The following is a 230,686-nucleotide window of genomic DNA, read 5'->3' as shown; positions in this document are numbered from 1 at the left end:
GGCAGGTTGCAGAAACCTGCATCCAATGCGGCGCCTGCCAACGCCAGTGCCCCATGGGCGCCATTCCTGAAGACCCTTTCCTTACCAGCCATGCGGAATGCATTATCTGTCAACGCTGCACGCAGATATGTCCGGTGCAGGCTATTGATTTTCGGCTTGCGACGGCACCGCAACAAAACGCTTCTTCCCCAACGCACCAGCCAGCTAGACGCGCATTTCTTTTTGCCGGCGTCTTATGGGCAGGGGGCGGTATTGGCGGCGCCATGGCGGCCGTCACGGGGCTGACCTCCCCTCACGTTCCGGAGGGCAAAGGCTCCGTGGCGCCTCCGGATGTCATCCGCCCACCAGGCGCGCTGCCGGAAAATGATTTTCTTGCGCGCTGTGTCCGCTGTGGGGAGTGCATGAAAGCCTGCCCCACGAATACCTTGCAGCCCATTGGCCTGGAGTTCGGCGTATCCGGTCTTTTCAGCCCTACGCTGGTGCCACGACGCGGCCCATGTGAGCCAACATGCAGGGCGTGCGGCCTGGTGTGCCCCACAGGCGCACTGCGCACCCTGCCAAGCCAGGCCGAAAAGGTGCACGCCAAGCTGGGCACGGCCCGGGTGCTGCGCTATAAATGTCTGGCCTGGGAGCACGGGCGCAAATGTCTTGTCTGTGACGAGGTCTGCCCGTTTGACGCCATTGAATTGATTCGCGCGCCCGGCATTGATGCGCCAGTGCCGATAGTGCACGAAAACCGCTGTGCAGGGTGCGGATTCTGTGAGTTCAACTGCCCTGTGCGGGAGCAACGCGCCATTGTTATCGAACCCATGGGCGCCCTGCGTCTGGCTTCCGGCAGCTATGAGGAGACGGCAACAGCAGCAGGCCTTGAGCTTTCATTGGTAGGTCACAAACAAAGCGCGCCCCAGCAAACCGGATATCCGGGCGAATACGGCTCTCCAGACACGCAGGGATACCCCCAAACGAAAGAATATCCCGAAGGTCAAGGCGGCTACGCCGCGCCCAATCAAAACGAACAAGGGCTGCCCCCGGGATTCACCGCCCCTGAAACCAGTGAGCAGCAAAATGAGGGCGCCCTGCCTCCGGGATTCAGCGACCCTGACGAGTAGAAAGCTGCACAGTGCTGCGCCCAATAAAGAAGGCGCCCTCCGGATAATCCCGGAAGGCGCCTTTTCTGACGTTGGCAGGCTGTTCGCTCGCCTAAAATTCGTAACGCATGTTCATCATGAACCGGGCGTTGTAGGTATCTTCGCGGAACAGGCTGTAGGCGGCTTCGGCACTGATGATGAAGCTATCCACGGGGTAAATATCCAGCCCCATGGAGACTTCCACTTCGTCGGGGTCCTCTTCCGTCTCACAGGTATCGTAAATATAGCCCACGTCGACAAAGGGCATCAGGTAGGTAAACGCGTAGGAGGCCCGGCCGCCTATGCGCAGCTCCCCTGTTTCCACAGGATCAGGCTTGCCGTTGGGAGCGGCAAACGAAGCTTCGGGCAAATCGATGAAAGGGGCGTTGTCGGAGTTTGAGTAGTCGTAACTGCTCTCGCGCGCGTAGGTATAGCCCATGGATGCGCTGAGCAACCAGTTTTCGAGCACGAAGTACTGTGTGATGTTGGGGCTGACCATGACTCTGACGGAATCGTGGAACGCAGTGGCTGTGGACCCGTTGCTGAGCAGGGAGACGCCGCCGATGATATCAAAAATCGTCTGATCGAAAAGCGCGATGGAAAGATACGGCGCAAAGGTCCAGCCGATGGAGCCCGACTCGCCGTTGATGCCGTAGAAATCGCTCTCAATGTAGGAGCCTTCCATGCCAAAGCCCAGGCCGATCACGGTCCTGTCGGTCAGCCGATAATCCACGCCGAGCATGGTCATGGCGGAGTAGCCGTCAAACTTGGTGTTGCTGGCCGTATTGCCCATCAGGCTCATACCGCCGGAAAGCCAGACGCCCAGGCCGAGTTGCTCGTTCAAGGCTTCACCGGCAGCCATGCCTGTGGCTACGCCGGGATCGATCTCGTAAGCCACCTGGTCACTGCTGCCGCCCGCCATATCCATGGCGGTCTGGTGTTCCAGACGACTCTTCAGGGCCTGTTGCTGCTTGTTCTGCATGGCTTTAGGGCGCGGCGCCTGAATCTGGGCGATACGATTGCGGATCAAACGTGTCGTCAGTCGCGTTTCAGACTTGATGGTTTCCTTTTCTTCAGCCTGCACACCTGGTGACTGGTTGCCGAAGTAAGCATAGCCGAGGAAATCGCCTTCCTCGTTGTAGACTTTGTTGCCTTCGTAATGCAAATGCTCTGTGGTTTCGTAATAACCGTCTTCGACAACAAAAGACTTGATCCTTCCCTGGGAATCGTACTTGATGTTCTTTATGTTATCTGCATTCTCATAGCGAGACAAATCACCTGAAGTATAGTATATCCATCCATTTTCCGGAATGGCTTTATTACTTTTAAATGTATACGCTGCAGACGGTGTAGCATATGAGATGATGGCAAATGCACAAAAAATACAAATGCCGAACGTTTTCAAGTAACGCTCGTAGCAGTTCATGAATTAGACCCCACTTATGAAATGTTGTGAAACGCGCACATCACCATCCCATGATCAGATACGGGATGGCCTCCCCGGAAAAGATGATATTTCAACTACATAGAAAGACTTAACAGATGCGGGTTACGACTAGCAAATATTCGGTATCATTGCAAGGCAACAAAAACAACATTAGCAATAAACTCGGGCCAATGCGGCAATCCCGTCATTACATGCAACAATTCATCTTTTCTGGAGTATGGAGGTATACAAATCGAGATAGGAATCCGCCATGCGTTGTGCGGTAAAGTTCTCGTGGAAACGCTCTCGTGAGGAAGTGGAAAACTTGTCGGAAAGTTCAGGGTAGTGAAAAATCTTGTGCATGGCCGTCGCCAGGGCATAGGGATCTCGCGGCGGAACAACAAACCCCGTCTCCATATCCTTGTTCACGTAGGACGTGCCCGTGCCGATTTCACAAGAAATCAGCGGCTTTCCAAACCGCGCCCCTTCGAGCAAAGTTATGCCGAAGGCCTCGGACCTGAGATGGGACGGAAAAATCACAGCCCGGCACAATTGCAGCAGGGCCAGTTTGTCAGGCTCGGAAATACGCCCCAACATGTGCACATGGTCGAGCTTGTATTTTTCCTTGGTCTTGATGATTTCCTTTTCCTGGGGGCCTGAGCCGGCCAGCACGACTTCGTAATTTGTGACCCTGGCCGCCTCCAACAAGTATTTGAGCCCTTTATAGTAGCGGAAAACGCCAACGAACAGAAAAAAGCCCTCGCCGACCCTCTTTCGCCACTTTTCCACCAGTTCGGGGTCAACCGCATCACCCGACTCTTCCCTGATCCCGAGAGGGATGACCTGAATCTTGTCTTTGAACCTTTTGAGCACAGGACTGGATTCAAGGTAGTTGGGAGAAGTCGCAACAATGGAGTCCACCTTGGACAAAAAAGAGTACATGAGGGGCTTGTAAAACAAGAACAGGCATTTTTGCCGTACAATGTCGCTATGATACGTGACCACGGAAGGCTTCTTTCTGCCATTCAGCAGGTAAAAGACATCCGCCACCGGATACGGAAAATGGTAGTGCACCAGGTCCACATCTTCGATGAGACACTGGAAGCGCCTGAAAAATCGCTGACCAATAGGGGTGGAGGCATAGTTGATGGCGTTCAGGGAACGCACAACCGTATGATCCTCAAAATTGAGAATGGGCTGCGCCAGGGCATTGCCATAGAGACACATGACCGTGCTTTCCACTCCCTTGGGGTACATGCCGTGCACCAATTGATAAATGGTGTTTTCCACCCCACCAAAGGACTCGGGAAGATAGCACTTGAAGAAATGAAGGATTTTCATAATCTTGAATATCTCGTTGGTTCAGGACGCATAAGCCCGTTGGCGACTTTGGGTCCATCGCCTCAATGCGCTGAAATCTGCCCCAGAGACGGGCGAACTGTCAAAAGCATTTTTCCCTGTTCTTTTTGCAGGAGATTTCAAGAAGCTGACCTCCCTCTTGACATCAGGTCGTATTTTGTTGTCCAGTTTGATTTATGGACGCATACACCATTCGATTCGAACCTGCTGAAAACGGACGTTGGCTGGCTGAGGTGCTGGAACTCCCCGGCGTCATGGCCTATGGTCACACGGTGGAACAGGCCGTAGTCAAAGCCATGGTCCTTGCAACTCTTGCCATAATCGACCTCAACGATTTTGGGAACTGATCGTTTTCTTTCACAGAACTCCCCTGCAGACCATCGCTGCTGTGCTTTTGTTGACTCGGGCTGTGCTTTGTCGTAGTTTGCCGCTCTCTTAATAGTAAATGTCGGCATTGCGTCCTGCATCCCGACCAGGCACAAAGGGAAATACGTGTTTTTTCCTTCGCTTACGGCTGCCCTGCGCCTTGATTTCAAGGCTGCTTGCACCCGCCGCGTCCGATGGCGCGCATACGCAATGCACTGTCTTGCGTATGATAGCTGCTTGTCTCGCAAACTGAAAAACCTACCGCAGGAACCACACGATGGATAGCATTCGCACCTTGCCCAGCGACGACGTACGTCAGATTATGTGGCGCTTCTCCGACCGTTTCGACATGCAAATGGCCGTGCAGTCGGCGCGCAGCGTTGCCCGCGGGCTGGTGGCCCGTCTCGTGGCGGAAGGCGCACGCAACAGCCACGATTGGACCGAGGCCAAGGCCCAGCTCCTCACAGCTTTTGACGAAGCCGGCCTGACATCCATTTTCATGGAACCCGAACAAGGCGGTTTCATCGAAGGGCCCAAAAACCTGGCGCTCTCGTTGGTGGCCTACGAACTCGCTTGGGTTGATGCCGGTGCAGGCACATGCAGCATGGCAAGCTTTCTTGCCCTGTCTCCCATCCATGAGCGTGGCACCGAGGAACAGCGCGAATATTATCTTTCCGCCTGCGTGCCGCCCCAACCAGGCGAAGACCGCAAGGTGCTCAGAGGCGCCTTTGCCCTTACCGAACCCATCCCCTACGTGGGCGTGGATACGGGCGTGCTGGTGGGCAAGGCCACGGTCAAGGAATGGGAAGACGGTAAAGAGCCCATGCTGCATATCGACAAACGCGGCCGCTTTATCACCAACATGCCCTTTGCCGACTTTGTGGTTGCCGCTGTGGATACCGCGGACGACCGCATCAAGACCTCCTGCATGGTCATCCTGGAAAAGGACGACCCCGGCACCTGGGATCCGGGCTCTCCGACCCTGAAAATGGTGCACCAGCTTTCCGCGACTTCCGACCCGGTCCTCAACCTCACCGTACCGGCCAGCCGCATTGTGGGCGGGTACACCGTGGAGGACGGAGTCATTGTCCCCAATTATTCACACTCCGAGGTCATTGCCGCGGTCTTCAGCCACACCCGCGTCACTGTGGGACTGATGACGGCATCCAAGCTGTTGTCCGCCGTGGAACCCATCATGCGCTACCAGCGCCAGCGTTTTCGCGGCGGTGAAGCGGCCCATCCCGGCTCGCCCCGTTTCGAACAGGGCCTGCAGCAGAAGGAAGATGCGCTACAGCGTCTTATCGATGTCTGGGCCACTGGCGAAGCTGCCGCTTCCCTGGGGTTCGAGGCCTCTCGTATCTGGGATGTGATTGACCCCCTGGAAAAGGAAAAGACCCGTATTCTGACCGAACAGGGAATGATCAAGGGCCGTAAGCAGCTTATGGCCCTGCGCAAGAAGCAGAAAGAAGCCCTCGAATACATCGAACTGGAGCAGCTTCCCGAAGCCGAGCGCGACCAGGCCCGGTTCCAGGAACTCGAAGCCGATCCGTTGGTGCAATATTGCCTGGCCACTGCTGAGGGCAACGTGCTTTGCCCCGCCTGCAAGCTCTGGAACACAGGGCACGGCGCCAATGTCATGCGCGAGGCCCTGTCTCTCATGGGCGGCTACGGCATCACCGAAGACTGCCCCGGCTTCCTCGGGCACAAGTGGTTCGATACCCAACTTGAAGCCATTTATGAGGGTCCCGAAGCAGTGCAACGCCGCCAGATCAGCGCCACCGCCGCAGACGCCGTCTTTCTGGCGCGGTTCAAGCAGTGGGCTGCCCAGATGGATACACTGGCTGCAACGCGCCCCGGCGCAGGCGCCATGGCCGCGGGCATGAAACTGTGGCTGCACACTTTTGAGTTTCTGAATACCCACAAGGACCCGGATGGACGCCCCTTGTACCATGGCAAGCGCCACGGCGTGACCTACCCCATGGCGGACGCCCTATGCTGGCTGCTGGCCGCGCGCTGCTTCATGTATGATATCATTGAGCTCGAGGAAAAAGGCCCCATGAATCCTGTGGTGGCCGAAGGTCTTGAAGGCCTGCTCAGCTTTTACAACGACATGTTCGCTGTCCAGGCTGCCCGGGCTGCGGGTGAAGTCTCCCGGGTATGCTCCGAGTTGGTGTACGGCTTTCAGGAGGCTCCTGTGGAAGACGACGAGTTCCTCGCCCTGAAGCTTGCCGTGGACAAGAGCCTTGCAGGCGCCAAGCTGGCCAAAGACCGCGCAAGCCAAGCCCTGACAGGCGTGATGATTCCTGAGGCGCTGGATTACCCCTTGTAAGCAAGGGGGCACCTCGCACAAACACAAGGCGACAGCAAAGGCGGCGCAGCCGCCTTGCAAAGCCAACCGGAGAGACCCTGAATTATGAGCGAGATCGAACGCCAAAGCATGGAAGTCGATATCGCCTGCGTGGGCTTTGGCCCTGCCATGGCAGGCTTTCTGACCACCTTGTCCCGTGCGCTTGTCGCTGAAGACGGCACGCCCCTGGCTGAAAGCGAAAGTATGCCGGGCATGCCCTTGCAGGTGATCTGCTACGAACGCGCCGATGACATCGGGTTTGGCGTTTCGGGCATCGTGACCAAGGCCAGGGCGATCCGGGAAAGCTTTCCCGAATTCAATCCGGACGAAGTGCCCATGTGCGCCCCCGTTTCGGAAGAAAAGGTCGTTTACCTTCTGGACCCACACGGCGCCAGCCGCAGACCCAAGACCATGAAGGTGCAGGACAAGACCATCCGCGCCATCGCCGGGTCGAAGCTTGGGAAAAAGCTGGGGTACGGGCACGACGCCGTCGAGCTCCCGTACATCCCCCCCTTTCTGCAAAAACACAACGGCTATCTCTTCTCCATGGGGCAGTTCAGCCAATGGGTCGGACAGCAGGTCATGGGCTCCGGCCTTGTGCAAATCTGGCCCGGCACCCCCGTCAGTGAACCGCTTATCAAGGATCGCCGCGTGGAAGGTGTGCGGCTGGCGGATCAGGGGGTCGACAAGCAAGGCGCACCTGATGCCTGCTTTATGCCCGGCATGGACATCAAGGCCAAGCTCACCGTGGTGGGTGACGGACCAGTCGGCGCCGTGGGGCAAAAAATCGATCAGCACTTCGGTCTGCCGGAAGGGCACAGCCAGCATGAATGGGCCGTGGGTATGAAGATGGTGGTGGACCTGCCCGAAGGGTGCGAACTGCAGCCTGGCACCGTGCTGCACACCCTGGGGTATCCCGAACCCGGCATCTTCGGCTTTCTCTATGTCTACCCGGACAACGTCGCCTCTCTGGGCATATTTGTGCCGTCCTGGTTCGAAAGCCCGGTCCGCACCGCATACACCTACATGCAGCACTGGATGCAGCACCCCTATTTGTGGCGCTACCTCGAAGGAGGGCGCATGCGCTCCTGGGGCGCCAAGAGTCTGCAGGAATCCGGCCGCCGCGGCGAGCCGTTCCTGGTGGGTGATGGCTACGCCCGTATCGGCGAAGGCTCCGGCACCACAAACATACTCACCGGTTCAGGTGTTGACGAGGCATGGGCCTCCGGCACCCTGCTGGCCAAGGCGCTCATCGATATTTACAAGTCAGGCAAGGAAATCAACCAGGCCAATCTGCAGCAAACCTACGTGCAACGCCGCCGCAACCACTGGCTGGAAGCAGAATCCCAGCAGGCCGAGCGTTCTCGTGACGGTTTTACCAAAGGCATCATGCAGGGACTGGTCGGCATGACCATGTCGGGCTTTTCCAAAGGCAAGCTGGCCTGGTCCGGCGATCACAAACGCCCCTGGGAACGTGTGCCGAGCATTGAAGAATATTACAGCGGTATCATTCCCGTTGGTGAAATCGAGAATATCCGCAAGGAATGCCGTGAAAAGGGCGAACCCTTGCACGATGCCCTGATGGAGCGCGCCGGCTGGCCCAAGATAGAATTTGATGGCCAGCTTCTGGTCTCGCATCAGGATGCGCTGCTTATGGGCGGCAAGGTCCAGGCTGCGCCTGGCTACGCCGACCACGTGCAGTTCAAGAGCACCGAGACCTGCGTCAATTGCCGCGAACAGGTATGTATCGAAGCGTGCTCCGGCCAGGCAATCGCCATGAACCCCGAAGGTGGGGTACCTCTTTTTGACAGGGAAAAATGTGTGCACTGCGGAGCCTGCCTGTGGAACTGCAGCAAACCCGCCCCAAATGATAAAGAGCGCACCAACGTAAGCTTCACCGCCGGTTCTGGCGGTCTGCACTCGGCCGAGAACTAGAAACGCAGATATACCGAGATGATATTTTTTCTAGAGGGGAGTCTTTGCAAAGGCTCCCCTCTCGAATTCTTCCTTCCCATATTTTCTGATCTTTATTATCGACAAGGGCACTACGTTTTTCATTACCAAAAGATTTGGGAAGGAAAGCCGGGGGGAAAACGTTCATGAAGATTTCCTCGGTACACCCTTACCGTAATGATTGTTTCAACCAACAACCAGAGGAGCCGAGACGATGAGTTTTCACATTGTGGTCTGCGGCAGCATCGTTCCCGATCCGCTGCAGACGCTCGAGCCCATGCAGGGTCCCCAAGGCTGGGGCCTGAAAAATGAGATGATGCTTCCGGCAGTGCTGGACCCTTGGGCAGGGCACGCGCTTTTCGAAGCTGCAAACCTTGCCAAGAATAATCCTGACAGCAAAGTTTGGCTGCTGGCTCTCGGCCCCAAGGCCAAGCTGCAGCAGGTTATGATGTCCATTGGACAGAAGGTGCCTTTCGAGCTGGTCGTCATGGATGGCCCTGCAGGCGGATTTGTGGATGCTTTTGAGACGGCTGAAGCCCTGCAGAAGGGAATCGATTCCATTCAGGGGCTGGACAAAAGCAAACTGCTGCTCTTTGGGGGCTGGCAGTCCGCTTCCCGCGGCGCTGGCGCCACCATGCAGATTCTGGGCGAGATGCTCGGCATCACCGACCAATTCCAGGGCGTTGACGAACTGCGCGTAGAAGCAGACGGTTCACTGCGCATCCTCGAACGCATTGAAGCCGGGTGCTACCAGGTATCCACAGTTGCCACGCCACCTGCTGTTTTGGGCTGGGCAACAGGGAACCTGCCCGAGCCCCCCAATAACCCGCAGGTGGGTATGGTCAACATGCGACTGATCATGCCTGCGCTGCAGAAGGCGCAGCCTGCGCCTGTGGGCAGTGAAGGCGTGACCCTTTCCACTGTGGAGCTGCCCAAGCAGCGTCGTGAGACCCGCGTGGTCAAGGACACTCCGGTTGATGATATCGCCCGCGAAATCGTGGACTGGATCAAGAGCTGAACCAAGCCCTGAAGTTACGAGGATAGCACAATGGAACGCATACTCTTTCTGGCGCATACAGAATCTGACGGTTCGTTGCACAAAAGCGCCTCTGAAACCCTGGCAGCCGTTATCGAAGTTGCCAGTGGTCTGGGCTGCCCCTTTGATGTAGCCGTTTTTGGCGAAAACGCAGCCACTGCCATCGACGCTTTTGGCGGTTGCGGCGCTGCCGCTTTTTACACAATCACAGGGGGCGATTTCTCCACCCCCCGATATGGCACAGACGTCGCCGCCGTTCAGGCGCTGGTAGAAAAATCCGGCGCCAACATCGTGGTTGCAACCGCAGATTCCCGCATCAGCCGCGTGATTGCAGGCGCAGCGCAACGTCTTGGCGGCCGTGCCGACACTTTTGCCACCAAGCTGGAAGCAAAGGACGGCGCATTGGTCATCAGCCGCTGGTACTACAGACAACGCATGGTCGGCGCATTGACCCGCGCCCAGCGCCCCTGGCTGGTGAGCATGGCGCCCGGCAGCCACACTCCTTATGCTGGTGAAGCCGCTGCCGCCTCTGCCGAAGAAGTGGCGCCCACCCTGCCTGATAACGCCAAACGCACCCAGGTGCACGGTATTCAGACCTCGGACGTGGACGAACAGACCATCCGCCCCGATGCGGAAATGCTGTTTGTTGCGGGTGCAGGCTGGACCAAGAAGCAAAGCGACGGGCAAATTCACGGCGAGGATGCCTCGAGCATCATTCTGGATTTCCTGGGCACTGCCAAAGCCTCTCTTGGCAGCTCCAAATCCCTGGTGGACCAGGGCACCGAAGGACAGCCTGTGCTCCCCTTCCTGACGCACCTGCACCAGGTTGGGCAAACCGGCGCCACACCTCGCCACCCCAAGGGTTTGGCCACCTGCTGTCATGGTGAAGAGCCCCACGTCGTGGGCTGGCGCTTCATCAACGAACGCCGCGCCATCAACCTGGACGCCAGCTGCGGCTGGGCGCAGGGCAAGGCGGACGTTCTCTACGTTGCAGACGCTTTTGCCGTGATACAGAAGGTAAATGAACTGCTTAAGTCCTGACGCCTTCTTACGAAGACACGTAAAAGGCCGGTGCGTTCTTCGCCCCGGCCTTTTTTCTTTTAGTCAGCCTGTGAGTTCCTGAAGTTGTTTGAAGAGTGCGGCAGCTTTCTTGCGCCCCATGCCGGGAAGCGACGCCAGCTCATCCTCCGTGGCCGCAGCCATGGCCTGCAGATTGGGATAGTTGTCCCAGAGCAAACGGGCCGTCTTGGGGCCCACCCCGGGCAAACGCAACAGTTCCCCGCTGAGTGCGGCCTTGCGCTTGGCCTTGCGGTGGCGGCCAATGGCAAAGTTGTGCACGGTATCGCGCACGTGCTGCAAAAACAGCAATTCCTGGGAACCAGGTTGCAGCGGCAGTGGATTTTTGCGCCCAGGCAAAAATATCGAATCCTGGAGTCCATGCGTCTTGCGACGCGCGCCACCCGCCCCCTGAACCTTCTCCTTTGCAATACCCGCCAGAGAAAAGAGACCGTCGACACCGGCAAGCTCCAGCCCTTTTTCCACGGCGGCGAGCTGTCCACGGCCGCCATCGACAAGCAGCAGATCTGGCCATGGCGGACCGGACTCCACACGCCTGCCTGCCCAGGAGGAAAGCGCCGCGTAATCATCCCCCGCCGGCACATCATCGGGCACGGTGTATACCCGATATTGATCCTTGCGGGGTTCTCCGTCTTCAAACACGACAACCCCGACTCGGGCCTGGGCGCCGCCATGGTGCGAGACATCCACGGCTTCTATGCGCACAGGGGGCGCCCCCATGCGCAGGGCCTTGGCCAGACTTTCAAGAAGGGGCGTTTGCTCCCTGTGTTGCGCAGCCTCCCTGGCATTGGCGCCGGCCAATGAGACAAGATGCTTTTCCGCACTGTTTCGTGGCGGCGCGACGCGCACCTTACCGCTGCGATGCTCGGAAAGCGCCTCGGCCAACAATTCGTGCACACACAAATTGCTGCCCATTTTTTCGGAGCAGGTATCTCCCTCGTCTCTTTCGGCTGTAGCAGCAGTCTCTTCGGCAACTGCATCAGCCTCATCCCGCGCCATTGCGTCCAGATCCCAGGGCAGGACCAGCTTGTCGGGGATGAAGCTATGCGGTCCATAGTATTGACCGACAAATCCCTCCAGTACCTCGCGCCCGTCTTCCAGTGACAAGCCGGGCCAAAAAAAGTTCTTACGGTCAAGCAGGCGCCCTTGTCTGACAAAGAGCAACCCGAGAGCCAGCCCCCCTTCTGTCTGCGCCAGGCCGAGCACATCAATATCCGCCGTCCCAGGCAACACCGCGGCCTGTTGCTCAACTGTGCGCTCAATGGAGCGGAGTTGATCGCGCAACTCCGCCGCCTTTTCAAACTCCAGAGCGTCCGAAGCGCGCTGCATCTCGGTCTTCAGGGTCGTCAACAACTCTGTGGAGCGGCCCGTCAGCAACATTTCCACACGCTTCACCAGCCCTGCATATTCTTCCTGCGAAACGTCCAGAACACATGGCGCCCAGCATTGCCCAATATGATGATACAAACAGGGGCGCACGCGATTTTTCAACGCCCTGTCCGTGCACCGGCGCAAAGGGAAGGCGCGGTGTATGGCCTTCCATGTGGCGCGGGCAGCCTGTGCAGAGGTGAATGGACCAAAATATTGAGCGCCGTCACGCAGCACCTTACGCGTAAGCACAAGCCGGGGAAACGCGGCCTTCTTGTTCAATTTGAAGAGCACGTACTGCTTGTCGTCCCGCAACACGATATTATAGCGGGGGCGGTGTTTCTTGATCAAACTGGCCTCAAGCAACAAGGCCTCCTTTTCCGTCCCGGTGGTGAGTGTATCGATGCTCCTGGCCTGGGCCAGCATGGCCTTTGTCTTTGGGGTATGGCGCGGAAAATTGAGATAATATGAACTGACCCGCTTGCGCAGATGTTTCGCCTTACCCACATAGACAACACGCCCGTTCGTATCCTTGAAAAGATAAACGCCTGGTGTAACAGGAATATCCGGAAGTTTTTCCCGCAATCCCTGCAGGTGGGTCCACCCTTCCGGGTAGTTGTTTTCAGTTTGCATGTGCATAAGATACGGCATGCCCCCCCGATGGCAAAGGGGGGTATAAATTTTTTACGCGTACAAGAATTTTTACCAAAGAGACGCCACAAAAATATTTTGCAGCAGTACAAATTTTTTGTTCGCATATCATTTCAATATATTAGAGTTAGAATAGACTTTTCCAAAAGTACTTTCGGGGGCAGAACCCAATTTTTTTACCGTAAAAAAATTTTAACTTTTTTCAAAAAACCCCTTGCAAAGCCCATTTGACGAGGGTAAAAGGACTTTACCGCAAATTGAGGGAAGCGTCATTTTTTTGGCAAAGCAAAAGGAGGAAGGTTTAAAATGAAAAAGCTCATCACTTTGATTCTCGCAGCCAGCTTCGTTCTGGGCGCCGCTCTGAACGCCGCTGCTGTTGAGATCACCGCACAAGGCAGCTTTGACTTCGCTTGGGGTTGGATGGATCAGAGCATCTACAACAACACCAAGGCTTGGCGTCAAGGCAATGGCAGCGAAGATCAGTTCTACGCTCGCCAGCGTGAACGTATTCAGGTCAACTTTGTTGCTTCTGAAAACGTTTCTGGTACCATTTACTTCGAAATCGGCGAAGACGAATGGGGCGTTCCCGGCCAGGCTCAGATCGGCATGGACAACGTTTCCGTTGAAGTTCGCCGCGCTTACATCGAATTCAACGTTCCCAACACCGAGCTGGTCTTTCGTGTTGGTATGCAGGGTATGACCCTGCCCACCGCTGTTGTTGGTAACCCGATCCTGGGTTCCGGCGGCACGGACATGGCTGGTGTAGTTGCTGTTTACCCCGTAAACGACATGGTCACCATCGGCGCTTTCTGGGCTCGTCCTTACAACGGCTCCGGCCGTAGCGATGCTTGGGGCACCTCCGCCACCGCTCGTGGCACTGGCTCCATCAACGACGAGATCGACCTGGTCGGCCTCTACGTTCCTGTGACCATCGACGGCGTTATGACTGTAACCCCGTACGTTGCTTACATGGTTGCCGGTACCGACGGCCTGTACGCTCTGAACAACGCACTGTGGAGCACCAACGCCAACGCCGGTAACGGCTTCAACTTCCCCACCTCTGCTGTTGCTAGCGGCGCTGATGCTCGCTACAACAACGACTACCAGAACTTCTGGTGGGTTGGTGGTTCCGTTGATTTCAACATGCTGGACCCCCTGACCTTCGGTCTCGACGTTGCTTGGGGTACCTCTGTTGATCCTAGCGAAGCTTACCTGACCCGCTCCGGCTGGTACTTGGCCGGTCGTGTAGACTACCAGACTCCTTACGTTACCCCCGGCCTGATCGCTTGGTGGGCTTCCGGTGACGACGACAACATCTGGAACGGCTCCGAGCGCATTCCCAGCGTTGACGGTACCTTCCAGGCCACCACCTACGGCTTTGACGGCAACGGCGTTCTGAACTCCGGCGGCCTGCTTGGTCAGAGCGCTGAAGGCACCTGGGGTCTCGCACTCGCCCTCCAGGACATCTCCTTCATCGAAGACCTGACCCACCAGCTGACCGTAGCTGTCTTCTGGGGCACCAACGATCCCGAATCCATGCGTGACTACCGCGTAGGCGGCGGCGCTTGGAACCCTGCCTTCGTCAACAACAGCAACGTCATCCTGACCACTGCTGACTGGGCTTGGGAAGTTAACTTCGACCACAAGTACCAGATCTACGAGAACCTGGCTGCTGTTGTCGAAATGGGCATGGTTGACGTGCACCGCGAAAAGTATGCTTGGGAAACTCAGGCTGACCGCACCACCAACGCTGGTCCTCGCCTGTGGGATACCGAGACTGCTTGGAAGCTGGCCATGGGCCTGCAGTACCGCTTCTAGTACGACTCTGCTATGACGCATACCCTCGAGCCGGGGCCTTCGGGCCCCGGCTTTTTTTGTACCGCCTCAAACGCCACACCTCATCGCCACGGCCTCGACTTTTTTGGCATCCTCTTCTATGACAATGGGCACAAATTGAGCGACATTTAGGTACCTGGACCCATATATATCACGTAGCGAGCGCCCCTCCCAATTAGTAGGCTGCAAAGAGCAAGACACTTATTTTATACTATGCCATCGTTCTTGCGCGGCTTGAGGAAACACACAACACAATCTGACTGCGCCGTTACGCCACACAGTGGTTCCCCATCAGCTACGCAAGCACTGCAATTCAAGGAGCGACAATGCCTTGCCGGATACTGAAAAACCCTGAGCTTTCATCGATAACAACATGGCTGGAAAAACGTGCCGGAGCCGATGACGCAACCATCCGGGAGCGTGTTCAGGATATATTGACTGATGTTCACGAAAACGGAGACAAGGCCCTGGTGGAGTACACCCGGCGATTTGATTGCCCCGAATTCACTAAAGGCATGTTGCGTACGCCCCCTGATGCCCTGCGCAAGGCAGCCGCCAGCATTCCTGCCGCCGACCTTGCAATAATTGAGGAAGCTGTCGATAATATCCGCGCGTACCATGAAGCCCAGGTCCAGCATTCCTGGTGGCATACTGCACCTGACGGCATGGTGCTGGGGCGCATGGTCCGCCCTGTCGATAAGGCAGGGCTTTATGTGCCTGGTGGCCAAGGTGGAGAGACACCGCTTATCTCCAGCCTGCTGATGAACGCAATCCCGGCCCAGGTTGCAGGCGTTCAAGAAATTACGTTTGTTTCCCCCCCGCGTAAGGATGGTTCGCTGAACCCTTATATTCTTGCCGCCGCCCATGTTCTTGGCCTTGAAAACGTATTTTGTTGCGGCAGCGCATGGGCAATTGCCGCCCTTGCTTATGGTACGGAAAGCATCTCTGCCTGCGACGTCATCGCCGGCCCTGGTAATATCCACGTGACCACTGCCAAGCAGCTTCTCATCGGCCAGGTGGGCATTGACATGATCGCAGGACCCAGCGAAGTCGTTATCCTTGCGGAAGCGGCTGCCTTGGATGACATGGAAACGCAGGCCGCATGGCTTGCCGCGGACATGCTTTCCCAGGCCGAGCATGATCCCATGGCGTCTTCCATACTGATCACGCCGGACACGCCCCTGGCTGAGGCGGTATGCAAAGAGCTTGAACTGCAGCTGTCCAGTCTGCCCCGTAACGCCATTGCCACCAAGGCCTTGGCTGACTGGAGCGCACTTGTCATTGTCCCAGACCTGCATGCAGGCATGGAACTGGTCAACGGCATCGCCCCCGAACATCTGGAGCTGGTGCTTGCAGAACCATGGAGCGCTCTTGGTTCGGTGCGCAACGCCGGCGCTATATTCATGGGCGCGCACACGCCGGAACCCATTGGCGATTATTTTGCCGGGCCAAACCACGTGTTGCCCACCATGGGGACGGCTCGTTTTTCATCCGGACTGTCGGTTGAGACATTCTGTAAAAAGTCCAGCTTGATTGCCGGCAACAGCGCCTATGCCGCTGCACATGCCGACAAAATTGCACGGCTCGCGCGACTGGAAGGTCTTGAAGCACACGCCCGTAGCGTTGAGTGCAGAGTGAAGAAAGCCTAAATGAGGGGCGCCATTACGCGAAAACGCTCCTGAAAGAGCTTTTTCCGATCCTGTCTTTTTAAGAGCTTGCATGTTTAAGGGGTTAATGCCCCCTTTTAACAGCATAATTTTTGACAAGGGGGCCGTTGGAGAATCAATTTTAAAACATTTGTCCTCCAGCGACTCCGCTGCAACAGGAGTAATCACCATGCAGATTGTAACTCGTGTCGACATACCGGAACTGAAACTGCACTCCCGCGGCAAGGTGCGTGACATCTATGAAGTGGATGCAGAGACGCTGCTTATCATCACCACGGACCGCATGTCGGCCTTTGACGTGATCATGGCGGAACCCATTCCATACAAGGGTGTTATCCTTAACAAGATCACCCTGTTCTGGATGGAGCGTTTCAAGGGCATCGTGGAAAACCACATCAAGGAATCTGATGTGCACAAATTCCCCGCCCCCTTGGATAAATACGCTGACCAACTTGAAGGGCGCGCTGTACTGGTGCACAAGGCCAAGCCGCTCCCCGTGGAATGTATTGTCAGAGGGTACATTACGGGTTCTGGCTGGAAGGATTATCAAAAGAACGGCGCCGTATGCGGCCACAAGCTGCCTGACGGTCTGCGTGAAAGCGAAAAGCTTCCCACTCCCTTGTTCACGCCATCTACCAAGGCAGAACTGGGCGCCCACGACGAAAACATCAGTGTGGAGCAGGCCCGTGAAATGGCGGGCAAAGAACTGATGGAAAAAGTGGAGCGGTTGTCGCTGAACATCTTCAAGGCAGGCCGCGACTATGCCGAGGAGCATGGCATCATCATCGCCGACACAAAATTTGAGTTTGGCATGGTGGACGGCAAGTTGCTGCTCATTGATGAAGTGCTCACCCCTGATTCATCGAGATTCTGGCCGCAGAAGGGATACGAACCGGGGCGCTCGCAACCGAGCTTTGACAAACAATACCTGCGCGACTGGCTTTCCGCCCAACCCTGGGACAAAGAACCCCCTGCGCCTGCATTGCCTGAAGAAGTCATTGAGCAGACTCGCGCGCGTTACGTAGAAGCCTACGAAACGCTTACCGGGCTGCAACTGGGCGTCTAGCCTGACAGATCAAATCTCGTCCTGGGTCGTCCTGTAAAGACGCCAATGACGTCGGAACAGGACGTATCCCAGGACAAGAGAGCCCACAAAAAGTGCGATAGAAAGGCCCACCTGCCACTCGGCGCCCAGGCGGATGCCGCTGCCAAGGAGCGTGAAAAGCAGCGTCTGCGGCAGATACCCCAATACGGAGCCGGCCAGAAACCAGCGGAGGCGGGCATTGCTCACCCCCGCCATGAGATTGGTGGCCAGGTTGTTTGAAAACGGGAAAAAACGCAGCAGCAATGTGGTGCTGACAGTGCTCTTTGAAAAAATTTCATCAACGCGTTTGAGCCTTGCGCCAAGACGACGCTGCACAAAACCGCGTCCCAAACAGCGTGCGTAGGAAAAAGAAGCAATGCAGCCAAGACAGACGGCAAACAGGGCCAGGAATGTGCCGCCAACGACACCGTAGGCATAGCCGCTGAGAAAGGCCACTATTTGACGCGGCCCTCCTACCCCGGTGAACAACGCTCCCAGCAAGACAAATAGCAGTACACCGAGACTGCCCAGGCCTTTGATGTGGCTGTCCACCCATGCGGGCTCCAGCAAATGCTGCAAAGGAGTTGCCCGCAATAGAAGAAAAAGCAGCAAAGCCGTTATGGTAAAGATGACCGCTTTGACAATGGAGCGTTTCCTGAAGCGCTTTGCTGCGGCCTCATCTGCCCCATTGGTAACCTGCTGCGTTGTATCCGTTGCGTTTTCTTGGTGGCTCAATTCATGATCCTGCTTCATGGCGTGTTGAAAAGCCGGCATGGGCAACGTGTTCACTACGCATCGTCACCCTTCGCCGTAGCGAGTGCCTATCCCTTTTCAAGGGGAGAGGCAAGGACCACTCTCCTTACCACCTGACCATAAAACCTTACATTTGCACAATTGCAATGGAACTGTCGTGACACTGGAGGAGATTTCCAATATAATTATTAGGTAATGCTTACGAAGGATAAAAGCTCAGTAGTAATGCTATTCTGTGTTTGTCTCGTTCCATAGCCAATCTCATTCAGGAAACTTCTCGCATGACAAACGATGCCCAAATACGCCGCGTTGACGTCGACACCTTCAGCATCCCCATAGGCTCCCGTGTCATTATTGAACCTGCCGGGCTTGGGGGCAAAATTAAAACGTATTTCATTGGTATGGAGCGCAAAAGCTATTTTATTGTTTCACTTGCTCCCGTTATTGGTGAAGACAAACTGGCATACAACTATTTGTACAAAGGGAACAAAACTAAAATATTTTTCACCCAGGAAGGCGTCATAAACGGCTTCATGGCAAAAGTCATATTATATACTACATCACCATTTCGCCATATTTATTTTACATATCCAACTGATGCTGAAATTTGCAACCTTCGCAAAGCTACACGAACTGATTGTCATCTTCCGGCAAGAATCCCTATAGGTGGTAAGGAACGCACCTGCATGATCGGTAATATCAGCACATCAGGCTGTGGTATCACCTTGCGCAATATAAGCAGTGACATACTTGAACTCATCCCCAAAGACAAACCGGTTCCCATACGTTTTTATCTTGTAAAAAGCACAGAGGAACTTACCGCCATGTGCGAAGTAAAGAACTTGCGCAGGGAAAAAGATGGCGCAACATTGGGGTTGAAGTTCTGCAATCTGGATGAACATGTATCAAAACGGATAACGGAATTCATCACCTGGGTTCTTAACTATCGCCTGTAGCGCCAGAACCTCCAGCCTGATAACAGACCAAAAGAATTCCTTTCAAGCGCAGCAATAAAAAGGGCGTCACCGTTTTTCTGCGGTAACGCCCTGATATATTAGAACACGATTCACTCTACCAAAGGAAGGTATGGAAGCGTCTCACATGACCATCCTTATCCTTCGTGGGACAATGCCTTGAGCCTGCTGGACAAACTTTCCAGGTTATCCAGAGACTCAGCTATGTTGGCCATACCATTCGCTGTTTCTGCTGAAATGCGATTGATATCTTCCATGGAGCGATTGATTTCTTCGCTAGTGGCGGATTGTTGTTCCGCAGCCGTTGCAATCGCCTGAATCTGCGCCACAGTCGCCTCAATCAGCGAGACAATCTCCTGAAGCACGTCCCCTGACCTGCTTGCCAGGCCCGTGGCTTCATCCACAGCATGGGCAGCCTGCTCCATACCCTGTATATTTTTGGTGGCGCCATCTTGTATGGCGCTGATGGCGGTGCCCACTTCCTTTGTTGCGCCCATGGTCTTTTCAGCGAGTTTCCGCACTTCATCCGCCACCACGGCAAAGCCTCTGCCGGCTTCACCGGCGCGCGCCGCCTCAATGGCGGCGTTGAGAGCCAGCAGGTTGGTCTGGTCTGCAATGTCCTGAATTACGTCCATAATCTTACCGATGGAATCGACGCGCTCGCCAAGAGAACCCATGTCCCGCTTCAACTCTTCGGAAAGACTGGCGACTTTGCCGATGGCCGATACCGCGTCACCAACAACTCCCATGCCATCTCTTGCCCTGATGGTGGCCTGATCCCCCTGCTCCGCCGCACTGGCGGCATTGCGGGCTACTTCCAGAATAGTCGCGTTCATTTCTTCCATGGCAGTGGCAGTGGAGCCAACACGATCACTTTGCTGATCCGCCCCTTCTTGCGCCTGATTCACCAGAACGGAAACACTTTGCGAGGCATCGGCTATGGAACTGGCCGCCATCTGGATTTCCTGACCCACATTTTCCAAACGTCTCATATTCTCATTCAATGTACGCTCGTTATCGATCAGATCAGTAACGTCTGCAAGAACCTCAAAATAGCCGATCTTGTTGCCTTCGCAGTCCTGCACTACATCGCTGAACGGGCGCATGTGATGTATCTTCCCATCTATGTTCATTGAAATTATGGCTGATTCATGGCGGCTGCCTTTTGCCATCGCACACTTGATGGGGCAATCATTACCATCGCACATTTCGTGCTGGAAAAGGTCGCGGCACTGCATTCCCACGATTTCTTCACGCGACTTGTTGAAAAGCTTGGCAACCACATCGTTTATCACGATGATCCGCATGTCGTTGTCCACGGCAAACATGGGGTCAGGCACTGCGTTGACCATATTCATGTACATTTCCGAACCGCAAATGATGCTGTCCAACTTATTGGTCAGTCGGTTGAACCACATGGAAAGTTCGCCGATCTCGTCATTGCTATGAACAGGCAGTTGCGCCTTGAGGTCCGCCCTGTCTTCTGCAATATCCTTGATCTTTGTGATAATCGCATTGGTGGGGCGCTGCACCTTGAGCACAAACATCATAATGCCCAGAATAATGGCCAGACCGAGGGCCAGTACCAGGATCAAGCCGTTAATACCCGTCACGGAAGAGATCATGGCATTTGCCTGGCTTACGTCGCTGCTGTGCACAATGACGCCAATGGCGTTGCCCTGATAATCTCGCACCGGGAACCCGACAATGGCCTGATCCCCGTGAATCTCCATGGTCAACCCTTCCTTGGAGCGTGAAAGAAATGCTACATTGACAAGCTTCTGCACGCTGCCGTCTGCGGAAGGCACGGCAAGCACAAATGCTTCCGACACTACCGGGAATTTATCGGGGTCCTGCAACGCAGTCGTTATTTTAAGGAACTGCGCGTCCATGAACAACGCTGCGCCTTGGTTTGCATCTTGCGTCACCGCTGCAAGGACGGGGGCAAAGCTGGTAAGCACCTCCACAGACCCCAACTGCTTTCCATCCGCCGCCTTGACCGGGGCAATGCCGCGAATGACAAAGCCGCCGCGCCCCAACTCGATGCCTTTGCGGCCTTCACCAGTTTCGTTGACCTCAATGACAGTCTTGCGAAAGCTGGAAATATCATCAGAAATATCTACCCACTTGCCATCGCGCTTGGCCTGTTTTTCACGCCACAAACGCAGCAAACTGCGGGCGTTAGGCAAATGGAAGTGGAGCTGGAGATTTTCGCCTGTTTGCGATTTGTATCCTGACTGGAAGCTGTTCAGCGCCGCGCGGAGATTCTGCCGCGCCTCCTGAGAAGCTGGCGAGCGCTCATCGTCAATATCACCGGCAAGGGCCTGCTCATAGGCTGCAAGCACGGCGGGCAGTTGCGAAAACATGGCCGCCTTCTCATACACCTGTTGCGAAAGAATATTGATGCTTGATTCCAGCTCCTGATTGGTTGCTTCTGCCATCTGCTGCACAAAATTATCACGCAATTCTGACAGTTTGCCCTTTATCAACCAATAGCCACCAGCTCCAAACACAAGACCCGCCAGCACCAGAGGAAAAAAAAGTTTATACTTTAAACTGATTCGCATCCTTCCCCCCGTAATAAATGTACCAACTTTTTCAAGTATCTTCCGCCCACATACTGCAAAGGTGACGAATAGTGAATTATTATTACAAGAATTTATACAGGAAGGCAATAAATGTGCGTTTATTCACACATAAACACAAATAAAATCGCAACAACACATCAGTTCAGCTGTTTACAACACATACTAGACCTTTAAGGTATAAAATAAACAGCAAAAGCTATTGCAGCTTGCAATTCAGAAACAAAAAGGAAGGGAAATGAGGCAGGAATCAAGAGCGCGCTTTCTCTTGGTTATAGGTTTCGTAGTCCGGTGAAAGACAATTAAAGTTGCCGCCCAGCATCGACTTGAACTGCTCTTGAGGGTCTGCTTCAGGAGCATTGGCATGGTCGCATTTTGCCTGCATTTTTGACATACGCGTCACTTCATCTTTACTTCTATATTCCACAACACCGCAATAATTACACACAAACTGTGTTGCCTTTTTTTTACAAAGGCAATCAACCTTAACAAATTGATGCTTCCGCATTGCCATTCCTTTTCATACACCCTGATACAAAATAGTTATTGCAATAACTGCTTGTTTTTATATTCATGTGACAACATTTTAAGACCTGATCGCGCCACGTCTCAACATTGAAACTGGTGGCGCTTTTACTCCTATATGTCTCCTTTACTGTTCCGTAAAGGGTACCCCAACCACGTACACCCCCCTTCCCTGCTCTTCTTCCTTTTTTCTCATATAAACATGCGCATCCGCCTCTTGACCTTTGCTGTCTTGTTGGCATCATCGCCTCATTCATTACCGAGGGTGCTCACCAACCAAACATCCAACCATATAAAAGGCGCGCCATGAAAGCCAAAAAAAAGGGTGCTGCAAAACGAAGACAGCATAGCAATACTTCTGAAGAAATTCCTCCCTCATTGCTGGCGATGGGGCTGGAGGCGCATCGCGAGGGAGACACGACCACTGCCCGCGGGTTGTATGCAAAGATAGCACGAGATAGCCAGGAATTTCCTGAGGCCAGGCACATGCTGGGCATTCTGCACTTTCAAGAAGGCGAACTCGATGCCGCAGCCGCTTGCATCCGGGAATCTCTGCTGCTTGCCCCCAACAATCCCGCCGCAGTCGGAAACCTGGCGTCCGTTTATGCAGCCAGAGGCGAATATGCCCAGGCGCTGCCGCTGCTGGAACGCGGGGTTTCCCTGCGCCCGGACCATGGTCCGGCCTGGCGCGCCCTTGCCGATGCCCTGGCCGGACTCGACAGACTGCAAGAAGCCGCACAAGCCTACGAACGCGCCCTTGCATATTGGCCAGAGACAATGGACCAGGGCGCCTTGCCGCTGAATTACGCCGCCACGCTCAATGGCCTTGATCGCCACGAAGAAGCAGCTGCGCTTCTGAAAGAATTTCTCGGACGCAACCCTGCGAATCTCGCTGCCCACTGCAATCTGGGGCGCGCGCTCTCAGCCCTTGGCGAACTGGATGACGCGGTTGACGCATTCTCATGCGCCCTGCGCCTGGAACCTGACACAGGCAGCAAAGGGCAAGTGCTTCTTGGCCTTGCAGGCGCCCTGGAAAAACAGGGAGAACTCGACACCGCCATCCAATACGCACGTGAAGCCGTTGCGCTGACTCCATGCGAAGACACCTGGTTCAGGTTGGGGCACACGCTGCAAGGCGCCGGTGAAATCGAGGAGTCGGAACGGTGCTATCGCAAAGCCCTGGCGGAAAACCCGCGCTGCTTTGTGGCGATGAACAACCTGGGTGTGCTGGCCCTCAACGAGGGTGACAGGCAAAGCGCCGATGTGTGGTTCAGCAGAGCCAGAGATTGTGCGCCGGATTACGCGGAAGCATGGACAAACTGGGCAAACCTTCTGGAAAAGGAAGGCGATCTGCAGCAGGCAGAAATAGCCGCTCGCAAGGCCATGGAACTGGATGAATCCACATCTGCTCTCGTGCGCCTGGCATACGTGCTACAACGGCAGGGGCGCATTGATGAAGCCCTCCAACTCTACACCCGCTGTCTGGAGCTGGACCCAGCCGACGCCAAGGGCGTCGCACTCTATCTGGCTGGCATCGGACTGCGCGCGACCCCGGAACGCGCCCCAGAAGCCCACGTCCGTGAACTTTTTGACCAGTATGCGGGCATTTTTGACAGACATCTTCAGGAAAAACTCGAATACAAAGGGCCGGAGATACTCCTCGACGCGCTCACCCCTTGGCTGCGCAAACAAGAGATCGTGGACGCGGCCAGCAACGGATGGGACACCCTGGACCTGGGGTGCGGCACCGGACTCTGTGGCGCTGTTCTCAGTCCCTTTGCGCGCAGATTGGATGGCGTGGACATCTCCCGACGTATGCTGGCCAAGGCCAGAGAACGCGCAATTTACACAGATTTGCTGGAAGGCGATCTCGAAGAAGTACTCCTGGGGATGACACAGGACTACGACCTGATTGTCGCGGCGGACGTGTTTGTTTATGTCGGAGATCTGCACGCCGTTTTTACGGCAGCCTACAACCGGATGCGCCCCGGCGGCCTGTTCGCCTTCAGCCTGGAGCTTTTACAGTCCCCCCCCTCCGGAACAGAGAGCAAAGGATTTATTGTAGGCGAGAACAATCGCTACCTTCACGCGCCGGAATATGTGCGCGAACTGGCTGCAAATGCAGGCTTTACGCTCCACTCATTGCAGGAAGTGTCCACGCGCAACGAAGCGTCAGTCCCTGTTAAGGGTTTTGTGGTCGTGCTGGAGAAGCAGGCGTGATTTGAGAGAAGGGGCGCTCTCCCGCAGTCTATCCGGGAGAGCGCCCTTAATCAGTTGCCTTTGGGTGTGCTCTCATCGTGGTAGCGATGTGCGCCACAACGCCAAACCACCTTTTTCCGCCCCGGCGCATAGTGCGGGAAGACACGGCTGGATTCGCCGCAAATCTCGCAGGTATGGGGCTCCAGGCTATTCATCGGGAGCAGATTGTTCCGCTTCATAGCCTCGAGGAAGGAATACACGGCCGGCATTTTGGGGTGTCCTTCCAGACGCTCGCGATCCTGTCGGTTCAATCGCCCGCCCTGTGTTACACGCAAAGAAACCGACTTGCGTTTTGCCACAGTCATGGAGTTCTTGTTAAGCACCACCTGCCGTGGTTCGTCCCACTGGCAAATGACGCGCATCCGATCGAGATCAAGATGGATGTCTGTAACTGTACTTTTACTCATACTACTACCCCTGTCAGCGATAAAACAAACCTTGCGGGTTACGCAGGCTTGGCGTCTTCGCTGGTTGCAGCCCGGGCTTTTTCGGCCTGGGCCTGAATAGCCGTTATCGCCACCGTGTTCACAATGTCAGGCACGGTGCAGCCACGGCTGAGATCGTTGACCGGTTTACGCAGACCCTGCAGAACAGGCCCAATGGCGACCACTCCAGCCGCCCGCTGCACTGCCTTGTACGTGTTGTTACCGGTGTTGAGATCAGGAAAGATAAACACTGTTGCGTATCCGGCAACCTTGCTGTCCGGCATTTTTGTCCTGGCAACCTCAGGATCAATGGCCGCATCATATTGCAAGGGGCCTTCCAGAAGCAGCTCAGGCGCACGTTCCTTGGCGATACGCGTAGCCTCGACGACCTTATCCACATCCTGTCCCTTGCCTGAGGCGCCGGTGGAGTAGGAAAGCATGGCGACCCGCGGCGTAATGCCAAATATTTTGGCGGTATGCGCAGAACTGAGCGCGATCTCGGCAAGCTGTTGCGCGTCGGGGTTGGGGTTCACGGCGCAGTCACCAAAAACCAGCACCCGATCCTTCATGCACATCAGAAAAACGCTGGACACAATGGAGACTTCCGGCTTTGTTTTGATGATTTCAAAGGAAGGTCGGATGGTCTGACCAGTGGTCGTAATGGAACCGGAAACCATGCCGGCGGCATGCCCCTTGTAGACCATCATGGTGCCGTAATAGGTCGGGTCGGACATGCGGTCCTTGGCGTCGTCTATGAGCAGGCCCTTGTGCTTGCGCAACTCATAGTACGTTTGCACGTAGTCTTCGTAGTTTTCGCTCTTTACGGGGTCTACCACTTCGATATCACTACCGAATTGCAGGCCAAGAGCGGATACCTTGGTTTTCACCTTGTCCGGATCGCCCAGGATGGTGAAGGTGCCCACACCCCTTCTTGCCAGGATGTCTGCCGCCTGCAGGATGCGCTCGCTGCTGCCTTCGGGGAGGACGATGTGCTGCTTGTCTGCCGAGGCCTTTTCAATCAGCGTATATTCGAACATTTTCGGGGTGATGCGCGTGGAGACCGTTGTCACCAGACGCTCACGGAGCTCTTCGGAATTGACGTTATCCTTGAAAACACCCTGCGCCGTGGCAATCTTGTGCACATCCTCAGGGGAGATACGCCCATACAATTCCATGAGTCTACGGGCGGTCTTGTAGGTGTTGGTTTCCACGGAAAGCACGGCGACCGGAACACCAGTCCACCCTTCGATGAGGCGGTGCACGCTGGAAGCGGGCTGCAGGCCGCCTGTCAGCAGAATACCCGAAATGTCCGGGTATGAAGAAGACAGTCGCGAAGCCAGGCTGGAAAGGATGATGTCGGAGCGGTCGCCCGGTGTGACGACCAGGCCGCCTTCCTCGAGATATTCAAGGAAGTTGGTAATATGCATGGCTGCGATGATGTAGTCCTTGACCAGGGTGTCCAGCCTGCCGTGTCCATACAGGACCTGACCGCCCAGCCATTTCCGCACATCGTTGATAGTCGGATTACCCAGGCTGGCCTCTTCGGGGATAACGTAGACCAGCAGCGGCGTTTCACAGTGTATGTTGCAAACCAGGGATTCCTTGGCTTGCTGCGCTTCTTCCTTAGTGCCGATAAAACGGTTGGCAATCACACAAACAAGTTCGACACCCTTTTCTTCCAGGGTATCGATGGTCAACTGGGTAGAGGCAACCAGGTCTTCGACACTGCCCTTTCCTGTGGCGACCAGCAGCACGGGGCAGCCGATGTTTGCGGCAATATCGGCGTTGAGATCGAATTCAAAAGGAGCGTCCTTACCCAAAAAGTCTGTTCCTTCGCAGAGAACAAAATCATAACGGGATTCCAAGGACTTGTATTTCTGCAGGATATTCTCGAGCAACGTTGCGTGCTGACCGTTATTTATCAGCGCCCGCGCTTCAGAAAGCGTGTAGGCGTAAGTGTCTTCGTACTGAATATCCAACTTGTACTCGGAGAGGATCAAGTTGATATCATGGTCTCTGCCGCCCTCTTCGGGATCATTGATGATGGGGCGAAAGAAGGCCACGTGCTGAATACCGGATAGCAACAAGCGCATGACGCACAGCGCGATTGCAGACTTGCCGCTTTTCGCTTCTGTAGCGGTGATGTAGAGATTCCTGGACACGTTAGCTCCTTCGATTGTTTTCTCCGCCCACGTTCGGGTAGAGGAACGTGGACCATTACCTTATTTCTTTAACAAAGACCGTGCCATCATGTGCATCAGCTGGTAATCATTATACCCGAACGGCTGAAGGGGCAGGGCGTTGCGTCTCATAAGTCCATACACAGCCTGGATTCTGAAAAATCGGACAAACATCTACCCCTACCCCCTATTGTGCCTTTTTTTACAATCCTAGTCACTACAAAAAACAAATTTTTTCATCTAATAACCAATTTTTATAGGAAATTCCGCGACAGCCAGTGGCATCTCTGCAACACTTACAGCTATTCGCTTGCCATGCCAGGGAATTTCACCCTAACACACGTTGAAAATCTATACCCGAGCCACAGTTTTCTTAAAACAAACGCAAAACGAACTTGTGCACCCATGTTTCATTACGGCCATTGCAGTTTGCAATTCCAGAATAGACGCAGCTCATATTCTGGAATACAAGCTATACCGCGGGCTTCTGCGCAACTTTTGCACATGCGCCGTTTGTCTTACGCCTGTTGTGACATTTCTGCAACATGACATGTTCATTTTTGCACAAGTCTCGTTTACTGCAACAGAACTTGTACGTGTCATTTTTTTTGCGAAAGGGATGGACGGCATCCGAATTTTCAGACATTATGTTGTAGGAAATGTAGCAAAGGCAGCAAACCGGACCGTGTGGCCCCACTTTTTTTGCGCACAAGCAATTAAGTGCAATATGTCAGACAGTTACAAGTCAATTCTGACTATTGACAGGGGCCGCTCTACAGAGTGTTTTTGTGTTTTTCGGAATGTTTCTTGCCACAGGGGAAGAAATCCGAGGCCAAAGCCCCTCTCAAATGGTCCGACAAACCGGACATGTTATGGTCATACCACAGGCACAAACGTGCCCAAAATTGATCACCGGAGCCTGAAGGTCCTCAATTTGTTCTGCAAGTTCCCGCATGGACGAGCATGGCACATATCTTGATTATAAACCCAAACGGCAATTCTGCTGGGTTCGAAAAGCGCGCATGCGCCCCTGCGCAGGGGTGCGTCCGCGCAACAAGGCGTTCAAGATGTTCCATGATTACACATCCTGGGAGGGTTTCTGACGACACCCCCCCCTGCTGCATGCTCGACATCGTCAGGGCCTGCCAACCGGTCCACAGGCCCCAGTTTTAGATCGGAACCATCAAAGTCGCTGACCGTTCGACTCGAAAAAGGAGAGACGCATGGCTAAGAAAATGACCATCGACGGCAACACCGCCGCGGCGTATGTTGCGTACGCCCTGAGCGACGCGGCCGCCATCTACCCCATCACGCCCTCTTCCACCATGGCGGAGCTCGCTGATGACTGGTGCGCGCAAGGCCGCAAAAACATCTTCGGACAGCAGCTGCAGGTTCGCGAAATGCAGTCCGAAGCAGGCGCAGCCGGCGCAGTCCACGGCTCCCTGGCAGGCGGCGCCCTGACCAGCACCTTTACTGCTTCCCAGGGCCTGCTGCTGATGATCCCCAACATGTACAAGATTTCCGGCGAATTGCTGCCCGGCGTCTTCCATGTTTCCGCCCGCGCCCTGGCTGCCCATGCCCTGTCCATCTTCGGCGACCATGCAGACATCTATGCCTGCCGCCAGACCGGATTCGCCCTGCTGGCTTCCAACTCGGTTCAGGAAGCGCACGACATGGCGCTGGCAGCTCACATCGCGTCCATTGAATCCAGCATCCCGTTCCTGCACTACTTCGACGGCTTCCGTACCTCTCACGAAATCCAGAAGGTTGATGTCCTGGATTACGAAGAGATGGCCCCCCTGCTCAACCATGACAAGATCGACGAATTCCGCGCTCGCTCCATGAACCCTGAGCATCCCAATGTTCGCGGTACTGCGCAGAACCCGGACATCTATTTCCAGGGCCGCGAAGCTGCCAACCCCTACTACCAGAAAGTACCGCAAATTGTTAAAGAAGCTTTCGCCAAGGTAGAAAAGGCCACCGGCCGTACCTACAAGCTTTTTGAATACGTGGGCGCTCCTGATGCAGAGCATGTGATCATCGCCATGGGTTCCGGTTGTGAGACCATCGAAGAAATCGTCTCCCACCTGGGCGCCAAGGGCGAGAAAGTCGGCCTGCTCAAGGTTCGTCTCTACCGTCCCTTCTCCAATGAAGATCTGCTGGCCGCCCTGCCTGAATCCACCAAGATCTGCTCCGTGCTCGACCGCACCAAAGAGCCCGGCGCTCCCGGCGATCCGCTGTACCTCGACGTCTGCCAGGCCATGTTCCAGGCCGGCCGTAACGTCAAGGTCCTGGCTGGCCGCTACGGTCTCGGTTCCAAGGAATTCTCCCCCGCCATGGTTGCCGCAGTGTACGACAACATGAAGCAGGAGCAGCCCAAGCAGCATTTCACCGTGGGTATCGAGGACGACGTCACCAGCACTTCCCTGGCCATCGATCCCAAATTCCCCGACACCACCCCTGCCGGCACCATCCAGTGCAAGTTCTGGGGCCTCGGTTCTGACGGAACCGTCGGCGCCAACAAGCAGGCCATCAAAATCATCGGTGACAACACCGAGATGTTTGCCCAGGGTTACTTCGCCTACGACTCCAAGAAATCCGGTGGTATCACCATTTCCCACCTGCGCTTCGGTAAAGAGCCCATCAAGTCCACCTACCTGGTCAACCAGGCTGACTACGTGGCCTGCCACAACCCGGCATACGTCCACCTGTACGACGTGCTCGAGGGCATCAAGGAAGGCGGCACCTTTGTGCTCAACTCCCCCTGGAGCAAGGAAGACATGGAAAGCCATCTGCCCGGCGCCATGAAGAAGACCATCGCGGAAAAGAAGCTGAACTTCTACACCGTCGATGCTGTCAAGATCGCTGCCGAAGTCGGACTGGGCGGCCGCATCAACATGATCATGCAGACCGTGTTCTTCAAGCTTGCCGAAGTGCTGCCCTTTGAAACCGCTGTGGATCTGCTCAAGAAGTCCATCAAGAAGACCTACGGCAAGAAGGGCGACAAGATCGTCAACATGAACATCGCCGCTGTTGAGCAGGCGACTGCAGGCCTGATCAAGATCGACTACCCCGATTCCTGGGCCCAGAACGCAGCCGACAAGCAAGTCCAGCGCGACGAGCCCGCATTCGTCAGCGACGTCATGCGCCCCATGCTGGCGCAGCAGGGCGACAAGCTGCCCGTGTCCTGCTTCACCCCCGACGGCACCTTCCCCACCGCCACTTCTCAGTACGAAAAGCGCGGCGTGGCCATCAACGTGCCCGAATGGATCAAGGACAACTGCATTCAGTGCAACCAGTGCGCCTTTGTCTGCCCTCACTCCGCTCTGCTGCCTGTCCTGGCCACCGATGCTGAACTCGAAGGCGCTCCCGCTTCCTTTGAGACCCTCGGCGCCAAGGGCAAGGGCCTCGACGGCATGCACTTCCGCATCCAGGTCGACACCATGGACTGCATGGGCTGCGGCAACTGCGCAGACATCTGCCCTGCCAAGGAAAAGGCCCTGGTCATGAAGCCTCTGGCCAGCCAGACCGATGAGCAGGTGCCCAACTATGACTTCGCCATCAAGGTGCCGCACAAGGTCGAAGCCATGAGCCGCACCACCGTGAAGGGCTCCCAGTTTCAGAAGGGGCTGCTCGAGTTCTCCGGCGCCTGCGCAGGCTGCGGCGAAACTCCATACGTCCGCGTGCTTACCCAGCTCTTTGGCGAGCGCATGACCATCGCCAACGCCACGGGTTGCTCCTCCATCTGGGGCGCTTCCGCACCTTCCGCACCCTACACCACCAACCATGAAGGCTTCGGCCCGGCATGGGGCAACTCCCTGTTCGAAGACGCGGCCGAATTCGGCTACGGTATCCACCTGGGTATCAACACCCGCCGCAACGCCCTTGCCGATACCATGCGTGAAGTCATGAACAACGGCGCTTCCGCCGAGATCAAGACCGCCATGCAGGAATGGCTGGACGGTTTTGATGACGCTGAAGCCTCCAAGATTGCCGGCGACAAGCTCAAGAAGCTCCTCGCAGGGCAGAGCGACCCCACCCTGGCGAAGATCGCCACCCAGGGCGACCTCTTCACCAAGAAGTCCATCTGGGTCTTCGGCGGTGACGGTTGGGCATACGACATCGGCTACGGCGGACTGGACCACGTCCTCGCTTCCGGCGAAGACATCAACGTCCTGGTCATGGACACCGAAGTCTACTCCAACACCGGTGGTCAGAGCTCCAAGGCTACACCCATGGGCTCCATCGCCAAGTTCGCCGCTTCCGGTAAAAAGATTGGCAAAAAGGACCTGGCTCGCATGCTCATGAGCTATGGCTACATCTACGTGGCCTCTGTTTCCATGGGCGCCAACAAGAACCAGTACCTCAAGGCCCTGGTGGAAGCCGAAAGCTACCCCGGACCCTCCATCATCATTGCCTACGCGCCTTGCATCAACCAGGGTATCCGCAAGGGTATGGGGCGTACGCAGGAAGAAGAACGCCTGGCAGTCGCAAGCGGCTACTGGCCTCTGTTCCGCTACGATCCCAGACTTGCCGAGCAGGGTAAGAACCCCTTCCAGCTCGACTCCAAGGCCCCGGACGGCACCCTGCAGGAGTTCCTCTCCGGCGAGAACCGTTACGCCGCTCTGGAAAAGCTGTACCCCGAGGAAAGCAAGGCCCTGCGCGCCGGCATCCAGAAGGATATCGACGAGCGCTGGCACATCCTCGAACTGCTCTCCAAGGTCAACCCTTACGAAAAGACGCCTCAGGACATTCAGATCCCTGGCGCCCAGGGTTCCGACGCAAATTGCGAAGTGACTTCCACTCCTGAGCATGCCCGCCCCGGCACGGGGGACGCGTGCGATGATGGACGCAGTGGCAAATAACTCGCACCCAGGCTGAAAAAACGACACCCCCCTGTCGCTGTTGCGGCAGGGGGGTGTTTTCTTTTAGTAGTGGCCAGAAAGATCAGAAAAGGGCTTCATGGGCAGGCACCACACCTCCTGCAGGCGCCACATAGCGCACTTCGCACTCCATAAGCACGCCCGTGCGGTCCGCCACCGACTTTCTTACGTGGGCAATGAGCGCAAGAACGTCCGCCGAACGCGCGTTGCCCGTATTCACAAAGAAATTGGCATGCTGGGGAGAAACCTGAACACCGCCCCTGCGCACGCCCTTGAGGCCTGCATCTTCAATGACCTTACCAGGGGGGCCGAAGCGCTCGTACAACGCTTCCATACTTTTGAAGACCGAACCGCAACTGGGCATTTCCAGGGGAAACTTGGACTGACGCTCGCGCAAATCCGCATCAATCCGCTGCAGCACCGCGGCCGGTTCATCCGGGGTCAGTTTGAGCACCGCTCCGGTCACGATGTACCCACCGCGCTGAAACACACTGCAACGATACCCGAACCCGCAGGCATCCGGCAAAAGGCGCTGCTGCTCCCCTTCCTGGTTCAGGACGGTGACGCTCACAACATTCTCGCCAATGCTCCTGCGACGGCTGCCGCCATTCATGGTAACAAGCCCGCCAAGGCTGCCTGGTATGTTGCCCGCATGTTCCAGACCTGAAAGGCCGGCCTTTCCGGCATGGCGGCTCAACGTGGAGACCTGAACGCCGGCGCCGGCGACCAGCAGGTCATTCTGCAGTTGCAAGCGCCCCAGAGCGTCGCCCATGCGGATGACAACACCCCTGAACCCGGCGTCGTCACAAAGAAGATTGGCGCCGCCCCCGAGTATCAACATGGGGATTGCTTCCCCACGGCAAAAGGTGATGACGGCGGCCAGTTCTTCCTCGCCGGCAGGCTCCAGCAACAAATCCGCCGGTCCGCCTATCCGCCAGCTGGTATATGCCGCAAGGGGGGCGTTTTCATATGCTTTGCCTTTTGCCAAGGCGCACAGATGTCGGGCGTACGCTTCCATGGAGGCATGGTTACCCGCTCTCGAACGCTGGCGCAAGAATCAACTTTGTTGCAGACCAGACCAGAGCACGTTACCGTTACAATCATGGATTCATTTTAACCACGAGGTCAACGTGGGTATACTCGCAACATTCGCTTTTACTTTTTTGCCGCTGCTTGTGGTATTCGCTGTTCCCGGCTTTGCCGCAGAGCGGCCCGTACTCATTGCCGTCATTGCAGCCAAAACCGGCACGGCCTCCACTTCCAATAAAATAATTTTCGAAGGGGCGCGGTTTGCAGTAAAGGACATAAACGCGGCAGGAGGCTTCAAGGGACATGACGTAAAGATCCTTGAGTTCGATAATGCGAGTACTGCGCTCGGCTCGAAACTCGCTGCAAAAAGGGCTATTAATGACGGCGTATTGGCTGTTGTTGGCGCATCCTGGAGCGCGCACTCCATCGCCATGGCGCCCGAGCTCCAAGCCGCCGGTGTGCCGATGATAACGCCCATTTCCACGAACCAGAAAGTGACGCTTTTCGGGAATTATATTTTCAGGGCCTGCTACACGGACCCATTACAAGCCCGCGTCATGGCGCGCTTTGCCCGCGAAGACCTGAAAGCCAAGACCGCCGTGACGCTGGTAAACGCTAGCAGGACATACAGCACCAACCTTGGTGATTTTTTTGAAAAATCCTTCATAGAAATGGGCGGCAGCATCCTCTGGCGCGGCGAATTTCTCCTGGATACCGCCGATTACAAGGACCTGCTTGAAAAAGCGTCAGCGTACAATCCGGACGTGCTCTATGTCCCCGGGGACAACCGCGATTCATCGTTCATCATCAAGCAGGCAAGGGAACGCGGACTGCAAGCCACCATTCTCGGGGGCGATTCCTTTGGTTTGCGCCTTTACGACTATATCGGCGACCTGGCTGATGGATGCTATTATACCACCAGCTGGCATACGGACAGCCCGCTGCCCCAATCCCGGGAATTCGTGAAGCGCTGGGAAAAGGATCATGGCGAGATCAAGCAGACCACACTGGCCCTGACCTATGACAGTTTCATGCTCCTGGCGGATGCAGCGCGCAGAGCAGAGACCCTGACAAGAGAGAATCTGCGCCAGGCTCTGGCAGAGACCAGGAATTTCCCTGGCGTCACGGGCTCCATTTCCTTTGATGCAAATGGCGACCCCATCAAACCCGTGGTCATCAACAAACTGGAAAACGGTGGAGCCACCTTTATCCGTAACGTTTCCCCTTAAGAAGCAGACTAAAAGAGAAGCTTAGTGAAATATTTTTCCACCATGTCGCTGCGGGTAAAGCTCTTCGCAGCCATCCTCTGTACCCTCTTGCTCATCGCAGTGCTTTTTGCCGGCGTGGCCGTACCGTTTCTGGAAAATGAGCTGAACACCGCAAAGAACAAGGCGCTGAGCCTGCTTGCCGTCATGGCTCGCAGCGATCGCGAGCGCCTGGCCAATGCCATTTTTGAGGGCCGGGACTCCGCCCTCCGCCTGCGCCTGGAGCAAATGCTCGAGGTCGACAACATCAGGATGGCATCCATATACGATAAGAAAGGCAAACTACTGCTCAAGGTCGGCACCATGCCGGACCACGAACTGCATCTTACGGAAGAGGAGCACTTCAGCAAGGCCAGGCAGGATTCTCTTACATGGCAGCAGACCCACCACCAGGAGGAAATTCTTCACTTTCTTTCGCACCTGGCCGCCATGGGCGAAACCACGGGCTACCTGCTACTGGAATATTCCCTGGAAGACATCAAGGATATGCACACGCTTTCCCTGAGCACCTTGGCGGCCCTCTTTGGCGCCATCATCCTTGTCCTGGCAGTATTCCTCAATGTTGTGGTTTCCAAAACCATCATTCGCCCTGTGACATCCCTGGCAAGAACCATGGAGACTCTGGCCAAGGGCAACATGGACTCACGCATCCCCATTGATCCCAAAGTGCACTCGCAGGACGAAGTGACCAGGTTGGGAGCAAGCTTCAACCAAATGGCCGACCGCATCAGTGAACAACAACGCACGTTGCGCATGGCCGAGGAAAAATACCGAGGCATTTTCGAAAACGCGGTGGAAGGCATCTTCCAGACCGATTCCAACGCCGTAATCATAAGCGCGAACCCTTCCATGGCGCACCTGCTGGGCTATGATTCGCCGGAACAGTTGCAAAAAGCCCGGCTGAACATCATACAGGATATTCCCGCCCGCGATGCCGAACGCGACGAACTGGTGCGTTTGCTGGTGGAGCATGGGCAGGTGGCCGGACTAGTCCTGCACATTGCCAGGCACGATGGCTCCAGCTTCAGAGGCAGCATGGCCATGCGCAGAGTGCCATGGCCGGAAGGAGGCATGCGTCACGAAGGCTCTATCCTGGACCTGAGCTTGCAGGAACAAAAGGAGCTTGCTGAGCGCGAACGCATGGCGGCTGAAGCCCAGGCCCAGGCGAAAAGCGCTTTTCTGGCCAACATGAGCCACGAAATCCGCACGCCGCTGAATGCCATCATAGGCATGAGCCATCTGGCGCTGCAATCCGGGCTGACCCCGCAGCAGCTTGACTACCTGGGCGCCATCAACAAGGCGGGCAAAGCACTCATCGGCGTCATTAATGACATTCTGGACTACTCCAAGATAGAGGCCGGCAAGCTGCAACTGCAAAGCAGAGACTTCGCGCTCGACGACGTGCTCAACCAGGTGGCTTCCATCTCCGCCCTGCAAGCGGAAGAAAAAGGCCTTGAATTTGTGTACCTGGTGTACCGGCACGTGCCAGTCATGGTTAAGGGCGACGCCACCAGACTGGAGCAAGTGCTGCTCAACCTCGTGGGCAACGCCATCAAATTCACAGAAACCGGAGAAGTGGTCGTCTCGGTGCGTATGCCCAAAGTGCAACCCGACCAGGGAATCCGGCTGGAATGCGGTGTGCGGGATACGGGCATAGGGATGGAAGAGGAAGAGGTGAACAAGCTCTTTGCCCCCTTCAGCCAGATAGATAGCAGCACCACGCGACGTTATGGCGGCACCGGTCTTGGACTTTCAATATGCAAAAGCCTCGTGCAGCTCATGCAGGGCGAGTTTCAAGTCAAAAGCCAGCCAGACAGGGGAAGCACCTTCACTTTTACCGCCATTTTCGACGCGGCGGCAACGCCTGCCACCCCGTTCCTTCCATTTTCCGCAGAAGGTGTGGCGCTGATTGTTGCGTCCAACGCCTCCACCCGCCAGGCCCTGATGGAGAACCTTTGTCAGACGGGTTTGCAGCCCGTATCGGCTCCCACTGCGGAACTGGCCCTGCGAATGGCAAAGGGCACAATGTCGCCCCCGTATCCCTTTGTCTTTCTGGATGCTTCGATGCCTTTTCTTGAAAACAATGCGGCCTATCTGCGCCATGAAGGAGCCATCGGCAACGCAACACGCCTGATATTGCTCACCCCCACTTACTCCCGCAACGCCTTCGCCCCCCTAGCACAAAGACTGCAGGCAACCGCGATGCTGAGCAAACCGTTTACACGCGCTGCTTTGTACCATGTCCTTTCCCTGGATGCAGAATCCCTGAAAAAGGAAATGGAAGGCGTCAGTGACGCCGCCCTACAAAAAAACAGTGAAAGAGACCTCGCACCGCTGCAGGGGAAGCGGGTGCTCCTGGCGGAGGATAATGCTGTTAACAGGCAATTGACCTCGGAGCTGCTGCACAAGGTGGGCATGGCGGTGGATGTGGCGACCAATGGCCTTGAAGCGGTGGAAGCAGTGGGCAATAAACACTATGACCTGGTGCTCATGGACGTGCAAATGCCTGAAATGGATGGGCTGCAGGCCTGCCGGATCATACGTCAGGAGATGGGCGCCAGGGCCTTGCCGATCATTGCGCTCACGGCGCACGCAACGTCCATGCAGGTGGAGCATTGTCTCAAGGCGGGCATGAACGAGCACCTCGGCAAACCCGTGGAGCCGGACAAGCTGTACGAGACTCTTATGCGCTTTCTTGCTGTGGCGTCAGAGCAGCAGGCTGCGCCTCCCAAACAGACTGCGCCGGAAAAAATGCAGGAATCTTCACACTCTGATACGGGATTCCCTGCTTTCCGGCACCTGAACGTACAGCACGGCATGTTGCTGATGGACAACGACCCGGCTCTTTACGCCAAACTACTGGGGCTTTTTCAGGTGGAGCATGCCAATAGCGAGCAGCAATTGCAGCAGGCACTGGAGGCAGGGCGTTTGGAGGATGCGCGTAAAATCCTGCACGACATCAAAGGGGTTGCAGGCAATATTGGTGCTTTCGGGCTTTCAGAATCCGCCAAGACATGCGAGGCGGCCCTCAAGGCAGGTGCGCAGAACCTGGACAAGGGCGCAATGGACCAGTTTCTCAACGAGTTTCACAACGTCATGGATGAACTGGACATGTTCTTTTCCGCATCTGCATCAGAGGAGTGAGACTTCTTCACCCTCCCCAGCAGGCAGCTCTCTTCAAGTCTGTCACAACAGCATCGCCGCCGCCTTTTTGTTCGCCAGCGTGTGTTGCCCCAGGCGCCAAAGGCTCCATGCACCCTCTGTCTGCGATAACACTGCATATTTTTTCAATGCAGGCATCCTTATTCGTACAATCAAGCTGCAACAACAGGTCTGGCCTGGCGGGGGGGCATATGGCTTCGGATAAGGCATCACATGGAGCCGCATCGCAAAACACCTCCACGTAATTTTCCAGCAGCCCCCTGTTCAGATCGCTGTCATGCGGGCTCATGGAAGTATACGCCACCAGCGAAACAACCCCGTGTTCATTAAGCAGACGACTCATTTCCCGCAGCCGTCTGACCCGGGCGGGAGCATCGTTAAGGTCAAAGCCAAGCCTTTTGCCCGTGGCCTCGCTGAACACATCCTCATAAAGCACCTGGGCCAATTTGCCTTGTGCTTCCAGTTTTGCTGCGATGCACGTTGCCAGAACAACAGGTGTTGCATCTTCGCCAAAGTGCCTATGGTCCGGCCTGTCGCCCCCCGTAATCCAGAGCGTAAACGGCATGAGGCTATCCTCCGATGTTTGCAATCGTCTTGCGCTCCCCGAAGCGCGAACAGAATGCATCATCGGCAACATTCGAAAATTCTTTAGGGTTTTCGAAAGAGGCTGACCGTTTTTCTGCCTACGACTCCATCCAGATAAAGCTGCCCTGCCTGCCACTGGCCTTGACCCGGCGGTAGGAAAAGAAATGGTCGTTCAGGCTCCAGGTGCACAGGTCCACCCCAAAAATACGTTCGCGTTCAAGCCCTGCCTCGCAAAGCTGATCGCGTGTAAGACGCCAAAGATCCATGGTTTTGGTTCGGCTGATGAACCAGGACTGGAAATCGCTGCCCCATTCCTTGTCGAAATGCACAAATTCGCTGGCTGCGGGGCCCAGGCTGGGGCCACGGACGGCAAACAGCTCTTGGGGGCGCAGCCCGTAGTGTTCGCAAAATCGCGTTACCCCACTTTGGGGAAAACAGATGCGGTTGCCGCGCCATCCCACATGTAAGGCCGCCACATATTTTCCGGACTCATGGGCAAGAAGCAGCGGCTGGCAGTCTGCAGTCTTGATGACCAGCGCCTGGCCGGGGAGTGCTGTGGCCAGGCCGTCGGCCTCTATCCAGCCGAAGCTGTCCCACATGGCGGGCTCGGGATCAAAAACCACGGCGTCGCCATGCACCTGCTTGCACTCCTGCCAGTGGGCAAAGCCGAGTTGCTCCTGCAAGGTCTTGCGATTTGCAAATACCCGTTCTTCACGGTCGCCTTCCGCCATGACGATGTTGCCCCAGGCATACGGATCTGCGGAGGCTTTTTGCCCTGCTGCCCGGCGGGTCTGGAACGCGCAGCGCACCCGCTCCACCCCGGGAAAGACAAAGGGGATGCAGATCAACTCTTTTTGTGCTGTGTCATCCATACAAGACGCTCCTCGGTGCACAGGCCATGCACCGGAATGTCCCAGGCCGCGACAGGCACCTTGGGAACAAGTTGCAAGGAAAAGCAGAACCCCACCAAGCGTGCGCCCTCCAGAGCGCCGGAGGCCGAGAGTCGGTCATAGTAACCGCCGCCGTACCCCAGGCGCCCGCCGTTGGCGTCAAAGGCCAGGCCAGGGAGCACGACCAGGTCCACCCCGCAGCTTCCGTTTACCGCATCACCCGCCAAAGGTGGCGCGCAGACAGCGGGATTCGGTTCAGCAATCCCATAGGCGCCGGTCGTCAACTCGGCAGCGGCCTTCACTGGCACAAGCTCCAAAGCCCCGGTCAAAACGCCCCCTTCGCGACAGCACCGTGGCAGCAGCACCTGCTTGCCTTCACTCCATGCTGCGTCCAGCAACAAGCCCGTGTCCATTTCGCCCTTGAAAGCCGCATACAGCAGCACGGTGCGCGCGTTTTGCCAGCACGCATCGTCCATAAGATTCACCTGGGCCTGCCTGGACAACGCCGCCGCCTCTTCCAGAGGGAGCTCCCGGCGCAATGCGGCCATTTTTTTGCGCAGGCCGTCTTTTGCCGCATCCAATGCTGTCGATACCGCTCTTGATTCAGACATGGTTTTCTGCAATCGTCTCAAGTCGTTGTTTTACGTATTCGGGAGGCTGACGGACAGGGAGAAAAAAACCTCGTTTCCCTTCTGCCTCGCAATATTTTAAGGAACATACCCGGCGTGGATATAAAACAAAAGGGGCCATGAACATGGTGCATAGCGATTTCTGGATCGGCATCGGCGACCTGCACGGCGAGACGGCTAATATTGCCGCCATCCCGGACCTGGAAAAGGCCCGCGGCGTTCTCGTTTCCGGTGACCTCACCATCAAAGGGGGCGCTGCCGAAGCCCGACGCGTGCTGCAGGCAGTTACCGCACGCAATAGGCACGTTCTGGCGCAAATTGGCAACATGGATACTCCCGAAGTGGACGGCATGCTGGACATGGAGGGATGGAACATCCACGTTCAGGCCATGGAGCTGACACCCGCAGAGGAAAGTCTCCCCTCCATAGGGTTGATGGCTGTGGGGGCATCGACCCCCACTCCGTTCAACACACCGAGCGAAGTCTCCGAGAATCAACTCGGCGCGTGGCTGCGGGAAGTGCACGAAGCACTCTTGCGCCACCCTGTCAGCTTTGGCGCAACGCTGTTGGTGGTGCACACCCCGCCCTTTGATACCGAGACCGACAAACTCCCCAACGGGCAACACGTGGGCAGCACAGCAGTGCGGGAATTCATCGAACGCGTGCAGCCCGATGTCTGCCTTACAGGGCATATCCATGAATCCCGCGCCCTTTGCAATATAGGGCGGACCGTCATCATCAACCCCGGTCCGCTGGCGGACGGCGGCTATGCCCGTATCGAACGCTCCGCTCAGGGGATTACCGCCAGCCTGAAGGTCCTGTAAGGCGCACCAGACGATGAAACTGCTCCGCACCAGCCAGAAAATGGGGATCGCCGCGGCCATCATGGGCCTGAGCGTGTTGCTTTCACGCTTCATGGGACTGGTGCGCGACAAGGTCATCTCCTACTATTACGGCGCCGGTATGGAGTCGGACGTCTATTTCGCGTCATTCGTGATCCCGGACTTCATCAATTACCTGCTCGCCGGCGGGTATTTTTCCATAACCCTGATTCCGCTGCTGGCTTCGTACTTTGAAGGCGGAGAACACGGCGCCCTGGACAATGAAGACGGCTGGGATTTTTTCTGGTGCGTATTCAACTGGATAGCAATAGCCATCATCAGTGTGACCCTGGTTGCCATGCTGCTGTCCCCCTGGCTGGCCAAACTGGCGGCGCCGGGCTTCGATGCAGAGGCCTTGGAGCGGCTGTCCCTGTTTCTGCGCATCATCCTGCCCGCCCAGATATTCTTTCTGCTAGGGTCCTGCCTTACCGCACTGCTCTACCTGCGCAGACAGTTCGCCGTGCCCGCCATCACGCCCCTGGTCTATAACGGCGCCATAATTACGGGCGGCATGCTGCTCATCCATAAGGGTATGGAGGGGTTTTGCTGGGGGGTCCTGGCCGGCTCATTATTGGGCAACTTCCTGTTGCCCCTCCTGGCCGCGCGCAACGGTACACAAGGCGTTCTGCGCTGGCGTCCGGTTTTTCGTCACAGGGGGCTGAAAAAATTCATCCTGCTGGCGCTCCCTCTGATGGTAGGGCAAAGTGTCGTGGTCCTGGATGAACAGCTGTTGCGCATCTTCGGCTCCCTGACCAGAGAAGGCGCTGTCAGTTGGCTGAATTATGCACGCCGGATCATGCTGGTTCCTGTAGGCGTTGTGGCGCAGGCAGCGGGTCTGGCCTCCTATCCTTTTCTGGCGAGCCTGGCCGCAAAAGGAGACGACACGCGCTTTGATGAAACCCTGCGGCAGGCCTTGGCGGGTGCAACCGCACTGGTCATTCCCCTTTCCATGTGGATGCTGGCCGTCGCCGAACCCACCATCCGCCTGATATTCGAACAGGGGCGTTTTGGCGCCACCGCCACCCAGGAAACCGCCCTCTGCCTGCAAATCATGCTCATCGGGGTCTTCTGCTGGGGGGTGCAACAAATCGTAGGGCGTGCGTTTTACGCGCGCAAAAACACCCTTACCCCTGCCATCTGCGGCACCCTGGCCAGTCTGGGATTCATCCCCATATACTATATTCTGGCCAAAAACATGGACGCGGCAGGCATTGCCCTATCCAGCACCTTGTCCGTTGCCAGTTACACCCTGCTCCTTTCCCTGGTCTGGCGACGCAAACACGGCAAGGGAGCTTTTGCCGGCCTGGGACGGACCATCTTTGCCGCCGCCCTTGTCAGCACACCTGCCAGCGCAGCAGCATGGGGCATGGTGCTGCTTTCTCGCAACTGGCTGCCACAGCGCCCCTTGCTGGCTGCCCTTGCCGCCATAATGGCCAGCGGAGTGGTCTTTACTGTGGCGTTCTTCGTGGTCGGCAAGGTTGCCGCCCCCAAGGCTTTGGCCCCCGTGTTCGATATAACGGGCAAAGTCGTCAGCAAGGTACGCTCCCGTATATTCCACAACTAGTCCTGCATACACGTTTTTCAATAGATACACCCATGCTGCGCCGATGCAGTTGACCCTTTGGTCAGATCGGCATATTCTTCCGCTACCCTTTTGGGGAGAGGGCTCCAGCCGCCACCTATCAAAAAATTTATGACACAAGACTGTACCAACGTCCGTATTCTTCTCGTCGAAGACAGTGCGCCCATTTCTTCCAATTTGTGCGAAACCATCGTGCAGGAATTGGAGTTTGAAGTGGACGTGGCGTCCTCTTTTGCCGAGACCAAGACGCTTTTAGAAGACAATGGCAATGAATATTTCCTTGCTATACTGGACCCTACCCTGCCTGATGCGTCCCAGAACGAAATCATTGATTACGCCATGGAACACCGGCTGCCTGCCATTGTCTACACGTCCAACGAGGACCAGGAACAACGCCAGGAACTGCTGGACAAGAACATCATCGACTACGTTTACAAAAACAGCCAGAGCACAGGAGAAATTGTTCGTCTGCTGGGGCGGCTCTACCGCAACAAAAGCGCCCGCGCCTTGGTGGTGGACGACTCCCCACTTTTCCGACGCATGGTCCGTTCGCTTTTGAAAACGTATATGTTCCAGGTGCATGTTGCCTCCAGCGGCGAAGCCGCGCTGGCCATAATGAACAAGCATGCAGACATTTCTCTGGTCATTACCGATTATGAAATGCCGAACATGAACGGCGCGGAGCTCTGCAAAACTATCAGGGAAACGCACTCGCGCGAGGAAGTGGCCATCATCGGCATTTCCGCCCAAAACGATGAGATGCTCGCTGTGCGCTTCATCAAGAACGGAGCCAACGATTTCATCAAGAAGCCCTTCTCGCGCGAGGAATTTTATCTCCGGGTCGTCCATAACCAGGAGACAATTGAAACATTTCGTAAATTGCGTGAGTTGAGCGAACTGAAGAACCGCTTTCTGGGCATCGCGGCCCATGATCTGCGCAACCCCATCAATGGTATCAAGGGATTCAGCGGCCTGCTGCATGATGACCTGGGCAAGATGGGACTGCGCGAACAGGCTGAAATGTGCGAATTCGTTCTGAACTCCAGCACGCAGATGCTTGAGCTGGTCAACGATCTGCTGGATATTTCCGTCATTGAAAGCGGCAAGTTGGACCTCAGCTACGCCAAAACCGACCTGGAAAAGTTGATTGATGAGCGTCTGCGAATAATGAACATATCCGCCGCCAGCAAAGACCTGCGGCTGGTGCCACGACTGGAAAAAAACGTTATTGCCGATTGCGACCCCAAGCGAATCGCCCAGGTGGTGGACAATTTGTTGTCCAACGCGGTGAAGTTTTCCCCCATGGGCGCGGTGGTGCGCGTGAGTCTGTCCGTTGCAAACGATCAGGCCGAGGTCCGGGTTACCGACCAGGGGCCTGGCATCCCGGAAGACCAGTGGCACCTGCTTTTCCAGACCTTTTCAAAACTCAAGACCCGTCCCTCTGGCAATGAAACCAGCACTGGGCTCGGACTTTCCATAGTGAAGAAGATAATGGATACGCACCTGGGCAGCGTGGGCGTGGACAGCACACCCGGACGGGGCGCCAGTTTTTTCTTCAACCTTCCCCTTACCAGACCGGCAGGCAACGGCAACGCAACCTGCGCTTGATTTTCCGGCTGGCGCAGGTACTATGCCGCTACAGGCGTAGTCTTTTGTCTGCCCGACAAACCTCAAGCCCCGAGAGTCTGCCGTGCCGAAACCCGACAATACGTGCACTCCGGCCAAGAAGACCCCTCCCTCTTCTGCCAAGGCCAAGGCTGCCAAAGAGAGTCTGAACGAGAGCCAACTCATCGACCTGCTGGCCGAGCAGCTCAAGATCGACAAGTACTCTCCGGATAAATATCCCAAGGACGTCAAGCTCAAGGAAATCATAAATTCCGAGCTGGCGCAGCAGTTCCGGATCGTGCCCTTGCGCAAGGAAGGGCAATTATTGATCATCGCAACCAACGACCCCTCCGATCTGCGCACGCAGGATGACATCCGGCGGATAACCAACCTTGATGTGGAGCCGGTCATCTGCACGGAGCAGCAGCTCAACATCCTGGCCCAGGAGATGTACGGCACAACGTTCAGCGTAACGGAAATGATTTCCAGCATGGACGGCATGGAGGCCGACACGGAAGCCGACGCCCACGGTGAAGACCTGGACGTTTCCATCAGCTCCGCCCAGGACATGGCCCAGGAAGCGCCTGTCATCAAATTGGTCAACTCCATTCTGATGCAGGCCGTGCGGGAAAAAACCTCTGACGTCCATATCAGCCCTGAAAAAGACCGCATCCAACTGCGATTCCGCATCGATGGCCAGCTCAAAGAATTTCCTGCCCCGCCAAAAAGCTATTTCTTTCCGATCATTTCCCGCGTCAAGCTCCTTGCCGGCATGGATATTTCGGTAACGCGCATCCCCCAGGACGGACGTTTCACCTTCCGCTACGGAGACTCCGAAGTCAGTGTCCGCGCCAGTTCGCTGCCCACAATTCATGGCGAAAACATGGTCATGCGTCTCTTGCAGCAAAGCGCTGGCAAGGCCCTGGAACTGGAAGATCTGGGACTGGCGCCCAATGAAATGGATAAATTTCTGCGCTCCGTGCAAAAGCCCTACGGCATGGTTCTGGCCACCGGCCCCACAGGCAGCGGCAAATCCACCCTGCTGTATTCCCTGCTCAGAAAGGTGAACACGCCCAACGTGAACATCATCACCCTGGAAGACCCTGTGGAATACCGGCAGCCCGGCATCCGCCAGGTCCAGCTCAACCGCCGGGCCGGCATGACCTTTGCCAGCGGCCTCAAATCCATCCTGCGCCAGGACCCCAACGTGATAATGGTCGGCGAAATCCGCGACCAGGAAACCGCGTCCATCGCCATCGAGTCGGCCCTTACCGGACATTTGCTGCTTTCAACCCTGCATGCCAATACGGCCTGCGGCGCGGTAACCAGGTTTATCGAAATGGGCATCGAGCCTTTTCTCGTGGCGTCCACACTACTCGTGGTGGGGGCACAACGCCTGGTGCGTCGCATCTGCCCGCACTGCATAGAAACCTATGAGGCCCCCATGGAGGCCATGAGCGCACTGGGCTTGAAACCCGTAAAGGGCACACCGTTTTTACGCGGCAAGGGCTGCTCGCAGTGCAACAACACAGGCTACATCGGACGCTGCGGCATTTATGAAATTTTAGAAGTCACCAACGATATCAAGGACCTGATCATCAAGGGCGCCTCCATGCACCAGATCGAGAAACGGGCAGTGGAACTCGGCGTGCTGCGGACCCTGGTCATGGACTCGGCGGACAAGGTGCTGCGAGGGTTCACCACGTTGGAGGAAGCAAGTGCCGCTGTCCTGGTTTGATCGCTGGAGTGTTCGCGGACGCAGCGCCCCCCGCCCTGTATCCGGCTTAAAGGAACGTCTCAGCCTTGAGTTGTGCGCCCTTGTCGTGCCGGGACGCATACGCCCCATGCCAGGTACATGGGGGTCTCTTCTTGCTGCGCTGCTTGCGCCCTTTCTGTTTCTGCCCATGGCCTGGGGCGGACGCACGCTGCTGCTTGCTGCAATTTTTGTTGTCGGCGGCCTGGCGGCCACCATTGTGGAGCGCCTCTACGACAACAAAGACCCCAGCATAGTGGTGGTGGACGAACTCGTGGGGCAGTGGATTGCGTATTTCCCCTTCGCGACCCTGGGCCCCTGGGACCTGGCCGTGGGATTCCTGCTCTTCCGTATTTTCGATATCTTAAAGCCGCCACCGGTGAAAAGTTCTGAAACATGGCTGCCAGAGGGCTTTGGCATCATGCTTGACGATGTGCTGGCAGGGCTCTACGCCATGCTGGGACTCTGGCTGGTGCGCATGGTCGCGCTGGGCTGAGGCATGCATCAGGCCTGTTTTCCGAGGAGATATTTTTACAGCAGAATCTTCCCCCCAGAACTAACAACACCCGGGGCGCTTTTACTATGCAAAATACTAACAACACACAGGCCTGCGCGCGTTAGCGAATAAAGTACCCCCCTATCCGCCAAACGCCGTCCTCCTCGCGCTGCATGGTCACGGTCTCAACGCCGCGACTTTTTCGGGCAAAGGTGGTGGCAAACTGAAAAACCACATAGACCCCATCAGGGGCGCCAGCCAGGTATTCCGTATACTGGGCATTGGCGCGCTTGCGTTTGACAAGACGCCCCATGGGAGCGCGCACGGCCTTGAGCTGGTGCTCCCAATCCTCCCTGCTGACAGCCAGTTTGAACAAGCGCGTGGTCCTGTCCCAGCTCGCAGCGAATTTCCCGGCATCCACCATTTTCAGCCAGCGCAAGGCTGCTCTTTCCGCCCGTGCAATGGCCCCGGCTTCTGTCTCGGGCTGCCCAAAGGCATCTGGGCCGGACTCATCCTCCCAGGAATCTTCCTCGGTCTGCTCCTGCTGCATGGGTTGTGAGGGCTGCTGTGTGACAGGGGGGGATGTTGGGGAGGGTTGCTCCTGAACCTGCGCAGGAGCTACAGGCGCGTCTTTTGCGACAGGCGCGCCCTTGGTGGCAGGCGCGTCCTTGGTGGCAGGCGCTTGCGTGGTTTCTGGCTGTTCTTTGCCGGCCGGAGCCTCCGTAGCAGCGGGTTCCGACTTTTCAGCGGCGCCAAAGGAGAGCACATCCTCTGCGCTTGGCGCCTTCATGGCCAGAAGACAGTGCGGCATAGCAAAAATAAACAGGGACAATGCCATGAATACGCCTGCAGAAACGAGAAGAATCCTGGACTTGGTGCGCACCATGTGCACTCTCCTGGCTGTTGTTCCACTAATCTGTCTGGGCCCGTTCTTCAGGAAATGTCTTCCGACTCCGGAAGCTGCGCCTTAATCCTGCAAACACCGCATACTTCAGCCGAGGTGGGATAGCCACAGCGGGCGCACTCCACGAGGGTATCTCCCTTCGCAGCCTCCACAGCCTGAAACGCAGCGCGCCCCTGCTTGAGAAAAAGCTCGTAATGGCACAGCTTCTGCCCGGGCATTTGTTCTTCAAGCTCTGCCCAAAGCTCCTTATGCACGCTGAAAGTAGCCCCCTTACTGTAGGGGCAGCCAGAGACATGATAGTCAATGCCCTGTAAAAAACAATAGTTGGCCAGTTCAAACTCGCTGAGACGATACAGGGGTTTGACCTTGCGCACAAATCGGCCGGAAGCCTCCAGTACCGGCCCCTGATCACTCAGATAGGCGCTGTCCCAACGCAGAACATTGGCAAAAAGGCGCGCCACTTCGTCATCGAGATTATGCCCCGTCGCCAGGGCCGTATAGCCGCCTTCCATGGCTCTGCGATTGAAGATGTAACGTTTCATCTTGCCGCAAACCGAACAGATGGGGCGTTTGACGTGTTTGCGCACAAGCGGAATGGCCGCGCCTTCCTTTGCAAGCTCATGCACCTCCAGCTTGTAGCCATGCTTTTCGCAAAAACGCTCCACCGAGGCGCGGGCATGCTCTGAGGAATCGGGAATGCCCAGATCCACATGCAACCCTGTCACGTTGTATCCCAGCCGGTTCAGCATGTGCATCAGCGCCAGGGAATCCTTGCCCCCGGAAAGAGCGGCTAGAATTTTATCGTCTGGTGAAAGCATTTTTTGCGCGTGGATGCCGCGCTCCACCTGGCGCAGGGCAAAAAGGTCGAAACATTCCCCGCAAAAACCTGTATGATGGCTTGGCAAAGCCACTACGGCCGGCTCGCGGCAGCGTTTGCATTTCATTTCAAGAACCTCATTATGGGGGGCGCCCCCCGCTGTATGGAACGGTTGTGCTCCACGCGCCTGCCATAGTTGCAGGAGCGCTGCCCAGCCGTTTCAAACGAATTGGTGTTTGATGTAATCAGACATTTCCGCACTCGCCATTGCATCCGAGGGACGTGCTGCAGAAGCCCTTCGTATCAACGTAAACGCATGTGAGAAAGTGAAATTCTGTTCACCCGGGCAATGCGCCGGAGATCATCCTCTGGAGCCGACCTTGCGGACAACGAGGCTGTCGCCTGCATACAGGGGCAAATCAGGCGTCAAAAGCTTGCCCTCGCGAATGACAAGGGCTCGCGTGGGTTTAAGCTTGAGCTGATTGAGGAGCTGGAGCACCGTGTTCGCTTTGGCAACTTCCACATTCCGGCCATCCGGCTCTATCAATACCTGAACCATGTGCTCCTCAAAGTTGTTGGCGGATCAAGGAGAGAACGCAGTCCATCTCTTCCTGAAGCTGCTTGAAACATTTTTTCACCTCACCGACATCGCCCTTGCCGGCAGTGCTTTCCAGTTCAATGGCGAGTTCCTTGCACTTGGAGGCGCCGATGGCGGCGGCGGAGCCTTTCAGCGAATGCGCCTGCCGCATTACATTGTGCAAATCTCCGGCTTCCACATGTCCAGTGAGTGCTTCCATCTTCACTGGCGCGTCTTCGGAAAATGCGGCGTACAGCTCTTCCAGCAGTTCCCTGTCATCCCCCAGGCGCGCAAGTGTCTGTTCCGTTTCCAAATGTCCGGAGCTATTTGCATCATCAATCATGGCGCACCTTCTTAATCGTAACTTTCTAGCAACTTTATCAAAAAAAGTCTACCATAGTGGAAGGAAACAAAAAGCGGCTTTATCCTCTCCGCCACGTATACCTCAGTATGCTACGATTCGCCAACCCCGCCAGCTTCCAGGCTATGCCTCCCCGACACGATCTTTCAGCTTTACCGCGCTCCATCTTGTCATTTATCCTGGCCTGTACTAATGATATTCAAATCAGGCTTTTTATGATCAAGGGATACATGAAATCCATTTTTTTCCAGGAGCATCGCCGCTCCAGCAGGAAACATAGACAGTGCTAAAGGGAGTACGGACATGGGCAAAAAAATTCTGGTCGTCGACGACGAAAAGCATATCCGCATGCTCTACAAGGAAGAGCTCGAGTCCGAGGGGTACGAAGTCGCCACGTCAGATGGGCAGGAGTCGATACTTGACGTCATAGCGCGTGAAACGCCCGAGGTGGTCGTGCTTGATATCAAACTGGGGCCCAATCTTTCCGGCCTTGACCTGTTGCAAGAAATCAGAAGCAAGGACCAGAGTCTTCCCGTCATTCTGAGCACCGCATACGACAGCTTCCAGCACGATCTCAAGTCGATTGCGGCGGATTATTACGTGGTCAAGTCTGTAGAACTGGATGAGCTGAAGAACAAGGTGGCTCTTGCCATGAGCAAGGCCCAGCAAGGCTGAAGCATGTCTTAGAGCTGTTCTTTAATGACAAAGTAATCCGCAAGCTGCACCAGCTTGAGAACTTTCAGCACCTGCTCGCTGGGGCGCAGCAGAACGAAATCAACGCTTTTTTCACTGCACAGCTTACGCAGCAGCACCAGCATATTGATGCCAATGGTGTTCATGAAAACCAATCCGGAAACGTCCACTGCCAAGACCTGCAGATCCGATCGGTCCAGGGCCTCGACAATCTCCTCTTTCAGGCTCGTGACAAGTTGCAAGCTCGTTTCTCCATGCAAACTGGCTTGCAGCATGCCATTGGAGATTTCCATCGAGTAGCTGTCCTTCACGAACACCTCCATTCCCTTGTTGCAGTGAGCATTCTTTAGCAGTTTTATTGTGCACCCACTGAAAGCCATAGCTAATGCAAGGGGCGTTTCTTCGCAAGTACTGCGCTGGCATACGGCCTGAAAAGGAATTGCCTGTCAGGTTGCTTGCCTCCCGTCCTTGAACGTGATAGCCGCTGTCCATGCCGGAAATCTCCGCCGCCATAGAGCGCATAGCCATTTACCTCGTCCCCCTGCTTCTGGGTGTTACCTGTCACGAGGTTGCCCACGGATACGTTGCCTACTTGTATGGCGACCCCACTGCCAAGGACGCAGGACGCCTGACCCTGAACCCCCTCAAGCACCTGGACGCCACAGGGACGCTGATGTTCATCGTCACGGCCATGATCGGGGCCTTTGTCATCGGCTGGGCCAAGCCCGTACCCGTGAACCCCTATCATTTTCGCAAAAAACGCCAGGGCATGCTGTTTGTTTCCGCGGCAGGCGCCGTGACAAACTTCCTGCTGGCCATACTTTTCGCCCTGGCGCTGCACGGCTTGATACCTTTGCTGCAAAACAACACCAGCCCCATTGCAGCGTATCTGCTTTACCCGCTTGGATTCATCTTCCGTGCAGGCGTGGATGTGAACATCATCCTGGGAGTCTTCAACCTGATCCCCATCCCGCCCCTGGACGGAAGCAAAATCGTGGCTTCCCTGCTGCCCGCCAACCTGGCGCAGCGCTATTTATCGGTAGGGCGGTACGGTCTGCTTATCGTTATCATTCTGCTGGCCACCGGACTGCTTGGCCGTATTCTTCTTCCGGTGGTTTTCGCCATTCGCAACTGGCTGCTGTAATATGTTCAACACGCCTTTCTCATGAGGATATCCACGGAGGAACCATGAGCGCTACGCAACCGCGCATCGTATCCGGCATGCGCCCCACTGGGGCTTTGCACCTTGGCCATTATTTCGGCGTACTGAAAAACTGGGTCGAACTCCAAAAGGAATACGACTGCTTCTTTTTCATTGCCGACTGGCACGCCCTAACCACGGAATACGCCACTCCCCAGCGCATCAAGGGCTTGATCCCCGATCTGGTCAAGGACTGGGTGGCCGCCGGGCTGGACCCTGAAAAGTGCACCATCTTCCAGCAGTCCATGCTGCCCACCCATGCGGAGCTGCACCTGCTGTTTTCCATGTTCACCCCCGTAGGCTGGCTGGAGCGCAACCCCACCTACAAGGACCAGCTGCAGCAGCTCATGGAAAAAGACCTGAACACATACGGCTTTCTTGGGTACCCAGTACTGATGGCCGTGGACATTCTTATTTACCGGCCGCTCTACGTTCCTGTGGGGCACGACCAGCTCCCCCACCTGGAGCTGACCCGTGAGATCGCACGCCGTTTCAACTATCTGTATGGCGAGATTTTCCCTGAACCTCAGGCCAAGCTCACGGAAGCCGCCAAGCTGCCCGGACTGGACGGCCGCAAAATGTCCAAGAGCTACGGCAACTCCATCGGGCTGGGCGAATCCATGGAAAGCATCCGCCCCAAAGTCATGAGTATGCTCACGGACACCAACCGCGTACGCAAAAGCGATCCGGGCAATCCCGACATTTGCAACCTGTTCCCATACCATGAGCTGATGACCGGCGAAGCCGACTGCGCCAAAATCCGCGAGGGCTGCACCAACGCCACATGGGGATGCGTGGACTGCAAGAAACTGCTGCTGGAAACCATGGGCGCTTTTCTCAAGCCCATCCATGAGCGCCGCGCCGCCCTGGACGAGGACCCAAAGCGGTTGCAGGACATCATCGAGCAAGGCACAGAGCGCGCCCGTGAGGAATCCACCAAGACCCTCGATGAGGTCAAAAAACTTCTCAACTTCAACTTCTGAACAACAGGGCAGGAATACTTTTGATACCCGGTTCAGGAGACTTGGCTTTACAGTCTTTATTGAGGTGGTATATTATTACTTCGAGCTGCAAAGACGTGCTTTTTTGCAGCTCGAAGTCGTTGGCAGGGGCAAGCTAACAGATAGAAGCCTGCACCTGCTGCGCAAGCGAAAAGTAAACGTCTGTTATTCGCAAGCATACCACTTACGAGTATTTTCATTCACGATTGCGGCTTGTTGAAGCCGTCCCAAAACAATAATAGTCAGGATGATGATCCGCAAAAGAAGCGCTATACGCAACAAGGCGCCAGAGCCTCCCGTTGTTCATGAGAACATAAACGTAGAGCAGGCCCTGCACGCTTTGAACACATTTCCAAAGGCTTTCATGATCTGGGGCATTATCGGCCTGGATCCGTTGCGACCCAAAGAGATGGAAGACAAGCTGGCACGGGACTTCCCCTACCTGCAATCCTTCCCCTTCCTGAACCGCAACAACTTCAACCAGTATTGCCAACGCTCGCTGAAGGATGTGCTGGTGCACGACACGGTGATTCTTGGCAGTAACGGCTCAAGCAAACAGGCGCCTGTCTGGAAATTGGTTGATCCGACAATCAAGCCCGCGGCCGGATTTCTTTTGCGCCGCTGCGTGGAGCTGGAAGCAAATTGCGAGGACTTTCTTGCAACGGGGCGCAACAGTTGCCCACAGTCCAACCGCATACGAATCGCCCTCCTCGACAGACTCAGCCAATTCGTTTCGCAGACGGTGGACAATCTGGCCCTCCATGCTGATGCAGACAGCACCACCACCGACCGCCACCTGGTAAAGATGGCAGCTGCCGGGCTCATAGAATACAAGGTGCCCGAGACTGAAAACGAGGTGCGCAAACGCTCGGTAAAGGGCGCCTACGCCCGTATCACCAAACATGGCCTCGATGTGGCGCGGGAAATACTCAAACCCACCACGTCATTTCTCGGGGGGCAGAAACGCTGGGAGGAAACGATCCTGGAAAACCAGCCCGACCGGGACATCCTCATCCGCGCCATGGATATGTACGCCGCGAGTTTGCCTTCTTCTGGACGGGCGGCCTGAGCGCTCCCCCTGCCTCCAGGGCAGGGGACGGTATCAGGGCGCAATGTGGAAGGCGCGCCCCTGCTCATAGAAGGGAATTTTCTTCTCGATCTCGCCGGCGATCTCGTTCATGCCGGCCTTTCTGGCCGCTGCAGCAGCCTTGCGCGCCAAGTCCAGAGCCTGGTAAGGGCGCCCAGCTTCGGCCAGCGCCACGGCAAGCGTATCAAGCACGCCAGGGTCTGGCCCGGTTATCTGCAAGCTCTGCTGGGCAAGGCGCACGGCCTCCATGCCATCACGCAAATCTTCCTCGGGCGATGCCGCCAACAGCCAGGCAAGGTTGTTCATGGCCTTGTAATTATCCGGTTTGGCCTCCAGACTGAGCCGGTATTGCTTTATGGCGTCTGCCCGGCGCCCCTGCTTGCTGTAGTACACGCCAAGGTTGTAGCGCACATTGTAGTTGGGCACGCCATCGGAAAGCGTCTGCAAGTACAGGGTTTCACTATTTTTCCAGACACCAGCCTGGGTATGTGCGCTCATGGCCAGCACAAGCCCCAGCACGCAGCCGGCAATGATGCCGCCTGTCTGCAGTTTTTTGCTTGGCAAACGCCCTTCCAACTGTTTCCACACAGACAAAACACCCCATGCAAGCGCCCAGAAGAGCCCCATGTGTGGGATGTAGACATAGCGGTCTGCCCACGCCTGACCACCCACCTGTATGATGCCAATGACGGGGGCAAGCGTTCCCAGAAACCAAAGCCACCCCATAAGCGCCCAAGGCGCCTGTCTGCGTTTGAGGACCAACGCCAGCGTCACGGCCGCCAGCAACACGGTTGCGGCAATCCCCTGCCATGTCGGCACAGGCTGGAACGGATGAAAAATCCCAAGCTCTGTGGGCCACAGAGTCTTCCAGAGGTAGATCAAACAGGCGACAGGAGCATTGGCGAAACGTGCAGCAAGGGGCAGTTCATCCAGCGTAGCCATGGCCCCGGCCGCGCCTTGCGCCCACAGGGTCAGAAAAACGCTTGCCCCAGCCAGTAGCAGAAAAGGCGTTTTTTCCAGCAACAAAGCAAAAAAACGTTTGCCGGTGGGGAGTTCCGCCTTGCGATGCAAGGGCCAGTAATCCAGAAGCAAGAGCACAAACGGCGCTGTAACCAGCATGGGTTTGGCAAGCAGTCCCAAGGCCAGAAACACTGCCGCAAGCAGATAGCGCAGCATACCGCCCTTGCGCCCGTATGCTTGCCAGGCCAGCAGCGTCAGCAGGAAAAAAAATGTGCTGAGCACATCCTTGCGCTCAGATATCCAGGCAACGCTTTCCACATGCAGGGGGTGCAACGCAAAAAGCCCCGCCACCAGCAAAGCTCCCCAGCTTTTTTCCGTAGCCGCCTTGATGAGCAGAAACAAAAGCAGCGCGCAAGCCAGGTGCAACAACAGATTTACAGCGTGCATGGCTTTCGGAGATGGCCCGAAAAGGGACACATCCACCATGTGCGAAAGCCATGTCAGCGGGTGGTAGTTTGCGGCGTAGGCACTGCTGAAGGCCCAACCAACGCCCGTGGCTGTCACCCCCTGCAAGACCATCTCGTTCTCATAGACGTAATCGTCGTCATCAAAGTTGATGAAACCGGCCTGCAGGACGGGCGAATAAGCCCACGCCGTTAAAAGCAGCACAGCCAGCATGGCCAGCAAAGGCGCCAGCGTCCCAGAATGGCTCGGGACTGCCGCTGCCTGTTCTGTACGCAGCGGCGCAACATCTGCCGCGCTTTTACCGCCGGACTGCTTGCGCTTTTTTCTGGATTTTCTACCCACAAATCAGCCTTTAGAGGAGTTGCAAATCCCAGTTGAAGGTGCCGGTACGCGACGGTTCCTGCAAATCTATGGGGCGCTTTTCCCGCAGGGTGATGAACAGCGAATATCCAGCATCCGCAAGAGCCTGACGTTTTTCCTTCAAATCCAATGGCCAGCCAGGGAATATCCATTCCGTACGGCCATAACGCCGTACCCAGAAGCTCTCCCGCATGGGACTTGTAAACGGTGTCAACGGCGTGAGCCCTTCCGGCTCCACACGGGAAATGCCCACAGGCAGCTCCCCGCCAATGACAATGCCCAAGGGAAGCGGGCTCTGATGCGGCAGGGAAAGCAAAGCTTCGGCTTCCAGCTCAGGGCTGACCACGGCCATGGAAAACCCCATGGATTGCAGCGTAGAAATCGCCATGGCGTTTGCAACATTGCAAAATGGTCCTGCAATGAGGTCCAGTCCTTCGACATCGGGGAACAAAGCGGCCTGCCAGGGCTGATTGCATACAAAACGGCGTGCTCCATTGGAAACCAACCGTCGTATCTGCTGGCTGGCGGCCTTTTCTTCCTTTGGCCAGATGACTGGCGGCAGCCACCAACAAATACGGGGGTGCATCGTCCGGGACATGGACTCCAAAGCGTTCTCATGCAGCCAGATACCAGTGTCGCCCAGGGCCTTGGCAGCCTTGCCCTTTGGCAGGGCCCGCACCACTATCATGTTTTTGGGCTTGCCCGGCTTGCCATAGCGGGGGGGCATTTTTGGCGTAAATGTAGACGCCCGCGAAATCGCCCCCGGCGTCTGAATGCTCTCCAGTTTGTCCTTCAATGCGTGCAGCCGTTGCACCAACTGCGACTCGCGCCGGTCTATCAAAAAGACGGGCGTGCCTTTTTTGGGAGGCTTTCCCTTGCCCGGCAAATCCAGACGCCCGCCCTTTGGGATTGATTTCCGCACAGGCAGGGTGCGGTGCCAGGGCTCGTCCTCGTGCCCTATGCGCAACAGATCGTTCTTTATCAGCGGCAGCCTGGGCTTGAGCAGAGCCCTGCCCTCTGGCGTAAGGCTTATGCGCCCGGCAAAAAGCCCTGATCCGCTGTCAGGAGCATCCGGCGGCGCCGCATTCACCGGAGAATGGGGGCGCTGGGGCAAAAACGTATAATGTGAAGCGGGGCGCCCCAATGCTTGAGACAAAATGTCCTCGGCAGTCTTGCGGGCCTGCGGGTCGCCGCCTTGATCGCGGAGCAACTTATAGGCGCTGGTGGTGTAATACACATAATGCGGCGTTTTCTTGCGGCCTTCTATTTTCCAGGCCGTGACTTCCGGCACCTGCAGCAGGGACTTTACCAGCACGTCCAGGCTCAAATCCTGGCAGGAGAAGAACCGCGCGCGCTTGCCTTTTTGCTGGTACACACGGCGGCAGGGCTGCACACAGCGGCCCCTGAGCCCGCTTTTCCCCCCCATGTAACTGCTCCACCAGCAACGGCCGGAAACACAGAAGCAAAGCGCCCCGTGGATGAAAACCTCAAGTCCGAAGCCTTTTGCCACAGCCTCTTCCGGACAGGCCGCAGCCATATCTTTAATTTCATCGATGTCCAGCTCCCGGGGCAGCACCACCCGGCTGGCGCCGTGTTTAACGGCCATCCCTATGCCGGCCTGGTGGCTCACATTGGCCAGGGTGGAGAGATGCAACTCTCCTTCGAATCCAGTCTGGCGGGCGAGTTCGAGACAGGCAAGGTCCTGGACGATCAAGGCATGGGGGTGGACATGCTCGTTCAGCCTGTCCATAAGCCGACCGGCGGCATCCAGGTCGCCGGGCTTCATCAAGGAATTGAGTGTGACATATAGCTTGGCATTTTTTTCAGCTGCCAATTCTCTGCAACGCACCAAATCCTTGACGGAAAAGTTTTCGGCCTGCATTCTTGCAGAGAAATGCTTGAGCCCCACGTAGACGGCATCGGCGCCTGCGGCAAGGGCAGCCAGCAGGCAGGTTACATCGCCAGCAGGGGCAAGAATCTCAGGCTTTACCTGTCGGGTCATTGCGTGCATCTCCTTGGCGCTTTTTTCAGGAGCGCGCGAAACATTGGGTTCGCAGTCCTATGCTTGTATTTCAAGCACACGTGCTGCGACCTTTGAGGACACATGGACATTCAACTCTACCGGCCCGTGTGCCAAGACGTCAGCGTATTGGATTGCGCGCCGTTTGGTCAATGCGAGGACTGGCCGGAATTTTATCGTTTGCGCCTCGAACTCCCCTCCTGGGAGACGTGGGTGCCGGGACAATTTGTCATGTTGCGCCCCCATTCCTGGGAAGGCGACTTGACCTGGGGGCGGCCATTTTCCATTTGCACCAGCGATGATGCTGCGCTCGATGTCTTTTTCCAGGTGGTAGGGCGCGGTACGGACCGCATAGCCCAACTGGAGCACGGCGAACGCGTCACCGTCTGGGGGCCGCTTGGCAACGGTTTTGCCGTGGAACCCGGCGCGCCCACCCTGCTTCTGGCAGGGGGCATCGGCATCGCGCCGTTTGTCGGGTACGCCTTGCGCCATCCAAACCCGGAAGACCTGCACATCATTTTTGGTCACCGCCCCCCGGAATCCTGCTATCCATACGCGCAACTCGCCCAGCAGATCAATTCCGAAAGCTTTCGTGAGCAAGGGCCGGAAGACCTGGAAAAATTCATAGAGCTGCTGCGCGAACGCATGCGGCAATACGTGGGCGACGGTCTGGCGCTGGCCTGCGGCCCAACGCCCTTTTTGCGCACCGTGCAGGGGCTTGCCCTGGAGCTCGGCGTACGCACTCAGCTTTGTCTGGAAAATCGCATGGCCTGCGGCGTTGGCGCCTGCATGGGGTGCGTCACCAAGCGTACTGCAAAAACGCCCCAGGATGCAGAACAGGCTGATGCGAAACCGCTGCTTCCCGTTCAGGTCTGTACCGAAGGCCCCATGTTCTGGGCCGACGAAGTGGAGTTGGAGCCATGAACAAAAACGGACTCGCCGTCAAGCTGCCGCGACTGAAACTCAAAAACCCGATCCTGACCGCCTCCGGCACCTTCGGCTATGGTCTGGAATTCGCCCCCTATGGGGACCTGCGCGACCTGGGCGGCATCGTGGTCAAAGGGCTTTCCCTCAAGCCGCGGGCCGGCAATCCCATGCCCCGGGTAGCCGAGACCCACAGCGGGATGCTCAATGCCATTGGCCTGCAAAATATTGGTGTTGAGGCGTTTCTCGAAGAAAAACTGCCCTCGCTGCCCTGGCGCAACACGCCCATCATCGCCAACCTGTATGCCTGCTCTGCCGAGGAATTTGGAGAACTGGCCGCGGCCCTTGCCAACGCCGAAGGCGTGGCGGCCCTGGAAGTGAATATCTCCTGCCCCAATGTGGCGGCGGGGGGCTCGCTTTTTGGTCAGGATACGGCCATGGCCCTGGCAGTGACCAAGGCGGTGCGCAGGAACGCAGGAAAAAAACCCGTCATCGTCAAGCTCAGCCCCAATGTTGCAGACATTACGGAAATAGCCCGCGCCTGTGAAAAGGGCGGCGCGCACATGCTGGCCTGCATCAATACGCTTACGGGCATGGCTGTGGACCTTCAGACCCGCCGCCCCAGGCTGGCCAACGTCGTAGGAGGGCTCTCCGGCCCGGCCATCAAGCCCGTGGCCCTGCGCTGTGTCTACCAGGTCTGCAACGCGGTAAAAATCCCCGTCATTGGTATCGGGGGTATTGCCTCGGCCGAAGACGCGCTGGAATTCATCATGGTTGGCGCGCACGCCGTACAGGTGGGCACAGCCACCTTCAAGCGACCAGACGCCGCATTCAATATCGTGCGCGATCTGCCCGGCATCATGGAGCGTTTGGGCATAGAAAGTCTGGACGAATTGCGCGGCAGCCTGAAGGTCTGAGCACCACCCGGCAGCACCCCACCTGTCTACCCTCCATTTTGGACCAGGTAGTCAGCCACGGCCAGCACGGTGTTCACGTAGCGGTTACTGCGGTTGTAGCGCAGCAGCACTTTGCGCCGCTGTTCAGGGTCGCGCATGTCGCCCTTCCAGCCCATGGCCTGCAAAAAATTGCCAAAACTCATCACGGCGTCTTCCAGGGTAAAGAGGTCCACGTCGCCGTCACTGTCGCCGTCCACGCCATAGGCAACGGCGTTGCTGGGCATGAATTGCCCCAGCCCGATGGCTCCGTAGACCGAGCCCGGAATCGACAACGGGTCCTCCCCGCCGTTTTCCGCGTAGCGGATCAATGCGGTAAGCTCGCCATAGGCCCAGTCGCCGCGTTTGGCCGCGGTTTCCCGCATAAAGGCCACCTCGTCCGCCCCCATTGGCATATCAGAAAGATAAGGGCGCACCACATCGAAATCCGCTGACAAGGCCATGCTGGCCAATGTTGCAAAGGCTTTGCGGCCGCCCAGAAATTCACCCAGCCGTGTCTCCACGGTAAAAATGGCCACCGCCAATTCAGGGGGCACGCCGTAGCGCTGCTGCATGGAAAGCAGCGTGCCATAATGCTGGCGATAGAATTGCAGGCTGGCGGCCAGTTGTTTGGGGGTAAGCACCCCTTTGTACACCCCGGCCGATTCCGGCGAGGACGCAATAGGGGTGAAATCCGCCGGCGGTACGGGCCACTGGGATTTCGGGCGGGCCAAATCACTCTCCAGACTCGCCAACAGACTGTCATCAGCCTCGCCAGTAAGCGGCTTTCCCTTGGCCTGCTCGTAGGCCTCAATGGCCAAACGGGTACGCTTGCCGGAAAGACCATCCACCGGTCCGGGATCAAAGCCCATGGTGTCCAGCGCCTGCTGTATCTTGCGTGTGCGCGCCCTGTTGAAATGCAGCCGCAACAATTCCTTCAGTTTCGTACGCATGGGGCTGGGATCATACTGCAGCGCGGGGCGGGAAAACAGCGCCACCATTTCGTTCTTGTCAAACCCCTGGGCAATGAGCTTGCGCACCAGGGGCTGCCACATGCCCACCGAATCGGGCAGCGGCTCTTGCGCAACCGGCGGCGCGGGTCGCGGCGGTACGACAACAGGCTCCTTGCCTGCACACCCCGCAAGCAGCAGGGCAACCAGCATGCAGCCAAGCAGACAAATATGGTGAGTCGGGGCGAATGCCCGCTTGTGCGCAACCGCAGTCATAAATCCCTCGTAATGCTTATTTCGTCTGTCGTTTCTATGATTGTCGGATTGTACTACTGGCAATGGGTTCAGGTAAAAGACGCCCAGCCAGCAAGATGCATCATGCCGCCCTTGCTGCATCCTGGCGCTTCTTTTCCACTCTGAAAGCAACAAATGACAGGCACAGGGAGACGAACCCCAATGCGGCAACCACATAAAAGGCGTTTGAAAAGGCCTCCACCAAAGCTTCCTTTGGCGCGATGGAGAATTCAGTGCGCTCAGGCAGCTTGGCATGGGCCAGAACCACAGCCGTAAAAATGGCGCCTTGCAAAGGAATGCCCGTGGTCTGCCCCACCGTGCGGGAGTAATTCATCAGACCGGAGACAACACCCAGTCTATGACGGGGCGCCTGCCCCATGATTGCGCTGTTGTTAGGCGCCTGGAAAAATCCCAAACCCAGGCCCATGGGCAGGGCCCGCAGCACATATTCCCAGCCTGTAGAGTCCACCCCCATGCCGCTGATGCACAACGCGCCGATAATAAACAGTGTCAGCCCCACCGGAGCCACGGTGCGCCCCCCAAACTTGTCTGCAAGTTTGCCGGCAAGGGGAGAGACCAGCCCCATGCAGGCGGGCACCACCACCATCATCAGCCCAATCATTTCAGGGGCGTACCCCAGCACCAATTCAAAGAAGAAAGGAAGAATATACACGCACCCCATGCCGATGAAAACCAGGCTGCTCATCAGCAGGTTCAGGCTCAAAAGCGGATTCTTGAACAGCGACATCTCAAGCATGGGGTGGTCCGACCGATTCTGCCACCAGATGAAAAAAACGGTTCCAATCAGCCCAGCGGCAAGAAGCGCCAGAACGTAGTTTTTTTCAAAGCCGAAATCCTGCCCCATGGTCATGCCAAGGGCGTAGCAACCCAGGGCCACAAAAATGATTATCGCGCCGGGAACATCAAAACGCTCCCGCTTTTCTGGCAGGGGGGACTCGGGCACATTCCGTGTCACCACCCACCAGGCGATGATACCCACCGGGACGTTTATGAGGAAAATGGAGCGCCAGCCCACCAAACCGACCAGAATGCCGCCTAAGGAAGGGCCAGCGGTCAGCCCCAGGGAGACAGTGCCCCCTACCCAGCCCATGGCCTGCCCCAGCTCGCTGGGAGAAACCACTTCTGCAATGATGGCCGCGCCCAGAGCCTGGGTCATGACGGCGCCCACCCCTTGCAACGCGCGGAACCCGATGAGCCACCCCACGGTGGGCGCAAGGCCACACAGTAGCGAAGCAACGGTGAAAAGCACCAGCCCGAAAAGAAAAAGTCGCTTTTTGCCCAGCATGTCTCCCAGGCGTGAAACTGAGAGCATCAGGCTGGTAATGACCAGCAGATAGCTGATCATTATCCATTGAATCATGGCGAAATTGGTGTCGAGCTGTTTCACCATGCTCGGCAGGGCAACGTTGACGATGCTCACGTCCAACGTGCTCATAAGGATGGTCAGGTTGACCCCGATGAGGGCCAGAACCTTTTGCCTGGGAGTCATGGGAGGCGCTTCATTCATCATAATTACTTGCCCAGCGCTATCAATCGATGCGCCGCAGCAGCATGATGCCGTCCTTGGGGAAATGGGCGCGTCCAAAGACCGTATCCACCATGCCTGCTTCTGCCGGGACGCGGAAAAGCACTTCCCAGGAAGGGCCGAGCAAGTCGATGATCTTGTCATCCAGGGCATCGCCACCGTGCGTGCCGATATGCATGACATCTATGCGTTTTTCAGCCAGGGCTTTTTTTGCGCCTTCCAGAACCTCGAACTCCATACCCTGCACATCCATGTGGATGAGGTGCAGGTGTTCGAAACCGTAGCGCTCCATAAGGGTATCAACGGAATAACAGGGCACGACAATATTGCCCTTGTCTTTGTCCACGCCCTGTCCGTAGCTTTCATCCGGGGCCTTGAGCGCACGAAAGCGGCAAATGCCGTCTTCTCGGGCTGCTGCGCCATGCACTGCCACACCGTTTATGTTCTGCCGCACAAAATGCTCGCTGGTCCAGGAGAAGTGGCTGGGTTCGCCTTCCAGGGCCAGGCAGCGACAGCTTTTTGCCTTGACGGGTATGAGCTTGTGGTCCAGCAGACCGGCCGTTGCCAGACACCAGTCGCCGCGCCCTGCGCCCAGTTCGAACATATTCACTTGCTCGGCGTCTATCAGGGAAAGCGCGTTGCAAAAAACCTGAATCTCGACATCGCGCTCAGTCAGCGCGCCCTTTTCTCCGGCCTGGCCGTCTTCCTGCTTGTCCAGTTCGCGCTTTTGGTCGCTTTTCACCTTGCGCATCTGGTGATACCCGTGCCAATAGCGAATCCAGCCCTCTGGGGCCGGCGGCGCCGTTTCCGGCGTAGTGATTGTGAACGTCTCAAGTTGCATGGATTTTCGTTCCTGTAGGCTGAAAACATAGTTGATAGGTGGCAGATTGCAAGGCGCCCCCTGCCTTCGGCGAGTGCGAACCTATCAGAACCGACGCGGATGGCAAGTGTCCTGGGTATCTGCGCGCGCCCGGGGTAACCGCCCCTTGCTTTTCGAACAGGCGTAGCTATGATATGCAGCATCGTTATTTTGGAGTCAAAGCGAATAAGCCATGAGCCAGAACACAAACTACATGATGTGGAACATGACGCGGCAGTGCAACTACCGCTGCAGTTATTGTTACTACCCGCATACGCCGCCCCCTGTACACGAGGCCTTTCCTGCCCGGGATCTGCTGCATTTTCTCGATGGCACTGAGCGCCAGTGGCTCGTGGGCATGACCGGGGGGGAGCCCATGCTCTACCCGGGGTTCGTGGACTTGTGCCGCCAACTGACGCAGAACCACCGCATCAGTATTGACACCAATCTCAGCCTGCCCCGCCAGGTGCGCGATTTTGTTGAGAAGGTGGACCCTGCCCGCGTAGAGGAGTTCTATGTTTCCCTGCACATTCAGGAACGCGAACGCAACAAAGGCGTGAACAGCTTTATTGAAAGCGCCAAATTGCTACAAGCCGCCGGGCACACCGTTATTGTGAACTATGTTCTGCACCCCGATCTGGTGTCCCGCTTTCCCAAAGACAGGGCCTTTTTCAGCGATCACGGCATCAATTTGCGACCGCGCCCTTTCAAAGGCAGCTTCAACGACAAGAAATACCCTGACGCATACGGCCCAGAAGCCCGGGAAATGCTCTCCCTGCACCCCGGCGCAGGCACCAAGATGGTGTACGATTTTTACGGTCTGCCCTGCGAAGGCGGACGCAGCTTCATACGCATGGAGCCTGACGGCACCGTATTCCGTTGCTCTGGCGAAAAGACCATAATGGGCAATGTGCATACGGGCGTGACCCTGTACGACCGTGCAGAGCCCTGCCGCGTGAGGCGCTGCCCGTGCCGCGGTGCAGATCACGTACTGCTGACCGATGCACAGCAGGCCTTTTTACGCGGCCTGCAGATGAATCTTCTCGGCAAGCTGGATGAAGCGCACAAGGCCTACGATCAGGCGATAGACCTGGATCCCATGATTGCAGCAGCGCACAACAATACCGGTGTGCTTTTATGGAATTCGAAGCACCACGACCAAGCCCTGCGCGCCTTTGCCAAGGCAAGTGCGCAACAACCTGGCGAACCGCTGTTCATTTGCAATACGGCCCTTGCCCTGGCAGCCCAGGGTAAAAAGGACGAAGCCTGCCAAACCTGCCGCAACTATTTGGCAAGCTTCCAGGATTCCAGTGTTTCTGAGCTATGTGAAAGTTTGCAGAGAACCCTGGGCAGCAATGGAACAGCCCTGAATGCCCCGCGGTTATGCATGCGCGTGCACCCGGCCGACTAGCTCCCGTTTTTTATGGCCTCTGGACATTAGGGCGCAAACCGAATAACGAGGATGCCCTGCCGCATACAGCAGCTTGCATGAAGCAGAAACACCTTTTTGATGTGACACGGCAACCAATGGCCCTGACGTAATAATGTCCAATTTTTTTGTAAAAGCCCAGGCGACTTCAAGCCACACCCCCATTCGCCCAGAGCGCAGCAGATGCCCCAAACGTTCAACATCCTAATGTATTCACACGACACCTATGGTCTGGGGCACATCCGTCGCACCATGGCCATAGCGCGGCATCTTAACGGATCCGGGGTAAACATCCTTATCCTGACGGGTTCGCCCATTGCTGGTCGTTTTCAGATTCCCGAAGGCATCGACTTTGTCCGCGTGCCTGGCATGATCAAGCGCTCCAATACGGTTTACGTGCCCCACAGCATAAACATAGACGCGCACCACGCCCTGCACATCCGGCAGAGCATCATCCAGGCCACTGCACGGGCCTTTGATCCCAAGCTCTTCATTGTGGACAAGGTGCCCCTGGGGCTCAAGGGCGAGCTGGAGCCCACGCTGCAGTGGTTCAAACAGGAGCGGCCAGAAGCCAAAATAGTGCTTGGCCTGCGCGATATTCTGGACGATCCGGAAAGCACCCGTCGCGAATGGGAGCACAAAAATTTCGCCAGCGTTCTGGAAGAGCTGTATTCTGAAATCTGGATTTACGGGAACAAGGACTTTTTTGATCCCGTAAAGGAATACGCCATCCCCGAATCCCTGAACCGAAAAATCGTCTACACCGGCTATATTCCCAGGCCTGTACCCCCGCAAAAATATTTCGACAAAGGCAAGGGGCGCAAAAAACTTGTTGTTGTCACCACCGGCGGCGGGGGCGATGGTTATCCCGTGCTGGATAATTTTTTGAAGATGCTGGAGCAAAACGGCAAGGCCCCCTATCGTTCCCTGGTTATCACCGGCCCCTTTATCCCCAGGGACCAGTTGGATGAACTGGTGGAGCGCGCCAAGGCCGTAAACGTGCCTCTGGTGGCGTTTGTGAAAAAGATCGAGCGCAAGCTGGCCGAAGCCGACCTCATCGTGAGCATGGGTGGTTACAATACGGTCTGCGAAATTTTATCCTTGCGCAAATCTTCGCTCATCATCCCCCGGGAAACCCCCAGGCTGGAACAGCGCATCCGTGCAGAAATCCTGAAAAAACGCGGTCTGACTGAATTTCTGCCCTGGGACGAGCTCTCCCCTGAAGGGCTTTATGAAAAGGTGAACACCCTGCTCTCCAATTCCGAGGAACAAAAAAAGACCATCGAGTCCTTTTCCATGTGCGGACTCGACGTCATGCGCTCCAGGCTGGAAGCCTTCCGTAGAGAGGCATCGTGAGCACCCCCCGCCCTAGCACACCTGACGGCCAGGGTGTTCTGGGCATGGTCCTGAAGGGCTACCCCCGGCTTTCTGAAACCTTCATTTCCAACGAGATTCGGCTGCTGGAAGAAGAAGGCTTCCGCATCGCCATCATTTCCATGCGGCCTCCGCGAGAAAGCATCCAGCATGCTTCAGTGGCGTCCATCAAAGCGAAAGTGGTTTATCTGCCGGAATATCTGCTGCCCGGCCTGCCTGCCTTTTTGCGCACAAACCTGGCATGGTTCGTCCGCCACCCTTTGCGCTACATGAAAGGGGTGGCCCTGCTTTTGCGGCGCTTTCCTGATGCGCCCAAAAAGCACACCTGGCTCAAACATTTTCTACAGGCAGGCTATCTGCTGCACGAAACGCGCAACGATCCGCCAATCACCCATTTCCATGCCCACTTTGCGCACACGCCCTCTTCCGTGGCGTTGTATGCGGCAGTGCTTTCCGGCACGGACTTCAGCTTTACGGCCCATGCAAAGGACATTTACACCCAAAAGCCCGGACCTGTGCGCTTGAAGCTGGCCCTGGCCAGGTTTTGCGTCACCTGCACACGCTACAATCAGCGCTATTTGCGCTCCCTGTTGCCTCCCGGCTCCGACATGGACGTGCACTGCGTGTACCATGGCATCGACCTTTCGCTGTTTTCCCCGGCGGATCGCAGCATGGAAGCAGCCCCCCCGTATTCATTACTCACGGTGGCGCGGTTTGTGGAAAAAAAAGGGCTTTTCCGAATCCTGGACGCCCTTGCCTTGCTGGACCAGCAAGGAGTGGACTTTACATGGACGCTCATCGGCAGCGGCGACCTGCACGACAAGCTGCTGGCCCGGATAGAGGAATTGGGTCTTGGCGAGCGAGTCCAGTTTACCGGCGCCATTCCCCACGAGGAAGTGCTGGAGCATTATCGCAAGGCGCACTGCTTTGTGCTGGGATGCAAGGTTGCTGCAGACGGCGACCGCGACGGTATCCCCAACGTACTGGCGGAAGCCATGGCCATGGGCGTGCCTGCGGTGGCTACGGATGTTTCCGGCATACCCGAACTGTTGGAGCACGAGCGCACGGGCCTGATCGTACCGGATGCGGCCTTGCAGGAAGGCGCAGCGCCACTGGCTGCAGCGCTCGCACGCGTGCTGACGGACACAGAGCTGCGTGAGCGCACCATTCCCGCGGCCCTGGAGCGCGTGCAGAAAATTTTCGACAATAAGCGCCTCATCCGGGACCTGGCCCAGATTTATAAGGAACACGGCCTGGGCCCGCAGGAGTAAGCGACATGCGCATCGCGTTCTGCACGCCTTTCAAGCCTCTGGACCACCCCCGTCCTTCCGGGGATGTGATGATTGCGCGCAGCATCCACGATTTTCTGGCCCGGCGCGGCCACACCATGCTCTCCCCCCCGCATTTTGAGACCACCTGGTTTTTCTGGCGCCCCCGTCGGTGGCCGGCGCTGCTGCGCGCCATCCTGAATACCCGAACTTTTTTGCGCAATGAGCGCCCGGATTTGTGGTTTACCTATCACTCCTATGACAAGGCGCCTGACGTGCTTGGCCCATGGTTGGGGGCCAAACGCGCCGCCTATGCACTTTATTCCGGCGCTTACGCACCAGTCCGGGGGCGTAAATTGCGCTTTCGCCCCGGCTTTTATTTGAACCGCAAGGTACTCCACGACGCGGGACATATTTTCATCAAAGAAATATGGGACCTGAAAGACGTCAACAGCCTGGTCGGGCCGGAAAAGACCAGCTATGTGCCTCCCTGCCTGGTCACAGAGGATTTCGTGCATGATGCAGCGGCGCGTCAATCTTTGCGTCAGGAATGGCAGGTGGGCGATCATCCAGTGGTGCTGAGCGTGGCAGTGTTTCGCCCCGGCGTGAAAACGGAAGGGTTGAGCCAAGTCATCAAGGCCTGTGGTCGTCTGGTACGGCAAGGGGGGCCCTTTGCCGACCTGGAACTGGTCATCGGCGGCGACGGCCCGGGACGCCGCGATTTGCAGGAGCTTGCCCGCAAGGAAATGCCCAAGCCTGTGCGCTTTCTGGGCATGGTGGACCGCAAAGAACTGCCCAAATTTTACAGCGCCGCCGACATCTTCGCCTTTCCCGGCATCAACGAAGCCGTGGGCATGGTGTATCTGGAGGCCCAATCATGCGGCCTGCCTGTGGTGGCCTGGGACCATTTCGGGGGCAAGATCTGCGTATCCCACGGGTACAGCGGTCTGGTGACACCCAGCTTTGACGAAGAAGCCTTTGCCGCAGCTATTGGCAAGCTGGTTACCGACAAGGATTTCCGTAAACAACTCGCGGAGCAGGCACAGCTCCATGTGCGGGAAAAGCACGACCTGGAAAAGAATTTCAGCGCCATGGAAGCAATCCTGGAAAATCTTGTTCAGGATGCGCGACGCTCCGGCAAACTTCCTGAGGTGCATGTATGACGGCGACCCTCTTCGGCATGCTGCGCCACGGCGAAACAGAATGGAACCGCGCAAAACGCATCCAGGGGCAAAGCGAATCCCCCCTTACGGAAAAAGGGCGCAACGACGCCATGGGCTGGGGGCAAGCCCTTGCGGCATGGGGGTTCACCCGCATCGTTGCAAGCGACCTGGAGCGCGCAGTGGAAACCGCCACCTGCTGCAACCAGGCGCTCCACTTGCCCCTTGAGCAGGACCACCGTCTGCGCGAACAAGACTGGGGGCGCTGGGTCGGCATGCTCATCCGTGATATCCGCAGCAAGTACCCGGTGAACCTGGCAGACCAGGAACGCAAGGGCTGGGACTTTACCCCACCAGAAGGCGAAAACAGGCGGCAGGTGCTGGCCCGCACCCTGGAGTGCATTGCCGCGTTGGCGCGCACCTATCCCGGGGAGCGCATACTGCTCGTCAGCCACAAGGGCGTTCTGCGCACCATGGCCCACCACCTGCTGCACAGCGACTACACGCCGGAAAGCCTGGGTGGCGTGGACCCTGTTGCCCGTGGTAAGCTCTTGCTGCTGACCTGCACTGATGCAGACACGGAAAACGGGCTTTCACTCCTTGCATCGGCCCACCCCTTGGAGAAGCCAATCTGATGCGCGTCCTTGTTTATTGCCAACACGTTCTCGGCATGGGGCACTTGTACCGCAGCCTTGAAATCGTGCGGGCATTCGCTGCATCGCAAACCGGTGGCGGACATGACGTCGTTTTTGTCACCGGGGGGCCCGAGGCTCCAGTGTCCCTGCCCCCCGGCGTCAGGCACGAGCAATTGCCGGGCCTGCGCATGGACGAACAATTTTCGCAACTCCTTCCCGTCACGCCACCTCCGGATATTGCTCCAGAAGAAGCCCTGGAAAGCATCAAGAAAGAAAGACGGGCGCGCCTGCTGGAAATAGTGCAGGAATGCCGCCCCCATGTTTTTCTGGTGGAGCTGTATCCCTTTGGCCGGCGGCAATTTGGCTTTGAGCTGCTCCCTGCTCTGGAGCTGGCGCATTCCGGCAGACTGGGCCCCTGCCGTACGGTCTGCAGCGTGCGCGACATCCTGGTGGAAAAAAAGGACCAGGCAAAATACGAACGCAGGGTGCTCGCCCCTTTGAATAAACATTTCGATCTGGTCTTGGTGCACAGCGACCCGGAAGCCATCAGTCTGGAGCGCACCTTTTCCAGAATGGCGGACGTGCGCCCCGCCATTACGTACACGGGGTATGTGGCCCAGCAACCCGGAGCAGCCTCCGGCGCCGCCCTGCGCGCCGAATTGGGCATGCAGGATGACGAGTACCTTGTCGTGGCCAGCGCTGGCAGCGGCAGTGTGGGGGGGGAGCTGCTTGAAGCAGTCATACGCGCTTCTTCCCACCTTGCAGAGGCTCTGCCACACCGTCTTGCCGTTTTCAGCGGCCCGCTCATGGATGCTACCGTTTTTACCCGCCTGCAAAGCCTTGCAAAGCAGCAGCCGCATGTGCGATTGCGCCGACACTCCAAGCGTTTTCCCGCCTGGTTGGACGCAGCCTCCCTTTCCGTAAGCATGGGAGGGTACAACACTGTCCTGGCCCTGGCCGCCGCCAACAGATACGGGCTTGTCCTGCCCTTTGCGCAAAACCGCGAGCAGCGCATGCGCGCCGAACTCTTGCAGCAGCGTGGCCTGCTGGGTGTGCTTGCCCCAGAAGACCTGGAGCCGGAGCGCCTTGCCGGACGCATGCGCCAGGCGCTGCTCGCCCCTCCTGAAAGAAGCGCCAAGCTGGACATCAAGGGCGCGCAAAAAACCGTTGCCTGTCTGGAACACCTGCAGTCCCGCCCCATACGGCGGGGGGCGGTGAAGCGCACCCCCTGCCAGCCATGGCTGGACCATACTGCTGCAGAAGAATCATTTTTCGAGCATTTGCAGGATCTGTGCGCCAGGTATAAGACCGCGCAAGTATTTTTCCGTGCGGATGATGTTGCCATCCCAGGAAAATCCGGAGGCGCTCTGGAGCAACTCTTGTCCATTTTCCTGCGGCATGAGACCCCGCTCTGGCCCGCGGTGGTGCCTGCGTGGCTCACAGAAGCACACTGGCGCACACTTCAGAAAATTTCGCGCAGCGCTCCACTTTTTTGCTGGCATCAACACGGGTGGCGGCACGCCGGGCATGAAATATGCGGCAAGAATAGTGAATTCGGCTCCGGCCGCGCCCTTGCCTTGAAAAAACAAGATCTCATCAAGGGGCGTGATCGGCTGGCGCAGATCATGGGCAGGGAAGTGACCCCCTGCTTTACCCCGCCGTGGAACCGCATGAGCAGCGACGCCCTGGCCCTGCTGCCTGAAATTGGGCTACAGGCCATATCCGGAGATGCAAAGCTCTGCGCACAGGCCGCAGCCTTGTCGGACCTGCTCTCCCTGCCTGTGCACCTTGACCTGCACACCCGCAAAGAGGGCGCAGCCACCCAGGCGTGGCGCGGCATGCTTGCGGATATCGAAACCGGCCTTGCAACAGGACGCCTGGGGGTTATGCTGCACCACCAGCGCATGAACAAATCGGCCTGTGACACGCTTGACAGGATACTGTCCGTCTTGCAACGCTGTAGCATCCAGGCTGTTGGCCGGGAAATCCTCTGACTGGAATACTCATGGATTTCTCCACCATTCTCCTCCTTGCCGTCGCCCTGGCCATGGACGCTTTTGCCGTCTCCATCGCCACCGGTGTCTGCCTGCGCAACGTCACCACACGCCAGACATTTCGGCTGGCCTGGCATTTTGGGCTGTTTCAGGCTGCCATGCCTGTGTTGGGGTGGTTACTGGGGCTTTCCGTCCGGTCTTTCATGGAAAACTGGGCACATTGGGTCGCCTTTGGTCTGCTTCTCTTCATTGGCGGGCGCATGCTCTGGGAATCCTTTCAGAATGAGGAAAGCCGCGACCGCTGCGACCCCACCACGGGGATGAACCTGGTGATGCTCAGCGTGGCCACAAGCATTGATGCCCTTGCTGTTGGGCTTTCACTATCCTTGTTAGGGCAGAGTATCTGGTTTCCCGCCCTTATCATTGGCGTCGTCTGCATTCTGTTCACGGCTGGAGGTTTGCATATCGGCGCCGTATTCACCCGCTCCTCCAGGCTGTCGAAAATCGCGGAGCGCCTCGGGGGGGGCGTCCTGATCTTGATTGGCCTTAACATCCTGCGCACGGCGGGCGTCTTTTCCTGATGCGCTCCATTGCGCAAAGAAACGCGCCCGACACTTGCTAGGGCTCTGCGAGTCGTTTATTACATGGAGCAGATTGCATTGAACAATTTGCATCCAAACTGGCATGCGCTTTCACCAGCCCATTGCAGGCTATCCATTCAGCACTTCAAACCCGACAGGTACGCCATGAAAAAGCTCGTAATCACCTTTGTTTTGGCTGTGGCCCTGCCCCTGGCAATACTGGCCCCGGCTATGGCCATGGACCTTAGCGAAGGCTTCATCGGCCAGAAATGGGGAATGCCCCTGACCGAGGCCGACGGCTTCAAGAAGCTGCGCACTACGGGCATCATCGACTATTACAAGAACGAGAAGATTACCTACAAGTTTTCTGAGACAGAAACGGCAGACGTTGTCTTTGGTGGCATTCAGGACCAACTGTTCGCGATATTCATCAAGTTGCAGAACGAAAAACAGTACTCCCGCATGAAAGACTACCTGCTGAGCAAATTCGGCATGGCCAAGGTGAAGGACCAGGTGGACTTCCAGGAACACACCTGGGTGCTTTACAATAATAAAGTCCGGGTAAAGCTGAAAAAAGCCACCAACGGTGAAAGCATGAAGCTGGCGATATACTACCTGCCCCTTTCCCGACCAGATGTGCCTGTCTTCAATAAGAGTTTGGACGATTCTCCGTCAGCAGGCTTTAACCAGGGGCCTATGCCGCCCTCCGCAATTCCCCTGCTGTCGTTCTAGCCATACAATCCATATCCTGCTTTTCAAAAGGCGTCGCTCCTGCTTCTGGAGCAACGCCTTTTTTTCTAATCATTATTGCAAGGACAAAAGGCTTTAAAACAAACCTTTATTAATATTGTGTAAAAGATTTTAACGTGACAATGCCGCAGGACAATGCCAATATTGCTCCACAGTACAAATCTATAAAACAGAACAGCACAAATAGAACTAAACGCGTACTTTTTATGCTGGAAATCGTATATGAAAACGACACCCTACTTCCAAAATTTCAACCGGCTCAGTTCTCAAATACTATTGCGAGTCAGCTTTTTTGGCGCCGTTATTGTCTTTATCGCCACCATATTGAGCTACTATAATGTTTACTCGAACAGCAAAGAAAAAAACATACAGTATCTCCAACAATACATGCAGGTACGCAGCAGGCACGAAAACAAAGTGTTTTCTGAAACAACAAAACGCCTTGATTTCTTTCGTGACGCGTTCATGGACCTCTATTTGTCAGATATAGATTTTACCAAAGATGATTTTTGGCGCTTGTATGAAGTTGACAAGGATGGCGCCATTAGGATGAAAAAGCGTTTTTTCGATGGGCATACAGACCAAAACCTTGGCAAACAATGGGGCGTCACCTCATTTATTGGCAACAACCAGTCCGTTGCATCGCCTGATTTTCAGCGTCGCCTGCTTATTTCCTACATTCTGGTGAACCGTTACGGTCCGGCATGGTGGCCGGAAGGGGGGCTGCATGTCAGCTTTCCTGAAAACGCTATCACGGTCTTTTCCCCGGTTTCCCCTTGGGGGCTGGAAGCCAGACCAGACCTCCCCATGAACGAGTTGGGCACCATCAAGGCCACCTTGCAATCTACAAACCCGGACCGAACCCCTGTCTGGACGAGCTTGTATTACGACGAGACCGCTGAGCAATGGACTATTACCTATGAATTGCCTGTGGACTACAAAGGGCGCCACCTCTGCAACCCGAGCATGGATGTCTCCCTCAAGGAAATCATGGACAGGCTGGTATCCGAACATCCTGCCGGCGCATACAATTTCATAATGAGCAGCAATGGCGATCTTATTGCCTCCCCCCGCGCACTTAGCGAAGAGCAAAAATGGAAGGGGATGCTCTCGCGGGACAAGATAGAGGAGCCTGATATACTCCGCATGTATTCCATGCTGCACGGTGCAGTGACGCGGCAGGAAAAGGATATTTACGTCATTGATGATACAGAGGGAGACAGCTACTTTCTTTCATTCCACATACCTGGCCCCGACTGGTGGTTTGTGATGGTCTATCCCAAAAGCATTGTTTTCGCAGAGGCGCATCAGGCCTCAAGAATCGTGCTCCTGCTCGGATTGTTACTTTTCGTCATGTATTACCTCGTCATCTACCTGGTGATAAACAGGCAGGTACGCGCCCCTTTACAGCGCATGCTCAAGGCCGTTTCCCTTGTGGCGCGCAACAGACATGAGGAACTGGTGGAGAATCCCGAGCTCTTGCCGGTAAAGAGCAAGAATGAAATTGGCCAACTGGCCAGAGCGTTCCTGGACATGTCCCGCCATGTTCACGAAGTGAACCAGAGCCTTGAAAACAGGGTGGAAAGCAGAACCAGAGAGCTGGAGCAGGCCAATGCGCAGTTGCGAAACCTGAGCCTCTTAGACGGCCTGACAGGGATTCACAACCGCCGATCATTTGACCGCGATATCGCGATCGTCTTCAACCAGGCCAAACAAGGGGTTGAATTCTTTTCACTCATGCTGATCGACCTGGACAAATTCAAGCACTACAATGATAAATACGGGCATACGGCAGGCGACAGGGCGCTGCAAAACATCTCAAAACAAATTGCACGCACCATCCGCAACGAGGACCGCGTATACCGTTACGGCGGGGAAGAACTTGCGGTCATTTTCAACAGTGCCGACAAGGACACGGCCCAGCGACTCGGGCAACGTATTCAGGACGCCATAAGAAAGCTCGCCATGCCGCACATTCACAGCGCGCACGAGGTAGTCACCATCAGCGCCGGCATCACGTCATTCAGCAACGAATATGATAGCTATATCGAGATGATAAATGCGGTCGACGCCCTTTTGTACGAAGCGAAATCACGTGGCGGCAACACCCTGGTGACAGACACACCCGATACCGAGTGATATCCCCCCAAAGCCCCCTTTCCCCTCGCGCTGCCGTCTACAAAGTAGCTGTGCCTGCTTTATTCCGTAACGACGAATCCCCGAAAAACGCGCGGCAATTCTCAAACGACAGGTTGTTGACGGTATTCTCAAACATGGCAGCTCCAAAAACAAGGCGGCCGCCTTGCCACAGCAAGACGGCCGCCTTAACGACTAAAATTAAGCCGGATTCAGCTTAGGGATGGCAAACAGAGCCCTTGCAGCTGGTCAGCTTTTTCTTCAGTTCCTTGTCCTTGCCGGCCTTTTCGCGGTGGCAGGAAACGCAAGTGGGGATGGTTTTGTGCTTGCCATGCATGGCTTTGTAGTAGTTCTTTTCAGTCTTGTCTTTCTTGTCGAAAGCATCGTGGCAGCCTTCAGAAGAGCAGGCCTTGATGTTGGCAAGATCACCCCCGGACTTGTGGTGGCAGAACTCACAGTCTTCGGCTTGGTGGGTGGAGTGGTTGAACACTACGGGGTTAGAGGTTTTTTCCATCTTGATGCCGTCAGCGGGAGCGTCGACGGCGTACAGGTTGGGCAGCGCAAACGCACACACGATGGCGGCTGCGACCAGGCAGGTAAACAGTTTCTTCATTTCCAGTCTCCTCCTCAAGAATACTGATTGAAATGTGAAAAAAGACACTTACATTGGACCATATACACGGAAAAAGTCAAGGGGCAATACTTTCCCCCGACTTACCCTTGTTGATGCAAGCGCTGGGCCGTAATGCACCCCTTGCCTTGGACGTTCAGCATCCCGTCCGCAAAATCTCACGTATGGACATCAGTTCCTGCCGGATCATGTCCAGCAGGTCGTCCTGCGGGGTATGGCTGGCCAGCTCTTTGCGCGCCCCGTCTATTGTCAGGCCCCGCTCATGCAGCAGGTGCTGGATGGAGCGCAGCAGCTCCACATCCTTTTCGGAGTAGAGGCGTTGCCCCTTGTCCGTGCGAGAAGGCTTGAGCTGCGGAAATTCGGTCTCCCAAAAGCGCAGCACATAGCTCTTAAGCTGCAATATTTTCGCCACTTCCCCTATGCGATAGGTCTTGCCCTCCTCCATGACGGTCTCCTTTACGGGGCCCGCAGACAACAATGTATCTGCCAACCGCATTCTCCGCCGACTGGTGTGTAAGTCCCCTTACATGCGTAACGGCAATGCCTGTAAAAGCGATTCTGACATTTTTTTCATTTCCTTGTCCACGTCTTTATCCGTAAGTGTGCGGTTTGCGTGGCGGAAAGTTATACGAAAAGTCAGACGGCGCTCGTCGTCAAAGCGTTCCTCCCCGGCAGCGGCCTGTTCCGGCACAAAAACATCCACCAGCCGGACGCGTTCCAGCAGGGTCAATTTCATGCCTTCCACGTGTTCTATAACGCGCCCAACCTGCAAGGCCCCCGGAGCGGCCAGCGTGATGTCGCGCCAGGAAGAAGGGAATTTCGGCAGTTCGCAGAACTGAATACTGGTTTTCTCATACATCTCTTTGAGCACATCCAGATCCAGCTCGGCCATCCACACGGCCTTGCGTGCGTGGTGAGCATCCGCAATGGCGGGGTCCACGCGCCCGAGCACGCCAGCATCCTGACCGTTTATACGCAGGCTCACACAGGGGGACATCCAGGTGTGCCCCTCGCGAATTTCATAGCTCCCCTTGGGCAGCTTCATGAAGGTCAGCAGATGCTCCACAAGCCCTTTCAAATCTTGATAGTCCGCGTCTTCTGCCTGCCAGGGCCAGCCGCCATCCCAGCGGCTGCCATGCAGCAGCAGCCCCAGGCGCTTGGGCTCGCGAGCCGTGCTCTCTGATGTGGCATCGGCCTCAAAAACGTGGGAAACCTCAAAAAGACGCAGGTTTTCATTCCCCTGGGCCAGGTTGTGGCGCAGGTTCTGCAACATGCCGGGCGCCAGCTCTGGACGCATCACGTCCTGCTCGTCGCTCAGGGGGTTCTTCACCGGGATACGGTTTTCTTCCGGCAGGCCCAGGCGATCCAGGTCCTTTTGCCCCACAAAACTGTAGTTGATGACTTCACTCAGCCCTGCGCCGGAGGCCCAGCGCTTGATCCAGACATTGAAATTGTACTCGCCTTCCAGGGGCGAATCCTTCTTGCCGGAAATATCCAGTGGCTTTTTTATCTGCGGCAGGGTGGCGGGGATACGGTCTGCCCCGTAAACACGCCCCAGTTCTTCGATGATGTCCACCTCGCGCTCCAGGTCCAGGCGGTGGCTGGGAGGAGAGACAGTCCATGCGCCCTCGCCCATTTCCACATCGCACCCCATGCTAGAAACCACGCGGCTGCAAAAGGCATCGTCCATCCCCAGCTCGTCCGTAAGCCCAAGAAGCTTGCGAGCACGAGAAGGACGCAAGGTGATGCTCGTTTTTTTCCAGGGGCGCGGCTCGGCCTCGGCAACACCCGGCCGCAGCTCTGCCCCACTGTATTGGGCCATCAGGGCTGCGGCGCGGTTCAGGGCCAACAACGAACCAGGCTGGTCCACGCCACGCTCGAAACGGTAGCTGGCTTCGCTGGGGAGCGCCAGACGCCGCGCCGTCTTGCGGATACTGGCGGGGCGGAATACAGCCGACTCCAGAAGTACGCCAGAGCTGCCCGCGTGCATTTCGGAATTTGCCCCACCCATGACACCGGCAAGTCCAATGGGCTTCTTACCGTCCCAGATCAACAGATCATTGGCGGTCAGGATACGCTCCTGATTGTCCAGCGTGGTGAAGCGCATGCCGTCGTCGGCCGGCGCAACACGGATCACGCCGTCCTCCACCAGGTCCAGGTCGAAGGCGTGCAAGGGTTGCCCCAGCTCGAACATCACATAGTTGGTGATGTCTACGATATTAGAGATGGGGCGCTGCCCCACTGCGACCAAACGCCAACGCATCCAGTCCGGAGAGCGCTTGATGGTGACCCCTTCCAAAACGCGTGCACGATACGCAGGGCAGAGTTCCGGATCGTCTATCTGAATGCGCACATAGTCGCTGGCGGCCTTGCCGGTTTCCTGCAGCTCCACCTTTGGCAGGCTCACAGGCAGATCAAAGGCAATGCCCACTTCGCGGGCCAGCCCCAGAACACTCAGGCAGTCGGCGCGGTTGGGCGTAACGCCAATGTCGAAAACCACCTCATCCAGACCCAGTGCGTCTATGAGTTCCCGCCCCGGCTCCAAAGAGGCGTCCAGGACCATGATGCCGCTATGATCTTCCCCAAGGCCGAGTTCATCCTCGGCGCAGATCATCCCATGGGAGGCAACGCCGCGGAGCTTGGCTTTCTTCAGCTTCAGTCCATTGGGGAGGGTGACGCCCACAGGCGCAAAGGCAACCTTCTGCCCTGCCGCTACGTTTGGCGCACCGCACACCACTTGCAGCGTTTCGCTCTGCCCTGCATCCACAGTGCAAACCGAAAGCGTATCCGCCTGGGGGTGCTTTTCACAGGTAAGCACATGCCCCACAACAACGCCCTTCAACCCGGCAAAGGGGTGCAAAATTTCCTCGAGCTCAAGGCCCATCATTGTCAGTCTGTCGCCCAGGGCCTGTTCCGACCCCTCGTAGGGAACGAATTCCCGCAGCCAGTTGATGCTAAGATACATTTTTGTAAGCCTCCAGAAGGCGGAATATTACGCGCGCAAAACGTCGGATTGCGTACGGCTCGAAGCCATAAAAAAACAGTTTTGCCGACGGCAATGCCGCACGGCAAATGTCGCAGGAGCGAAAATTTTATTTATACAAAGCACATGCGTCTGGAACACGCAGTTTCCGCTCCACCCCGTTTCCAATAAAAACGGTGAAAAAAAGCGTGCAAAGCACGCTAGTTCACCCAAATTGCCCCTGGCTGTCAATCTTTCAGCGCAGTAAAACCCCGTCAAAACTCGCTCAGGCGTCGCTTTCATTCTGCAGACGAGCAACGCGCAGCGCTACCAGATGAACAATTCCCGCTCCACTGCGCTTTCGTGCAGGCCAAAGGCGCTGTGCAGGGCATGCAGCACGCTTTGTTGCATGGCAGGGGGGCCACAGAGGTGAAAGGCCTCCCCCCCTGAAAAGAGCCTTTCCAGCAGCTCGCGCTCCACATGGCCGTACACGGCCTCCACTCCCAGCCCTTCGGGCACTGTCTGGCGGGAAAAAACAAGCGTCACAGAAAGGTCGAGCACTTTACTCAGGGTCTTGAGCTCGTCCAGGGCAAACGCATCGGCCACGGTCTTGTTGGCCCAGACCACATGCACCTGCCGCGAACGCTGCCCTTCCCTTTTTGTCTGGCGTTGCGCCATGGCCCGCAGCAGACACAGAAACGGGGTTATGCCGATACCTCCTGCAATGAGCGCAAGCGGATGTTCCGGATGAACGCCCTCTTCTTCGCCAGCGGTAAAATGGGGCAAGGCCCGGGCAGCATCACGACAAAAGACCCCATACGGGCCTTCGCAACGCACCGTGGTTCCAGGCTCCAGCTCATGCAACGCCTGGGTAAAGCGGCCACCACGTTTGACCGAAAAACAAATTTCCTGCCCACCTCTCCCATCAGGAGGCGCAGGGCAGGCTATCGTAAAGGGGTGGGGCTCGGAAAAACGCCCCTGCAATGGAATACGTAAAAGCATGAACTGCCCGGCAAGATAGGGTGGCAGCGCCCCCTTTTTCTCCGGTTGCAGCACTATGGTTGCAATATCATGGTTTTCCGGACGGACGGCAGCAACGCGCAGACGCATGCGCCTGTGCCCCTTCAGGAGCAGGAAACTGCGCTGCGACGCGCACGCCAGAAAAAGCGTAAGGCAAAGCAGCCAATACCCCACAAAAACGGGGGCGTTCATTTCGCTGCCCCTAAAATAACCATGCAGCATGCCGGCCGGCACAGCCACATACAGCAGCAAGTGCAGCGGTTTCCAGTATGAAAACGGGATTGCAGAGGGCAGCAGGGGTGACGGTGCCCTTTCCTGTTGCCGGAGCTGCCGGCGCTGTTTCCAGATGAATTTTGTAAAACCGGCGGGCGCCGTTGCCAGGAGAACGAGCCCCAGGGCAGACATTCCGAGCAGCATCTCCCACACCTCTGCAAATGACTGCAGGGCTTGCAGCGGAGTGCGCCCCGTAAAGGAGGTGAAGGTGGCGATCATCAGCGAAGCGTGAGCCACGAGCAACACAACAACAAAGACGCCCAGCTTCTGATGCATTCTGAGCATGCGCTCGAGCCCTAGATATCGCTCCGCCTTTGGCTGGCGCATCCCCAATGCAGCCACGGCAGGCGCGAGCCCGATCCCCACAAGTGCGCACAACTTGCCCAGCACCCGGTACCAGCCGGCGGCGGCATGGGGTGTTTCCCACACAGCAAAAAGCCAGAGTGCGCATCCTGCAGCTGCAGGAAGAAACAGCAAGGCCAGGGCCTGCCGTCCGCGAAATGTGAGGCTGCTCATCGTCGTTGTCCGAAACGCCCTGCCTGCCGGACTTTCACAGGGATTTTACGCAGCAGCGCGGCCAAAGGCCGCACCGGAAAAGAGGTGCCCCTGAACGGGGTCAGAAGGTCGGTGTTTTAAGGTCGCCCAAAAAGGTGGCCAGTTGTGATTTTTCCCTGTCTGTAATGGACGCGCCTTTACCCTGCATGCGCGAAATATAGTCGGTCCACCCCTGCTGGTCCCTGTTCCCAACGGCCTTTCGCACACGTTCCAGGTTGTGGCACACTGTGCAATATCTTTTCAGCATTTCCTCGGGCGATTTCTCGGCCGAAGCCCCCCAAGCCTGCAAAAACAGCACCGACGCAAGGACGGCGCAGCAGAATACGGCAAGCAATCGCATGTTATCCCTCTCCTCTCACAATCAAGATAATGTCGGCAGCGCGTCGCCGTACCGGGGGCAAAGTATCACAGCCCCGCCGAATGGCAACAGCGGCAAGTGACATTTTACTGAAGATTTTCAATGTGGAATGCAAAGACTTATGGGAAAAGGATATTTTGTGGAGAAGAGAATAAAAAAAAGTGCGCTGTTCCGGTCATCCCGGTCAACCTTCGGTTTGTTCCCGCCTTTCGGTCTGGGAGGCCGTCAGGTTGTTTCAGCGCACGCGCTCTTTCTTACAATGGCGACTCAGCTCGCCGTATGTTGGGTAGTAGTGCGTTTCTATGCCGCTTTACCCTCCGTTTACGTTTCCGTCCTTTTCTATCAACCTGGCGGGGCAGCAGGTCCCGCCTTACTTTATAAATAAGTTGCCCCTTCAGATTGTCAATCCAACAGCCCCCCTCTTGCAACTTTTTTTTCATTCGCTATTTCCATACGATGCACCAATGTAGCAAAAAATTATGAAAAAGCGGTATACACCCCCCAAAACTGCTGCAGTAACTGTCTTGCAACCAAGGCTGGAGCGCGTTATTACTGCCAACAACAAAATGCTTACATTTTGTTGCGCTACGTTATAAAAACGGCCGCGCTACAGCGAGGCTAAGCGGTGGTTACCGCAAAAAGCGGCAACTTCTGAACGCGCCGCTGGATCATTAACCCCGAAATCGACTGCAACTCGGCGTACATCCATCAATGCAGGCGGCCGGCCACTGCCCCTGCTCCGGAGCCGGTTTTCATTTTCATGAGGAGGATTCATGCGTACTGTTGTCATTGCCGTCATTTGCCTGTTGTTGGGCCTGGCCACCGGCTACATGGTCTCGAGTATGGCCGGCGGCGAGCTGACCCCGGCCAAACTGGAAGAAGGCATCCGCCAAAACCCCAGAATGGTCATGGACCTGTTGCACCATTATCCTGAGGAAATGTTTGATATCGTTTTGGAAGGGCAAAATCTCAAACGCGAAAAAGAACGTCAGGACCAGATCGCGGAGCAACTGGAAAATCCGCTGCGCGTTACGGTTTCCGAGGAGCGCCCTGTTTTCGGCCCCAAGGACGCCCCCATCAATATAGTGGAATTTTCCGATTTCCAATGCCCGCACTGCGCCAACGCCAACAAGGTCATCAAGGAACTCCTCGCACGCCACCCCGACAAGCTGAATCTGGTGTTCCTGCACATGCCCCTTTCCTCGCATGAAATGGCGCCCTTGGCCGCTGCGTACTTTGAAGCAGCCGCCATGCAGGACAAGGATAAGGCCTGGCAACTGCATGACATCCTTTTTGAGCACCGGCAGGAACTGGCAGAGGGCGGGAAAGCATGGCTGGACGAACAGGCCAAAAATCTCGGCCTGGACACGGACAAAATCGAAGAAGCGCTCAGGGGTGAACGGATCAAAGGCATCCTGCAACGCGACCTGCAAACGGCCAACATGCTGCAATTGCGTGGCGCCCCGTCTTTCCTGGTGGGTGGAGTGCTGATTTCCGGCGCCGCCCCCATCAGTGAGTTCGAAGAAGTCATCAGCAGGGTCATGACGTACCGCGCCGAGCATCCCGACAAGACAGAGGGCGGCGTGATCTTCGTGCCGGATGAGGCTGCGGCTCAGGCTGTTGCGCCTCCTGCAGAAAATCCCGCTCCAAAAGAAGAAAAACCGGCGGCGGCTGATGCCCCCGAGGAAAAACCCGAGGCGGCGCCGGCTCAATAGCGACCCTAGGCTATAAAGCGCAACAGGCCCTTTCCAAACGGTTCATACCCGTTCGGAAGGGGCCTTTTTATTGCCCGCGATGCGAACAATCCAGCCGATGAGGGCGCCGACAAGACAACCCACGGTGCCTGCCAGAACATCCATTTCAGAAAATCGGCGATTAGGAATATGCATCTGGGCGAATTCCAGAACCACATTCAGCAAAATAAGCGCCACGGGGGAAAAGAGAGCGAGCAACCTGGAGGAAAAGGCTATGGGGAAGGACCCGGCCAGGATGACAAAGGCCAGAAAATGCAACAGGTCGCCAACCGCAACCCCTCCGGCAACAGGCAGGTCTACGAGGGGAAAACGGACAGGGAAAAGAACCAATCCAATATAGAGGGCGATTCCAACCAGCCACATAAGGGCCAGGTATTTGAATGTCCCCCCTTTCACTGAGCCAGTCTCCCGTACCAAAGCGCAAACGATGCAGAAGACAAATGTGTCCCCCCCGGCATGCGTTCAGCTTTCATGGCTCCACCGCTTCAGTCTTTCCCGTCATCAGAATCAGTGGAATCCGTGGCGTCGGCCATTTCCCGCTCGCGTGCGGCCTCTGCCTTTTTGGCCGCCTCCTGCTTGCGCTGCTGCTTGCTTTCCATTGTCCACCCGGCAAAACCGCCGGCAGTGGCGCCAAGAATAGCGCCCCGGCCCATATCGAATATACCCACGAGTGAAGCCAGGACCCCAAGGGAACCGCCGATGAGGATGCCGCGCACAAGATAATTGGCCATGAATTCTCCCTAAGAAAACTGCCCCTTACAGGCAGCGCCCCTTCTGAAACACGGGGTTGCGAAGGCAGTTTGTGGCGGCAAACCGCCATCAACTGCATTCCAGGGCTGTTTTTCGATTTTAACAGAATATAGGGAGCTTGTTAAAATGGCCCTGCCACGGCTGTCAACAACCGTGAACAGGGCCTGGCTGGTGTGTCTTTTCAGAGGGCGCAGGAAGGCGGGATACAATATGGGCAGTATGTATCACTCGCTTGTTTTGTGTTTGTTTCAGGCGTGCTGCAACTCTTTGCTTTGCATGTCCTGCTCCGTCTTTCCCATGCTGCGCACGGCAAGCGATAACAATTCGGCATCGGACAAGGGGCGCCCCAGACGGGCGGAATGTTGCCTGCAGTCTGCAACCAGCTCTTCCAACTTTGCCGGAGGCAAATCCACGCCAAATTTACGCAAAACACCGCGCACCGCTGCACGGCCACTTTTCTTGCCCACGGACATCTTACGCTCGCCCTGGACGTGGCGCGGGTCAAAGGGCTCGAAAAGAGCCGGGTTCCTGGACACGGCATGCACATGCAAACCGCTCTCGCAGGAAAAAACATCGCGCCCCACTATGGGGTGCAGACGCGAAGGCGGCAAATCCGCCGCCTCGGCCACCATCGCGCACAGGCCGCGAAGTTCTCCCAAATTGTAGGAAGTCTTTCCACGTTGCAGGGCCAGCCAGCTAGCCAGTTCCTCCAGACGGGTGATGCCGGCGCGTTCGCCAATGCCCAGTACGGAAGCGTCGGCCCAGGATGCGCCGGTGGCCAAAGCAGTGGATGCATTGCCCATGGCCATACCGAAATCGTTGTGACAATGGACGCCCAGGCTCCAGCCCGGGCGGTCGCCCAGTGATTCGACACACAGTTCCACAAGCAGGGCCATGCGTCCCGGGTCCAGAAGGCCCACACTGTCCGAAAGTCTTATGCGCGCCGCCCCAGCATCCAGAGCGGCGGCAGCCACTTCCAGGATTGTTTCAGGAGCCGCGCGGGAAACGTCCTCCAGGCCCAAGGAAACATACGGCGCGCCACTCTGTTTTGCGAGGGTCACCATTTTTGTAGCAAGAACCGGAATGTCCCCCAATTCCAACCCCAGCCGTTGCCGGGCATGATCCTCGGACACGGGCAACCCCATGTTGATCCTGCAGCCATGCTGCGCAGCAGCCACCACATCTTCATCCCTTGAGCGGCACCAGACGCTGCACGCAACATTGGGCGCAACCCTGGACGCAAGCTGCAGCAGGTCATTCAGGTCTTCCTGCCCCTGTACGCCGATCTCTATTTCATCCACGCCCAGTCGGCCCAGCCTGACAATGAGCTCTTCTTTCTCTTCCGGGGTGAAATACACGCCGTAACACTGTTCCCCCTCACGCAGGGTGCTGTCGATAATTCCTTGAGGCATGGTCCGTCTCCTTCTCTGCTGGTCTCATTTCATTCCCAAAGCGCCAATGCAGCTCCGTGCACAAGGGGAATGCGGTCATGCCTAAGAGGCAAGAATGGTGCCAGACAAGGCGCTGCAGACGCACAGGCCCCAAAGGGTGCGACATACCTGGAGGCGCGCGCCCACACCTTCTTGCATGTGTTGTGGAGCAGACTACAAAAAACGCTACATTTTTGTAGCACAGTACACTTTGGTTTTGTAGCTAACCCACTCTCACGCCTATTTCAGAAAACGTGACTTTTTTGTATCCATTTCATGAAACTTCATCAAAACAGTATGTTATAAATTAAAATACGCATGGTACGCATTTGTGGCACGCGCCTTGCCTTTGTGGCTTTCATCCGCACGCATTGCCAAACGAAACGACAATCAAACCGCATGGAGGAGACAATGAGAAAGGTAGCTATTTACGGCAAAGGCGGCATAGGCAAATCCACAACAACACAAAACACCGTTGCCGGCCTTACCGAAATGGGCAGACAAATCATGGTTGTAGGCTGTGACCCCAAGGCAGACTCCACGCGTCTGCTGCTGGGCGGCCTGGCCCAGAAGTCCGTTCTGGACACCCTTCGTGACGAAGGTGAAGACGTCGATCTCGAAGATATCCGCAAAAAAGGTTTTGGCGGCACCTGGTGTGTTGAGTCCGGTGGCCCCGAACCTGGAGTTGGTTGCGCCGGCCGCGGCATCATCACTTCCATCAACATGCTCGAATCCCTCGGCGCTTACGAAGAGAGCGAAGGCCTGGACTACGCCTTCTACGACGTTCTTGGCGACGTTGTGTGTGGCGGCTTCGCAATGCCCATCCGCGACGGCAAGGCCGACGAGATCTACATCGTCTGCTCCGGCGAGATGATGGCCATGTACGCTGCAAACAACATCTGTAAGGGCATCATGAAGTACGCCCAGTCCGGTACCGTTCGCCTGGGCGGCCTCATCTGCAACAGCCGTAACGTCGACAACGAAAAAGAGATGATCGAAGAGCTCGCCAAGCGCCTGGGCACCCAGATGATCTACTTCCTGCCCCGCGACAACATGGTGCAGCAGGCCGAGATCAACCGTAAGACGGTCATCGACTACGCCCCTGATCACCCCCAGGCACAGCACTACCGCAACCTGGCTGAAGCCATCGACAAAAATGAAATGTTCGTGATCCCCACGCCTCTGGAGATCGAAGACCTTGAAAAGCTGCTCATGGAATACGGTCTGCTCGAAGCTGCATAGGCCCGACCCTTTAATCACGCTTAAAAAGAATACGGAGATACCGCAATGATGATCATGGTTCGAGCAATCGTACGCCCCGAGAAAGTCGACGACGTTCTGGCAGCGCTTCTGGACGCAGGCTTTCCTGCAGCGACCAAGTTTTCCGTTGCAGGTCGCGGCAAACAGCGCGGCATCAAGATCGGTGAAGTAACCTACGACGAAATCCCCAAAACCCAAATCATGTGCGTTGTACGCGCCGATGACAAAGACTTTGTTGTCGAAACCATCATGCGCGCAGCACGCACCGGTTCCAAAGGCAACTACGGCGACGGTAAAATTTTCGTCTCTCCTGTTGAGAGCGTCTACACCATCAGCACCGGCGTTTGTGACACCGCTGTCGCCGAACCCGCGGAGGCCGAGGCATGAAAGAAATAATCGCAATTGTGCGCATGCCCATGATGAACCGCACCAAGCAAGCTCTGACCGAAGCCGGCGTTGACGCCTTCTTCGCTCACGAGGCGCAAGGTCGGGGCAAAGGGCTGGTCAACTCTCAGGTGCTGGAAGGCGCTGGAGAGGGCTACGAAGAAGCCGCCGCCCTTCTGGGCGAAAAAGGCCTGCTCTACCCCAAGCGTGTCATCACTGTGGTGGTGCCCGACGAGGATGTGGACGACATCGTGCAAACGATCATCGATACCAACAAGACCGGCAAGCCCGGCGACGGAAAAATCTTCGTGATGCCCATTGAGGATGCGGTTCGTGTCCGTACGGGTGAGACCGGGGCGAAATCCATAGCCTAGCCTAACCGCCCCTTATACCCGGGGCCGGAAACAATACGAGGTAACCACATGGCACTCAAAAACAAGAAGAAGATCGCCTGGGAAGCGGACGCCATCAAGGAAGAGCTGCTCAAGAAGTATCCTCCCAAGGTCAAGCGCAAACGCGCCAAGCAGATCGTGATCAACAAGAAGGAAGAGAGCGGCGCCAATCCTGAAATCATGGCCAACGTGCGCACCATTCCCGGCATCATCACCATGCGCGGCTGCACCTACGCAGGGTGCAAGGGCGTTATCCTGGGCCCCACCCGCGACATCGTGAATATAACCCACGGACCCATTGGCTGCGGTTTTTACTCCTGGCTGACCCGGCGCAACCAGACCAAGCCCGAGTCGCCCGAACATGAAAACTACATGACCTATGCCTTCTCCACCGACATGCAGGATCAGGACATCATCTTCGGTGGTGAGAAAAAGCTCGAGGCGGCCATCCAGGAAGCCTACGACCTGTTCAAGCCCAAGGCCATCGCGGTCTTTGCAACCTGTCCCGTCGGACTCATCGGCGATGATATTCACGCCGTGTCCAGAAAGATGAAGGAAAAGCTGGGCATCAACGTCTTCGCCTTCAGCTGCGAAGGTTACAAAGGTGTCAGCCAGTCCGCAGGTCACCATATCGCGAACAACCAGATCTTCAGCCACGTGGTTGGCGAGCAGGACAAGGAGATCGAAGGCAAATACAAGATCAACCTGCTGGGCGAATACAACATCGGCGGTGACGCCTTTGTCATCGAAAAACTGCTGGAAGACTGCGGCATCACCCTGGTCTCCACCTTCAGCGGCAACTCGACCTACGACCAGTTCGCCCAGTGTCACAACGCGGACCTGAATGCCATCATGTGCCACCGTTCCATCAACTACGTGGCCGAAATGATGGAAGAAAAGTACGGCATCCCCTGGATCAAGGTCAACTTCATCGGTGCGGAAGCTTCCGCCAAGTCCCTGCGCAAGATTGCCCAGTACTTTGGCGACAAAGAGCTCATGGACCGTGTTGAGGAAGTCATCGCCAGGGAAATGGAGCCCGTCAAGGCTGCTCTGGAAGACGTGCGCCCCCGTACGGAAGGCAAGTCCGCCATGCTGTTCGTTGGTGGCTCCCGCGCGCACCATTACCAGGAGCTCTTCGCTGAAATGGGCATGAAGACCCTTTCCGCCGGGTATGAGTTCGCCCACCGCGATGACTACGAAGGCCGCGAAGTGCTGCCCACCATCAAGCTGGATGCTGACAGCCGCAACATCGAAGAGCTGGAAGTCGTTGCCGATGAAAAGCGCTTCCATCTGCGCAAAGACGACGCCGCCAAGGAAGCTTTGGAAAAGGCCGGCCTGAAGTTCAAGGAATACGACGGCATCATGTCCGACATGGAGACCGGCTCCCTCGTCATCGACGACCTGAACCAGTACGAGGCCGACAAGCTGGTTGAATTGCTGAAGCCCGACCTGTTCTGCGCAGGCATCAAGGAAAAGTTCAGCATCCAGAAGATGGGCGTGCCCATGAAGCAGCTCCACAGCTACGACTCCGGTGGACCGTATGCGGCCTTCGAAGGCGCCATCAACTTCTACAAAGAAGTGGACCGCCTCGTGAACAGCAAAGTCTGGGGCTTCATGAAGGCGCCCTGGGAAGAGAACCCCGAGCTCTCCGCCACCTACGTGTGGGAATAAGAGCGCAAGAGGAGAAAGCACAATGTTGCTCAGACATACACCCAAGGACGTGGCCGAACGCAAGGCTCTGTCCATCAATCCGGCCAAGACCTGCCAGCCTGTTGGCGCCATGTACGCCGCCTTCGGCATCCACGGTTGCCTGCCCCACAGCCACGGCTCCCAGGGCTGCTGCGCCTACCACCGCAGCATGCTGACCCGCCACTACAAGGAGCCCATCTCGGCTGCGACCAGCTCCTTTACTGAAGGCGCTTCGGTCTTCGGCGGCCAGGCCAACCTGATACAGGCTATCGAAAACATGTTCACCGTGTACGAGCCCGAGGTCATCGCGGTCCACACCACCTGTCTCTCAGAGACCATTGGTGACGACCTGAACCAGATCTCCATCAAGGCCGACAAGGAAGGCAAGATCCCCGAAGGCAAGCATGTCATCGGCGCCTCCACCCCGAGCTATGTCGGCTCCCACGTGACCGGCTTCTCCAACATGGTCAAGGGCATGGTTAAGGGCCTGGCCAAGAGCACGGGCAAGAAAAACGGCAAGATCAACATCATCCCCGGCTGGGTTGAACCCGCCGATATGGAAGAGATCAAGCGCCTGTCCACCATGGTTGGCGTAAAGCACATCCTCTTCCCCGACACCTCGGGCGTACTGAACACCGGTCTGACGGGCGAGTACAAGATGTTCCCCGAAGGCGGCACCCCTGTTTCCGAGCTGAAGAGCACCGGCGACAGCATCGGCACCCTGGCCCTGGGCGAATGGGCCTCTGCCGACGGCGCCCGCCTGCTGGACACCCAGTTCAAGGTGCCCTGCAAGGTCTTGGATCTGCCCATCGGCCTGGCCGCCACCGACCGTTTCGTGGACGCTCTGCGCACCATCGCCGGTGTGACCGTGCCTGACGAAGTCAAGGCCGAACGCGCCAAGCTCGTGGACCTGATCTCCGACTACCACCAGTACTTCTACCAAAAGAAAGTGGCGTTGGCCGGCGATCCGGATCAGCTCATCGCCCTCACCGAGTTCCTGGTTTCCATGGACATGTGGCCCACCCACATCGTCACCGGCACCCCGGGCAAGGCCTTTGAGCGCCGCATCAAGGAAATCACCAAGGACCTGCCTTACGAGGTCAACGTAAAAGCCAAGGGCGACATGTTCCTGCTCCACCAGTGGATCAAGAATGACCCCGTGGATATGCTGATCGGCAACACCTACCTGAAGTACATCGCGCGGGACGAGGACATTCCTCACATTCGCCACGGCTTCCCGATCCTGGATCGCGTCGGCCACCAGTACTTCCCGACCGTAGGCTACTCCGGCGCACTGCGCTTTGCCTCCAGCATCCTCAATGCCCTGCTCGAACGCATAGACAGGGACGCTGTCGAAGAGAAGTTCGAACTGGTTTTCTAGCACGCACCCTATCCAGTCATGGGGGGAGTCCGGCTCCCCCCATGAAACCAAAAAATACAAGGACCCGGCCATGACCGCCAACAACGCTGCCATCACACACTGCTTCACCCCTGAAGAAATCACCTGCGGATGCAGCAGCGAGACCATGCTTTCCTGCGCCAGGGTTCACCTGCCCGTTGCTAGTGGCGTCAACGCCATGCTCGCCTTTGGCGGCGCTACCCCGTCAGCCCTTAAAAAGCACAGCCTGAATCCCGCCGACGCGTTGAACGCGCTGCAGCAGGCCATGGACAAAGCCAAGTTCAAGGGCAACTCCATCAACATGGTGGGCGTAAGCGGCCCCGGCGATCCGCTGGCCACACCAGAACCACTTTTCGAGCTGTTCAAGGAAATTCGCCAGCTTTACCCTGATATTTCCCTGTGCCTGGGCACCAACGGTCTTGGCGGCGCACAGCATGCGCCTGCTCTGGCCGAGCTGGGCGTGACCCATGTAAGCCTGACCGTGAACATGGTGGACCCTGAAATAGCGCCCAAGCTCTACAACTGGGTGCGCCCCGGCAAGCAGACCATCCAGCGAAGCCAGGCCGGCGCGCTTCTGGTGCAGGAACAGGCGGACGCATTGGCTGCCTTTGTGGCCAACGGCATCGCCGTAACCATCCGCACCGTGGTCTACCCCGGCATCAACGACGAACACGTCGTGGACATCGCACTTTTCGGCGCAGCAGGTGGCGCAAGCGCCATGCTGCTTTGCCCCTGGCTGCCTCCTGAGCGTTGCGGGGATGAAAACGCCCCCGCCCCTGAATTGCCGGCGGCTCCCGCCGAGTTGATCCAACGCCTGCAGCTTGCCGCGGCCGAACATCTGCCCGTCATCGATGCAGCCGATGTTTGCGCCGCCCCGGCCGCTGGACTTGGTATCGAAACAAGCAGCCAGCAGCCTTTGGGCATCACAGCCCTCCCCAAGCCATCTCCGGAGCGCCCCAATGTCGCAGTGGCCACCAGTGACGGTTTCGATGTGGACATGCATCTGGGGCAAACCCGTCAGTTCCTGATTTACGGCCCCAAGGAAGGACTGGTTTCACTGCTTGGCTCTCGCAAGGCCCCTGACGCGGGCAAAGGCGATGAACGCTGGGTGGCCCTGGCGGAAGTCTTGAATGATTGCAGCTATGTGCTGGTGCACAGCGCGGGCAACAATCCGGAGCGCGTTCTCGGCGAACAAGGGCTGCGTCTCTTGCGCACAGACGGCAACATCGAGCCGCTTGTGGATACGCTTTATGGCGGTGGTAAAAAAGACAAGTGCCGCAAATAACAAATTTTTGCATCAGGTTTTCTAACAAAAACGACACAACACAGATTGAACAAGGAGCGAAACAAAATGGCGAGACCCGATTACCACATCCTGATGTGCCAAAGCTTCCGCGCCAAGGGCGACCCTAAGGGCATCTGCCACAAGCAGACCGACGGATTTCTGCAGTACGTGGAAGAAGAAGTGCTGGACCGTGGCCTGGATGCCCTGCTGACCGCCACCGGTTGCCTCAAGCAATGCGAAGACGGCCCCATCATGGTCGTCTACCCCAACAACTGGTGGTTCAAAGGTGTGGATAGCGAAGATGCCATCGATGCCATTCTCGACGGCATTGAAGATGGCACACCGCCCGCCGACTATCTGATGGAGTAATTTTTCCCGACTCAGAGAAGTTTCGGTGCAGCGGGGCGCTCCCGCTGCACCAAAAAGGAAAAGGATACAAAAATGTACGCTGCCAAGACCACCACACACCGCACACACAATACCCGTCCGTTCAACACGAACACCAGGCAGGCCGGGCTTGTATGCTTCAAAGGTGCAATGGCGCGGCAGCAAAACACTTTGCAACTGCCCAGAAAAATCAGGATCGACAGGCAGGTGTCCGGCAGGCTGACCCCCACGTCGTGCATCACGATCCGGATAGCATTCCCACAAATGCCCCATGGGCAGAATACCGCCCCGAAGAACGGGGAGCTCTGCAACAGGCGCGGACAGCCCCGCAAAACCGTTGCAAAGAAAATTTCCTGGCGCCGGTTCAGGCGGATGTAACTGCCCTTTTGGGGAGATCGCCGGCGTCACTGCATAAGCGGCTGTCGCGCTGCGCTGCAAGCCAACGCACCACCCGCTTCAGTCTGACCAGAGGAGAATGAAAATGGAAAGCGTAATTTTTGAAGAACGAAAAGACCAGATATACCGTAAAGGCGAAGGCGAACCCTTTGCCATGGCATGCAACCGCGATAGCCTTGCCGGCGCCGTCAGCCAGCGCGCATGCGTCTTCTGCGGCTCCCGCGTCGTGCTCTACCCCATTGCGGACGCCGTCCACCTGGTGCACGGCCCCATTGGCTGCGCCGCCTACACATGGGACATCCGCGGCGCCCTTTCTTCCGGCCCCGAACTGCATCGGTTGAGCTTTTCCACCGACCTGCAGGAAAAAGACGTGGTGTTCGGCGGCGAGCCCAAGCTCGAAGCCGCCTTGCGCGAACTCATCGAACGCCATCAGCCCAAAGCCTGCTTCGTCTACTGCACTTGCATCGTCGGCCTCATCGGCGACGACGTGGAAGCTGTTGCCCGCCGCGTTACCGCAGACACGGGCGTTGAAGTCATCCCCGTGCAGTCCGAAGGCTTCCGCGGCAACAAACGCGAAGGCTACCGCGCCGCCTGCAACGCCATGTTCCGGCTCATCGGCACCGGCGATACCACCGGTATCTCCCCCGTAAGCGTGAACATTCTTGGCGACTTCAACCTTGCCGGCGAAATCTGGATCGTTCGTGAATACTTCCGTCGCATGGGCGTGGAAGTCGTTGCCAATGTCACGGGCGACGGCCGTATTGACGACATCCGCCGCGCCCACGGCGCCGGCCTGAACATCGTGCAGTGCTCCGGCGCCACCCTGGACCTGGCCAAGATGATGGAGGAGAAATACGGCGTCCCCTACATCCGTGTCTCCTACCTGGGCATCGAGGACATGGCCGAGTCGCTTTACAGCGTGGCCGAGCACTTCGAGTACAAAGACCCCGAAATCATGACCCGCACCAGTGAACTGGTACGCGAGGAACTGGACAAGCTCATGCCCAGGCTGGCCGACTTCCGCAAGGATCTCGAAGGCAAAAAAGTCGCCATTTACGTTGGCGGCGCCTTCAAGGCCTTTTCCCTGATCAAGAGCTTTCGCCACCTGGGTATGAAGGTCGTGCTCGTCGGCTCACAGACAGGGACAGAGGAAGACTACGCCGAACTCGAACAGATCACCGATCCCGGCACCATCATTGTGGACGACTCCAACCCACTCGAGCTGTCGGCCTTTATCAAGGAAAAAGACGTAGACCTTTTTGTTGGCGGCGTTAAGGAGCGCCCCATCGCCTATAAACTGGGCGTCGGCTTTTGCGACCACAACCACGAGCGCAAACTCGCACTCGAAGGGTTTGAAGGCATGTACAACTTCGCGCGCGAAGTCCACACCTCGGCCATGAGCCCGGTCTGGAGCTTTGTGCCCCGCAGAAGCGTGAAAAACCAGAGCAAGTAACGGCGAAAATACAAAAGGACAACGTCATGAAAGATTCTCCATACATATCGACCACAAATGCCTGCAAGCTGTGCACCCCCATTGGGGCGACCATCGCTTTCCGCGGCATAGAAGGCTGTATTCCTTTTCTCCACGGCTCACAGGGCTGCGCCACTTACATGCGGCGCTACATCATCAGCCACTTTCGCGAGCCCATGGACATCGCGTCCAGCGCCCTTGGCGAGAAGCAAGCCGTATTCGGGGGCGGTCCCAACCTTAAAAAAGGTCTGCTCAATGTGATGCAGAAATACGGCGCCGGCTGCATCGGCATCGCCACCACCTGCCTCACGGAAACCATTGGTGACGACGTGCCCATGCTCGTGCATGAATTCAAGAAAGAATTCGGCGACCTGCCCCTGCCGCCGCTGGTGTACTGCAGCACGCCCAGCTACAACGGCACGCACATGGACGGCTGGCACGCCGCGGTCAAAGCCATGGCCGAACAGCTTGTGGACCCAGAAGCCGAACCCGTCCATGAAGCACCGAGCGTGAACATCATCCCCGGGTTTGTTTCGCCCGAGGACCTGCGCCACCTGCGCGACATTGCGGAAGATTTCGGCCTGGCCGCCACCCTTCTGCCGGATATTTCCGACACCCTGGATGGCCCGGCGCTCCTGGACTACGAAAAAATCCCGTCCGGTGGCACGCCCATTTCCCATATCCGCGCCATGGGCACAGCCAAAGGCACCATTGAATGCGGCCACTGCATACAGGGGCGCAAAACCGCTGGCAGCGCTATTTTAGACAGCGCAGGGGTCCCTCTTCATTCCATGGGGCTGCCCATCGGCATCCGTGGCACGGACGACTTTTTCGCAGCTCTTGACGAGATAAGCGGCACCCCCATGCCGTTACGCCATGAAAAAGAGCGTGGTCGCCTCATCGACGCCCTTGTCGATTCTCACAAGTATATTTCCGGCAAGCGTGTGGTGCTTTACGGCGAAGAAGACCTGACCATCGGCATGGCTTCTTTCCTTGCGGAAATCGGCATGAACGTGGTGCTCGTGGCAACCGGCGCGCAGAACAATAACTACAAGAACCTGCTCACCGAGGCCATGGCGCCCTATGCCCGGCACACTCCTGAAATCCGCCAGGGCGTGGACTTCTATGACATCGCCGAGGTTGCCAAGGAACTGCAGCCGGACATCCTCATCGGGCACAGCAAAGGGTACCGCTACGCCCGGGAGTGGAACGTACCTCTGGTGCGCGTCGGCTTCCCCATCCACGACCGCTTTGGCGGACAACGGCTGCTGCACGTCGGCTATCGCGGGGCGCAAACCATGCTGGACCGCATCGTCAACGCCGTTTTGGAAAAGAATCAGAGCGACAGCCCTGTGGGCTACGGCTACCTCTAGGCCCCCGATTGACCGGGATATAAGGAGAGCGACATGAACACGAGAGATACATCCCAGCACCCCTGTTTCAATAAAGGCGCCTCGGGCCAGTGTGGCCGCGTACATTTGCCCATAGCCCCCAAGTGCAACATCCAGTGCAACTACTGCAACCGCAAATACGACTGCGTAAACGAGTCGCGCCCCGGCGTGACCAGTGCGGTGCTCGCCCCTGCACAGGCAATGAAGTACATGGAGGAAGTTCTGGAGCGTGAACCCCGCATCAGCGTCGCCGGCATTGCCGGACCTGGTGACCCCATGGCCAACCCGGCCGAGACCCTGGGCACACTCAGACTCCTGAAACAGCGGTTTCCGCACCTGCTTTTCTGCCTCTCGTCCAATGGCCTTGCCATGCCGCAACATCTGGACGAACTGGCCGAACTCGGCGTGAGCCATGTCACCGTGACCTGCAACGCCGTGGACACTGCCATCGGCAAGGAAATCTACTCCTTTGTCCGCGACGGCAACGTGATCTATCGCGGGGAGCAGGCCGCCAAACTGCTTCTGGAGCGCCAGCTCGAAGCCATCGAAGGCGCTGTTGCCCGCGGCATGATGGTCAAGGTCAACTCCATCATCATTCCCGGCGTGAACGAACATCACCTGGAAGAGGTGGCCCGTACCGCCGGTAAGTTGGGCGCAACCCTGCACAATCTCATCCCGCTGCACCCCACAGCAGGTACGCCTTATGCCGACCTTACCGAACCGACAAAGGAACGTGTCCGCGAATTGCGCGCCATCTCCGGCGCCCATGTCGCCCAGATGACCCACTGCCGCCGTTGCCGCGCCGACGCCGTGGGCATGCTCTGCAAGGACCGCTCTAAAGAACTGGCGCCTGTTCTTGAATCCTGCGCCTCCTTGCCGCCTGCACCCCCTGCTGAGCGTCCGTATGTTGCTGTCGCCACCCGTGAGGGCATGCTGGTGAACCAGCACCTGGGCGAAGCCAAAACCATGCAGATTTGGGAGCAGACCGACAACGGCTTCCGCATGGTGGAGGAGCGGCCCACCGCGCGTCCCGGATGTGGTCCCAAACGCTGGAACGAACTGGCCACCACCCTGTGTGATTGCCGCGCCGTATTGGCTGCCGCCATGGGCGACTCTCCCCGGGAAATCCTGGAGAAAAACGGCATCGCGACCCATGCCTGCACAGGCTTCATCCAGGAAATGCTGCCCCTGGCGTACTCGGGCGATAGTCTGGACCGGTTCAAGGGGCGCGCAAAAGGCATGGCCGGCGCATGTAGCGGCAAAGGCACAGGCTGCGGCCCGCAATAACATAGATCCCTAGGCGCAGATTCCAAGGGGGAGCCTCTTGAAAAAAGCTCCCTCTCGGAATCTCCCTTAAACATAGTTTTACCCTGAGAATCTGCTTCTCCATTCTCTCCTCTGGTCAAGCCCCTCAAATGTGACAACCTGCCTGGTCACATTTGAGGGGCCTATTTTTTGGGGAGGGAAAAGAGTTTATAAAACCCTGGATTCCCGCCTGCGCGGGAATGACAAGAAGCATGGACAGACGGCCCCGCACAGGCGCGCCCTTTTCAAAGCGTCAGCAGTTGTAAAGAAACGACACGCGAAATACGCCAATGCCCTCACAAATGCGCCCTGTCATCCCCGAGAAATCGGGGATCCAGTATTGGTGTGCATTGATTTCAGGATCGAGGAACAAAGCAAGAAGAAATACTGGATTCCCGCCTGCGCGGGAATGACAGGAAGCATCGACAGACGGCCCAGCACAGGCGCGCCCTTTTTCCAACCCCAGCAGGTGTAAAGCAACGACACGCGAAATACGCGAAGGCCATAGCAAACGCGCCCTGTCATCCCCGAAAAATAGGGGGTCCAGTATTCGTGTGCATTGGTTTCTAGCTGGCGGTCCTGAGCAACAAAAAACCTGGATTCCCGCCTGCGCGGGAATGACAGGAAGCATCGACAGACGGCCCAGCACAGGCGCACTCTTTTCCTAGCGCCAGCAGTTGTAAAGAAACGACACGCGAAATACGCGAAGGCCGTGGCAAACGCGCCCTGTCATCCCCGAGAAATCGGGGATCCAGTATTCGTGTGCATTGGTTTCAGGATCGAGGAACAAAGCAAGAAGAAATACTGGATTCCCGCCTGCGCAGGAATGACAGGAAGCATAGACAGACGGCCCAGCACAGGCGCGCCCTTTTTCCAACCCCAGCAGTTGTAAAGAAACGACACGCGAAATACGCGAAGGCCGTGGCAAACGCGCCCTGTCATCCCCGAGAAATCGGGGATCCAGTATTCGTGTGCATTGGTTTCAGGATCGAGGAACAAAGCAAGAAGAAACACTGGATTCCCGCCTGCGCGGGAATGACAGAGGAGCATGGACTAACAGCATCACACTGGCGCGCCCTTTTTCCAACGCCTGCAGGTGTAAAGCAACGACACGCGAAAAAACGCCAATGCCCTCACAAACGCGCCCTGTCATCCCCGAGAAATCGGGGATCCAGTATTCGTGTGCATTGGTTTCAGGATCGAGGAACAAAGCAAGAAGAAATACTGGATTCCCGCCTGCGCGGGAATGACAGAGGGGCATGGACCGACAGCATCGCACAGGCGCGCCCTTTTCAAAGCGCCAGCAGGTGTAAAGCAACGACACGCGAAAAACGCCAATGTCCCAGCAAACGCACCCTGTCATCCCCGAGAAATCGGGGATTTAGTATTGGTGTGCATTGATTTCTAGCTGGCTGCCCTGAGCAAGAAAACCCTGGATTCCCGCCTGCGCGGGAATGACAGGAAGCATGGACCAACGGCACAGCACAGGCGCGCCCTTTTCCTAGCGCCAGCAGTTGTAAAGAAACGACACGCGAAAAACGCCAATGCCCTCACAAACGCGCTCTGTCATCCCTGAAAAATCGGGGATCCAGTATTCATGTGTATTGGTTTCAGGATCGAGGAACAAAGCAAGAAGAAATACTGGATTCCCGCCTGCGCGGGAATGACAGGAAGCATGGACAGACGGCCTGACAGAATGCGTAGGATAAAAGAGATACACCCCCGGTTTGGGGGAGTGCGCCCCATCAGCCACCGAAGCGCAGACGCCCCTTGCCGAGCAGGTCGTGCAGGTGCACGATCCCAGTGACATGCAGGTCGTCGTCCACAACGGGGAGCACGGTGATAGTCTTTGATTCCATGAGGTCCAACAGCTCGGCAGCGCTTTGCCCCGGCTGCGCATGGCAGGGATTGGCAGTCATCACGGAAAAAACGGGGGCGTTGCGCTCCACCGGCCCTTTGGCGAGGAGCCGACGCAGATCGCCGTCTGTGAGAATGCCCTGCAGGATGCCGTCATAGGTGGTGACGAGCAAGGCGCCCAGGCCGCCCTTGTCCAGAATCGCCAGGGCTTCATGCAGGGGTGTTTCCGGCCGCGCAACAGGGATGTTCTCGGTGTGCATCAGCACCTCGGCCTGCTGCTTCAGCCGTTCTCCCAAGGCTCCTGCGGGGTGGAAGCGGAAAAAGTCCTTCTCGCTGAAATCCTTGGCGCGCATCAGGCAAATGGCCAGGGCGTCTCCCATGGCCAGGGCCGCAGTGGTGCTGGCAGTGGGCGCCAGGTCCAGGTGGCACGCTTCGCGCGCCACACCGCAGTCCAGAACGATATCGGCCATGCGCGCCAGAGTCGAATCGAGGCCCCCGGTCATGGCGATGAGCCCTACCCCCATGCTGCGCATGGCCGGGACAATTGCATTAAGCTCGTCGGTTTCACCGCTGTTGGATATGGCCAGCAGCAGGTCCCCGGAGCGCAACATTCCCATATCGCCATGGGCGCCTTCCACAGGGTGCAGAAACATGGCCGGTGTGCCCGTGGAGGAAAGGGTCGCCGCGATTTTGCGCGCGACCAGTCCGGATTTGCCCAGGCCGCAGAGCACCACGCGCCCCTTGCAGGCGGCCAGAAGTTCAACAGCCGCGGTAAAGCGGCTGTCGAGTCGCTCCGCCATGGCGTCGAGGCCCTGGCTTTCTATTTCCAGAACCTCGCGGCCAATGGCGAGAATTTCATCATGAGTAGCGTTCATATTACCAGTTGGTGGCGTTTTCATCCTCAAGGCACAACTTACCCAACCCCGTTTCGGGATTGATGGGGTAGTTGCCGTTAAAGCAGGCCAGGCAATAGTCCTTCGGGCTGGCTACCGAATTCAGCAGCCCCTCGATGGTCAGGTAGTGCAGCGAATCCAGACCAATGAAGCGGGCAATCTCATCCACGCTGTTGTTGGCGGCTATCAGCTCCCCTTTTGAGGAGAAGTCGATGCCATAGAAACATGGGTTACGGATCGGGGGGCAGCAGACGCGCATATGCACTTCACGCGCTCCCAGTTCACGGAGCTTTATGACGCGGGAGCGGATGGTGGTGCCCCGCACTATGGAGTCGTCTACAATGAGCAACCGCTTGTTCTTTATCATGCTGCGCACGGGGTTGATCTTCACCCTGGTGCTGAAATCGCGCATGGACTGGGAGGGCTGAATAAAGGTGCGCCCTACGTAGTGGTTGCGGATCATGGCTGTTTCAAAGGGCAGGCCGGACTCCTGGGAGTAGCCCACAGCAGAGTACACGCCCGAATCAGGGAACGGCATGACGAAATCGGCGTCCACCGGTGCTTCCCTGGCGAGAATGCGCCCCATTTCCTTGCGGCGTTCGTACACGCATTCGTTGAACACGATGGAGTCTGGCCGCGCAAAGTAGATGAGTTCGAAAATGCAATGGTGATTTTTCTGCGGTTCACCCAGGCGATAGCTTTCCATGCAGTTGCCCTGCAACACTATCATTTCACCCGGTTCAACGGGGCGCAGGTACTCGGCCTCCAGCAGGTCGAAGGCGCAGGTCTCGGAAGCAAAAACATAGGAGCCGCCCACGCGCCCCAATGCCAAGGGGCGGAAGCCATGGGGGTCCTTGACCGCTATCAGCTTATCATCAGCAAGAATAAGCAGGGAATATGCGCCTTTGACCCTGTTGCAGGCGGCGAGCACAGCTTCTTCCAGGCTCATTTTGCGCAGATTCTTGGCAATGAGGTGGATGAACAGCTCTGAGTCGATGGTGGTCTGGAAGATGGAGCCTTCGTCTTCCAGTTCCTTGCGCAACTGCTGGGTGTTCACCAGGTTGCCGTTGTGCGCAACAGACAGGTGCATGTTGCCGAAACGCACCAGAAAAGGCTGGGCGTTGCGGATCAGGGAAGCGCCCGTGGTGGAGTAGCGAATGTGCCCCACAGCGATGTTGCCCTTGAGCTCCTTGCCCAGGTGGCGTTCATTGAAGACTTCCGGAACAAGCCCCATGCCGCGATGTTCGCGGATTTTGGTGCCGTCCCAGGTGACAATGCCTGCGCTCTCCTGCCCACGATGCTGCTGCGCGTAAAGGCCGAAATAGGCCATGCGGGCAGCTTCCTCATGGTTGTAGATCCCGAACAGGCCGCAGTATTCTTTTTTCATGATAAGGCCTTGTGGTTTGGCCGCATCAGCAGCGGCCGTAGTATTCCTGCAGGCTCTTTACCTCAAGCCCCTTGCCACGGAGCTCGGTGATGGCCTGAGCCATGGCCCTGGCGCCTGCAATGGTCGTTGTGTAGGGCAAACCATAAAGCAGCGTGGTTTGCCGCAGCAAACGCGCGTCTTCAATGGTTTCCTTGCCCGAAGGCGTATTGATCAGCAGGTCAATTTCCTTGTTGATTATCTGGTCCACAACATGGGGGCGCTTGCCTTCCGAAACCTTGGGAATGCGCTTGGCAGGCACGCCCTTGGCGTTCAGAAAATCGGCAGTGCCGCCCGTCGCCAGAATCTCGAACCCCAGGTCCTTGAACAGCCAGGCAAGATTCACCGCTTCAGGCTTGTCATGGTCGTTTACGGAAATGAACACGCGCCCTTTGGAAGGCAGCTTCTGCCCTGCAGCGAGCTGGCTTTTCATGAAGGCCAGACCAAAGGTCTCGTCAATGCCCATGACCTCGCCAGTGGAGCGCATCTCGGGTCCGAGCAGGATGTCCACCCCCGGAAAACGGTTGAAAGGCAGCACCGATTCCTTGACCGAGACATAGCCTTTCTTGCGCATGCTCCAGGGGTCAAGTTCTTCGAGGGTGCGCCCCATCATGACCTTGGTGGCCAGCATGGCCAGGGGCACGCCCGTGGCCTTGGACACAAAAGGCGCCGTGCGTGAGGCGCGGGGGTTGACCTCGATGATGAAAATCTCACCGTTTTTGATGGCGTATTGAATGTTCATCAGCCCCACGACCTTCAGCTCTTTGGCCAAGGCCTTGGTCTGACGCGTGATGTCTTCGAGCAGTGCGGGAGATACCGTATGCGGGGGCAATACGCAGGCGGAATCGCCCGAATGGATACCGGCCTCTTCAATATGTTCCATGATGCCGGCAACGTAGGTATCCTTGCCATCGCTCAGCGCGTCCACATCCAGTTCCACGGCGTTCTCAAGAAACTTGTCGATCAGGATGGGGTGGTCCTCGCTGGCGTGGCTTTCGCCGGAGGCAATAAGCGCCACGTTGAAATAGCGCTCCAGTTGCTCTTCGCTGTAGACGATCTCCATGGCCCGCCCCCCAAGTACGTAGCTGGGACGCACCACCACGGGATAACCGATATCACGGGCAATGACATACGCCTGATCCAACGTAGTGGCGGTGCCGTTGGGCGGTTGCTTCAGGTCCAGCTTGTGCAACAGGCCCTGAAAGCGTTCGCGGTCTTCGGCGCGGTCGATGCTGTCGGGCGAGGTGCCCAGAATGGGCACGCCGGCGCGCAGCAGCGGCACGGCCAGGTTCAGGGGCGTTTGTCCGCCGAACTGAACGATGACCCCGTCGGGCTTTTCAAAATCCACGATGTGCAGCACGTCTTCCAGGGTCAGCGGCTCGAAATACAGGCGGTCCGAGGTGTCGTAGTCCGTGGAGACGGTCTCAGGGTTGGAGTTGACCATGATGGAGTCCACGCCCATTTCCTTCAGGGAGAACGCCGCGTGGCAGCAACAGTAGTCGAACTCTATGCCCTGGCCGATGCGGTTGGGACCGCCGCCCAGAATCATCACCTTTTTGGTGTCGGCAGGGGGAGTGGTCTCGCTGCCCTGCTCGTAGGTGGAGTAGAAATAAGGCGTATAGGCCTCGAACTCCGCAGCGCAGGTATCCACCAGGCAGTATGTGGGAAGAACGCCCAAGTCTCTGCGCAAGGTGCGGATGTCATCCTCGCTGCGTTTCCAGAGCTGGGCGAGCTGCCGGTCAGAAAAACCGTATTCCTTGGCGCGGCGCAGCATTTCCGCAAGTTCAGGGTTGGACGTGACAACGCTCTGCTCCAGGCTGAACTGGCGGAGCTCGTCTTCCATGTCCACGATTTCCTTGATCTGCCGCAGAAACCAGGGGTCGATATATGTATGGTCGTACAACTCTTCGATGGACATGCCCGTTATCAGGGCATGGCGCACCGCAAAAATCCGGCGGGAATTGGGCTTTTGCAGCTTGCTCACCAGCTCGTCGCGGTCGAACTCGCGACGCTGGAAATCGCGCCCCAGCCCGGGCATGCCGATTTCCAGGGAGCGCAACCCCTTTTGCAGCGATTCCTTGAAGGTTCTGCCGATGGACATGGCCTCGCCCACACTGCGCATGGACGTGGTCAGAAAGTCCTCGCTGCCCGGGAATTTTTCAAATGTGAAGCGCGGAATCTTGACCACGCAATAGTCGATGGTGGGCTCAAAGGACGCCATGGTTTCGCGGGTGATATCGTTGGGAATCTCATCCAGGGTATAGCCCACGGCGAGCTTGGCCGCGATCTTGGCGATGGGGAAGCCGGTGGCCTTGGAAGCCAGGGCCGAAGAACGCGAAACACGGGGGTTCATCTCGATGATCACCAGCCGCCCGTTTTCCGGGTTCACGGCGAATTGTACGTTGGAGCCTCCGGTTTCCACCCCGATTTCGCGCATGATGGCAATGGCCGCATCACGCATCTGCTGGTATTCCAGGTCGGTCAGGGTCTGGGCGGGGGCCACGGTGATGGAATCGCCCGTATGCACGCCCATGGCGTCGATATTTTCAATGGAGCAGATGATCACGCAGTTGTCGTTTTTGTCGCGCATGACCTCCAGCTCGAATTCCTTCCAGCCGAGAACGCTTTCTTCGAGCATGACTTCCGTGGTCATGCTGGCGGCCAGACCGTGGCCCGCGATCTTTTCCAGGTCTTCCATATTGTAGGCGACACCGCCCCCTGTCCCCCCAAGGGTATAGGCGGGGCGCACGATGATCGGGAACGGCAGCTCCGTGGCCAGACGTCGCACGTCTTCCATGCTGCGTGCAATGCCGCTCTGGGGCACTTCCAGGCCTATATTTTCCATGGCCTTGCGGAAAAGCTCACGGCTTTCCGCCTTCTGGATGACGGGAAGCGACGCGCCGATGAGTTCCACGCCGCATTCATCGAGCACGCCCAGTTCTGCAAGCCCAACCGCAGTGTTCAGGCCGGTCTGCCCGCCCAGGGTGGGCAGAATCGCGTCTGGGCGCTCCTTGCGCACCACACGGGCCACGGATTCGGGCTCAATGGGCTCGATGTAGGTCCTGTCGGCCAACTCGGGATCGGTCATGATCGTGGCCGGATTGGAGTTCACCAGAACCACTTCATAGCCCTCTTCCTTCAGGGCTTTCAGGGCCTGGGTGCCAGAGTAGTCGAACTCACAGGCCTGGCCAATGACAATGGGGCCGGAGCCGATGAGCATAATCTTTTTGATGTCCTCACGCTTGGGCATGGCACTCTCAAATGTACGGTTTCAAGTAGATGGAAAAAACATGGTGTTTGTTGCAGGCGGCGCAGTGCAAGACACAAGGGGCAGTTGCCCCCTGCCGCGACGGCACCTGTTGTGTCACCACGGTATGGGCATGGCCTTTTTCGTAACGATGCGAAACAGCGAGATTCAATCTGTGAACCAACGTGTGCTCTCGGTGATAGTACTGAGAGTGCAAACCGCTAAACGTTTTGCAACTCGAAGATATAAGTACCACTACGGTTGTGCCTGACACCGGCAGGGCCGAAGACAAAACCGCCGGAGCATAATCAAAACCGCCTGCTCCGGGTTATATGACACAAGCCCCTGCCCAGGCAAGGCGCAGCCTTGACCGAACATTCCGGGGGTGACGGGCGTTGCATATACTCCAAAGCCACGAATAGCAAGGTGTGCGCCATGCCTGCACTGGCGCGGGTTGCTGCGTGACGCAGCCAGACAATGCATACGTCAATTGTCATGTATTATTCACACATTCACAACATTTCACCTTTTTCCACGTGGCAGGATGCACCCTCTTCCAGGGGTGCGCGCACCGCGTTTTTCCCTGGTTTAGGAAAAACAAAGGGCAACCTGGCCGATGAAAAATGCTTCTCTCCGTGACGATACCATGCGCAGTGTGAGCATGGCGGACCTGGTGGAAAGCGTTTTCACCGCCCCGCCAGACATGATGGTGCGCGACGTAAAAAAACGCATTGAAGTCCAAGACGACCCTATCAGTTCCCTCGTCGTGGTTGATGGCGAACGTCCTGTGGGACTGGTTATGAGCCTGCACCTGGACCGTGTTCTCAGCCAGCAGTACGGTGTCGCACTCTATCACAAACGCCCTGTTTCCGATGTCATGGACGCAGCTCCCCTTGTGGCCGATGCTGGCAGCGCCCTCGATGTCGTGGCTTCGCAAGCCATGCAGCGCGAAAAGGACAAAATTTTCGACCATGTCATCGTTACCAAGGATGGGCAGCTTGCCGGCATTGTCACGGTTCAGGCCATGCTCTCCACCCTTGCGTCCCTGCATCAGCAACGCACACGCGACATGGAACGCATCAATACAAAACTCAAGCAAGCCAACACGAAAACGGAAGCCATGCACCATGAGCTTGCCGATGCGTACGTCAAACTCCGAGAAGTGGACGAACTCAAGACGGACTTTCTTTCCATGGTTTCCCACGAGTTGCGCACGCCCCTGACATCCGTGCTGGGCTTTGCCGAAATCACGCAGAACGATCTGGAGACAGTGATATTTCCATGTGTCCCCACCCCGGACAAAAGAGCCGGACGGACCATGAAAAACGTCAGCAAGAACCTCTCCATCATCCTGGAAGAAGGCGAACGCCTGACCGCCTTGATCAACGACGTCCTGGACATCGCCAAGATGGAAGCCGGCAAGGTGGACTGGAAAAGCGAGTCCATGGACATCAATGAAATTGTGCGCAGAGCCCTGGCCTCTACGGCCTCGTTGTTCACAAAGAAAAACATCGAGAGCGTTGTTGCAATAGACCCCGATTTGCCAGGTTTGAAGGGCGACAAGGACCGCGTCATCCAGGTGGTGGTCAACCTCATCTCCAACGCCGTAAAATTCACGGATAGCGGCAGTGTGACATGCAAGGCCGAACGCTGGAGCAATGACGAAGGCACATATGGTGTGCGCGTTAGCGTACGCGATACGGGTGTGGGCATAGCGGGAGACGACCTGGACAAGGTTTTTGAAAAATTCAAGCAGGTGGGCGATACGCTGACGGACAAGCCCTCGGGCACAGGTCTTGGGCTGCCTATCTGCAAGCAGATCATCGAGCACCACGGCGGTACGGTGGGCGTCAACAGCGAGCTGGGCAAAGGCAGTGAGTTCTGGTTCACCCTGCCCGAGGAAGCCGCCTTGATACGCGCGGAGCATAAAACCGTGGAAGCCTTCATGGAGGCCAACGGTTCCTTTTTTCTGCAGACGCTTGCCAAACGGGTGGGGCTTGGCAACGGCAAAAAACCACAGCCCGGCGTGCCCAGACCCGGCGCCCTATTGGTCCTGCCCAACGAGCGCCTCAGGCGCCACCTGCGGCAACGCATCGAAGCCCTTGGCCTTGTTGCCCACGAGGCAGCGGACGTAAACGCCGCGCTGACCCTTGCCAAGCGCGCCCCCTTGGAGGTGGTGGTCCTGGACCTGGACGCTTTTGAAGAAAAGGGCATTGAGCTGGCCGCCGCCCTGCGCAAACAGCAACGCACCAGCCACGTAAAATTTATGAATCTGAGCCACGGAGGCGAGTCGGAACAAGGCTTTGCCGTGGCCCTGGACAGGCTGTTCGCACGCCCCATCCGGCGTTCGAGCCTGCTGGAAGAATTAACGCTTCTTGGCGTTGGGAAAAACGCCCCCGTTTTGCTGGCGGATCAGGACCCGGCCTCGCTGCAGGCCTTTGCTTCCCTCTTGGGCGAGCAGGGCTACGCAGTGAGCATGGCGGACAGCATGGAAGCCTGTCTGGAGCAGACAACGACAGGCCCTTTGCCGCTTCTCCTTACAGGCGCCCGCTTTGCATCCCGCTTTGATCTTTTGCGCTCGCTACGATTCGAGCACGGCTGCAGCGACCTACGCGCCGTGCTGCTGTCCTGAACAACGCAAACGGCTGGGAAAAAGCATGATAAAACTGCGTCGCATTCTCAATAAAAAGCCTGCCACAAGCATGCTGCAAGACATCGCCGACGGTCTGGGCGCGCCGATTTCCGTATACGACCCATCCGGCAAGCTGCTCTTTGGCCCTTCCTCCAATCCTGGGGTGGACGCCCCCCTTGTTGTAAAGGGCGACCACCTGGGGACGGTGCGCTCGGACGTGACCACAGCCGCCGTGGCGGCCTCCGCGCTGGACGCCTATATCGGACAGGAAGTGGAAAAGCTCATGCTAAGCAACGACACCCTGAACAAATACAATGAATTGAGTCTGCTCTATGAGGTGGCGCCCCGACTGCTTGCCCTGCGCACTGCAGGTGAGGTGGCAACCCAGTTGCTGCGCTGGGCCTGTGACATGATCGACTGCGCGGCAGGTGTCGTGGTGTTTGTACCGTCCGCTCAAAAAGCAGACTCTGGCAAGGATTTCGACATCCTGGCGGTACAGGGCGATGAATCATTGGCCAGGGGCAGCCTGACAAACGCCCGGATGCTCCTTCTGGAAGTCATGAAAAAGGGCGCTCCCGAGATGGTCAACGACGTTGCCGACGATTACCGCTTCACGGATTCCGGCGATGCTGCCGGGGGGGAGAGAAACAACCAGGGGGTGAGTGTGCCCAAAGCCTGCCTGTGCTCACCAATCCTGGGACAAGGCGGCGAGGACAATGTGCTGGGAGCCGTGCTCCTGACGCATCACAGCCCAAGGGAATACGCCGCACGCGACATCAAGCTGCTCCACTGCCTTGCCTGCCAGGCCGGCATGGCGCTGCAAAATGGCCGCAGAGGCCAGCGCACGGCCAAACCCACAGCGCCCATCAACCCCGGCCAGCAGCCCCCGACTCGTAAAGGATAGCGGCAACCGCTGCTTCAGGAAAAAACAATCATGGACACACTAAACAACCTTCGCATTCTTGTTGCCGAAGAGGACCCCGTAACACAGCGGGTGCTCTCCAACATGCTGCTTTATTGCGGGCATTCACCTGCCCATTTTGCAGACACGCCAGAGGCGGTTCTGGAAACACTGTCCAATGGCGGCGTCGATCTGACGCTGCTGAACTGGACCCTTGTGGCGGACCACGACTTTGCGCTCCTTAAGGAATTGCAGGAAAAGCGCATCAGCCAGGGCATGCCCATGATGCTCATGGTGCCGGGCATGAACGAGGAATACGTGAATCAGGCCGCACGTTTCGGCTTCAACATATTTATCCCCAAACCCATTCCCGCACATTTGCTGCCAGAAAAAATACAGGAGGCTGTGCTCTCCACCCCTGGATGGCAGGAAGCACGCCAAAACGGGTTGGGGTCGCCTTCCGCTCACACTGCTGCAGAAGAAGTGCAGGAACAACCTGCAACTTCCGCCCAGAAGGATGCAGGCGCATCTCTTTCTGTTGTAGAGCAACCGGCACCGGTAAACAGCAATGGCGCCGATGGTTCTGCCTCCCCTCACGGGATCCGCATACCCACCACGCCCGTGGTTGAGGAAAAGGCGCCTGAATTTGTCACCAATATGGCCGACCCCATGGAGGCCGTGCCCATGAAGAAAGACATCAGGCAAGCAAAAAAAGCGGCCCACCCTGCTGTAGTGGGAGGGGGCGCTCAAGAACAATCCCCCTCCAAACAAACGCCCCAGCAGGAAGCAACCAAAAAAGCCAAGGCGCTTTACGCATCCGGGCGTCAGGCCTTGATCGAAAAACGCTTCAAAAATGCGGCGCAGTCCTTTTCCCAGGCTTTGCAACTCTGTAAGGCGTTCCCGGAAGCCCACAAAGGATTGGGGCTGGCCTACCGGGCCCTGGGAGACCTTACCCGGGCCAGAAGCTGCTACAACAAAGCTGCCCAGTATTACGTCCATGCCGGCAAACACCAGCAAGCCGCGAAACTGTATGCCGAGCTGTGCAAGGCAGGCCTCAAACCGCTGAATCCGTTCAAAATAATGGCCGACCACTGCAAAACAGCCGGCAAAATGTCCAAGGCTGTACAACTGTACGAACTGGGCGCCCAACTTACGCCCACTGACCCCATGATTGCCTATAACCTCTTTCTGCTCTACCGCCGGAACGGCCAGGGGGAAAAGGCCCTTGCGACTGTATCCCGGCTTTTGGAGGCAACCCAAGAGATGACCAATCCTGCGCAGCGTAAAAATCTGGAATGGGCCGAGGGCGTTTACCGTAAAATGACCGGCAAGACATATGGTCAACCAACCAGCGAGGATGAGGAAGTGATCGATTCGGATGCTTCCCCAACCATCCTCATAGTCGACGATGAGCCGCATATCCGCATGCTGCTCGAACGCTCTCTGGAATCACTGGAAGACGATGGCGTGACATTGCTGTTTGCCGAGAACGGTGAAGAAGGCCTGGAAATGATCCGGGACAAGCGCCCCGAGCTGGTCTTTCTGGACGTTATGATGCCCAAAATGAACGGCTTCGACGTTTGCCGCACCGTCAAACGGCAACTGGGAATGAACGAAGTCTACATCATCATGCTTACTGCCAAGGGGCAGGAGTTCGACCGCAAGAAAGGTCTTGAAGCAGGGGCAGACGTGTATATGACCAAGCCCTTCCGTCCGCAGGAACTGGCAAACCTTGCCCGTGCGGTGCTCGACCTTTGATGCGTCCCATGAATTGGAGAAATACCCTTGAAAAATGCAGTAAATGGCCTGGCGCAATGCTTCGCGGATGACCGCATGACTTCGACAACGCACAAAAAACCAAGAAAGCGCGTTGGCGAGCTGCTGCTTTCTCGTGGCTGCGTGACGCCAGAGCAATTGAACAAGGCCCTTGCCGAGCACGTCTCCCGTGGCGTGAAATTGGGGCAATATCTGACTCAAAAAGGCTGGTGCACGGAAGAAGACGTGGCCGATGCGGTATGCAGCCAACTGAAGCTGCACCGATTTCGAGCCAAGGACTTTCCCCTGGATCTCAACCTGGCACAGCTCGTTCCTTTTGAACAAGCTGCGCGGTTGCAGCTTGTGCCCTTGCTGAAACGGGCCGGCATCCTCTGGGTCGGCACGGTCGATCCTCTGGACCTCAGTGCACACGACGCCATAGTCCGCGAACTGGAAACCGACGTTGAGCCGGTATTTTGCCTGGAAAAGGAGATACGGGTTCTTTCCAAAAAGCTGTACGGCAAAGAAATTACCGTAGAAGAGGAATATTCCCTTTCCGACCTGGCCGAAGAAAGCGAACTGGAAACCGAAAGCGAAAAAGCGGATGACGCTCCTTATAATATCGGCGACCTGCAGGACATGGCCGAGGGTGCCCCTGTCATTAAAATCGCCAACTCCATCCTGCTACAGGCTTACCAGCGCAAGGCAAGCGACCTGCACCTGAGTATGGAGCATGACGAGGTGATCCTGCGGTTCCGCGTCGACGGGGAACTGCGCGATCAGCCCGCACCCCCAAAAAAATATTTTCTGCCCCTGGTTTCGCGCATCAAGCTTCTTTCCAATCTGGATATCTCTGTTTCCAAAATTCCCCAGGACGGGCGTTTTTCCTACCGGGTGAAAAACGCGGAAGTCAGCGTGCGTACCTCCACCATTCCCACCATCTATGGTGAGAAGATCGTTCTGCGTCTGCACGAGCAGTCCAACCACCATCTGAAGCTGGAAGACCTGGGCATGAGCGAACCGGAGCGTCTGATGATCGAACGGGGCATGCAGAAGCCCCACGGCATGATCCTGGCGACGGGCCCCACAGGCAGCGGTAAGACCACCCTGCTTTATTCGTTGCTGGCGCGCATAAACAACCCGGATATCAACATTGTGACCCTGGAAGACCCTGTAGAGTCCCGCGTGGACGGCGTTACCCAGATTCAGTTGAACACCAAGGCCAACATGACCTTTGCCAGCGGGTTGCGCTCCATTCTGCGCCAGGACCCCGATGTGATCATGGTAGGTGAGATTCGCGACGCCGAAACCGCCTCCATTGCCATCAAGAGTTCCATGACGGGGCACAAGGTGCTCTCCACCCTGCATACCAATGACGCCCCAGGCGCAGTTGCCCGCTTTCTGGACCTGGGCATAGATCCTTTCATGCTTTCTGCCACGCTGCAGGTTGTAGTCGCCCAGCGTCTGGTGCGCCGCATCTGCCCCTATTGCATGGAATCCTACGAAGCGCCCCTGCCTGTTGCCAGACACTTGCTGCAATCGAGCACGGACGCCACGGTGCATCTGTTCCGCGGTAAGGGGTGCAACCAGTGCGACGGCACCGGTTTCAAAGGGCGCATGGGAGTTTTCGAAGTCCTTGAGGTGGATTACGAAGTCCAGGACATGATCCAGAAACGGCTTCCGGCAAAAGACATCAAGCAGACGCTGGCCAAGGCCGGAAAACTGCGGACGTTGGCCAAGGACGCTGCAGAAAAAGTGCTCTTTGGACAGACCACCTATGAAGAATTCGTCAGCGTTGCCTGCTGACACTGCGTGCGATTTCACCACAAGCCTTGCCAATCATGGCGCCGTGTGCCACTAAATACCGTACCTCTGTCACTATTTTCTTGCCAGGAGCCTGCGCCATGGATTTTAACGCCTATTTGCCGTTCTTTCCCCTGCTTGCCCTTATCCTTGGGCTGGTGCTCGGCAGCTTTTACAATGTCTGCATCCACCGCTACCTGAGCGAAGAATCCATAGTAAAGCCGCGCTCCAAATGCCCCAAATGCGGCCATCAGCTCGCCTTCTGGGAAAATATCCCCATCCTCAGCTACGTCATACTCATGGGGCGCTGCCGCCAATGCAAAGACCGTATCAGCCTGCGCTACCCCGCGGTGGAGCTACTCTCGGGCCTGTGGGCATTCGGGCTGGCCCTGAAATATGGCCCCACGCCAGTGTTTCTGCTTTACATGGTCATCGGCGGCATTCTGATCGTCGCCAGTTTCATCGACCTGCAAGCCTACATTCTGCCGGACATCCTGACCTTGCCCGGCGCAGGCATCGCCCTTGCCGGCGCTTACTTCATCCTGCGGCCGGAGCTGGGCGGCCCCTCGTTGCAGGACTCGCTCATCGGCATGGCTGTGGGCGCCGGCCTTTTCTGGTTGCTGCAACGCCTCTACCGCCGGCTCAAAGGCATCGAAGGGCTAGGCACGGGCGATATCAAATTGATGCTGCTGCTCGGGGCGCTTCTGGGCTGGCAGGCCCTGCCCATAACCATTGTGGCCTCCGCCGTCAGCGCGCTTTTCGCCAGTCTCTACTATTTGCTCAAGCCCTCTGGCCGCGCTTTGGAAACAATGGTGCCCTTTGGCCCGTTCCTTTCCCTGGGCGGTATGCTCTACATTCTCTTTGGAGACCTGTACTGGCGCATGCTTCTCTCCTGACGCAGCAAACTGACGTCTAAAAAATGTTGCGCTTTACGCCCTCCGTTGGTAGGGGGGCACAGTACTGGTAAGCTTCTGCCCCAGCACATTGTTTTTCCAGCATCCGCGCCCATGCGCAGCCGGACCCCAACCATAACGCCGTAGCAGGAGATCAGGCATGCTTGCGATCCTGGACTACAAGGCCGGCAACCAGACAAGTGTACGCCGCGCCCTTGATTTTTTGGAAATACCAAACATCATCACCGCTGACCCGGCCACCATTGCCAAAGCCTCGGGCCTTATTTTCCCAGGTGTAGGCGCAGCGGGTCAGGCTATGGACGAACTGACCACCAGCGGTCTGGACCACGTTATCAAGGACCAGGTGCAGTCGGATAAGCCGCTCCTCGGCATCTGCGTTGGGTGTCAGATCCTGCTTGAATTTTCACAGGAGAACGACACCAAGGCACTGGGGATCATTCCGGGTGAATGCGTTCTTTTCAATCCGGCCTGGGAAGATGTGGACGGCGCCCCCATCCGTGTACCCCACATGGGGTGGAACAGCGTGGAGCTGCAAAAGCCCTGCGAACTGATGGAAGGCATCGAGCCCACATCCGACTTTTACTTTGTCCATTCATACTATCCCAATCCCAAACCCGAGTACGTCATCGGCACCACCACCTATGGCCGCAGTTTTTGCTCCATTCATGGTGCCCCGGGGCTGTGGGCCGTGCAATTCCACCCTGAAAAAAGCGGACGCCCTGGCCTGAAACTGCTCAGCAACTTTTATCGCTATTGCCAGGAGGCCGGCTAATGCTCAGCAAACGCATCATCCCCTGCCTGGACGTACGTAACGGCAAGCTCACCAAAGGCGTCAAATTTGTAGGTAATGTCGATATCGGCGACCCCGTTGAATCGGCCCGCGTCTACTACGAGGAAGGCGCAGACGAAATCGTTTTTTACGACATCACGGCTTCCCACGAGGACCGTGGCATCTTCCTGGACGTTGTGGAAAAGGTTGCCTCCAAGATATTCATCCCTTTTTCCGTAGGCGGCGGCATTTCCACCGTGAGCGATATGCGCCGTGTGCTGCTTGCCGGCGCGGAAAAGGTCTCCGTGAACTCAGCAGCCGTCAAGAATCCGGACATTATCAGCGAAGGCGCCGCCGCTTTTGGCGCACAGTGCATCGTGGTGGGCATGGACGTGAAGCAGGTGCCTGTTTCCGAGGACATCCCCTCAGGGTATGAGGTCGTCATCCATGGCGGGCGCAAACCCATGGGGCTGGATGCCGTAGAATGGGCCAAGACGGTGGAGGCCCTGGGCGCCGGGGAAATCTGCCTCAATTCCATTGATGCTGACGGCACCAAGGACGGCTATGAATTGAAGCTGACCCGCCTGGTCAGCGACAGCGTGCACATTCCGGTCATCGCATCCGGCGGCGCGGGCAACCCTGAACACATGTACGATGCGCTTGCCGAAGGCCGCGCCTCGGCCGCGCTCATTGCCTCCATCGTGCATTACGGCGAGTACTCCATCCGGGAAATAAAGGACTACATCCACGGCCGTGGCGTGCCCATGCGCATGGTCTGGTAGCACCCGAAGGCGCCCCCTTTTTTTGGGCGGTGCAGTATATGAAAATGAAAAGAGGCTGCCCCTGGGGCAGCCTCAGAATGCTGATAAACCCTCGCCAATCGGCGAGGGTTTTCTTATACTATCTTCATGCTAAAGCCGCCCAAAAATCAGCAGGTGAAAATGGAGTTTGTTTCGATCAACGAACTTGTCCCCATGAATCATCTGCTTCGCAAAATTGCCAAGGTTATTGATTTCTCCTTTATTCATGAGCTCACCAAGGATTTGTATTGCGAGGGCAATGGCCGTCCGGCCATTGAACCGGTGGTGCTCTTCAAAATGCTATTCATCGGCTATCTGTTTGGCATCCGCAGCGAGCGTCAGCTTGTCAAGGAAATCCAGGTCAATGTTGCCTATCGCTGGTTCCTTGGCCTGGGATTGCAGGACAAAGTGCCCGACGCCAGCACCATCAGCCAAAACCGGCGGCGCAGATTTAACGACACCAGCGTTGCCCAGGACATTTTTGACGGTATAGTGTTCCAGGCCATGAAAAAGAGGCTTGTCGGCGGACACACGCTTTACACCGATTCCACCCACCTGAAAGCCAACGCCAACAAGCATAAATTTACGGAAAAGCTCGTTGCCCAAAGCACGAAGTCATACTTGGGCGAACTTGAAGACGCCGTGGAGGAAGACAGGCGCAGGCATGGAAAGAAACCGCTGAAGCAGGACAACCGCGAAGCGGGGTCCAAGCGGATCAAGCAGAGCACAACCGATCCGGACAGCGGGTACATGGTACGCGAGGGCAAGCCTAAGGGCTTCTTTTACTTGGATCATCGCACTGTGGACAGCCGACACAACATTATCACCGACAGTTACGTAACTCCGGCCTCGGTGCATGACAGCATGCCTTATCTCGATCGGCTGGACCGACAAATCAACCGCTTCGGCTTTGCTGTGAAGCACGTCGGCCTCGATGCAGGATATTTCACCTCACACATTTGCAAGACGCTGGAAGAAAAGCATATTTATGGTGTCATTGGCTATCGTCGTCCCACTCGTCGCAAAGGGATGCTCCCCAAACGCGCCTTTGAATACCTGCCGGACAAGGACTGCTATCTTTGCCCCGAAGGCCAGGAGCTTCACTACTCCACCACCAACCGCGAAGGATATCGTCTCTATGACTCGTTACCAAAGATTTGCCGCCGCTGTCCGTTACTGAAGGAGTGCACAACAAACCGGAATTGCAAGAAAACAGTGACACGCCATGTGTGGCGGGAATACGTGGATACGGTGGATGCGCACCGGCTCACGGAATTCGGAAAAAGAATCTATGCTCGCCGGAAAGAGACCGTAGAGCGCAGCTTTGCCGACGCCAAACAACTGCACGGGCATCGCTATGCTCGGTTCTGCGGCCTGGCTAAGGTCCAGGTTCAAAGCCTGCTTTCCGCCACATGTCAAAACATGAAGAAAATGGCCTTGCTGCTGGCCCCTTTGGGGCTGTCATACAAATATTTGCAGCCCAAATGCCTGTACTTTCTTCCTCAGTCTCTCTATCTCGTTCGATTGGGGCCGATCGAGCCAACATCCCAGCTGGCAGCGGCCTGAAAAGAAATCGGTTCATAAAAACAAACCCCACTTTGCAAAAAGCGGGGTTTGTCAATGAGCTGAGGCTGCCCCTGGGGCAGCCTCTTCTTGTTTGTATCGGGTGCTGCTTTCTGCTCAATCTTCCAGCAATTCTTCGTACAGCTCGAGATGCTGCTGCGCTATCTTGCGCCCATCGAATTCCTCGACAGCTTTATCACGGCTGGCCTGTCCCATTTTTTTGCGCCGCTCCGGGTTCACAATAAGCTCCCGCAGTGCAACGGCAATGGCAGGCTTGTCACCAAAAGGCACCAGCAACCCATTTACGCCCTCATCCACGATCTCCCGACAGCCGGGCACATCCGTGGCAATGACAGGCAAACCGCAGGACATGCCTTCCTGCAAACTCATGGGCAACCCTTCCCTGTAAGAAGGCAACACAGCCATATCGCTGGCGCACCAGACCAGGGGCATGTCATCGCGCCACCCTGCCAGGATCAGATTCTTTTGCTGCCGCAACATTTCCAAATGCTCATCGCTCAGGCAGCGGGCATTGCCGGGGTCGGCCTCTCCCACAATCATGAAGCGCGTATTCGGAAAAGCATCCGCCAGTTCATTCGCCGCCCTTGAAAAATCCATGATCCCTTTGTCGTACAACAGACGGGCCGTCATGGTCACCAGTATCTGGTCCGGTTCCACGCCCACAGAGCGACGAAATTCAAGCACTTCCTCCCTTGTCACCGCGTCAGGGTGAAAACGTTCGGTATCCACACCGCTACCCCGGATGCATAAGGATTTACGCCCTCTTATCAGCCCGTAACTCTTGAAGTAGTTACGGTCATCCTCGTTCTGGAACACCAATGCGTCACACCGGTGGGCCGTGCTGAAATACAACAGCTTGAAAAAAGTACGCATGGAGATGCCCCGGATGCCAGGCTGCAAAAAACCCGACCCAAGCCCTGTGATGGTATGCACCACCTTGGCTTTTCCGTTGGTGGCCAACCGTACCAAAATATTTGGCTGGTGCGTGAAGGTGTGGATCACATCCGGTTCGATGTGCTTGATGAGGTCCCGCATGACCTTGTAAGGTTCGGGAACAGCAAGAGGATTCAGGCTGCCCCGCACCAGCGGATAGTGCCAGAGATACGCCCCCCGCTGCATGAGCTCCATGCCATGCTGCCCCCGCGGCACGCAGATATGCACCTCAAGATTGCGCTGCAGCAACGCCTTGATCAAGCTGCGCCGGAACAGCAGGATATTCAAATCCATATTGGAAACAATCAGCACTTTTTGCAGTGGCACGTCAGGAAGCCTCCACTTCGCTTGTATTGGTGTAGGCCCCCCTCCAGGCCTGATACATGAGCACAGACCATAGCTGCCAGTGTCGATTGCGGCGCCCCTGCTGGTGTTCACGCCATGCCTGCAGCACGGGGTCAGGGTCAAGGCCGCCGTCTTCCAGGGATTTTTTCCCCAGATGAGCCCCGGCCCAATCTTTCAGCTCTTTGCGAAGCCATGCGTCAACAGGCAGGTCAAACCCTTGTTTGGGGCGCTCCACCAGCTCGCGTGGCACCTTGCGATGCAACACATCGCGCAAAACCTTTTTGCCGCTGCGTCCTTCGATTTTGGCCCACAGCGGCATGCGCCAGGCCAGCTCCACCACCCTGTGGTCCAAAAGCGGCACGCGCCCTTCCAGGGCAACGGCCATGCTGGCCCTGTCCATCTTGGTCAGGATGTCGTCAGGCAGGTATCCGTTCTGGTCCATGGCCATCATCCACGGCGCAAATTCCATAGCCTCAGGCAATTCTTCCTCTGGCGCCAAGGCAGCGGCAACTGGATCAACAGCAGGTGCATCCGCGGCAAATGAGGCATCCAGCAGGTCCCGGGGCTGTTGCCAGGTCGCTATCAAACTTTGAAAAAAGCCTTCCCGCCCTTTTGCAGGCAGGGCCTCGACCACCTTTTGCAGTTTGTCGCGGAAAAGCGGCTGCCCCTTTTTCCCTCTCAGGTTGGCTGCCACCCCGTACAGGGCGCTCAGCGCCCCTTCTCCGGCTCCACGCATGAGAGCGGCCAAGGGTTTGCGCACGCCTTGCGGCAGCGCACCTATTTTTTCCCAGAGCTCGGGCGCATGAAAATAACGATTGTACCCGCCAAACAACTCGTCACCGCCATCTCCGGAAAGACAAACCGTCACGTCCTGACGCGCCAGTTTGGAGACCAGCCATGTGGGAATCTGCGAAACATCAGCATAGGGTTCATCAAATATTTCAGGCATCTTACGCGCAGCAGCCAATGCTTCCGCCGGGTCAACAATCAATTCCGTATGATGTGTTCCCAAATGTTCAGCCACGGCGCGGGCCTGATCGGCTTCATTATATTGTGCAGAGCGCGAACCAATGGAAAAAGTGCGTACGGGTTGCGAGCTCAATTCCTGCATCAGGGCCGTAATGGTAGAGGAATCCACCCCGCCGGAGAGAAACGCTCCAAGGGGCACATCCGCCACAAGCCGGAGCTGTACGGCATCACGCAGGGCGTGCTCCAGCCTGTCCGCCAGTTCACCGGCGTCGCCCTGCAAGGGGTTTTCCCTGCCCTGGGCAACACAGCGCTCCACACTCCAGTAGCGTACAGCCCGGGGCATGTTTTGCGCCTTTATGTCATTACTCCCAAAAGTAACGTAGCTGCCTGGCACAAGCTTATATACGCCCTTATATATAGTAAGGGGCGCAGGCACGCAGGAATACCGCAGATACGCTTCCAGGGCAGGCGCGCTCACACCAGGGGCGCCCCCTTGATTCCATGCCGGATGCACACGAAGCGCCGACAATTCTGAACCAAAAAGCAGGGTGTTGTTACGGTAGCCCAAATAGAGAGGTTTGATGCCCAGGCGATCACGCCCAAGCGTCAAGGTTTTTTCTTGTTTGTCGAAAAAAGCAAAGGCAAACATGCCCACGCAGCGCGATAATGTGCGCTCCACCCCCCATATCTGCAAGGCGGCAAGCAGAACCTCTGTGTCGCAGTGCCCCCTCCATCCACCATGGGGGGCGGCCCCGGCGTCCTCAAGCTCACGCCGGATTTCCATATAGTTGTAGATTTCACCATTATAGGTAATCTGAAAACGTCCGTTCTCAGACAACATGGGTTGGTGCCCGGCGGGCGAGAGGTCCACAATGGCCAGACGCGAATGTGCGAAGCCCACTCCATCTGCGGGTTCGCAGTGGGTGCCGTTGCCGTCTGGTCCTCTGTGAGCCAGAGCGTGGGCCATGCCCTTTAGTATGGGAATCAGGGTCTCAGTTGACGCAGAGGGGCCCCAGAAACCAGCAATGCCGCACATGATCTCATCTTTTTTGAAGTTCCGCCGGCAGCGCCCCGACAAGGGAGCCCCTGGTCAGCATCAGTACCAAGAAGAACTCCCTGAAAGGAAGTCTCTCAGTATCTCGTGGCGGTTTTTTAATACTGCAAAGGGGTGCTCAAGTCCAACACATCCATGGCGCAATAAAAACACCCCCTGCCGCGGCATCACGTCAGGGGGTGTTTGTTGTCAGGGGAAATGCTTAATTCAGGATGTAGCGCATTGGGTCGACACTGACGCCATTGAGCCGGACTTCGTAATGCAGGTGGGGGCCGGTGCTGCGCCCGGTATTGCCCAACTCGCCGATGAGGTCGCCGCGGGAAAGCTTGTCCCCTTCCTGGACGCTTATCTTGTCCATATGCGCATAGCGAGTGGTCAAGCCCATGCCGTGGGTCACGACCACGGTCTTGCCGTAGGTGCCGTCTTCTCCGGCAAATTTCACCACACCTTGAGCAGGAGCAATAATGGGTGTGCCGACCTTACCGGAAATGTCTATACCCGTATGCATATCCACTTGCCCGGTGAAGGGCGAAATGCGCTTGCCAAATGGCGACGTTACCCAGCCATCAGTAGGCCAGACAGAAGGCGTTGTGGCCAGCAATTCGCGATTGCCCTGGAAGGAGTGCAAGAGATTCTGCTGGCGCATCTCTTCAAGACGGACATCGGTATTCAATTGGTGCAGGAAGTTGTGCATCTTGCGCGCCAGAAGTTCCTGGCGATGGATGGGCAGGTAACTTTCGGAAAAGGAGCTTGCCTTTTCTCCACCCATGGAACTGGAAGCCTCGATCTGCGTATCCAGATTCATCATCACCCGTAATTTCGTATCGAAATCGCGGACGCGGGTCAGATCCTTTTCCAGTGTTTTGAGCTTGGAAGCCAGACTGATGAGCTGCCCTTTCTGCTCTTCCACGGTCTTGCTCGACTCGGCCAGGCGATTGCGCACCAGCTTGTAATCGGCGAAATAACTCCAGAAATGGATGTTGCCGGCGACCAGTGAAACGACGAGCCCTATCAATGCAAAAACCATCCAGCCGCGGACATAGAGCTTTTTGTAAACGCCCTCGTTATCCTTGAATACGACTACGTGGTATTTTTTAAGGAGCATAATACCTCGGTGCGAAACGTGTTGGAATCAGGGTTGTCGGGATGACCATGGGACGTGGCCTGCTCTCTCCAATCCATTACCATTTCGTTGTCATCAGAGCCTTCTACAGCCCGGGGCGCTGCAACAAGGCGGGGCAATGAGATTATCTGCCCAAACAGAGCCGTCGCCTGGTGGGGCTCTCTAATCTAGCGAAATTCTAGACTTTATTCCTCAGAGCCTGCAGGCGACACGAATCCATTCTATCTAATGGCAGCACTTTCATTTAAGACATTTAAAGTTGTCAGTCAAGTTCCTACACGCTTCTGAAAGAGTACAGCAATTTCAGTCGGTTTGTCGTTCCATTTCCATGCGCCGCAAAGCGTTCAACACATTGTTGCGCACGCGAGGGTCCTTGCCTGGCCCTTCCGCAAACCAGCGCTCCAATTGTGCGCGCCGGCTGGTTGTTGACGAGGGGCAGGGATTCACCCGCACCGGCAGCCCCCATTGCTTGCAGGCCTTGGATATCGTCTTCTTCTCCATCCACAGCAAGGGGCGTATCAGCTTGAATTCACCGTCGAAAAAGTCCTCACATATGGACAAACCGCCCACGCGCCCGGCCTGAAACAGGTTCATGAAAAAATTCGCCACCAAGTCATCGGCATGGTGCCCCATGGCCAGGTGGGTCAGTTTATAGTTCTGCATCAGTTCGAAAAGCCGCTTGCGTCGCAAGCGGCAACAAAAAAAACAGGCAGAGTTCTTGCGGTTTTCTTCGGAATGCGCGCGGGGTCCGTGGTCGCTCTCCTCGCAGTGCAAGGGCACGCCCAACTCCAGGCACAATTTAACGATATCTACGTGGCTGTCTTTTTCAAAACCAGGGTTGACGTGCAGCGCCATCAGTTCGATGGGAAACGGCACAATACGCTGGCGGTAGACCATGACCTTGAGCAAGGTCAGGCTGTCCTCGCCACCTGAAACGGCAATGCCGATCCGCGCATGGGGGGGCAGCTTTATGGCCTGTTGCAACATCTTGCCTGCGCTGCCAATGCAGGACTTCTGCGCAAAGCTCAATTTTTCTCGTGGCATCAAACGTCCTTTCCCGGTTGTTCTTTCTCGTGCTGCAGCCGGGGTGCAGTTTCATACCTGCACAGGCGGTGCTGTGCAAGAAGCACTAGCCGCCCTGTGTCCATCCGCTGCATAAAAAAGTTCCAACCTATCGTAATTGTAATCAACCACCCCTTGACGAAGAAGTTGTCGAAGAATATTCAGACGGACTGTACTGTAATGCGAAGGGCGCTCTGCCCTGTCGCTACGCTGCCAACACAGGCGCCGCCCTCATGGGTTACGTCTGCCCAAGGGCGACGACGGCGCATCATTCTGCCGTATCCATGCGCCGTCATCAGGCGCGCGTTCGCACAAGGCGAACGCCTCAACACAATAACTACAGTTCATACAAACGGGAACGCCATGCTGGAAGTGGAACATCTCGATCACCATTACGGCAATGTCCAGGTTCTTTTCGGACTGGATTTTTCCGTAAACCAGGGTGAAATCGTCGGTCTGCTCGGTCCCAACGGAGCCGGGAAGTCCACGACCATGCGCATCCTCACGGGCTATCTTTCGCCCACCGCTGGTGTCGTGCGATTCAACGGCAAAGACATTCAAAAAGACCCTATGGCCCTGCGCAGGCACCTGGGCTACATGCCCGAAAACGTGCCCCTGTATCCCGAGCTGAAGGTGCAGGAGTACCTGCTCTGGGCTGCGCGGGTAAAGCAGAGCATCTCCCCCGCCAAGGACAGTGAAGAAGTCATGGAGCGTTGCGGCCTCAAGGATGTTTCCGGCCGGCTCATCCGCCACCTGTCCAAGGGGTACCGGCAACGTGTAGGCCTGGCCCAGGCCATACTCGGTCCCACCAAGCTGCTGATCCTTGACGAACCCACGGCCGGGCTGGATCCCCGTCAAATTCGCGAAATCCGGAACCTGATCAAAGAGTTGGGGCAGGAGAAAACGATCCTGATCTCCACCCATATCCTCCCTGAAGTCGAGCTGACCTGCAATCGCGCGCTGATCATCGACAAGGGGCGCATCAAGGCCGAAGACACGCCAGCCGGACTTACGCATAGCTTTGGCGGCCACGGCAAATACCTGCTGCGGCTCGACATGCCCGCAGCCATGAACGATGTCGTTCTGGAGCGCTACAGCACACTGCCCTGGGTGGAAAAGGTCGAACCAGCCCCGTCCGAGATGGGCGTGGGCGCGTTTTATATAGAAACCGACATGGCAGAAGACCGACGTGCAGACATCAGCCGGGAAGCCTTTCTGGCGGGCTGGCCCGTTCTGGAATTCAAACCTGCATCCATGAGCCTCGAAGAGGTGTACGTCAGCCTGGTGCACGAGGAAGAGACTGAAGGAGGCGAGGCATGAACGGCTCCATTCTGGTGATGCGCAAGGACCTTTTCGTCCTGTTCCGCTCCCCGCTGGCCTACGTTATCATGGCCTGTTTCCTGCTCATATCGGGCTATTTCTTTGTCACTGCGGTGCAGTATTTCGAACTCATCAGCATCCAGGTGATGCAGAACCCGCAGGTTTCCGACTTTGGCCCCAATGAGATGATCATTGCCCCGTACATCCAAAATACGGGGGTGATCCTGCTCTTTTTCCTGCCGCTTTTGACCATGCGCGGCTTCAGCGAAGAAAAACGCCAGGGCACCTTTGAGATGCTGCTGAGCTACCCCCTGCGGGAGCATCAGATCGTAGGCGGCAAGCTTCTGGCCATCTCCGCCTTCCTGGTCATCATGCTGGCGCTTTCCGCACTCGGGCCCGGGCTGCTGTATGTTTTTTCCGAGCCAGAACTGCCCCCTACGTTGACGGGGTATTTCGGCCTTTTCCTGCTGGCGGCTGCCTTTGCCTCCCTGGGGCTGTTCCTCTCATCGCTCACGGAAAGCCAGATCGTCTCCGCCGTACTCAGTTTTGCCGCGCTGCTCCTTTTGTGGCTGCTTTCCTGGGCCGGCGAAGTCGGCCAGGGCCCGGTGACTGAAATCCTGACGCGTCTTTCGCCCATGAACCATTTTGACTCATTCACCAACGGCGTGCTCAGCGTAGCGGACCTGGTCTACTACCTGACCTTCATCGCAGGCTTTTTCTGGTTATCCGTGTTGAGCCTGGAAAACCAACGTTGGAGAGGGTAGCGCCATGAACATGAAACGGATTTCCCAAACCGCACTGGCCGGCATTCTCGGCCTTTGTCTGTTGATAGGGCTGAACGTTCTGGCCGCCAAACAAAGCTGGCGCTGGGACACCACAGCCAACAAGCGCTATTCCCTGGCCGTGGAAACCGTGCACGCGCTCAGAGAACTGGATGCACCGGTCACTGCAGTGGCGTTCTTTCGCCCTGAAGAACGGGCCCAGATAGAGAGTCTGCTGCAACTCTTCACCCAGAAGACAGGTGAATTCACCTATGAATTCGTAGACCCGGACCGCTCCCCGTATCGCGCCAAGGAATATGACGTGACCCAGACCGGCACCGTTGTGCTGCTGTCCGGCAACAAGACGGAAAAGGTGCTTTTTCCCGACGAGGAGAAGCTGATCAACGGCGTGATCCGTGTCAGCAATCCCACCCGCGCCAAGATATACTTCGTGCAGGGGCACGGCGAATCCAATCCAAAAGCCACCGGCCAACAGTCCTGTTCCATGCTGGCCAAGGCGCTGACCGATCAGGGCGCCGATGTGGCGCCCCTGACTCTGGCCAGGGCCGATCAGATACCCGAAGACGCAGATACCCTTGTCATTCTGGGCCCGAAAACCGACTTTCTCCAGCACGAACTCGATGTCCTCGATGCCTGGTGGAAAAAGGGCGGCCGCCTGCTCATCGGTCTTTCCGCTGAAAACAAGACCAATCTGGACCCCTGGCTGGCCAACCTGGGTATGAAACGGCTCGACGGCTTCACCCTCGACCCGCTCAGCCGGCTCATCGTGGGCGACCCCATGGCTCCCATTGTTCAGGATTACGGCTACCACCCCATCACCAGGGACTTCGCCCTGATGACAGTGCTGCCCACGGCCACCGCACTTGCCGGGGCCGAAGGAGCCCCCTCCCATGCGGCACCGCTTGGCAGCAGCACGGAGCAATCCTGGCTGGAAACCAACCTCGACAACCTGCGGGAGCACGGCACCGCCAAATTCGACGAGGGAGAGGACACTCCCGGCCCGCTGTGGTTGGCCGCCGTCTATGAAAACACACCTGGCGCAAAAACCGAAGACGGCGCAGATGGCGCCCCCGAAGCTGAACAGCAGAGTGAGGCCGACAAGGCCGCACCAAGCCAGCGCGCCGTAGTTTTTGCAGACCAGGATTTTGCGACAGACCAGTATGTGAACATGGCCGGCAACCTGGACATTGTACGCAACAGCGCAAACTGGTTGATGGAGCGCGAGAAGCTGATCACTGTCAGCAAGCCGAAAAGCGCCAACGTGTTCCTGACGCTTTCCGTGGCGGAACGCATGGTGGTGACCTGGGCGCCGCTTTTTTTGCTGCCCCTTCTCTGCCTGGGCTTTGCCATCTGGGTGGCCATGTCCCGGCGCAAGGTGAAACAATAGCCCCATTGTAGCCATGAACAAACGAATCATGATCCTGGCCGTGCTGGCCGTGGCCGTCTGGGCGACCGTCAGCTTTTGGCCCGAAGAAAAACAGGAACAGGCCGGTACGGATACGAACTGGCCCGCCATGGATGTACACCAGGCGCAGTCGGTTACTGTGGCGTCCCCCAAAGGCGACTTTACCCTGACAAACGACAAGGGTTCCTGGCTGATAAGCACCGGGCAGGGACCCGCCCTGCGCGCCGCTGTGACCAAGGTGGACAGTCTGTTGGATTATGTGGCAGACCACGGCCCTACCCGCCGGCTGCAATTGGAGGGCAATGCGGCGCCGGATTCCAAAACGTTGGCACCTTATGGTCTGGACAAACCGCAAACCGTACTTACACTCCAGGGCAAGGCGCAGCAGGGAGAGACGGCCAAGGCCGCACCCTGGCGAATCGCCATTGGAGACAAGAATCCGGCAGGCGACGGTGTGTACGCCCTGAGTTCGAATGTTGCCGGTATTCTGCTGCTGGATGCGCAGTACGCGGAAAAGCTTTCGCAGCCGGCAAGCCAGTACCACGACCTCCGGCTCCTGGACATTGACACAAAGGCGCTGGAAAAGATCAGGCTTATAAGCCCCAGCCAGGCAGATCAGGCAGGGGGCAAGGAAACTGGCTTTCCCTCCTGGGAGCTGGAACGCGCGCAAAATGCAGAAGCTGCCGGAGAATCCGCGCAGTGGCGTTTTACCTGGCCGCAAGATTTGGCCACAAAGACGGTGGACATGCAGGAAGCCAACATGTACGCCCATGATCTTGCAACGTTGGAAGGCACAAAATATCTGACGGATTTTTCACCCCAGGGGCTGACCCCAGGACTTGAATTCTCCTTCTGGCGCAGCGGAGCAGAAAAGCCTGAGCAGTTGCGCATTTATCAGCTACCGCAACCAGGGGAAGCGAAAACATTGGCTTTTGCCGCTGTTTCGTCCTGGCAAAAAGCCCCGGTGGCTGTGGATGCAAAAATGGTCAAGGCCCTTGCCAAGACTGGATTTTACCTCAGCCAGCGGGGTATAATAGAGCTGGATCGAGCAAAAGTGGAGCGTATGGAGCTTGAACCCGCGGCCAAAGACCGGTATAGCCCGCTTGTAGCTGTCAGCGAGGGCACGACATGGCAGACCGAAAGCGGCACGCCGCTGCCGGGCTTTGATGTTCTGCTCTGGCGGCTGGGCGATCTCAAGTATCTCGATACCGGACGTGCTGCCCTGCCCCCTACGGCAAAACTCGCTTTGACCTGGCGGCTCTATGACGCAGCGCTCCAGGCAGACGATGCAGCACAGCCTGCAGGGGATGCCGGCCAGAAGCCGGACGGTTCCTCTGTTGTCGTCAGTTTCCACGAAGATGATTCATTGCCCCCCGGCCAATGCTGGGCGGTGGTGGAGCAACCATACAAGGCGTATCCGGTGGAGCGCGAGTTGTTGGACGACCTTCTTGCAAGGCTGTCCCAACTTTCCTCTGCCCAATAGTTTTTTCGCACTTTGCGGCCCCAAGTATTATTATTCTTTAAGGAGTCAACATGGCACGCATCACAGTTGAAGATTGCCAGAAACAGGTGGATAATCGCTTTCTTCTGGTTCAGATGTCCATCAAACGGGTGAAGCAGTACCGCGAAGGGTACGAACCCCTGGTTACGAGCAAGAACAAGGAAGTGGTCACTGCCCTGCGTGAGATTGCAGGTTCCAAGGTCCTGCTGCAGGAAGCCCCCTACGTGGTAATACAGCCTGAAAACGAGATGACCTTTGGCCAGGACCAGAAGTTCGCTTCTGACGACGCCTGAGGCAAAAGATACTAGAGAATCATGTCTGCCAAACGAGACTACTACGAGGTGCTCGAGGTTACGCGTGAAGCGAACGGCGACGAGATAAAACGCGCCTATCGCCAGATGGCCTTGAAATATCACCCTGACCGCAATCCCGGTGACGCTGAAGCCGAATCCATGTTCAAGGAAGCGGCTGAAGCATACGAAGTGTTGCGTGACCCGCAAAAACGCGCCCGCTACGATCAATTCGGACACGAAGGGCTTTCCGCCAACGGGTTTGAAGGGTTCTCCAACGCTGATGACATTTTCAGCACCTTTGGTGACATCTTCAGCGAATTCTTTGGCTTCGGCCAGGCGCGCTCCCGCGGACCACGCCCCCAGGCAGGCGCAGACCTGCGCTACAACCTGAGCGTGACCTTTCGCGAAGCCGCCAAGGGCATGGAAACCATGCTGAAGATTCCCAAGAACGTCACCTGCCCCGAATGCGAGGGCTCAGGTGCCGCCCCGGGAACTTCGCCTGAAACCTGCCCGCAATGCCATGGCGCCGGACAGGTGCAGCAAAACCAGGGCTTTTTCCGCATAGCCATGACCTGCCCCACCTGTCATGGTGAAGGGCGCGTGGTGAGCGAGCCCTGCTCCAAATGCCGCGGCCGCCGCGTGGTGCAGGAAGTGCGCGAACTTTCCGTGCGTATTCCCGCCGGCGTGGACAATGGCAACCGTCTGCGTTTGCGCGGAGAAGGCGAGCCTGGCCAGTTTGGCGGCCCTCCCGGCGATCTGTACGTGGTCATCCACGTCCAGGAGGACAAGACCTTCCGTCGCCAAGGGCAGGACCTCATCTACCAGACCGAGGTCGGTGTTGTGGACGCCATCATCGGCTCGCGCATTGAAGTGCCAACCCTGGACGAGCCCGTGCCCCTGGACATCCCCAAAGGAACCCAGTCGGGCGAAGTGTTCAAGCTCAAGGACCTGGGCCTGCCCTATCTGGGCAGTGAGCACAAGGGCGATCTGCTTGTTGAAGTCACCGTGAAAATCCCCCACAGCGTGACCAAAAAACAGGAAGAATTGCTGCGCGAGTTTGCCAGGCTCGAGGACCAACGCCCCATGACCAAGGTGAAAAACTTCTTTGGTGGCAAGAAAGGCAAATCCTCAAAATCTGACAAGTCTGAAGAGACTGAAAAAACGGATAAATCCGACCAGGCTGCCAGCGGCTAGACTGCGGATTTTACGAATATCGCCTGACAAAGGGGGGGAACCTGTAAAATGGTTTTCCCCCTTTGCGTTTTCCCTGTTCCAAACTTCTTGGCATTTGCGTTGACGCAATATAGACAGAAGGGAATAATAAACTTTTCTGCAGGGGGAACTGCTTCCCCCCGAAAATCTCCAAGGAGCGAACGTGTCCCAAGACAGCTCTGAACTGACCCATCTGGACGCAGCCGGCCATGCCCGTATGGTAGACGTTGGCGCTAAAGCCGAAACCCGCCGCAGGGCAGTTGCAGGGTGCCGCGTGCTGGTCTCCCCCACCACCCTGGAGCTTGTTCGCGACAAGGCTCTGCCAAAGGGTGATGTGGTAGCCACGGCGCGTATCGCCGGCATCCAGGCTGCCAAGCGCACCTCTGAACTGATTCCGCTTTGCCACCCCCTGTTCCTCAGCTACGTCGATGTGGAGCTGAGCTTGACCGAAACACCCCCTGCCGTGGTGATCCGTGCTGAGTCGCGCACTTCCGGACAGACTGGTGTGGAGATGGAAGCCCTCATGGCTGCCCAGGTTGCGGCCCTCACCGTCTACGATATGTGCAAGGCCGTGCAAAAAGACATGGTCATCGAGGAAGGACGCCTGCTGCACAAGTCCGGTGGCAAGAGCGGCACCTACGAGTATGAGGGACAAAATGTCGGAAACAAGTGAAAAATCCTGCCCTTGCGGCTCCGGCCAGCCCTACGTCACGTGCTGCGCCCCTTATCATAAGGGCGAGGCGTTCCCGCCCACTGCCGCAGAACTCATGCGCTCGCGGTACGCAGCTTTCGCTGTCAGCGACATCGACTACCTGAAAGAAACCACGGCGCCGGAGCGGCGTTCCGCCTTTGTTCCCCGGGAAGTGGAACGCTGGAACCGCTCCGTCACCTGGAAGGGGCTGGAGATATTGGACACCGTAGCAGGCGGCCCAGACGACGCCACTGGCGAGGTAACCTTTATTGCCCGCTTTGAGCGCCACGGCGCACCTGGCGAGGTGCGCGAACACTCCCGCTTCAACCGTGAAAACGGCAAATGGCGCTACGTGGACGGTGATGTGGAGCAGCCCGAAAAGCAGGCGCCCTCTCGCCGGGAAGCACCCAAGGTAGGGCGCAATGATCCCTGCCCTTGCGGCAGCGGTAAAAAATTCAAGAAGTGTTGCGGCTGATCATCCGAAATAGCTGATGCCATGCGCACCGCATTTATTGACGGATGTGGTGCGCACGCCTTTTTTTAGCTCCTTTTTCCCACCCGCGCGTACTCCCGCCAAGCTGTCCGGTTGCCCCCCTTTTCGCCCCGTACAAAATTCCCTCTCGGCAGCGGAATATAATACGCAATAGCCCTCTCATGCGGTATGCTTCATGTTACTGCCGTAAAAAATCTGGCTTGGCATCTCCAGCGAGGGGTTTTTGCAATGCTGCGAAACATGAGCGTGAAGTCGAAAACAATCATCACGGCCATCATCGGGCCCGTGGTCATCGCCCTTGTCATGGGGGCACAGCAAATCAGCACTATTTCCGAAAAATCCGAGGAAGGCATTCTCAAACAGAGCAGGGCTGTGGTTTTCATGGCCGAGGCGGCGCGCAACAGGGTCAGCGACATGCTTGATGCCGGCATAATACGCCCCTTGGATGAACTGCCAAAGGACAAGGTCATGGACGCAGTGCCTGTCATCGCATCCATTCGCATGGCCATGACCAAGGCCGAAGAGGCAGGCTACACCTTTCGTGTGCCCAAGGTTTCGCCCCGGAATCCCCAAAACACACCCACTGCGCTCGAAGCAGAAGTGCTCGCCCGGATGAAGGCTGAGAACAAGGATGAAATCACCATTCAAGGCGACGATTCCATCCGCTATTTCAAGGCCATCAGATTGACCGAGCATTGTCTGTATTGTCATGGCGACCCAAAGGGCGAAGAAGATGTAACAGGCGGCATCAAGGAAGGCTGGAAAGTCGGCGAAATCCACGGCGCATTCGAACTCATCAGCTCCCTTGATGCGGCCAAAAAGGAAACCAAAGCCGCTGCCATTTCCGTCACCCTGTGGACCGTTGGTACCTTGATCGTGATTTCCGCCCTGGTCACATGGGTCATGCGCACGTCCGTCATCAGGCCGCTTTTAGAAATAACCCGTCTGACCGAAGACATGGCCCAGGGCAAGTTTTCCAAGGGCATCCCAAAGCCTGCCAATGATGAGATTGGCAAGGTCGGCAAATCTCTCAACGCCATGATCTCCAGTCTGGGCAGCGTGATTCAGGCCGTTTCCGAGGCATCGGCCTCCGTACACACCAGCAGCCGCGAGCTTGCCGAAGCCGCCAACAGTGTGGCCAGCGGCACTGCCTCCCAGTCCGCCAGCATGGAAGACGTCTCGTCACGGATGGAATCCATTGCCGAAAGCATCAAGGACAATGCGCAAAATGCCGGCCAGACACGCGAAATAGCCGTAAATGCGGCAAAGGACGCCAAGGACAGTGGCGAGGCTCTGCAGGAAGGATTGGGGGCGCTCAAGGAAATTGCCGGCAAAATCCAAATAATCGAGGAAATCGCTCGCCAGACCAACCTGCTGGCTTTGAATGCAGCCATCGAGGCGGCCCGTGCAGGTGAGCATGGTAAAGGCTTTGCCGTGGTTGCCTCTGAAGTGCGCAAACTGGCGGAACGCAGCGGCAAGGCCGCCCAGGAGATTATCCACATAGCGGATACCAGCGTGGAGGTGGCCGACCGCGCAGGCAGCAAACTCCTCAATCTTGTGCCAGAAATCCAACACACTGCGGATTTGGTGGCGCAAATCGCCTCGGCAACCGCCACCCAGGATGACGACGCCCGCCAGGTGAACAAGTCACTGCAAAGCCTGGGGCAGGTCATCCACCAAAACGCATCTGCAGCCGAAGAAATTGCCGCCACCTCACAGAGCCTGACCGAAAAGGCAGCGGAACTGACCGAAGCAACAGACTTCTTTGACGTGGAAGAGAACGGATCGGCGGCCCCCCATGAACAATTCATGCTGCCGGAAGGTAAAGGAAAATAAGGGCGCTACAACACCCGCTCAAAAAAATGCACCGTGACGGCCGTTCCGTAAACAGCCCAACCCACAAGCACGCACGCGTACGCTACAAGACGCGTGCGTTTGCTTTTCTGGACGCAGGAAACAAGCAGCAGCAGGCCCCCCACGGCAGGGGCGATCACATAGACAAGACTCTCCTGAATGAGCACCAGGGGGATGTAAACAATGGCGCCCGCCGCGGCAAAGCAGTCAATGATGTCGATGCGCTCCCCCGTGTAAACAAGATAGCCGCACCAGATAAGCGGAATAAAGATAAGGAAGAAGCCCAGGAAAAAGGGCAGAAATTCCTTGAAGAGATGCTTCAGTATTTTTTGGGAGATTGCGGGCACTGGCTGTCCGGTTGGCGTTTTATAACTGAGTGAACTGGTTTGTAAAATGTATGTGTTGCATATGCCGGTTCTCGAGGCGGGGTGTCAATATCGCTGTTGGAACTGGTTAGAAGCAAAACAACGATACATATTATTTACTCTTGTTCGGCGCCAAAGCAGAAACTGGTGACAGCAGCATTCTCTTTTACCGCAACAGAAACGAAAAAACGCCCCCACCATTTACTGACGGGGGCGTTTCACATTCTCAGATGGCCCAATCAGCTAGATATTCTTGATCTCGGTATACCAGCCGCTGGAGCGTTGCAGCAGGGTGTTGATGCGTTTGACCATGGCGTGCGGGTCGGCCAGGTAACCTTCCAGCAGTAGCGAGGATTCGTAGAGCTGCTCAACGCTGTTGGTCAGCATTTCGTCCTGCGCGTCATTGCGGAAAATGCGCAGCAGGTTACGCACCAAGGGATGCTCGCGGTTGAGCTCCAACGCCTTGGGCGGAATACTGCTGTCCTTCTGCATCATCTGCATGATCTTCTGCATGGAAGAACTCACACCGCCGTCCGGGCTCACCAGGCAGCAGGGGCTGTCGCTCAGGCGTTGCGAGGCGCGCACTTCGGTGACGCGGTCGCCAAGGATTTCCTTGACCCGACCGAGCAGCTTTTCAAAGTCCTGCTTGCCCGTATCGTCCAGTTCCTCGGCCTGCTCCTTCTTTTCCCCGACATCAGGCAGGGATTCCAGGCTGGCAACGTCGGCCAGCTCGGCGCTGACCATCTTGAATTCCTTGTATTCGCCCACCGCATCCATGACCAGTTCTTCCAGCGGCTCGTACAGATACAGCACTTCGAGCCCCTTGGTCTTGAAGATTTCCAGGTGGGGATTCAGGTTGATGGCCTCGCGGCTGGCGCCGGCGATATAGTAGACTTCCTTCTGTCCCTCACGGGCGCGGGTGATGTAATCATCCAGGCTGCTCAGCCCCTTGGCGTCCTCGTGGTAGGAGGTGTTGAAGCGCAGCAGAGGAACAAACTTTTCCTTGTTTGCGAAGTCGGAATACCCCAGGCGGAAGGTCTTGGCGTGCTCGTTCCAGAACGCCTCATAATCTTCGGGGCGGTCTTTGGCCAGTTTCTCCAGATGGGAGAGCACCTGCTTGGTCAGGGTCTTCTGGATTTTACGGATCAGCGCATTCTCCTGCAGCGTCTCGCGGGAGATGTTCAGGGGCAGGTCCTCGGTGTCCACCACGCCTTTCAAAAAGCCCAGGTATTCGGGCACCAGGTCCTTGTTCTGGCGCTGAATAAGCACGCGACGCACATACAGGTCCAGGCTGTATTCATCGCGCCCCAGATTGAGAAAATCCATGCCCCTCTTGGGAATAAAGGCCAGGGTGGTGAACTGCACCGGAGCATCCACTGCATTGTGGATGACATCCAGAGGGGGCTGGGTGTCATAGGTCAAAAAGGTGTAGAACTCCTCGTACTGTTCCTTGCTTATCTGGAACTTGGGCTCGCGCCAGAGGGCCGCGATGGTGTTGACCTTCTCCCCTTCGAGCATGATGGGGAAATTGATGAAGTTCGAATGCTTTTTGATGACATGCTCAATGTGCGACTTTTCCAGAAAGCGCTTGGCTTCGTCCGTCACCTGGATTTCAATGCGCGTACCGCGGGGCGTATCCTCATCCGTGGTGGAAACCTCATAGGCGCCGGCGCCGTCGGATTCCCAGATCACGGCTTCGGCATCAGGGCGATAGGAGCGGGAGCGCACCGTGACCTTGTCCGCGATCATGAACACGGAATAAAAGCCCACGCCGAAGCGGCCAATGATGTTGCCCGCATCGCCCTGTGCGGCCTCATCGCCCCCGGCCTTGGCCTGCTCCAGGTTGCGGATGAACTCTTCGGAACCAGAGCGGGCAATGGTGCCCAGGTTCTCCACCACCTCGTCCCGGGTCATGCCCACGCCCGTATCTTCCACCACGAGCAGTTTCTTGTCCTCGTCCGTGGTGATGCGGATTTCCAGGGGCAGATCAGGGTCCTTCACCTCTGTGGAGCGGCTGGTTTCGAAACGCAGTTTGTCCAATGCGTCGGAAGCGTTGGAAATCAGCTCGCGCAGGAAAATTTCCTTGTTGGTGTAAATGGAGTGGGTGATGATGTGCAGCAGCTTCTGCACTTCTGCTTTAAAGGTGTGTTGTTCACCAGTATGCTCGGGTGCGGTCATTATCTCCTCCTTGTAATGGTCGCCAGTCTTTATACCGTTAGTCTGCGGCTGCAATTGCGCTTTGCCGTCAAGCAGCCCCGTATAAGCGATAAAATGGAAAATGCACGATGCAAAATAGAGCGAATTTTCTGCAGATGCGTCATGGCCCTGCCTGAAAGAGCCAGGCCAGGACGATTATGTCAGCTTCTCAGTAATAATGCCCCATTTGTGGCTGTCAAGAGTAAGAAAACTAGTCTGTTGCGTCATTGCCCTTGCGTAAAGCCGGTTCCTCCCGCGTCTGCCTCTTTTCTGCGCAGCGGTTTTCCCCTATGGTGCGCGGATGCCAGAGTACGACCACACGCCACGCCATGAGGGAAAGGGAAACACACCTTCCGGCGAGATAGAGATAACGGGCGAGATAGAGCGCATCACCTTTACCGCCGAAGACACAGGCTTCACCGTGGCGCGGCTGCGCATGCACGGACGGCCAGACGCCGTGCCAACACTGCGCGGGTACGGCAACGACCGTGACGCGCTGATCACCGTGGTGGGGCACATGGTGGACCCCCAACCCGGGCAGGAACTGCTGCTCAAGGGCGACTGGGTGGAAAATCCGAAATACGGCACCCAGTTCCGCGCAACCAGCTGCTCCCTGGCCATGCCTTCTTCCCTGAACGGTTTGCGCGCCTATCTGCAGTCCGGGCTCATCAAGGGCATAGGCGAACAGATGGCGGACCGCATCATAGCCCGGTTTGGCCACGACACCATGGACGTGCTGGACAACCACCTGGATCGCTTGCTGGAGATCGAGGGCATTGGCCCCAAACGACTGGAGCAGATCAAGGGCGTCTGGCAGGAGCAAAAAGACGTCCGCGAACTCATGGTCTTTTTGCAGGAGCACGGCGTTTCCAGCGCCTATGCCGTGCGCATTTTCAAATTTTACGGCCCTGCCGCCATTTACGTGCTACAGGACAACCCCTACCGCATGGCCATGGACATCCCCAGGGTGGGATTCATCACGGCCGACGCCATTGCCCGCAAGCTGGGCATTGATGAAGAAAGCCTGCAGCGCGTGCAGGCCGCTGCGCATTACGTACTGCGCCAGTGCAGCGACCAGGGGCACGTGTACCTGCCCCTGGAGGAGCTTAAACGCCGCTGCTGCGAACTGTTGGGGCTGGACGTGCCCGAACTGGTGGAAGAAGCGGCCCGCAACCTGCTGGAGGAGCGCCGGGTCATGGAAGAGGATATTCCCGGCGAGAGCGGCCGGAGCCTGTTCCTGACGCCCTACCACGTTGCCGAGACGGGCGTCGCGCAAAAGCTCATAGATTTGATGGACGCGCCAAAGACCGTGCGCCCCATCGAAGCGGAAAAAGCCATCGCCTGGGTGCAGGGCAAGCTGGGCATTTTCCTGGCATCCAAACAGGCGGAAGCCATACGCGCAGCGGCAAACAGCAAAGTATTGGTGGTGACGGGCGGTCCCGGTACTGGCAAGACCACCATCATCATCGCCATTTTGCGCATTTTTCAGGCCATCAAGGCCAAGGCTTTGCTGGCGGCGCCCACTGGCCGCGCGGCCAAACGCATGGCCGAGGCCACCCGCCATGAGGCAAAAACCATTCACAGGCTGCTGGAGTACAGCCCACAGGAAGGGGGCTTTCGCCGCAATGAGGAAACGCCCCTGGAATGTTCGCTGCTGATCGTGGATGAAGCCTCCATGATGGACCAGATGCTGAGCTACCACCTGCTGAAGGCCGTGCCAAAGGGCACCACACTGGTGCTGGTGGGTGACGTGAACCAGCTCCCTTCTGTGGGGCCGGGCAACGTGCTGGGGGATATCATCGGCTCGGGCTGCTGCGATGTGGTGGAGCTGGACGAAATTTTCCGCCAGGCCCGTGAAAGCGCCATCGTCATGAACGCCCACGCCATAAACCAGGGGCGCATGCCTTCGCTCCTGGGCAGCATCGACGAACCTTCGGACTTCTATTTCATACAGCGCGACAACCCCGAGGCAGCGGCCGAGATGGTGGTCGACCTGGTGCACTCCCATATTCCGCGACGTTTCGACTTCGACCCCATGCAGGATATTCAGGTGCTTACGCCCATGCACAAAGGCCCAGCCGGCGCCCAGAACCTGAACGCCATGCTGCAGGAGCGCCTGAACCCGCGCCCCGTGTGCCTGAACAGAGCCGGCAAGGCCTTTCGCCTGGGCGACAAGGTCATGCAGGTGCGCAACAATTACGATAAAGACATTTATAACGGCGACATCGGCATCATTCAGGGGTGTGACCGTGAATCAGCCAGGCTGGAGGTGCTCTTTGACGAGCGCGAAGTCACCATAGAAGGCGCAGAACTCGAAGAGCTGGTCCTGGCCTACGCCACCTCCATCCACAAATCTCAGGGCTCCGAATATCCCGCCGTGGTCGTGCCCGTGCTCACGCAGCACTACGTTCTCCTACAGCGCAACCTCTTGTACACCGCCGTAACACGGGGTAAAAAGCTGGTAGTGCTTGTGGGGGCAAAGCGCGCCATCGGCATTGCCGTGGGCAATAACGCCACCCACAAACGCTTTACCAATTTGGAGCATCGTCTGGCAGAGATGTGCGACAGATGCTAACCACTGGGGGGTGGTAATGGGAGTCCGGAGCATGGACACGCCGCACAATGCAAAGAAAAACAACCATGGAGAAACGCAGAGCGCCGGCTCTGACGCCGATGTTGCGATTCTTGTGCAACGCATCGAGGAACTGGAGCGCGAGAACTGCAGCCTGAAAGCACTTGCATCCTTTTCCAACAAACCCAACTCCACGGAAACGCTGCAGGCCAAGCGTGATTTTTTGTCCAACATGAGCCATGAGTTGCGCACCCCCCTCAATGGTTTGCTGGGCATGGGGGAACTCCTGCGCGATACGCGCCTGGACCAGGAACAGCGGGAATATCTGGACGCATTGCGCCGCTGCGGCTATGACCTCCTGCGCATCATCAACAATATCCTGGACTACTCTTCGGCAGAGCGTGACCAGCTCAAGCTCAAACCGCGTATTTTCTCGTTAAAAACAACCCTCGCCCCTATTTTGAAAGCCCTGGAAAAGCGCGCCAGTGACAAGGGGCTGGCGTTTTCCGTCAGTTGGGGCAAGGGGGTGCCTGCGCAACTGTCCGGCGACCCCGAACGGCTCAAACAAGTTTTTGTGAACCTGGCCGGCAACGCCCTGAAATATACCGACAAGGGCAGTGTCTCCATCACCATTGAACGCTGCAGCGACAAACGCGCAGCACACATGGCCACCGCTTCCGACGATGCAGAACGGCAGGTATGCCCCCTGCATATTGCCGTCAAAGATACCGGCATCGGGATTCCCCACGAAAAGCAGGCTGATGTTTTTGAATGTTTCTGTCTTTCCGAGACGCTGCTCACCAAAAAATTTGCCGGCGCCGGTCTTGGCCTGCCCATATCGCTCCATCTCGCAAAAAAGATGGGCGGCAACCTCTGGTTTGAAAGCAAGCCAAACGCTGGCAGCACATTCCACTTCACGGCACGGCTGGAAATTCCCTTGCAAGGGGGCGTAAATGGCGAGGTCACTACGCAGGCCACGCCCCAACATTCCTTACATATTCTGCTGGTGGAAGACGAAGAGATCTCGCGTTTTCTGACCAGGGTCATGCTCACCCGCATGGGGCACACAGTGGTCTGCGCCGAAAACGGCCAAGAGGCTCTGACCCGCCTGGCAAAGGAGGACTTTGATCTCGTGCTTATGGACATCCAGATGCCGCGGCTGGACGGCATTGCCGCCACCGGCGTCATCCGAGACCCCGGCAGCAACGTGCGCAATCACGAAATACCGATTGTGGCCCTGACCATTTATGCCCGCAACAACGACAAGGAACGCTTTCTTGCTGCGGGCATGGACGAATATTTGGTGAAACCCGTGGACCAGGAGCGCCTTGAACATGCACTTGCCGGCGCCCTGTTGCGCCACCAGGTCCCAAAAGCCTGAACCGGAGCGCGCTATGCACCTTCGCAGCATTCTTTATTCCATATCATTGCTGATTTTGCTGCTGGCTTCGGGCTGCGCCCCAAAAGCCACCTGCCCCACCCTGCCTTGGGATACCTCAAAAAGCATCGCCGACCTGCGGGAGCTCCCCCAGGACCCCATGTTTTATGCCGACCGCCTGAATGCCGACTGGCCCAAACCAGAAGCCAAGGCCCTGGAAGCAGAAAGCACAAACTATCTGCAGCGTTTTCTTGCGCCCTGGAGACAGCAAGCCACAGCCTACTCCAAGGATGCGGCCTTTTGGAGCATAGCCTCTTACGGCAACAAACAGGGGTATGGCGAAAACCTGCGCCCCCGGGATAGAGGGTGGTTCGACAGTCTTGTGGCAAAAATGAATACGGGGGCGTTTCCCTCCCTTGCCAAACCTGCCATTGCAGTGCGCAACACCGCGCTCAGAGCCATGCCCACCATGCGCCCCTTTTTTTATGACCCGCGCGAGGCTGGAGAAGGATTTCCCTTCGATTACTTCCAAAACTCCGCGCTATGGCTGGGCACGCCGGTGTTTGTCTCGCACAAAAGCGCCGACGGGGCCTGGTTATATGCGGAAGCGCCCTTTGCCGCTGGCTGGGTGCCGGCCCGAGATCTGGCCTTTATAGCCCCGGAACAGATGCAGCGCTTTCGCGGCGCGCCGTACGCCGCCATAATCCAGGACGACACAGCCCTCAAAGACAAAGAAGGGGATTTCGTCGCTACCGCCCATATCGGCAGCATCTTTCCTTTAACGTCCTCAGGCGTCATGCTGGCACCTGGCCGCGCCCCTGATGGCAACGCAGTTTTCATGGAGGCCACCGCGCCCCCTGAAAATGACGCGCCCTTCCCGCTACCGCTGGAACCCAAGGCAATAGCCACAGTGGCCCGGGAACTCATGGGACAATCCTACGGATGGGGGGGCATGTACGAAGACAGGGACTGCTCCGCCATGGTGCGTGATCTGTTCACCCCTTTTGGTGTATGGCTGCCGCGCAACTCCAAGCCACAGGCCCGTACAGGGCGCCATATTGACATCACCGAGCGCTCCCCCGCGGACAAAGAGGCAACGTTACTTGAGAAGGGAGTACCCTTCCGCACCCTTGTGGGGCAGCCTGGACATGTGATGCTGTTCCTTGGCGAATACAAGGGGCGCGCCATCATCATGCATAATATCTGGGGGTTGCGCACACTGGACACATGCGGTCAAAAGGGGCGGCAAATCATAGGGCGCGCCGTAATCACCACCCTGACGCCCGGTAAGGAGCTGGAACCGGTGCAACGCGCCGACTATCTGCTACAAAAACGCATCGATTCCATAGCCATTTTGGGAGAGGGCAAGGAATAGGCAGTTCACGTTGCGGGCTTGACGTATCCCACAGCATCCACAACGCCTGCCAGAGCAGGCGCTCTCATAAAAACAAACCCCCGGGGTACGCAATGCGCACTCCGGGGGTTTTTTCATCCACGCGTATCTGTGGAAAGGGCGCTCTCTTTGGAACGCCCCTGCCTACGCGCCTTTCAATTTTTCCGTAATGGTGACGCCGCCGAGGCCCACGTTGTCGGTATCGACTTCCTCGATCATCACCATGGTGTTTTCCGGCTTTTTGCCCAGCACTTCCTGCATGACCTGGGTTACGCGCTTGATAACCTCGGCCTTTTGTTCGGCAGTGGGGTTGCTGCGTGCAATCTTGATGTTGATGAAGGGCATGGATCCTGTCTCCTTGTTTTCCTGGTTGGCGAAGCCTTAGCGCTTCGTAACGGTGAAATACGTTTTCATCGAAAGACCTTGTTTCAAGGCGAAATCCTTAGCGCCCCCTGCGGTACTGGCCGGGGGTAGCGCCGGTAACACTGCGAAAAACATTGGTGAAGTGGCTCTGGTCCGTAAAGCCTGTTGCCAGCGCCACGTTTGCAATATCATTGCCTTGGGCAAGCAGCTTGCGGGCGCGGGCTATGCGTAACTGTAATTGATAATCATGGGGCGTAAGCCCTGTGGCCTTGCGAAAGCTGCGCAAAAGCGCATAGGGGCTGCCCCCTGCCGCTGCGGTCAATGCGGCAAGCGTCACCCGGGTGTCCCAATTTTCATGCAGCCAGTCCTTGGCCATCCGCACCTGCCGAGGCGCATCCTCTGACTGCTCCGGAACACGAATTGCCGCATGGCGCTTCAATATTTCCGCGCAACACAGCAGCAAAAGGGACTCTTTCTGCAAGGCGGCGTCACCCCTTTCCACAGCGCGGAGCAATGCGCGCAGATTTTTGAGCAATTCGCTGTCTTGCACCACAACCTGGCTGAATTCCGGCAAAACATTCGGTTCTCCAAAGATTTCAGCCATTGCTCCGGCCAGCAGGTCAGGCGACATGAAAAACATTCTGTTTTCCCACTCACTGCCAGGGGCGGGATTGCAGGCATGCACCTCGTTGGGGTGGATGAGCACAATCTCCCCACGCTCCAGGCTGCGATTTTTTCCCCTGAGAAAAACACGGCTCTGCCCTGCTTCCACATAACCTATAGAGTAGGTCTCATGGGTATGCTTGGGAAAGGAGACAGCTTCATAGCTCGAAGCGCGGATCTCCAGCCCGGGCAGGTCCGCATCGCGCAGAAAGGCCACGTCAGCCCCGCTCATTGTGCCGTACCGTTTCGCCATGCCCTATCCTACCTTGCCAGGTGCCGCCCTGCAAGATCGTACAATACCTGTCCGCAACAAGGGGCTACCCTCTTTGCAAAACACAAGGAGGACAATATGCGTCTTTGGCAAAAAACAATGATCACGCTTGCGCGTAGCGCACCCCTGCGCGACTTCATGCAGGATTCCCGACTGGCGCGCCCTTTTACTGGCGTTCTTTCACGGCAGTTTACCGGTGGTGATGATGCAAAGACGGCCCTGCACACAGCCCGCAACCTCCAAGCCCATGGCATCGGCGCATCGCTTTTTTTCATGGGGGAATATGTTGATACCCCTGAACTGGTGCGGGAAAATATGGACGCCCTGCTGGAGGCGCTCCCTATGATGGCGCAGCATGGCGTTCAAATGCATGTTTCCGTGGATCCGACGCAAATCGGCTCCATGCTTTCCTGGAAGCAATGCCGCAATAATGCGCTGCGGTTGGCGGAGGCCCTGGCGCAACATGCCGCCAGCAGTGCCCTTGAAATGTGCCCCGCCCTGATGCTGGATATGGAAGACGCCGGCGTCACGGAAAAAACCCTGGAAGTATATCATGCCCTGCGCGACAAGGAACTGCCTGTCGCCATCACACTACAGGCATACCTGCACAGAAGCGAAGAAGACCTGCTGCGCCTCATAGAAAGGGGCGCTTTCATCCGGCTGGTAAAAGGCGCCTTTGCCGAACCGGCGACCATAGCCCAAACAGGGCGCAAAGAGCGCGATAATGCATACAAAAGAATGCTCGGTATCCTGTTTTCTCCCGAAGCCAAAGCGCGCGGCGTATACCCAGCCCTGGGCACCCATGACCACACCATAATCGATTACGCACGGACAATGGCCGAAGCCAGAGGCTGGCGCCCTGGGGAGTGGGAGGTGGAGATGCTGCATGGCGTACGTCCCGGTCTGCAGCAGGAACTGGTTGCCCAGGGCGTTGCTGTAAGGGTTTATCTGCCCTTTGGTCGCCAGTGGTGGCCCTATTCCATCCGCCGCATTGGCGAGACACCGCGGAACCTCGGCTTCGTGCTCCGTGCCCTAGGCACAGGCAAGATGAAGCAACCGAATATGAACACTTCGCCCAAAGCGCATGAATAGGGATCATTGCGCATATTGCATTAGGTAACCGTAATGGGTGACAAAGGATTGCTTCCGCTGCTATCATGTTTTGGCTACTCCATATATGGATGCAAAAACTCCAGCAACGACGAGCAACATGGCCGACAAATCGAACCCCAACGGCACGAAATCTTCAGTCACAGGGCACACCGACTGGAATACTCTCGAGGAATGCCGGGAGCAATACGACGCGCTTTTTTTCAAACTGCCCGTCATGCTTCATTCCATAGACGGGCAAGGGAAGTTGCTCGGCGTCAGCAATGTATGGTGCCAAAAAATGGGCTATACCCGGGAGGAAGTGCTCGGACGCAGGTCCACTGAGTTTTTGACTGAAGAATCCCGTCGTTTTGCCAAAGAAGAGGTGCTGCCTGCCTTTTTCCGTAACGGCGTCTGCGAAAACGTCCCTTACCAAATGGTTACCAAGGACGGCGGCATTCTCGAGGTATTGCTTTCCGCCACTGCAGAATACGATGCAGCAGGAACCATTATACGCTCCCTGGCCGTGCTCAATGATGTAACCCCCCTCAAGCAGGCGGAACGATTGATACGCTCCAGTCAGGAGCGTTTGCTCTTTGCACTGGAAGGCAGCCGGGACGGGTTATGGGACTGGGACCGTGAATCCGACACGGTGTTTTTTTCCAAGCGTTGGAAAGAGATGATCGGTTACGACGATGCAGATATCGGCAATTCCCCCAAGGAATGGTCGGAGCGTATACACCCTGATGACAAGGAACGCGTTGAGCAGGCCCTGCAGGCGCACATAAAGGGGAACGCAAAGCATTACGAGGCCATGCACAGGCTGCGTTGCAAGGACGGTGACTACAAGTGGATTCTGACCCGTGGCATGGTGGTGCGCAGAGATGAAGACGAAGCGCCGCTCAGGATCATCGGCACGCACACCGATATGAATGAATTCAAGCATATCGAGGAAGAACTCGAAAAGTCACGCGCCAGTCTTGCCCAGGCCCAAAGCATCGCAAACATCGGCAGTTGGGAGTGGGACCTGAAAACCGACGACATCAGGTGGTCCGACGAAACATACCGCATCTTCGGCCTTGAGCCTCGCAGTACGTTCCTTGATTTTTCGGATTTCTCATCCCTCATCCACCCGGATGACCGCGACAGAATTCAGGACGACATCAACAACGCTATTGCTGAAAATCAGGATTCCTTTCGCATCGAGCATCGCCTGCTGCTGCAAAACGGCAAAGAGCGCAAGGTTCTCGGGCTGGGGCGCATTTTCCGCAATGCTTCAGGAGAGGCAACCAGCATGTCCGGCACGGTGCAGGACGTGACCGAGCGCCGCGAAGCCGAGGAAGCCTTGCGCGTTAGCGAAGAAAAGTTCCTGGCCATGAGCAACACCAGTTTCGATGCCCTGATCATGATCGACGCATATGACACCATTGCCTACTGGAACCCCGCAGCGGAACGCATGTTCGGCTACAGCGCGAAAGAAGCCGTCGGCCAGAAACTCCACCCCCTTATCACCACGGGTGAATACGAGAGTGAAGTGGCGAAAGGGCTGACGCATTTCAGCAAATATGGTGAAGGTCCGGTCATTGGCAGTCTTGAAGAATTTCCCGCACGTCGCAAGGACGGCTCCCTGTTCCCGGTGGAGCGTTCCGTTGTAGCCTTCAGCACCCAGGGAGAGTGGTACGCTGTGGGCATGCTACGCGATATAACCAACCGCAAGGAGTACGAGCGCAAGCTCGAGTTGCTGGCCACCACCGACAGTCTTACAGGACTCTACAACAGGCGGCATTTCATGGAACTGGCGCAAAACTACCTGCAACAGTCCAGACGGTACGATACGCCCCTGTCCTTGGTGCTGTTCGACGTAGACCACTTTAAAAAAGTTAATGACACCTACGGACACGCAACGGGCGATGCTGTTCTGCAGAAACTGGCCCAGACCGCCCGCGAATGTTTTCGTTCAGCCGACATCCTCGGCAGGATCGGGGGAGAAGAATTCGTTGTCTGCATGCCCAATACAACCCCAGAAAGCGCGCTCAACAGCGCAGAACGGTTTCGGGAAATTTTGACTGACGAAGAAAACGGTCCTGTTTTCACTGCCGACGAAACGCCCTTGCGGATAACGGTAAGCCTGGGCGTAACCACCTACCGTCCTCCTGAAGATACCTTCGAAGCCATGTTCTCACGCGCCGATGAGGCGCTTTATAAAGCCAAACGTACCGGTCGCAACAAAACCATACTTGCACCTTAAGCAAAAGAGAGCCACATTGTCCCAGGCGGTGCGCACAGCCGCCTAGCTTTGGCTGAACGACCAACCAAATACAAGGAGAAATACACGATGCAAGAGGTCAGAAAACGCGCCAAAGAACTCATGGCTGGATTCTGTCGCGTCTGCCCCGAATGCAACGGCAAGGCCTGCATAGGCGAAGTCCCCGGCATGGGCGGTCTCGGCACCGCAACCAGCTTCATGAACAACATCCAGGCGTTGAAGCAAAAAAACTTCAATATGCGCCTCATCCATGAAGCTGCAGAACCGGATACTTCCGTTGAGCTGCTGGGGCTGCAGCTGTCCCTGCCTGTCATGGCCGCGCCCATCGGTGGCGTATCCTTCAACATGGGGGGCAAGGTCGAAGAGTCCTGGTACATCAGCGAAAAGCTCACTGGCTGCAAGGAAGCCGGCATCATCGGCTGCACGGGTGACGGCGTGCCCGACTTCATATACCAGAGCGGCTACCAGGCCATCACCGACCTCGACGGCTGGGGCATTCCCTTCATCAAGCCTTGGGAAGACGACGAGTTCTACGACAAGCTCGAAAAAGCCAAAGCCACGGGCGCTTCCGTCTTTGGCATGGATATCGACGCAGCCGGACTCGTCACCCTGCGCAAGATGGGGCGCCCCGTTTCTCCCAAACCCATTGCCAAACTGCGCGACATCATTTCCCGCACGCCCGGCTCGTTCCTGCTCAAAGGCGTGATGACCCCCGATGAAGCCAAGATGGCCGTGGACGCAGGCGCAGCAGGCATCATTGTCTCCAATCATGGCGGCCGCGTGCTCGACCACTGTCCAGGCACGGCGGATGTGCTCCCGGGCATTGCACAGGCCATCAAGGGGCAGGTTCCCATTCTTGTTGACGGTGGCATCCGCAGCGGCGCAGACATCCTCAAGATGCTCGCACTGGGCGCCAATGCCGTGCTTATCGGCCGGCCCTTCTCCATCGCTACAATCGGGGGCGGACGCGAAGGCGTGGTCAAATTCATCGAACAACTCAAAACCGAACTGTTGCAATGCATGGTTCTTACCGGCACCGCCAAGGCTTCCAAAGTCTCGCCGGATATCCTGCACAATAACTGATTCCTTTTCGGGCCGGAGCCTTTCCCAGTGCTCCGGCCCATTCCTTCCTTGCCTGCACCCCACCAGCCCCCTTAGGGGCATGCCAAGAGACATAGACGCTCTTGCCCCCTTTTATAGTATTCTATCATGCCCCTTTTTTCAAAAAATACTCCCGCAGCCATGATCACTTTGTTCTTTATATTTGCCACCAGATGGTGCTTTTCTATTCTTTATACACAATCAATGCTGTGTTTTGTTAATTTTATAGTATTTATATCCTTGACTATCCCTATCAAAATAAATTGCTGAATCGATTGCAACTGATAATACTATTATGATTCAGCTATACAAACGCATTTATTGCTTAAAAAAAATTCAGTGAAAATTTCAATACCAATGATATTACTATAATTTATTTTTTTATATCATTATTTTTTGTTTTTTACTTGATGATAATTTTACCACGTTTTACTATTCACCAGCTCTAAATTTTATTTCTATTCACATTATTTTTTACGCAGTATCATGATTTAATTTGCACGTTCTATGATACTTTTAAAAAGTATTTCTTTTGAATTTTATGGGCATACTCTGTTTTCCACCTAACAATCAACGCGCGAGGTGACAGCCATGGCAGAAATGTCCGATTCTTCCCAACCTAATACAGACATTGTTGTGGATAAGGGACAATCGAGAATTTCCGATCTATGGAAAAAGGAGGACTACTGGGCGATATGGCTGGGGTTCATCATTCTTGCGATTGGTTTAATCATATTTTTGCCCAACCCACCCGAGGGAATGCAAGAAACCTTCTCCAAACAAAATGCGATCATGCAGCAGGAGGCGTCTCGCGCCCCCTTCAAGACTGTGGAATGGTACAAGGCTTCTGACGCCAAGGCAAAAATCAAGGCAACCGGCGAACCTTATGCCAAAAAAATCAAGAAATTTTTCGCCACGCCACACGGATGGAGTTCCAACCCTCTGGATAGCCTGATCTTTTCCAAGGAGCAGGCTGAAGCGAAAGCTGCCAAGGCCATGGGCAAGTACGAAGAAGCCAAGGGAAAAGAGGAGCAGACTCTACAGGCCGCGACTCAAGCGCAAAAAACCGCCGCTGCAGCCAACTTTCAGGATCAAGCACTCAACGCTCAGGCCAAGGACGCCATTGACGTCTGGCGTCAGGCGCATAGCGACGCATCGAAAGCCAAGAGCAAAACAAGCGTCAGCTCCTACAATCAGATTCCCTGGCTGATAGCCTGCTGCGCCGCCCTTGGCCTGTTCTTCGCCATCGGTATTTCCTTTATGGGGCACAATGTAGGCAAATTCCTGGTAGGATTCGTCTTTGTTTTTGCAGTCGCCTCCCTCGCCTATCTTTGCGCCGGTCAGGCCACCATGAAGCAGTACGGCATCGACTGGGCAGCCTGGGCCATCCTTCTTGGTCTTTTGATCTCCAACACTGTGGGCACACCAAAATGGGTGATGCCAGCCGTCCAGACCGAGTACTATATCAAGACAGGCCTTGTACTACTTGGGGCGGAAGTCCTCTTCAACAAAATCGTCGCCATCGGCATCCCAGGCATTTTTGTCGCCTGGGTGGTCACGCCTATCGTGCTTATCAGCACATACATCTTTGGTCAGAAAATCGTAAAGATGCCTTCCAAAACCTTGAACATAGTCATTTCAGCGGACATGAGCGTATGCGGTGTTTCCGCCGCCATCGCCACCGCGGCTGCCTGCCGCGCAAAAAAGGAGGAGCTGACGCTTTCCGTCGGGCTTTCCCTGGTGTTCACGGCTATCATGATGGTCTTGATGCCGCTTGTCATCAAAGCCACTGGCATGCCGTACATCCTTGGCGGCGCCTGGATGGGCGGCACCATAGACTCCACAGGCGCTGTGGCAGCAGCAGGCGCATTTTTGAGTGAAAAGGCGCTGTATGTCGCAGCCACCATCAAGATGATCCAGAACGTTCTCATCGGCGTCACCGCTTTTGGTGTCGCGCTCTACTGGTGTTACAGGGTGGATTGTGTCCCTGGAAAACGCGTCAGCGCCTGGGAAATCTGGCATCGTTTCCCCAAGTTCGTACTCGGGTTTCTGGTGGCATCCATCGTCTTCTCTTCGCTGTTCGGCGCAGTGGGCTCCGATGTGGGCAATGCCGTCATCGACAACGGCGCCCTGCGTGGATTCTCGCGGCTTATCCGCGGCTGGGCATTCTGCATGGCCTTCGCCTCCATCGGCCTGGCCACGAACTTCCGTGAACTGGCCCATTATTTCAAAGGGAGCAAACCCCTTATCCTTTATGTCTGCGGTCAGAGCCTCAACCTCATCCTCACCCTGACAATGGCCTACATCATGTTCTACCTCGTTTTCCCAGAGATCACGGCCAGCATCTAAACAGAACTGCCCACACAAAAAGGGGGCGCGCAAGCGCCCCCCTTAAAAAAATGCGAGGTTCTTATGGAAGCCACTGCGCACCATCACTCCAACGCAGCTCCCCGCCCTGCAAAGGTAACGCCCAAATCCGGAGGTTCCCGTCTGTATGGCTTTTTCAAACTGGCAGTGGCTGTTTTCATGCTGTGGTTGATAATGTTCCACATCGCCCCTGCCTTGCAGCGGGCCATACCACCGCTGAAGCAATTGGGAGACCACATCGAAGCAAGCGGCATAGCCGCCAACATGATTTACTATACAGAAGTGCCCTCAACTGCCGCGGCGGAAAGCGCCATGCGTGACAGCCTGAACTACCCCCCTGTCGGCCCAGGCAAATAACCTTTCTTTCAGCAGCGTTATGCGCTCGTCTGCAATTCTCTGAGCCGCTGCGCAACCGCCCTGGTAAGAATGTCCTGCCAGGGGAAATGCCGCCATGCAGCGGGCCAGTCGCCCCACAATATGGCCAATTCGCTGACGCTGGAACAGGAGCGAATAGCCTGGAGGGCTCGCTCCAGCCCCGAAGGCTTCTGGCCGTCGCCTTCCAACCAGAAACGCATCCGGCGCCCTGTCTCCGGCCCAAGAATCATTTTCTGATCGTCAAAAAGGCCGGTGCTGTCCTTCAGCGCCGTGGCAGCGTGCCTCTTGTGCGACAACTGCCAGAAAACCGTGCAATGGTAGGCAATATCAGAACGCTGTAAAGGGCGTATGCCTGTTTTGACCAGCCGCTGTCCCTGAAATCCGCCATTTTCTGCTTGCGCCACCTTTTCCCACAAAGGCTTTGCCCTTATTGTAGCGATGATGTGGCAGGGCGCCTTTCCCATGGCGCGAACCATGGCGGCATGGGCGTTTCCCGCTTTTTCCCAGGGATCGTCCAGTCCATCGCTACGGGCGGCGTCCACCTGCTCCAGCACGCCGCCTTCACCCCCCCAGGCATTTGATATGCCATCCAATATAAGCACATCGTACCTTTTCTCCCCCGCTTTTTCTATGGCTTCCACGTACCGCAGAGGCCCATACGGAGGCGCCAGGGTGTGCATGTCAAAATTGAACCGGTCGGCGTACAACGAGGCAGCGCCCCCTTCGCAATCCAAAAGGGCAATCCGCCTGCCCGGTTGGGCCAACCCCTGTGCCAATGCCAGGGCCGAAAACGTTTTGCCACTGCCTGCTGTGCCGCACAGCCCTATGACCAGATGCCGCTTTTCTCGTTTCGCGCGTACGAACATGACCACTCCTTGTATCATAGCTTCCCGACCACTGCTGCTCCGAAAAGACCGTGGACATCGTGCAGCCGCCCCGGAACGCCCTTTTCCGGGGCAGACCGCACCAGACGCCGACAACCAGATACATGCGCGCTGCCGGCTGCGGTCTCCGCTAGTGTTATGCACACCTCTTTGGAGGGGCTCCCTGCGTTGGCAAGACCGGTAAACGTGAATCGAACCATTACCAAGGGCATCGCTTCACCACTCAAGGCAAATCCTGACGCCCAACCACGGCTCGTATTCTACGTAAATTTTACGTATTGTCAACGTATAAAGATTTCAAACTTCGGAAGAAGGAAACTTCATGGACCAAGAAAACCCAATCCAGGAGGGGCTGCTATCTGCCACAACATACCGCAACACCCCCCCTTGGGGGGGGAGTTACTCAGCCAACTGCTGCGGCAACCACCCACAAAAGGGCAGAACATAGTGAAGACAACTGAGGTCAAAAGCAAAGGCGGGGAGCCGGGATCAAACTACAGGCTGAGAAAAGGATACGACGAAGGAAAGGAAAGGAAAGGAAAGGGGCCCTACTCCGGCGGGATCAATATTCGCGGGCGCTCCACACCACGCGCCCGATAACCCGCAGGTTGGCGCTCTCATGGGTCGGCACATCGAATTTACCGTATTCCGGGTTTTCGCTTTTCAGAATCATGACGCCTGGTTCAATCTCAATGCGCTTCACCACCACGGTGTCGTCAATGCCTACGGCGTATATGTGTCCGGGAATGATGTCGTTTTGAGACTGGTCCACAAGGACGGTGTCGCCGTTTTCCAGCACAGGACTCATACTGTGCCCCGCCACCTGAAACAGCACCATGGAATCGGGCGCGCCTTTACGGCTTAGAAAATCCGTACGAAAGGCATAGTATCCCACCACTTCGCCCTCGGTTTCAAAAGAGCCGCCCCCCCCGCTCAACTTGGCCCGCACCATGGGGACGGTCATGAATTCGGTCTCCTGGCAAACGACGCTGGAGAGGCCGCTGGTTCCGCGCAGGAGTTCTCGCCCCCGTTCCAGCATGGCGTCGTAATCCGTCCCCAGGGCCTCGGCTATACGCTCACGCGTCAGGCGGGAACCACGCGTTCGCCCCTTGATTATATCGTTCATATACGAAGGGGAGCATTCGGCGGCAGCAGCTATTTCCTTTTGTGCGCCATGCCCCAGACTCTCCAATGTGGCATTGAGCGCAGTGCGAAAAAGTTCTGCGTCGCCAGGTATTGTGGCGTCGGTTTTGGAATTGTGTAGCGTCATGTTCGCAACAATACGTTAAATTAAAGAGAATGGGAAGGGGATTCCAGAAGGTTGGCTTGACACTATACGTAAAACTTCATTAAAATACGTTCTGCCAGCTCACCAAAGGAAGAAAGGCCCCGGGGGGAAACCAGGACCTTTCCGAGGATAGAGACGAGACCGACTTGGGACGAAACATTCAGCTTTTCTCTAGTTAATAACGTTTACACAAAAATGTCAAGGTACGCGATATTACATGCGTATTCTGTAACGGAGGACAATCATGGACAAAATGGTGCTGGCCGGACTTGAAAACATTGCCGAAACCATGGGGTGCTCACGAAAAACACTCTGCAAATGGATCCAGACAAAAGGCTTTCCCGCCTTCAAAATGGACGGGGTCTGGCGGGCGTTGCCCGTGGACGTAGAGGACTGGTTACGGCAGCAACGCGCCCTTAATGACACCAGCACCCGATTGCGTCCTCCCTCTGCACCCTGTCAACAGGAAATATCCGGGAAATAAAGTACACCCAAAGCTCCTTGCGTAACCGCCTATAAAATGCGTGTATACTATATGCAAAAGCGCAAGGAGCACTTATGGAACACCTTTCCTACCATGACTGCAGCATGCCTGCGGACACGCTCTCACTCAACTGGAGCGAGCTGCCCACAGGGTTACGGCTCATCCAGCACGTAGCCGGGAGCGATGCAGCACTTGCCCTGGCCAAGGCCTATGGCGGCACCAGCATTTACGTGCCCCGCACCATATCACCACAACACCCTTTGCGCCTGCTTCTGAGCGAGGAGCAGGCGCAGGCCCTTTCCCTGACCTTTGGCGGCGACAGGCTGGATATTCCCAAGACTGACGCCGTGCTGCGCCAACTGCGCAAACGTCGCATCCTGGCAAGCAGAAACCAGGGGGCGAGCATCGCAGCACTGGCGACAGAACACAACCTCTCACGCAGGCGCATCCTGCAGATACTTGCTGAACGCTGAGGAGAACACCATGTCACTCATTTCACAGGCAAACCTCACAACTGATGACACCTTTACACCACCGCTGCGCCTTGCAGGCTGGACTCCCCATCTAGGGGCGCGCCCCTTTGATGTCTGCGTTCAGGGTGTGTTCACCGGCACATTGTCCCTGCAAATTTCACATGACGACGGCGAAACCTGGGGCGACACGGGCGACTATTTCACCGCACCCGGGGCCGATACCGGTAGTGTGGCCACAGCCTGCCTGGTGCGCTGCGGCTTTAAAACCGGAGATTACGCCAGCGGCGCCGCCACAGTGAGGATCGCACAATGAGCCTTCTGCACAAAACCCAGACGCCCACCAGTGGTGGCGGCAACAGCGCCCCCTGTGATTTGCTGTCGCCCCTTGTTTCCACAGAGGTGTACATAGGCGGCGCCACCGCACTATCCAATGCAGCCTTTGGCAAAATGCACAACATTTCCAGCGGACCTGTGACGTTACCGCCCCCTTCGGGCAATGCAGGCAAATGGATTGGCCTTCGCTTCACTTCGCCGGCCGGCATATTGCCAAACGGGGGCGAACTGATCAGCGGCCGCGCCTCTAAAAAGGTCTATGCCGCCGGAGATTTTGCGCTCCTTTTATGCGATGGCGCCAATTGGACTTCCATGGAAACCCTGAAACTCATTGCATTCAAAGCAATCCTTTCCGCAGATCAGTCAGGAATACCCAGCTACACCTTTTTGACTGCACAGTATGCCAACAAGATTTATGACATCGGCAACTGTTACGACACGACAAACTACAAATTTACGCCAAATACTCCTGGTCATTACATGGTGTCCCTCAACATGCGCGTGCAACATATCAGCGTTGGTGCAGCCGCATGGGCTGGCGCACAGTTATTCGCAGCGGACGAAACACCTATAGGCGATTTCATAACCATATCAACAGTTTCTGCAACTACAGATGGGTCATTCATCGACTGTATCGGTTCTAAAGCAATATCCATTCCCGAGGGAGCATCAATGCAATTTCAGATTTATCACAATTGCAATGATGCACAGACCTTAGTCGGTGGTTCAAACACAACAACGGTTTCTGCCGTCAGAATCAATGGGGAGGTAACAGCATGATGAACACTGCCCTGGCGCTTGCAAAGATCACAGGTGCAGAACCCTCCGTCAATGCCCCGTTCAAGGTTATTCAAACTGGCGAGATGCAGCAGATCGTCTGGGACGAGTCCACACTGGGGGCACGTCCTTCAGCGGCGGCAATAGAAACGGCTTGGGCCGCATGTCAAACAGAATGGGAAGCCCGGGCGCGTCAAACGGCGATCCTGTCCCAACTGCGAGAATTGGATCTTTCCATCCCGCGCGGGCTCGAGGATTTCTGGGCGCAAACAGGATTCGACACCACCACCCTCCCTCAGGCGTTGCAGGAAAAGCTGGCGCTGAAGCTGGAGCTCCGGGAGGAATACACCGCTCTCGACAACGCGCAGGAGACTGATAATGCGTAATATCGACAACATAGTTGTTCATTGCGCCTACACGCCCCCGGGCATGGACGTCGGCGCAGCAGAAATCGACCGCTGGCACAAGGCGCGGGGGTGGAGCGGCATCGGCTACCACTTTGTCATCCGCAGGGACGGTCGTGTCGAAAAAGGGCGCCCCTTGGAAAAAGTGGGAGCCCATGTGGCAGGGCACAACGCCCACTCCATCGGCATTTGTCTTGTGGGGGGCAAGGCCAGGGAGCAGGACATACCCGAGGACAACTATACGGCCGCCCAACTGGCGGCACTGCGTTCACTGATCGAGGTTTTGCAGGCCCGCTTCCCACAGGCCGACATCCTGGGGCATCGGGATTTTCCAAATGTCCACAAGGCGTGTCCATGTTTTGATGTCCGTTCCTGGATCACAGGCAACAAAACCGACACGACACCGGAAAAGGCCCAGCCCTTTTGGCCGGGCATCGAACATTTTGTCCCGTCAGAGTTCGACCGCCCCATGAATCCTTCGTTCATCATGTTGCTGGACCGCGCCCGCGAAGCTGCCGGCGTTCCTTTTTACGTGGAAAGCACCATTAACGAGAGCGCCGCCTTGCTCCGCATAGAACTTCAGGAGGCATTGTCATGAGCAAACTGAAATCCCGTAAATTCTGGATGGCGCTGCTCACTGCGCTTTTGGTGCTGCTCAAGCAAGGGTTGGATGTGGATGTTGATCAGGACACCGTGCTTGGCTTTGCCGGCATTGTGATGACCTACCTGGCATCCCAGGGGTGGGTCGACGCCCAGGAGGCCAAAACAAAGGGCGGAGAAAAAGCCAATGATTGATCCAAACAACAGGTCATCCCTTTTTCTGTGGCTCTTGCTTGTAACGTGCATCATCGCGGCCGGATACACGGCTGGGTGCGCGGCAGGCACCAGCGGGCCGGAACGCGCCCGTCTTGCCGGTCACGAACTGACGCGCCAGTACCTGCAACTGCATCGGCAATATGCAGCGGTGCACGATGCCCTCCCCGCAACAGCTCAGGACTGGCTCAAGGAAAACGTGGCACCACGGCTGAATACGCTCAAGGGGCTGGTAATCACATACAACGATCTTGCCATCGCCTGGAGCAGGGGCGCGCACCCCGAGCGCGATATGGACGCACTGTTTGCAGACATACAAACACTGGCTACCGACGTGGCCGGACTGCTGGTGGAGGCGAACAATGAGTAGCTTACTCGCGCTTTTGGAGAGTTACGCAGGCTACGTCAAACTGCTGCCCGGAATGGTCGAAACCGTGCTTGCGCTGGTGGAGAGCGTGAAGCGCCTGGCAGACGATCAGGGTGTGGAAATCCCAGAAATTGAGGATTTGCAGGCCGACAATGAAATGCTGCGCAACCTGCCCGATCTGGCGGAGAGCACAGATAGTCAGCCCTCGCAGGAACAGGCTGACGTTTCCGCCACACCGCAGGACAAGAACGGAGACACATGATGCTGACAGAAGAAATGCGGCAGGAAATCCGTGATCTCTGGGCGGCTGTGGACGACCTCAAAACGGGGCAGAGTCTGCAAAACACCATGCTCGCCGAAATCAAGACCCTGCTTTCCGAGCGCTGTGTCCAACGCGGCGCCCAGGTGGAAACCCTGGCTCGCGACGTACGCGAACTCAAACAGCGCGTCTGGACCTTTTCCGGAGCCGCCGCCGTGCTGGCCATCGTGGCCCAACGCCTCTGGTCCCGAATCTGGTCCTGAACGCATTACCATGGAGAATGCTGCCATGTTTGAAACATCCCCACTTTTTCGCGACCTGGAATTCTTTCCTGAACTGCCGGATCAGGAAGACGCTTTATTGGAGGGGGAGCTCCCCTGCCCTGCTGCTTGTCTGCCTGAGACATTCGAGGATTTGTCTGAAAACAGAGAAGATTCTTTCGCACTTTTTGAAAGATACGAAGATGACGAACAAAACGATGACACAGATATCGAACCCGATGATCCCGATGCGGCAGGATTCCCTGAAGAGGATGAAGGCGCGTGCGAAGACGAATGCGATCTGTCCTCCTTTCAGGAAAACCCGGCAACAGGCAATTGAGACGGGTGCGCCATGACTGCGTTATCACTAGAAATGCGTCCACTGTGGGATTTGCGCCCCTTACCGGGCGCGGCAAAGGTCCACACCAGGGAGCAGATAGCAGCGCTGGCCGCTTCCATAGTGGCTTTCGGCTTTGACCAGCCCCTTGTTTGCGACGGGCAGGGCAACATCATCAAAGGTCTTGCCAGATTTGCGGCCGCCCGTTTGCTAGGCATGGAGGCTGTGCCTGTGCTCATAATGCAAAAAGAGGTAAGCCCCCTTCTTTTGCGGGCCAGCCGCCTTGCAGACAATCGTACGGCTCGCGGCCATTGGGAGCCGACGACTCTGGCGACCGAACTGGCGATGTTGGAAGATGCAGGGCGGGAAGATCTGCTTTGGGCAACTGGCTTTACCCGTGCGGAAATACAAGGGTTGTTGCAACGGGAGCCGCCCCCCACGGGGGCATTCCAGCGCTGGGATGTGGCAGCCGCCCCATTGCCCCGCGCCTTGCACTGCCCCAGATGCGGAGAGAGCTTTGCAGCCTGATTACCGCACGCTTCTTAACACGGCATGGCGCGCACACTGCGCTCCACGGGAAATGACCGCTCCCTCCTGCATGTCTCTCTTTACAGGAGGGGGCGGTTCCGCCCTCGGCTTTTCCATGGCCGGATACCGCACCCTGTTGGCCGTGGAACGCGCTCCCAATGCAGTAGCCACCTTCCTGGCCAATCACCCTCAGGCGTCCTTGCACTTTGGAAACGTGCAGGATCTGACAACCGAACGCGCCCTCAACCTGTGCGGGGTCGACAAAGGCGAACTCGATGTTATCGAGGCGTCCCCGCCTTGCCAGGGGTTCAGCAGTGCAGGTGCGCGGCACAGGCATGATCCGCGGAACGCGCTTGTCTGGGATTTTGTACGCCTTACCAGCGGGATGCTGCCAAAAGCCTTTGTCATGGAAAACGTACCCGCTCTGCTCAATGCCGGCACGGGCGGCCGCGCCCTGTTCAAGGAAACAGCGGCGGCCCTGTCCCGGCGTGGCTATCACGTTGCAGCGTGGGTGCTGGATGCTGCGTACTTCAATGTACCGCAGCACAGACGCCGGCTCTTTCTCACAGGCATCCGAAAGGACATTGCACAAGCGCCCCTGACGCCCCCGCCGACGGAATCCTGGCCAAGGCCGCTGGCCGCTGCCATTGCAGACTTTCCGGAGCAAGAAATCCCGGAAATCGGCCATGTCTGGGTGGATGAATCACCACAGGGGCGCGCCACCCGAACATGGCGCATGGCCGCCGGGGCGCCCCAGGGAGCCGTTTATGCCGGCTATCAGCGACGCATGCGCTGGGACGCGCCCTGCGCCACCATTACGGCCTGCGCCGCCAATGGCAGGGACAAACGCCCCTATTTGCGCAACATGCACTGCCATCCGCTTGCCACAAGAACCTTTTCCCCTGCGGAACTCAAGCGCATTGCATCCTTTCCGGATGCCTACCATTTTGCAGGGGAATGGCGCCACGCCGTGAGCCGCATCGGCAATGCGGTGCCTCCGTTTCTGATGCGCGCCGTGGCCCGCCATCTCTTACGTGCAATCCGCGGCGGCAAAGAACAGGGAGGATGCCATGGCAGAAAAGCCACAGCGTAAGACAACAGGCCCCAAACCAAAGGGCGTTCGCAAGCCTGCCTCCCCGCTTGACGGCGCCCGGAAATTAACCCCGGAACGGCAGCGTCTGCTTTGCGAGTATCTGGCGCGGGGCAACGCCATAACTGCGGCTGCAGCCATGGCCGGTATCGATGTCTCAAGCTTCTACGTCTGGGCAAAACGGGGGCGCCGTGAAATGGACCGTATCGCCAAAAATCCCGACTCTCCCCCTCGTAGAGAAGAAGTGCGCTACGTGCGCTTCTGGTGCGCCGTGGACGAAGCAATGGCCAAGGCGGAAGCCCGCTATCTGCAAGCCCTGGCCGATGCGGCCGAAGGCAATGTGGAGTTGTTGGAAACCACTGTGTTTCTGGATGAAGCAGGCGATCCCGTACGCCAGACGTCCAAGCGCAGCCGCATGCGCCCGCAATGGCAGGCAGCTGCCTGGTGGTTGCAGCATTGGGCGCCCCACGCACGGGCGGCGAAAAGTTTGCGGCTGACAGGCGTTAATGATGATGAGGTCAAATTCTCACAGGAACTCGACCTGACAAAACTGCGTGATGAAGAGCTTGCACAATTGGAGGCACTCCTTGAGAAATGCACCGCCAATGACACAACTGCGGGCGGAGCGGACCCGCAGAGCTGAACAAAGCCTGCTGGAATTCTGCCGCCAAGGGTGGCGCGTGCTGGAGCCCGCCACAACCTTCATCGACGGCTGGCACCTGGCCGCCGTGTGCGAACACCTGGAGGCAGTGACCCGCGGCCAAATCAACCGCCTGCTCATAAACATGCCCCCCAGACACATGAAAAGCCTGGCCGTCAGCGTATTCTGGCCTGCCTGGGTATGGGCGCGAGAACCTCAACGGCGTTTCATCTTTGCCAGTTACGCCCGCTCCCTGAGTGTGCGGGACAGCCTCAAGTGCCGGCGGTTGATCACCAGCCCCTGGTATCAAGAGCGCTGGGTCAATCGATTCACCCTGGCTGGAGACCAGAACGCCAAGGACCGCTTTGAAAACAACCGCACTGGATTCCGCCTGGCCACCTCAGTCGGCGGGCAGGCAACGGGTGAAGGGGGCGATTGCATCATTGCAGACGACCCCCATAACGCCCGTGAAGCCATGAGCGAAAAAAAGCGCAGCGCCGTGGCCGAATGGTGGGACCAGGCCATGAGCACCCGTTGCAACGATCCTTCCACCGGTGCCCTGGTCATTGTCATGCAGCGTCTGCACGAGCAAGACCTGAGCGGCCACGTACTGCAGCAAGGCGGGTACGTGCACCTGAAGCTCCCCGCGGCCTGGGAAGACGACAACGGCAAGGGGCGCATTTTTTCAAGCGCCCCCGCTGCACTGGGAATACGGGTGGAAGACCCGCGTACAGAAGAGGGACAGCCCCTCTGGCCGGAACGCTTCAACGCCGCGGCCCTGGCCAGACTACAGACCGCCCTGGGCAGCTGGGGCGCGGCAGGACAACTGCAACAGCGCCCCGCCCCGGCTTCGGGCGGCATCTTCAAACGCTCCTGGTGGCAGCGATTCAGAACCCCGCCGCAAAAAGGGCTGACCATCCAGTCCTGGGACACGGCATTCAAGACCGGCGCCACCAATGCATACAGTGTGGGGCAGACCTGGCGCGCCGGAGAGGACGGCTATTACTTGTTGGACCAGATCCGCGACCGCCTCGAATACCCCGAACTCAGGCGCGCGCTCATGACCTATTACGAACAGTGGCGGCCAGACGCTGTACTGGTGGAAGACAAAGCCAGCGGCCAGAGCCTGGTGCAGGAGCTGAAGCGCTCCACCCGTTTGCCGCTGGTGCCCGTTGCCGTGGCGGAGGGTGACAAGGCCATGCGCGCGCACACGGTTTCCCCCCTGGTTGAAGGCGGCAAAGTGTTTCTGCCCATGGAAGCTTCCTGGTTGGAAGAATTTCTCGATGAAACATCGCGTTTTCCCAACAGCGCCTATGCCGACCAGACCGACGCCATGACCCAGGCGCTGCAGCATTGCAGCAAACGCTCACGCTACAGGCCCAGCCGGCAACAACATTGGAATTGAGGGAGGCAGAAAACAACGTGCGCTATCAAACGAAACACCCTGCGTAGAAGAACAACTCCAAGACCAATCGCAAACACCCCCTTCAGGAGGACAGCATGGACGGTATGGATCTGCAGAATACCCACGCCCTTTATGATGCAAACCGCAAGCAGTGGCGCTTTTTGCGCGCCGCGTATCAAGGAGTTTCCGCCCTTGTACGCAGCGGCGCAGTCACCCGTCATGAACGTGAAAGCGAACGCAACTTCAGAAGACGGCTGGCCGAGCTTTACACGTTCAACTACAGCCGCGGCATAGTAGACCTTTTCACCCACTATCTGTTCCGCAAGCCGCCCCATAGAGACCTGGCGTCCCTGGCTCAGGACACCCTCTGGCAACAGTTCTGCGACGACTGCGATCTTTGGGGCTCCAACCTAGACGTCTTCCTGCTCGAACAGCAACGCGTCGCATCCATTATGGGGCACGCCGGCATTCTGGTGGACAAGTACCCCTCCCAGGCGCTGACCAGAGCCCAGGAAATCGACCAGGGGCTCTATCCTTACTGTTGTGCATACACGCCCCTTTCCATCCTGGACTGGCGGCACCAGCGCAACGCCAGCGGCCGCCCCGTATTGAGTTACCTGAAACTTTTGGAAGAAGACGGCCTGCACCGCCTCTGGTGGCCGGACAGGTGGGAGATATGGAGCGCCAGCGAAACGGGCAAGGCCACGCTGCTGGATCAGGGCGAAAACCCCCTGGGCGAGATACCCTTTGTCTGGCTCTACAACCTGCGCGATCTCGAACACCGTGGCATAGGGCACTCAGACCTGGCTGACATTGCGCACATCGACCTTTCCATCCTGCGTAACCTTTCCCAAACAGAGGAAGTCATCGGTCTGGCCGGATTTCCCATGATGCGCAAACCGATGCGTGAGCCGGGCGAATCCGGCGAAGACCTGGCCGCTCCATCTGCGGTGCTGGAGTTCAACCCGGAACACGGCGAGGCCGGCAAGCCCGACTGGCTGGAAGCCCAGGTGGCGGCCACGGTTGCCGCCATCCAGGAATGGGTGGCCTTCAAGGTGCGTGAAATATACCGCGCGGCCAACGCAGGAGGCCAGGCCATGACGGAGATCTCCACCCAGGCGCAAAGCGGCGTTGCGCTGAAGACGAAATTCCAGCTCCTGAATTCCAAACTGGCGGCCAAGGCCGCCAATCTGGCGGAAGCAGAACGCGGTATTCTCTGGCACTGGCTTTCCTGGCAGGGGCAACGCGACCTGTACCATGAAATCACCATAGACCGGGCCAAAGACTACGAAGTGGAAGACCTGCAGGCAGATTTGGAAGGCATGTTGCGCGCCGCTGAACTGGTGCCTTCTCCCGCTTTTACCGTGGAATTGCAGAAGCGCGCCGCGCGCCCCTATTTGGAGCACCTGGACCAGCGGCGGCAGGCAGAAGTGCTGCGGGATATTGAGGAGCATGGACGCCCGTCCGAAGAACAAGGGCAAAAAGACGTTGCAACGACTTCATGATGCTGTAAACGTGTTCTAGACGCTCTACATTGCTTTACAATGTACGGGCTTTTCTGCGATACTTACTTTGTAAAGGCGAAATTGCATCGTGCCGCGCCTTCCTGAACGGATCGTTACGGCCGGCGCCCAGAGGCATGCAAGGGCATGAACCAGGGGCGCCGCATGCAGAACGTTCCAGCCAGCGCCCATTGGAGGAACCCATGCAGCGTCCCATACTGGCCCTTGTGCTCCTTTTCGCCCTGCTGTGTCTGGCACAGCCGGCCGCAGCCTTTGAATGTGAAATCCAAACGAATCTACGTAACGGCAAACACGTCGGCGATACCGTCATCAGTGACTTCAAGCAGTATTGCGCCGAAGTACGCTTCCAGGGCGGTGGATACAGCGTGCGCCTTGAAGGCGAGCCCAAAGAGTTCTACAGCAAGTCCCTGGACTACAGCTATCAGGAACTTTTGGACTACATCTGCATGCGCTGTAGCTTCCAGCGTTCTCGCGTTCTGACCAAGTAAGCTATAGCAGCTGCCAGCAACCAAATAGGCGGCATCGCCCTTTGCCCTGAAGAATACCAGGGAGGGGGGTGATGCCGCCTTTGTATTGTTGCAAGCAAAGGTGATGCGGTGTGGCGCGTCAGCCTTCCTGACCGTGCAGTTTGAAATAGCCCACGGCTTCAGCTAGACTTTGGGCCTTCTCGTGCAGCAACCGCGCGATACTGGCAATGGTGTCCACTGATTGTGCGTTCCTGTTCACGACTTCCAGTTGCTCTGAGGAAGAAGATGAAATGGTCTCGATTTTCGCGGTCACGTCTTGCACAGAGGTTCTGATGCCATCCGTGGCCTGCACGAGGACGCCGGCCATGTCTTCAGAGATCGAGCGCGTTGAGTCTTTGCTTCTGCGGGCGCGTTCCACCGCCTGGGAGGTCTCCTTTTGAATCCCTTCCACAAGCTGCTCCACTTCGTCTGACGCCCGGGCGCTTTCCAAGGCCAGCGTCTTGATTTCTCCGGCCACAACGGCAAACCCTCTGCCGTGGGATCCTGCCCCCGCCGCTTCAATGGTGGCGTTAAGCGCCAGCAGGTTGGTTTGCGCGGCGATCTTGCGAATGGATTCGGTGAACGCTGCAATGCGCTCCGTGGCAGTGTCGAAGTTCTGGATGGTATCGGCAAGGCCAGCCAGTGTCCGCCCTATTTCATCCATGTGTCCAAGGCTTTGCTCTTTGGCCGAGGTGCCTGCCCTGGCTTGGTCCGTCATGGCCTGCACGGCATTGATACTGTTATCCACGTGGTTCGCGGTGAGCTCTATGCTGCGCACAAGCTCGAAGTTGCTCTGCTCCAGCCCCTGGCTGGCGCGGTCAAGATCATCGATGGTGAAGCCAAGGGCGTATGAAACGTCGTGCACCTTTTCCAAAAGTTCGCGCAGCCCCGCCACCATGGTATTTGTGGCCAGGGATAAAATGTCCTTGTCGCTTTTTGCCGCCACGGTATGCCGCAAATCCCCTTCCGCCACCTGCAGGATAATGGTTGCGGACTTGTGGATTTCATCCAGCAGGGAGTTGAAGCCATGGGCCACCCGTGCCATTTCCGGATCACCATTGACGGGCACGCGTCTTTCCAGGTCGCCCGTTTCCACAATTGCGCCAATGGCCTGAACCGTTTCCCGTCTGGATTGCCTTTTCTGACGCAGGCTTTCGAGCATTGTGGCAATGGCGGCGTTGAGAATATCCCTGTCGCTTTTCGGGATGACCTGGTGCTCCAATTCACCCTGCGCCACCTGCCGGGCCACCATGGCGGCGTCGTTGATGCTGGTCAGCAGTTCGTTGAAACTTTCGGCGAGACCGGCAAGCTCTGAATTGGGCGAGGCCGTCAATCGGCTTGTCAGGTCGCCCGTGGCCACTATTTCATGCACCTTGGCTATGGTGTCTTCCTGCTCCTTGCTGCGCAATCTGAGCGAAGCGACCATCCTGGCGACAGCCTGCCCCAGCACATCGTGCTCACCTTTTGGGGCAATGCTCTGGGAGAGATCCCCCCCTGCCACCCGCCTGGCGACATCGGCTGTCTGCTGCATGTCATGCAGCATGCTGTTGCAGGCTATGGCCACGGCCCCGGCCTCGGTGCCATGCTCCACATCGACGCGCTTTCGCAAATCGCCTGTTTTGACGATGTCCTGCATGGTCATGATGGTATCGTACCAGCTCATCTTGGCGCCGTGTTCGGCAATATTCAGACCGCGCTCTTCGTCTTCGCGGCTCACGCGCATGCCTATAAATTTGTCGATAAGCTTGATGACGAGATAAGCCACGCCAAAGGTCCAGGCGAAACAGACCACAACGCCCAGGGTCTGGACACCCAACAACGTAAAACCGCCCCCAGAGAAAAGGCCTTCTTTCATGTCGAAGAGTCCAACCGCCACGGTGCCCCATACACCGCAAAAACCGTGCACGGCAACGGCGCCCACGACGTCATCGAGCTTGAAGACCCGTTCGATAAGGATTGTGGAATAATAGACCACCACGCCGGAGACCAGGCCGATAATCATGGCGCTGGACGCATCCACAAAGGCGCATCCAGCTGTGATGCCCACAAGACCGCCCAAGACGCCATTGCAGATGCTTTCCACTTCCGGCCGTTTGTTTTCACTGAATATCCAGGAAAGCGCTGTGCTCGATGCCGCGGCAAAACATGCGGCAAGGACCGTGGTCATCCCTATGGAGGCGATTTCAGGTGTTGCTTCCAGGGTGCTGCCGCAGTTGAACCCGAACCAGCCGAAAAACAGAATCATGGTGCCCATGACAGCTTCCGGCAAACTATAGGGCGGTATTTTATTGGGTGTCCCGTCCTTTTTGAATTTGCCGATTCTGGGGCCGACAACCATGATGCCTGCCAGGGCAACCCACCCCCCCACGGGGTGCACCACAGTGGAGCCTGCGAAATCCTTGAAGCCCAGGGCCTCCAGCCAGCCTGCCTGGTCAAGCAGCAAACCGCCCCACGCCCAGTGCCCAAACAGCGGATAAATAAGGCCGGAAATCAGGGCGGAAAGAACGAGATAACTGCTGAACTTGGTTCTGCCTGCCACGGCGCCCGAGTTGATAGTGGCCGCTGTTCCTACGAATACAACCTGAAAGACAAAAAACGCAGCCATCCATTTATCTTGCACGCTGATCAAAAAATCCGATCCGCCGACCAGCCCGCCCCAGCTCGTTCCAAACATCAAACCAAAGCCAAAAAGCCAGAACACCATGACCGAAACCACAAAATCGCTCAGGTTCTTGATGGCCACATTGATGGTATGTTTGGCTTGGGCCAGCCCGGCCTCCAGATACATGAACCCAAACTGCATGGTGAAAACAAGCGCGGCACAAATGAGAACCCAAACGAAATTCTCATTAACCTGAGCCTGTTGCATCATTTGTGAAGTCTGATCATGCAGCAATTGGGCTTGCTGCAGCATTTCTGCTACCTGTTGCGATTCCATGAATCCACCCTGGAAATAACAAGTTATCTGAAAACGATTTGTGCTTGGTACAAATACGTCATATCAGGTTACATTTTTGTGTACTTTTGGAGTGTGAAATGTGCCATACGCACTGCATCAAGCCAATCTGAATAAGACCTCGTTTTTTTCTACCCTACCTTGCCCCAGTGCAAAAGCTCTGTCATATTGGGTGGTCACCTAACCACCATGCATCAAACCAATTGGTACGATCACAATGAGACACATTCTGCATACCGGTATGGAGCACTGTTACGGGGCCAACGGCGATACAATTCCATGCAACAAGGATACCGCAATCTGCCAGGACGCAGCATTTGGCAAAGGAACGCCCTGGCCTAAACCGCGTTTTTTTCTGGAAAGCGATGTCATTGTTCGCGATGCGCTTACCGGTTTATTCTGGAGCCGGGATGCAAATCCCCTGGTTTTTCCCATCACATGGGGGGAAGCCCTGGCCGAAATCAATGCACTGAACAGCCAAAACTGGCTCGGAAGAAACGACTGGCGGTTGCCCAACCGCAGAGAACTGCGCAGCCTTGTGAACCACGGTGCGCGCAAGCCTGCCCTCCCAGGAGAACACCCTTTCAACAATGTATTTCTGGGGTGGTACTGGAGCGCGACCACAGCGGCAAAGGCCCCTGCCTACGCCTGGTACGTCCATTTCGAAGGGGGGCGCATGTTTTACGGCGCCAAAACAGGCTACTGCCTGGTGTGGCCTGTTTGCGGCCAAAGCACCCTGCTGCCTGCAACAGGGCAAAAACAATGCTTCAGCGAAAGCGGTCAGGAAATTCCATGCGCCGATGCGCCGCTACAAGACGGGGCGTTGCAACTGGGCGCCACATGGCCGGAACCGCGCTTCCGCGTTCTGGAGAATGAAATAGGCGTGCTGGACCGCCTGACGCGTCTGGTGTGGCAGCCATCCGCCGCGGCGGAAAACAAACTGCTGCCCTGGGAGCAGGCCCTGGAAACGGCCATGCGCGCCAGCCAAGAAAGCGGCATTGCCTGGCGATTGCCAAACATAAACGAGCTGGAGTCTCTGGTAGATTGCTCCCGCCACACGCCTGCACTGCCGGAAGGGCATCCGTTCGCTGACGTGCAGCAAGCCTACTGGAGCAGCACAACCAGCTTTTACGAAACAGACTGGTCATTCTGCCTCTACATGGACAAAGGCGCTGTTGGCGTTGGACACAAGCCCAAGCCCGAGTTCTACACATGGCTTGTGACTGACGAAGAGAGCTTCACCTCCGGGGAGTAATACGGCGCAACCGCCCCGCCGTTGCAAAAACTTCCGGACATGGTGTATGCCGGAGTGCAAGACTCATTTTTCCGAGGCGGCCTGGACGGCGCGCATCGGCTAGCAGCGCTTGCAACGGGTACATCTGCCTCATGATTTACATGAGCAACAGTTTTTCACTCCCTGACACCCCCCTTCCAGTATTGAGGATGCCATGCCTGAACAAAAACCGCAGAAAATCGACCTGGACGCCCTTTTCAAAAAGCTGGACGCCGACCCAAAGGGTCTCTCCTCGCAAGAAGCACGCAACCGTCTTGACAAATTCGGTCCCAACGCCCTTGAGGAGCATAAGCAAAGCGAGCTGAAAAAACTGCTCGGCTATTTCTGGGGGCCCATCCCCTGGATGATCGAAGCCGCCGCCATTCTCTCCCTTCTGGTGCAGCACTGGGCCGATTTCTTCATAATCATTGTGATGCTGCTGTTCAATGCAGGCATCGGTTTTTGGGAAGAACGCAAGGCCACCAACGCCCTGGACGCGCTCAAAGGGCAGCTTGCTCTGGGGGCCCGCGCCCTCCGCGATGGCGCATGGCGGCAGGTGGAAGCGGCAAATCTTGTGCCTGGCGACGTTGTGCGCCTCAGATTGGGAGATGTAATCCCCGCCGATGCGGTGCTCATAGACGGTGAATACCTCTCGGTGGATCAGGCCGCGCTCACCGGCGAATCCCTGCCCGTTACACGCCGAAAGGGCGAGGAAGTGTACTCCGGCTCCATTGCAAAACAGGGTGAAATGGTGGCCATCGTTACAGGCACCGGCTCAGATACCTTTTTCGGCCGCACAGCCAAACTGGTGGAATCTGCTGCTTCGGTTTCCCACTTCCAGCAAGCCGTCATGCGCGTTGGCGACTTTCTGATCTTCCTGGCAGTGGGTCTTTCTCTTGTGCTGGTGCTCACGGAACTCATACGCGGTGAACCCTGGATGCAGCTCATCCAGTTCGTGCTCATCCTCGTGGTGGCATCCATCCCGGTGGCCATGCCCGCAGTCCTTTCCGTCACCATGGCCCTGGGCGCGCTGACGCTTTCAAAGTCAAAGGCCATTGTCTCCCGGCTGCAATCCATCGAGGAAATGGCCGGGATAGACATACTGTGTTCCGACAAGACCGGCACCCTGACCCAGAACAAATTGACCCTGGGCGACCCCACGCTTTTCGAGGCGAAAGACGCGGACGAGCTTGTACTCTACGCGGCCCTGGCCTCCAAGGAGGAGAACCAGGACCCCATCGACCTGGCCGTCATCAAGGCGATCAAAAATCCTGAATCCTTGAAGGCGTTCAACCAAAAAGGCTTCACGCCTTTTGACCCCATATCCAAACGCACAGAAGCCGAGCTGGAAGATGGTTCCGGCGGAGTGCTGAAGGTCACCAAAGGGGCGCCTCAGGTGGTTCTGGACCTGTGCAAGGTGAACAAGACCACGCGGACAAAAGCCGAAGAAGTTGTGGATTCCCTGGCGTCCCGGGGCTACCGGGCCCTGGGCGTTGCGCGCATGGACCCCGGCAAAAAAACATGGAAATACCTGGGTATCCTCTCCCTGTTCGATCCGCCGCGTACTGATTCCTCCCAGACCATATCCCAGGCAGAAGAATACGGTATCGAAGTGAAGATGGTTACAGGCGACGATTTGGCCATCGGCCGGGAGATTTCCGGACAACTCGGCCTGGGCACGCAACTGCTGGCGGCGAGCGATGTTTTTCAGGACACGGACAACCCTGCTGACGTTTCCGACGCCTTGGCGGGGCGCATTGAAAAGGCCGACGGTTTTGCCCGTGTCTTTCCCGAACACAAATACGCCATCGTGCATGCCCTGCAAGACAAGGGGCACCTGGTGGCCATGACCGGCGACGGTGTGAACGACGCCCCTGCCTTGAAACAGGCCGACGTGGGTGTGGCGGTCTCCGGGGCGACGGATGCGGCCCGGGCGGCTGCGGACCTGGTGCTCACGGCGCCCGGTCTGTCCGTTATCGTCAAGGCGGTGGAGGAATCCCGCCGCATCTTCGAACGCATGATGAGCTACACCATTTACCGTATCGCCATGACCATAGACATCATGTTTTTCGTGGTTCTGGCCATGGTGGTGTACGACTTCTACCCCCTCACGGCGGTCATGATCATACTGCTGGCCCTTTTGGACGACATCCCCATCATGACAATAGCTTACGACAACACCACCGTTTCACCCGCACCTGTACGCTGGGATATGAAACGTGTGCTCATCATCTCCGGGGTGCTGGGGGCTCTGGCGGTGGCGCAAAGCTTCCTGCTGCTGACCCTGGGCAAGATGCAATGGCAGCTCGACCCGAAACACCTGCAGACCATGCTCTTTCTGCAGCTTGTCGCCGGCGGGCACCTGATGCTCTTTCTCACCCGCAGCAAGGACTTTTTCTGGAGGCGTCCACGTCCTGCAAGGCCGCTCTTCTGGGCCATCATGGGCACGCAGCTTTTGGCCGCCATCATGTGCGCTCTGGGCATATTCGTTCCCAGGCTGCCCGTTGGCATCATCATCGGCGTGTGGCTTTACAATGTCGCCTGGATGGTGGTGCAGGACGTAGTGAAAGTGGGGTGCTACCGGATGCTGGACATGAACACCGGTCGCCACCAGCGGTTCTTCGGCATGCTGAACCGTACGGCGCAACACATGGGCATACATGGCAAGCACCGGTAGGTGAGATGCCGAAAGGTAACCGCATACAGGCAGTTGCCGGCGCTACTGCGACAAGAAGACCAAAGGCAATGGAGGGCGAGGTGTCATGCCTCGTCCTCCACCAGATTATCCAGAATAAGACCAAAGAAAAAACGCCCCCCAGTACTGATGGGGCGATAAAGCCAGCCCATGTGGAGCAGGCACTTGCCGCAAAGGGCCACCTGCCAGGCATGGCCGGAAAACCAGGAGAAGGAATCGCTGGGAAGGCCGGTGACGCCGCAGCCCTGGGCCTTGGCAAAGCACCCAAGCTCAAAAACAAGGCCGTAGGGATTGAAGAATACATGGCGGTGCTGCCCGCCCCACTCCATACGCTGGCTGCTCCAGGTAATAATGTGGTGGCAGGAAACGCAACGCAGTGCCCTGCCTTCATGATCAGGCGCGAGTTCGTCTACAATCTCAGGGGTCCCATCAGGCGTATGGGAACCGGAGTTGCCGCCGTCTCGGTTGCCAGGAGAATCATCCCGGTCTTCCCTGAGCATGCGCAGGCGTTCAGGAGCTAGGATCATATTATGTATTCTACGGCATGCGCCAGCCATTGCAAGAGCGCAGTAGTAAAGAAGCGTGCGGCGGCGTACGGGGCTTGTCACGACCTGAACACGATGCTAAACGTGCCACAGTATACGTATACTGCATCACTGGCCTGTTCCATTCATAAAGCCTGCGCCACGGCGCCACGAGGACGGCATGAACGTCGCAAAGTACATCCACATCCTTCTTGGTATTATATACGCCGCTGTTGGCGTCAGCTTGCTTTCCAACATCTACAATTTTTTTGACGTGCGTGACGCCATACCCAGTGGCCTGCCCATCCGTTGGGTGCTCTGGCTGGTGATTCCCCCCCTGGTTATTTCCATTCTGGACAAATTGCGCGTAATTTTCATGCCCAAGGAACACGAAGACACCTTGCGCGACCAGTTGTTGAGCCCGACCTCTTTGTTTGCAGAAACAGTCGCCTGGTGCGTGCCCAACATTGTGGGCGGCGTTATCTGGGCCGTCGGCATCCTCATCGCTTATGCGCTGTTGATGTATTTGCAGGACATCCACTGGATCAGCCAGCTTGCCGAGCGTTTGGGCATGCATGTCGCGGAGGTCAATTTCTAAATGTCGCACGCGCCAGGCGCTGCGCATCCGGACTCAGAGTTCTCTTTTCTGACCTGCCTTGAGCGGCATTTCCCGCGCGAGCACCCTTCCTTACTCATGGGGCGCGGTGACGATTGCGCCATTGTGGCCTGGCCTGAAAAAGCCCTCATCAGCACGGATATGTTCATCGAGGACGTACATTTCCGGCGCTCCTATTTCCCCCCTGAGGCAATCGGGCACAAGGCCCTGGCGGTAAACCTCTCGGATATCGCCGGTATGGGCGGCAAGGCGACCGGCTTCTGCCTTTGCGTCCAGGCCCCGGCAAAAAGCGAGTCCGACTTGCCCCCGGATTTTTGGGATCGCTGTTTCGCCGGCATGGCGGCCCTTGCCAAAGCGGCAGACGCCCCGCTTGTAGGGGGAGATTTAAGCCGCGCCCCTGTCCTTGGTTTTTCCATCACCGTATGGGGGCAAAGCGAGCGGCCTGTTCCGCGTGGTGGCTGCTCGCCAGGCGACATACTTTTTGTCTGCTCTCCTCCGGAAAGCGGCGCCGCGACATTGGGGCTGGCGCGCTGTGGTCTCCTGGCGCTGGAGGAAACCGGGCATGGCGCATCAAAACTGTATCCCGCCGCAGTAGCCGCCCACCTGACCCCGCGCCCTTTGCTCGATACGGCGGGAGTGCTTGCGGCCGAGCCTGGCGTAAACAGCCTTATGGACCTTTCCGATGGTCTGGCCACGGACCTGCCCCGCCTATTGGGGGCAGAGCTCGCCCCCCATCTGGGACCGCAAAACGTGCCCGGCGTCAGCATTGAGCTCCGTGAGGAAGCCCTGCACCCGGATGTTCTGCATTTCTGCCGTCAGACAGGGCGGGACCCTCTTCGCGAATCGCTATTAGGGGGCGAAGACTATTGCCTGATCGGCGCATGCTCACAGGAAGCAGCCGTGCGGCTCGCCAGCACGCTGCCCGGCTTTCTGCGCATCGGCAATATTACCGAAGCGCCAGGCATCCGTGTGGGTGAGCGTAATTTCCAAGACGTGGCCGGTCCCGGCTTCGATCACTTTCGGGAACGCTGATGCACCTGCGCTCCATTCTGCCAATCCTTGGCCTGCTTTTTTTGGGTTTCTGCGTTCAGGCAATGGCCGCGGCGACACCTGGCAGTGGCAGTGTCTGGCGCATAATAGACTACCGTATTCCCAAGGCCGCCACGCTCACCCCAGAACAGGCCCAGGCCTGGCTGGGCAAGACTGCACGTATCTCCCAGACCTCCATCAGCTTCGAGGGCCGCACCTGCCGCGTGACGCCTGTCATTCAGAAAATCCGCGCTGGCGTTCTTCTGGCCGCCTACAACACCACCCCGGCCGAACTCGGTATCCCCAATCAGGGTGACGCCCCTGCCGACGTGGTGGACACGGGCTGCGATATTCCCGGCTTTGAAACCATGCTCTCCCTCCCGGACGGACGGTTCGTGCTCATATACAAGGGCGCCTTCTTTTTTCTGGAAAAAAACCCACCTCCGTCCGTGGACAAAGGATCGCAACAGGATTTTGGCGTGCCTGAGGCGGGTCTGAAAGCCGCATTACCCCAGGGCGTGCGCATGTATGCCCCCCGCCAGACACCTGCTGGAAACGGCTCCGGCCTGGGCCTCTGGTACGAGGCGTTGCCCATGAGCCGCCTGAAGGATAACGCGCCCTTTCCTTTTAGGTTCAAGGACGCACTGTTGCTGCGCGCCGCTTTGGCCGCCCAGGCAAAAGAAGCACAGGGGCAAGCCGGCATTGCCTCCCTGTTGCAGCAGATTGCGCCACAGGCTGTCACAGGAAAGGGGCAGCCCGTTGCCCTCAATGACAACGCCTTGGGCCTCAGCTTTTATTCACTGCATATACAAGACACGGACTGCCCCTTGTTCAGGGCCAGTGCACTGTTTTTTCGCAATGGCTGGCTCACTCAGATAGGCTTGGAAGCACCTCCTGGAACAGTTATCCGCGAAAACCCGGGCTATTTTACAACGGCGCCTCCTGCGTCTGCATGCGCGGGCGGACAGGTCTGGGGGCGAGAACCTGACATGGAGCGCGCGTTCTACAGCGCCATGGGCAAAGGCACCCTGCCCGGGGTGGCGGGCCAATGGCGCAAAACGTTTCAGGAACTGCTCCAGAGCGTGACGTTGCGCCCGCCTCGCGGGGGTGGGTTCATGGCCGCTGACCATACGCCCTGCAGCGAGGTAACACCGGTTGCCGGAACTCTGCTGCCGTCGCACAGTTTCGGCATTAAGATTCCCGGCCTGGGAAGCGCCTGCCTGCTGGCAATCGATACCGGAGAGGGCGACGTGCTTCGCATTACCACCACCGGCGGCCTTAACATTCTGTTGGACCCCGCAGCTACAGTGGCTTTTGGCGCACCCATTGACGATACACTGCAAAACCTGCGTATCCAGGCCATTGGCGTGGACGATCTGGATGCGGATTCCCTGCCGGACATCATCGCCATTCTACAGGGCAGCACGCAGTCCGGCGCCCCTCTGCAGGCAAACAGAATATTTTTCAGCCGCGCCCCTGCCTATGATGCAGCAAACGCTTTGCCCACCTGGCAGAGCGATCCGGCCTATGATGCAGCCATCGCAGAGCTCCCCACTGTGGCCGACGTCAAAACGCGGGTCACTGCATTACGCGCCGCCCTTGACGCAAAAATTGGCGACACCGTGCGCCTGCAGGGGATCATTGGAAATACCACAGCCGATTACGCCACTGTTTTGCCCCTGGCCGCATCTGACGCCAACGGGGGGGCTTTTGCCGCCGAGGAATTCCGTCTGCTGCTTGCCAAAGGCCGCATCCTTGCTGCAGACGGTACACAGCTACCGCTTCCCGCAACCGGGGCGGCCCTCGACATCACGGCCAGGGTGCTCGAGGCCGAGGATTTGTTCGGCCCCATGCGGCTTACCATTGCGCCCATTCCGGCCAGTTTGCCCGCTTCCCCTACCGCTGCCCCTGCCGCTGCCACACCACCCGAGGCTGGGGCGCCAGCGCCCCCTCCCGTACAGGGTCCCAGCGCACAGTAACCTCGCCACACGCACTGCTCACATACATGGCGACGCCCATCTGCGCTGCAACGTTACGCATCTGCGGAGCGGGGAAACCGTAGCGATTCAAAAAACCCGCGCTGGCCAGCACAATTTCCGGTGCAACCCTCCGTAGAAACGCAGACTCACCACCATTATGCGCACCATGATGCGGCAAAACCAGCACCTGGGCGCTCAAGTCTGCATCGCTCTCCAGAAGTTTCGTTATGGCGGACGTTTCAATATCACCCGGCATGATCACAAGCCCGCGGCCATGCCAGGTTACACGCAGCACCAGGGAATTATCGTTAGACACGGTGTCTTTTTCCGTTTCCAACTCAGATGCCGGATCCAGAGCGATTTCCGGATGCAATACGGCTTCCGGATGCAATACTTCCAGGGCGAGCCCATCCCCAAGGGGCAACACATCCCCTTCCTGCCAGACTAAATGGGGGACGCCCTTGCTCTCCAAAGCATCCGCCAAACGCTTTCCCGCCGGCAACGGTATGGCGCGACCATTGTCCGCGTAAAAACCGACGTCATACTGCTCCAGGGGGTAGCCAAGGCCCAGCATATGATCGGTGTGGTGGTGGGAGAGGACGACCCCGGTCAGCACGGGCGGCCGCCCCGCGGTCTGCACTGGTGAGACGATTGCGCGCCCCACATCAAATGAGCCATAGGGGAAACCACCCCCGTCTATGAGCAGTCTTCTCCCGTAGGGCAATTCCAAAAGCAGCGCCTGCCCCTGCCCTACGTCGAGCATGTGCAACGTAACGCCTCTATCCAACACCTTGAAGGCCGCTCCAAAGGCGGGCAGCGTCAGCAGCACTACCCCAAGAAGCACAGCAAACAAATTCTTGCCCTTCAGGCGCAGCGGTCGCAGCTTTTCTGCGACATCGGGTTTTTCCCGCTGCAAAGCCCTGCGCTGCAGTGCCTGCCGCAAAAAAAACCAGAACAGGAACAATACGCACCAATACCCCACCCACGCGGGCCACGCATCGCGCATGGGCGTTGCCACCAGCAGCAGGCCGGATGCGTCCATATCCTGCAAAAGTGTAAGAAAGGCATTGCTTATGGATGCGGCCACATGCAGCAGCGCAGCAGCAGGCTGCTGCCAGGGGAGCAGGCTGGCTGCCAGTCCCGCCAGGGAAAGGGGCATAACCGCCACCCCTAGAACCGGTAACCACAGCACATTCAGATAAAAACTGCCTGAAAGCTCGCCAAAAGAATGTACAATGAGGGGCAAAAGCGCCAATTGCGCGCTGCAGCTGACCAGCAGCACCATGGGCAGCGTCTTGCACGCTGCCTGCCATACGGTAATGAAAACGCCCCCTTTGCCGCCATGTTCATGAATGGGGCGGCCGCCCGCCAGAAGCGCGCTTCCTTTCCCACGCGTTTTACGCCAGTGCCTGCGCAGGTCCAGCAGCGCTGCAATGCCCAGCACGGCCAGGGCCGACAGTTGCAACCGCAGATCAAAAATCAGGAGCGGAGACGCCACCAGCATCACGGCCACCGCCAGCAAAAGTCCATCAAACAAGGTGTTCTCGCGGCCTTGCAGATACAGCGCCCCCCAGATGAAAAACATGAGCGCCGCGCGCATAAGCGATGGCGACCACCCCCCGAGCCAAATGTACACCACTGCCAGCAATGCCCCAGCCAGGGCGCCCCATTGCTGGCGGGGGCGCTTCAGATACAGGCCAGGCGCCACTACCCCTACCAATCGCACCAGAACAAAGCCCACCAGCACCACAAAGCCGATGTGCAGGCCGGAAAGCGCGAAACTGTGCGCAACGCCCGCCTCCCGCAAACGCGCAGCCGTTTCCGGCCACAACCAGGAGCGCTCACCAAACAACAGAGCAAAGACCGCTGCGCGCCCCTGGGAATCCCATGGCCTGAGCAGGGCAGCCACCCGTGCCTTCAAAGCTTCCCGCCAGTGCCACAAGACGGACCAGGCAGGCGACCAGAAGGCATCGGTCTGTGCCTGCCCATGTATCTGCACGCGCCCTTTTGCCGCGTTTGCCCAAGCCCGCCAACGGACGCCTTGCCGCGCCCACCACCCTTCGTAATCCCAGGCGCCAGCGTTGGTCATGCCCCGCAGGGGTGCAACCCGCAAATGCGCCGCGATCCGTGCCCCAGGGGGAGGCGTAAATTCCGGAGCATACCAGGTAAAGGCCAGCCGCCCCGCCAAATCCACGGGGGGAGTATTGTATTGTTCCGGGGGGAAACAACGCACGTCTTTCAGAATACATCTGAGCCGTCCTTCCGGACGTGGCTCACTGGAGACGACAGTCGCATGCAGGTCTATCTTTTCACGATCCAGCATCCATGCAGGAATTTCCGCAGAATCCAAAGCAGGGGCGGCAACAGGCGAACACCAGACCGCTATGCCGGCGCCCGCCACCATCACCAACACAAAAAAAACCGCCCTGCGCCAATGCGTCAGGTCGGAGAGCAGGAGAAACAGCAAGGCCGCGCAGAGCGCGGCCAAGGGTTCTTGCCAGGCCAACAGGCCCAGCACATAGGCAATGAGATAATACTGCCAGGAGAGCATCCCGGCGAGCGCAGGCGTTTGCGTCGTTTTCCGCTTAACCCCCAGCAAGGCCAAGTATCAGCACCTCATTGTTTGGGTGTGGCCCACCCCTGCCTGAGGGACTTGCCGACTTCAGGATCAAAGGAATACGGCTCGATGGCGACTTCGCCGAAATGTCGCCTCTCAAAACTCGTCAGCGTTCGCACGCTTACAGGCAGGTTGACCTTCACGTCGGCAACGTCGTCAGGCTTGGCAAGCACCACCTGCTTGTCCTGGTAGCTGACCACCACATCGTCCGGATGGCTGCTCTCACGCAGGGCGTGCAATTCGCTGGCCACTACACGTACCGGTGTGCCGTCAATGATTTCGTCAACAGCATCGACATAATGGTCCGTGATGGTGCCGCGTATGCCCACGGTGGCCAAAGGCGCCTGCAGGGTCGTGTTTTCCGGATCCTGCCGCGTGATCGCCCCTGTTACGAACCGAAAGAGGCCCTTGAAAAAAGAAAACACCTGATTCGAGTTTTCCGCATTTTCAGGGTCATAGACCATGCTGGTGATGCGCACTTCACTCTCCGTCCCAACGTCCATGACACTGTCGTCCTCAAAGCGGATTTTCACTTTGCCTGCATCACTCGTGCGCACGACGTCGTTTACATAAATCGCCGCGCCCTGAGCGAGATCCCGTTCGTCTTTGCTGGCGCTGGTCATGACGTGGGGGTCTTTTTGCAAAAAGGCAATGGCCTGGCCTTCTATCTCCTCGACCACGCCAGCCTTGACGCGGTCGGTTTGCCCGGTCTTCTCTTCAGCCTGTTCCGACTTCTGTACGGTCTGTTCCGACGTCTCTTCCGGAGTCTGCTCCTGCGCAAACACAGCGCCCGTGCAAAAGACACCCATGATTGCGAAGCATACAAGGAGGAAAACGGCGGCGCGACTCACACGCCGCACCGCCGTAAGGATAATCTGCATCATTTACTGGGCCTCTGCGCCACCCTTGTAATCGTCATTGGCCTGATTGCCGCTGCCAGGGGTAGGCACGTCCAGGCTGCCATACGTCATCTTGGTGGCGGACTGTGGCACACCGCCGCTCTGGGCTTCCTCGGCTTCGGAAAGCTCATCCTTCATGGCGCCCATACCCATGACTTCGATGATGTTTTCACCTTTGTACCTGAAGGTGTTGCCCATCATGTCGCGCACCTTTTCCACGTCCATCTGCAGGATAACATAGGCATCGCCCTGATCATCCCAACCCCAGCCTTTCTTGCCGAACTTTACGGAATGCTGGGGAATCACTGCGCCGTAAACAGCGGCGCACAGGCGGGAGCGGTTCACATCCTGGGTCAGCACGAAGTTTTCAGCAGTCGAACGTGAGTAAATATCTTCACCCACCAGCACCTTGGCCATCTCGTCATACGCATTGAGCATGGCGGCGCGCAGCGAGCGCAGCGCCGGCAGGGCGCTTTTCGTCATGGTGCCCAACCCCATGGACCGGATGGTCACGCCCTTGTAGACGTTGTAATCCCCCAGAATGTTTTGCACTTCGCCCAGATCCACATGGCCGTAGCAGATGGCCACATCCTTGCCCTGGTCGTACACACATTCGTCCACCTGAACGCCCTTCAGCAGAGCACGGGCCTTGGTATCCACCTTGTAATTGGCGTCTTCTGTCAGGCCAAATTCACCCTTGCTCTTGACCTTGTAGCCAACAATGGATTCCATCAGGTTCCTGGCCAGGTCCTGCTTGGCCATTTTGATGGACATGAGCTTCTTGTTGCCGGCTTCGGCCCCATGGGCAAAGCAAAGCATCAGGGCTGCGATCATCATTATTGCAATGGTCTTGCGGTTCATAAGTCTCTCCATCTTTGTGTTCGATGCTGCGGCCTGCCGGCCGCACCCGTGTCGGTCTTCTCTATCTTCGCCCCCAGTGCCCGGCAAAGGAGGCGTTCCCCATGTTCTGGGCGCGGCCTGCCTTAGGGCAGGCCGGCCTTGTTCCCGTCATTTGGCGGCACCACCGTGGTCCACCCCTTGGAGGTAGGCTCCGGCGGTGATTGCATCTCTTGTGCATCCTCTTTTGGAGCAGGCAGGATGACGCCCCGGCGAATCACAAAGCGTCCGGCAAACTCCTGCTCTACAGGAATATCCAGGGACTCTTCCTTGATGAAGTCCGAGACATCCATGTTATGCCACTCTATGGTCACGGCGTTGATGGGCGTAGGCTGCACGACCTTGCCCTCTTCGGTATCGAAGCTGGTGCTCGCCGCTCCGCCCTTTATGGGAGGGGTGGAACTTGCAGCGCCCCCCTTTACCGTTGTTGCTGTTTGATCTGCAGGGGCAACAGGCGAAAAATCTTCCGGCGTTGGCACCACCTGCACTTCATCCACGGTAATGAGCAGCTTTTCCTGGTCCCCCGGGTCACGCTTGGTTCTGGCTTTGAAGATGACCGTACCGTCTTTGGGCAGCTTGCCTTCCTCGCGCAGCCGATCGTATACCTTGTTCTTCACGTCCTGCTGCTTTGCCTCCCAGGCTTGCATGAGTTCTTTCTGCCCGCTGCGTGCAGGGGTCCACCCCCCGCTCACCAGCAAAGCCAGAATCCCAAACAACAGGAAGCTGCACGCTCTGTTCAAGGTTTCGAGAAAGGACGTCTTGCTAACTGCGTGAGTCACGATTCACCCCCGGGTTGACGCTTTGCGATCCCGACTTGAGATCAGCGGCTGCAGTTTTCGCAGCCAGGCGCATCAGTACATTGTGGCCACATTTAGAAGTCTGCAGGGTCCAGAGCCTTGGCGCCGCCCTTGAACTGGGTCTTGGGTGTGGGCTTGGGCTTGGGCTTGCTGGTTGATTTCTTGCCGCCGCACTTGGACGTGGCGCGATCCAACCCCTGTTTTGCCTCAATGTAGGAAGAATTCAGCTGCAGTGCGCGCTTGAAGGCGGTTATGGCGCTCTTGCAGCTCCCCTGCTGCAGGTAAATCTCGCCAAGGGCTGTGTACACGGCCGGGTCAATGCTGTTCAGACCGCGGGCGGCTTCAAGCTGCTGCTTGGCAAGGCTCAGGTTGTTCATCACATAGTACAGCAAGCCCAGGTACTCGCGGGCAGGCAGGTAGGAAGGCTGCAACTGCACGGCCTTCACAAAAGCCTGTTCCGCGCGCGAAAGCATGTTCTGCTTCCAGTAGCTGCGTCCCAGATAGTCGTAAGCCTCGACATAGTTGGCCCGCTTGGCCACGGCCTGCTCAAACTGGAAAGCGGCGTCAGAGAAATTTTCCTGCTGATAGAACGAGAGGCCCTGGTTAAAGTGCTGTTCTGCAGTCAACTGGGGCGGCATGGGTGCTGGCGGATTCTGCTTACAAGCCACAAGACCCAGGGCGAGACAGAGCAAACTCATAACGAGAAGGCTTTTTCTAACCATTGCAAGACTCCTTTGATTCGTGCGGTTACGGTCGCCGCGTGGTGCGGCCGAGTTGGCGCCTTCCGCATTAGGCGCCCCCTTTTTCAGAATCATCGCGTCATTCCCTTCCAGGGGGTGCAAAGAGAAGCGTCTCTTAAAAAAGTATCTCCCCCCATGAAACTACGCACTTCACCTCTGCATACTTAAAAGTTCTGCACTGCGCTTTTAGCCCCTTCCTGATCCAGGATGCCTTCTTTACTCAGTTGTTGCGCAGCCTGGGGCGCAACCTCAGCAACCTTCTTGAGTGTTTCTTCACTCTTTACCACATCCTTGATGCGCTGGGGAGAAGCCGCTGCCAATGAAGCAGGCGGCGTGCTTTCCAGCCTGTTCTGCAATTCCTTCTCGGTCATGTCCGAGTGGTAGGTCATGCGAACCACTTCACCGTGTGCGGAATCCAGACCAAAGGCCTTTTCCCCCAGTTTCTGGTTCAACGGCTGTATAATCGCGCCGTTCAGCAATTGGCCAAAGTTCTCACGACCGCCGGTGAATTCCACTTCATAAAGGGATGCACCGTTGCGATCGAAATTGCGAAAATCCACATTCAGCACAGGACGCATGCCGATGAATTCCTTCTTGAGCAACTGCCCCATGTCGTAACTGGGCAACCCCATGACCTGGAGCTGAAAGATCTGGGACGGCGCCTGCAGATGCTCGGCAAAAAACTCTCGGGAAAATTCCTGGCCGATAAGCTTGCCGACGTCTTCTATTGCCTGCGATTCATTGGCCCAGGACTTTCCACGCGGCACCTGGTTGTTATAGAGAATTTCCTCTCCGGTATGGGCGTTTACGCATTTCACGCTGAAGTGGGAGAGGTTGTACATGGTCACGGTTATGTTGGCCGGCTTCAGGGTGTGGGTGTAGCTGGCCAGTTGGGCAACGCCCTGAATGTAGAAGTCGGCCACGCGTTGCTGTTGCAGGGAGAGCGTTGCCTCCACCTGGTTTTCCATCTGGCTGCGCACCATAAGCTCGGTCTTCAACTCCAGGGAGTGGTCCTCACTCCAGACCCGGTAGCCAAAACTCTTTAAGCGCTCGTTCAGGATGTTTTCAGCCAAAGCGGAACGAGCGGGCTTGCCCAGGGGGTCATCAGCGCTTTTCACCAGAATGGATGTGGAAATGCGCGGGTTTCCCGCTTCCTTGATAAGCGCAATGCGCTCGGTCTTGGACATCTTCTGCAGCGCGTTGCGTACGTCGTCCACATAGACTTCGGCCTTGATCAGCATGTGGGCGAAGCCGTCTTCCCCAATCCAGGGCGGACTTTCCTTGATCACGCTTTTGATCAGCCCTGCAGACTGAGTCAACACGCGATCATGGATCAGGGTGTAGTTCTCCATAAGGGTGGAGGACGAAACCAATGAACCCACCGCCTTTTCCACGGCCTGATTCTTGGCGTCCCTGCGCAGGTCTTCCACCATTATCGCCTTGTCGCGCTTGTAGGCGTCGGCATTGGGATCAGCCAACCCCTCAGCCGAGACGATAACCGTGCGGCCCGCAGCATGCGTATTTTGACAAGGCGCAAGTAAAAACAGTGCGGCCAAAGCCAGCAAGGCCACCCCTGACATCCTCGCGATTTTCCCTATTTTGACCATATTTCCCCACTTTGGTGACATCATACCACCCACTTGTTTCTACTTAAAGCCCTGAAACTGCACCCGCCGGTTCCTGGACTTGCCGTCATCCGTAGCATTGGAGGCGATGGGACGGGTTTCGCCATATCCTTTTACACGTAATCTTGCAGGATCGATGCCACGATTCTGCACCAGGTAGTCGCGCACGGCCTTGGCCCTGCGTTCGGAAAGTTTCAGATTGTTGGCAGGAGCCCCCACATTGTCGGTATGCCCCTGTACTTCAAAGTTATAGTCGCCAAATTTTTTGGTTATGATGACGGCGAAGGTATCCAGGGAGTCGTATGCCGCCTGCTGCAGGGCAGCGCTTCCCGTTGCAAAGTTGATCTCCAGCGAAAGCGGCGGCAGTCCCTTGGTACCGCCCAGGCCGCGCTTGGTGATCTCCTTGTCCACATCAACATTGGCGGCGTCATCCAGGGCAATGGGTTTTTTGCGCAGGGCCTCGGCGTGGCGGTCCTGAATAAAGCTGTCATCAGGGTAGAACTCAAGCGACTTACCATACCACTTCTCCGCATCCAGCCAGAGTTCCTGATCGTAGGAGACATCACCAAGAGCAACGTACAAATCGCCGCAATCAGGGTATTTTTCCGCCCGTCGCAACAACTCGTCCATATCGTCCAGGGTCTCGATGTCCTTATACGCCTCTTCGCAATCCTGAGCCAGAACCCCTGGCGCAGCCAGCAATAAAAGCAAGGCCCAAAGCGCCACAGCGTTGATGATCTGTTTCATATCGCACTCCGTATTTTGCGCCCCATTATTACACTACTGGGGCGGATTATTCACGTCATTTTCTGCGCTGGCAGCAGATGTCGTTTCACCGTATGCGACGGGGTCGACGCCAATGGCAACAAACGCCGCCCAGTTTACGGGCGCGGCGTACTCCTCCCTGCCGGCAATCTCCAACTGAGCCGCGCGCAAAGCTGCGGTCACGGTCTCCCCTGCAAAAAGGTGCCCGTAAAAGCTGGTCATCAGGTCGGCCGTCGCCTTCGAAGGCACTTCCCACAACGAAGCAACAACCACTGCCGCCCCTGCTGATTGAAAAGCGCCGGCAAGCGAAGCAAGTTCAAGCCCCAGGCCCTTGCCACGCAAAGCCGTCTCGCAGCAGGAAAGGGTGCACAGCCGGGCGCCGGCCAGCTTGCCGAACAGGTCGCTGCGTATCTGCCGGACGGTCAACAGGCCGCTTTGGTAGCCTGCTGCGCCCGCCTTGTCCTCGGAGAAGACGAGAAAGGAATCCAGCGGGCTGGTGGGCAGCAGCTTCCCGTGGGTCGCCAGGTGCAGATACCTGCCAGGGCGCTCCTTAATCTGCTGCAGCAGCTCGCTTTCTGTAACGGCAGTATCCGTGGTGGTGGTCACCGGACCTTTACCGTCGGCCTCGTATTCCTTGTCTATGGTTCTTACTTCCTCGCCTGCACTGGCCAGAGGGCTGAAGGAAAATGCGCGGGTGCCCTCCACTTCCTGCACCGTGGGCGCAAAATCCTCGGGATTCAGCTTGCGGTAAATGAACTGCGCCTCGTCATAAGGAATGCCGGAAAGGTCAAGCTTCGGCCCTTCATCTTCATCCACGGGGCTTTTCTTTTCCTGACCACGGGCAGCACCCGCCTCTTCCGCAGGGGGCACGGGCAACACCTCCACACCGAAATAACTCGGCAAATTGGGGTTGCCCACGGCCAGCAAAGCCTCTTTGCCTTCCAATCGGGGGGCGGTCAGTTGCGTGATGGAATACAGGTAGCCGATCTCAAAATCCTGCATCAGATAATGCTGGCTGTCCTTATCCACCAGCAAAGCGCCAAAGGGCAGCACGGCCAGTTGTCCATACGGGATGACAATAAGTTCGGTTATGTCAACGAGGTCGAGTTTGGTATCCTTGAAGAGCTTTTTCCAGCTCTCGTGCAGGACGTTTTCCGCGTTGCCGGCGTTTATTTCATGCCCCAGCCGGTTCACGAATTGTCCGATGAAATCACGCGCCCGACGCCCCGCCCCTACATTCCTGGAGGCGCTGTGCAGGGTCAGCCCTGCCGCGTCCAGTTTCCAGACCCAGACGTTTGCTGCATCATAATAATAGGCCAGTACGGCCTGCCCTGACAGCAGGTTTTTCTGCGCTGCTGCGAGGTCGAACGCTGGCTTGTGCAGCAGCACGTCATCTGCGGCAATGGCTTTTTCCGCTTCAGCCTTTTCCGCCAGCAGGACCGCTATTTCCTGACTGTTATTGGCTTCATCCAGATACAGCCTGCGCAGCCTGTATTCGATTTCCGCCAAAGCGCGCCCCTGCGCCTTGCGTTCTTCCGGCAGGGCCTGCTCAAAAAGGGCCTTGATCGAAGCCAGCCGGCTGCGTTCCAGGTACCCCAATGCCTTGGCGGCCCAGCCCTGCGCCTCTGGCGTATTCCGTGCTTCCTCCGGCGTTTGCCGCCAGCGTTCCAGCAGGATGTCGATGAGTTCTATGTAAGGGTCGGTGCGGTTGCGCAGAAACGCGCCTGCTTCTTCCGATCCCAGCACATTGCGCATGCCTTCGATGATTTCCACGGCTTCTTCGAGGCTGGCGATGGCGTCGTCTGTCTGCCCTGCTGCGCGTTGCACGCGCCCTATGCCGTAATGCGCCCGCCAAAGCTGCTCCATGGCCTGGATGCGTTTGGCGTTATCAAGGGCAAGGGCGTAATGGGCCTGGCTGCACTGCAGCAAAGGTCCCTGGGGGCAAAGGTTTGCGGTGTTCACGGGCTCCGCCGTGGACATATTGCTGAGAGCCAGCAAGGCGTCGCCCACGTTACTTGCTATGTCACTCATTTCATAGGCGGCCGCGCCCTGCGCCTTGAACTTTTCGGCGATCTGCAAGGCAGCGGCGTAATGCTCAAATGCTTTGGCAAAGCTCTCCGGACGCTGCTCGTCCGGGATGTCGGCGCTCTCTGGCGCAATGGCGCGGTCATGATACAGCCGCGCCAGATTCTGCCGCGCGGCCATGTGAGTGCGCATGTCGTCGATGGCGTCAGCAATGCCCATGGATTCCGTGGCCTTTTGCTCGGCCACCTGAAACACTACGGGGTCCCACTCTTCCTGCAGGGCTGCAATATGCACAGCCACTGCATTGAGCAGCGCCTTGGCCTGGAGTTGCTTATCCTGGCTTGCTGCCGCCACATCAAAAAATTCAAGGGCCTCATTATAAAACCCCAATTGATAGTCCAGAATGCCCTGCGAGTTGGCGATGCTGTCTATCAGCTCGCGGGTCGAGGCGGCATAGTAGGCTTGTTCGGCTGCAGACGGCGCGCCTTCCTGCGGGGGAGACGGTGAAACGGCCTGGTCCTGCGTTTCCCCCTCCGAAGCGGCGGGGGCGTTCAGCGCCACAGCCATCTCGTAAGCACGTTCCAAAAGCTTGCGAGAGCGCTGGTATTCGCCCAGAAGTTGCAGACAAATGCCCAGGTTGAATGTGGCGCTGGCCTGGTTCAATGTGACAGGCGCTTCTTCAGGATGCTCAGCCAGCATCCCCTCCAAGGCGTCGGCAGCCTTGGCGATGTTGCCCATGGACAACTCCACCGAAGCCAGGGCGTTCATTTCACGGGCAAGCTCTTCCTTGTTGCCGACCTTGGCCCAGTGCTGCACCGCATAGGCCAGTTCCTTGTGCGCCTCTGCATAGCGTCCCAACATTTTCAGGGTCTTGCCATGTGCGGAGCGCTCCCTGGCTACGGTATCATCCCGGGTGGCCGCATCGCTGATGGCGCCGAAACTCTCAAGAGCCTTGACCTGCGCCTGCGCGGCAGCTTCAGGCTCTCCCTGAGCAGCCAACCACAGACCCTTGCCGCTAAAAAGATAGCCTTGCTGCTGCAGCACTTCGTCGCGCTCATATACGGCAAGGACGGCTCTTTCCAATAGCGCAGCCAGAGCAGCCGCGCCTTTTTCGTAGTGTTCCTTGCGGGTAGCGGGGTCTTCTGTCTGCTTGGCAAGCAGTCTGTTGGTCTCACCCAGCTTGAAGAGCACTGTTTCCTTGTAGGGAACGATCTGTTCTGTTTCCTCAAAGAAATCTATGGCTTCAAAGGCCTTTTCCCACTCGGGGAGCGCTGCTGCATAATCCTGCTTTTTGTCAGCCTCCAGTGCGGCTGTGAAGGCTGCATTGAACTGCTGCAGCAGGTCCTGTGCATCGGCGCCATAAGCCTGCGCCGGCGTCATGTGTAAAACAAACAAACACGCCGCAAACAGAAAACCCACGGGAAAAACAAAGCGCGTAAAGCCTGGCGATGCCATGCCGACCTCCGGGAAACTCCCGCGCCGGATTGCTTCCGGCGCGGGATATTGGCTGCACTATTCCACCAGCGTATTCAGGCTGGTGATGGTCTGTTGCGTATCCTGGTTCATGTACTGCACCAGATCGATGAGGGAGCGGATTATAGGGATGACCACGTTGGCGACGGTTACACCTGTTGCAATGGCGCTGCCAGTGGAAGCACACCCGCCTTGAGAAATGTTGTAGACGGTGGCCGCCGTGTTGAGTACGGCTCCTGGGCTGCCCAGATACTGCTGCAACAAGGGTTTCAAAGCTCTATTGAGGAGTTCTTCAAAGAAAACCGTGGAACGTTCCAGCGGTGTGATGACCTCGGTGCGGATGTACTGCTTCTGCTCCGCGTCCAGATCATTCTTGTCGGTACGTTTTACGATCTTATCAAAGGCCTGGCTTTCCGCTTTGACGGCATTTTCAACAGCCAGGTTGTCTTCCTCGGAAGATTCGGGCTTCATCAGAGCGGCCTTCTTGGCGCTCTCTTTGGCCGCGGCCTTCAGGTAGAGTTGAGCCAGGTCCTCGTCGCCTGCCTCTTTGGCTTTGCCGGCGGATTCATTGTAGATGTCGATTTTCCTGTCCAGCTCAACCACATAAGCGGCCGTCTTGGCGTCCAGGCCTGGATATTTCTGTTTGGGTGTCTTTTTGGGAGGCTCGGCCTTTTTAGCCGTTTTCTTTGTGGATGTTTTGGTACCTTTCTTTTTGGCCTCTTCCTTTTTTTCATCCTTGATTTTCACGGAAGGACTGAGCACCAACGCACCGTTGAGCTTGGCTTCCGTGTTCTTGGAATCCTGTTGGAACGCCGCAATTTGATGTTCTTTGGCCTGGGTTGTGCCGTCAGCGCCGACAATGACCGTAAAACCTAGAAGAATAAGCAACGCCAACAGCAACCTGAAACGCGTTGGTTTCATGCCTCTGACCCCCTCAATTTGTTTTACCGACCAGTTGACTCCGAGTAGAAAGTACGAACTCACCTATGTATAAATGAAAGGCTTTGCTTCATTTCAGAAGTTGCAGCATCCATGGCGGCTCGGAACTGATTGACGAGATCCTCCATGGCAAACGGATCGGCGTTTTCCAGGTTTGCAAAAACCCGTTCGGCCTGCTCTATGGGGCCGACGCCTGCCAGCACCAGAATGGTTTCCGTGCCGCTGTTTTCATCGAGCTGAAAGACTTCGGCGGAAGGAATTCTGTAGGTGCTGCCCGGAGACATGGGATTTGCGACTGAGCTGAAGGCGGCATTGGGAAAAAGTCCGAACATTGCGCCCGTTGCATCGATTTGCACGGCATAGACGTAGAGCTTTTGCCCTGTGGTTATTTCGAGAAAATAACCGTCCTGTGCGCTTAAGGCATCGCCTTCGCTCAGGGGGATGGTCAACCCGTCACCCGCTGCATGCTGCACGGTAAGACTGAGGGGCTTGCCGGCAACAGCAGGGGCACCACCGGGCGTGACGCCCTGAGCACCTGCGCCGGCCTGGGGAGGTGCGCCACCGTAGACGCTTTCTGCGATGGTGGCGAGAAGATTGTCTATTTTCTTGGAAAGTTTGCCCAAATTTGAGCTGGAATTCACGCTTTGAGCCGTGATGATGGCGCCAGAAGCAACATCCACGAGGCGAGCATCGACCCGCACCTGATTGTCCATTTTCATGACGGAACCGGAGAGCAGATAGTCCGCCCCCACCATGTTGCCAATGGATTGGGCCACGGAAGCGAAGCCGGTTTCGCGCGCCCCCATGCTTTGCTCGCTCATGATCTTTTCGAGCAGGTGGCGCTCTACAACTTCAAAGGAGCCAGTGTTCACCGCGGCGGTTATGCACATCTCCGCCATCAGTCGGCCCCAGCCTCCAGCTTTGGCTGGCTGGTTCACGGCATCAAATTCAACAATTGCCAGCTTTATTGGAGCGCCATGAACAACGTGCGGTGTTTGCCCAGCAAAGAAAAACAACAGAGCAAAGACCAGCACGGCCATTTTTCGCACCGGGAAAAAAACAGCCAGATTATGTCGCATATTGAACAGGCCCAATCGCATCCCCCCCAAGATATCGCACAAGAACCCGAAACACACAAAACCCACTATAAAGAAGCGTGAATTTACCCCATCACGAAGATAAATGCAACTGTCCAACACCTCAGAACATCTTTGTCATACAGGACATTACCCTCAACCCTGGTGCGGGTGATTGCCTGATTGCGCTCCGGCACCTAATGATGTTATTTGTTCACGCCATGCAAGGCCCTAAGCCGTATGAAACCGTCTTCGTCGCCAGACAGCCAATTTTCGATAAGGAGTTGTCTGTCTGGGGGTATCAAGTCCTTTACCGCTCCAACGAGAAAGCGACTGCTGCCGCGTTTACCGATGCCCTGGAAGCCACACTCAAGGTCATGACAAACGTGACCTTGTGCCCCAGCAGCCAGCCGGACACGAAACAGCTTCTGGTATCTTTTGACGAAGAGGCCATCCTCATCAACGCCCCCCTTGCCTTGCCGCCTGCGAATACCGTGATCCTCGTAAAAGAGGAGATCGAAGCTTCCCGCACACTGCTCAACAATCTGCATGACCTCCGGGGAGAGGGCTACCAGATCATGGTGGGCGATTTTTCCGCCTCCCCCGGCAAAGTTGCGCTGTATCGAACGGCTGACATCCTGGCCATAGACTTCCGCGACAAGACACCGGAAGTACTGGGCGAACTGACCGCAGAGGCCGAACAGTACGGGGCGCAGCTCATGGCGCGACGCATCGAGACCCATGAAGAGCACGAACTTGCAAAATTCATGGGATTTTCCCTGTTCCAGGGGTACTTTTTCAAGCAGCCCAACGTGCTTTCCACGCGAAAGCCATCAGCCAGTGATGCGGCAAAGCTGCGCCTGTTCTATATCCTCAAAAACGATTCCCCGGATTACGACCTGCTTGCAGAAACCATTGAGGCTGATGTTTCCATCAGCTACAGGCTGCTGGCGTTGCTTAATTCTCCCACTTTCGGCTTCCTCAACAAGGTCAGCAGCATCCGCCAGGCTGTTCTCCTTCTGGGGTGGAAACAGATCAAACATTGGCTGCGGCTGGTCATTCTTACGGACCTGACATCCCCCGACAAAACTTTCGAGCTGGCCTTTCTTTCCGCACAACGGGCCCGCTTCCTTGAACTTTGCGCCAAGCTGGCCAAATATGAAGACACGGAACCCATGTTCCTGCTCGGGCTTTTTTCCCTGCTCGAAGCCATCATGGACCTTCCCATGGCCAACCTTCTTGACCACCTGTTCCTGGAAGATTCCCTGAAAGGGGCGCTTTGCGGTGAGGAAAACGACTATACCCCCTGGTTGCAGCTCGTTGAAAGTGTGGAGCAGGTGGACTGGAAACAGCTAGACGCAATGCTCGAAACACTTGGGCTGAACGTTGCAGATGTGGAGCAGTGCTACCATCAGGCCATTGCCTGGGCCAACGACTTCTTCTGTACGACCCAATAATTAATATCTTTGGTATAGGTATGAGTCTCGACGACTACAAAGCCGACACTTTCCAGCGTCTGCGGGAAAAGGCTGAACGTATCCTGGACAAGGCGCCGCCCCAGGCGGCCGCCGTCACAGGAGACGCCAAACGCCTTTTGCACGAGCTGAACGTCCTGCACATCGAACTCGAAATGCAGCACGAAGAATTGCTCGACGCCCAGCGAGAGATTGAAAAGTCACGCAACGATTATATCCGCCTCTTCGATTTCGCGCCCATTTGCTATGTTGTCATGGATCGAATGGGGGTCATTCAGGACCTGAACCTGAAGGCTTCAGACCTTTTTGGCTCCCGCCGGGAATACCTCATAAACAAACCCTTCATGACATATCTGCGGGGCAATTCGCAGCAGCGTTTTTTCCAACACCGCAACCGTGTGTATGAAACAGGCGCGGCCCAAACCGCCGAAGTGGAATTGCAGCTGCGTAACGGGCGTCTTGTCTCTACCCTTGTGCACAGCCAACTCCATTACGGAGAAAACGATGCAGAGGCCCAGTGCCTGAGCACGTTTACCGATATCACCGAGCTTCGCGAAACCCAGGACGCCCTCTCCGCGGCGCGTGACGTGCTTTCCAAGCAGGTGGATGAACGCACCGCCGAACTTTACGACAGCAACAAAAAGCTGGAAGAAGCCCGAAAGGATTTGGAGCGCCGCGTTCGCGAGCGCACTGCCGCCCTTGAAGAGGCCAACAAAAGTCTGCGTGATAGTGAAGAACGTTGGCGCACCTTGTTCATGACCACGCCGGACTCCATTACCTTGAGCACCTTCCATGACGGGCGCCTGGTGGATGTGAACGAAGGCTTTTCCGCGCTTTCAGGGTATTCCGCCCAGGAAGCCGTGGGCAAAACTGTCCTTGAATTGAACATTTGGAAAGACCCTGGAGAACGCCACCTACTCTCCAAAAAGCTTGCTGCAACAGGAAGCGTTCACAACGAACGGATCATCTTTCGCCACAAAAGCGGCGCCCCCATCAAGACCCTGGTTTCCGCACGCTGCATCACCATCCAGGAAACGCGGATGATCATCATGATCGCGCGCGACATCCGCGACCAGATCCGTGCAGAAGAAAAATACCGCAGCATTTTCAACAACTCCAGCCTGGGCATTTTCCGTTCCACCCTTTCAGGCCGTATGCTCGATGCAAACCCCGCCATGGCCCGAATGCTGGGGTATGCCACTGCACAGGAACTGCTGGAAAACGCTCAGGACATTGCGCACAAACTTTACGTGTATCCGGAACAACGCAAAGTCATACTTGATAAGTTGGAACAAGACGCAGACAACGCTGTCTTTGACGTAGAGTACCGTCGCAAGGACCGCGGCATTTTCACTGGGCGGCTGCATCTGCGCAAAGCCAACGAAATAGTAGACAACGAACCTCTTCTGGAAGGCTTTGTGGAAGACGTATCACTCCGGAGACAAACCGAACGCGCACTACAGCAGGCCGAGGAGCGCTACCGCAAGGCCACCATGGCCGGCCGCACTGCGGTATGGGAAGTAGACTTGCGGACAGGGCGCATTCAGACAGAAGGGCTCATGGAGCACCTGCTGGGCATCACCACCCCCATGCGTACACTACGCGATTTTATCCAGCGCATGCACCCCGAAGACCGTCAAAAATGTTCAAAAGCCTGGGATCTTTGCCTGCAGCGCCAGAAAGAACATTACGACATCGAACCCCGCATGCTCCATGCCGACGGTCAGATTCGCTGGTTTTCCATCCAGGGCACCATGCTTACTGACGAGCACGATGAACCGATCCTGGCGGCAGGTACGGCCCGCGACATCACCGAGCAGAAACGCATGGAACTGGAGTTGCGCACGGCCAAAGAGCAGGCTGACGCCGCCAACCAGGCCAAAAGCGTCTTTCTGGCGAACATGAGCCACGAGATACGCACGCCCCTGGGCAGCATACTCGGCATGACCGACCTGACCATGACCACACCCCTGCGCACCGACCAGCGCAAATACCTGGGGTTGATAAAGGAGTCCGCCACCTCCTTGTTGCAGATCATCAATGATCTGCTGGACATCTCTCGCATCGAGGCCGGAAAGCTGGAACTCGAGCAAGCGCCTTTTTCCCTGCACTCCCTGCTTAATACTACCGTTGCGCAATTCGAAGCCCAGGCACAGGAAAAGCACATTACACTGTATGTCGAGACATCACCGCTCGTGCCGGAATCCCTGGTAGGCGACCAGGGCAGGCTTGCACAGGTGTTGCGCAATCTCATATCCAACGCCCTCAAATTTACCGAAGACGGACAGGTCCGGGTGGAGGTGCGGCCGCTTCAGGATTCCGACAAGCGGCTCCGCCTGATGTTCACGGTGCGTGATACGGGCATTGGCATCGCTCCGGAAGATCAGAAATACCTGTTCAAAAGCTTCAGCCAGCTTGAGGACTCCCTGGCCAACAAGACTCCCGGTTCCGGTCTCGGACTGGCCATCAGCAAACAACTTGTGGAGGCCATGGGAGGGAGCATCTGGATAGAAAGCCAACGGGGCGAAGGCGCCACTTTTCACTTTACCATTTCCTTTTGCCCTTATGAGCAACCTCAGTATGACGAGGTGCCGGACACCATTGGCAAACGTCCACAGCGCCCCCTTCGTGTGTTGCTGGCGGAAGACAATCCCATCAATGCCGAATACCTGAGCCACTTTCTCCAACGTGAAGGGCACACTGTTCGCCACGCCTCATCGGGCATAGAAGCCGTGGAATTCTGGACTCAGGATAGCTTCGACATTGTCCTCATGGACATTCAAATGCATGACATGGATGGCATGGACGCCACCCGCAGCATCCGTGAAAAGGAAAAACCCCTGAACAGGCATACTCCCATCATCGCGCTGACGGCGTATGCAAGGAACGCCGACAAGGACCGTTTTCTCCAGGCCGGTATGGACGACTGCGTGACCAAGCCTGTGGACATGGACCAACTTTTCGAAACCATGGCTGAGCATTTAAGTGATCTGCCCGCGCCTTCTGCCTATAGAGACGAGGCAAGTCCAGGAAATGAGCACTTTGACGATGAACGCGCCCATAAAATGGTGCGCGGGGACAATGGCATAATCGTGCTGCTGCGCCAAAAGTTCATTTACGAAGTTGCCCCCCAAATGATGGAAAAACTGCACGAATGTCTAAAAAACAGCGATGTGCAGACGCTGCACAATACAGCGCACTCCATGAAGGGAGCGGCAGCCACGATATGTGCTACGCGCATACTGGACGCTGCCAAGACCTTGGAAAAAGCCGGAGAGGAGCAGGATTTCGCACCTGTTCCGGAACTTTTGCAGGAACTGGAGCAGGAACTCGTGATACTGCAGGGGCTTGTGCCGCGCCCCTGATGACTAAATGACGGCCAAGGAAGCGTGTTTTGTCGCAAGACAGAATTGACCCTGAAAAAGCCAAGGCGCATACTCACAGCTATGAATATTGCAGACCAAAATTCCGGTACGGAGCCTGTCATCGATAGCAACCTGGTGATCGTAGGCGTTGTGCGTTCATCCATCAAAGACCGCGCCACTGCCCCAAAAATCGAGCATGAAGGCGGTGTGGAAGCCCGCATAGAGTTCAAGCCCCCCTATGCCGACGCCCTGAAGACCCTGGAGCCCGGCAAGGAAGTCTGGCTTTTCACCTGGCTGCACCTGGCTAATCGCAGCTATCTCGAGGTACACCCCCGCGGCGACCATAACCGTCCGAAACGCGGCGTCTTCAATACCCGCTCTCCAGACCGGCCCAACCCCATCGGCCTGCACAAGGTTCGCATTCTCGAAGTCGGCCCAGGGGCGCAGCTCAAGGTAGCCCCCCTGGAAGTCCTGGACGGCACCCCCGTCATCGACATCAAGCCCGTTATTTAAGGCCGTGTCACAAACGCCTGAGAATTCCTCCCGCCACGGCTGGCAGGGCAGTATCCTGCATGTGGATTTGACCACGCGCAGCGCCACGCCCCTGTCTCCCGATGCGGCCCTGTACCACCGCTGTATCGGCGGCAGAGGTCTTGCCGGGCATTTTCTCGCGCCTCACGCCGGCAAGGCGTGGGACGCTCCAGATATGCCCTTGCTGCTGTTTCCGGGGCCCATGGCAGGGACGGACGCCCCCCTCTCCGGCCAGACTTCAATCATCAGCCGCTCCCCTCTTACGGGGGGCATTGGCGACGCACCTGCCGGTGGACGTCTGGGCCAGGAAATCAAACGCGCCGGCTGGGACGGCATCATCATCACAGGGCGCGCCGCGGCCCCCACTGGCCTGCGCATAAACAACGGCGATGTCTCTTTCGAAGACGCTTCCCCCTATTCGGACGCCACGGTTTCAGATATTTTCGATGCCTTGGGTGCAGAGGGCGCGCTTGTCTGTACCGGCCCGGCCGCCGAAAAGGGCGTGCGTTTCGCCGGTCTTGCCGTGGATGGAAATGTAGCGGGGCGCACGGGCCTTGGCCTTTCCGCTGCAGCCAAGAAGCTCAAGTTCATGACCGTGTATGGCTCTGGGCACGTATCAGTGGCGGACCCTCAGGCCCTGCAAAGCGCACGGGAAGAAATATTACGTCTCACAGCCGCTTCTTCCGTACTTATGGGACAAAACGGATTTGCCCATTATGGTACGGGGGCGCTCTTCGATCTGATGCACACCCGCCGCATGATGCCCACCGATAATTTTCGCCGCACCCGCTTTGATGCCGCACCGTCTTTGAGCGCCGTTGCCTGGTGCAAACGTTACAAAGCCACGGGGCAAGGGTGCGCAGGGTGCCACATCCGCTGCGGCATGGTTTCCAGCTCCGGCGATCCGCTGCCCTCTTTCGAGGCGATGTCCCACTTTACGGCCCTCATTGGTAACAGCGACATGGACCTGGCCATGCAGGCAAACCTGTTGTGCCAGGATTTGGGCATGGACCCTGTTTCCACCGCCGCCACCATTGCCTGCCACAGCGAAATCACTGGCGCGCCCATAGCTTCAGAGCGACTTCTGCCCCTGCTCAGGGAGATTGCCTGCAATACGGGCGTTGGCGCCGCCCTTGGCAAAGGTTCCAAGATATATGCCGCAAGCGAAGACCGCGGCGCGCTGTCCATGAGTGTGAAAGGGCTGGAGTTGCCGCCTTTTGATCCGCGGGGCGCCTATGGCATGGCCCTGGCCTACGCCGTCTCGACCATCGGAGGGAGCCACGTACGCGCCTGCCCCATCAGCCATGAAATTCTACGCAAGCCGGTTGCCACCGACCGTTTCAGTTACAGTGGCAAGGCGCGCATCATCAAAATAGCCGAAGACGGCATCGCAGCGGCGGATGCGCTGGGCATCTGCGGATTTGCCTTTTTTGCAGCCAGCCTGGAAGAATACGCCAAGGCGTATGCGGCGGTGACGGGTGTGGAGGCCACGCCCCATGATCTGTTACGCGCCGGGGAGCGCATCGATTATCAGGAACGCCTGCTCAATGCCTGCTGGGGGTTTGACGCTCGCCACGACGATTTGCCGCCCCGCTTTTTCACGGAACCAGGAACCGGTGGAGACGGCCTCGATATTCCGCCCCTTTCCCGTGAAGCGTTTCTGGACGCCAGGCGGCGTTACTATCGCATCCGGGGGTTGGACCAGGAAGGGCGCCCCTTGCGCGCAAAGGCCGGCAGCCTGGACCTGCAATGGCCAGACTGCCCTGGCAATGCCGCGGCTGACTGGGAGAAATGAGCATGCGCCCCTTGTTGGAAAAATACGCGGCCAAACTGGTTACGGCAGGGTTGTCCGCATCTGTTGGCGCCCCGCAAGAGCGGGCCCTGCTTGCCGGCCTGGATGACGAATTGATCTGGAATCGCGACAACGAGGAAAACGACCCGCGCATACCGCTTTTGTCGCCGCTTTTCCAAAAACTCTCCATCAATTCCCTGGTGTGCATGCGCCCTTCGGAACCATACGCAGGCATTGTGCGGCATCTGGCGGAAAAGGCGCTGCAGGAAGCGACTGCAGCCGGAAAGGGGGCATACCCCGCCATCTTGCCGCAAGACTGCGAAACCCGGACGTTTCTACACGATCTCCCCGTGGTGCGCGGTTTTGATCCTGACACCCTGGCAAAGGTTCTTGCGCGCCGTAAAGGCGTAATCATCCTGAGCGACGACCAGGACGACAGCGCCCCCACGGTGCTCGCCTATGGCACGGTGAGCCCCGAACAAGGGTACGTCACTGCAAGCTCAATTTGTCTCGCCTGTTTCGTAAAATTTTTTGCCGATGCCCTTGCCTACGCCCGCTTCCAGGACGCCTCTGGAGTCAGTGAACCGCCCCCCCATTTATTGCAAAGGGCGATAGAAACCTTGCGCCCCCTTGCTCCTGATGCGCCTCCTCTTATGCGGGCGCCCTTTGCGGACGCGGAACAGGTGCACCTTGCCCTTATCCAGGCAGGACGCGCCACCGTTGAATACGGACTTGTGGACTCTTATTTCGGCAACATTTCCTATCGGTACGGCATCACCCTGTATATCAGCCAGACGGGCAGCTCGTTGGAGGAACTGGCCGGGCACATCGATCCCTGCCCGCTTGATATGGAAGAAGGCGGCTCCACCGCCGGGCTCACGGCATCGAGCGAACTTTCCGCCCACATCGAGGCGCTTGCCCGTACCGGCGCAAAGGCCATGTTGCACGGGCACCCGCCCTTTTGCGTCATCATGTCTCTGGACTGCCCCAAACAGTCCTGCCCAAACAAGGGGCGCTGTCATCTGGACTGTACCGAGCCCCGCGAAATCCTGGGCACGCCCATTGTCCCCGGGGAGGTTGGCACCGGGACTTACGGACTGTGCAACACGCTGCCCCCTGCCCTGGAGAAGGCGCCCGCCGCCATCGTATACGGCCATGGGCTTTTTGCTCTGGGACAAGAGGACTTTAACGAGGCGTTCAGCACCTTGCTGGAAGTTGAAAGACGTTGCCGGGAAACCTGCCTGAAGCAACTCAAAAAGGCATACTCCGTTAAAATTCCGTAACTAAGCTTTTTTACGGTACAGTGTTTGGACAAATTGCAAAATCAGGCTTATCATTAATCTTTAAGCCCATCCAAGACGACAACACGCCACTGGAGGTAATGCCATGAATCGCAGGTATATGTATCCAACTCTCACGGTGATGCTTACACTGGTCATGGCCTTTGTATGGAGCTGCCAGCCAACACAACCGCTGCCGCAGCCAAGGGCCGTCCCGGATCCGAGCACGACCGCCGGCAGTGTGCGCACCAATCAGTGGGACATCGCTGCCATCGGCTATCAATACCAGGGGCAGGGCGTGAACTACGCAGCCGCCGGCCTGCAACCCGTGCTGCTGGTGTTCAAGAACAAGTCAGACACGCGCCCCCAGGTCCTGCTTTCGGAAGTTCGCGGCATGGGAAACGGCGGCGACTACATGGTCTATTCCGTTGACGAAGCCGGCCGATTGGTGCTCAACTCTCAGGAATTCAACAACACTGCCCAGAACATGCTGCGCTCCGGCACTGTCGGCGCTGCGGCGGGCGCAGGCCTTGGCGCACTCATCGGGCTGCTTACAGGCGGTAACGACCGTGTCTGGCAAGGCGCGCTGATCGGCGGCGCTGTGGGTGGCACTGCAGGAGCGGTTTCCACCATGGGTGAATCCCGCCAGCAACTGCGCGACATGGTCTATAACGAACTCAGCCATTACAAATGGCAGGAAGATCCCATGCCGCCTTTCTATACCCGCTCAGGCTACCTGTATCTGCCTGGCAACGTGGGGATAAGCGGGGTACGCATTGTGGTCCGTACGCAAAATGAAGTGGTGACGCACACGTTGCCCATCCAAAACGCGCAGAGCTATCAATACTAAGCAGCGCAAAGAACAACCGAGGACGCTATAATGATTGTCGTGGTGAAAAAATGTAAGAACTGCCCTTTTCTGACCAGTGTGGACGATAACATCTGGTGCAACATCTCCACCCCCAAGGGCAGGCCTGTACGGCTCGATGAGGACCGCCCTACCTTCTGCCCCTTGCGTAAAGAACAGGTTATTGTTCGCGAATTTGCGTAAGGAGCCTTGAACACGCATCCAACCAGGGGCGCTCGAACAAAGGGCGCCCCTGATTCGTATCATGTCTTTGCAGCCAGAGGCATGCGCGGCACTACAGGCAAACCCTAAAGAGAGAGCAAATGCCCCAAAACGACGACTACAACGAACAGGACGCCACACAGGAATTTCTCAACAGCCTGCCAGAAATCGAACCCGGCCAGGAATTCTGCTTTGCCTGCCACCCGGGCGTGCCCTGCTTTAATGCCTGCTGTTCGGACTTGAACCTCATGCTCACCCCCTATGATCTTCTCCGGCTGCGCAAAGGTGCGGAACAGGGAAGCGAAGATTTCATAAAAAACCGCTGCCACGTCAGCGCGCTTCCTGACACGGGCTTTCCCATGCTTCACCTGCGCATGGAGGAAGACGCCAACAAGAGCTGCCCCTTTGTCAGGCCCGAGGGGTGTTCCATCTACCCGAACCGCCCCAGTGCTTGCCGCATATACCCTGTGGGGCGCGCCACCCGTCTGGCGGGTGAAGGCGACCGGCTCGAAGAACAATATTTTCTGGTGCAGGAAGAGCACTGCCGCGGGTTTGAAAAAGGCTCCACCTGGACCACCGACACCTGGACCATGGACCAGGGGCTCGAGCCTTACACCGCCTTCAATGAACGGTACACCCTCTTGATGGCGCAGCAAAAGGCTTCGGGCGCCCCTTTGGATAACCGGCGCGCTACCATGTTGCTGCTGGCCCTTTACCAGACGGACCGTTTCCGCGACTTTATCCGGGACATGCGTCTTTTCGAACGTGTCAATGTGCCGGAAAACGAGCAGCAGGCCATCATGTCTGATGACGAAGCCACTTTGGATTTCGCCATGGACTGGATCGAGCTCATGCTCTTTGGCCAAAACGAACGCCTGCGCCCCAAGGAGTAGCCATGCTGCCGGACCACCCCGCCCTGCTTGCGCTCTCCAGTCACAGGGGCGTTGCCGCTCTTGCCGACCATCTGCACGAACTGCGCGCACAGCGCCCCCTGCGGGTTGTCTTTACCAACGGCTGTTTCGACATCATCCACCCCGGGCACGTGGACCTTCTGGCCCGCGCCCGGGCCCTGGGCGATCTGCTCGTGGTAGGGGTGAACACCGACGCTTCGGTGCGCAAACTTGGCAAAGGCGCATCGCGCCCTGTGAATCCGCTGCAAGCAAGAGCGTTTGTTCTGGCGCACCTGGCCAGCGTTGATTACGTGGCTGCCTTTGACGAAGAAACCCCTCTCAAGCTCATCGAAACGCTGCAGCCCGACGTTTTAGTAAAGGGGGGGGACTGGCCCGTGGAGCAAATCGTCGGCCGTGAAACGGTTCAGGCCAGAGGCGGCAGCGTGCACAGCCTGCCCCTGCTCAAAGGTTACGCAACCACCTCACTGCTCGAGCATATCCGCTCCACTACCGAATAAACAAAACACAGAGTTTGCTCCGCAATAAATCGGAATCCATGGTTCTTTTCCACCAATCATAAGAATCATGAGTTCCGAAATACCTTCATTTCGCATGCAAGCGCCATAAAACCCCCGTCAATCGGAGCTTTGCAGCGCGACTGCCTTCTTTCGCCTTTGTGAATTTCCGATCAAAGCCCTCGCATTTTTTCTCCTCACAAGCGTAAAACGGAATTATAAATTCCGAAATCCCTCCTCACAAATCACCTGAAAGTGCGGCATGCCTCGGTTGGCACAGAGTTTGCCTTATTAATACAAGATGTTGGTTTGATGTAGCGTTGGCAGAGTAAGACAAAAGAAAATAAACGCATATAACTAGCTGCAATGCTGGATATTATGCGACATGCCCTTTTTTCGGAGGTTGATATGTACATGGATTCTCGCGTTTGGAACGCCCTTCCCCAGGGCGCTAAAGAGCAGTATAAGCAGTGGTTTGGCAATATCGAGACCAGACAACAAGAGTCGCCTCGTCCTCTGAAGCAAAGGACTCCCAGCCCGACAACTCTGCACGAAAAACGCTAAGCTGTTTTACACCGATCACGCGACCGCGCCCTTTGTCCCACTGGCGGCAAAGGGCGCGGTCTTTTTTTGTGCTTCACCCTGATGTGGTTTTAAAAAATGCCGATGTGCAAGACAGTCTGCTTGCCATGCAAAACCACTTCGGGAGTCTTGCAAGATGTTCGAAACGACTTTCCTTTTCCACTACCCGATCCGGAAACAGCACAACACGCCTGCTATCGACCTCCACGCCCTGCCGCTGGACAGGGTACGCATATCAGCCAATGGTCGCAGGCTCGCGAAAAAACAGAAAACCAGCTGTCATGGCGCGGCCTGCATTTTTCCGATTATGCGCTTACTCTCCCCGTTTTCACGCCGAGGGCATTGACCTGCCCTGCTCCAAGGCGTAGGAATTAATAAACCGAAATTCCTATACCGAGGAGGAGAAACCATGAAGGCTGTGACGATCGTTCTTTCATGCGCAGCGCTGCTGCTGGCAGTTGCGTTGCCGTCACTTTATGCTGTGGACAGCCCGTCCGACCCCATCGAGATGGCGTATCTACCCAGTAAAACTGTAATGTTTCCGCATACGCCACACAAAGATTTCGAGTGCCAGAAATGCCACCACAAGTGGGATGGAAAGTCCGACATCGTGGCCTGCGCCAGCAGCGGCTGCCATGATTCCTTTGACAAGAAGGACAGGAGCGAAAAATCGCTTTACAACATGATCCACGGTAAAGGCAGCGATACGCAAATGAGCTGCCTGGCTTGCCATAAGGAACAAGCAGGCAAGGATAAGGACAAGCGCAAAAAGATGTTGAGCTGCATGGGTTCTGCCTGCCATCCGAAATAAACCGGCTGTGCTGGACGAGAACAGGCCCCTGCCCGCAAAGGGTGGGGGCTTTTTTTATGTAAATTGAGCTAATGAGCCCTTAAGGTACAACTCGCCCTGCCGATAAGTCGTATAACCATTAATAGACAACCACCAACTGCAACAATATACAACAATCACCTCTTTACATATTTTAACACTCTCATCTGGCATACTAGCAGAGCATACGTGTGCAACAACATAAGTTTGCGCAGACATCAGGCTCTACATTAGCTTTTCAACGCCACTTTTACGTAAATTTTTCTTAACCACCCCCCTCAAGTTTAGTCGTGCAATTCCGATCAATCTTCCAGGAAGGATTTCAAATGGAAAATTCCAGGAGGATTATGGGAGCACACCATCGTCTTTAGTTTTCCACGTCTCTGCCGGGCATGGATAGCCCGGTACAACATTCAAGGAGGAACACATGTCTCTGGTAATCAATCATAACTTAATGGCAGCGAATGCAGCGCGAAACTTGCGCACTTCCTACGGCAACCTGGGCAACTCCGTTTCCCGTTTGTCTTCTGGTTTGCGTGTTGTTTCCTCTGCAGACGACGCCGCTGGCCTGGCAGTCCGCGAGCTCATGCGCGCAGACATCACCTCCCTCAACCAGGGTGTTCGTAACGCCAACGACGCCATTTCCCTGATTCAGACGGCTGACGGCGCCCTGGGCGTCATCGACGAAAAGCTGATCCGCATGAAGGAACTGGCGCAACAGGCAGCCACCGGTACTTACACCTCTGATCAACGTATGATCATCGACTCCGAGTACCAGGCAATGGCTTCGGAAATCACCCGTATCGCCAACGCTACCGACTTCAACGGCATCTACCTGCTGAACGGTAACCTCTCCAGTGGCACACACAGTGGCTCCACCATCGTCTCTACCGGTAAGCTGAAGGTCCACTTCGGTACTGCCAACGACTCGGCGGAAGACTACTACTACATCCAGATCGACACAGCCACGTCTTCGGCCCTCGGCCTCGGGCTTGCTGCGGGTAACTCCATCTCCACGCAGCAGCTTGCGCAGGAATCCCTGGTCAAGATCCAGAACGCCATCGTTTCCAAGGATAAGATCAGAGCCAACCTGGGCGCCTTGCAGAACCGGCTGGAAAACACCATCACCAACCTGGAAATCCAGTCTGAGAACCTGCAGGCTGCTGAATCCCGCATCTCGGACGTTGACGTATCCCTCGAGATGACCGAATTCGTGCGGCAACAGATTCTCACCCAGTCCGCTGTGGCCATGCTCTCGCAGGCCAACTCACTGCCTCGTATGGCAATGCAGCTCCTGGGCGGTTAATAAACGGAATCGTCACGGTTCTCAAAACGTCTCTCTCAGGCCGGGTCGCGGCGGCGACCCGGCCTTTTTCTATGCAAACAAAAAGACCGCGACATCGTGCCGCGGCCTTTTCAGAGTGTGTGGAGATCTGCAGCGGGTGGGGAGGCCCGTCGCAAGACATGTCTTCAATATGAGGCAACAATCCCGCCCGAAGCTGCTTACAGGCGCAAGAGCAATGGAAACGCGCCTGTTCGCTACAGGGCGTTAGTGCCCGTTTTTGGTCGCGCGTAATTTGGCGCGTTCTTCGGCGATGACGCCCTCAAGCTTGTATTTTCGTACGCGATAGCCCATCTGCCGCTGGGTTATTCCCAAATCGCGGGCGCCCTTGTGTTGTATCCAGTCGTTACGCCGCAGCGCGGCAATGATCTCGTTGCGCTCCATATCCTGCAGGGTCGGACCGTTGCCGGCCTGCTCTCCCTGCACCAGGGCAACATCGCCATCTTTGCGGTCGCCGGAGAGATAGGGAAGGATCATGCCCGTATCGATACGGGAGCCTTCGACCATGATGACCAGGCGTTCCACCAGGTTTTCCATCTCGCGCACGTTGCCGGGCCAGTTATAGTTGGCCAGGGTCTTCAACGCACCCGGGGTAAAGGAAAGCGTGCGCCCGTACTCTCGTGAAACCTTTTGCAGAAAATGGTTCAGCAGCCTGATCACATCATCCTTGCGCTCACGCAGGGAAGGCACGTTGATGGGGAACACGTTGAGCCTGTAATACAGGTCAGGGCGAAAGCGCTCCTGCTCCACCAGCTCGGCAAGATTCCGGTTTGTGGCGGTGAGGATACGTACGTCCACCCGCCGGGTGCGGTTGTCGCCCAGACGCTCAAATTCCTTGTCCTGCAGAACACGCAGCAGCTTGGCCTGGACGCCCATGGGCAGCTCGCCGATCTCATCCAGAAAGATGGTGCCGCCGTCCGCATCTTCGAAACGGCCCGACCGTGAAGCGGCAGCACCCGTAAAAGCCCCCCGCTCGTAGCCGAATAGTTCGCTCTCAAGCAGATTTTCGGGGATGGAGGCGCAGTTGACCTTTACAAAGGGGTGCGACTTGCGCTCCGAAAGATCGTGAATCATGTTGGCGATCAAGGTCTTGCCGACCCCGGACTCGCCCAGGAGCAACACTGTGGCCTTGGTGGGGGCCACCTTTTCAATCTGGCGCTGGACCTCCAGCATTGGCGGACTCAACCCGACAATGAACGGACCGCTCCCGGTCTTGGAAAGTTTGGAGCGCAGGGAAACGTTCTCTCTGCGCAGCACTTCCTCGCGCTGGCGCACCTGCTCGTTGATGCTGATGAACTGGGCGATGAGGGTCGCCACAACGCGCAAAAAGCTGATGTCCTCTTCGAAATCCACGTTGTCTTCGAAGAGTCTGTCCACGTTGAGCACGCCAATGGCCTCATTATGCAGCATGATGGGCACACCGATGAAGGACACGCGTCCTTTCTCAATCTTGCGTGCGCCGGTTTTGTCCAGAAAAAGGGGCTCGCGTCTGATATCGGGCACGTAGTATGGCTGTGCGCTCTGAAAGATGCGCCCGGTCACGCCCTCATCCATCTTATAGACGCCCCGCGCCGACTCTTCGCTCGTCAGCCCGCAGGAAGCGCTGATGACCAATTCCCCGCTCTCCCGGTCCATAAGCGTGATTGTGGCGCGCTCCATGCTCAGGGTCTCAGAAAGAATACGCAACACGGCGCGCAAGGCTGAGTCAAGATCCAGGGCCTTGTCGAAAATCTGGCTGATCGCCAGCAGCGCTTCGAGTTCCAGTTTATGTATTGTATCTGACATGGGGTATGTTTTTGCAAAGACAATGCCGTGAACACGATCTGCCCACTTCGTTGTTTTTGCACCGCTAACTATTTGTTTTTACGAAAATTCCTTCTTCAAGCATTCTCAATACCCAGCACAGAGATTTCACACAGTTTTCTAAATTTGGCAATATTTGAAATTTCGTTTTTACATTTTTGCATTTCTCTGGTCTGAAAACCATCCCACAAAATCTTGGCAAGGCTCTTGCATCCCCTTTGGCCAAAGGGAGGCACCGCCTTATGCAAGATAGTATGTATTCCGCGATGTTCGGTGCAATGTGCCAGGAACACCGCCTCGACATCATCGCCAACAATTTGGCGAACGTGAACACGACAGGCTACAAGCAGGATCGTGTATCCTTTGAAGACACCATGATCCAGTACGCCCACGAAAAGATCATGCAGCCTGTTCAGAGCTTGCAGGACAAGGAATTGTTCCCGCGCCCGCTGCACATGTCAAAGGTCCGTCTCGCCCAGGAGCAAGTGGACTTCACCCAGGGTCCCTTGAAACCGACAGGCGGTCCGCTGGACCTGGCCATAAGCGGCGACGGCTTCTTCAAGGTGCGCACCGAAGTGGGTGATTTCTTCAGCCGCAACGGCAACTTCCAGGTCGGTCCCGACGGCACGTTGGTCACCAATCAGGGGTTCCCCGTGCTCGCTGGAGGCGCTCCCGTCGTTCTCCCGCAAGGAGCCAAGATCACAGTTGATCCAAGCGGTCAAATTTTTGCTGATCAGGAACTTCTTGGCCAGCTCGACATCTCAACTGTCGATGATCTCACGGCCATGAAAAAGTACGGCGCAAATCTCTACACAATTGACGAAGAAACCGACGCGGCTGAAGTCCCGGCTGATGCTGCCCAGGTAGCCCAAGGATACCTGGAAGCGCCCAACGTCAACGTGGTGGAGGAAATGGTCAATATGATCGAAACACATCGGGCTTTTGAAGCCTATCAGAAGATCATAACCAACACCAGAGAAGTGGATCAAAAAGCAACAACGCAGGTCGGTAAGACAACATAGACCCGCATACTATTTCGGAGGTTCCTGATTATGATGCGTTCGCTTTGGACAGCGGCCACAGGAATGATCGCGCAGCAGCTCAATATCGACACGATCTCCAACAACCTGGCCAACGTCAATACCATCGGCTTTAAAAAGAGCCGCGCCGAATTCGAAGACCTCATGTACCAGAGCATGAAGGTAGCCGGCGGTCTCACCCAGGACGGCCGGGTCATACCCACGGGTATCGAGGTCGGTATGGGTGTTCGCCCTACCACGGTGCACAAATTCTTCAGCCAGGGCGACTATCAGAATACAGGCAACGCCCTTGATTTGGCCATTGAAGGCGACGGCTTCTTCCAGGTGGATGTCAACGGAGAGCTTGCCTACACCCGCGCCGGCTCCTTCAAGCTCAACAATGATGGCACCGTGGTCAACGCCAACGGCTACGTCCTGCAGCCAGAATTCGCCGTACCCGAAGGCACCTCCAACATTGTGGTTTCGGAAAACGGACACATGGCTGCCCTGGATGAAAACGGCGAGGAACTGGGCGCCGTGGATCTTCCTATTTACACATTCATCAACCCTGCGGGGCTGAAAAGCGCTGGCCGTAACCTTTATTACCAGAGCGAAGCCTCTGGCGATCCTGTGGAAAACGTGCCCGGCGACGACAATTCCGGCACCATCTCACAGGGTTACCTGGAAATGAGCAACGTGGAAATCGTGGATGAAATGGTCAACATGATCGTGGGGCAGCGCGCCTACGAAGCAAACTCCAAGGCCATCACCACTTCGGACTCCATGCTCGGTATTGCCAACCAGCTCAAGCGTTAAACGCCGTCCGGCTCCTGGAGGTAACAAAAATGTCGCATCATCTTCCCCCACTCCGCACAGTGGCCAAACGCCTCATCCCCTCGGCGTTGGTTTTCCTCGCGTTGCTGCTGGCTGCATCCCAGGTTTTCGTCGCCACCGCCAAAGGCAGCGAAACAGGGTGGCGGCTGCAAATACTCGACGCCGCCGTCGTGCAGGGGACTGTTGTGCGTTTGGGAGAAATCGCACGCCCTCTGGGAGGTATGGACGAGCTTACCTGGCACAAGATGGCCACTCTGGAGCTCTGGCCCGCGCCCGAAAGGCGTCTGCGCCCCATGAGTATTTCCAAAGTGAAGCTGCAGGCGGCCCTGGAAAAGCACCTCGGAGATAACGTCCACAGGTGTATCCTGCCCAGTAGCATCGTCATCCAGCGCGGCGGCGGGCTTGTTTTTGAAGAGGCCCTCAAGAATGAAATCGTCAATACTCTGACAGCCACTGCCGCCTCATTAGGGGGCGAAGCCGAATTTCGCGATTTTCGCCTGCCGGAATTTCTTTTTTTGCGCGACCCCGCCAACACAGTGAAAGTGGAATGTGTAGGGGCCGAGCTGACGGCCGGGCGCGTATCGCTCCGGCTCCGTGAACTGGCCATGGATGGCAGCCTGCAACGCACCGCCACCTGCAGCGTTTTCATGGACCTCTGGCGCAAAGTGCCCGTCGCCATGCGCCCTCTTAACCGTGGAGACGCCATCTCCAAGAGCAGTGTGGGCTGGGCACGCAAGAACGCTGCGTATCTGCGCAGCGACATCTGGGACGGCAAGGGCGGCCCGTGGCGGATTCGCACCACAACCGGCAAGGATGAAGTCATTTACACCGCCGACCTCGAACCACTGCCCCTGGTCACCCGTGGTGATCTGGTGACCATGGTCTACCAAGGTCAAAACGTTCGTCTGGAGGTTCCTGCAGAGGCCCTGGGTGAAGGCGGCTACAATCAGAGCATTCCGGTACGCAACATGCAAAGCCAGGTGCAGGTCTACGCCCGTGTCGTAGACGGCAAGACCGTTCAGGTTTTCTAACCATCAAGGAGACGCGGCCATGCAACGCCCACTCATAATTTTAGCCCTCGCAGCCATGACGGCCATGCCTATGGTCGGTTGCGTTCAGCGGCCCCACAATGCCGAGACCCTGCCCGTCATGAGTCCCGAGCCTGTAGACATGGCCGAGGCCGACGAGCAGTACAACCCGGGCTCGCTTTACAACCCCGGCAGCGCCGAGGAGCTTTTCTCCGACAACCGCGCCCGCCGACTGGGTGACATTGTCGTGGTCAACATTGTGGAGACCTCCAGCGGTACACACACCGCCAATACCGACACCGAACGCAAAAGTTCCATCGACATGAGTGTCTCCAGCTTCTTTGGCAAGGAAAGCGTTGGTATCGACCCCATCGGCGGCGCCAACATCTTCGGCCTGATGCAGGACCCCACAACAGGGGCCATAGTCGCGACCACAAGCGACAACAAGTTTGAAGGCACAGGCAGCACGGACCGCGGCTCGAATGTCAAAGCCACCGTGGGCTCCCGCGTTGTCAAAATTCTGCCAGGCGGACTGATGCAGATCGAAGGCGCGCGTGAAATCCGCGTTAACGACGAAACCCAGATTCTGGTAGTGCGCGGTCTCGTGCGCCCCAGGGATATTGGCCCCGACAACACCATCGATTCAAGCAGCCTGGCAAACTCCACCATCGAGTACTACGGCAAGGGCGTGTTGGCGGACAAGCAAAAGGCAGGCTGGATCATGCGCCTGCTGGATAACGTCTGGCCGTTCTAACTAAGACAATGACGCACCGATGCATTACGGCAGCGGCTATTCGCCAAGGAGGGCGACCATGAACAACACAAGCGCACTGCAAGCCAATGGCGGCCACATCGCCACGAGCGGAAAAGGCCGGGTCGGAGTCCTGGCCCTGCAGGTTGCAACCGTGGCCATTTTGCTGGCCCTTATCATGCTGCTGGCCGCCCCCCCTGCCCATGGCGTCAGGATCAAGGACGTCGCCACGTTCGGGGGCGTTCGCGACAACTCGCTCATCGGCTACGGCCTTGTGGTCGGCTTGTCCGGCACTGGCGACAGCAACAAATCCGACTTCACCATTCAGTCCATGGTCAATATGCTCGAAAACATGGGCGTGGGCGTAGACAGAAACAATCTCAAACCCAAAAACGTTGCGGCCGTCATGGTCACAGCAAAAATGCCCGTTTCAGCGCGCCCCGGCTCTTCCATAGATGTCACCGTGTCTTCATTGGGCGACGCCAAAAGCCTGCTGGGTGGCGTTCTGCTGCGCACCCCCCTCAAGGGCGTGGATGGCAAAGTATATGGGTTGGCGCAGGGCGCTCTCGCCATTGGCGGCTTTTCCGTGGAAGGCCAAGGAGCCAGCGCGGATAAAAACATAGCCACTGTCGGCCGCATACCCAACGGGTGCAACATCGAGCGCGGTGTGAATTTCGAATTCAACCACCAGGATGGCATGATGCTGCACATGAGCACAGCGGATTTCAGCACCACCCAGCAGACCGTGGAAAAAATCAACGAGGCGCTTGGGGGTGAATACTCCCGCGCAAAGGACATCAGCACCATCGAGCTGCATGTGCCCGAACGCTGGCAGAACAATCTCGTGCCCTTCATGGCCTCCATAGAAAACCTGGAAATAACCCCGGACAACCGCGCCCGTGTCGTGGTGGATGAAAAAACCGGGACAGTGGTTCTCGGACGTGACGTACGGCTTTCCAAGGTGGCAGTGTCCCACGGCAACCTGCAGATCGTGATTCAGGAAAACCCGCAGGTTTCCCAGCCTGGCCCATTCAGCCAGGGGCAGACTGTTGTCACGCCACAGACCAGTATTGGTGTTCAGGAAGATAACAAACGTCTGGTGATGCTGGAAGGCGCCACCCTGCAGGAAATGGTCGACGGGCTCAACGCCATCGGCGCAACCCCCAGAGACCTGATTTCCATATTGCAGACCCTGAAGGCTTCCGGCGCCCTGCACGCAGAACTCGAGGTCATCTAATATGAGTTCAATGCTGCCCGATCCCGCTCTGTTGGCCAGCCAGGCCACAGACTCGCAGATGCTGCAAAAGCAGCTGGAGACCCAGCGTCTCCAGAAACAACTGATGAGTCCTGACGCCAAGGAGAAAAAACTCCGTGAGGCGACCAAGGGCTTTGAGAGCGTCTTCATCAATAAGCTCTGGCAGCAAATGCGCAAGACTGTTCCCAAGGAAGGCTACCTGCACAGCAAGAATGAAGAGATGTACCTCTCCATGTTCGACCAGGCGCTTTCCGAAAAGCTGGCTGACGCCGGCGGCATCGGGCTTGGCGACATGCTCTACGAGCAACTCAAGCAGTCCATGGAGGACGCCAGCAGGGTCACCTCTCCCAGTGAGAACAGCAACGAGAAGCCCATCAAGGAACTGGTCGCCAGATACGACCCACGCATGCTCAACCCCAAGGAAGCGGAACTTGGCGGCAACGCCGCAATGGGCTCGGAGAAGCTGCGGGGAACAACGTCACTCGATGCATTGTACGAACCGTTTGGCGAGAATGACGGCAGTGAAGAGTCACCGGCCGAAGGCGCATCGGAAGAGCGCTCCCTTTCCGGGTGGGATGCAGACACCTACCCCGAACAGGCGCCCCCTTCCCCTGAACAGGCAGCCAACGACCTGGAAAAGGATGATTTGACCCAGAGTCTTTCTCCAGAGGCAGGGCCAAAACTTGTGGACGACCCGACCAAATCGTTCCCCAAAAGCCGTCAGGCTGTTGCCAGCGCGCGCGACAAAGCAGCAGACGAGGCCATTGACCCTGAAGTGATGGCGGCCGTGGAGGCTCTGGCACGGCGCATCACGCCCAATGTATCGCCGGTAACCAGGGAAGCGCGCCACGCCAAGCTCACCCCTTCCATAGATGAAGCCCTGAATCCTTCCCCTGCCAAAGGAACGTTTCCCACCGACAAAGAGCAGGAAGTCAGCCTGCTGGAAGGCGGCATAAATCGCAAACAAGGGGCAATGGAAAATGAAGGCGGTCTGGAACCCCTGCGTGGCGTACCAGGACTGGCCGACGCGCCTGCCGCCGCCACGCCCGAAAAGCTGGAGCTTGCCACACCGGAGGCAGCCAGGAATTCTTCTGTCGAAGTAACATGGGGAGCGGATGCTTCCCGCCCCGCGGAGGCCACACCACCCGCATCTTCCATGCAGTGGCCCGTAGAGGGGCGAGTTACAGCAAACTACGGCTGGCGCAACAATCCGTACACCGGTGAACGGACCTTTCATGAAGGCGTCGACGTGGCGGCTGCTTCAGGCTCCCCTGTGAAGGCGTGCTGGGATGGCGTTGTCAGCTACGTGGGCAACAAGCCCGGATACGGCAATGTGGTGGTGATGGATCACCCCAACGGTTGGCAGAGCGTTTATGCCCACAACAACGATTTTTCGGTGAAAGCGGGAGAAACCATCAAAGCTGGCGAGGAAATTGCAACAGTAGGCAACACGGGAAGATCGACAGGCCCCCATGTGCACTTTGAGTTGCGCCATCAAGGCACGGCCTTCGACCCCATGAAGGTTCAAAACAGTCTCGCAGCCGGAAGCGCAAACGGCCGCCAGGCATAGCCAGAGAGGCCATTAGTCATGTACGAACTCCTCGCTCCCATAAATGAAAGCCTGTCCCGTCAGGGAAAAGCGCTGACTCTGTTGCACAAGCTGATGCAGGAAGAATTTTCCCAGCTCATGGCCCGCAACCCGACAGAAGTGACAAAGACCGAGTTCTCCATTCAGGAACTGGTGGGGCAGATCATCTCCGAACGTAAAAGTCTGCGCGGCATGCTGCACGGCATGCGGCTGAAAGACTACCTGGAAGCCCTGCCGCAACCTGAAGAAGAGGCGCTGCGCGACCTGCCCGATACTATTCAGAAGAGCCTCGTCAGCATCCACAAGCTGGAGCAGTTATGCGCAAGGCAGGCGGAAAAAAATACCAAGCTGGTTCTGGGGCTCATGGATCAGTCACAGGGCATGCTGGAATTTCTGCATAACCAGTTGGTGCCCCAGAAAAAGGAAAGCTACTCGGCCAAGGGAACCTATTCCAATCAACGTCCTCAGGCCAGGATCTTAGAAGGAAAACTCTGATGCCCGGCATCAACTCTGTACTGGATATCGGCCGCACCGCGCTCTTTGGGAGCCAGGCGGCCATCGAGACCACTGGTAACAATATAGCCAACGTCAACACCCAGGGCTATACCAGACGGTCTGTCCTCTTTGAGGAAGGGTACGCCCTGAACTACCGCCCCGGCCAACTCGGCACGGGCGTGGTTGCCACCCAGGTGGTGCGCTCTTTCGATATGTTCGTAGAGGCCCAGTACAACGACATGGCCACCATGCGGGAGCGGTATGACGAACTGTGGACCGACCTCAGAAGCGTGGACAACCTTTTCAACGAATCCAACACGGCTGGTATCAGCGCCCTTATGGATAGCTTCTTCGGGTACTGGGAAGACCTTTCCCTGCGCCCCGACGACTATCCGAGCCGCGAAGCCCTGCTGGGCAACTCGCAAAACATGATTTCCCTGCTGCAGAGTACGGACGACGATATGAATACGCTGCAGCTTCAAGCCCAGGACGCCATCAACAGGGAAGTCGAAGAGATCAACAGTATCATTCAGCAAATTGCTGACCTGAACCGCCAAATTAACTCCCACGACATCCCGGGCGTGAACAACGCCAATACGCTCCTGGACCAGCGCGATTCCCTGGTGCGCCAACTCGGCACCATGATGGACGTCAAGGTCATAGACAAGGGCAACGCCAACGACAGTAACAGCCCTGTGCAGAGCGTGGGCGACGACTGGGTTCTCGTCACCTCCTCCGGCAAGACCCTGGTGCAGGGCACAGAATCCTACCGGCTGGCCTACGAAGGACCCCAGGCCACGGCGTCGCTGACAAACGCCTCCAACTTTGACGGCGAAATAAAGTTCGATGGCAGCTCCGACTTTGAATACACCATCCAGGTCATTCAAGACGGCGGCGTAACCTCCGACAGCAGCGCCGCCATGTTCCGTGTCTCCATCGATGGCGGAAAGACCTGGCTGAAAGACGAAGACGGCCAGGAACGTCATTTCTACGCTCGCCCTGAAGACATGCAGGTTGATGTTCGCGGTGTGGGCATCTGGTTCGACGGCGCCACCCAGGATCTGACAGCGGGCGACACCTTCTCGGTCATGCCCAAGAACGGCCTGTACTGGTACCAGACAGCCTCGCACAAAGAGAACATCACCCCCCAGATGCGCGCAGACGGCACCGACGACCCCATGCGTCTCGTAGGGGGGCGTTTGACTGCCCTTTTCAATTTCAGCGACCAATACGTGGGGCAATACCGCGACAAACTCAACGCCGTATCCAAGACTTTGATCTGGGAAGTGAACCGATTGCATAGCCAGGGCGCTGGCCTCAGTTTGATCACCGACACCCAGGGCACCTACACGGTTAACGACACCACCCTCGCCCTGGGCAGCGATTCTTCAGGCCTGACCTGGAACACCAAACTCACCTCTGGCAACGTAGAAATCTTTGTTTACGATCAGAGCACGGGCGACCTGGTTTCCAACAGCGGCCTGGACTTCGACCCCTCAACTCCCGGCATCCAGAATTTCGACCCTGCCGTGCACAGCCTCGAAGACGTACGCGATGCCTTCAACAACACTTTTGGTGGCAACATCAATGCCACCATAGTGAACAACAGCCTGCGTCTCACCGCAGCAAACGGCATGGAAATAGGCTTTGGCACCGACTCCTCGGGACTTTTGGCAGGGCTGGGCATAAACACCTTTTTCAGTGGGAGCGGTTCAGACGACATCGGCATCAATTCCGATATCATGTATGATAGCGGCCGCATCAATGCCGGCCATATCAACGGCGCGGGAGAATACAACCCCGGTGACAACGCCACGTCACTCGAGATCGGTGGTCTCAGGGACAAGCAGGTAACCATTGTCAGTTCGTTCAACGCCAGCTCCAACCAGACCATCCTCGAATACTACTCCACCCTGGTCGGACGCGTAGGCGGCGATACCGCAAATGCCAAATTCAACTACCAATACAACAAATCTCTTTCCGATGACCTGAACGAGCAGCAACAGGCCGTTGCAGGTGTAAACCTGGACGAAGAGATGAGCAACCTCATCAAATACCAGCATTCGTACAGGGCCGCAGCAAAGCTCATCACCACCGCGGACGAGATGTTGCAAACCGTCCTGGGCTTGAAGCAGTAATCCAGGGAGCACTCCTATGGCTGTCAGAATCACACAGCAAATGATGTACACGAATTACGTGTCCAACATGAACAGGTCACTCGCTGAGCTCATAAACCTGAACGAACAGGCGTCCAGCCAGAAGAAGGTGAACAGACCTTCGGATGCGCCTGTGGCAGCCGCGCAGATTCTGCAATACCGTACGCAAATCACCCGTACTGACCAGTACATGCGCAATGCCGATATCGCGCAGGGCTGGCTGCAACAGTCCGACAGCACCCTGACCCAGGTCAATACCGTACTGACCCGTGTCAAGGAACTTGCCGAACAGGCCGCCACCGGTACCATGAGCGCGGAAAACCGCGAGCAGGTGGGCTATGAAGTCCGCCAGCTCTTCGAACAGCTCATGGTGCTGGGGAATACGGAATATGAGGGCAATCACATTTTCGCCGGCCACAAAACAAATCAGCCGGCCTTTGTGGAAGACCTTTGGGCAACCACAAACGACGAAAACGCCATATCCACGTTTTCCATCACCGGGGATACGGACAGCACAGTCATGGTCCAGTTCCTTACCAGCGGCACCGCTGGGGTGGACGCGCTGGACTACCAGTTTTCCAGCGACGGGGGCGATACCTGGACCACCCGCACCCTGGCGGCCGGCGATGACACCCTGGACCTGGACGGCGTGCACGTCACTTTGGATGTTCCAAACACCGTCAGCGCTGTGGACACCACGCAGCAGGACGCCAGTATTCTGGACGACGGCAGCCCCAACGGCACATGGCTGTGGATTCGCCCCACAGCAAGATACCAGGGCGACATTGAAGACAATATCCAGGTGGACAAGTTTGGCGGCAACATGGTCACCAGTTCCTCCGCCTTGGGTTCCTTCAGCCAGGATGTGATGGTCCGTATCGACAACACTTCTCCCATCACCCTGGGCGAAGAGATCGAATATTCCTACAGCCTCGATCGCGGCATCACCTGGGTGGAGGGCAATACCGTTTCCGATGCCGGCTCGGTGTCCAACGCCACCCTGCCTGTTCCCGGCGGCTTCCTGGATCTTGGCACTTCTGCCGCAGGCAGCACCCTTTCACCTGGTGACCAGTTCATCATCAGGCCGGAGCGTGCTGAAATACTCTACGAAATTTCTCCGAACGAGCGTCTTTCCGTCAACAACATCGGCAAGGACGTCTTTGGCGGTATTTATACCGACACCAACAGCGGTAACCAAGTGGCTGCGCAAAACGGCAGCGCCAAGAACATGTTCGATGTGGTGGGCAAACTTGTGGGCTATATCGAGACCAACAACCAGAGTGGCATTCAGGAAGCCCTGGACGACCTCTCGGTTGCAAGCGAACATGTCATGACCGTAGCCGCCAATGTGGGTGCCCGGGAAAACCGCGTCGAAGTGGCCGTAAACATGCTCGAGAACCTGAAAATCATCAAAACCGAGCGGTTGAGCGACATTGAGGATGTGGATGTCTCCGAGCTTATGACCGAATTTGCCATGCAGCAAATCGTTTATGAGAGCGTGCTCAAGACCTCCTCGCAGATCATGCGCATGAGTTTGATGAACTATATTTAGCGCAACCGACAGCTATAAGCATTGAAGCATCTTGCAAAACAGGATACATCGCATCAAATGAATAATAATTGCGCCAGTATGATATGCACACAATACTGGACGAAGCGCCCGCCCTCAGCTACACCTGTAGCAACAAGGTAGTTGGCGCGTCTGCCGGAAAAAACCGGCACCGGTACAAGGACGTACTAGGGGACGTACAGTGGTACGATACGGCGCGGGGCAGGATGGCCTGCGCCAGGCCCTTCAAGCAGGGAAGCAAAAGGGTCGAAACAAGAGTCTATACGCCGCCGCACCATGCGGCAGGCAAGACGATGCGGGAAATGCATGCTCATTCTGACACGCCGCGCCGGTGAAAGCCTCTACCTCGGGGATAACATCAAGATCACGGTCCTCAGCGTCCAGGGCAAGCAGATTAAAATTGGCCTGGACGTTCCCAAGGACATGACGGTCTACCGGGAAGAGGTGTATACTCGGGTGCAAGAACAGAACAAGCTGGCGATCGATTCCAAAGATGATGATTTGCTGGCGGTGACGACAATATGGCAAGGCAAAAAGAAAAAGTCATCGAAACTCGTCTCGGAAAACGAGTAGTAGAACTCGACAAGACGCTTTACTTTCCTCATGGCCTGATTGGCTTTGAGGAAGAGCGTGAGTTTGTGCTTTTGCAGGTCAGGGACGAATCTCCGTTTTTGATCCTGCAAAGCGTGACCAGTTCCAAGGTAGGGCTTCTTGTAGCCGATCCGTACAGCTTCACTTCTGATTACGAGGTGCGTCTGGGCGAGGCCGAACAGAAGATCCTCAGGTTGAAGAATGTCCGGCAACTCGCCGTGCTGGTGACGGTCTCCATACCGCCCGACCAGCCGGAGAAGACGGCTTTGAACCTTTCAGGGCCCATTCTCATCAACCACCAGGCACGGGTGGGATTGCAAGTGCCTCAGGTCGATGCAAAATATTCCGGCCACTTGTACCTGCACGAACTGGATACCGCCGAATAACCGTTGCGGGCTCTTTGCGAGCCCCCCCTCATTGCCCAGCCTGCCTGTCATTCCCGCGAAGGCGGGAATCCAGGAGCTGCGCCCAGCGACATACGCACTATTTCAAGCGCAATACAAAAAGCCGGCGTCCGCCATGCTCTTCTTGTGGAGTTTCAAGACAATGGGGATTGATTGGGCGCGAACGCCAGGACTTACGCGTGTATCGCAAGCCAAGCCTGCCTGACGGATGCCCTTGAGATGAACCACACATCTGTGACTTCGCCCACCCCTTTCTGCCTGTCTGGTCTGTCATTCCCGCAAAGGCGGGAATCCAGGGCCTGCGCTCGACGGCAGACGCACTACATCCAGCACAACACGTCATGCCGGCGTCCGCCATGCTCTTCTTGTGGAGTTCCAAGACACTGGGGATGATTGGGCGCGAACGCCAGGACTTATGCGTGTATCGCAAGCCATGCCAGCCTGACGGATGCCCTTGAGATGAACCACGCATCTATGACGCCGCCCACCCCTTTTTGCCTGTCTGGTCTGTCATTCCCGCGAAGGCGGGAATCCAGGGCCTGCGCTCGACGGCAGACGCACTACATCCAGCACAACACGTCATGCCGGCTTCCGCCATATTCTTCTTGTGGAGTTCCAAGACAATGGGGGATGATTGCGCGCGAATGCCAGGACTTACGCGTGTATCGCAAGCCATGCCAGCCTGACGGATGCCCTTGAGATGAACCACGCATCTATGACGCCGCCCACCCCTTTTTGCCTGTCTGGTCTGTCATTCCCGCGAAGGCGGGAATCCAGGGCCTGCGCTCGACGGCAGACGCACTACATCCAGCACAACACGTCATGCCGGCTTCCGCCATATTCTTCTTGTGGAGTTCCAAGACAATGGGGGATGGCTGGGGAGTGTGTGCGGCCTTGCACCAACGCCCTCGTAGAAAGGGATCTGCAGAGCGTTCAGCGGGCCAGGGGGCCGAAGAAAAGCAACCACCCGGCCATGCCCCAGCTCAGATTGTAGACCCGCCCTCCGGTCTTGTCCTGGAGCTTCTTGGCAACCACGGGGGAGCGGTGCCCCGTCATGCAAATGACCACCACGTCCTTGTCTTTTGCAACTTCAGGAAGCGTAGTCGAGTCCAGCAGCAGATCCTGCCGGCTCTCTGCATCCGGAATATGAAACCACCCGTATTCCAGGGGCGTGCGCACATCCAGAAGCACCACATCGTCCGGTTTCTCCCGCAGCATGCGTTTAAGCTCCCACGGGTGGAGCTGCCTGACCCCGCCAAGCTTCCACCAAGCCAGGTCCCAAATTCCGAAAAACAGCGCCAGAAACAACAGTATGGCGAGCAATGTTTTCATGCTTGCAGCTTAGCACGCCACACTGATGTTGCCTATCGGGTAAAGGGGGCAAAGGGCCCCCCTCTTCATTAACAGGTGTAGCTTCCCTCTTCTTGCAATTCCTTGATGATCCTGTCCAGATTTGCCACCTGGGCGGCCATTTCCTTCAGGTCCTGGCCGGAGCGCTCCATCCCATGGCTGGTTTCCTGGGTAATGTTGCTGACCTCATCAAGGGAGGCGTTGATTTCTTCCGAAGCCGCTGATTGCTCTTCGGCAGCGGCGGCAATGCCCTGAATCTGACTGGTGGAGCGCTCAACGCTGGCCACAATGCCCATGAGCACTGTTCCGGATTTTTCCGAGAGTTCGACCGCGGCGTCCAGGTCCTTAACCGCGACCTCCATGCTCGTAATGTTACGGGCGGCGGCGTCCTGTATGGCCTTGATGGAGCTGCCCACTTCCTTGGTCGCACCCATGGTTTTCTCGGCCAGCTTGCGCACTTCATCGGCAACCACGGCAAATCCTCTGCCGGCTTCCCCTGCGCGGGCGGCTTCGATGGCGGCGTTCAGAGCCAGGAGGTTGGTCTGGTCTGCAATATCCTCGATGACGTTGATAACCGCCCCAATGGCATCAGCCTGCTCCCCGAGCACGAGCATATCCTTTTTCAGCACTTCGGCCTGGTCATGGGTCGTTTGCATCGCCTTCACGCTCTTTTCAACGACGGACGCGCCTTCGTTGGCATTGCTGCGTGCTTCTTCACTGTCCTTGGCCGCTTCACTGGAGTTGCGCGCCACATCCATGACAGAGGTGTTCATCTGCTGCATGGCGGTTGCGGTGGATTGGATGCGTTCTGACTGCACCTCTGCGCCCTTGGTAATTTTTCGTGAACGTTCAGAAAGGCTTTCAAAGGCGGATTGCAGGCTTGCCGCCACACTTTGCAGACGTTCCGCCGCGTGCGCCATACCATCGCATTTGGCGCGCTCCGCTTCCTGTCGGGCGTCAAGGGCCTCCTGGGTGGCCCTTTCAGCATGCTTGGCCTTCTCTTCGGCTTCTCTGCTCTTCTCATTGATTTGGGAGATGTTGCTTTCCAGGGTCTCGGCCATGCCGTTGAGCGCTTCGAATATCTCACCGATTTCATCATGCCGCGTGACGGGGACTCTGTTGTCGTAGCGCCCTTCGCCAATCAATTGCAGAAACCCGTTCATGGAGCGCAAGGGGTTGATCAAAATCGCCCCAAGAAAGAACCAGGTGAGGATGAGACCAATGGCGAGGCCGACAAGGGCGATAACGGAGTTGTAAAGCAGCAGCTTGTTCACCGGCCCTGTTATTTCGCTTTTCTCTATGATGGCGGCCAATTTCCAGCCAAGACCAGGGGACGTGAGCAGTACGGCGATCCTGGGCTTGCCCTCTATACTTAGCTCCACACTGCTTTCTTTTGTATTGTAGAGTCGCGCGTAGGAGTCGTCCTCGAGGGAATCCACTTTTTTGAAGTTTGTCTTTGGGTCGGCCGCATTGGCGATAATGGTGCCATCCCCTTGAATCATCACCATATAGCCCGTGTCGCCCAAAGAGAAATCCTGCACAAGCTTGGTCAGGGTTCCCAGTGAGAGGTCAACTCCCAAAACGCCGAGCACTTTTCCTGCATTGTCTCTGAAGGGCTTGGCCACAGAAATGCAGGTTTGTCCGTTGGTGGAGAGGTACGCTTCGGACACGCTCACCGCATCCGGATTTTTCAGGGCGCCCTTATACCAGGGGCGAACACGCGGGTCATACCCCGCCGGGATTGTGGTCTTGCTGTTTGTGGTAAAGCCCCCGAACTGCGTACCGAGATAGACTTCAAGATAGGCGGGGTGGGTGTCCTGCATCTTGGTGAACAGCTCGCGCAGTTGGGTTCCGTAGGTATCGGTTTCGGGAGGCACGGCCGTGGTATCAGACGTTGTCTCCGCGTATGTCGTGAGGGTGTCCCCCACTTCCTTGAGCACAGGCTGGGAGGCCATGAACACGGTGTTCTGCTTGGTCTGCTCAAACAAAATGTCTATCGCTTCATCGACCAGCCGCAGTTCGCGCTGGGCCGAACCGATGTAGGTTTGCACACCCTGATCGGTAAAATTGACACTCAGAATTATGAACACGACTAGGAGAGGAAGCAATACCGCCAAGGCAATACCGGCGATGAGTTTCAATTTGATGGACGCGCGCATTTTTTCTTTACTCCTCTAAAATATGTACCTATTCCCCCCAAAAATTGGGAGAGTTTGGCGGCACTAGCGTACTTAGCTCAATATTGTGACAACAATATTACACAGAAGAGTGCTTCGAAGACGATCTCCCGTCTGATCACTCTGCCCAAAAAAATAACCCCACCCCTATAAGCAGGGGCGGGGTATTAACAGCAGTACGATAGAATAGCAACTACGCGCTGGCGACCTTATATGTGCACATCTTGCAAGTCACATTTTCTTCCTTGAGATAATCCTCATCATACATGGACAAGAGTTCCCAAGCATTGTCGCGCTCAAGTTCTATCATTTTGGCGCGGTATCCGTAATCCTGATAGGCGCCCTCTCTGATGGTGAAGACGATGGATCCGCCTGGCTTGGTGATGCGAACGAGTTCACCGAAAGCGTCTGCATCCACATGCCCGTAGGTAAAGGTACCTGTGCAGACAACCGCGTCGTAGCTGTTGTCGGGCAGGTTCAAAGGCTTGCTCAAGTCGGCTTGCATGTAGCGCTGATACACGCCCTTACGCTCTGCCTCGTTCAGCATGTCCTGAGAATAATCCAGGGCGTCCATGTTGCAGTAGCCCATATTTTTGAGAGCTTCCCCTACAAGACCTGTGCCGCAGCCTGCGTCGAGTATCCTGGCGTTGTTGTCATCCAGGACATGATCAAGAGCCTTGGCCGAGGCGACGTGCGCCACGTAACCGAAAGAGCCCACTGTATCAGAGTCGTAATCTGCGGCCCAATCCTTGTAGGCGTCCATGAGGTCTTCATGGTTAGTCGCCGTATACACCTTGTCCAGAGTTTTGTTGTCAGAAACCATAAATATTTCCTCCTGTTCAAGCATCCATGACTTTATACGTGCAGAATTTGGCGCGGACGCCCTCTTTCACGAGATAATCTTCCACAACCATGGATTGCAGTTCCCAGATGTCTTCAGCTTCCATATCCAGCATTTTCTTGCGGTAACCGTACTTTTCGTAGGCACCATCGCGGATGGTAAAGCAAACGTAGCCACCTGGCTTTGTTATACGGACCAATTCTTCAAAAGCGTGAGGGCCTACATGTGCGTAAGTAAACGTTCCAACGCAGATTGACGCATCATAGGCGTTATCTGGCAGGTCAAGCCCTTTATTCATGTCCGCCTGAATAAGTTTTTCATAGACTCTCTTCTGTTCAGCCTGCTCCAGCATGCCATCGCAATAGTCCATTGCATCGATGTTGCTGTAACCGAGCCGGGCCATCTCCTTGCCCACCAGGCCAGTTCCACACCCAGCATCGAGCACGCAACTGTCTTTGGACTCCAAACAACCGTCCAATAAAGTGGCTGCGACAGTCGGGGCGACATATCCCATGCCGTCAAGGGTATCCCTGTCATAGAGAGGAGCCCACTTTTTGTAAGCGCAGTCCAGTTCATTCAGGTTTTTGGCTTCGTAAGTCGCATGCCAGATTTCAAGGTCATTACTCATGTCTTCTCCTCGTGGTTTGGGGTGCATGACTATGACGCATCAAAGACAATGCGTTACATCCATGAGTACTTTATATCATCCACAAACAGTGCCAATCGACACTGTAATGGGGATAATCATCTTTCTGTTGGGATAGTAATGAATACAGTTTATATTTGTAGCATGAATGATTTTATGCAAATTATCATTTTCAAGCTACGCAGAAATAAAATAAACATTGATAGAATAATGATTTTCCGCAAAAATGACGACGCATTTCTGCGCGACGTCTTTGGATAACAACATTTTTTTTCGCTTGTCAAATCGGGGATATTCACACGATTCTATTTTTGTATATCTCAATATAATGATACAGTACGTATATTTCAGCACTCCTTTCCATAGATTCTCCATACTCTTCTTCGCACAAATGTCACAGAGACGACAATCTACCGTGAATTCTTAATTTGCATGAATACACCTGTACTTTGAAAAACGTCACCCCTTTTGACCTGACACCATAAAAAAACCCGTCTTCCCGGCACGTTACCAGGAAGACGGGTCTTTGGATTTCTGTTGCAATCTGCTCAGGCAGGGTAATCCTTGAGATGCGGCTGAATTGCCTTGCCCAGCCAGGCTATGGCTTCGCCCAGATGGCGCATGTTGTTCGCTGCTTCCTCGTCGCCCGCCACTTCGCCTTTATCCAATCCATACCCAAGGTTCCAGTAGGTGGAGCCAGGCACAATCATCTTGGACATCAGAAACATGTGGTTGATGCTGTCAAAGACGTGCACACCACCGCCCCTGCGCACGGCAATGACGGCGGCGCCGATCTTGCCGGTAAGCAAGCCGCCATTGGCAATGGAAACAAAACCGCTACGATCCAGCACGGCCTTCAATTCTGCGCTCACATCGGCAAAATAGGTTGGCGACCCCATGATCACGGCGTCTGCTGCAAAAATCTTTTCCGCCAGGTCATTGAACAAATCGTGCTTTTGGATGCACTTGCTGTCCTTCTTTTCAAAGCATTTGTAGCATGCGAGGCAACCCCGCACTTCCTTACCGCCCACCTGCACCAATTCGGTTTTCCAGTCTGCTGCGGCAAGGGGCGCCAACACCTGCTGCAAGAGATTTTCGGTATTGCCCCCTTTTCTGGGGCTGCCATTAATGGCGAGAGCGTACATATTTCCTCCTCGCAAATTAGAATTTCCTTCCATGTTACTCGTGTTTTCACTTTTTGCAATCGGCATACTTGTTGCTCATATATCTGCATCGGAACTTTTTTCCCAGGGAGCATTTCCATGCAGATCCAAGGATACTCTTACTACCAGTCCAGCCTTCTCAACCTGCAAAAGCAGCAAAACGAGCAGGCCGCCGCAACTTCGCAATCCAAGGCGCAGAACGCAGAAGGTTCTTCCCAGGAAAACGAAAGCGAGCTTTCCACGCAGGACATTTTTCGCCAGATCGCCCAGGGCACCAATGTGCGCTCCTTGTCGATAGAATCCATGAGCGCTGTTTCTTTCCAGCTGTACGATGCCGGGCAGATTTCCATGATGGAGCACTCCATGCTCTCCTTTGGTTCCGGCCAAGACTCGCAAAGCTTTTGGGACCAGAGCGAAGACGACTCCAGCGACGACTTTTTCGACTTTGATTCGGGTATTGAAGATGCCGCGAACAGCTACACCATGCGCACCGAACCGGACGAAGACGGCAACATTGACTGGATCGCAGAATTTCAAGCCAGGCTTGAAGAACATCAAGCCGCCGGCGACGAACAAGGCGCAAGCAGGGATCAGCAAATCCTGAACATCCTGGAAAAACTCCAAGCAGCAGCGCAGGGCGGTCTGAACGTCACGGTGTAGGCTGCCATCTGCATTAATTGGAGCGTTCTTTGCCATGCCCTGTGGCAGGGCAAACTCGCCTGCATGACTTGCATGCCGGCCGTGGTGTGTGTATGTTCCGCCTCGGTCGGCAGTTCACCCAGGCGTCGCCGCCCCTTTTTTGGGGAGCTAAACCTGCCACTGTTTCCATTCCGCTCGACACCTTGTCCTCGTGCCGGGCCGTAAGTCGGCGACCATCGGTAATCCACACTCTTTTGGATAGGCACGCATCCCGGCAGTTCCGGGAAAGGATGAGTCATGTCCAGAACTCCATTGCCATTGGCCGTGGCCGACATTGCCGCGTTTGCCCGCTCTTTGCGCCATCAATTGGACGGTCGTGAAGGCACGCCCAGCCACCTTGAAATGCTGAATCTGCTCAGCAAGGCTGGCGGCTATCGCAACTTCCAGCACTTTCGCGCGCAGCAGGATGCCCGCACAGCATTTGAAACGCCTAAGTCTGCGCCTCCTGTAGTAAACTACAAGCTCGTCAACCGTGTGGCGCGTTTTTTTGACGAACAGGGACGGCTTGTGCGGTGGCCCGGCAAATTCAGCCAGCGCATGGTCTGTCTTTGGGTGATGTGGTCTCGCGTACCTGCACGCACCCCCCTCACGGAACGCGAAATCAGCGACATGCTCGAGGCGCAACACTTGTTTGGCGACTATGCCCTGCTGCGCCGTGAAATGGTGGACAGGGGCATGGTGGAGCGTACGCCAGACGGACGCCAGTATCGCCGCATAGAACAAACGCCCCCAGCCGAAGCTCTGGCGGTGCTCGAACATCTACGGCGCTGACGCTTGCAAACATAATCAGGGGGGCGGGGCGGCGCTGACCGCCTCCCTCCCTGTATTGACAGCTCTCCATGTGCTGCATATTGCACGGGCGTCACTTCTAAAAAAAGGATTTGGATGTACTCTTCCAGATTGGATTTTGTGCTGCCGGCTGCCTGCGAGAAAGCAGGCCGGTAATCGCAAACCCTGCGGATCGTTGCACACGGTCCGACAGCCACGCCTTACGGCCTGGCCAAAGCATTGCCAGCCTGCCGCCCCTTGATTTGTTGCAAAGGGGGGATTCTCTTTGCTCGCCCTTTTTCCGGCAGCCACACTCCTACCAAGACGCCTTTGATTTTGAGCTGTTATCAACACAAATTGCGATTTATGGAGTGCACCAATGCATATCAGACACGAAGTCCCTTCCGATATAAACGCCATCATGAACATCCAATACGCCGCGTTCAAAGGGCACCCCATGCACAAGCCAGGGGCAGAGCCCACCGAACACCGCATTGTGGAAATTCTGCGCGCGCAACAGGCCCTCAGCCTGTCCCTGGTGGCCGTGGAAAACACAGAGGATAAAAAGAACCTCAGGGGGCACATTGCCTTCTCCCCCGCAACAATAGGGGGCGCTTCGGGGTGGTATCTTCTGGGCCCAGTAGGGGTTATGCCCACGCACCAGGGCAAGGGCATTGGATCAGCCCTTATCCGCGCAGGACTGCAGCAACTGCAGGAAGCCGGCGCCGCCGGTGTGGTGCTGGTGGGGAATCCCGGCTATTACACCCGATTCGGCTTCACGAACATGGCAGGCCTCACCTATCCCGGCGTGCCCGAACAGTACGTGCTGGCAACACGCTTTACGGAAGTCTCTCCCAAAGGCGAAATTGCGCCCCACGCAGCCTTTGCCGCAGCAGGAGAGGCCTAGCCCGACCGTACCTCTGCTCAAATACTGGGGAGAAGGCATTGTCCTTCTCCCCTTTTCGCAGGACTCTCAGTTAGTGGTCGTTGCCGCATTCACTCAGACGAGGAACCATTCAGATGCTTGTAGTAGAACGCCGTATCGTGGAGCGTTCCGTCCGTGCTTGCAGAATACCCCGGCACAACGCCGTATTTTGTCCATCCCAAATGCTGATAGACAGGCTCGGCATTGCAGCCTGCATGGGTATCCAGCATGAGCAACGAACACCCCACAGAAAGGGCGTAGGCTTCGGCCTCCTGCATCAGTAGGGTGGCGATGCCCCGCCCCCTGTGTGTGCTCAGGACGAACAGCTTCACCAGGTCCGCCCTGTGGCGTGAATTTTCCTTTTGGCTGGGAATCAGTTGCACGGCTCCGACAATCGCGCCATTTTCTTCGGCAACAAACAGGCCCAGCCCAGACGCCAGGTGCGTTTCCACCCCATGCCAGTAAGGCGCTGCCTTTTCCTCTGTCATGGGAGACAGGAAACCCACGGAAGCCCCCCCTTCAACAGAATCTATGAGTAAATCGCACAATTCCTGAAATTGTTTTTTGGCTATGGATGTAAGGCGACGGATATGGACCAAGGCTTTCTCCTGTTCCAAAGAAAGAGTTGCATGATGCGAGGTACGTACCCGAACCGCACGCACCGGGCAACATCATCGCTACTGTTGACAGACGGTTTCCCACAGTCTTACAAATTATGAAACCGTAACACGCACTTTTTTTGGGAGCAGATATGGCAGGAATTGACTGGTCACCCATACAGCAGCACCCCCCGCGCCCTACCAGGCGTTTTACCGAAGGCACGCTTGATAACGCGCTGCTGCTTGATGCGATGCGTCTTGCGCCAGGGCAGACGGTGGTAGATGCAGGGTGCGGCAGCGGCTACATGGCCAGGCTTTTTGCAGAGCGGGTGGGAGCGGCTGGCCTGGTGTATGCCTTGGATATAAATGAGCACTATATCGAAACGTTGCGCCGTGACACAAACGGTATGCGCATCAAAGCCCTGGTCTGCGACCTGGCCGAAGCAACGCCCCTTGCCGCGGGGTCGGTGGATCGTCTGTTCATAGCCACGGTGCTGCATGCCCAGGCGCCTGCCAAACTTCCGGGGATCATCCAGGAAATGCAGCGAGTGCTCCGGCCAGGCGGTATTCTTGGCGTGGTGGAATTCGACAAGACGACGTCAGACTTCGGACCGCCCCTGGAACGCCGCTACTCTCCCGAAGACCTCAAGAAGGCGCTGCCTTTTGCCCCCCTGGACCACTACAAGGTGGCCGAGCATTTCTATCTGCAACTTTTTCAAGCCCAATAAAACATGCAAGAACAGGCTCACCGAGGAGGTGCCCTGCAGGACGCCCTTTCCGTGAGCGCACAAGCCCAGAAGGAGACATACATGACCGGAAAACCAGTAGCTGCGGGAAAAAGCAGCATCGGCCACATCGACCAGGACCTCGCTTTTGACAACATCATCGTGGAGGGCGCATCGGCCTATCTGGATTTAGCATGCGGGGTTGGCCGCTACACCCTGGCGCTGGCGGAACGCATCGCCAAGGGCACCACCATTTACGGAATCGACCTTTGGGCAGAAGGCATCGCCGCCCTGGAAGCCAGCGCCAAGGAGCAGGGCTTTGACAACATCAAGGCCATCCACGCCGACGCAACGAAGCCATTGCCCCTGGAAGACGCCTCGGTGGATATCTGTTTCATGGCCACCATGCTGCATGATCTGCCCTCCGAAAAGCGTGAGGACGTGCTCCGTGAGCTAAAACGCATCCTGAAGCCCCACGGGCAGGCGGTTCTCATCGAATTCAAGAAGCTGGACAAGGGGCCCGGCCCCAGCAAGGAACATCGCATCGGCGATGCCGACGCCGAAGCGCTGTTCACACCGCTGGGTTTTACAAAAGTTACAACCGTTTCCCTTGGCGAGTTTACCTATCTCACAAAGTTTTCAGTGAAATAATCCCCGCCACAGGAAACAAACAGCGGAGGGCGTCGATTTTGGACGACACCCTCCGCTGCGCTCTTTTCTCTCATTATATAAGCACTTCGATGAGCTGCGGGCCGGGCGTGTCCAAGGCCGCCTTGAACGCGGCGGCAAAAGCATGGTTCGTCTCCACCCGCACTGCCTGAACGCCCATGCCTTCGGCCAGCTTCACCCAGTCCAGAGCAGGATTATGCAGATCCAGCAAGGACAGGGCCCGCTCTCCTTGTGATGCCGCCTGAACCAGCTTCAATTCCTGATTCAACACAGCGTAGGACCGGTTGGCGTACAGCACGGTGACAACGTCCAGCTTTTCCCTGGCCTGGGTCCACAGCGCTTGCAGCGTGTACATGGCGCTACCGTCTCCCTCCAGACAAACCACCTTGCGGTCAGGCGCGGCAATCGCCACTCCGGTGCTGACAGGCAAGATGTCGCCAATGGAGCCCCCTGTCAGCGGCAAATAGTCATGGGGCGCCGCTTTTGAAAGCACCCCTGTATAGGGCAGGGTGGAGGTGATGCCTTCATCGGTGATAATGGCGTTTTCAGGCAGCAGAGCAGCCACAGTTTGCATAATGCTTTCCGGCGTCAGCGCCCCTTGTTGTGGCAAATCAGGGGGCGAAAACGGAGCTACAGGAGCAGTTGCAGGGGCGCCTATGGCTTCCGCCAGGGCGGTAAGGGCCTGGCCGCCATCCTCCTGAGGATGGGAAAGGGTCACTATTTCGCACCCCTGCGGCGTAAGCCAGCTTTCCTGATCCGGATAGGCAAAAAACGCCACAGGGGGTTCCGCGCCTACCAGCAACAATTGCTCAAATTCACCAAGCCGGCTGAGAATATCCTTGCCGCGATACGGCAGCAGTTCCACAACGGGCGCCCCTGCCCCGGCCCGCAGCCGCGGCACAAACGTATCGCAAAAAAGCGTTCCCCCGACCTTTGCGGCAATGCGGCCTGCATCATGAAGAGCATCACCATACAGCACGTTCCCCCGCATGAGGATGGCGGTTTTCTTGCCGCTCAAAAGAGCCTTGGCCGCGTTATCCACTGCATCCTGGGAAACCTTTCCCGGAACGGGAACCTCCAATGCAGGTGCGGGGCGCTCCGCCGGCAACCAGGCCGTGTCAGCCGGCAGAATAAGGGTCGCTATCTGCCCCGGCGCCTGGCGGGCAGCCTGTACAGCCCGGGCCGCATCCATGGCAACGGTGCGGGAACTGCGGGAACGGTGCACCCAGTGGGAAATGGCCTCCGCAAAGCCGGCGACATTGGATTGCAGGGGGGCATCGTATCGCTCATGGTACGTGGCGTGGTCCCCCACGATGTTAACAACCGGAGATTGCGCCTTGCGGGCGTTGTGCGTGTTGGCCATGCCATTGGCAAAGCCGGGCCCCAAATGCAACAGGGTACAGGCCGGCTTGCCCGTCATGCGGGCGTACCCGTCTGCCGCTCCTGTCACGACGCCTTCAAAAAGACAAAGCACGGGGCGCATACCTTCAATACGATCCAACGCGCTGACAAAGTGCATTTCCGAGGTGCCTGGGTTGGCGAAGCAAACCTCTACGCCACTTGCAACAAGCGTGGCGACCAAAGATTCCGCGCCATTCCAAGTAGCAGAGGCATCCATATCCGCAGTGGTTGCGTTTTTATGAGACATCTTATCCGACTCCTTTGTACCTATCTGCTTTTGTTATCATTGCATCATGTAGAGTTTCCAATGCGCTGCCCGGCCGCCAGGAAGGCAAAAAACCGGCAGGAACGCCAAAAACGGGGGCAGGTCGAAAATCGGGCTGGGTAAAAGCTCGGGGGATCTGTCCTCAGACAGGGGCGCTGTACACGTCTCCATCATGCGGGAAATTTAGCCAAGCCGACATGACCGGTCAAGCCGCCAATATATTATGAAACCCCGTTATATTCCTGGGCTCCCGACACTATAAAGTGTACGCTCATATTTCTACACTCTTTTACCGTATTTCTTTCGACCAGGGGGGGCTCATGGGAAATTTTTTTGTGGCGCAAGCCACCCCCTGTAATTTTTGAAACCAGGTGGGGGCAAACAGCATGAATGTTCTCGTCATCGGGAAATCAAAAACAGGCACGACCGTCATCTCCAAGACGATTGCGCGCTCCTTGCCCGGGGAGACAATGTTCCTGTTCGAGCCCACCGACGTTGCCGCCTTCACCCAGGAACACGATAAGCAGAATACCGTAATAAAGGTACTGTTCGACCAATGGCTCGACAAAAAAAGACAGCTGAGCACAATCGCGAACAACAACTCGCAGATGCAGTTCGATAAGCTTGTCCTGATCCGGCGCGACCCCAGAGACGAGGTCATCAGCGTGTTGCTGTATTACCCTTTTGATATGAAACGTGTTGTCAAAGACCAAGGCCTTTTTGACGCCTGGATCGAGTTATTACAGGAAAAGGAACGCACCCCCGCAAGCATCTCCTTTATGCACATGTGCGAAACCTTCGACTCGCTTTTCAACATGAACTACACGAAAAGTCTGAGTAAATTTTCCTCGTTCGACTATGGCTTCTATCACTTTTGCACTCGGATATGGCACCACCACCTGCTCTTGCGCTACGAAGACTTTATCACCGAGAACACACAAGGGCTCGCCCAGTATCTGAATCTGGAGCTTTCCAAGGAACGCGACGTGGGCGCTTCTTACAAGCAGACATACAGAACCGGCAGTTGCAACAACTGGAAGCGCTATTTCACTGAGGAAGACATCACGTATTTCAAGCAATTTAGCGATACGTTCAGTCTGCTTGGCTATGATGACTGGGAGCTGGCCCCGGCTGACCACATCCCAGAACGGGAACTTTCCGGCTACGTGCGCATGCTTCTCGAAAAATAGCCGCCCCCCTTCTGAATGAATAAGGTTCAATATTTCGCTGGATTGTCCGAGGCAGAGCAACACCACGGCGATTGCTTTCCAGCGGCTGTCCTTCTGGTTGTCAAATATCGGTCTGCCTGATAGTCAGTGCCTGTCCATAAGCGGCACTGGCCTTCCCACACCCCCCGCACAAGGGGTAGTGCTGCTTCCAGAACCAATAACGAGGGATGCATGAAGAAGAGAATAGTGGCGTAATCCGTCTGCTGACGGGTACGCACCGCGGCAGACGGAGGACTTCCTGTTGCCTGAGGATCTCATATACCCGCCAGGGAAGCATGTTCCCTGCCGGCAACGTATAATCCAACAGGAGTCATCCCATGACGCATATAACATACGAAAAATCAGGCAAATACACCGACCTGGACATGATTTACGCCGCATGCAGCGGCCCCGGCGGCCTGCGGCTTGGCGATTTCATGGCCCAAAAAATGGGGGTGCGCCCTGGCGCTCGTTTACTGGATGTAGGGTGCAACCGCGGCGTGCAAACCTGCTTTCTGGCCAAGGAATACGGTGTTTCCATTCTGGCGATAGACCCTTGGGACGACCGCATCGACGGCAAGCCCATGGTTGAGCATGTCCGCCGCAATGCGGAAAAATGGGGCGTAGCCAATTCCGTGCTTGCCCAGAAAATCGGCGTACCACATACCAACCTGGCAGCGGAGTCATTCGACTTCGCATACTCCACCACTGCCCTGGAAATGGTGAGGGGCATGGAGGGCGAGGCCGGGTATCTGAACTGTCTCAAGGAGATTCACCGCGTACTCAGACCTGGCGGCGTGTTTGGCCTGGGTGAACCCATGCACCTGGATGTGCCGCTGCCCGCGGATTTGGAGCCTTACGTCTCGCAGGATGAATTCGCGTGGAAAGACTGCTTTCGGGACATCCACAGCACTGTCGCCGACGTTGCAGCCGCCGGTTTTCAGGTTCTTGAAAGCGGGTACGCCCCTGACGCATGGGACTGGTGGCAGGAGTACGCCAGGCATGATCCTTTCTGCAAACAGAACCCGGATGAAGACCCCAAAACACTGGCCGTAGACAACGGGCGCTGGACCAGCTTCGGCTACGTGATCGCTGCAAAATAAGTCTGATAACACACTACAACAAGGCGGCGGGCCTGTGCCTGCCGCCTATTTCTCCAATAAGCCCCTTCGAAAAAGTGACTTAATCCGCCTGCTTTCCTTCGCTTCCCTGCAGGACCTCTGCAAACGCGGTGCGAAAGACCTCCAGAGGCTTGGGGCCGATGATATTGCCATACCCCTGGATTTCAAAAGTCGGCGCGGAGCTTATACCCTTTTTCTTCGCTTCCGCAGCCACTTCCTCGATTCTCGGGGCGTACTTTCCATCACGGAGGGCGCTCTCCAGCGCCTGGGCGTCCATGCCGACTTCGTCTGCTATTGCCTTGAGGTTTTCAAGCTCCGAAATATTTCTGCAATCCACGAAATACGCCTTGAAAACTGCGTCATGGAATGCACCGTGGGAAGCATTCTCCTTGGCAAACTCCCCGGCCTGCAGGGCCATGTTCGAATTGTACAACATGGGTTGCGGCGTGAACACGATGCCTGCTTCTTCGCCGCGGCCGGTCATATTGTTGAAAAAATTTTCATAGTTCATCCCTTTGTAAAGATCGCTCCACAACCTGCCCGCGGCGGGAGTTTTCTCATGGAGTTCAAAGGGCAGCCAGTCCACTGACAGGGAAAATTCCTTCTCCAAAATGTCAATGAGACCTTTCCCGATGTAGCAAAAGGGGCAAATATAATCAGAATAAATCGTGATAGTTATGGTTTGCATGAAGGATCCTCTTTGTAGCAGGCAGCATGGGTGTATAGAATGCAATGAATCATGCCCGCCCCTGCATTATCATGTCAAACCATAAATACTTTTGATCTTAAGCACCTGTCTGCAATTGGCCGCCCTGTTCTGCTACAAATAGCATTCCGGCTGTTTGGGCTCGCTATAAAGGGACTGCAGCCTGTTGGAGGCATCTACCACTGGCCCGGGCTTCATGCTTCTTGCCTTTTGCGGGCATCGCTTGATGCAGGCGCAGCAGGTTATGCACTTCACCGTATCAATTACCGCGCTATTGTCCGATGCGATGGCGCCTACGGGGCAGATTTTTGCGCACACCCCACACTGCACGCACCCTGCGTCTACTGCTATGAAATCAACATCCCAAAGGGTTGTGCTGCCGCGGTATGGATACGTTCCCGGCACGGTAAAATCCGCAAAATCAGAGCAGGTAGCAGCGGTTTGTATTTTTTCCCCCACACGCCTGCCAAAATCCGCCGCCAGGTGTAAATCCCCCTGTTCCGGACGTCCCAAAGCTACGGGCGCCTGCGCACTGGCGAAGGAATGCTCGCCGATGAATGCAGCCGCCCCTACTGATAAACAGCCGCATTGCGTCACAAAGTTTTTGAGTTCGAGCAGGGCGTCCTCGTAGGCGCGGTTGCCGTAGACAACGACGCAAACTGTTGGAGCGCCCCCCCCTGTAATGGATTGCAACCATGGGGTCAAAATGTCTGGAACGCGCCCCATGTAAACGGGTACGCCGATGATGCACGCCTCCTCCGCATTCAGGACCAGAGACTTTTTTCGTGCTGCAGGGGGCGTTATGTCCACTTCATCCATGCGGGATACGCCAATACCGCTTGCTATGGCTTTGACCACCGCCCTTGTTGTGCCAGTGGGCGAAAAACTGACCAGCTTGAGTCCACGGAGCTTCATTGCACATACCTGCCTGCTTGTACTGCTTTTGTGCAGTTGTTATTTTCATTACGAGACGTAACGTAATTAAACTTGCCTCACCTTGTCAAGCATGGCAAAAGGGGGGGGAAGGTAACGTGAACAGATATGAACAAGACCGGACGCCCCCGAAGCGAAAAAGCCCGCGAAGCCATTTTAGGCGCCACCCATGCACTGCTGCATGAAAACGATGGCAAAGGCCTGACCATCGAGGCCATTGCCCGGCGTGCAGGGGTTGGCAAACCAACCATTTACCGCTGGTGGCCCTCACTGGCTGATATCGTGCTGGACGCGCTGCGCAGTCAGGCAGACGCCACCATAGCCATTCCGCAGTACGCGTCCCTCCACCAATGCCTGCAAGAATTCCTGCGCCAATCCATGCAGGCGATAAACCAAGGCGCTGGGGTCCACCTTCGCTTTCTCATGGCCCAAGCGCAAACAGACCAGGCATTTCGCAAACGTTTTCAGGAACTCTTTGTGGCCAAACGCCGCGCCGTGCTGCGCGCTCTTTTGCAAAAAGGCGTGGAGCGCGGAGACATCCCCCCCGAGCAGAATTTGGAAATCCTGGTGGATATCATCTTTGGCGCCATGTGGTATCGCCTGCTCACAGGCCACGCCCCTGTAGATGTAGCCTTTGCCGACGAACTGACAGCTACCGTGCTCAGGCTTTTCCCAAAGCCCTCCACTGCTTGATAAAAACTATTGTGAAAATAAAGGAGCAACCTGTGAAGATAACCATACTGCAAGGAAGTCCCAGAAAAAATGGCAACACGGCCCAGTTGATTGCCTGGATGCAGGAAGAAATGACCACACTGGGGCACGATGTCGAAACCATTGGTCTTGTGGGCAAAAACATCAACGGCTGCCTGGCCTGCGCCAAGTGCAAGAATAAGCCTGACGTCATAGGCTGTGTTCAGAAAGACGATGTGCCGGAGATCCTGGAGAAAATGGCCGCTTCGGATCTCGTGGTGTACGCATCCCCATTGTATTTTTGGGGTGTCAGCGCCCAGCTGAAGACAGTCATCGACCGCACCTACGCCTTTTACGTCAACTACCACCAGCCAGGCCACGCTTCTCTCATAGAGGGGCGCAAGCAGGCCCTGGTGCTGACAGGGGGCGGCGGACGTGAAAACAACGCCCAGGAAGCCATCACCGCCTACCAACGGCTGCAAAAGCCCCATATGACCATAAACGCTGGCGAATTTTTCGTGGGCGGCTGCTCCACCCCTGATAAATTGGGGGACGCACGCAAGGAAGAAGCCGTGGCCTTTGCCAGAAAAATTTGCGCAGCATAATCAGGCGTCACAAATCACAAAGGGCCCTTGGCAACGCCAGGGGCCCTTCTTTTTGCACATGGAATCATGAATAGCGAAGGCGCTACACTTCGCACATAGTCTTGCACCAGATTACGTCCAGCATGTTGTATTTATAACTTTTTCGGAGCTGGCGGCGTGGGGGCTGGCTCTGCAAACAAATACCCTTGCACAAAATCGGCGCCATGGGACTTCACCCACTCCCATTCGCTCATGGTTTCAACGCCCTCAGCAATGGAAAGCACGCCAAGATCCTTGGCCAGTTGTATCAGGTTCTTGGTTATGGTGGCTTTATAGTCGTCCTTATCTACGTCGCGGATAAGCTCCATATCCAGTTTCATGAACTCCGGCTTCAGCTTGGAAAGCAGGTTCAAGGAACTGTAGCCTGCCCCCATGTCATCCAGAGCAACCTTGAATCCACGATTGCGGTAGAAATCCAGGATGTTAACCAGATGATCCGTATCTTTTATATCTTCACTCTCTACAACTTCAAAAACAATTTGCTCCGCAGGTATTTTTGCTTTCTTTATCGCAGCAAGTGTTGTTTGCAGACAATAATCCGGATTATAAATCGCTGTTGGATTGAAATTTATAAATATTGTATTCTGTATATTTTGCGCAACGGCGTCTCGTATCACAGAAAGCCGGCATGTCCTGTCGAGGTTGAAAAGAAGATCTGCGGATCTGGCGATTCCAAACAACTTGCTTGGGGGAATATATTCTCCTGACGGTGAAATACCACGGGAAAGGCATTCATATCCGTACACTGTATCTGAATTTTCGACTTCTATGATTGGTTGAAAAAAGGCGGTGATTCTCTCTTCTCGCAAAACATCAATGAGCCATGTGCCTTCAATTCGTGCAACAAGTGATGATAGTTGCTGCATTTTAATGAAGTCTGTTGTTGTGGGTTCGTATCCTTCCTCCAGAATAATCGTCTTTGTGTCCTGCATTTCAAGCTGACTTACATTGCAGAGATAATCAGCGCAAAATCGTTCAAGGTCGTTTTCACTGTAGTGTATTGCAAATAATCCCTGAGTAATTTGTGAATACGGCATTCCCGACTGCGAAAGATAAGACGCCAGCGCCTCTCGTGACTCTTCAATAGGGGGAGCAAGATACAACACCCCTGATTCTGGCGGTGAATCAGGGAGCTGCTCACACCGTGGACACCCTCTTCTCATCAAAACCTCCTGTACGTTTGAGTAAAATACTATGTAAACAGGCGTCCCCGCCCATGCAGCGTATAATTTCCATCGGACACTATAGCTTTATGAATCATTATACCCGAGCAACTGCCTTACAGCAACCAACCCCGCTGGGAGAGTTGTATACGTACCCGGTGCATTTGGCGTAAATACCGGAACACCCCGTTTGTTGTTCATGGACTCTGTTCCGTGCACCCCTGCCATTCTTTTATGCGCTTGCCCCCCCTCTTGTACACATGCTATGCGCCAGAACAAAGACGTACTATTAGGGGTTTTGCCTATGAACTCTGCTGCAATTCAAGCAAAATTCGGAGATGCCTACCGCGCCGATGCAAGAGCCTTCATAATGGGCATCGATCACCGGTTCACGGCGCACTTTGCATCCCGCATTGCCAACATGACCGTTCTGGAGACATGCACAGGGGCAGGCTTTACCACTATTGCTTTGGCTCGTGCAGCACAAAAAGTATATACCGTTGATATTGATGACCGTATCCAGGGGATGGCGAAGGACAATGTCGAGAAAGCTGGATTGTCTGAAAAGGTGGTTTTTCTATCCGGATGCATAATGGCTGATCGCATTACCAGAGAGCTACCTACAATAGACGCGGCTTTTCTCGACCCGGATTGGAACATAACTGGGAGCGAACACGTCCATAGGTTCATTGATTCCACAACAGCACCGCCCGCGGACGCGCTCTTACGCAGGATAGAGGACATCACCCCCAACATTGCACTTGTCCTTCCGCCTCAGATACCTGTCGCCGAGTTGCAGCACCTGCCCAACCATGAACTGCAGTACTTGTACATGGGCGACAGTCATGAACTGCTGTGCCTGTATTTTGGGAGCCTGGCCCGATCCCATGGCGCATCGGATTTTCGCGTGGCATAGAAGCCAGTGGACAGCGGACCAGACGTCATGGTGCACGTCGACGAGACTGATCAACCATTGCATTCATTCTAAAGCGAAAACCACAGATAGCCAATAAAACCGAGACAGTTGCTCACTCCAAAACGACTCTATTGCGTCCGGCTCCTTTGGCCTTGTAAAGGGCAGCGTCGGCGCGCTGCATGATTTTCTCGATTGCTTCATCTTTGGCCTGCAGCATTGTCATGCCGATGCTGATGGTAATCTGCAATTTTTGCTGATTGATCTGGATTTCCATGTTTTCGATTTCACTTCGCAAACGTTCCGCAGCCACAATCGCCTGCTCTTGAGAAGTTTCAGGCAAAATGACTGCGAACTCTTCTCCTCCCAAACGCCCAAACAAATCCGTTTTCCTCAGAACTTCCGTGCCGAGAGAAGTTAGCGCTTTAAGGGCGCAATCCCCAACATGGTGGCCATGGGTGTCATTGACTGTCTTAAAATAATCCACGTCAACCATGAGGAATGCCAAGGGGTGATTGTATCGTCGCGAACGAATCAACTCCTGTACGCCAGATTCAATGAGCGTTCTTCTGTTCAGGATTCCAGTTAAGTTGTCGATTGATGCCAGACGGGTCATATCTTGGTAGAGAAATTCCCAACGCGTAAGGATGTAGCCCGTGATAACGACTATCATAGCCAAGGCCTGTACAAGCAATGTTGCTATCTGCAAAAAATTTGGATCAGCAAGATTATAATCGGCCCAAAAGAATATGAATCCTGCTCGGAGGTTTGTTAAAACAGCACACAATCCGAGTATAATTCCTGTCATTTTTTGGAGCAGAGAAGGCCTGGAAGCATAAAAAGTCAAACAAATCGAAGGAACTCCATAAGTAATTCCAAGCAATACTGATGATAATGAAATTTTAAACGCAACAGTAAGACCGGGCGTCCATATTAGGAGCACTTGAATAATCGCTGCTATGCTGAAAAAAAATGTATATCTCTGTGAAATAAGAAATGCCAGCGACGAAAGACAAAGACATCCTGCTGCCACACCACATACATAAAGACTGTTTCCTACGTTGAAAGAAATCATGAACGGAATAATGTTTCGGAGAAGGATAAGAGTCCATCCTATACCTTGAGAAGCCAAACTCACTACAAACAGCGAATCATAGCGCAAAGTGCGCTTATACATTGCAAATGCTACTAATATTGCAGCAACAGAGTTTCCCATTGCCAAAAAGAGAACGATGGTCTTAACGTGGAGAATTTCTGACATTGTATTGTATTTATGCATCAAGTAGTCTTAAATTATCACTAATTAGAAAAGTGTTCTCAATCAAGTTTATTTTTTGGCTGTGGCGCAAAACAACCTTGAGTGGAGAATATCAGTTGGAACTTTTGGTGGAAAATACCGCGAATGTAAGATTTCCCAGCTTTGCACTGGAACACTAACGCCCTAATACATTGAGATTTCGAATATACACGCAAGGGGCAACCCTACGACGCAGTCAACGAGTTCCTACCATAAATAGCAATAGCCATTGCCCCTGGCATTCTCTTGGTAGGAAATTGTGTGGGGCATCCTTTTATACTTCTAGTGTGCAGCACCACGTAAAATCAGCAATCTTTTTCTGGAAAATAGTCCTTGACTTCGATTGGAGAAAAGGACATTATAAAATACTTAGCCAGTCGCACCCGTGTAGGCGCGGTCTAATTGTGACCAGAACTGGCTGTAGTTACAACAAGATACGTCGAGGAGCAGTGTACGCACTCCGTACATTGCTCTTTTTTTTGGCGCACGGGAGCCATTTTTGAGTTACTTTTTTTAGGAGAATTGAATGTCCAAGAATCTTTATGTAGGCAACTTGACCTGGTCCACGAATGAAGGCGATGTCCGCTCAGCTTTTGAAGCTTATGGCGAAGTGACTTCCGTCAAATTGATCGAGGATCGTGAGACTGGTCGCCCACGTGGTTTTGGTTTTGTTGAGATGGATGACAGTGGCGCATTGGAAGCCATCCAGAATCTGGATGGAAAATCCTTTGATGGCCGCAACATCAAAGTCAACGAAGCAAGACCTCGTGTAGAACGCGCCCGCTGGTAGCGTTCATTCACAATACCTGATTCGTCATTATTCGCCTGGGATCCTTGTGGGTTCCAGGCGTTTTTTATTTTATCCTTTGGGACTGTTCAGCTTCTCCCTACCAAGTGAAAACCAGGTTGGGGGCCCCTGAAAAATACCACAAATGTGCGATTTTCAGCCCTGCCTGGCTGCATGGCGCACCATGGCCCATACAACCACATGATGAAACGGACGTATGAGGTTGAAATAGACTCTGCCCGTCCAATGTCGATAGTGAACGATGGTCGCCACGTGGAACCGCTTCATTCCGTCAGGCAACGGTTCCGCGGCTATGGCGAGGTATCCGGAAAGGTGTTTTTCGGTTGCGCCAGCTATCCAGTAGCGTTCCTCTTCCCCGCCCTTCACTTTGAAG

At 56.6% G+C, this 230,686-nt stretch carries 194 protein-coding genes (2 of these 194 only partly in view); 125 read left to right on the top strand and 69 right to left on the bottom strand.

From position 1 onward, the window contains the following. Positions 1-1,109 carry the 3' portion of a 4Fe-4S binding protein gene (locus ACZ5EH_RS09490; protein WP_464277883.1) on the top strand. Its footprint begins 760 nt before the window's first position, so 1,109 of the gene's 1,869 nt are visible here — the last part of the coding sequence; its start codon lies beyond the left edge, outside the window; the stop codon is at positions 1,107-1,109. Between the two features lie 91 nt (positions 1,110-1,200). Here ACZ5EH_RS09490 and ACZ5EH_RS09485 read toward each other — a convergent pair whose 3' ends face one another. Both ACZ5EH_RS09485 and ACZ5EH_RS09480 read right to left on the bottom strand, forming a co-directional pair. Continuing rightward, positions 1,201-2,400 carry an autotransporter outer membrane beta-barrel domain-containing protein gene (locus ACZ5EH_RS09485; protein WP_464277882.1) on the bottom strand — a complete coding sequence of 400 codons (1,200 nt, stop codon included), beginning with the start codon at positions 2,398-2,400 and terminating at the stop codon, positions 1,201-1,203. Positions 2,401-2,775: 375 nt separating this feature from the next. Beyond that, entirely contained in the window at positions 2,776-3,894 is a 1,119-nt protein-coding gene (locus ACZ5EH_RS09480; protein WP_464277881.1) for a glycosyltransferase, read from the bottom strand. Between the two features lie 194 nt (positions 3,895-4,088). On the opposite strand from ACZ5EH_RS09480, the gene ACZ5EH_RS09475 reads away from it, so the two are divergent. The 5 genes from ACZ5EH_RS09475 to ACZ5EH_RS09455 all read left to right on the top strand — a co-directional run bounded on the left by ACZ5EH_RS09475 (position 4,089) and on the right by ACZ5EH_RS09455 (position 10,655). Next, positions 4,089-4,259: a type II toxin-antitoxin system HicB family antitoxin gene (locus ACZ5EH_RS09475; RefSeq protein ID WP_464277880.1), complete on the top strand. Its 171-nt coding sequence runs from the start codon at positions 4,089-4,091 to the stop codon at positions 4,257-4,259. A gap of 296 nt (positions 4,260-4,555) precedes the next feature. Continuing rightward, positions 4,556-6,607: an acyl-CoA dehydrogenase family protein gene (locus ACZ5EH_RS09470; protein ID WP_464277879.1), complete on the top strand. Its 2,052-nt coding sequence runs from the start codon at positions 4,556-4,558 to the stop codon at positions 6,605-6,607. Between the two features lie 84 nt (positions 6,608-6,691). After that, positions 6,692-8,560 carry a 4Fe-4S ferredoxin gene (locus ACZ5EH_RS09465; RefSeq protein ID WP_464277878.1) on the top strand — a complete coding sequence of 623 codons (1,869 nt, stop codon included), beginning with the start codon at positions 6,692-6,694 and terminating at the stop codon, positions 8,558-8,560. Positions 8,561-8,792: 232 nt separating this feature from the next. Then, complete coding sequence (locus ACZ5EH_RS09460) at positions 8,793-9,596, top strand: electron transfer flavoprotein subunit beta/FixA family protein (protein WP_464277877.1); 804 nt, start codon at positions 8,793-8,795, stop codon at positions 9,594-9,596. A 30-nt stretch (positions 9,597-9,626) separates the two neighbouring features. After that, positions 9,627-10,655, top strand: a complete 1,029-nt coding sequence (locus ACZ5EH_RS09455) for an electron transfer flavoprotein subunit alpha/FixB family protein (RefSeq protein WP_464277876.1) — start codon at positions 9,627-9,629, stop codon at positions 10,653-10,655. A gap of 63 nt (positions 10,656-10,718) precedes the next feature. On the opposite strand, the gene uvrC is transcribed toward ACZ5EH_RS09455, so the two are convergent. Next, positions 10,719-12,692: an excinuclease ABC subunit UvrC gene (uvrC, locus tag ACZ5EH_RS09450; RefSeq protein WP_464278286.1), complete on the bottom strand. Its 1,974-nt coding sequence runs from the start codon at positions 12,690-12,692 to the stop codon at positions 10,719-10,721. Between the two features lie 324 nt (positions 12,693-13,016). Here uvrC and ACZ5EH_RS09445 point away from each other — a divergent pair, with 324 nt between their 5' ends. The 3 genes from ACZ5EH_RS09445 (at position 13,017) to ACZ5EH_RS09435 (ending at position 17,279) form a co-directional block, all read left to right on the top strand. Continuing rightward, positions 13,017-14,528 carry an outer membrane homotrimeric porin gene (locus ACZ5EH_RS09445; RefSeq protein ID WP_464277875.1) on the top strand — a complete coding sequence of 504 codons (1,512 nt, stop codon included), beginning with the start codon at positions 13,017-13,019 and terminating at the stop codon, positions 14,526-14,528. A 344-nt stretch (positions 14,529-14,872) separates the two neighbouring features. Further along, positions 14,873-16,195, top strand: a complete 1,323-nt coding sequence (gene hisD, locus ACZ5EH_RS09440) for a histidinol dehydrogenase (RefSeq protein WP_464277874.1) — start codon at positions 14,873-14,875, stop codon at positions 16,193-16,195. Positions 16,196-16,382: 187 nt separating this feature from the next. Further along, on the top strand, positions 16,383-17,279 hold the full coding sequence (locus ACZ5EH_RS09435; RefSeq protein WP_464277873.1) for a phosphoribosylaminoimidazolesuccinocarboxamide synthase: 897 nt from the start codon (positions 16,383-16,385) through the stop codon (positions 17,277-17,279). A gap of 9 nt (positions 17,280-17,288) precedes the next feature. On the opposite strand, the gene ACZ5EH_RS09430 is transcribed toward ACZ5EH_RS09435, so the two are convergent. Continuing rightward, positions 17,289-18,086 carry a TVP38/TMEM64 family protein gene (locus tag ACZ5EH_RS09430; RefSeq protein ID WP_464277872.1) on the bottom strand — a complete coding sequence of 266 codons (798 nt, stop codon included), beginning with the start codon at positions 18,084-18,086 and terminating at the stop codon, positions 17,289-17,291. A 245-nt stretch (positions 18,087-18,331) separates the two neighbouring features. On the opposite strand from ACZ5EH_RS09430, the gene ACZ5EH_RS09425 reads away from it, so the two are divergent. Further along, on the top strand, positions 18,332-19,006 hold the full coding sequence (locus ACZ5EH_RS09425; RefSeq protein ID WP_464277871.1) for a PilZ domain-containing protein: 675 nt from the start codon (positions 18,332-18,334) through the stop codon (positions 19,004-19,006). A 155-nt stretch (positions 19,007-19,161) separates the two neighbouring features. Here ACZ5EH_RS09425 and ACZ5EH_RS09420 read toward each other — a convergent pair whose 3' ends face one another. Together ACZ5EH_RS09420 and ACZ5EH_RS09415 are read right to left on the bottom strand one after the other, a co-directional pair. Further along, positions 19,162-21,591 (bottom strand): methyl-accepting chemotaxis protein, encoded by a 2,430-nt coding sequence (locus ACZ5EH_RS09420; RefSeq protein WP_464277870.1) that lies wholly within the window; start codon positions 21,589-21,591, stop codon positions 19,162-19,164. Positions 21,592-21,859: 268 nt separating this feature from the next. Further along, the gene (locus ACZ5EH_RS09415) at positions 21,860-22,117 is read right to left on the bottom strand and encodes a hypothetical protein (protein WP_464277869.1); all 258 of its coding nucleotides are present in this window, start codon (positions 22,115-22,117) and stop codon (positions 21,860-21,862) included. A gap of 323 nt (positions 22,118-22,440) precedes the next feature. On the opposite strand from ACZ5EH_RS09415, the gene ACZ5EH_RS09410 reads away from it, so the two are divergent. Further along, positions 22,441-24,354, top strand: coding sequence for a tetratricopeptide repeat protein (locus ACZ5EH_RS09410; protein WP_464277868.1), 1,914 nt, complete (start codon positions 22,441-22,443; stop codon positions 24,352-24,354). Positions 24,355-24,404: 50 nt separating this feature from the next. Here the strand turns inward: ACZ5EH_RS09410 and ACZ5EH_RS09405 are convergent, their stop codons facing one another. Further along, a complete protein-coding gene (locus ACZ5EH_RS09405) occupies positions 24,405-24,800 on the bottom strand; it encodes a hypothetical protein (RefSeq protein ID WP_464277867.1) in 396 nt (131 codons plus the stop codon). Between the two features lie 38 nt (positions 24,801-24,838). Then, positions 24,839-26,980: a phosphate acetyltransferase gene (gene pta, locus ACZ5EH_RS09400; RefSeq protein WP_464277866.1), complete on the bottom strand. Its 2,142-nt coding sequence runs from the start codon at positions 26,978-26,980 to the stop codon at positions 24,839-24,841. 1,241 nt (positions 26,981-28,221) lie between these two features. On the opposite strand from pta, the gene nifJ reads away from it, so the two are divergent. Next, complete coding sequence (gene nifJ / locus ACZ5EH_RS09395) at positions 28,222-31,863, top strand: pyruvate:ferredoxin (flavodoxin) oxidoreductase (protein ID WP_464277865.1); 3,642 nt, start codon at positions 28,222-28,224, stop codon at positions 31,861-31,863. An 82-nt stretch (positions 31,864-31,945) separates the two neighbouring features. On the opposite strand, the gene murB is transcribed toward nifJ, so the two are convergent. Further along, positions 31,946-32,899: a UDP-N-acetylmuramate dehydrogenase gene (gene murB / locus ACZ5EH_RS09390; protein WP_464277864.1), complete on the bottom strand. Its 954-nt coding sequence runs from the start codon at positions 32,897-32,899 to the stop codon at positions 31,946-31,948. Between the two features lie 112 nt (positions 32,900-33,011). Here murB and ACZ5EH_RS09385 point away from each other — a divergent pair, with 112 nt between their 5' ends. Together ACZ5EH_RS09385 and ACZ5EH_RS09380 are read left to right on the top strand one after the other, a co-directional pair. Beyond that, positions 33,012-34,139 (top strand): ABC transporter substrate-binding protein, encoded by a 1,128-nt coding sequence (locus tag ACZ5EH_RS09385; protein ID WP_464277863.1) that lies wholly within the window; start codon positions 33,012-33,014, stop codon positions 34,137-34,139. Between the two features lie 24 nt (positions 34,140-34,163). Next, positions 34,164-37,319 (top strand): response regulator, encoded by a 3,156-nt coding sequence (locus tag ACZ5EH_RS09380; RefSeq protein ID WP_464277862.1) that lies wholly within the window; start codon positions 34,164-34,166, stop codon positions 37,317-37,319. Positions 37,320-37,326: 7 nt separating this feature from the next. Here the strand turns inward: ACZ5EH_RS09380 and ACZ5EH_RS09375 are convergent, their stop codons facing one another. The 3 genes from ACZ5EH_RS09375 to ACZ5EH_RS09365 form a co-directional block, all read right to left on the bottom strand. After that, positions 37,327-37,902 (bottom strand): adenylyl-sulfate kinase, encoded by a 576-nt coding sequence (locus ACZ5EH_RS09375; RefSeq protein WP_464277861.1) that lies wholly within the window; start codon positions 37,900-37,902, stop codon positions 37,327-37,329. Between the two features lie 118 nt (positions 37,903-38,020). Then, positions 38,021-38,794 carry a purine nucleoside phosphorylase YfiH/LACC1 family protein gene (locus tag ACZ5EH_RS09370; RefSeq protein WP_464277860.1) on the bottom strand — a complete coding sequence of 258 codons (774 nt, stop codon included), beginning with the start codon at positions 38,792-38,794 and terminating at the stop codon, positions 38,021-38,023. Further along, the gene (locus ACZ5EH_RS09365) at positions 38,767-39,423 is read right to left on the bottom strand and encodes a 5-formyltetrahydrofolate cyclo-ligase (RefSeq protein WP_464277859.1); all 657 of its coding nucleotides are present in this window, start codon (positions 39,421-39,423) and stop codon (positions 38,767-38,769) included. Before ACZ5EH_RS09365 ends, ACZ5EH_RS09370 begins: the two co-directional genes overlap by 28 nt. A gap of 143 nt (positions 39,424-39,566) precedes the next feature. On the opposite strand from ACZ5EH_RS09365, the gene ACZ5EH_RS09360 reads away from it, so the two are divergent. From ACZ5EH_RS09360 to ACZ5EH_RS09340, 5 genes are all read left to right on the top strand, one after another. Continuing rightward, entirely contained in the window at positions 39,567-40,265 is a 699-nt protein-coding gene (locus tag ACZ5EH_RS09360) for a metallophosphoesterase family protein (RefSeq protein ID WP_464277858.1), read from the top strand. A gap of 13 nt (positions 40,266-40,278) precedes the next feature. After that, positions 40,279-41,886: a murein biosynthesis integral membrane protein MurJ gene (gene murJ, locus ACZ5EH_RS09355; protein WP_464277857.1), complete on the top strand. Its 1,608-nt coding sequence runs from the start codon at positions 40,279-40,281 to the stop codon at positions 41,884-41,886. 129 nt (positions 41,887-42,015) lie between these two features. Further along, positions 42,016-43,512 (top strand): response regulator, encoded by a 1,497-nt coding sequence (locus ACZ5EH_RS09350; RefSeq protein WP_464277856.1) that lies wholly within the window; start codon positions 42,016-42,018, stop codon positions 43,510-43,512. An 82-nt stretch (positions 43,513-43,594) separates the two neighbouring features. Further along, positions 43,595-45,247: a GspE/PulE family protein gene (locus ACZ5EH_RS09345; protein WP_464277855.1), complete on the top strand. Its 1,653-nt coding sequence runs from the start codon at positions 43,595-43,597 to the stop codon at positions 45,245-45,247. After that, positions 45,228-45,758: a phosphatidylglycerophosphatase A family protein gene (locus ACZ5EH_RS09340; RefSeq protein ID WP_464277854.1), complete on the top strand. Its 531-nt coding sequence runs from the start codon at positions 45,228-45,230 to the stop codon at positions 45,756-45,758. The genes ACZ5EH_RS09345 and ACZ5EH_RS09340 overlap by 20 nt, the downstream gene beginning before the upstream one ends. Before the next feature lie 121 nt (positions 45,759-45,879). Here ACZ5EH_RS09340 and ACZ5EH_RS09335 read toward each other — a convergent pair whose 3' ends face one another. From ACZ5EH_RS09335 to ACZ5EH_RS09320, 4 genes are all read right to left on the bottom strand, one after another. Further along, positions 45,880-46,644: a DUF4019 domain-containing protein gene (locus ACZ5EH_RS09335; protein WP_464277853.1), complete on the bottom strand. Its 765-nt coding sequence runs from the start codon at positions 46,642-46,644 to the stop codon at positions 45,880-45,882. 47 nt (positions 46,645-46,691) lie between these two features. After that, on the bottom strand, positions 46,692-47,606 hold the full coding sequence (locus ACZ5EH_RS09330; protein ID WP_464277852.1) for a PP-loop family protein: 915 nt from the start codon (positions 47,604-47,606) through the stop codon (positions 46,692-46,694). A gap of 234 nt (positions 47,607-47,840) precedes the next feature. Further along, entirely contained in the window at positions 47,841-48,038 is a 198-nt protein-coding gene (locus ACZ5EH_RS09325; RefSeq protein WP_464277851.1) for a hypothetical protein, read from the bottom strand. 7 nt (positions 48,039-48,045) lie between these two features. After that, positions 48,046-48,399 (bottom strand): Hpt domain-containing protein, encoded by a 354-nt coding sequence (locus ACZ5EH_RS09320; protein WP_464277850.1) that lies wholly within the window; start codon positions 48,397-48,399, stop codon positions 48,046-48,048. A 321-nt stretch (positions 48,400-48,720) separates the two neighbouring features. Here ACZ5EH_RS09320 and ACZ5EH_RS09315 point away from each other — a divergent pair, with 321 nt between their 5' ends. Continuing rightward, the gene (locus ACZ5EH_RS09315) at positions 48,721-49,092 is read left to right on the top strand and encodes a response regulator (protein WP_464277849.1); all 372 of its coding nucleotides are present in this window, start codon (positions 48,721-48,723) and stop codon (positions 49,090-49,092) included. Positions 49,093-49,100: 8 nt separating this feature from the next. On the opposite strand, the gene ACZ5EH_RS09310 is transcribed toward ACZ5EH_RS09315, so the two are convergent. Next, a complete protein-coding gene (locus tag ACZ5EH_RS09310) occupies positions 49,101-49,421 on the bottom strand; it encodes an STAS domain-containing protein (RefSeq protein ID WP_464277848.1) in 321 nt (106 codons plus the stop codon). Positions 49,422-49,600: 179 nt separating this feature from the next. Here ACZ5EH_RS09310 and ACZ5EH_RS09305 point away from each other — a divergent pair, with 179 nt between their 5' ends. The 3 genes from ACZ5EH_RS09305 to ACZ5EH_RS09295 all read left to right on the top strand — a co-directional run bounded on the left by ACZ5EH_RS09305 (position 49,601) and on the right by ACZ5EH_RS09295 (position 52,381). Beyond that, entirely contained in the window at positions 49,601-50,254 is a 654-nt protein-coding gene (locus ACZ5EH_RS09305; protein WP_464277847.1) for a site-2 protease family protein, read from the top strand. 44 nt (positions 50,255-50,298) lie between these two features. Then, positions 50,299-51,294, top strand: a complete 996-nt coding sequence (trpS, locus tag ACZ5EH_RS09300; RefSeq protein WP_464277846.1) for a tryptophan--tRNA ligase — start codon at positions 50,299-50,301, stop codon at positions 51,292-51,294. A 265-nt stretch (positions 51,295-51,559) separates the two neighbouring features. Next, entirely contained in the window at positions 51,560-52,381 is an 822-nt protein-coding gene (locus tag ACZ5EH_RS09295; protein WP_464277845.1) for a hypothetical protein, read from the top strand. A 33-nt stretch (positions 52,382-52,414) separates the two neighbouring features. On the opposite strand, the gene ACZ5EH_RS09290 is transcribed toward ACZ5EH_RS09295, so the two are convergent. After that, complete coding sequence (locus ACZ5EH_RS09290) at positions 52,415-54,166, bottom strand: phospholipid carrier-dependent glycosyltransferase (RefSeq protein ID WP_464277844.1); 1,752 nt, start codon at positions 54,164-54,166, stop codon at positions 52,415-52,417. A 10-nt stretch (positions 54,167-54,176) separates the two neighbouring features. Beyond that, positions 54,177-56,186: a peptidase U32 family protein gene (locus ACZ5EH_RS09285; protein WP_464277843.1), complete on the bottom strand. Its 2,010-nt coding sequence runs from the start codon at positions 56,184-56,186 to the stop codon at positions 54,177-54,179. A 102-nt stretch (positions 56,187-56,288) separates the two neighbouring features. Here ACZ5EH_RS09285 and ACZ5EH_RS09280 point away from each other — a divergent pair, with 102 nt between their 5' ends. After that, the gene (locus ACZ5EH_RS09280) at positions 56,289-57,128 is read left to right on the top strand and encodes an iron-sulfur cluster-binding protein (RefSeq protein WP_464277842.1); all 840 of its coding nucleotides are present in this window, start codon (positions 56,289-56,291) and stop codon (positions 57,126-57,128) included. Further along, positions 57,125-58,045, top strand: a complete 921-nt coding sequence (locus ACZ5EH_RS09275; RefSeq protein WP_464277841.1) for a dihydroorotate dehydrogenase — start codon at positions 57,125-57,127, stop codon at positions 58,043-58,045. The genes ACZ5EH_RS09280 and ACZ5EH_RS09275 overlap by 4 nt, the downstream gene beginning before the upstream one ends. 26 nt (positions 58,046-58,071) lie before the next feature. On the opposite strand, the gene ACZ5EH_RS09270 is transcribed toward ACZ5EH_RS09275, so the two are convergent. The 3 genes from ACZ5EH_RS09270 to ACZ5EH_RS09260 all read right to left on the bottom strand — a co-directional run bounded on the left by ACZ5EH_RS09270 (position 58,072) and on the right by ACZ5EH_RS09260 (position 61,691). Further along, positions 58,072-59,286 carry a lytic murein transglycosylase gene (locus ACZ5EH_RS09270; protein WP_464277840.1) on the bottom strand — a complete coding sequence of 405 codons (1,215 nt, stop codon included), beginning with the start codon at positions 59,284-59,286 and terminating at the stop codon, positions 58,072-58,074. Between the two features lie 100 nt (positions 59,287-59,386). Then, a complete protein-coding gene (locus tag ACZ5EH_RS09265; protein ID WP_464277839.1) occupies positions 59,387-60,814 on the bottom strand; it encodes an MFS transporter in 1,428 nt (475 codons plus the stop codon). A 40-nt stretch (positions 60,815-60,854) separates the two neighbouring features. Then, positions 60,855-61,691, bottom strand: coding sequence for an FkbM family methyltransferase (locus ACZ5EH_RS09260; protein WP_464277838.1), 837 nt, complete (start codon positions 61,689-61,691; stop codon positions 60,855-60,857). Between the two features lie 211 nt (positions 61,692-61,902). Here ACZ5EH_RS09260 and ACZ5EH_RS09255 point away from each other — a divergent pair, with 211 nt between their 5' ends. The 9 genes from ACZ5EH_RS09255 to ACZ5EH_RS09215 all read left to right on the top strand — a co-directional run bounded on the left by ACZ5EH_RS09255 (position 61,903) and on the right by ACZ5EH_RS09215 (position 73,039). Continuing rightward, positions 61,903-63,120 (top strand): radical SAM protein, encoded by a 1,218-nt coding sequence (locus ACZ5EH_RS09255; RefSeq protein WP_464277837.1) that lies wholly within the window; start codon positions 61,903-61,905, stop codon positions 63,118-63,120. A gap of 201 nt (positions 63,121-63,321) precedes the next feature. Beyond that, positions 63,322-64,494, top strand: coding sequence for a glycosyltransferase family protein (locus tag ACZ5EH_RS09250; protein WP_464277836.1), 1,173 nt, complete (start codon positions 63,322-63,324; stop codon positions 64,492-64,494). Between the two features lie 44 nt (positions 64,495-64,538). Continuing rightward, entirely contained in the window at positions 64,539-65,783 is a 1,245-nt protein-coding gene (locus ACZ5EH_RS09245) for a glycosyltransferase (protein WP_464278285.1), read from the top strand. Between the two features lie 5 nt (positions 65,784-65,788). Next, complete coding sequence (locus ACZ5EH_RS09240; RefSeq protein WP_464277835.1) at positions 65,789-66,943, top strand: glycosyltransferase family 4 protein; 1,155 nt, start codon at positions 65,789-65,791, stop codon at positions 66,941-66,943. After that, positions 66,940-67,575, top strand: a complete 636-nt coding sequence (locus ACZ5EH_RS09235; RefSeq protein WP_464277834.1) for a histidine phosphatase family protein — start codon at positions 66,940-66,942, stop codon at positions 67,573-67,575. The genes ACZ5EH_RS09240 and ACZ5EH_RS09235 overlap by 4 nt, the downstream gene beginning before the upstream one ends. Continuing rightward, positions 67,575-69,569 carry a hypothetical protein gene (locus ACZ5EH_RS09230; RefSeq protein ID WP_464277833.1) on the top strand — a complete coding sequence of 665 codons (1,995 nt, stop codon included), beginning with the start codon at positions 67,575-67,577 and terminating at the stop codon, positions 69,567-69,569. Before ACZ5EH_RS09235 ends, ACZ5EH_RS09230 begins: the two co-directional genes overlap by 1 nt. 11 nt (positions 69,570-69,580) lie before the next feature. After that, complete coding sequence (locus tag ACZ5EH_RS09225) at positions 69,581-70,150, top strand: manganese efflux pump MntP (RefSeq protein ID WP_464277832.1); 570 nt, start codon at positions 69,581-69,583, stop codon at positions 70,148-70,150. 165 nt (positions 70,151-70,315) lie between these two features. After that, positions 70,316-70,882 carry a hypothetical protein gene (locus ACZ5EH_RS09220; RefSeq protein ID WP_464277831.1) on the top strand — a complete coding sequence of 189 codons (567 nt, stop codon included), beginning with the start codon at positions 70,316-70,318 and terminating at the stop codon, positions 70,880-70,882. Between the two features lie 240 nt (positions 70,883-71,122). Then, the gene (locus ACZ5EH_RS09215) at positions 71,123-73,039 is read left to right on the top strand and encodes a diguanylate cyclase domain-containing protein (RefSeq protein ID WP_464277830.1); all 1,917 of its coding nucleotides are present in this window, start codon (positions 71,123-71,125) and stop codon (positions 73,037-73,039) included. A gap of 214 nt (positions 73,040-73,253) precedes the next feature. On the opposite strand, the gene ACZ5EH_RS09210 is transcribed toward ACZ5EH_RS09215, so the two are convergent. From ACZ5EH_RS09210 to ACZ5EH_RS09190, 5 genes are all read right to left on the bottom strand, one after another. Then, on the bottom strand, positions 73,254-73,649 hold the full coding sequence (locus tag ACZ5EH_RS09210) for a cytochrome c3 family protein (protein ID WP_464277829.1): 396 nt from the start codon (positions 73,647-73,649) through the stop codon (positions 73,254-73,256). A gap of 154 nt (positions 73,650-73,803) precedes the next feature. Further along, complete coding sequence (locus tag ACZ5EH_RS09205; RefSeq protein WP_464277828.1) at positions 73,804-74,112, bottom strand: MerR family transcriptional regulator; 309 nt, start codon at positions 74,110-74,112, stop codon at positions 73,804-73,806. A gap of 78 nt (positions 74,113-74,190) precedes the next feature. Further along, positions 74,191-76,632 (bottom strand): phenylalanine--tRNA ligase subunit beta, encoded by a 2,442-nt coding sequence (gene pheT, locus ACZ5EH_RS09200; protein ID WP_464277827.1) that lies wholly within the window; start codon positions 76,630-76,632, stop codon positions 74,191-74,193. A gap of 324 nt (positions 76,633-76,956) precedes the next feature. Continuing rightward, positions 76,957-78,438, bottom strand: a complete 1,482-nt coding sequence (locus tag ACZ5EH_RS09195) for an FAD-binding oxidoreductase (RefSeq protein ID WP_464277826.1) — start codon at positions 78,436-78,438, stop codon at positions 76,957-76,959. Between the two features lie 100 nt (positions 78,439-78,538). Continuing rightward, positions 78,539-78,817 (bottom strand): hypothetical protein, encoded by a 279-nt coding sequence (locus ACZ5EH_RS09190; RefSeq protein WP_464277825.1) that lies wholly within the window; start codon positions 78,815-78,817, stop codon positions 78,539-78,541. A 791-nt stretch (positions 78,818-79,608) separates the two neighbouring features. Here ACZ5EH_RS09190 and ACZ5EH_RS09185 point away from each other — a divergent pair. Beyond that, entirely contained in the window at positions 79,609-80,550 is a 942-nt protein-coding gene (locus ACZ5EH_RS09185; RefSeq protein ID WP_464277824.1) for a DsbA family protein, read from the top strand. Positions 80,551-80,592: 42 nt separating this feature from the next. Here ACZ5EH_RS09185 and ACZ5EH_RS09180 read toward each other — a convergent pair whose 3' ends face one another. The 3 genes from ACZ5EH_RS09180 to ACZ5EH_RS09170 form a co-directional block, all read right to left on the bottom strand. Further along, positions 80,593-80,985, bottom strand: a complete 393-nt coding sequence (locus tag ACZ5EH_RS09180) for a VanZ family protein (protein WP_464277823.1) — start codon at positions 80,983-80,985, stop codon at positions 80,593-80,595. A gap of 89 nt (positions 80,986-81,074) precedes the next feature. Further along, positions 81,075-81,320 carry a hypothetical protein gene (locus tag ACZ5EH_RS09175; protein WP_464277822.1) on the bottom strand — a complete coding sequence of 82 codons (246 nt, stop codon included), beginning with the start codon at positions 81,318-81,320 and terminating at the stop codon, positions 81,075-81,077. Positions 81,321-81,587: 267 nt separating this feature from the next. After that, a complete protein-coding gene (locus tag ACZ5EH_RS09170) occupies positions 81,588-82,751 on the bottom strand; it encodes a LeuA family protein (RefSeq protein ID WP_464277821.1) in 1,164 nt (387 codons plus the stop codon). A gap of 429 nt (positions 82,752-83,180) precedes the next feature. Here ACZ5EH_RS09170 and nifH point away from each other — a divergent pair, with 429 nt between their 5' ends. The 7 genes from nifH (at position 83,181) to ACZ5EH_RS09135 (ending at position 89,547) form a co-directional block, all read left to right on the top strand. Then, entirely contained in the window at positions 83,181-84,011 is an 831-nt protein-coding gene (gene nifH / locus ACZ5EH_RS09165) for a nitrogenase iron protein (protein ID WP_464277820.1), read from the top strand. A gap of 45 nt (positions 84,012-84,056) precedes the next feature. Beyond that, a complete protein-coding gene (locus ACZ5EH_RS09160) occupies positions 84,057-84,416 on the top strand; it encodes a P-II family nitrogen regulator (RefSeq protein WP_464277819.1) in 360 nt (119 codons plus the stop codon). Next, positions 84,413-84,787 carry a P-II family nitrogen regulator gene (locus tag ACZ5EH_RS09155; RefSeq protein WP_464277818.1) on the top strand — a complete coding sequence of 125 codons (375 nt, stop codon included), beginning with the start codon at positions 84,413-84,415 and terminating at the stop codon, positions 84,785-84,787. The genes ACZ5EH_RS09160 and ACZ5EH_RS09155 overlap by 4 nt, the downstream gene beginning before the upstream one ends. 48 nt (positions 84,788-84,835) lie before the next feature. Beyond that, positions 84,836-86,476 carry a nitrogenase molybdenum-iron protein alpha chain gene (gene nifD / locus ACZ5EH_RS09150; RefSeq protein WP_464277817.1) on the top strand — a complete coding sequence of 547 codons (1,641 nt, stop codon included), beginning with the start codon at positions 84,836-84,838 and terminating at the stop codon, positions 86,474-86,476. A 22-nt stretch (positions 86,477-86,498) separates the two neighbouring features. Next, entirely contained in the window at positions 86,499-87,875 is a 1,377-nt protein-coding gene (nifK, locus tag ACZ5EH_RS09145) for a nitrogenase molybdenum-iron protein subunit beta (protein WP_464277816.1), read from the top strand. Between the two features lie 70 nt (positions 87,876-87,945). Continuing rightward, positions 87,946-89,178, top strand: coding sequence for a radical SAM protein (locus ACZ5EH_RS09140; RefSeq protein WP_464277815.1), 1,233 nt, complete (start codon positions 87,946-87,948; stop codon positions 89,176-89,178). Between the two features lie 66 nt (positions 89,179-89,244). Next, positions 89,245-89,547: a (2Fe-2S) ferredoxin domain-containing protein gene (locus ACZ5EH_RS09135; protein WP_464277814.1), complete on the top strand. Its 303-nt coding sequence runs from the start codon at positions 89,245-89,247 to the stop codon at positions 89,545-89,547. 11 nt (positions 89,548-89,558) lie between these two features. Here the strand turns inward: ACZ5EH_RS09135 and ACZ5EH_RS09130 are convergent, their stop codons facing one another. Further along, positions 89,559-89,807 (bottom strand): hypothetical protein, encoded by a 249-nt coding sequence (locus tag ACZ5EH_RS09130; RefSeq protein ID WP_464277813.1) that lies wholly within the window; start codon positions 89,805-89,807, stop codon positions 89,559-89,561. A gap of 239 nt (positions 89,808-90,046) precedes the next feature. On the opposite strand from ACZ5EH_RS09130, the gene nifE reads away from it, so the two are divergent. Genes nifE through nifB form a run of 3 tightly spaced genes read left to right on the top strand, consistent with a single transcriptional unit; the run spans position 90,047 to position 94,110 of the window. Then, a complete protein-coding gene (gene nifE / locus ACZ5EH_RS09125; RefSeq protein WP_464277812.1) occupies positions 90,047-91,414 on the top strand; it encodes a nitrogenase iron-molybdenum cofactor biosynthesis protein NifE in 1,368 nt (455 codons plus the stop codon). 26 nt (positions 91,415-91,440) lie between these two features. Further along, the gene (locus tag ACZ5EH_RS09120) at positions 91,441-92,805 is read left to right on the top strand and encodes a nitrogenase component 1 (protein WP_464277811.1); all 1,365 of its coding nucleotides are present in this window, start codon (positions 91,441-91,443) and stop codon (positions 92,803-92,805) included. A gap of 33 nt (positions 92,806-92,838) precedes the next feature. Continuing rightward, a complete protein-coding gene (gene nifB, locus ACZ5EH_RS09115; RefSeq protein ID WP_464277810.1) occupies positions 92,839-94,110 on the top strand; it encodes a nitrogenase cofactor biosynthesis protein NifB in 1,272 nt (423 codons plus the stop codon). Positions 94,111-95,873: 1,763 nt separating this feature from the next. Here nifB and ACZ5EH_RS09110 read toward each other — a convergent pair. Genes ACZ5EH_RS09110 through carB form a run of 3 tightly spaced genes read right to left on the bottom strand, consistent with a single transcriptional unit; the run spans position 95,874 to position 101,551 of the window. Then, positions 95,874-96,860, bottom strand: a complete 987-nt coding sequence (locus tag ACZ5EH_RS09110; protein ID WP_464277809.1) for a KpsF/GutQ family sugar-phosphate isomerase — start codon at positions 96,858-96,860, stop codon at positions 95,874-95,876. Between the two features lies 1 nt (position 96,861). After that, positions 96,862-98,265 (bottom strand): amidophosphoribosyltransferase, encoded by a 1,404-nt coding sequence (purF, locus tag ACZ5EH_RS09105; protein WP_464277808.1) that lies wholly within the window; start codon positions 98,263-98,265, stop codon positions 96,862-96,864. Positions 98,266-98,290: 25 nt separating this feature from the next. Further along, positions 98,291-101,551: a carbamoyl-phosphate synthase large subunit gene (gene carB, locus ACZ5EH_RS09100; protein WP_464277807.1), complete on the bottom strand. Its 3,261-nt coding sequence runs from the start codon at positions 101,549-101,551 to the stop codon at positions 98,291-98,293. Between the two features lie 613 nt (positions 101,552-102,164). Here carB and ACZ5EH_RS09095 point away from each other — a divergent pair. From ACZ5EH_RS09095 to ACZ5EH_RS09060, 8 genes are all read left to right on the top strand, one after another. Next, the gene (locus ACZ5EH_RS09095; protein ID WP_464277806.1) at positions 102,165-104,180 is read left to right on the top strand and encodes an ATP-binding protein; all 2,016 of its coding nucleotides are present in this window, start codon (positions 102,165-102,167) and stop codon (positions 104,178-104,180) included. A gap of 25 nt (positions 104,181-104,205) precedes the next feature. Then, positions 104,206-105,084, top strand: coding sequence for a GAF domain-containing protein (locus ACZ5EH_RS09090; protein WP_464277805.1), 879 nt, complete (start codon positions 104,206-104,208; stop codon positions 105,082-105,084). Positions 105,085-105,114: 30 nt separating this feature from the next. After that, entirely contained in the window at positions 105,115-106,839 is a 1,725-nt protein-coding gene (locus tag ACZ5EH_RS09085) for a response regulator (protein WP_464277804.1), read from the top strand. Between the two features lie 75 nt (positions 106,840-106,914). Beyond that, positions 106,915-108,642 (top strand): GspE/PulE family protein, encoded by a 1,728-nt coding sequence (locus tag ACZ5EH_RS09080; RefSeq protein ID WP_464277803.1) that lies wholly within the window; start codon positions 106,915-106,917, stop codon positions 108,640-108,642. 98 nt (positions 108,643-108,740) lie between these two features. Next, on the top strand, positions 108,741-109,535 hold the full coding sequence (locus ACZ5EH_RS09075; RefSeq protein ID WP_464277802.1) for a prepilin peptidase: 795 nt from the start codon (positions 108,741-108,743) through the stop codon (positions 109,533-109,535). Between the two features lie 157 nt (positions 109,536-109,692). After that, entirely contained in the window at positions 109,693-110,325 is a 633-nt protein-coding gene (gene hisH / locus ACZ5EH_RS09070; protein ID WP_464277801.1) for an imidazole glycerol phosphate synthase subunit HisH, read from the top strand. Beyond that, positions 110,325-111,104 carry an imidazole glycerol phosphate synthase subunit HisF gene (hisF, locus tag ACZ5EH_RS09065; protein ID WP_464277800.1) on the top strand — a complete coding sequence of 260 codons (780 nt, stop codon included), beginning with the start codon at positions 110,325-110,327 and terminating at the stop codon, positions 111,102-111,104. The genes hisH and hisF overlap by 1 nt, the downstream gene beginning before the upstream one ends. A gap of 126 nt (positions 111,105-111,230) precedes the next feature. Continuing rightward, positions 111,231-112,688, top strand: a complete 1,458-nt coding sequence (locus ACZ5EH_RS09060; protein ID WP_464277799.1) for an IS1182 family transposase — start codon at positions 111,231-111,233, stop codon at positions 112,686-112,688. Between the two features lie 114 nt (positions 112,689-112,802). Here ACZ5EH_RS09060 and ACZ5EH_RS09055 read toward each other — a convergent pair whose 3' ends face one another. The 4 genes from ACZ5EH_RS09055 to ACZ5EH_RS09040 form a co-directional block, all read right to left on the bottom strand. Further along, the gene (locus ACZ5EH_RS09055) at positions 112,803-113,966 is read right to left on the bottom strand and encodes a glycosyltransferase family 4 protein (protein ID WP_464277798.1); all 1,164 of its coding nucleotides are present in this window, start codon (positions 113,964-113,966) and stop codon (positions 112,803-112,805) included. A 1-nt stretch (position 113,967) separates the two neighbouring features. Next, positions 113,968-115,989 (bottom strand): asparagine synthase (glutamine-hydrolyzing), encoded by a 2,022-nt coding sequence (gene asnB / locus ACZ5EH_RS09050; protein ID WP_464277797.1) that lies wholly within the window; start codon positions 115,987-115,989, stop codon positions 113,968-113,970. A gap of 220 nt (positions 115,990-116,209) precedes the next feature. After that, complete coding sequence (locus ACZ5EH_RS09045; protein WP_464277796.1) at positions 116,210-117,112, bottom strand: M23 family metallopeptidase; 903 nt, start codon at positions 117,110-117,112, stop codon at positions 116,210-116,212. Positions 117,113-117,433: 321 nt separating this feature from the next. Further along, a complete protein-coding gene (locus ACZ5EH_RS09040; RefSeq protein WP_464277795.1) occupies positions 117,434-118,174 on the bottom strand; it encodes a tRNA lysidine(34) synthetase in 741 nt (246 codons plus the stop codon). Between the two features lie 381 nt (positions 118,175-118,555). Here ACZ5EH_RS09040 and ACZ5EH_RS09035 point away from each other — a divergent pair, with 381 nt between their 5' ends. From ACZ5EH_RS09035 to ACZ5EH_RS08995, 9 genes are all read left to right on the top strand, one after another. Continuing rightward, positions 118,556-119,512, top strand: a complete 957-nt coding sequence (locus tag ACZ5EH_RS09035) for an ABC transporter ATP-binding protein (protein ID WP_464277794.1) — start codon at positions 118,556-118,558, stop codon at positions 119,510-119,512. Next, a complete protein-coding gene (locus tag ACZ5EH_RS09030; protein ID WP_464277793.1) occupies positions 119,509-120,276 on the top strand; it encodes an ABC transporter permease in 768 nt (255 codons plus the stop codon). The genes ACZ5EH_RS09035 and ACZ5EH_RS09030 overlap by 4 nt, the downstream gene beginning before the upstream one ends. 4 nt (positions 120,277-120,280) lie before the next feature. Beyond that, positions 120,281-121,681 carry a GldG family protein gene (locus ACZ5EH_RS09025; protein WP_464277792.1) on the top strand — a complete coding sequence of 467 codons (1,401 nt, stop codon included), beginning with the start codon at positions 120,281-120,283 and terminating at the stop codon, positions 121,679-121,681. A gap of 13 nt (positions 121,682-121,694) precedes the next feature. After that, positions 121,695-123,182: a DUF4340 domain-containing protein gene (locus ACZ5EH_RS09020; protein ID WP_464277791.1), complete on the top strand. Its 1,488-nt coding sequence runs from the start codon at positions 121,695-121,697 to the stop codon at positions 123,180-123,182. Between the two features lie 50 nt (positions 123,183-123,232). Beyond that, positions 123,233-123,493 (top strand): DNA-directed RNA polymerase subunit omega, encoded by a 261-nt coding sequence (gene rpoZ, locus ACZ5EH_RS09015; protein WP_464277790.1) that lies wholly within the window; start codon positions 123,233-123,235, stop codon positions 123,491-123,493. A 21-nt stretch (positions 123,494-123,514) separates the two neighbouring features. After that, entirely contained in the window at positions 123,515-124,687 is a 1,173-nt protein-coding gene (gene dnaJ / locus ACZ5EH_RS09010; RefSeq protein WP_464277789.1) for a molecular chaperone DnaJ, read from the top strand. Between the two features lie 181 nt (positions 124,688-124,868). Then, the gene (gene moaC / locus ACZ5EH_RS09005; RefSeq protein ID WP_464277788.1) at positions 124,869-125,378 is read left to right on the top strand and encodes a cyclic pyranopterin monophosphate synthase MoaC; all 510 of its coding nucleotides are present in this window, start codon (positions 124,869-124,871) and stop codon (positions 125,376-125,378) included. Continuing rightward, complete coding sequence (locus ACZ5EH_RS09000; RefSeq protein ID WP_464277787.1) at positions 125,362-125,871, top strand: YchJ family protein; 510 nt, start codon at positions 125,362-125,364, stop codon at positions 125,869-125,871. Before moaC ends, ACZ5EH_RS09000 begins: the two co-directional genes overlap by 17 nt. Before the next feature lie 246 nt (positions 125,872-126,117). Continuing rightward, a complete protein-coding gene (locus tag ACZ5EH_RS08995; protein ID WP_464277786.1) occupies positions 126,118-127,725 on the top strand; it encodes a methyl-accepting chemotaxis protein in 1,608 nt (535 codons plus the stop codon). A 5-nt stretch (positions 127,726-127,730) separates the two neighbouring features. Here the strand turns inward: ACZ5EH_RS08995 and ACZ5EH_RS08990 are convergent, their stop codons facing one another. Both ACZ5EH_RS08990 and htpG read right to left on the bottom strand, forming a co-directional pair. Beyond that, positions 127,731-128,090: a hypothetical protein gene (locus ACZ5EH_RS08990; RefSeq protein WP_464277785.1), complete on the bottom strand. Its 360-nt coding sequence runs from the start codon at positions 128,088-128,090 to the stop codon at positions 127,731-127,733. Between the two features lie 261 nt (positions 128,091-128,351). Next, positions 128,352-130,286 (bottom strand): molecular chaperone HtpG, encoded by a 1,935-nt coding sequence (gene htpG / locus ACZ5EH_RS08985; RefSeq protein ID WP_464277784.1) that lies wholly within the window; start codon positions 130,284-130,286, stop codon positions 128,352-128,354. A gap of 319 nt (positions 130,287-130,605) precedes the next feature. Here htpG and recD2 point away from each other — a divergent pair, with 319 nt between their 5' ends. Genes recD2 through ACZ5EH_RS08970 form a run of 3 tightly spaced genes read left to right on the top strand, consistent with a single transcriptional unit; the run spans position 130,606 to position 135,629 of the window. After that, positions 130,606-132,879 carry an SF1B family DNA helicase RecD2 gene (gene recD2 / locus ACZ5EH_RS08980; RefSeq protein ID WP_464277783.1) on the top strand — a complete coding sequence of 758 codons (2,274 nt, stop codon included), beginning with the start codon at positions 130,606-130,608 and terminating at the stop codon, positions 132,877-132,879. A 31-nt stretch (positions 132,880-132,910) separates the two neighbouring features. Continuing rightward, positions 132,911-134,257: a response regulator gene (locus ACZ5EH_RS08975; protein ID WP_464277782.1), complete on the top strand. Its 1,347-nt coding sequence runs from the start codon at positions 132,911-132,913 to the stop codon at positions 134,255-134,257. A gap of 13 nt (positions 134,258-134,270) precedes the next feature. Then, a complete protein-coding gene (locus ACZ5EH_RS08970) occupies positions 134,271-135,629 on the top strand; it encodes an NlpC/P60 family N-terminal domain-containing protein (RefSeq protein ID WP_464277781.1) in 1,359 nt (452 codons plus the stop codon). Between the two features lie 162 nt (positions 135,630-135,791). On the opposite strand, the gene ACZ5EH_RS08965 is transcribed toward ACZ5EH_RS08970, so the two are convergent. Together ACZ5EH_RS08965 and ACZ5EH_RS08960 are read right to left on the bottom strand one after the other, a co-directional pair. Next, positions 135,792-135,992: a tautomerase family protein gene (locus ACZ5EH_RS08965; protein ID WP_464277780.1), complete on the bottom strand. Its 201-nt coding sequence runs from the start codon at positions 135,990-135,992 to the stop codon at positions 135,792-135,794. Positions 135,993-136,089: 97 nt separating this feature from the next. After that, the gene (locus ACZ5EH_RS08960; RefSeq protein ID WP_464277779.1) at positions 136,090-136,926 is read right to left on the bottom strand and encodes an AraC family transcriptional regulator; all 837 of its coding nucleotides are present in this window, start codon (positions 136,924-136,926) and stop codon (positions 136,090-136,092) included. A 96-nt stretch (positions 136,927-137,022) separates the two neighbouring features. On the opposite strand from ACZ5EH_RS08960, the gene ACZ5EH_RS08955 reads away from it, so the two are divergent. The 5 genes from ACZ5EH_RS08955 to ACZ5EH_RS08935 all read left to right on the top strand — a co-directional run bounded on the left by ACZ5EH_RS08955 (position 137,023) and on the right by ACZ5EH_RS08935 (position 144,124). Beyond that, positions 137,023-138,036 (top strand): proline dehydrogenase family protein, encoded by a 1,014-nt coding sequence (locus ACZ5EH_RS08955; RefSeq protein ID WP_464277778.1) that lies wholly within the window; start codon positions 137,023-137,025, stop codon positions 138,034-138,036. A gap of 118 nt (positions 138,037-138,154) precedes the next feature. Further along, positions 138,155-140,281, top strand: coding sequence for a PAS domain S-box protein (locus tag ACZ5EH_RS08950; protein ID WP_464277777.1), 2,127 nt, complete (start codon positions 138,155-138,157; stop codon positions 140,279-140,281). A gap of 87 nt (positions 140,282-140,368) precedes the next feature. Next, a complete protein-coding gene (locus ACZ5EH_RS08945) occupies positions 140,369-141,382 on the top strand; it encodes an alpha-hydroxy-acid oxidizing protein (RefSeq protein ID WP_464277776.1) in 1,014 nt (337 codons plus the stop codon). A gap of 609 nt (positions 141,383-141,991) precedes the next feature. Next, on the top strand, positions 141,992-143,749 hold the full coding sequence (locus ACZ5EH_RS08940) for a YeiH family protein (protein WP_464277775.1): 1,758 nt from the start codon (positions 141,992-141,994) through the stop codon (positions 143,747-143,749). A 63-nt stretch (positions 143,750-143,812) separates the two neighbouring features. Then, a complete protein-coding gene (locus ACZ5EH_RS08935) occupies positions 143,813-144,124 on the top strand; it encodes a hypothetical protein (protein WP_464277774.1) in 312 nt (103 codons plus the stop codon). Positions 144,125-144,141: 17 nt separating this feature from the next. Here ACZ5EH_RS08935 and ACZ5EH_RS08930 read toward each other — a convergent pair whose 3' ends face one another. After that, positions 144,142-145,008 carry an AAA family ATPase gene (locus ACZ5EH_RS08930; RefSeq protein ID WP_464277773.1) on the bottom strand — a complete coding sequence of 289 codons (867 nt, stop codon included), beginning with the start codon at positions 145,006-145,008 and terminating at the stop codon, positions 144,142-144,144. 580 nt (positions 145,009-145,588) lie between these two features. Further along, positions 145,589-146,296, bottom strand: a complete 708-nt coding sequence (locus ACZ5EH_RS08925) for an XRE family transcriptional regulator (RefSeq protein WP_464277772.1) — start codon at positions 146,294-146,296, stop codon at positions 145,589-145,591. 262 nt (positions 146,297-146,558) lie between these two features. On the opposite strand from ACZ5EH_RS08925, the gene ACZ5EH_RS08920 reads away from it, so the two are divergent. From ACZ5EH_RS08920 to ACZ5EH_RS08840, 17 genes are all read left to right on the top strand, one after another. Beyond that, positions 146,559-146,798, top strand: a complete 240-nt coding sequence (locus ACZ5EH_RS08920) for a helix-turn-helix domain-containing protein (protein WP_464277771.1) — start codon at positions 146,559-146,561, stop codon at positions 146,796-146,798. Positions 146,799-146,872: 74 nt separating this feature from the next. Continuing rightward, positions 146,873-147,271 (top strand): Mor transcription activator family protein, encoded by a 399-nt coding sequence (locus ACZ5EH_RS08915; RefSeq protein WP_464277770.1) that lies wholly within the window; start codon positions 146,873-146,875, stop codon positions 147,269-147,271. 10 nt (positions 147,272-147,281) lie between these two features. Continuing rightward, on the top strand, positions 147,282-147,584 hold the full coding sequence (locus ACZ5EH_RS08910) for a hypothetical protein (RefSeq protein ID WP_464277769.1): 303 nt from the start codon (positions 147,282-147,284) through the stop codon (positions 147,582-147,584). Then, entirely contained in the window at positions 147,581-148,384 is an 804-nt protein-coding gene (locus ACZ5EH_RS08905; protein ID WP_464277768.1) for a hypothetical protein, read from the top strand. The genes ACZ5EH_RS08910 and ACZ5EH_RS08905 overlap by 4 nt, the downstream gene beginning before the upstream one ends. Next, positions 148,381-148,767 (top strand): hypothetical protein, encoded by a 387-nt coding sequence (locus ACZ5EH_RS08900; protein WP_464277767.1) that lies wholly within the window; start codon positions 148,381-148,383, stop codon positions 148,765-148,767. The genes ACZ5EH_RS08905 and ACZ5EH_RS08900 overlap by 4 nt, the downstream gene beginning before the upstream one ends. After that, entirely contained in the window at positions 148,760-149,383 is a 624-nt protein-coding gene (locus tag ACZ5EH_RS08895; RefSeq protein WP_464277766.1) for an N-acetylmuramoyl-L-alanine amidase, read from the top strand. The genes ACZ5EH_RS08900 and ACZ5EH_RS08895 overlap by 8 nt, the downstream gene beginning before the upstream one ends. Further along, on the top strand, positions 149,380-149,580 hold the full coding sequence (locus ACZ5EH_RS08890; RefSeq protein ID WP_464277765.1) for a hypothetical protein: 201 nt from the start codon (positions 149,380-149,382) through the stop codon (positions 149,578-149,580). The genes ACZ5EH_RS08895 and ACZ5EH_RS08890 overlap by 4 nt, the downstream gene beginning before the upstream one ends. Next, complete coding sequence (locus tag ACZ5EH_RS08885) at positions 149,573-149,968, top strand: hypothetical protein (protein WP_464277764.1); 396 nt, start codon at positions 149,573-149,575, stop codon at positions 149,966-149,968. Before ACZ5EH_RS08890 ends, ACZ5EH_RS08885 begins: the two co-directional genes overlap by 8 nt. Further along, positions 149,961-150,227 (top strand): hypothetical protein, encoded by a 267-nt coding sequence (locus ACZ5EH_RS08880; protein WP_464277763.1) that lies wholly within the window; start codon positions 149,961-149,963, stop codon positions 150,225-150,227. Before ACZ5EH_RS08885 ends, ACZ5EH_RS08880 begins: the two co-directional genes overlap by 8 nt. Then, entirely contained in the window at positions 150,224-150,487 is a 264-nt protein-coding gene (locus ACZ5EH_RS08875) for a hypothetical protein (RefSeq protein ID WP_464277762.1), read from the top strand. The genes ACZ5EH_RS08880 and ACZ5EH_RS08875 overlap by 4 nt, the downstream gene beginning before the upstream one ends. Positions 150,488-150,512: 25 nt before the next feature. Beyond that, positions 150,513-150,824, top strand: a complete 312-nt coding sequence (locus ACZ5EH_RS08870; protein WP_464277761.1) for a hypothetical protein — start codon at positions 150,513-150,515, stop codon at positions 150,822-150,824. A 12-nt stretch (positions 150,825-150,836) separates the two neighbouring features. Then, positions 150,837-151,349: a ParB N-terminal domain-containing protein gene (locus ACZ5EH_RS08865; protein ID WP_464277760.1), complete on the top strand. Its 513-nt coding sequence runs from the start codon at positions 150,837-150,839 to the stop codon at positions 151,347-151,349. 70 nt (positions 151,350-151,419) lie between these two features. Then, positions 151,420-152,442, top strand: a complete 1,023-nt coding sequence (locus tag ACZ5EH_RS08860; RefSeq protein WP_464277759.1) for a DNA cytosine methyltransferase — start codon at positions 151,420-151,422, stop codon at positions 152,440-152,442. After that, the gene (locus tag ACZ5EH_RS08855; RefSeq protein WP_464277758.1) at positions 152,420-153,082 is read left to right on the top strand and encodes a hypothetical protein; all 663 of its coding nucleotides are present in this window, start codon (positions 152,420-152,422) and stop codon (positions 153,080-153,082) included. Before ACZ5EH_RS08860 ends, ACZ5EH_RS08855 begins: the two co-directional genes overlap by 23 nt. Then, the gene (gene terL, locus ACZ5EH_RS08850; RefSeq protein ID WP_464277757.1) at positions 153,045-154,484 is read left to right on the top strand and encodes a phage terminase large subunit; all 1,440 of its coding nucleotides are present in this window, start codon (positions 153,045-153,047) and stop codon (positions 154,482-154,484) included. The genes ACZ5EH_RS08855 and terL overlap by 38 nt, the downstream gene beginning before the upstream one ends. A gap of 95 nt (positions 154,485-154,579) precedes the next feature. Further along, positions 154,580-155,989 carry a hypothetical protein gene (locus tag ACZ5EH_RS08845; protein WP_464277756.1) on the top strand — a complete coding sequence of 470 codons (1,410 nt, stop codon included), beginning with the start codon at positions 154,580-154,582 and terminating at the stop codon, positions 155,987-155,989. Between the two features lie 200 nt (positions 155,990-156,189). Continuing rightward, entirely contained in the window at positions 156,190-156,495 is a 306-nt protein-coding gene (locus ACZ5EH_RS08840; RefSeq protein ID WP_464277755.1) for a hypothetical protein, read from the top strand. 118 nt (positions 156,496-156,613) lie between these two features. Here the strand turns inward: ACZ5EH_RS08840 and amt are convergent, their stop codons facing one another. Further along, on the bottom strand, positions 156,614-159,451 hold the full coding sequence (gene amt, locus ACZ5EH_RS08835; protein ID WP_464277754.1) for an ammonium transporter: 2,838 nt from the start codon (positions 159,449-159,451) through the stop codon (positions 156,614-156,616). A gap of 235 nt (positions 159,452-159,686) precedes the next feature. Between amt and ACZ5EH_RS08830 the strand changes: the two genes are divergently transcribed. Beyond that, positions 159,687-160,724 (top strand): Lcl C-terminal domain-containing protein, encoded by a 1,038-nt coding sequence (locus ACZ5EH_RS08830; protein WP_464277753.1) that lies wholly within the window; start codon positions 159,687-159,689, stop codon positions 160,722-160,724. Positions 160,725-160,917: 193 nt separating this feature from the next. Continuing rightward, a complete protein-coding gene (locus ACZ5EH_RS08825) occupies positions 160,918-163,419 on the top strand; it encodes a plasma-membrane proton-efflux P-type ATPase (protein WP_464277752.1) in 2,502 nt (833 codons plus the stop codon). Positions 163,420-163,502: 83 nt separating this feature from the next. Here the strand turns inward: ACZ5EH_RS08825 and ACZ5EH_RS08820 are convergent, their stop codons facing one another. Further along, a complete protein-coding gene (locus ACZ5EH_RS08820; protein WP_464277751.1) occupies positions 163,503-163,964 on the bottom strand; it encodes a cereblon family protein in 462 nt (153 codons plus the stop codon). 178 nt (positions 163,965-164,142) lie between these two features. On the opposite strand from ACZ5EH_RS08820, the gene ACZ5EH_RS08815 reads away from it, so the two are divergent. From ACZ5EH_RS08815 to ACZ5EH_RS08805, 3 genes are read left to right on the top strand one after another with little or no spacing between them, the layout of a single operon-like run. Then, on the top strand, positions 164,143-164,559 hold the full coding sequence (locus ACZ5EH_RS08815) for a hypothetical protein (protein ID WP_464277750.1): 417 nt from the start codon (positions 164,143-164,145) through the stop codon (positions 164,557-164,559). Next, complete coding sequence (locus tag ACZ5EH_RS08810) at positions 164,560-165,609, top strand: thiamine-phosphate kinase (RefSeq protein ID WP_464277749.1); 1,050 nt, start codon at positions 164,560-164,562, stop codon at positions 165,607-165,609. It abuts the gene before it with no gap. Then, a complete protein-coding gene (locus ACZ5EH_RS08805; protein WP_464277748.1) occupies positions 165,609-167,585 on the top strand; it encodes a hypothetical protein in 1,977 nt (658 codons plus the stop codon). Before ACZ5EH_RS08810 ends, ACZ5EH_RS08805 begins: the two co-directional genes overlap by 1 nt. On the opposite strand, the gene ACZ5EH_RS08800 is transcribed toward ACZ5EH_RS08805, so the two are convergent. The 10 genes from ACZ5EH_RS08800 to ACZ5EH_RS08755 all read right to left on the bottom strand — a co-directional run bounded on the left by ACZ5EH_RS08800 (position 167,503) and on the right by ACZ5EH_RS08755 (position 181,441). Beyond that, positions 167,503-170,190, bottom strand: a complete 2,688-nt coding sequence (locus tag ACZ5EH_RS08800; RefSeq protein WP_464277747.1) for a ComEC/Rec2 family competence protein — start codon at positions 170,188-170,190, stop codon at positions 167,503-167,505. The genes ACZ5EH_RS08805 and ACZ5EH_RS08800 overlap by 83 nt on opposite strands. Before the next feature lie 11 nt (positions 170,191-170,201). Further along, on the bottom strand, positions 170,202-171,086 hold the full coding sequence (locus ACZ5EH_RS08795) for a FecR family protein (protein ID WP_464277746.1): 885 nt from the start codon (positions 171,084-171,086) through the stop codon (positions 170,202-170,204). Continuing rightward, positions 171,087-171,962, bottom strand: coding sequence for a hypothetical protein (locus ACZ5EH_RS08790; protein WP_464277745.1), 876 nt, complete (start codon positions 171,960-171,962; stop codon positions 171,087-171,089). Positions 171,963-172,084: 122 nt separating this feature from the next. After that, positions 172,085-172,777 (bottom strand): hypothetical protein, encoded by a 693-nt coding sequence (locus tag ACZ5EH_RS08785; protein ID WP_464277744.1) that lies wholly within the window; start codon positions 172,775-172,777, stop codon positions 172,085-172,087. 92 nt (positions 172,778-172,869) lie between these two features. Then, positions 172,870-173,517 carry a tetratricopeptide repeat protein gene (locus ACZ5EH_RS08780; RefSeq protein ID WP_464277743.1) on the bottom strand — a complete coding sequence of 216 codons (648 nt, stop codon included), beginning with the start codon at positions 173,515-173,517 and terminating at the stop codon, positions 172,870-172,872. A 182-nt stretch (positions 173,518-173,699) separates the two neighbouring features. Next, positions 173,700-175,142, bottom strand: a complete 1,443-nt coding sequence (locus tag ACZ5EH_RS08775) for a hypothetical protein (protein WP_464277742.1) — start codon at positions 175,140-175,142, stop codon at positions 173,700-173,702. Between the two features lie 39 nt (positions 175,143-175,181). Next, positions 175,182-175,907: an OmpA family protein gene (locus ACZ5EH_RS08770; RefSeq protein WP_464277741.1), complete on the bottom strand. Its 726-nt coding sequence runs from the start codon at positions 175,905-175,907 to the stop codon at positions 175,182-175,184. A gap of 33 nt (positions 175,908-175,940) precedes the next feature. After that, positions 175,941-179,405: a CHAT domain-containing protein gene (locus tag ACZ5EH_RS08765; protein WP_464277740.1), complete on the bottom strand. Its 3,465-nt coding sequence runs from the start codon at positions 179,403-179,405 to the stop codon at positions 175,941-175,943. A 57-nt stretch (positions 179,406-179,462) separates the two neighbouring features. Continuing rightward, on the bottom strand, positions 179,463-180,344 hold the full coding sequence (locus tag ACZ5EH_RS08760; protein ID WP_464277739.1) for a hypothetical protein: 882 nt from the start codon (positions 180,342-180,344) through the stop codon (positions 179,463-179,465). A 59-nt stretch (positions 180,345-180,403) separates the two neighbouring features. Beyond that, on the bottom strand, positions 180,404-181,441 hold the full coding sequence (locus ACZ5EH_RS08755) for a FlgO family outer membrane protein (RefSeq protein WP_464277738.1): 1,038 nt from the start codon (positions 181,439-181,441) through the stop codon (positions 180,404-180,406). A gap of 218 nt (positions 181,442-181,659) precedes the next feature. On the opposite strand from ACZ5EH_RS08755, the gene ACZ5EH_RS08750 reads away from it, so the two are divergent. From ACZ5EH_RS08750 to ACZ5EH_RS08700, 11 genes are all read left to right on the top strand, one after another. Next, entirely contained in the window at positions 181,660-182,895 is a 1,236-nt protein-coding gene (locus tag ACZ5EH_RS08750; RefSeq protein WP_464277737.1) for an EAL and HDOD domain-containing protein, read from the top strand. 20 nt (positions 182,896-182,915) lie between these two features. Then, entirely contained in the window at positions 182,916-186,278 is a 3,363-nt protein-coding gene (locus ACZ5EH_RS08745) for a PAS domain-containing hybrid sensor histidine kinase/response regulator (protein WP_464277736.1), read from the top strand. An 81-nt stretch (positions 186,279-186,359) separates the two neighbouring features. Beyond that, on the top strand, positions 186,360-186,791 hold the full coding sequence (gene tsaA / locus ACZ5EH_RS08740; protein WP_464277735.1) for a tRNA (N6-threonylcarbamoyladenosine(37)-N6)-methyltransferase TrmO: 432 nt from the start codon (positions 186,360-186,362) through the stop codon (positions 186,789-186,791). A gap of 4 nt (positions 186,792-186,795) precedes the next feature. Then, complete coding sequence (locus ACZ5EH_RS08735) at positions 186,796-188,604, top strand: aldehyde ferredoxin oxidoreductase family protein (protein ID WP_464277734.1); 1,809 nt, start codon at positions 186,796-186,798, stop codon at positions 188,602-188,604. A gap of 2 nt (positions 188,605-188,606) precedes the next feature. After that, the gene (locus tag ACZ5EH_RS08730) at positions 188,607-189,884 is read left to right on the top strand and encodes a class II aldolase/adducin family protein (protein WP_464277733.1); all 1,278 of its coding nucleotides are present in this window, start codon (positions 188,607-188,609) and stop codon (positions 189,882-189,884) included. A 103-nt stretch (positions 189,885-189,987) separates the two neighbouring features. Continuing rightward, positions 189,988-190,731, top strand: coding sequence for a hypothetical protein (locus ACZ5EH_RS08725; RefSeq protein ID WP_464277732.1), 744 nt, complete (start codon positions 189,988-189,990; stop codon positions 190,729-190,731). A gap of 30 nt (positions 190,732-190,761) precedes the next feature. Beyond that, positions 190,762-190,932, top strand: coding sequence for a hypothetical protein (locus ACZ5EH_RS08720; protein ID WP_464277731.1), 171 nt, complete (start codon positions 190,762-190,764; stop codon positions 190,930-190,932). A gap of 119 nt (positions 190,933-191,051) precedes the next feature. After that, positions 191,052-191,843: a YkgJ family cysteine cluster protein gene (locus ACZ5EH_RS08715; RefSeq protein ID WP_464277730.1), complete on the top strand. Its 792-nt coding sequence runs from the start codon at positions 191,052-191,054 to the stop codon at positions 191,841-191,843. A gap of 2 nt (positions 191,844-191,845) precedes the next feature. After that, positions 191,846-192,358: a D-glycero-beta-D-manno-heptose 1-phosphate adenylyltransferase gene (gene rfaE2, locus ACZ5EH_RS08710; protein ID WP_464277729.1), complete on the top strand. Its 513-nt coding sequence runs from the start codon at positions 191,846-191,848 to the stop codon at positions 192,356-192,358. 988 nt (positions 192,359-193,346) lie between these two features. Beyond that, positions 193,347-193,748, top strand: coding sequence for a cytochrome c3 family protein (locus ACZ5EH_RS08705; protein WP_464277728.1), 402 nt, complete (start codon positions 193,347-193,349; stop codon positions 193,746-193,748). 445 nt (positions 193,749-194,193) lie between these two features. Then, on the top strand, positions 194,194-195,072 hold the full coding sequence (locus ACZ5EH_RS08700) for a flagellin N-terminal helical domain-containing protein (protein ID WP_464277727.1): 879 nt from the start codon (positions 194,194-194,196) through the stop codon (positions 195,070-195,072). A gap of 243 nt (positions 195,073-195,315) precedes the next feature. Here ACZ5EH_RS08700 and ACZ5EH_RS08695 read toward each other — a convergent pair whose 3' ends face one another. After that, positions 195,316-196,893: a sigma 54-interacting transcriptional regulator gene (locus ACZ5EH_RS08695; protein WP_464277726.1), complete on the bottom strand. Its 1,578-nt coding sequence runs from the start codon at positions 196,891-196,893 to the stop codon at positions 195,316-195,318. A 260-nt stretch (positions 196,894-197,153) separates the two neighbouring features. On the opposite strand from ACZ5EH_RS08695, the gene flgF reads away from it, so the two are divergent. From flgF to fliW, 11 genes are all read left to right on the top strand, one after another. Next, on the top strand, positions 197,154-197,933 hold the full coding sequence (gene flgF / locus ACZ5EH_RS08690; protein ID WP_464277725.1) for a flagellar basal-body rod protein FlgF: 780 nt from the start codon (positions 197,154-197,156) through the stop codon (positions 197,931-197,933). 30 nt (positions 197,934-197,963) lie between these two features. After that, positions 197,964-198,746: a flagellar basal-body rod protein FlgG gene (gene flgG, locus ACZ5EH_RS08685; RefSeq protein WP_464277724.1), complete on the top strand. Its 783-nt coding sequence runs from the start codon at positions 197,964-197,966 to the stop codon at positions 198,744-198,746. 29 nt (positions 198,747-198,775) lie between these two features. Then, positions 198,776-199,795, top strand: a complete 1,020-nt coding sequence (gene flgA / locus ACZ5EH_RS08680; RefSeq protein ID WP_464277723.1) for a flagellar basal body P-ring formation chaperone FlgA — start codon at positions 198,776-198,778, stop codon at positions 199,793-199,795. 19 nt (positions 199,796-199,814) lie between these two features. Beyond that, positions 199,815-200,546 carry a flagellar basal body L-ring protein FlgH gene (locus tag ACZ5EH_RS08675; RefSeq protein WP_464277722.1) on the top strand — a complete coding sequence of 244 codons (732 nt, stop codon included), beginning with the start codon at positions 199,815-199,817 and terminating at the stop codon, positions 200,544-200,546. 175 nt (positions 200,547-200,721) lie between these two features. Beyond that, entirely contained in the window at positions 200,722-201,780 is a 1,059-nt protein-coding gene (locus tag ACZ5EH_RS08670) for a flagellar basal body P-ring protein FlgI (protein WP_464278284.1), read from the top strand. A 1-nt stretch (position 201,781) separates the two neighbouring features. Next, positions 201,782-203,368 (top strand): peptidoglycan DD-metalloendopeptidase family protein, encoded by a 1,587-nt coding sequence (locus tag ACZ5EH_RS08665; RefSeq protein WP_464277721.1) that lies wholly within the window; start codon positions 201,782-201,784, stop codon positions 203,366-203,368. 18 nt (positions 203,369-203,386) lie between these two features. Then, on the top strand, positions 203,387-203,881 hold the full coding sequence (gene flgN, locus ACZ5EH_RS08660; RefSeq protein WP_464277720.1) for a flagellar export chaperone FlgN: 495 nt from the start codon (positions 203,387-203,389) through the stop codon (positions 203,879-203,881). Next, positions 203,881-206,019, top strand: coding sequence for a flagellar hook-associated protein FlgK (gene flgK / locus ACZ5EH_RS08655; RefSeq protein WP_464277719.1), 2,139 nt, complete (start codon positions 203,881-203,883; stop codon positions 206,017-206,019). The genes flgN and flgK overlap by 1 nt, the downstream gene beginning before the upstream one ends. A gap of 16 nt (positions 206,020-206,035) precedes the next feature. Next, entirely contained in the window at positions 206,036-207,589 is a 1,554-nt protein-coding gene (flgL, locus tag ACZ5EH_RS08650; protein WP_464277718.1) for a flagellar hook-associated protein FlgL, read from the top strand. A gap of 324 nt (positions 207,590-207,913) precedes the next feature. Continuing rightward, entirely contained in the window at positions 207,914-208,180 is a 267-nt protein-coding gene (csrA, locus tag ACZ5EH_RS08645) for a carbon storage regulator CsrA (RefSeq protein ID WP_464277717.1), read from the top strand. After that, positions 208,129-208,584, top strand: a complete 456-nt coding sequence (gene fliW, locus ACZ5EH_RS08640) for a flagellar assembly protein FliW (RefSeq protein WP_464277716.1) — start codon at positions 208,129-208,131, stop codon at positions 208,582-208,584. Before csrA ends, fliW begins: the two co-directional genes overlap by 52 nt. Before the next feature lie 951 nt (positions 208,585-209,535). Here the strand turns inward: fliW and ACZ5EH_RS08635 are convergent. The 5 genes from ACZ5EH_RS08635 to ACZ5EH_RS08615 all read right to left on the bottom strand — a co-directional run bounded on the left by ACZ5EH_RS08635 (position 209,536) and on the right by ACZ5EH_RS08615 (position 214,761). Continuing rightward, entirely contained in the window at positions 209,536-209,934 is a 399-nt protein-coding gene (locus ACZ5EH_RS08635; protein WP_464277715.1) for a rhodanese-like domain-containing protein, read from the bottom strand. 68 nt (positions 209,935-210,002) lie between these two features. After that, positions 210,003-212,111 carry a methyl-accepting chemotaxis protein gene (locus ACZ5EH_RS08630; RefSeq protein ID WP_464277714.1) on the bottom strand — a complete coding sequence of 703 codons (2,109 nt, stop codon included), beginning with the start codon at positions 212,109-212,111 and terminating at the stop codon, positions 210,003-210,005. 211 nt (positions 212,112-212,322) lie between these two features. Continuing rightward, positions 212,323-212,952, bottom strand: coding sequence for a class I SAM-dependent DNA methyltransferase (locus ACZ5EH_RS08625; protein WP_464277713.1), 630 nt, complete (start codon positions 212,950-212,952; stop codon positions 212,323-212,325). A 16-nt stretch (positions 212,953-212,968) separates the two neighbouring features. Further along, positions 212,969-213,598: a class I SAM-dependent DNA methyltransferase gene (locus ACZ5EH_RS08620; RefSeq protein WP_464277712.1), complete on the bottom strand. Its 630-nt coding sequence runs from the start codon at positions 213,596-213,598 to the stop codon at positions 212,969-212,971. A 566-nt stretch (positions 213,599-214,164) separates the two neighbouring features. Beyond that, positions 214,165-214,761, bottom strand: coding sequence for a flavodoxin family protein (locus ACZ5EH_RS08615; RefSeq protein WP_464277711.1), 597 nt, complete (start codon positions 214,759-214,761; stop codon positions 214,165-214,167). Positions 214,762-214,878: 117 nt separating this feature from the next. On the opposite strand from ACZ5EH_RS08615, the gene ACZ5EH_RS08610 reads away from it, so the two are divergent. The 3 genes from ACZ5EH_RS08610 (at position 214,879) to ACZ5EH_RS08600 (ending at position 217,153) form a co-directional block, all read left to right on the top strand. Then, complete coding sequence (locus ACZ5EH_RS08610) at positions 214,879-215,439, top strand: hypothetical protein (RefSeq protein ID WP_464277710.1); 561 nt, start codon at positions 214,879-214,881, stop codon at positions 215,437-215,439. Between the two features lie 276 nt (positions 215,440-215,715). After that, on the top strand, positions 215,716-216,249 hold the full coding sequence (locus tag ACZ5EH_RS08605) for a DUF2087 domain-containing protein (RefSeq protein ID WP_464277709.1): 534 nt from the start codon (positions 215,716-215,718) through the stop codon (positions 216,247-216,249). A 376-nt stretch (positions 216,250-216,625) separates the two neighbouring features. Next, positions 216,626-217,153 (top strand): GNAT family N-acetyltransferase, encoded by a 528-nt coding sequence (locus tag ACZ5EH_RS08600; RefSeq protein WP_464277708.1) that lies wholly within the window; start codon positions 216,626-216,628, stop codon positions 217,151-217,153. Positions 217,154-217,242: 89 nt separating this feature from the next. Here ACZ5EH_RS08600 and ACZ5EH_RS08595 read toward each other — a convergent pair whose 3' ends face one another. Beyond that, positions 217,243-217,770, bottom strand: coding sequence for an N-acetyltransferase family protein (locus ACZ5EH_RS08595; RefSeq protein ID WP_464277707.1), 528 nt, complete (start codon positions 217,768-217,770; stop codon positions 217,243-217,245). 152 nt (positions 217,771-217,922) lie between these two features. Here ACZ5EH_RS08595 and ACZ5EH_RS08590 point away from each other — a divergent pair, with 152 nt between their 5' ends. Both ACZ5EH_RS08590 and ACZ5EH_RS08585 read left to right on the top strand, forming a co-directional pair. After that, positions 217,923-218,498 (top strand): class I SAM-dependent methyltransferase, encoded by a 576-nt coding sequence (locus ACZ5EH_RS08590; protein WP_464277706.1) that lies wholly within the window; start codon positions 217,923-217,925, stop codon positions 218,496-218,498. 81 nt (positions 218,499-218,579) lie between these two features. Further along, positions 218,580-219,146 (top strand): class I SAM-dependent methyltransferase, encoded by a 567-nt coding sequence (locus ACZ5EH_RS08585; protein WP_464277705.1) that lies wholly within the window; start codon positions 218,580-218,582, stop codon positions 219,144-219,146. A 73-nt stretch (positions 219,147-219,219) separates the two neighbouring features. Here ACZ5EH_RS08585 and ACZ5EH_RS08580 read toward each other — a convergent pair whose 3' ends face one another. After that, complete coding sequence (locus ACZ5EH_RS08580) at positions 219,220-220,812, bottom strand: acetolactate synthase large subunit (protein WP_464277704.1); 1,593 nt, start codon at positions 220,810-220,812, stop codon at positions 219,220-219,222. 404 nt (positions 220,813-221,216) lie between these two features. Between ACZ5EH_RS08580 and ACZ5EH_RS08575 the strand changes: the two genes are divergently transcribed. Both ACZ5EH_RS08575 and ACZ5EH_RS08570 read left to right on the top strand, forming a co-directional pair. Further along, positions 221,217-222,020, top strand: coding sequence for a hypothetical protein (locus ACZ5EH_RS08575; protein WP_464277703.1), 804 nt, complete (start codon positions 221,217-221,219; stop codon positions 222,018-222,020). Between the two features lie 356 nt (positions 222,021-222,376). Next, a complete protein-coding gene (locus tag ACZ5EH_RS08570; protein ID WP_464277702.1) occupies positions 222,377-223,141 on the top strand; it encodes an SAM-dependent methyltransferase in 765 nt (254 codons plus the stop codon). Between the two features lie 79 nt (positions 223,142-223,220). On the opposite strand, the gene ACZ5EH_RS08565 is transcribed toward ACZ5EH_RS08570, so the two are convergent. Together ACZ5EH_RS08565 and ACZ5EH_RS08560 are read right to left on the bottom strand one after the other, a co-directional pair. Continuing rightward, positions 223,221-223,847 carry a DsbA family oxidoreductase gene (locus ACZ5EH_RS08565; RefSeq protein ID WP_464277701.1) on the bottom strand — a complete coding sequence of 209 codons (627 nt, stop codon included), beginning with the start codon at positions 223,845-223,847 and terminating at the stop codon, positions 223,221-223,223. 132 nt (positions 223,848-223,979) lie between these two features. After that, complete coding sequence (locus ACZ5EH_RS08560) at positions 223,980-224,780, bottom strand: ferredoxin (protein WP_464277700.1); 801 nt, start codon at positions 224,778-224,780, stop codon at positions 223,980-223,982. A gap of 126 nt (positions 224,781-224,906) precedes the next feature. Here ACZ5EH_RS08560 and ACZ5EH_RS08555 point away from each other — a divergent pair, with 126 nt between their 5' ends. Then, complete coding sequence (locus ACZ5EH_RS08555) at positions 224,907-225,491, top strand: TetR/AcrR family transcriptional regulator (RefSeq protein ID WP_464277699.1); 585 nt, start codon at positions 224,907-224,909, stop codon at positions 225,489-225,491. A 32-nt stretch (positions 225,492-225,523) separates the two neighbouring features. Continuing rightward, a complete protein-coding gene (locus tag ACZ5EH_RS08550) occupies positions 225,524-226,093 on the top strand; it encodes a flavodoxin family protein (protein WP_464277698.1) in 570 nt (189 codons plus the stop codon). A gap of 131 nt (positions 226,094-226,224) precedes the next feature. On the opposite strand, the gene ACZ5EH_RS08545 is transcribed toward ACZ5EH_RS08550, so the two are convergent. Next, a complete protein-coding gene (locus tag ACZ5EH_RS08545) occupies positions 226,225-227,295 on the bottom strand; it encodes an EAL domain-containing protein (protein WP_464277697.1) in 1,071 nt (356 codons plus the stop codon). A 304-nt stretch (positions 227,296-227,599) separates the two neighbouring features. Between ACZ5EH_RS08545 and ACZ5EH_RS08540 the strand changes: the two genes are divergently transcribed. Further along, positions 227,600-228,211: an RsmD family RNA methyltransferase gene (locus ACZ5EH_RS08540; RefSeq protein WP_464277696.1), complete on the top strand. Its 612-nt coding sequence runs from the start codon at positions 227,600-227,602 to the stop codon at positions 228,209-228,211. A gap of 112 nt (positions 228,212-228,323) precedes the next feature. Here ACZ5EH_RS08540 and ACZ5EH_RS08535 read toward each other — a convergent pair whose 3' ends face one another. Further along, positions 228,324-229,487 (bottom strand): GGDEF domain-containing protein, encoded by a 1,164-nt coding sequence (locus ACZ5EH_RS08535; protein ID WP_464277695.1) that lies wholly within the window; start codon positions 229,485-229,487, stop codon positions 228,324-228,326. A gap of 544 nt (positions 229,488-230,031) precedes the next feature. On the opposite strand from ACZ5EH_RS08535, the gene ACZ5EH_RS08530 reads away from it, so the two are divergent. Beyond that, positions 230,032-230,295 (top strand): RNA recognition motif domain-containing protein, encoded by a 264-nt coding sequence (locus tag ACZ5EH_RS08530; RefSeq protein WP_464277694.1) that lies wholly within the window; start codon positions 230,032-230,034, stop codon positions 230,293-230,295. Positions 230,296-230,448: 153 nt separating this feature from the next. On the opposite strand, the gene ACZ5EH_RS08525 is transcribed toward ACZ5EH_RS08530, so the two are convergent. Continuing rightward, a protein-coding gene (locus ACZ5EH_RS08525) for a DUF2867 domain-containing protein (RefSeq protein ID WP_464277693.1) crosses the window boundary here: on the bottom strand, positions 230,449-230,686 show its end. Its footprint extends 263 nt past the window's final position; the window shows 238 of its 501 coding nt (coding positions 264-501); the start codon falls outside the window, past its right edge; the stop codon is at positions 230,449-230,451.

The organism is Desulfovibrio biadhensis, assembly GCF_055388615.1.
Note: the sequence above shows the minus strand (reverse complement) of the source record. Positions and strands in the feature narration are given on the sequence as shown.

What these genes read in the sequence shown, in the direction of transcription:
- ACZ5EH_RS09285 (WP_464277843.1), bottom strand. Translation starts at nt 56,186, where the DNA reads ATGACCCGACAGGTAAAGCCTGAGATTCTTGCCCCTGCTGGCGATGTA.
- ACZ5EH_RS08805 (WP_464277748.1), top strand. Translation starts at nt 165,609, where the DNA reads ATGCACCTGCGCTCCATTCTGCCAATCCTTGGCCTGCTTTTTTTGGGT.
- ACZ5EH_RS09475 (WP_464277880.1), top strand. Translation starts at nt 4,089, where the DNA reads ATGGACGCATACACCATTCGATTCGAACCTGCTGAAAACGGACGTTGG.
- ACZ5EH_RS08615 (WP_464277711.1), bottom strand. Translation starts at nt 214,761, where the DNA reads ATGTACGCTCTCGCCATTAATGGCAGCCCCAGAAAAGGGGGCAATACC.
- flgG (WP_464277724.1), top strand. Translation starts at nt 197,964, where the DNA reads ATGATGCGTTCGCTTTGGACAGCGGCCACAGGAATGATCGCGCAGCAG.
- flgK (WP_464277719.1), top strand. Translation starts at nt 203,881, where the DNA reads ATGCCCGGCATCAACTCTGTACTGGATATCGGCCGCACCGCGCTCTTT.
- ACZ5EH_RS08730 (WP_464277733.1), top strand. Translation starts at nt 188,607, where the DNA reads ATGCGCCCCTTGTTGGAAAAATACGCGGCCAAACTGGTTACGGCAGGG.
- flgL (WP_464277718.1), top strand. Translation starts at nt 206,036, where the DNA reads ATGGCTGTCAGAATCACACAGCAAATGATGTACACGAATTACGTGTCC.
- terL (WP_464277757.1), top strand. Translation starts at nt 153,045, where the DNA reads ATGACACAACTGCGGGCGGAGCGGACCCGCAGAGCTGAACAAAGCCTG.
- rpoZ (WP_464277790.1), top strand. Translation starts at nt 123,233, where the DNA reads ATGGCACGCATCACAGTTGAAGATTGCCAGAAACAGGTGGATAATCGC.
- ACZ5EH_RS08585 (WP_464277705.1), top strand. Translation starts at nt 218,580, where the DNA reads ATGACCGGAAAACCAGTAGCTGCGGGAAAAAGCAGCATCGGCCACATC.
- ACZ5EH_RS09250 (WP_464277836.1), top strand. Translation starts at nt 63,322, where the DNA reads ATGCCCCAAACGTTCAACATCCTAATGTATTCACACGACACCTATGGT.
- flgF (WP_464277725.1), top strand. Translation starts at nt 197,154, where the DNA reads ATGCAAGATAGTATGTATTCCGCGATGTTCGGTGCAATGTGCCAGGAA.
- hisH (WP_464277801.1), top strand. Translation starts at nt 109,693, where the DNA reads ATGCTTGCGATCCTGGACTACAAGGCCGGCAACCAGACAAGTGTACGC.
- ACZ5EH_RS08815 (WP_464277750.1), top strand. Translation starts at nt 164,143, where the DNA reads ATGAACGTCGCAAAGTACATCCACATCCTTCTTGGTATTATATACGCC.
- hisF (WP_464277800.1), top strand. Translation starts at nt 110,325, where the DNA reads ATGCTCAGCAAACGCATCATCCCCTGCCTGGACGTACGTAACGGCAAG.
- ACZ5EH_RS09020 (WP_464277791.1), top strand. Translation starts at nt 121,695, where the DNA reads ATGAACAAACGAATCATGATCCTGGCCGTGCTGGCCGTGGCCGTCTGG.
- ACZ5EH_RS09085 (WP_464277804.1), top strand. Translation starts at nt 105,115, where the DNA reads ATGGACACACTAAACAACCTTCGCATTCTTGTTGCCGAAGAGGACCCC.
- flgN (WP_464277720.1), top strand. Translation starts at nt 203,387, where the DNA reads ATGTACGAACTCCTCGCTCCCATAAATGAAAGCCTGTCCCGTCAGGGA.
- ACZ5EH_RS09370 (WP_464277860.1), bottom strand. Translation starts at nt 38,794, where the DNA reads ATGGATGACACAGCACAAAAAGAGTTGATCTGCATCCCCTTTGTCTTT.
- ACZ5EH_RS08995 (WP_464277786.1), top strand. Translation starts at nt 126,118, where the DNA reads ATGCTGCGAAACATGAGCGTGAAGTCGAAAACAATCATCACGGCCATC.
- murB (WP_464277864.1), bottom strand. Translation starts at nt 32,899, where the DNA reads ATGGAAGCGTACGCCCGACATCTGTGCGCCTTGGCAAAAGGCAAAGCA.
- ACZ5EH_RS09240 (WP_464277835.1), top strand. Translation starts at nt 65,789, where the DNA reads ATGCGCATCGCGTTCTGCACGCCTTTCAAGCCTCTGGACCACCCCCGT.
- ACZ5EH_RS09110 (WP_464277809.1), bottom strand. Translation starts at nt 96,860, where the DNA reads ATGAACGCTACTCATGATGAAATTCTCGCCATTGGCCGCGAGGTTCTG.
- ACZ5EH_RS08840 (WP_464277755.1), top strand. Translation starts at nt 156,190, where the DNA reads ATGCAGCGTCCCATACTGGCCCTTGTGCTCCTTTTCGCCCTGCTGTGT.
- rfaE2 (WP_464277729.1), top strand. Translation starts at nt 191,846, where the DNA reads ATGCTGCCGGACCACCCCGCCCTGCTTGCGCTCTCCAGTCACAGGGGC.
- ACZ5EH_RS09245 (WP_464278285.1), top strand. Translation starts at nt 64,539, where the DNA reads ATGGTCCTGAAGGGCTACCCCCGGCTTTCTGAAACCTTCATTTCCAAC.
- ACZ5EH_RS09425 (WP_464277871.1), top strand. Translation starts at nt 18,332, where the DNA reads ATGACAAACGATGCCCAAATACGCCGCGTTGACGTCGACACCTTCAGC.
- ACZ5EH_RS08940 (WP_464277775.1), top strand. Translation starts at nt 141,992, where the DNA reads ATGGCAGAAATGTCCGATTCTTCCCAACCTAATACAGACATTGTTGTG.
- ACZ5EH_RS08725 (WP_464277732.1), top strand. Translation starts at nt 189,988, where the DNA reads ATGAATCGCAGGTATATGTATCCAACTCTCACGGTGATGCTTACACTG.
- ACZ5EH_RS08820 (WP_464277751.1), bottom strand. Translation starts at nt 163,964, where the DNA reads ATGATCCTAGCTCCTGAACGCCTGCGCATGCTCAGGGAAGACCGGGAT.
- ACZ5EH_RS08610 (WP_464277710.1), top strand. Translation starts at nt 214,879, where the DNA reads ATGCAGATCCAAGGATACTCTTACTACCAGTCCAGCCTTCTCAACCTG.
- ACZ5EH_RS08960 (WP_464277779.1), bottom strand. Translation starts at nt 136,926, where the DNA reads ATGGCGAAACGGTACGGCACAATGAGCGGGGCTGACGTGGCCTTTCTG.
- ACZ5EH_RS09170 (WP_464277821.1), bottom strand. Translation starts at nt 82,751, where the DNA reads ATGCCTCAAGGAATTATCGACAGCACCCTGCGTGAGGGGGAACAGTGT.
- ACZ5EH_RS08695 (WP_464277726.1), bottom strand. Translation starts at nt 196,893, where the DNA reads ATGTCAGATACAATACATAAACTGGAACTCGAAGCGCTGCTGGCGATC.
- purF (WP_464277808.1), bottom strand. Translation starts at nt 98,265, where the DNA reads ATGAAAAAAGAATACTGCGGCCTGTTCGGGATCTACAACCATGAGGAA.
- ACZ5EH_RS09255 (WP_464277837.1), top strand. Translation starts at nt 61,903, where the DNA reads ATGAGCCAGAACACAAACTACATGATGTGGAACATGACGCGGCAGTGC.
- ACZ5EH_RS09405 (WP_464277867.1), bottom strand. Translation starts at nt 24,800, where the DNA reads ATGAGTAAAAGTACAGTTACAGACATCCATCTTGATCTCGATCGGATG.
- ACZ5EH_RS09030 (WP_464277793.1), top strand. Translation starts at nt 119,509, where the DNA reads ATGAACGGCTCCATTCTGGTGATGCGCAAGGACCTTTTCGTCCTGTTC.
- ACZ5EH_RS09120 (WP_464277811.1), top strand. Translation starts at nt 91,441, where the DNA reads ATGAAAGATTCTCCATACATATCGACCACAAATGCCTGCAAGCTGTGC.
- ACZ5EH_RS09045 (WP_464277796.1), bottom strand. Translation starts at nt 117,112, where the DNA reads ATGCTCCTTAAAAAATACCACGTAGTCGTATTCAAGGATAACGAGGGC.
- nifJ (WP_464277865.1), top strand. Translation starts at nt 28,222, where the DNA reads ATGGCTAAGAAAATGACCATCGACGGCAACACCGCCGCGGCGTATGTT.
- ACZ5EH_RS08720 (WP_464277731.1), top strand. Translation starts at nt 190,762, where the DNA reads ATGATTGTCGTGGTGAAAAAATGTAAGAACTGCCCTTTTCTGACCAGT.
- ACZ5EH_RS09445 (WP_464277875.1), top strand. Translation starts at nt 13,017, where the DNA reads ATGAAAAAGCTCATCACTTTGATTCTCGCAGCCAGCTTCGTTCTGGGC.
- ACZ5EH_RS09375 (WP_464277861.1), bottom strand. Translation starts at nt 37,902, where the DNA reads ATGCCGTTTACGCTCTGGATTACGGGGGGCGACAGGCCGGACCATAGG.
- ACZ5EH_RS09175 (WP_464277822.1), bottom strand. Translation starts at nt 81,320, where the DNA reads ATGGCCAATTATCTTGTGCGCGGCATCCTCATCGGCGGTTCCCTTGGG.
- ACZ5EH_RS08605 (WP_464277709.1), top strand. Translation starts at nt 215,716, where the DNA reads ATGTCCAGAACTCCATTGCCATTGGCCGTGGCCGACATTGCCGCGTTT.
- ACZ5EH_RS09455 (WP_464277876.1), top strand. Translation starts at nt 9,627, where the DNA reads ATGGAACGCATACTCTTTCTGGCGCATACAGAATCTGACGGTTCGTTG.
- ACZ5EH_RS09205 (WP_464277828.1), bottom strand. Translation starts at nt 74,112, where the DNA reads ATGGAGGAGGGCAAGACCTATCGCATAGGGGAAGTGGCGAAAATATTG.
- trpS (WP_464277846.1), top strand. Translation starts at nt 50,299, where the DNA reads ATGAGCGCTACGCAACCGCGCATCGTATCCGGCATGCGCCCCACTGGG.
- recD2 (WP_464277783.1), top strand. Translation starts at nt 130,606, where the DNA reads ATGCCAGAGTACGACCACACGCCACGCCATGAGGGAAAGGGAAACACA.
- ACZ5EH_RS08860 (WP_464277759.1), top strand. Translation starts at nt 151,420, where the DNA reads ATGTCTCTCTTTACAGGAGGGGGCGGTTCCGCCCTCGGCTTTTCCATG.
- uvrC (WP_464278286.1), bottom strand. Translation starts at nt 12,692, where the DNA reads ATGCAAACTGAAAACAACTACCCGGAAGGGTGGACCCACCTGCAGGGA.
- ACZ5EH_RS08965 (WP_464277780.1), bottom strand. Translation starts at nt 135,992, where the DNA reads ATGCCCTTCATCAACATCAAGATTGCACGCAGCAACCCCACTGCCGAA.
- ACZ5EH_RS09220 (WP_464277831.1), top strand. Translation starts at nt 70,316, where the DNA reads ATGAAAAAGCTCGTAATCACCTTTGTTTTGGCTGTGGCCCTGCCCCTG.
- ACZ5EH_RS08705 (WP_464277728.1), top strand. Translation starts at nt 193,347, where the DNA reads ATGAAGGCTGTGACGATCGTTCTTTCATGCGCAGCGCTGCTGCTGGCA.
- ACZ5EH_RS09235 (WP_464277834.1), top strand. Translation starts at nt 66,940, where the DNA reads ATGACGGCGACCCTCTTCGGCATGCTGCGCCACGGCGAAACAGAATGG.
- ACZ5EH_RS08895 (WP_464277766.1), top strand. Translation starts at nt 148,760, where the DNA reads ATGCGTAATATCGACAACATAGTTGTTCATTGCGCCTACACGCCCCCG.
- ACZ5EH_RS08545 (WP_464277697.1), bottom strand. Translation starts at nt 227,295, where the DNA reads ATGAGAAGAGGGTGTCCACGGTGTGAGCAGCTCCCTGATTCACCGCCA.
- htpG (WP_464277784.1), bottom strand. Translation starts at nt 130,286, where the DNA reads ATGACCGCACCCGAGCATACTGGTGAACAACACACCTTTAAAGCAGAA.
- ACZ5EH_RS08665 (WP_464277721.1), top strand. Translation starts at nt 201,782, where the DNA reads ATGAGTTCAATGCTGCCCGATCCCGCTCTGTTGGCCAGCCAGGCCACA.
- ACZ5EH_RS09295 (WP_464277845.1), top strand. Translation starts at nt 51,560, where the DNA reads ATGATGATCCGCAAAAGAAGCGCTATACGCAACAAGGCGCCAGAGCCT.
- ACZ5EH_RS09155 (WP_464277818.1), top strand. Translation starts at nt 84,413, where the DNA reads ATGAAAGAAATAATCGCAATTGTGCGCATGCCCATGATGAACCGCACC.
- ACZ5EH_RS08600 (WP_464277708.1), top strand. Translation starts at nt 216,626, where the DNA reads ATGCATATCAGACACGAAGTCCCTTCCGATATAAACGCCATCATGAAC.
- ACZ5EH_RS08590 (WP_464277706.1), top strand. Translation starts at nt 217,923, where the DNA reads ATGGCAGGAATTGACTGGTCACCCATACAGCAGCACCCCCCGCGCCCT.
- ACZ5EH_RS08935 (WP_464277774.1), top strand. Translation starts at nt 143,813, where the DNA reads ATGGAAGCCACTGCGCACCATCACTCCAACGCAGCTCCCCGCCCTGCA.
- ACZ5EH_RS09325 (WP_464277851.1), bottom strand. Translation starts at nt 48,038, where the DNA reads ATGGTTCAGGTATTGATAGAGCCGGATGGCCGGAATGTGGAAGTTGCC.
- ACZ5EH_RS08825 (WP_464277752.1), top strand. Translation starts at nt 160,918, where the DNA reads ATGCCTGAACAAAAACCGCAGAAAATCGACCTGGACGCCCTTTTCAAA.
- ACZ5EH_RS08970 (WP_464277781.1), top strand. Translation starts at nt 134,271, where the DNA reads ATGCACCTTCGCAGCATTCTTTATTCCATATCATTGCTGATTTTGCTG.
- ACZ5EH_RS08670 (WP_464278284.1), top strand. Translation starts at nt 200,722, where the DNA reads ATGCTGCTGGCCGCCCCCCCTGCCCATGGCGTCAGGATCAAGGACGTC.
- ACZ5EH_RS09040 (WP_464277795.1), bottom strand. Translation starts at nt 118,174, where the DNA reads ATGCCACGAGAAAAATTGAGCTTTGCGCAGAAGTCCTGCATTGGCAGC.
- ACZ5EH_RS08910 (WP_464277769.1), top strand. Translation starts at nt 147,282, where the DNA reads ATGTCACTCATTTCACAGGCAAACCTCACAACTGATGACACCTTTACA.
- ACZ5EH_RS08920 (WP_464277771.1), top strand. Translation starts at nt 146,559, where the DNA reads ATGGACAAAATGGTGCTGGCCGGACTTGAAAACATTGCCGAAACCATG.
- fliW (WP_464277716.1), top strand. Translation starts at nt 208,129, where the DNA reads ATGGCAAGGCAAAAAGAAAAAGTCATCGAAACTCGTCTCGGAAAACGA.
- nifE (WP_464277812.1), top strand. Translation starts at nt 90,047, where the DNA reads ATGGAAAGCGTAATTTTTGAAGAACGAAAAGACCAGATATACCGTAAA.
- ACZ5EH_RS08780 (WP_464277743.1), bottom strand. Translation starts at nt 173,517, where the DNA reads ATGGTTAGAAAAAGCCTTCTCGTTATGAGTTTGCTCTGTCTCGCCCTG.
- ACZ5EH_RS08955 (WP_464277778.1), top strand. Translation starts at nt 137,023, where the DNA reads ATGCGTCTTTGGCAAAAAACAATGATCACGCTTGCGCGTAGCGCACCC.
- ACZ5EH_RS08930 (WP_464277773.1), bottom strand. Translation starts at nt 145,008, where the DNA reads ATGTTCGTACGCGCGAAACGAGAAAAGCGGCATCTGGTCATAGGGCTG.
- carB (WP_464277807.1), bottom strand. Translation starts at nt 101,551, where the DNA reads ATGCCCAAGCGTGAGGACATCAAAAAGATTATGCTCATCGGCTCCGGC.
- ACZ5EH_RS08885 (WP_464277764.1), top strand. Translation starts at nt 149,573, where the DNA reads ATGATTGATCCAAACAACAGGTCATCCCTTTTTCTGTGGCTCTTGCTT.
- ACZ5EH_RS08770 (WP_464277741.1), bottom strand. Translation starts at nt 175,907, where the DNA reads ATGAAACAGATCATCAACGCTGTGGCGCTTTGGGCCTTGCTTTTATTG.
- ACZ5EH_RS09225 (WP_464277832.1), top strand. Translation starts at nt 69,581, where the DNA reads ATGGATTTCTCCACCATTCTCCTCCTTGCCGTCGCCCTGGCCATGGAC.
- ACZ5EH_RS08765 (WP_464277740.1), bottom strand. Translation starts at nt 179,405, where the DNA reads ATGGCATCGCCAGGCTTTACGCGCTTTGTTTTTCCCGTGGGTTTTCTG.
- ACZ5EH_RS09075 (WP_464277802.1), top strand. Translation starts at nt 108,741, where the DNA reads ATGGATTTTAACGCCTATTTGCCGTTCTTTCCCCTGCTTGCCCTTATC.
- ACZ5EH_RS09035 (WP_464277794.1), top strand. Translation starts at nt 118,556, where the DNA reads ATGCTGGAAGTGGAACATCTCGATCACCATTACGGCAATGTCCAGGTT.
- ACZ5EH_RS08745 (WP_464277736.1), top strand. Translation starts at nt 182,916, where the DNA reads ATGAGTCTCGACGACTACAAAGCCGACACTTTCCAGCGTCTGCGGGAA.
- ACZ5EH_RS09215 (WP_464277830.1), top strand. Translation starts at nt 71,123, where the DNA reads ATGAAAACGACACCCTACTTCCAAAATTTCAACCGGCTCAGTTCTCAA.
- ACZ5EH_RS08950 (WP_464277777.1), top strand. Translation starts at nt 138,155, where the DNA reads ATGGCCGACAAATCGAACCCCAACGGCACGAAATCTTCAGTCACAGGG.
- ACZ5EH_RS08775 (WP_464277742.1), bottom strand. Translation starts at nt 175,142, where the DNA reads ATGGTCAAAATAGGGAAAATCGCGAGGATGTCAGGGGTGGCCTTGCTG.
- ACZ5EH_RS08540 (WP_464277696.1), top strand. Translation starts at nt 227,600, where the DNA reads ATGAACTCTGCTGCAATTCAAGCAAAATTCGGAGATGCCTACCGCGCC.
- ACZ5EH_RS09135 (WP_464277814.1), top strand. Translation starts at nt 89,245, where the DNA reads ATGGCGAGACCCGATTACCACATCCTGATGTGCCAAAGCTTCCGCGCC.
- ACZ5EH_RS09270 (WP_464277840.1), bottom strand. Translation starts at nt 59,286, where the DNA reads ATGACTGCGGTTGCGCACAAGCGGGCATTCGCCCCGACTCACCATATT.
- ACZ5EH_RS09260 (WP_464277838.1), bottom strand. Translation starts at nt 61,691, where the DNA reads ATGCAACTTGAGACGTTCACAATCACTACGCCGGAAACGGCGCCGCCG.
- nifK (WP_464277816.1), top strand. Translation starts at nt 86,499, where the DNA reads ATGTTGCTCAGACATACACCCAAGGACGTGGCCGAACGCAAGGCTCTG.
- ACZ5EH_RS08560 (WP_464277700.1), bottom strand. Translation starts at nt 224,780, where the DNA reads ATGAAGCTCCGTGGACTCAAGCTGGTCAGTTTTTCGCCCACTGGCACA.
- ACZ5EH_RS09410 (WP_464277868.1), top strand. Translation starts at nt 22,441, where the DNA reads ATGAAAGCCAAAAAAAAGGGTGCTGCAAAACGAAGACAGCATAGCAAT.
- ACZ5EH_RS08575 (WP_464277703.1), top strand. Translation starts at nt 221,217, where the DNA reads ATGAATGTTCTCGTCATCGGGAAATCAAAAACAGGCACGACCGTCATC.
- ACZ5EH_RS08905 (WP_464277768.1), top strand. Translation starts at nt 147,581, where the DNA reads ATGAGCCTTCTGCACAAAACCCAGACGCCCACCAGTGGTGGCGGCAAC.
- ACZ5EH_RS08900 (WP_464277767.1), top strand. Translation starts at nt 148,381, where the DNA reads ATGATGAACACTGCCCTGGCGCTTGCAAAGATCACAGGTGCAGAACCC.
- ACZ5EH_RS09095 (WP_464277806.1), top strand. Translation starts at nt 102,165, where the DNA reads ATGAAAAATGCTTCTCTCCGTGACGATACCATGCGCAGTGTGAGCATG.
- ACZ5EH_RS08530 (WP_464277694.1), top strand. Translation starts at nt 230,032, where the DNA reads ATGTCCAAGAATCTTTATGTAGGCAACTTGACCTGGTCCACGAATGAA.
- ACZ5EH_RS08945 (WP_464277776.1), top strand. Translation starts at nt 140,369, where the DNA reads ATGCAAGAGGTCAGAAAACGCGCCAAAGAACTCATGGCTGGATTCTGT.
- ACZ5EH_RS08870 (WP_464277761.1), top strand. Translation starts at nt 150,513, where the DNA reads ATGTTTGAAACATCCCCACTTTTTCGCGACCTGGAATTCTTTCCTGAA.
- ACZ5EH_RS08625 (WP_464277713.1), bottom strand. Translation starts at nt 212,952, where the DNA reads ATGGTTTCTGACAACAAAACTCTGGACAAGGTGTATACGGCGACTAAC.
- nifB (WP_464277810.1), top strand. Translation starts at nt 92,839, where the DNA reads ATGAACACGAGAGATACATCCCAGCACCCCTGTTTCAATAAAGGCGCC.
- ACZ5EH_RS09460 (WP_464277877.1), top strand. Translation starts at nt 8,793, where the DNA reads ATGAGTTTTCACATTGTGGTCTGCGGCAGCATCGTTCCCGATCCGCTG.
- ACZ5EH_RS09210 (WP_464277829.1), bottom strand. Translation starts at nt 73,649, where the DNA reads ATGAAGAAACTGTTTACCTGCCTGGTCGCAGCCGCCATCGTGTGTGCG.
- ACZ5EH_RS09335 (WP_464277853.1), bottom strand. Translation starts at nt 46,644, where the DNA reads ATGGTGCGCACCAAGTCCAGGATTCTTCTCGTTTCTGCAGGCGTATTC.
- ACZ5EH_RS08830 (WP_464277753.1), top strand. Translation starts at nt 159,687, where the DNA reads ATGAGACACATTCTGCATACCGGTATGGAGCACTGTTACGGGGCCAAC.
- ACZ5EH_RS08630 (WP_464277714.1), bottom strand. Translation starts at nt 212,111, where the DNA reads ATGCGCGCGTCCATCAAATTGAAACTCATCGCCGGTATTGCCTTGGCG.
- ACZ5EH_RS08565 (WP_464277701.1), bottom strand. Translation starts at nt 223,847, where the DNA reads ATGCAAACCATAACTATCACGATTTATTCTGATTATATTTGCCCCTTT.
- ACZ5EH_RS08570 (WP_464277702.1), top strand. Translation starts at nt 222,377, where the DNA reads ATGACGCATATAACATACGAAAAATCAGGCAAATACACCGACCTGGAC.
- ACZ5EH_RS09315 (WP_464277849.1), top strand. Translation starts at nt 48,721, where the DNA reads ATGGGCAAAAAAATTCTGGTCGTCGACGACGAAAAGCATATCCGCATG.
- ACZ5EH_RS09230 (WP_464277833.1), top strand. Translation starts at nt 67,575, where the DNA reads ATGCGCGTCCTTGTTTATTGCCAACACGTTCTCGGCATGGGGCACTTG.
- amt (WP_464277754.1), bottom strand. Translation starts at nt 159,451, where the DNA reads ATGGAATCGCAACAGGTAGCAGAAATGCTGCAGCAAGCCCAATTGCTG.
- ACZ5EH_RS08715 (WP_464277730.1), top strand. Translation starts at nt 191,052, where the DNA reads ATGCCCCAAAACGACGACTACAACGAACAGGACGCCACACAGGAATTT.
- pheT (WP_464277827.1), bottom strand. Translation starts at nt 76,632, where the DNA reads ATGTATCTTAGCATCAACTGGCTGCGGGAATTCGTTCCCTACGAGGGG.
- csrA (WP_464277717.1), top strand. Translation starts at nt 207,914, where the DNA reads ATGCTCATTCTGACACGCCGCGCCGGTGAAAGCCTCTACCTCGGGGAT.
- ACZ5EH_RS09265 (WP_464277839.1), bottom strand. Translation starts at nt 60,814, where the DNA reads ATGACTCCCAGGCAAAAGGTTCTGGCCCTCATCGGGGTCAACCTGACC.
- ACZ5EH_RS09330 (WP_464277852.1), bottom strand. Translation starts at nt 47,606, where the DNA reads ATGAAATGCAAACGCTGCCGCGAGCCGGCCGTAGTGGCTTTGCCAAGC.
- ACZ5EH_RS09365 (WP_464277859.1), bottom strand. Translation starts at nt 39,423, where the DNA reads ATGTCTGAATCAAGAGCGGTATCGACAGCATTGGATGCGGCAAAAGAC.
- ACZ5EH_RS09025 (WP_464277792.1), top strand. Translation starts at nt 120,281, where the DNA reads ATGAACATGAAACGGATTTCCCAAACCGCACTGGCCGGCATTCTCGGC.
- ACZ5EH_RS08845 (WP_464277756.1), top strand. Translation starts at nt 154,580, where the DNA reads ATGGACGGTATGGATCTGCAGAATACCCACGCCCTTTATGATGCAAAC.
- ACZ5EH_RS08890 (WP_464277765.1), top strand. Translation starts at nt 149,380, where the DNA reads ATGAGCAAACTGAAATCCCGTAAATTCTGGATGGCGCTGCTCACTGCG.
- asnB (WP_464277797.1), bottom strand. Translation starts at nt 115,989, where the DNA reads ATGTGCGGCATTGCTGGTTTCTGGGGCCCCTCTGCGTCAACTGAGACC.
- ACZ5EH_RS08855 (WP_464277758.1), top strand. Translation starts at nt 152,420, where the DNA reads ATGGCAGAAAAGCCACAGCGTAAGACAACAGGCCCCAAACCAAAGGGC.
- ACZ5EH_RS09000 (WP_464277787.1), top strand. Translation starts at nt 125,362, where the DNA reads ATGTCGGAAACAAGTGAAAAATCCTGCCCTTGCGGCTCCGGCCAGCCC.
- tsaA (WP_464277735.1), top strand. Translation starts at nt 186,360, where the DNA reads ATGAATATTGCAGACCAAAATTCCGGTACGGAGCCTGTCATCGATAGC.
- ACZ5EH_RS08580 (WP_464277704.1), bottom strand. Translation starts at nt 220,812, where the DNA reads ATGTCTCATAAAAACGCAACCACTGCGGATATGGATGCCTCTGCTACT.
- ACZ5EH_RS09080 (WP_464277803.1), top strand. Translation starts at nt 106,915, where the DNA reads ATGACTTCGACAACGCACAAAAAACCAAGAAAGCGCGTTGGCGAGCTG.
- ACZ5EH_RS09320 (WP_464277850.1), bottom strand. Translation starts at nt 48,399, where the DNA reads ATGATTGATGATGCAAATAGCTCCGGACATTTGGAAACGGAACAGACA.
- hisD (WP_464277874.1), top strand. Translation starts at nt 14,873, where the DNA reads ATGCCTTGCCGGATACTGAAAAACCCTGAGCTTTCATCGATAACAACA.
- ACZ5EH_RS09465 (WP_464277878.1), top strand. Translation starts at nt 6,692, where the DNA reads ATGAGCGAGATCGAACGCCAAAGCATGGAAGTCGATATCGCCTGCGTG.
- dnaJ (WP_464277789.1), top strand. Translation starts at nt 123,515, where the DNA reads ATGTCTGCCAAACGAGACTACTACGAGGTGCTCGAGGTTACGCGTGAA.
- ACZ5EH_RS08795 (WP_464277746.1), bottom strand. Translation starts at nt 171,086, where the DNA reads ATGATGCAGATTATCCTTACGGCGGTGCGGCGTGTGAGTCGCGCCGCC.
- ACZ5EH_RS08790 (WP_464277745.1), bottom strand. Translation starts at nt 171,962, where the DNA reads ATGAACCGCAAGACCATTGCAATAATGATGATCGCAGCCCTGATGCTT.
- ACZ5EH_RS09195 (WP_464277826.1), bottom strand. Translation starts at nt 78,438, where the DNA reads ATGAGCAGCCTCACATTTCGCGGACGGCAGGCCCTGGCCTTGCTGTTT.
- ACZ5EH_RS09305 (WP_464277847.1), top strand. Translation starts at nt 49,601, where the DNA reads ATGCCGGAAATCTCCGCCGCCATAGAGCGCATAGCCATTTACCTCGTC.
- ACZ5EH_RS09090 (WP_464277805.1), top strand. Translation starts at nt 104,206, where the DNA reads ATGATAAAACTGCGTCGCATTCTCAATAAAAAGCCTGCCACAAGCATG.
- flgA (WP_464277723.1), top strand. Translation starts at nt 198,776, where the DNA reads ATGTCGCATCATCTTCCCCCACTCCGCACAGTGGCCAAACGCCTCATC.
- ACZ5EH_RS08760 (WP_464277739.1), bottom strand. Translation starts at nt 180,344, where the DNA reads ATGAAACCAACGCGTTTCAGGTTGCTGTTGGCGTTGCTTATTCTTCTA.
- ACZ5EH_RS08975 (WP_464277782.1), top strand. Translation starts at nt 132,911, where the DNA reads ATGGACACGCCGCACAATGCAAAGAAAAACAACCATGGAGAAACGCAG.
- ACZ5EH_RS09480 (WP_464277881.1), bottom strand. Translation starts at nt 3,894, where the DNA reads ATGAAAATCCTTCATTTCTTCAAGTGCTATCTTCCCGAGTCCTTTGGT.
- ACZ5EH_RS08635 (WP_464277715.1), bottom strand. Translation starts at nt 209,934, where the DNA reads ATGAAAACATTGCTCGCCATACTGTTGTTTCTGGCGCTGTTTTTCGGA.
- ACZ5EH_RS08865 (WP_464277760.1), top strand. Translation starts at nt 150,837, where the DNA reads ATGACTGCGTTATCACTAGAAATGCGTCCACTGTGGGATTTGCGCCCC.
- ACZ5EH_RS09420 (WP_464277870.1), bottom strand. Translation starts at nt 21,591, where the DNA reads ATGCGAATCAGTTTAAAGTATAAACTTTTTTTTCCTCTGGTGCTGGCG.
- nifD (WP_464277817.1), top strand. Translation starts at nt 84,836, where the DNA reads ATGGCACTCAAAAACAAGAAGAAGATCGCCTGGGAAGCGGACGCCATC.
- ACZ5EH_RS09360 (WP_464277858.1), top strand. Translation starts at nt 39,567, where the DNA reads ATGGTGCATAGCGATTTCTGGATCGGCATCGGCGACCTGCACGGCGAG.
- ACZ5EH_RS09140 (WP_464277815.1), top strand. Translation starts at nt 87,946, where the DNA reads ATGACCGCCAACAACGCTGCCATCACACACTGCTTCACCCCTGAAGAA.
- ACZ5EH_RS08925 (WP_464277772.1), bottom strand. Translation starts at nt 146,296, where the DNA reads ATGACGCTACACAATTCCAAAACCGACGCCACAATACCTGGCGACGCA.
- ACZ5EH_RS08810 (WP_464277749.1), top strand. Translation starts at nt 164,560, where the DNA reads ATGTCGCACGCGCCAGGCGCTGCGCATCCGGACTCAGAGTTCTCTTTT.
- ACZ5EH_RS08675 (WP_464277722.1), top strand. Translation starts at nt 199,815, where the DNA reads ATGCAACGCCCACTCATAATTTTAGCCCTCGCAGCCATGACGGCCATG.
- ACZ5EH_RS09185 (WP_464277824.1), top strand. Translation starts at nt 79,609, where the DNA reads ATGCGTACTGTTGTCATTGCCGTCATTTGCCTGTTGTTGGGCCTGGCC.
- ACZ5EH_RS08750 (WP_464277737.1), top strand. Translation starts at nt 181,660, where the DNA reads ATGCAAGGCCCTAAGCCGTATGAAACCGTCTTCGTCGCCAGACAGCCA.
- ACZ5EH_RS09060 (WP_464277799.1), top strand. Translation starts at nt 111,231, where the DNA reads ATGCTAAAGCCGCCCAAAAATCAGCAGGTGAAAATGGAGTTTGTTTCG.
- ACZ5EH_RS08620 (WP_464277712.1), bottom strand. Translation starts at nt 213,598, where the DNA reads ATGAGTAATGACCTTGAAATCTGGCATGCGACTTACGAAGCCAAAAAC.
- nifH (WP_464277820.1), top strand. Translation starts at nt 83,181, where the DNA reads ATGAGAAAGGTAGCTATTTACGGCAAAGGCGGCATAGGCAAATCCACA.
- ACZ5EH_RS08880 (WP_464277763.1), top strand. Translation starts at nt 149,961, where the DNA reads ATGAGTAGCTTACTCGCGCTTTTGGAGAGTTACGCAGGCTACGTCAAA.
- ACZ5EH_RS08700 (WP_464277727.1), top strand. Translation starts at nt 194,194, where the DNA reads ATGTCTCTGGTAATCAATCATAACTTAATGGCAGCGAATGCAGCGCGA.
- ACZ5EH_RS08875 (WP_464277762.1), top strand. Translation starts at nt 150,224, where the DNA reads ATGATGCTGACAGAAGAAATGCGGCAGGAAATCCGTGATCTCTGGGCG.
- ACZ5EH_RS09190 (WP_464277825.1), bottom strand. Translation starts at nt 78,817, where the DNA reads ATGCGATTGCTTGCCGTATTCTGCTGCGCCGTCCTTGCGTCGGTGCTG.
- ACZ5EH_RS08555 (WP_464277699.1), top strand. Translation starts at nt 224,907, where the DNA reads ATGAACAAGACCGGACGCCCCCGAAGCGAAAAAGCCCGCGAAGCCATT.
- ACZ5EH_RS09275 (WP_464277841.1), top strand. Translation starts at nt 57,125, where the DNA reads ATGAACAAAAACGGACTCGCCGTCAAGCTGCCGCGACTGAAACTCAAA.
- ACZ5EH_RS08535 (WP_464277695.1), bottom strand. Translation starts at nt 229,487, where the DNA reads ATGCATAAATACAATACAATGTCAGAAATTCTCCACGTTAAGACCATC.
- ACZ5EH_RS09160 (WP_464277819.1), top strand. Translation starts at nt 84,057, where the DNA reads ATGATGATCATGGTTCGAGCAATCGTACGCCCCGAGAAAGTCGACGAC.
- ACZ5EH_RS09280 (WP_464277842.1), top strand. Translation starts at nt 56,289, where the DNA reads ATGGACATTCAACTCTACCGGCCCGTGTGCCAAGACGTCAGCGTATTG.
- ACZ5EH_RS08755 (WP_464277738.1), bottom strand. Translation starts at nt 181,441, where the DNA reads ATGCGACATAATCTGGCTGTTTTTTTCCCGGTGCGAAAAATGGCCGTG.
- ACZ5EH_RS09415 (WP_464277869.1), bottom strand. Translation starts at nt 22,117, where the DNA reads ATGCGGAAGCATCAATTTGTTAAGGTTGATTGCCTTTGTAAAAAAAAG.
- ACZ5EH_RS09470 (WP_464277879.1), top strand. Translation starts at nt 4,556, where the DNA reads ATGGATAGCATTCGCACCTTGCCCAGCGACGACGTACGTCAGATTATG.
- murJ (WP_464277857.1), top strand. Translation starts at nt 40,279, where the DNA reads ATGAAACTGCTCCGCACCAGCCAGAAAATGGGGATCGCCGCGGCCATC.
- ACZ5EH_RS09435 (WP_464277873.1), top strand. Translation starts at nt 16,383, where the DNA reads ATGCAGATTGTAACTCGTGTCGACATACCGGAACTGAAACTGCACTCC.
- ACZ5EH_RS08915 (WP_464277770.1), top strand. Translation starts at nt 146,873, where the DNA reads ATGGAACACCTTTCCTACCATGACTGCAGCATGCCTGCGGACACGCTC.
- ACZ5EH_RS09350 (WP_464277856.1), top strand. Translation starts at nt 42,016, where the DNA reads ATGACACAAGACTGTACCAACGTCCGTATTCTTCTCGTCGAAGACAGT.